The following is a 230,686-nucleotide window of genomic DNA, read 5'->3' as shown; positions in this document are numbered from 1 at the left end:
GTCATACAGGCTCCGTTTTCACTGGTTGATGCGTGTTTCGGTATCCCTCATGGGTACGGGGAATCCCCCACCATCGTCAAGGGACCGGCGGGGCCGAAAGCCCAGTATCCTAGATTATACGGTCGCAGCTTGCCTAAACCGCAGAAATGGCGGTTCGGCTCATCGCATCCCGCGCTCAATTCATCGCATCATCCCAAAGTTCCATCACTTTTTGCGTAAAGTGAAAGTACAAAAAAACATGAGAGATATGAGGTTCACTTATATTTCACTTGTCCTAAAAGAACCGCAAAGGGTGTGGGGCAAGAAAAAAAGCGAGGATGTGTTATGAAAGCTCTGATTGTTGATGGGGAAGAACTTCTCCGTCTCTCCCTTAGGGAAGTGATTCTGGTATCCGGTAATTTCCAGGAAATTATGGAAGCCAGCAGTGAACATGAATTTCTGGCGAAAACCGCCAATCATGATGACCTTTCCCTGATTATTGTTCACCCCGGATCTTTGGGCAACGACGGCATCGACTGCATGAAGCTGGTGCGCCGCCTGTATCCTGACGCCGCAGTTGTGACGATACTGGACCGCGAGGGCCAACGCACCAATGACTGCGCCGGTGCCGTGAGCGTGGAACGCGGCGCCAGCGTGGCAGAGATGGTCACCGCCATCCGTCGGGCGCTCAAACTGCCGCTTGATGGTTTCGGCGCTGTTGCAAGCAGCCCTGCTGCCCCGAACGTGCGCGGTGCGCTTGAAAGCGGCATGGGCCGTGCGCCCGCACCCCGCCACACGGTTGCGGAGTCGGTGGACCTGAGCCGCCTTTCCTATCGCCAGAAGCAAATCCTGGCCATGGCCGCAGACGGCCTGCCAAACAAAGAAATCGCCGCGCGGCTTGATATCGCGGAAGGCACTGTGAAGGCGCATATGCATGCCATCTTCAAGGTGCTGGGTGTGTCGAACCGCACGCAGGCGGTGATCCGCTATGGTGCTGTTGGCCGCGGGCCAGCGCAGTCGAGCGGAACCTCCCAAAACTCCCCCAGCTGGGCCTATGCGGCCGCAAGCTGATAACAATACGCACTAGCTGCCAAGAAGAAGGCCCGAGCAGACATGCCCGGGCCTTTTTCTACTTAGCGGCGGAACAAACCCGCCCAACGGCTTTGGATTCCCTTATCATCCAGATGCTCCAGAACGTCCTCATGCCTAACTCCTTCGAAGCGCTTTAAGACTGAAGCCAACGCAACCTTGAAGTCTTCGGCAACCGCCACAGAGGCATGCCCTTCGTAGCACTCCAAACAAATCGACTCCTCTTTGCCATCGAAAAATGTGACAATGTTTGCAGAGTCCACATAGAGTTCAATTCTGACTAACTTGTCTGCTGTCAAAAAACCGCAATATGGCTCATCGTCTACCGCTGGAAGATGTTCAAACTCTGCAGCAAACCCGATTCCCCGTTCTGCCAGCATTGTAGCCGTGAAAGTGGAAAGGTCTCGTTGAAAGAAGGTTCTTCGCGGGAGCAAGTCCATTTCAAACTAGCCTTTCTACAAGCAAAGACTTCTATAACTTACCAGCCAGATGCTTGATCACGGCGGAGAAGTCTTTGCCGCCGAAGCCCGCGTCGTCCATCGCTTTGTAAATCTCGCGGGAAAGCGCACCAAGGGGCGTGTTCGCACCGGTGTCGCCCGCCGCATCCATGGCGATGCCGAGGTCCTTGAGCATCAGGTTGGTGGCGAAGCCGGGGTTATAGTCGTTGTTCGATGGGGCCGTGGGCACAGGGCCCGGCGCCGGGCAATAGGTGGTCAGGGACCAGCACTGGCCGCTTGCGTTCGATGCCACGTCAAAAAACGTCTGGTCATCCAAACCGAGCGCACGACCCAGGTTGAAGGCTTCGGATACCCCGATCATGGAGATGGCCAGCAGCATGTTGTTGCAGGCCTTGGACGCCTGGCCGTTGCCTGCATCGCCGCAATGCACGATCTTGCCCGCCATGGGCTCCAGCACAGGTTTGGCGCGCTCAAACGCCTCCGCGCTACCACCGACCATGAAGGCGAGTGTGCCTGCGGCCGCACCGCCCACACCGCCGGAAACCGGCGCGTCAACCATTTCAAAACCGGCGTGATGGGCGCGGTCAGCGACCTTGCGGGCTGTTGCCACATCGATAGTGGAGCTGTCGACAAACAGCGCGCCGTCCTTGGCCGCCTTGGTGACATCTGCATACACACTTTCAACGATCTTGGCGTTCGGCAGCATGGTGATCACCACATCCGCGCCGTCGACCGCGTCATGAACGCTGTCGAACGCCTGGCCACCAGCTTCAACGAGGCCCGCTTTGGCATCAGCCGACAGGTCAAACCCGCGTACGGTCATGCCGCCGGAGACCAGATTTTTCGCCATTGGCAGGCCCATGTTTCCAAGGCCGATGAATGCAACTGTTGTCATCTGTTCTCTCCCTACTCGGCAATATCAAGTTCCAGATCGTCCAGCGACCTGAAATAGGTTTCAATCTCTTCGTCCGACACGCGGTCCAGCGTGTTCGGGTTCCACTGCGGGTTATTGTCCTTGTCCAGAAGGATGGCGCGCACGCCCTCGGAAAAATCATTCCCGGCCATCACCCGGTTCACCATGCGGTATTCCATGCGCATGTTGTCGCGGAACGTCTCCAGCACCTCACCGCGGCGCAGTTGCGCGAACGTCAGCTTCAGGCTGGTGGGTGACTTGGTCATCAAAATCTTGAACTGCTTCTGCGCCCACTCGCTTTCGTCGATTTCAAGCGCGTGCAGGACTTCCTCCACGCGAACGCCCGCGAACGCGCCGTCGATTTCATCGAACACTTCGGCCATTGGCGCGGGCTCTGGGTCCTTGTGGAATTCATCCAGCACCACCTGCACGCAGTCCTCGCATTTGATCTCTTTCTGGCTCAGCTTGTAGACGATGGCGTCGATGTCATTGCTTGAAACCACATGGCTGGCGATCCCGAGAGCATACAGGTCAGGCGCCTTGATACGCGCGCCAGTAAGCGCCAGATACATGCCGGTTTCGCCCGGAAGGCGCGGTAGGAACCAGCCACCGCCCACATCAGGGAACAGGCCAAGGCCGGTTTCCGGCATGGCGAACAACGTTTTTTCTGTCGCGACCCAGAAATCACCGGGGATCGAAACGCCAACGCCGCCGCCCATGGTGATGCCGTCCACCAGCGCCACATAGGGCTTGGGGAACTCATCGATGGCGATGTTCATCAGATATTCGTCGTGGAAGAAATCACGCCACTCGGTGGTGCCGTCTTTGTAAGACTGCGTTACCTTCACCACGTCGCCGCCGGCGCAGAAGGCCTTGTCGCCGGCGCCCACAACCACAACCGCCTGCACAGACGGCATGATCGCCCATTCCTTAAGCTGGCGGGTGATCTCCACCGCCATATTGTGCGTCAGGCTATTCAGCGCCTTGGGGCGGTTGAGCGTGATCAGGCCGATGGTGCCGCGATGCTCGAACAGTACTTCAGCGTCCGTCATGGTCTAGTCCTTCAAAAGCGAGCGGGAGATGACAACCCGCATGATCTCGTTGGTGCCCTCGAGAATCTGGTGCACGCGCAGGTCACGGAGGATACGCTCAATCGGGTAATCCTGCAGATAACCATAGCCGCCATGCAGCTGCAGTGACGCGTTCACCACATCAAAGCCCGTGTCGGTGGCCAGGCGCTTGGCCATGGCAGCAGCGGCTGCCGCATCTGGCGCCTTGTTGGTGACCTTCTGGGCGGCGGCGTACAGAAGAAGCCGCGCGGCCTCAAGCTCGGTCGCCATATCCGCCAGCTTGAACTGGGTGGCCTGGAAGTCGGCAATGGACTTGCCGAACTGCTTGCGGTCCTTGGTGTAGGTGACGGCTTCATCAAGCGCGCGCTGCGCCCCGCCGATGGAGCAGGCACCGATGTTAAGGCGGCCGCCATCAAGGCCCTGCATGGCGATTTTAAAGCCCAGGCCTTCCGCGCCCACAAGGTTCGCAGCCGGAATGCGGCAATCATCGAACATCACAGCAGCGGTTGGTTGGCTGTGCCAGCCCAGTTTCTTTTCCTGCGCGCCGAACGACAGGCCCGGTGTGTCTTTTTCAACGATGAAGCAGCTGATGCCCTTTGCGCCGTCGTCTGATGTGCGCGCCATCACGACATAGACGTCGCTGGTGCCACCGCCCGAGATAAACGCCTTTGAGCCATTGAGGACATATTCGTCGCCGTCGCGCACCGCCTTTGTCTTGAGGCTTGCTGCGTCAGACCCGGCGCCGGGTTCGGTCAGGCAATAGCTTGCCATCTTTTCAAGCGTTGAAAGCTCGCCTACAAAGCGTGCGCGCTGGTCGTCATTGCCGAAGCAATCGATCATCCAGGTCGCCATATTGTGGATTGAGATCATCGCCGCGGTCGATGGGCAGCCCATGGAAAGCTGTTCGAAAATCAGCACGCTTTCCACCCGGCTGAGGCCACAGCCCCCGCCTTCCTCGGACACATAGATGCTGCCGAAGCCAAGCTCGCCAGCGGCCTTCGCCACATCTGCGGGCCACACCTTGTCTTCGTCCCACTTGTGGGCTTCCGGTGTGATCATGTCGGCGGTGAAACTGCGTGCCATATCCTGGATGGCGCGTTGATCTTCATTAAGTGAAAAGTCCAAGACTACCCCCTTGGGTTTATCTCATTGGAGGCACGCCCCGTGCCCCATACGCCAGCCCGACTGTTGCCGGGGATACTAAATATGCCGTCCCGAATTTGCCCAAGCGGGATGGCCGGTTGGTGCGGGCGGCGCCGAAGCGCAACCCGCAATACTCTATGTCGGTTTACTCGACCTTGTTGCCGTCTGCGTCCCAAACCTCGACATTGCCGAGATCCAGTTCACTGATGCCTTCCTTGATCGCTGACCAGTCACCCACGATCAGCCAGGTCAGCTTCTCTGGGTGGATATTGGCCTGCGCCGCGGCCTTGATTTTTTCGATATCAAGCGCCTTATATTTGGCGGTCAGGCTTGGCACATAGTCGTTCGAGCGACCAAAGCGGTCATTCGACAGCAGGCTGCCCAGCACAGAACCAGACGTTTCAAACTGGCCCGGCAGGCTGTTCACGGCGTCAGCAACGAACACTTCAAGCTCTTCAGCTGTCGCAGGCTTGTTGCCCAGGTACGCTGCGAACTCTTTTTCCAGTTCCTGCAGGGACTCTTTCGTCTTGTCCGTTTGTACCGGTGCATAAACAAGCCACATGCGCTGGCCGCGGGCATCGGTCGTGAAGGTGTAGGCGCCGTAAGCCCAGCCCTTGTCCTCGCGCAGGTTCATGTTAACCCGGCTAGTGAAATCACCACCCAGGATGCTGCTTGCCATTTCCTGCGTCATGTAGGCTTCGTCGCCCGTCGACGGGAACAAGTGACCTGCAAGGATCAGCGACTGCGGTGAGCCCGGCTTGTCCATAACAATCACGCGGCCTTCGCTTGGCAACGCCACTTCAGCGACATTCTTGGACGGAACAGGTGTTGACGGTGCCCGCCAGTTGCCGAATGCCTTTTCAAGCGCTGCTGTGGCTTCATCCAAAGTGATGTCACCCACCATGAAGATCTTGGCATTGTCCGGGCGGATCCAGTCCGTATGGAACTGCACCAGGTCGCTACGCTCCATGCCTTCAATCGCGGCTTCTGTGCCGGAACCGGTATATGGCACGCTGTAGCTATGGCCTGTGCCGTATAGAAGCGGTGGCAGCGTGCGAAGCGCAAGCTGAACCGGCTGTGCCTTTTCCTGAGCAATGCCCTGAATCCAGCGTGGCTTCAGGCGATCGATTTCCTCTTGCGGGAAGGCCGGGTTGCGCACCAGGTCAGACGCCAGTGCAAGCGACGATTCCATATTCGCCTTCAGCATGGACATGCTGACATTGCTCATATCCAGGTTGGAGCCTGTCGAGAGCGTCGCACCCAGGCTTTCAAGCTCAGCCGCCACTTCAAGTGACGTGCGCGTTGGCGTGCCTTCGTCCAGCATCGCGAGCGCGAAGCTTGCGGTGCCGAGCGGTCGACCGGCATCAGCCGCATAGCCCGCGTCAAACTGCAGGGCCATATTCACAACCGGCACGGTTGGGCGGTTTGCAACAACAACCTTCATGCCGTTCGACAGTATCGCTTCCTGAATTTCAGGGAACGTCAGGTCTGGCATTGCACCAACCTCAGGCAGGCCCTTGGACCGGTCAACCTGGCTTTCGGCTGTCTGGTATTTCGGATAGGGGCGTACTGTCAGCTGATAGTAGCCCTGGCCCAGCCACTTGTTGGCCGCTTCCTTCACTTCACCCATGCCCGCATTGTTCAGATGATCCAGGAGGTTCGAATAGAAGCCAGGATCACCGGCATACAGTTCTGAGCGCGCAAGCGCTGTTGCCTTGCCGCCAAAGCCGCCAATCTGCTCAAGCCCGCGAATTCGGCCAGCCAGAATGCTGGTTTTCGCGCGCTTCAGTTCTTCAGCCGTTGGACCTTCCGCAAGGAACTTGTCCATCTCGGCGTCGATCAGGCGCTGTACTTCAGCTTCGTCCACGCCTGGCTTCAAGGTCGCCTGAATTTCAAACATAGAAGCAAGCTCAAACGGCTGCGCGCTCACATTCACGCTGACCGCAAGCTGGTTCTTGTATACAAGCGCCTGATAGAGGCGCGAGTTCTTGCCGCCGCCAAGCACGTCGGCTGCCAACACCAGTTCGGCATAGTCCATGTCCGTGCGTGGTGCCACGGCCCAGTTGCGGTAAACCCGAACCTGCGGGGCTTTCTGGTCCACCATTTCTTCAATGGTGTTGTTTTCGCGCGTCGGCACCCAGGCCTTGTGTTGCTTCAGCGGCGGGCCTGCCGGGATATCGCCAAAGAATTTGTTCATCTTCTCTTTGGCGGTCTCGACATCAATGTCACCCGCCAGAACAATCACCGTGTTGGCGGCGCCATAATATTCCTTGAACCAACCCTTCACGTCATCGAGCGACGCGGCGGAAAGGTCTTCCATCGAGCCGATGGTGGAATGACGGTATGGGTGGCCAACAGGGAACAGACCTTCAAGCTGGCGGTATTCCACCAGGCCATATGGTGCATTGTCGCCCTGGCGTTTTTCGTTCTGTACAACGCCAATCTGGTTATCCAGCTTTTCCTGCGTCACAGCCCCCAGAAGGTGGCCCATGCGGTCCGATTCCATCCACAGCGCCATATCAAGCGCCGGCGTTGGAACGTTCTGGAAATAGTTCGTGCGGTCAAACCAGGTGGTGCCGTTCATCGCAGTTGCGCCAACGGCCTTGAAAGGCTTGAAGAATTCGTCGTCATAGTTTTCCGACCCGTTGAACATAAGGTGTTCAAACAGGTGGGCAAAACCGGTCTTGCCTTCAGGCTCGTCTTTCGAACCCACATGATACCAAACGCTGACAGCCACAATCGGCGCCTTGCGGTCTTCGTGTACGATGACCCGGAGGCCATTATCGAGCGTAAATTTTTCAAATGGAATATCGACCTTCAGGTCCACACTGGTGTCGACTTCTGCTGCAACAGGCTGAGACTTTGTGTTGCCTTCTTCTGGCTGGCAGGCTGCCAGAGCCGTAAGCGCCACAGCGCCAAGTAGTAGTGATTTGAAATTCATGAGAATCATCTCCCCGCGTTCTCGTGTTTGGTGGGGCTATGCCCCGCTCCCTCGTTGCTTCGAAGGTATTGATTTACTTGGAACTTTTCTGTCTCACCCCCAAAACAGACGGGCCCGGAAACACATCATGCTCCGGGCCCTAGTAATTTAGCTGTTCAGCGTTGGAATTACAAACTCTGCGCCGGACCGGATACCCGTTGGCCAACGGGAGGTCACAGTTTTGGTTTTGGTGTAGAAACGAACACCTTCCATGCCGTGCTGGTTGATGTCACCAAAGGCGGAGTTTTTCCAGCCGCCGAAGGTGTGGAACGCCAGCGGCACAGGGATCGGCACATTGACGCCAACCATGCCCACTTCAACGCGGTTCACATATTCGCGCGCAGTGTCGCCGTCGCGGGTGTAGATCGAAGTGCCGTTGCCATATTCATGGATGGACGGCAGGCTTGCGGCTTCGTCGAAGCTTTCAGTGCGCATGATCTGCAGCGTCGGACCGAATATCTCTTCCTTGTAGGTACGCATCTCCGGCTTGACGTTGTCGAACAGGGAACCACCAAGATAGTAGCCGTTCTCAAAGCCCTGCATCTTATATTCGAAGTTCCGGCCATCAACGACCACGGAAGCGCCTTCCTGCTCAGCCAGGTCAAGATAACCGCGTACTTTCGCCAGATGGTCAGCTGTCACCAGCGGGCCCATTTCGGCTTCCATGTCCATGGAGTGGCCGATCTTCAGCGCTTCAACACGTGGCTTCAGCATCTCAACCAGCTTGTCAGCAGTTGCCTTGCCCACAGGAACAGCCACGGAAATCGCCATGCAGCGCTCGCCTGCAGAACCATAGGCCGCTCCGATCAGCGCATCGCTTACCTGCTCAAGGTCAGCATCCGGCATGATCAGCATGTGGTTCTTCGCGCCACCCATTGCCTGGCAGCGTTTGCCATGCGCGGTTGCGGTTGCGTAAACATACTGTGCGATCGGCGTGGAGCCCACAAAGGACACGGCCTTCACGCGTGGGTCGGTACAAACTGTATCAACAGCTTCTTTGTCGCCGTTCACTACGTTGAACACACCATCCGGCAGGCCAGCTTCGGCCCAGCATTTGGCCAGCATCAGCGGCACAGTCGGGTCTTTTTCCGATGGCTTCAGAACGTATGTGTTGCCGCAAGCAATCGCCACACAGCTCATCCACAGCGGGATCATGGCCGGGAAGTTGAACGGCGTGATGCCCGCAACAACGCCCAGCGGCTTGCGCATGCTATACATGTCGATACCGGTAGAAACATTATCGGAAAATTCGCCCTTGATCAGGTGCGGGATGCCTTGTGCGAACTCGGCAACCTCAAGGCCGCGCTGCACATCGCCCTGCGCGTCAGAGAACACCTTGCCGTGCTCAGACGCCAGCGCTTCAGCAAGCGCGTCCTTTTCGCGGTACAGAATGTGCACCAGGTTCTGCAGAACGCGCGCGCGCTTTACAACAGACGTTGCGGCCCATGCCGGAAATGCTGCATCCGCTGCCGCGATCGCGTCTTCAACCTGCGCCTTGCTGGCCAGCGATACCTTACCTGCCTGCTCGCCCGTGGATGGGTTGAAAATCGGACCAAACCGGCCGGACGTGCCTTCTACGTCCTTGCCGCCAATATAGTGATGACGCTCATACATGCGTTAAGTCTCCAAAATGATACACGCGGCCGCCGTCCGGGAAATCGGACATTCAAAGGTCGTGGGCCGCGACTCCGCCCCAAAATCCGGCACACCCTATAACATGCAATATTGCACGTCACTGAGAAGTTTTGCATTATAGTTTGTGCAATTATGCACAAACTATAATGGTGCCTCAAAATGTTCGATTGGAACGACATGCGCTATTTCCTGGAGCTGGCGCGGCGCGGCAAGCTGGCTGCGGCAGCGCTCAGGCTGGGCGTTGATCACACAACGGTTTCGCGCCGCATTACAGCGCTTGAAAAGGAACTGGGCATTGAGCTGTTCGACCGGGAAAATCGGGCCTACAAGCTGAACGCCGACGGGCGCCGCATGCTTGCCTATGCCGAAAGGATGGAGGCCAGTTCACTTGCGCTGATGGACGAGGTGGCACCTGTGGCCTCAGGCCCCCAGGGTACGGTGCGACTTTCCACGCCCGAAGCCTTCGGCAGCCAGTTTCTGGTTCGCCACTGCATGGGCTTCCGCCAAAGGAACCCGGGCATCACGCTCGAGCTGGTCGCAGAGACCCGGTCACTGAACCTGAGCAGGCGGGAAGCAGACGCCGCCATCACGCTGGCACGGCCAAGCCACGGCCGGATCGTCAGCGAAAAGGCGGGGGTTTACCGCCTGCGCCTTTATGCGGCGCCAAGCTATCTGCAGCAACACCCACCCATCGTCAGCCTGTCTGACCTGAAGCATCACCATTTCATCTGGTATGTGGATGACCTGCTGCCGCTGCCGGAACTGCAGATGCTGGATAAGGCCATCAGTGACCCGCATGTGATTTTTCGCACCACCAGCGTAACCGGGCAGGCAAACGCCGCCGAGGCGGGCCTTGGGATCGCACTTCTGCCCTGCTATTTGGCAGACCGCATCAAGGGCATTACGCCAGTCCTGCCAAGCGAAATTTCTGTGCTCCGCGACCTATGGCTGGTGGTTCATGACGACCTCAGACCAGAAGCCCATATGGACCAGGTCTGTACTTTCCTGACCACGCTGATTGCTTCGGAACGGCGCACGCTTTTGGGGGCTCTGTAAAGTAACAGCTATTCAGCCGCTTTCGTAATCACGCGCTCTTTGGGGAACTTCAGGCAGATATTAGTGCCCACACCCTTCTGGCTTTCGATAAAGATATCGCCACCATGAAGCTGGATGAAGGTTCGCACCAGTGACAAACCAAGGCCCGTACCTTCGTGGCTCCGTGTCAGCACGCTTTCGATCTGGCCGAAGGGCTCAAGGGCGGTTGCAATTTCTTCGTCTGTCATGCCTTCACCTGTATCCTTGACGATGATGGCATAGCTGTTGTCTGGCAGCACAGTGCATCCTGCGGTAATGGTTCCGCCCGCCGGTGTGAATTTGATGGCGTTCGACAGAAGATTCAATAGCATCTGCTTGACGATGCGGCGGTCCGCCCAGACATGCAGCTCACGCGTGATCTCCGAATCAACAAGAAGCCCTTTTTCCTTGGCGTTGAACTCAACAATTGGCAGGCATTCATCCACCAACTCATCAAGGCAGAATTCTTCTTCGTCCAGTTCAAGCTTGCCGGCTTCCACCTTGGCAAGGTCAAGAATGTCGCTGATGATATCCAAGAGTAACTTGCCGCTGCGGTTGATCAGGTGGCTGTATTCCTGGTAGCGCTCTTCTCCTAGACGGCCAAAAACCTGCAGGTTCATCACTTCTGAAAAGCCAATGATGGCATTGAGCGGCGTCCTCAGTTCATGGCTCATTTTCGCCAGGAATTCGGTTTTGGCGCGATTGGCCCGCTCTGCTTCTTCAACAGCGCGCTGCAGTTCCTGCGTGCGCTGCAGAAGGTCCGCTTCCGCTTTCTTACGGCGGCGCACTTCGTCTTCCCACAGCAGCGAAATCTTGAACCAGCGCGAAAGGCCCAGCGCCATCAGGAAAATACCCGGCACATAGCCAAATGCCGCAACCATCAGGTTCCAGGTATCCTTGCCCGCCATGGCATCCATATGGGACTTCAGCGTGGTTTCTTCGAGATAGTCGACAAGGGCAGCAACGCTGAGGATCGCCGACCCGAGGAGAATCATCTTCAGGCCACGATCAAGGCCCTTGATCCGCCTGACTTTGGCAAGCAGCATCAAGGGTACCATGGTGATACCCAGGAAAATCAGAAGATCAGCGTGCACTATTCCCACTCGTGCCCCCCAATGGCAAGGAATAGCCCTCTCGGGCACTATTTCCCTCCCTATGCCGCGCAGCCAATGGCGTCCGCAAACAATCGGGAGATAATCCGCTAGACCTTTAAGGTCCTCTTTCTGTTAATAGTTCGCTCCGCCCGGTTCGGCAACTATTACCTGCAGCAGCAGCACCAAATACTAACCCATATTTCTTGTTGTTGTCACTTGAGCGTCCCCCATGCGGCAGCTTGCCGCAAGAAATGCTTTCATTTGATTACAAAGCCCCTAACCGATAAAGATAGCCTGCAGTCGGGCTTCAGGCATTCGGGGAAACACATGCGTCGCGCCTTCAAAATACATATGTGGCCTGTCTGGATTCTGGCCCTTGGGACCCAGGGCAAGTCCTTCAAGGCCAATCCGATCATCGGGTCCCCTATCCTGAACAGGCTTGGACTGCATATGATCAGGGTCCTGCTTGCGCGCGCGACAGCACACCTCCGTTGGATGATGCTTGCCCACAAAATGCCGAAAGCCCTGCGCCAGACCTTCCAGCGTGATGGCTTTTGCATGGTGCCTGACTTCCTGAACAAGGAAACGCTGGAGAATATCCGGGCGGAGGTAGCTGCATACGACGGTGAAGTGCGGCAGATGACACAGGGCAATACAGCCACGCAGCGCATCCTGCTGGATCACGCGGCGCTTGAAGGCCGCCCAGCGCTGAAGTCTGCGACTGAGAACAAGCGCTTCCTTGACCTTCTGGCCTATGGCGGCGCCACCGCCATTCGGCCGATGCTTTATATCCAGCGAATCCGCAACGGCTTCAGAAGCGGCAAGGCTGACCCCCAAAAAACGATGCATGCAGACACCTTCCACCCCACCATGAAAGCCTGGCTGTTCCTTGAGGACGTTGAGGTAGAAGACGGCCCCTTCACCTATGTTCGTGGGTCGAACCGGCTATCGTGGAAGCGCTTCAAATGGGAATACCGGCGGTCCTGCGTGGCAGCTAACATCGGGGATGGCTATTCCGAAAAAGGCTCATTCCGTGCCGGGCCCGAGGACCTGGAGGCCATGGGCCTGCCCGCACCAGAAGGCCTTACAGCCAAGGCAGGCACGCTCGTAATTGCCAACACCAACGGCTTCCACGGTCGCGGCCAGGCCAAGGACGGCGCCAACAGGATCGAGCTGTGGGCCTACAGCCGCCATAATCCGTTTTCCATCCTGCCCGGTTTCGGCCTCCGGTGGCGCATGCGGCTGGAGCACGCGATTTTGCACCGTTTCTGGCGCCACAAGGACAAGGTCGCAGCGTCGAAAAACAGCCGCGCCAGCTGGCACCTGATCAATGCGCATGACATGCTGGACTGATTACTGCCCCATTCCGATACACGAGTTTCAAAAAAAGGCCTGAATTCTGTTTAGAAATCAGGTATCTGCCGTTATGCTTCACGCAAACGGGCATCAGGGGGATGTTATTCTATGCCGCATAAAGACCTAGCTGTCGTAGTCCTGGCCGCCGGCAAGGGAACCCGCATGAAATCGGCGCTGCATAAAGTGCTGCACCCTGTTGGCGGGCGCCCCATGCTGCATCACCTGCTGGCAACCGTTGACGCGCTTCAGCCCAGCCGGAAAATCCTGGTGGTCGGTGCCGGGCGCGAACAGGTGGAAGCCGCTACAAGCGGCTGCGAGATTGTTACGCAGGCGGAACAACATGGCACAGGCCACGCCGTCATGGTTGCCCGCGATGCCCTTGAAGGCCACAGCGGAGACGTACTGGTGCTATATGGCGACGTACCTTTTGTTCCGCTGGAAGTAATGCATTCCATGATCGATGCCCGCACGCGCGACACCAATGCAGGCCTTGTTGTGTTGGGCTTCACACCGGAAGACCCGGGCCGCTACGGCCGTCTGGTACTGGATGACGGTGGCACGCTGGAGCGTATTGTCGAATATAAGGACGCCACAGAGGCCGAGCGCGCCATCACGCTTTGCAACAGCGGCATGATGCTGATTGACGGCAGCGCGCTTTTTGGCTGGCTGGACCAACTGTCGAACAACAATGCGGCGGGTGAATATTACCTGACTGACCTTGTAGCTGTTGCCCGCAAGGACGGGCGCACCATCGCCGTGACCCTGGCGGCCGAAGAAGACGTGCTTGGTGTCAACAGCCGCGCCGACCTGGCGCTGGCCGAAGCCTGCTTCCAAAGAGCCAAACGCGAAGAGGCCATGGCCGCAGGCGTGACCCTGATCGATCCCGCCACCACCTATTTCAGCTATGACACAGTAATCGGCCAGGATGTCACCATTGAGCCCGGCGTCTTCTTCGGCCCCGGCGTAACAGTGGAAAACGGCGCCACCATCAAGGCATACAGCCACCTGGAAGGCGCAACAGTGCGCAAGGGCGCAAGCGTTGGCCCGTTCGCGCGCCTCAGGACCGCCGCCGACATCGGCGAAGGTGCCAAGATCGGCAACTTCGTGGAGGTCAAGAAAGCCACACTGGACAAGGGCGTGAAAGTAAGCCACCTGAGCTATATTGGCGATGCCACCATCGGCGCTGACGCCAACATTGGCGCAGGCACCATCACCTGCAATTATGACGGCTTCCTCAAGTTCCAGACCATCATTGGTGCAGGCGCCTTTATCGGCTCGAACACCGCGCTTGTGGCACCCGTGACAGTGGGCGAAGGTGCCATGGTGGGCGCAGGCAGCGTGATCACCAAGGATGTGGATGACCACGCCCTCGCGGTTGGCCGCGGCAAACAGATGGGCAAGGCAGGCTTCGCCGCCAAGTTCCGGGAAGAACAGGCCGCCAAGAAAGCGGCTGAAAAGAACAAGAAAGGGTCCTGAGGAAATGTGCGGCATCGTTGGAATACTCGGGACATCTCCTGCCACCCCACGCATTCTTGAAAGCCTGGCCCGGCTTGAATACCGCGGGTATGACAGCGCCGGCATCGCCACCATTGAGGGGGGTAAATTGGACCGCCGCCGCGCGCCCGGCAAGCTGAGCGAGCTTAGGGCTGTGATCGAAGCCCAGCCGCTGTCTGGCAATAACGGCATTGGCCACACCCGCTGGGCAACTCACGGCGAACCCACTAAAGCCAACGCCCATCCGCATATGACCGACCAGGTCGCAATTGTGCATAACGGCATCATCGAAAATTTCCGCCCCCTGAAGGAAGAGCTGCTGGCGAAAGGCGTAACGTTTGAAGGTGAAACCGACACCGAGGTGGTGGCGCGCCTTTTGACCGCATATCTGAATGAGGGCATGGCCCCGCGCGATGCCTTCCAGAAAACCCTTGGCCGTCTTGTCGGTGCCTTTGCGCTATGCGTGCTAATAAAGGGCGAGGACGACCTGATGTTCGGTGCGCGCGAAGGCAGCCCGCTGGTGGTTGGTTTCGGCGAAGGCGAAAATTATCTGGGCTCAGACGCCATGGCGCTCGCGAGCCTCTCGAGCAAGCTGATTTACCTTGAGGAAGGCGACTGGGCTGAACTGACCCACGATAGCGTGCAAGTGTTTGACAAGGCAGGCAAAGCCGTCAAGCGCCCCACCACCATTAGTCAGGTGGCGGCCACCATGGTGGACAAAGGCAATCACCGCCACTTCATGCAGAAAGAGATTTTCGAGCAGCCGACGGTAGTGGCCCAGGCGCTTGGGCGCTATCTGGACCCAGTGGCTGGCAAGGTGCGCCTGCCCCACATGCCGTTTGAACTGGCGACGGTTCCTAAGGTGACGCTCGTAGCCTGCGGCACCAGCTATTACGCCGCCCTTGTGGCGCGCTACTGGATTGAAAAACTGGCCCGCGTGCCGGTTGAGGTGGATATCGCCAGTGAGTTCCGCTACCGCGAGCCTGTATACATGGATGGCGGCCTGGCCATCTTCATTTCCCAGTCGGGTGAAACGGCAGACACACTGGCGGCCCTGAGGCACGCAAAGGCGGCAGGCCAGCGCGTGGCAACTATCGTGAATGTGATGGGCTCTACTATGGCACGGGAAGCTGACGTGGTGCTGCCGATCCACGCGGGCGCAGAAATCGGCGTGGCCAGCACCAAGGCCTTCACCTGCCAACTGAGCGTGCTTGCGGCCCTGGCAGTAGACTTGGCCGCTGCCAAGGGGCAGATCGATGAAGCACAGGAAGCAGCCTTCGTTCAGGAGCTGGAAACCGCACCCAAGCTGATGGCGCAGGTACTGGCCAATGACGAAGCAATTGAGGAAATCGCCCGCGCGATCGCCCCTGCACGCGACGTCCTGTTCGTGGGCCGCGGCATCCATTTCCCCATCGCCATGGAAGGTGCGCTGAAGCTGAAGGAAATCAGCTATATCCACGCCGAAGGCTATGCCGCTGGTGAGCTAAAGCACGGCCCCATCGCGCTGATAGACGAAAATGTGCCCGTCATCGGCATCGCACCGAATGACGAGCTGATCGATAAGACAGTTTCAAACCTGCAGGAAATCATGGCCCGCCAGGGCAAGGTGATTCTGCTGTCGGACAATGCGGAAAGCGAGGCCGAAGGCATGTTCGCACGCCTTGAAATGCCATCCGCCGGCGAATTGGTAACACCGATCCTCTATGCAATCCCCGTCCAGCTACTGGCCTATTATGCCGCCGTTGAAAAGGGCACGGACGTGGACCAGCCGCGGAATCTGGCGAAATCAGTAACCGTGGAATGAACCCCCACATAAGATATCTGCTACTTGCAGGCCGAGAAGCCCCCAATAGGCCCGAGAGAAAGCGCGGGGCTTGGGCCTTGAGGCCGGGCCGATTTTCTGAAATGATGTGTACCTCAGTCTCGGGGGCGAGCGGCAATGGCCATGAAACAACCCGGCACAGCGCGTTGGCGTGATGCAAACGGCCGGACAACAGATGCTTTTAACTACGATAGCTTGACTGCCGCACCTGAGCGGATGACCGTCTTGAGCTTCGAAACCAGCGCCCTCGCGCAGAAAGAACAGTTCGACGGCTGGTATGATTTTCGCGGGCAGGTTGGGACGTTGACGCGCCCCGGCCCCTACGCAGCCTCATTTGAAGCGGGTATGGAGGAAGCTAAGACAAGCGTTTCCTCCCTGTCGCGCTGCTGGGTCAACAGCGAAGCCACTATCAACCGCAATGGCAAATTCATTGATCAACCCGGTTGCGATATCATGGCATTCCAGTTTCAGGTGCATGGCGGTGACGCGACGACCGAATATGCCCACGGCAAACTGATCCGGCCCGGCCAGATCCGCATCGTCGACCTTGCCCAACCGATGCATATCTCCAGCCAGGGGTTTGAGAACCTGACGCTTGCGATGCCCAAGTCGGTCATGCTTGAGCGCATGCCCATGCTGGCTGACATGCACGGCGATATATTAGAGGAAACACCGATGGTGTTCCTGGCATGGCGGTTCATGCGCATGGCGATGGACTCCTTGCACCAGCTAACTGTTGCGGAAGCCGAGGCGGTTAGCCACAGCGCGCTCGACCTTATGGAAACAGCGCTACTTGGCTACAGCGATTCCCGGCGGCTTGAGTCGGCAACCACAGACGCAGCCGTGTACAGTGCGGTCGAGCGATATATCAGCGAAAACCTTCATAACCCTGCCCTGTCGCCCGACATGATCGCCCATCATGTCGCAGTCTCCCGGCGTAAGCTTTACCGGGCTTGCAAACCTTACGGCACCCCCATGGAGTTGGTTAAGCGGGCGCGGCTGAATTGGGCGCTTGAACAGATTAAGCTTGGGCGCGTCCGGAATGTCACGCAACTGGCGTTTGACGCCGGCTTTGAAAGCCGCGAAACCTTCAGCCGCCAGTTCAAGCGCGCCTTCGGCTATTCCGCGCGGGAGTTTATGATGTCTGCCCAGACTGGTAGCACATAAGCCAGCTCAGGCCAAAGCGCGACTAGCTACAATCTGCTCACTCAACTCCTGCACTCAAGCCTGCCGCCAAATAGGCACGCAGCCTCATCTTTTCAGGCAGCGGCCACCGCCGTGAACAGTGGCGTCCTGATCGACCCCCGTGGGGCAGGCAGGCTGTTCCTTGAAGGGCTCAATACTGCCGACCTCACAGGCATGACCATCCTGCTTTAGGTGGCTGTTGACCCACATCGAAGCAGACGAACTGCAAACACCACCCGAATACAATACTTTATTGTCCAGCTACTTCATCCCAGGGTGACGGACGCCAAATCATCCAGTTGCAGGCCAATGATGAAGATGCTTTCGCCTTCGCCGAGGGTAATCAGCACGCCGTCCTGGCCATCAACTGACTGTTCCGCTGACGCGGCTTGCAGACCTGCCAGGTCGGTAATACCCGCAAAGCTCACCAACAACACATCGTCGCCCAGATCAAAATCGGTGATAGTGTCGTTGCCGGAAACAGCACCGAAGATGAAAACGTCAGCGCCACTGCCGCCTGTCAGCACATCATCGCCCGCACCGCCCCAAAGGGTATCCGCCCCGGAACCACCATCAAGCGTGTCGTTGCCTTCGCCGCCGTAGATCAGGTCTGCACCGCGGCCGCCCTCAATGCTATCGGCCTCTGTGCCACCGCCCAGCGTATCATTGCCCAACCCGCCATAAACAACATCGTCACCAGCACCCGCCCAAACAATGTTGCCGCTGACATCGCCATTTTCATTGGCTATGTTGGTGGCATAGATGCGGTCATCGCCCGCCCCACCAAGGATAAGGTCAGCGCCGTCGCCGCCCTCGATGGTGTCATTGCCAGCACCGCCGCTGACCGTGTCATCGCCCTGGCCGCCATCCACATAGTCATCGCCGCTGCCTGCCGCGACCGTGTCGTCATCCACGCCGAATTCAAGAGTGTCATTGCCGTCTGTAGCGGTCGTCGTATCCAGGCTTGAAGTCGGCTGTTCAGAGTGGTCCGGCGTGCTCGGCAATGAAAAAGAAAACGCCCGTGCTGCGATGCCTGAGCTGTCACCGTCAACCGCAGGATCGCTACTGACCCATGTAAACGCCACATCATCGCCACTTAGATAGGTAACTGCAGAATGGTTCTGGGCACTTGCGACACGCTCGTTGATCGTCGTCTCATCACCTACCTTATTGCCGTTCGCATCAAACAGCTGCGCGGCTATGCTGGTGCCATCACCGTCACCGCCTGCAGCATTCTGCGTCCAGGAGATAACGAACCCACCTTTTGAGACGGCAGTAACAGATGGCTGCGTCTGAACGCTGGACGTCAAGGTGTTGACTATAAACTCATCCCCCTTGGGGGTGCCTGAGGCGTCAAAAATACGGGCAGAAACAGCATTAAGGTCACCATCCGCATCTGTAGCGCCATTTCGCCATGTAATCACGAAGCCACCGTTCGTAAGCCCGGCAATATCCGGCTCATCCTGAGCGCCCTGGCTTACCGTATTGACGGTAAATTCGCCCCCCACCGGGTTACCTGAGGCGTCAAATATCTGGGCAGCAATACCCGAGCTGTCCCCATCCACATCAGGATCACCGCTTTCCCAGGCGATAACGAAACCACCACCGCTCAAGCCTGCAACGACGGCTTTCTCCTGCGTCCCTTCCGCTTCGGTATTGACAACGAATTCGCTGCCTACCTTGTTACCAGCGGCATCGAATATCTGGCCGGCTATACCGTAACCATCCCCATCCACATCAGGATCAGTGCTTTCCCAGGTAACGACAAAACCGCCACCTGCGAGACTGGTAACATCGGGCGTTAACTGAAAGCCCTCAACCTCGGTATTGACAGCAAATTCACCGCCTACCTTGTTGCCCGAAGCGTCAAATATCTGCCCAGAAACAGCGGCATTGTCCCCGTCCACATCCAGATCATTGGAGCCCCAGGTTACAATAAAGCCGCCCCCCGGCAGGCCCGTAACGGCTACATTGTCTTGATTGTCCTCAAACTCAGTGTTTACGGTAAACTCAGCGCCCACCGGGTTGCCATCGCTATCAAAAACTTGTCCTGCCAGGCCGTAACCATCACCGTCGTATGCTGCACTGAAGTTTGTCCAGACCACAACATAACCGCCGCCTTCAAGGCTGGCTATTTCCGGTCGAACCTGACCCACACTAGTATAAGTATTTGCGGTAAATTCGTTACCGTTTGCGGTTAAACCGGGCATGAATATTCGCTCCCCAATCTGTTAAATAGAAAGAAACTTAGCGCAAAACTGCGGGCCGTATGTGACGCTGAGTGCCAATCATGTGAGGCTGTGTGCTTATTTGCCATCCGCTGCTCACAGCGGTGGCCGCGCCACCTTCCAGGCGGGCGGTTACCGGATAGTCCTGAAAATGTGCCGCGGAAGTGTAGATGGTATATTCATCACCGTTTGCGGTTAAATTTGGCATGATCACTCGCCCCCTGACTGAATGGCGAATGCTCTTTTATCGCAAAAGCCAACAAAGTAAAACCGTCGCGGTACAATTTAATGAATGATCGGACATTTAATCTACAAAATGCTGCTATAGGCGGCATTAAGCCCTTTAGCCATCCGGCATGCCCGTAACAAGAAAGGCGGCCCCGGAGCTTCTTCCTGGCACCGCCTTTCATCAATTTTCTGTAGGGGTATTAGTTCCGCGGTGTGACCGTAATTGTAAGGTCCGTCGCGCGACCGCGCTCGATCTGGATCACAGCAACCCGCGTGGGCTTCTGGAATGTCAGCAGGATATCATCGTCCTGGATTTCACTGATCAGTCCCCATCCTTGGGTTGGCATGTTTTCCTTGTAAAACTGCATCACTTTGATCTGCTTGGCTTTTACCTGGGCAATGATCTTGCCAAAGGCGTTTGCCCCGTTCCCCAGAATAATGGAATCCTTGGCGTCCATCGCCGAACCCGCAGGCATCACGATATCGCCGATCATCTCGCCGCTCGGCAGTGTCATATCTTCAGCGACCTTGGGCACGCCATCGTCCATTGCGTTCGTTGCGGTGCCGCATGCACCAACACCGAGAATAAGAAAGGCCCCCAAGATGCCTGCCTTCAACTGTGCCATTTACGCCCTCCCTGGATATCTTATGCCCGGCCTGTGACCCGCCGGCGCGCTATACATACCTACTTGTAGTAAAGACTGCCGCCCAGACACAATGCTAAAATGAAAAGCCTGACCTGAATTTGCTGTGATATAAAGGAGGCGATTAAACGAATGGGGGATAAACATGGCAAGGGAAGGCATCGAGAAACCAACCGCAACGCCGGAATTCGGCAAAACCGCATCAGCCTATGCCGTGCACCGGTTGGGATTTCCTGTTTCCATGTATGACCGCTGGGCCTTACTCGGCCTACTGCCGGCCGGGAGCGGCAAGGCGCTCGACATGGGAACTGGGACCGGCACAATCGCACGCACCTTGGCCAGCATGGGCCATAAGGTAACCGCGACAGATATTGATGCGGAAATGCTGGAAACAGCCCGGAGCCTCGCAAGCAAACAGCAGTTGGAAATTAACTTTCTCCAGCGTCCGTCAGAGAATACGGGCCTTGATGGAAAGCAGTTCGATTTCATCACCGCCGGTCAGTGCTGGCATTGGTTTGACCGCAGGGCCGCCGCTCTTGAAGCGCACCGCCTTTTAAAGCCTAGTGGAATGATGATGATCTGCCATTTTGATTGGCTTCCACTTCCCGGAAACATTGTTGAAGGCACCGAAAAACTGATCCTGAATTATAACCCGGACTGGAAAGCCAGTGGCGGCACAGGTATTTACCCAGCTTGGTTCGGCGACCTCGCTGGCGGTGAATTCACGAACATCCAGTCGTTCAGCTATGACGAAGGCGCACCTTACAGTCAGGAAGCCTGGGTTGGCAGGATTGAGGCCAGCGCTGGGATCGCCATGTTGCCAGCGGAAAAGCGCGCCGCCTTCAAATTGGAACTGGCAGCCTACCTTAAGCAGACGTATGGTGGTGCCGCACTCATGGTCCCCCACCGGGTTTTCTGTGTTTGGGGGCACAAGAACCAAGCTGCGATTTAGGGAAAACAGGTTTGAATTATGAAACGCGCCATCATTGACCTGCATTTGGACCCGCGCGTCTACACCATTGCCGACTTTGTCAGTGATGCTGAATGTTCGCACCTGATTGCCCGCGCCAAAACCAAGACGATGGAGCGTGCCAAGGTCTCCGGCGGCACGGAGGGCGTACTCTCCAAAGGGCGGACCAACGATGTCTGTTGGGTGGACCATACGGCGGATATCGCCTGCAAACGGATTGCAGAAAGGGTCGCTGGACTTGTTGGCATGCCGCTTAATCATGCCGAACATTTCCAGATTATCCGCTACGGCGTGGGCGAGGAATATCGCCCCCACTTTGACGCGTTTGATCCGGAAACCGAGGCCGGGAAGCGAAACTGGGAAGGCGGCGGCCAACGGATCATCACCGTTCTTGGCTACCTTACCAATGTGAAGAAGGGCGGCCAGACCGAGTTCCCCAAACTGAAAATCAGCGTGCCGCCCGAGAAGGGCAAGCTGCTGGTCTTTCACAACTGCAATGCTGGCACCACCGTGCGCCATCCCTTGTCCCTTCATGCCGGCTGTCCGGTGGAGGAAGGCGAGAAATGGGCCTTCAATTTGTGGTTCCGCGCGGAGAAACGGCGAGACTGATAAGAAGAACTTCCGCCATGAAAACGAAATAATTGCGGCTATAATGCCGCGAAAGCCATTGCAATAATTGGCAGCGCTGTCATTTTAAGATCCAATTGGAAACAGCAGGTTGAAAAATATGTTCAGTTATTCTTTTGGAAGTGAAAGCCTCGCCAGTCAGCTTGAGGCTCTCGGCATTTCAGCATCATTTCAAAAAAACCTCGATAAAGCCGTGCGTTATGCGACAAAACTCAGCGCCGATGGCCTGCTGCCTTTTGCCCGCCAAGCGCATGACGGCCCGGATGCTGGCCCGATTGAGGCTGCTGCTGCACGCATCAAGGCAACTTGCGATGACCTGATTGTGCTCGGTACTGGCGGTTCCAGCCTTGGCGCACAGGCGGCCATCGCTATCGCGCGCTTCCATAAAGGCCCAGTGCGCATCCACACGCCCGACAGCCTCTGCCCGTTCGAGATGGATCTTTTGTTCAAGGAGCTGGACACAGCCCGCACCCACGTGCTGGCGATTTCAAAGTCAGGCACCACCGCTGAAACGCTGGCGCAACTTCTGGCCTGCCGCGCGTGGCTTGAAGCCGGGGACCACAGCGACAACCTTGGCGACCATTTCACCTTCATCACCGAACCGGGCGAACGCCCGTTGCGCACGTACGGCGAAAAGCTTGGGTCCCCGATCCTGGCCCATCCAACCGATGTGGGCGGCCGCTTCAGCGTACTCACCAACGTTGGTATGCTGCCCGTGGCGGTCTCCGGCCTGTCGGTCGAGGCCTTCCGCAAGGGTGCCGAAGCAGTGTGCGACCAGTTCAAGGCAGATCCGGCTTCCGCCACAGCCGTTGTGGGCGCCGCGCTCACGCACACGCTGGAGCAGGAAAAAGGCGTTACCCAGGTGCTGGTGATGCCCTATGCGGAAAGCTTGCGCGCCTTCACCCGCTGGCACGGCCAATTGTGGGCCGAAAGCCTGGGTAAGGACGGCCTTGGCACCACCCCAATTCGCGCCATCGGGCCGGTGGACCAGCACAGCCAGCTGCAACTGTTCCTTGATGGCCCAAATGACAAATTCTGTACTTTCATCACAGTGCCAAGCTATGGCAAAGGCCCACGCATCGATGCCGCAGAGGCGAAAGCTTACGGCCTCGACTATATGGCAAACCGCACCATCGGTGACACGGTAACGTGCCAAAGTCGTGCAACACAGGAAACGCTCAGGAAGAAAGACCGCACAGTCAGGGAAATCGTGATCGATTCCCTGTCAGAAGAAAATTTGGGTGGCCTTTTCGTTTCCTTCATGCTTGAAACGGTGGTGACGGCGCACCTGATGGGCGTAAATGCCTTTGATCAGCCAGCCGTTGAAGAAGGCAAGATTTTGACCAGGCAATATCTGTCGGAATTGCCTGAATAACGGGGGAAATTCATGAACAGGCCGATCAAGAAGATCGTTCTTCCAGTAGCGGGGCTAGGCACCCGTTTCCTGCCAGCGACCAAAGCAATTCCAAAGGAAATGCTGCCGGTGCTTGATAAGCCGCTGATCCAGTATGCGGTTGAAGAGGCCGTTGAAGCCGGGATCGAGGAGATCATCCTGGTCACGGGCCGCAACAAGCAGGTGATGGAAGACCATTTTGATCACGCCTATGAGCTTGAAAACATCCTGCAGGAAAAAGGCAAAGGCGCAGCTTTCGATGTTGCGCGCTCCATGCTTCAGGAAGAAGGCCGCATCGTATACGTGCGCCAGATGCGCCCGCTGGGGCTTGGACACGCCATCTGGTGCGCCCGCCACCTGGTGAACGGTCACCCGTTTGCCGTTGCCTTGCCGGATGATCTGATCAAAGGTAAACCCGGTGCGCTCAAGCAAATGGTCAACTCATACAATGAGCTTGGCGGCAACATGGTTGCTACCATGGATGTCGCGCGCGAAGACACGTCCAAATATGGTGTAATCACTCCGGGCTCCAGAGACGGCAAGCGCATCGAGGTCAAAGGCCTTGTGGAAAAGCCGCACCCGGCTGACGCCCCTTCCACGTCTGCTGTGGTGGGCCGCTATATCCTGCAGCCTGAGGTAATGGATATCCTCAGCGACACCAAAGCTGGGGCAGGCGGCGAGATCCAGCTCACGGACGCCATGGCGAAACTGATCGGCAAACAGCCGTTCCACGCATTGGAATTCGAAGGTCGCCGCTTTGATTGCGGCAGCAAGCTTGGCTGGCTTCAGGCGAACTTGGCGATGGCGGCGGAAGACCCGCACATGGCCGCAGGCGTCAAGGCTATGATCAGCTCGTTCAAATAAGCACTATAAACAGTGGAGCCGACCAATTAGGTCGGCTCCTTTCATTCTATTTCTCACCTTCTCGGTGGAAGTCGTCCTCCAGTCGGACTATGTCATCTTCGCCCAGATAAGAGCCCGACTGCACCTCAATAAGCCTGAGGGGGATCTTGCCTGGGTTCTCCAGCCGGTGCACGGCGCCAAGCGGCAGATAGATCGACTGGTTCTCACTCATCTGATGGGTTTCATCATCGCGGGTTACAATCGCTGTCCCCTCCACGATCACCCAATGTTCTGCCCTGTGATGGTGTTTCTGCAGGCTCAGGCGTTTGCCGGGGTAAACCTCAATCTCCTTGACCTGATACCGGTCCCCCATAGCGAGGGTCCTATAGTTCCCCCAGGGGCGATAGACGATCGAATGGAAATGCGCTTCCTCGCGCCCTTCAGCGTTCAACCGATCAACAATCTTTTTGACATCCTGGTCGCGGCTCTTGTCCGCCACCAGCACGGCGTCATCTGACGTGACAACAATCAAATCCTTCACCCCAAGGGTGGCCACAAGCATGCCATCGCCCTGGTGAATGAAGCTATTTGATGTATCTTCCATCATCACGTCGCCGTGCGCCACATTGCCGGAAGCATCCTTTTCTTGCACATCCGCGAGGGCCGTGAAGCTGCCCACATCCGACCAACCGAATTCCGCTGGCACAACGGCAGCCTTATCGGTGGGTTCCATAATGGCATAATCGATTGATTCTGCGGGCACGGCGGCAAAGTCCGCTTCTTCCATGCGCAGGAAATTCAGGTCTTTTCGGGCACCCAAAAGGGCCTTTTCGGTTGCGGTAAGCATGTCCGCCTGGTGACGCCGGAACTCTTCCAAAATCACATCCGCGCGAAATAGGAACATGCCGCTGTTCCAGCTGTAAGTCCCGGCTTCAAGGTACCCCTGGGCCGTAGCCGCGTCAGGCTTTTCCTTGAAGGCGTCAATATGAAACGCACCGTCGCAGCCCTCAAGCGCTTCGCCTGCAGCGATATAGCCGTAGCCGGTTTCCGGCCGTGTGGGCGTCATGCCGAAGCAGCACAACTGCCCAGCTACCGCAGCCTCCGCCGCCTTTTTGACAGCCTTGTGGAAACCCGGTGTATCCATAATCACATGGTCAGACGGCAGGAACAGAAGAAGCGCCTCAGGATCATCCTTCGCGGCCAGCAGCGCGGCGGCGGCGATCGCGGGCGCAGTGTTGCGCCCCAGTGGCTCCAGCAAAACCTGGGGCTCGCTGACACCCACTTTTTCGGCCTGTTCGTTCACAATGAAGCGGTGATGCTCGTTCGCGACCACGAGCGGTGCGTCGAAGCCATAATCCGCCCCTATCCGCTCAAGGGTTTGGGCAAACAGGCTCTTGCTCCCCAGAAGCGGTAAAAACTGCTTCGGATATTTTGACCGCGACAAGGGCCAAAGTCTGGACCCGGAACCACCGGAAAGAATGACGGGCTTGATCTTTTTCACGAAACCACCAATATTTTATCTTTTAAATTCATATACTTAATCAATTGCCTATGGCGCAATGCAGGATTGTACGACCTGACCGCCTGGCGTTTCAAGGAAACTCGCGCCGGTGTCAAAAACAAGCCAGTCCCCAAGCCCTTGGGGCGCTGCCCGGAATGCTTCCCAATCCAGTTCCACCGTCAATTCTGGCGTCTGGCGCTTCACCATCACGGCGACCAGAAGGCGACCAAGCTGTTGATATCCTTGCGGAATTTTGATCCCACCACTGCCACCAACACGCAAGTCCCGCACCAGGCAGCGGGCTTCACGCCGAAGCGCTTTCCCAAGAGGTAGACTTGCAAGATTGGCTCTCAGGTGCGAACGGTCATAAAGGTACACATTCTGCCCCAAGGGCACTCCAGGGGCACAGTCATTGGGCCCAAAAGCCAGGATGCGTTCAGCATCATCGAGAGACTGCAGGCTTCTGGCGAACCGGGGATCGTGACTGAGGAAACAGATGCGCGCGAGAAGCGCACGGGCACGGGTGCGGTCCTGCACGCCAACCAAATCCTCCAGCAGGTGATGCATGGCGGACAGATCCCTGGACGCGACGACCTCATCGAACAAGTCAAGGCCTGGACGCATGGGGGCGCGCCCCAGCTTCAGCCGTCCATCAAGGGCCACCTGCTGGCCCCGCACTGCGCGCGAAAAGGACACTTCCGCGAACATGGCGCGCTTGGGGGGATCAAGCCACAGGCGCTGCACGCCCGCTTGGTCTGCCGGGTCTGCGAACAGGCGGTGTACGACCGGCTGCCTGAGAGCCACGCCCCGCATACCGCGGTAGCGGATTGTAACATCCACAGCGCCGCGCGCCATTTCCTGCTGGTCAGTAACAAAACTGATATCCAGATAACGCGGCCCGTTCTGCGGCAAAGCAAACAGGCGACGCACCGGCCGTTTCTTCAGCTTGATCTTCTGGTGCCCAAGCATGCCGAAGGCGGCAAGACGCGATGCGGCAAAATCCCGCCGGCCCAGCTCTCGATATCCCTGAAGCGCCGTCATGGCAAATCCTGCAAACGAGGCAAAAGCGCCTTAAAGAAACGATCAGAGATTTCTTCCGGACTATTAGCCGCCGCCCAGTTACTCAGCGTAACTGCTGTGTGACCTTCTGCTGCTTTCTCAAGCGCCTGCAGGCAGGCCTGATGGCAGCTATCCATATCGCCAGGCTCGAACGCCTGCACGCAATCTTCCGTACCCGGCAGCGACCGTGCCATCACATCCGGCACCACGGAAGGCCTGCCGAAGGTAGCTGCCGTTGCCATCACGCCGGAATTCAGCCCAATGGGATATGGACAAACAACAACATCCGCCGCCTTGAAAAATGTCTGAACAGACTGGTCGTCCACATGCGCCCTCAGGAGCCGCATGTCTGCGCGGCCTGACGTCAGCGCCAGTATTTCATCCATGAAGTCCGGCGCCCCTGGCGATCCTGCAACCAGCACCCTGCCCTTGCCTTCAAGCTTTTCCTGAAGCCTGTCAAAAGCCGCCAGGAACTGGCGCGTGCCCTTGTGTGGCCCCAGCGACCCAAACAGCAGGAACACCTTGTCATCCGGGTTCAGGTCCAGATCGAAACGGGCCTGGCGGGCGCAAATATAGTCGCCGTAAACGCCCTGGTACGAAGGGTGCGGCACGGAAACCAGCCTGGCGTCATCAAGGGTGTATTGCGGTGCGCATAAGTCTCGCGTCTGTGGGTTCATTACGTGAATCACATCGGCAATATCCGCCATGCCGGCGCGAAGTGCCTTTTCCTCATCCGGAAAGCGCGCGGCATGGGACAGGATATTATGGACGGTCCAAAGCAGGGTATGCCCGTCGTCCTTCTGGCGCTTCAACCTGTCCAGGAAATGATCCGTCGCCTTTTTTGCCTGACGGATGGTATCGCATTTGTCGAACACCCGGTGCAGCCAGTGGTAATGCATCACCAGCTTCAGATCATCCGGCAGGCCTTCTACCTCACCAAGGTCAGCCAGGGGAAAGCAGGCGAATCCATGGTTAAAGCCGCGCGCATATAGCATGCGCTGATAGGGATTTCGGCTGACGGGCGGAAAGAACGCGAGCAGCCTGGCTGCCTCACCACTGAAGCCAGCCGCCGCGAGCGCATCCATGCCGTCCGTGCATTCCTCGTAAAGAGACCGCCCCAATCCATGCTGCCTGATACCGCGCATATATGCCGCATTTCCCGATTATCGAAACTCTGCCTTTGCAAGGCCTTATCCTTTTAATATAAAGGCGACCATATTGATACCACATCTATTTTTGCCATTAGTGATTTGGCAAGGGGGCCAGATGAAAGTTGAAGAATTCCCGATCAAGGGGCTGTATGCCTTCACGCCGAAACAATTTGGCGACGGGCGCGGCTTCTTTTCCGAGACCTTCAATGCACGGGCTTTTGAAGAAGTGGTGCCTGGCATCACCTTTGTGCAGGACAATCATTCCCTTTCACGCGACCCGGGTGTGATCCGCGGCCTGCATTTTCAGAACCCACCCCATGCGCAGGGCAAGCTGGTGCGCGTCACCCGCGGCCGTGTGCTGGATGTAGCCGTGGATCTCCGCAAGGGATCCCCCACGTATGGGAGCCATGTGGCTGTGGAACTGAGCGCCGAGAACTGGAAACAATTCTGGGTACCCGCAGGTTTCGCCCACGGTTTCTGCACGCTCGAGCCGGACACAGAATTCCTTTATAAGGTGACCGACTATTACGCACCGGATTGCGACAGCGGCATCGCCTTTGACGACCCGGACCTAGGCATCGACTGGCCGTTTGATCGCGCAAGCGCCACCCTTTCCGGCAAGGATGCGGTTCTTCAGCCGTTCCGTGAATTCGATTCGCCCTTCACATATGACGACAAGGCATAAGGCAGCATTTCCATGAAAGTATTGGTAACAGGCGGCGCAGGTTTTATTGGTTCGGCGGTTTGCCGCTATCTGGTGGGCGAGCTGGGGCACACGGCGATCAATGTGGACAAGCTGACCTATGCGGGCAACCTTTCCACGCTCAAGGAAATTGAGGACAGCCCTAACTATCATTTCGAGAAAGTGGACATCTGTGACCGCGCAGCTTTGGATGACGTATTCAAGCGTCACAAGCCAGACGCTGTGATGCACCTGGCGGCGGAAAGCCATGTGGACCGGTCCATCACAGGCGCTGCAGACTTTATCCAGACCAATATCGTTGGCACTTTCCAGATGTTGGAGGCCGCGCGCGACCACTATGGGTCGCTGGATGACGCCGGCAAGAAAGCCTTCCGTTTCCTGCATGTATCGACAGATGAAGTTTATGGCTCGCTCGGCGCTGATGGCCTGTTTGAGGAAACCACGCCTTATGATCCGTCTTCGCCTTATTCAGCCTCCAAGGCATCGGCCGACCATCTGGCAAACGCCTGGTTTGAAACCTATGGTCTGCCGGTTGTGATTTCCAACTGTTCGAACAACTACGGACCTTACCACCTGCCTGAAAAGCTGATCCCGCTGATGATCCTGAACGCGCTGGACGGCAAACCATTGCCTGTCTATGGCGATGGCTCGAACGTGCGCGACTGGCTCTATGTGGATGACCACGCCAAGGCCCTGTTCACCATCATGACCACCGGACGGCTGGGCGAAAAATATAACGTGGGCGGCAGGAACGAGCGCACCAACCTGGAAGTAGTTGAGCGCATCTGCGATATTCTTGAAGAACTCCGCCCCAAGAACACGCCTTACAGCGAACAGATCACCTTCGTGACCGACCGCCCGGGCCATGATGCGCGCTATGCCATCGATGCCACCAAACTTGAGGACGAACTGGGCTGGAAGGCTGAAGAAAACTTCGAGAGCGGCATCAAGAAAACCATCCAGTGGTATCTTGATAACGAATGGTGGTGGGCGCCGCTTCGCGAGCACGCAGGCGAACGCAAGGGTGTGCTGGCTGCAAAGAAAGACTAAAGCTGTGGACCGTAAAGAACGCATATTTGTTATCGGCAGCGACGGACAGCTTGCCCTGTCGCTACTTGAGGCCGCATCGGCCCGTAACATAACGCTGGAGGCTTTCGGGCCGCCGTCGGTCGATCTGACAAATCCTTCTTCACTTGAAGCACCCATTCGAAACTTCAAGCCAACGGTGATCGTCAATGCCGCGGCCTACACGGCCGTGGATGCCGCGGAAGATAACGAAGACCTTGCCCGAAGCATCAACGCCACAGGACCGGAGGTTGCGGCACAAATCGCAGATGAGCTGGACATTCCTTTCATTCAGGTATCGACAGACTATGTTTTCGACGGAACCAAAAAGGACGCCTATGTCGAGGATGATCCGACCGGTCCTCAAGGCGCCTATGGCCGTACCAAACTTGAAGGTGAAGACCTGGTCCTGTCAGCAGCCAACAAGGCCATAGTTCTGCGCACTTCATGGGTCTACAGCCCGTTCGGGAAAAACTTCCTCAAGACCATGCTGATGCTCGCCAAGACGCGTGATGAGCTGGGCGTTGTCGCGGATCAGGTGGGCAACCCCACCTATGCCCCCGATATCGCGGAGGCTATTCTGGCGATTGTGGAACAAATTGCCCAAACCGGCTGGCGTGATGAGTTTCGCGGGGTGTTTCACCTTGCTGGGACCGGCACAGCCAGTTGGCATGAATTCGCGGAAGCGATTTTTGAGGCGGGTACAGCACATGGCCTGAAGCGCCCGCACGTGAAGGCGCTGACCACCGCAGACTATCCCACGCCTGCCAAGCGGCCAGCCAACTCGCGCCTCGACTGCAGCAAGCTGGCCGAGACATTTGGCGTACATCTGCCCTCGTGGGAGCAGAGCATGGTCATGTGCGTTAACAGGCTTTCCGAAGCCGGGGAACTGGGCTAGGCTCAGCGGGAAATACCCCGGCGCGGGGTAATGAGTAAAACACTGGGGGAAACCATGAAGGGTATCATTCTGGCAGGTGGCTTGGGCACACGCCTTTATCCAATCACCAAAGCTATCAGCAAGCAGCTGCTGCCGGTTTATGACAAGCCGATGATCTATTATCCGCTGACCACGCTGATGCTTTCTGGCATCCGCGAGATTCTGATCATCTCCAGCCCTGAACACTTGCCCCTATATAAAAGCCTTTTGGGCGATGGGTCGCAGTGGGGCATTGAGCTTCACTATGCCGAACAACCGGACCCAGGCGGGCTGGCCCAGGCCTTCCTGATTGGTGAAGACTTTGTGGGCGGGCAGCCATCCGCGCTGGCGCTGGGTGACAACATCTATTATGCCGCCGGTTTCTCCACTTACCTGAAGCAAGCAGGCAAAGTGGAAAAAGGCGCCTATGTGTTTGCCTACCCTGTGGGCAACCCGGAAGCCTTCGGTGTCGTGGAAATGAGCAAGGATGGCCGCGCGCTATCGATTGAGGAAAAGCCGGAAAACCCCAAAAGCAACCTGGCGGTTACGGGGCTTTACTTCTACGACAAGGATGTGGTGGATATCGCGAAATCCATCGAGCCTTCCGCCCGCGGCGAGCTGGAGATCACCAGCGTCAATGACGTGTACCTGCAGCGCGGGGACCTGAATGTTATCAAGCTGCAGCGCGGCACCGCCTGGCTTGACACCGGCACAGTGGACAGCCTGTTGCAGGCCAGCCATTTCGTGCAAACCATTGAAGCGCGCCAGGGCCTGAAAATCGCCTGCCCCGAAGAAGTGGCATGGCGTGGTGGCTTCATCACGGACGCGCAGCTTGAGGAAGTCGCCTCCGGCTACAAAAACAGTTACGGCACTTACCTAAAGGGTATCCTGAAATATGGTGCCGACGGCTATCTGTAGACCAGGGCCAACCTTTAACGGGAAACAATAATGGTGCGGCGCTGGTTCAAGAAAAAACCTGAGAAATGCAACAGGGAGGATGTGCGTTTCTTCCTTTTGCTGTGTAACGGCTGCGACCCGGACACCGACACAGACATTTCCCTGAGAGTGGGTGCCAGCCCCTTCACCCTGTGCAGAACATTGCTGTCCCTGGAGAGCTTTGGCCGAGATATTATCGAACCCCTGCTATTGGGCAGGCTTCCCGCTTTCTCGCCGTTCAGCACCGAACAACAGGCCACCCTGAAGCTGGGTTTCAAGCGTCACTTCGGCATATCGGCCGCTTCGCCAGAATTGGCGGACCGCCTTTCATGTATGCGGGTTGCAGTAAAAAGCGATCGCTTCCTGCGAGCCGTTGAGGGCTCAAGCATAGCCGTCTCTGGGTCATGGCTGCGCGAAAAGCTTGCAGACATTCCAGCCGCTCCAACCGCGACGCTTGTTGGTGCTGTTGAGAGCATCTCGGCTGGGCACGTGGCAGGATATGCCTTCAGCAAGGCAGATATCAACAAACGGCTGACCATCGAGATTTTTGTCAATGGTGAGTTCGTAGGAACCACCAGAACCGAAACGCAGCGCCGCGACATTCAGGAAGTTTTCGGGGGTGATGGCCTGTCGGGATTTCGTCTGGATTTTGACCTGCCCCAGCACCTTGCCAGTCAAGACAGCCTGAAGGTTCATGCGTTTGACTATGATAGCAAGGTCGCAATATGCAAGGGTCAGACGCTCCACAATTTCAGCGTACGGCACGAACACTATCTGAGCAGGCTGCTGGGAGAACTTGCCGCCATTCGCGCTAATCCTGAAGCAGGAACGGACTCTATCCTGTCCTGCCTGGATCGAATTGAGCAGCAACTGCCCAAGATAAAGCAGTTCGCAGCGCTTCCAATCGAAGACTACAGCCTTCATGCTCGTCTGTTCCGCCCCTCCACACAACCGCAATTGAACCAGCCCGCGCCAGTTGCCCTTGAAGTTGACCCGGCCGAAATTCAAGCACCAGTCGACGCCGATATCCTGGTATTTTCCGGGCCGGACGAAGAACTCGCCGATCATGCTGTGGAGCATATCAAGGCGGCTGCCCTTGCAGCCCCCGAGGCTGTCATATTTTTTGCCGACCATGACATCCGCACGCCGGCAGGGGATGTTGAAAACCCGACCTTCAAGGCAGCCTTTGACTATGACCTGTTGCTTGCCTGCCCGGGATATGCCGGTGCGTATGCCATCAAACGGGACGCTTTCGAAAAACTGGGGGGCTTTACCCTTGAAGCCGGTACAGCCATGCATCAAGACCTGTGGCTTCGCACGTATGAGGCATACGGGGCGCAAGGCTTTAGCCATGTCGACATGGTTCTGTGGCATCAGACACCGGGCCGATCTGCCCCGTCCATCACTGACTCCCAGGGTGTACTGGAACACCATTTCCGGCGGCTAAACATCCCTGCATTGGCCAGCCCCCATCAAGACCGCTGGGGCGGAGATGCAGCCGGGTTAATGCAGATCAATTGGCCAAAGGCTGAACCAACACCCAAACTGGCAGTGATCATTCCAACCCGGGATGCTTATGACCTTACAAGAAATTGCGTCGAAAGCCTGCATGCGACTCTCGCGTTCCCGGACCAGACCGAGATAATTGTGGTGGACAATGGCAGTACGGATGACGCCTTGCTGCAATGGCTGGATCGAGCCGATGCTGCTGGCGAAATCACCGTGATCCGGAGCGACATGGCTTTCAACTGGTCTGCTTTGAACAATCTTGCTGCCCGCCAGACCGATGCTGAATATCTGCTGTTCCTGAACAACGATACAGAAGCAACCGACGCGGGCTGGGACGCGGTTCTCAGGGGGCAATTGGCACGCGAAGGAGTTGGCACTGTTGGCGCCCGCCTGTTCTTCGAAGATGGCACAATCCAGTTCAGCGGCTATGTCTTTGAGCCAGACCGGATTGCGGTGAAGAAAAACTATGGCGAAAGCCCTCGAAGCGGCGGATACCTGCACCTTAGCCAACTTACCCATGAGTGTTCGGCCCTGATCGGCGCATTTCTCGCTTGCCGGCGGGCCACCTTTGACCAACTTGGCGGCTTCGATGAAGCTTTGGGTGTGGCTTTCAACGATATCGAATTTACAATTAGAACCAGTTCGCTGGGCCTGCGCAATCTCTACTGCCCTGAGATCAATTTCTACCACTATGAATCAAAGACACGCGGGTATGACGCAATGGACCCGGAAAAAAAGATGCGCGAGCAAAAAGAACGCGCGCTCCTGCTGGAGAAACATGGCGAGAAACTGGCGCGAGACCTTCATTATCCGAGAGCATTCATTTCTTGCGAACCCACATATACTCTGTTAGCACCTCCGAAAGAATAACCGATATTAACGTTGATCATTGGCCTGCAGGCGTCATCCAAATATTTCGCCTTCAATAGGATTTGCCGGTAGCGGAATGTTAAAGAAACTCAAATTCCTGCCTCGTACAGTAAAAGGCGATATCAAAGCGCTTCGAGAAACCGGTCTTTTCCAGGCTGACTGGTATGTCGCCACTTATGAAGATGTCGCAACATCCGGCTATTCGCCAATTGAGCATTTTGTTCGTGTTGGAGAAAAGAAGGGCTACAACCCAAACCCATATTTCGATCAGCTCTGGTACACGGGACGCTCACCTGCCGCAAGGCGATTTCCGGGCCCTGCCGCCGTCCACTATGCCAGGCACGCCTGGCGGAAAGACCGCAGTCCGTCCAAAGAGTTCTCGGTACCGCTTTATCTCAAATTCAATCCGGACGTAGCCAAGGCCAAGCGCGAACCCCTTCGGGAATTCCTTGAAGAAGGCCAGCAAAAAGGCCGTGTCGCCATGCCCCGCAGGTTCGAGCAGGAAAAATTCGCCGATATGGCGGCAGACATGGACCTGATCGCAAAGTCGGGACTGTTTTGCAGCGACTGGTACAAAAACTTCCACACTGATCTGTGGCACCAGCATCAGGACGCATTGATGCACTTCATGCTCCAGGGCGCAAAACAGGGCCGGAACCCCAACCCCTGTTTCCATACACGCTGGTATATGGACAATTACGGCGACCTTGTCGGCAAGGAAAACCCCCTGGCTTTCTATATTCGCAAGGGCGTGGCCATGGGCCATTGGCCCGCGCAGGACTTTTCGCCGGAAATCTACTTTGCTGAAAATGAGGACATTGAGCCGCAAAAGGTAGATCCGCTGTGGCATTATCTGAATGTCGGCATAAAGGAAAAGCGGCGTTACCCGGCACCGAGCGGTACCGTGGCGATCTCCGGCACGCAGGCCAAGGACACCAAACTGCCGCTGCCAAAACAATTGCGCAACATGGTGGATTTCGAGCGCCGCGCGCTGGCGCCAGAAAGCCTGGAGTTCAACTCCAGGGAAATGAACATCCATTGGGTGATCCCGGATTTTGCCGCCGGAGCAGGTGGCCATATGACCATCTTCCGCATGGCCCATTACCTGGAACTCAAGGGGCACAAGCAAACCATCTGGATCAACAATCCGACCATGCACGAAACGGCTGAAAGTGCCTATGACGACATCGTCAAACACTTCCAGCATTTTGCTGGTGAGGTACGCCTTCTGGATGACAGCTTCAAGGATGCCAAGGGCGATGCCATTATCGCCACCGATTGCTGGACAGTATGGCCAACGCTGACGCCCACAAACTTCAAACGGCGCTTCTACTTCGTGCAGGATTATGAACCCAGCTTCCACCCCATGGGGTCGTCTTACCTGGCCGCTGAAGCTACCTACCACGAGGACATGGACTGCATCTGCGCCGGGCCATGGCTGTCCGGCCTGATGCAGGAAAAGTATGGCCGCTGGGCAAGCCATTTCTGGCTGGCCGCCGACAAGAATATATACACACCGCCCACCGCGCCCCGGCAAAATGATGTGCCGCGCATCGCCTTTTACGCCCGCCATTTCACAGCCCGGCGAGCAGTTGAACTGGCGATGCTGGCGCTGGAAGAACTGGCGAAACGGGATGTTGCCTTCGAAGTTGATTTCTTTGGCGCCAAGCTAACATTCAGCTCGGCCCCCTTCCCGTTTGTCGACCACGGTGTGGCAACGCACCGTGAACTTGCCGGCATTTTCCAACGCGCGGATATTGGTGTGGTCTTTTCCGCTACCAACTATTCTCTGGTACCGCAGGAAATGATGGCCTGCGGCCTGCCGATCGTGGAACTGAAGGGGGAGAACACAAGCTGCATATTCCCGGATGCTACCGTGTCTCTGGCGGACCCCGATCCGGTGAAGATTGCAGACAGCATCGAAGCCCTGCTACGCGATGAAACCAAGCGCAAGGCACAAGCCGAAGCGGCACAGGAGTGGGTGACGCAATTCTCCTGGCCTGCGTCTGCTGACCTTGTTGAGGAAGCGCTGGTTGATCGCCTGCGCGAACACGGAACAGACACGGCCGACAGTGCCGCAAAAGATGCAGATACCGCCACCAAGGCGTCGGTGGTAATCCCAACCCTGAACGCAGGACCAATCCTGGACCGGGTGCTGGCTGCCACGTGTGCCCAGCGGGCACCCTGGCCATATGAAATTCTGGTCATTGACAGTGGCTCAACCGATGAAACGCTTGATATCGTCAGCCGTTATCCGGATGTGAAGCTGCACCAGATCGACAAGAAGGATTTCAACCACGGGGACACGCGTAACCTAGGGGTGGAACTGACGTCCGGCGAGTTTATCGCCTTTCTAACGCACGACGCCCTGCCCGCAAACGACCGCTGGCTGTTCAACCTTGTGACTTCAATTGAGCATTTCCCGAATGCTGCTGGCGCCTTTGGCAAACATTTGCCCTGGCCTGACGCCAGCCCCTTCACAAAACGAGACCTGAACGCGCATTTCGATATGCTGACAAGCCAGCCAATTTACCTGTCGCGCGACACAAACCGCTCCCGGTTCAGTGACAAGGACCCGCAATGGATGCAGCTTCTGCATTTCTACAGCGACAACAACAGCTGCATGCGCCGATCAGTTTGGAAAGATATCCCCTACAGGCGCACTAAGTTTGGCGAAGATCAGCTGTGGGCCTATGACATTATCGAAGCAGGCTACGGCAAAGTCTATGCGGCGCAGGCAGTTGTCTTCCACTCCCACGATTTCGGCCCGGAAGAGACTTATGAGCGCAACATGACGGAAAGCGCCTTCTTCAATCACTTTTTCGGCTATGAACTGATCAAGAATGAAAAGCATCTTGCGAAGACACTGGCCGCCATCAATAAGAACGACAGCCGCTGGGGTAAGGCCAACGGTGTGCCACAGGAAGCCATTGAGGAACGCCAACGCCTGAACGAAGCCAGGCTGAAGGGCTTTCTGGCCGGTGTCGAGGCAGACACCTCCACCATGTTTTAACGGCAGGATCTGAAAGTACCGCCATGTCCCGTCAAGCGTATGTCGACCACAAGAAAAAGCTTATTCTATTCTGGTCTCCGAAGGTGGCATGTACCAGCCTGGTGCATTGGTTCACCCATGGGGCGCTTGGGCTTGAGCCAGGCTATGTAAAAGAAAAAACACCCTACAAGGATGCCCGTGCCTGGTTGAAAGGCGAAGGCTATCATGTGGACCATGTTGTCGCCAAAAACATGATCGAACGGGGCGGTTACAAGTCTGTCGTGGTATCCCGTCACCCGGCGACGCGGGCGCTGAGCGCCTATATCAACAAATTTGTCCGCTACCAGAACCGCCAAATTGACGCGCCGATGAAGCTGGAGCATTTCTCCAAACAGGCCTACAAAACCTGGAAAGGCATCCCGCCACGCGCTGCCATCAAGAATTACGAAGGCCTCAGCTTTATCGAGTTCCTGACCCACATCCGCGACGACGTGGCCGAAGCCCGCGAGACAAAAGGCGAGCCGCAACTGAACAACCACTGGAACACCCAGGTTCCTTTCAGGTTCCTTGACTGGGACTTTAAGTATGACCATGCATTCCAGTTGGAGAGCTTCGGCAAGGCTATTGAATGGCTGAACAGGGAGTATGGCATGGCCGCCCCGGAGGCACGCACCAACGTGACCAAATATGGCACCGAGGCCAAGCCTGACGCAGCGCATTTGTCGTCAGTGGAACTGAGCCAACACGCAGAATGGCTGACCCCGGAAAACTTCCTGACAGATGAAGCCTTAGCCCTGGTCGCCGAAGCCTATGCCATCGATTATGACTATTTCGGTTATGACCCGAAGGACGTGAAAGCTGCGCCCAAAACCTGAACGGACTGGCAAACGCCTGAAGCCTAGTGCTTGAGGCGCCGTTCCGAAATTGCCTGCATTTTCTCAAGGTCAAACGGCTCACCCAGGAATTCAAAGAGGCCTTCGAACTGCTCGGGCTTGCCCGAATAGTCCTCATACCGCATCAGGTAGGACCGCTCAGGATGTTCTTCCGCGTAAGCCAGGAATTGACGGTCGTTCTTTTCCACCTCGCGCCGCACTTTTTCGGGTTCATAGTCTTTCCACCACCCTGACTGGGATACATCCTCCCACCGGCGCATGTTAAAAATGAACTTGGCGGGCTTGAAATGCTCAGCCATGAAATTCAGCAAATCGACAAACTCGATGGGGCCGGTTTCGTTGAAGCGAATTTCCTTGAAGCCCACCACGCGGGCATCCTTGGGTGGCTGGATAACTTCCTCAAGGAACACCTGCAGAAGTTTCTGCGCGTAACGGTCTGGGTTGAACTTGTCAGCGCCGAACCAGGGGCCGTGCTCCGGTATTTCACGGTAGCCATGCTCCTCAAGGGCACCCTTCACACGCTTGAAGCTGCGGAACAGGGGCAGGATGGCGTTATTGTTTTCACCACGGAAGAAGTAGCCGTCGATCGACTGAAGGACCGTCTGCAGTAGCGTCGAGCCCGAACGCCCGTATGTCACAACAAACACATATCCGTCTTTTGGCTGCCAACCTGCCATGGTTCTTTCCCCAACATCTAAGCTGGCGCCCTTATCGCGTATTTTGGCATGCCTGCCAAGGGCCTAATGTGCGCACGCCACCCGTCTCCCAAACAAGACCGGTGACGCATCAATCAACCAACGCGCGACAGTTGCACGAGGGGGCTATCGCTGCTAAGGAACCGGAAACAACAAGTCAGGTGACTGTTAATGGCATATATCTTCGTCGGTGGTTCCCAGCGTTCTGGCACGTCTCTTCTTGCGACATCGCTCTGTTCAGGCGAGGAAACCAATATGTATATTGGTGAATGCCGAAGCCTGCGACAATTATTGCTCGCGGTCCAATTTATGGAGCAGAATTTCGACGGCGAAAATGAACTCAGCTTCGGTTCAAAAGCCGCCATGAAGGAATATCACTCTACCATCATTCGCAGCTATTTGAGCCACACACTCGCGACAAATGCGCCCGCCACGTCTCTGGTTCTAAAGCAGCCGCACCTGACATTGTTGTTCCCAACCCTTTGGAACCTTGTGCCGGAAAGCAAGTTCGTCATAGCAATCCGGGACCCAAGAGACACAATTGCCTCCATGCTTGAAGTCGGTAAAAAGATGGCCGCGCAAGGACAAAATCATCCATTCAATACCCATTCAGTTCCTGAAATAGCCAAACATATGCGTGGTTTCTACAGCCAGGTCCTCCTCGCAAGCGACCTCAGCGAAGAATTCAAGGCAGCAACCAAATGGGTTAGATATGAAGAGTTGGTCTCACAGCCTGCTGTTGTGATGGAAGAATTACGCGCCTTTACCGGACTGAATCTGGTCGATTTTGACCCCGAGAGCCCAACCAAGAGAATTCACCCGACCCTGATGGCCGCCAGGACCAAGGACGAAGCACCGGTCCAGCCGTGGGTGTCTGATCTGATGCGCGGGGCCCCCATCACCACCAAACGCACAGGCTCCTATAAAGACCTGCTCACAAATGAGCAAATCAGTCAAATTGACGAATGTCTGGCGGAATTTATGGAACGCATAGGTTACGAGCCTGCAAATTAGGCGTCACCAGCGCTGTTCTTCCTGATCACACGCGCTGGGTTCCCAACCATAACGGAATAGGGCTCCACGGACTTCAGAATGACGCTGCCTGCGCCAATCATGGAACAATCGCCAATAGTGACAAATTCGCGCGTGGTCGAATTAGACCCCATATGAACGCCTGAACCAATTTCATTGCTGGCGCCCGCAACTGCATTGGTGGCGAAATGAGTGAAGGAGCCAACTGACGTATCATGGCCCACGAAACTGCCGACCATAAGGCAAACATGCGGGGCCAGCGTCACATCAGCCGACAAGGCTGCATGAGCGCACACAAGGCTGCCATAACCGATCTTGCAATAGCCTTCTGGCACTTCTGCCAGCGGGTGAATGAAAGTTGGGAAACGGTCTTCCGGAATTTCCAACGACCGCAACAGCTCCCATGTCCCGGCGGGGTTGGACATACCAAATATGGCAAAGAAAAAATCCACATCCGGCTGGTTCAGGAAGCCGGCATAATCCGCAATGCCGCCCAACACCGGAAACTGCTTGTTCTTGCCAACAAGGGTACCCTTTTCAAGCTTGTCATTCAGAAAGCCCAGGATTTCGTATTCGTAGAAGCGCTCGGCAATAGAGGCGGCAATCATTCCCGCGCCATTCCCGCCGAAGATAACCAGCTTACGTTTTGCGTCAGCCATTTTTCGGGCCCTTGTATCTTTCATATTTTTCGATCACGCGCTTCGCCTGCAGAACAATTGGGGGGCCAATGAACTTTTTATCCGCCATTTTTACCGGCGTGCCGTCGCTGGTGTCTTCACCCGCTTTCAGAATGGTAAGCGCCGCGTCATATTCCTCATCGGAAGGCGTCAGGATGTCATTGGCAATCTGCACCTGCTGGGGATTCAGGCAGAGCACACCATCAAGGCCATATTCCTTGGTCTTTGTGACAACTGTTTTGAAGCCATCATAGTCATGCACGGCGATATAGACTGTGTCGATTGCGATAATGCCTGCAGCCCGGCAGGCCAACAGCATGGAAAAGCGCGCATGGTCAATTACGTTGTAATAATGTGGGGATGCCACAGCGCCAAGTGCCGCCAACAGGTCTTCTGATCCAAGCGCCAAGCCCGTAACCCTTTCAGAGGCTCGGGCAATTTCATGCACATTGACAACGGAATCTGCGGTCTCGATAAGAGGCATCAATGCATAGGGCCGATCACAGCCCTTCCGCCGCTCAAACGAGGTCAGCATCTTTGCCACGGTCTCAACATCTTCGGCCCGGTAGGACTTTGGCACCATGAAGCCGTCAACGGCCGTACCGACGAAAAATTCAAGCTCGTCGAACATCAAGTTGGAATCGATATCATTGATGCGCACATAGACCTGGCTCTGGATATCCTGGCCAGACTCCTTGAGCAGGCGTGCGATATTTTCCCGGGCGTCTATCTTGCTTTGGCCGGCAGGAACAGAGTCTTCCAAGTCGAATACGATAATGTCCGGCGCCGTGGCTATGGCCTTGGCAAAATAGTTGTAGCGATGAGCCGGAACAAACAGAACACTGCGCATGGCACCCCCCTTTTCTTTGGCTGCTAGCCCGCTTTGAAAAGCGCGCTACGCTCAAAACTCAATACCATCACATCGTCCTGGTTCAGGACTTCCGTCTTGACCGAAACCACTGCATTTTCGGGATTTGAGCTACTAACACGGTTACCCGTTACGGTGGTTCGAGCCCGCAATGTATCGCCGATGAAAACCGGCCCATGGTGGATCACCTTGTCATAGCCAAGGTTCGCGATGCAATGATAGCTGAATTCCGGGACAGTGAAACCGACACCGAGGCTGAACACAAGCGTTCCAACAACCAGCACCTTGCCAAAAGGCGAGGCCTCGGCATGCACCACGTTGGTATGAACCGGGTGGTTGTTCATGGTCAGCAGGCAGAAAAGATTATTGTCACTTTCGAAGATCGTCTTCGAATTCGCGTGCTCGATAACAAGCCCTTCTGGAAAGTCAGATGCGTTTTTCATGGGCGCTCCCGAGTCCTGTTCCGCAACTTCCACTTTGGGCGGAAGCGCACATCTGCAGCCAGCAAGGCTCTCTACCGGGCCTAATTCTCGGCGGAAAGGCTTGCTTTCAACCGTTCGAACGACCAGCTGTGATCGTTCGACTGCTGAATGGCTTCATGGTTTTTATAAGCCGCGTTCACGACAGTTGCAAACTCTTCACTATGATCGTCATCAGGCACCAGCAGGCCAGCCTCGTGGTCGAAATTGGCAATAGCTTCACTGATGGCCACTCGCTCTTCGTCGTTGGTCACCAGCCGCACAACCGCCTTGATATAGTCTTCAACGGAATCCGTGCTCAACCATTCAGGTTGTTCGAATTTGGCAACAATGTCGGAATCGTTCCTGGCGTGGACTTCATCGCCCTTCAGATTCACCACCGGCAGCCCCTGCAGCGCGGCATCAATGATGCCATTGGTGGCTCCAAACGGAAAGGAACTGAGGAAAATGTCACAGTTGTTCAGGCGAGCGATATATTTATTGTAGCCTGTCCGTGGCCAGACCTTGGCTGGCAGCATTTCTTGGATCCGACGAGCCACTGCCTGAAAAAGTGGTCCCACCCCGTTGGGAAAGAAGTGGAACTCAACCGACCGGCCTGCAGCTTCGGATCGCTTTTTGATCTCGCCACAAGCCGCAAGGAACCGCGGTGTCACCTTGCGCGACCAAGCAGGGACCGCAATCCGAACAGGGCTTGGCTTCTTGCGGATATTGGGCGCGATATCCTCAGCATCGCGACGACGATGCCATCGCGGCGCAGATGGCCGATACAATATCGTCTCATTGATAACGTCTTCGGCCCCCAACTGACCTTCCACTAGAATGCTATAGTCAATGTGCGGGGAGAAAGTCGTGGCCGGATGCCCGAAAGTCATCATCTGGATCGGAGCAATACGCACGTTCGAGGCAAGAATGCTGACCAGACGCATGCCAATGCTTGGATAATAGACAATATCAGGGCGGTAGGATTTCATCTTATTGATGAAAACTTCAGGCTTCTTAAGGTCGAACTTGGTGTCATCCACCTTGTCGAACATCTCATGTATTGCCTTGTCGCACTCGCCTGTCGGTGACATGTAGATGGTCTTGAAATCACGCTTAAGCGAACGGATGGCGCCACCATAACAGCGGTGCATGGCATGATGGGAATCATAAAGTTCCGCCATCACGATAACCGTCGGACGCCGTTTGACCGCGCGGCGCTCCGCTGGCAGGTCTGCATCTGTCACGCCCCGACTTTCAAGATAGCTGCGCGTAATGCGGTTCATGGCGCGCTTGATCTCGTGCTTATGACGGGCGTCAGCATAACTGCACCCCATATAGGCAGGACCTAGATTACGAACATTTTGCACGGACCCTGGCATATCTTTCCAGATATCGCTCCAAGTCAACATTTCCGAACGGGCATTTTCGGCCTTCATGTCCCACAGCAACTGCTCTGACAAATAGCCGATCACCAATGGCCAGGAAATGTCCGGACTTTGGCGCTTCAGCAGCTGCAACAGGGGCGGCGTCAGTGAGTTGATAGACAAACCTGCAAACAATTTAGGTAGCTCAAAACCCTTGAAGCTGAATTTGCCATCCTGGTCCTTTGTTCCGATGACCTCAAGCATATGATCGGTGCCGCGATAGCCGCTCACCTCAAACACCTGCATAAGCGCCCGCTTGAACTGGGTGAAGAAACGGAATGTCATGTTGGTCATTTTGAAGTCTGCGTCCGCCAAAAGGGAGGTCACAGCAGACGCCAGAATGGTCGCTTCACGTTCCATCAAGGGACCACTTGCCACAATATCGCCGCCAAAGCCTTCCGACCCGCGTTCGACAATCTGCAGGATGCCTTCAAGCGCCCTGACGGCTTGGTCGAATTCCTTGTTCCGTACATTGCGGTCAAACTTCTTGATCCGGTCAATCAACTTCGGCTCAGGCTTGGTACTCACGCAGCTACCTCCGCGACAAGGTCGCAAATCTCTTCAATATCTTCGTTACTTAGAAACGCATGGAATGGCAGCCCCACAAGGCCGTTCCGCAACTCTTCGCTGGCTGGAAACGGTGTATCCGTTTCCTTGTCGGCATATGGCAGATGCGCAAGCGCAGGATGGTCATAAAGGGGCGGCAGATACCAGCGCCGGGTCTGAATGCTCGCTTGGTTCATGCGGGCGACAAGGGCCTCTGCCTTACCCGGTACATATACCGGAAAAACTGCAGGAATGAAGTCCCCGGTTCCCTGCTGCAATGTCACTGTGTTGCCAACCTTTTTCAGGCCTTCCAGATACTGATCCAGCACAGCTTGACGACGGCCCGACACTTCCTTCCAGCGCGCCGTCTGCACAAGGCCTACTGCGGCGAAATATTCAGCGAACTTGGCATTAGTCCCTGTCTGTTGAACGACACCGGCGGACCCTTGGAACCCAAAATTGGAAAGCGACCGACTTAGGGTGATCAGCGCCTCATCGCCGCTGACAAGCAAGCCGCCCTCGCCCACACCAAAAGGCTTTGTGGCGTGCAGGCTGAAGCAATAGGTCAGGTCTTTGTGAATATCCTGCTGTCCCAATGCGGCGGCTACATCCAGAATGACAGGCACGCCCGTCTCTTTCTGGAAGGCGGACCATACAACAGATTCCACAGGGCGGCCAAACGCAGCAACTGGAATGACAGCCGCATAGTCATCCTGCGCCAGTGCCGCGTTTGCAATTGCTGGTGATAGTTCCCAGGTTTCCCTGTCGACATCGGCCAAGACCGGGGTAAGGCCAGCGTTAATCACCACAAGGGCGGTTGCAGGAAAAGTAATCGCAGGTACCAGAACATTGGAACCGGCTGGCAGGTTCATGGCCTTCAGCGCCAACTCAAGCGCGGTGGTGGCAGAAGAAAAAGTTGCCACATGGCAGCCTTCGGCACCGTTTTCACGCTCAAGGAATGCCGTCAGTTCAGCCTCAAAGCGTTTCACCAATGGCCCGAAGTTTGAGTACCAGCGGTTTTCATGCATTTCCTGCAAGAACGGCAGAACTTCTTGCGGGGCAGGAAGGTCAGGCACAAGGCAATTTATACGGAAAGGTGTCGACAATGAAGTACCCTAAAAAAATGCCACGCCGGGCAAATAAGACCGACTCTCTATAAAAGCTATAGAGTGGCTTTTCAACATATGCCGGTTCATCTGATACGTCACACTGGCCTCACTGGCTTTCCAACATATCAAAGAATTCCTGCGGCTTGACAAACTTGGCTGGTGGGAAGCCCTGAGCCGATAGTGCTCCTGACATCGCATCATTGTCGCAGACGACCAGCTCTTCCGCATGCTCAAATGCCAGAATTTTTGCACTGTCTTCTGAATCAAGCGGCCCGGCATCAGCAAAAATGCTGTCAAAAAACACATAACCTTTAACACCGTGCTGCCTTGCATCCCCCAACACCTCAAGAAATGCGGCCGCTCCTATGGTGATAACCCGGTCCACGGTACGAGCCAGAATGGCGCCGTCTTCCTTGGATTTAAGTGTAAACAGGCTATAAATACGGCGCCCCAGATAGATGCGGTATTCAAGGCCGCTCGGCACCCGGTCCAGCATGACCAGGTCCTCGATGAGCGGCATCCACAGGTCTGGGTGCAGGCTTTCAAGATCCCGTTTGGTGCCGCGTTCAATAACAAGAAGAATGCTGTCTGTCGTGTCTCTGAGGCGCTTGAGAAGTTCGGCGAAGTGACCACATTTCGCACTGTCCGCGAGGGTATCCTGATCGACCGCCACAAGCGTACGACTGCTGTTCGTGGCCGTAGGAAACGGCTTCCGCTGTTCTTCGGCGCAGATGTCATTCACAAGAACATTGCGGCAAGCTAGTGCGCTGGGCCCCGCAAAACGTCGGCCAGCATGGCGCACCCGCGCGCGTTGCGGTAGCGCCTCCGCCACCAGCGCCTTAAGGCAATCAAACAGGCTTGCGTAGGCTTCCTTGCTGCCACCGGACAAAAGCGCCTCTGGTGTCTGGAAAACAGCTGGAACAAATTCAGGCAGCGCCGCGCCCTCGTCTGCAGCCGCGTCGCGTAACAGGTCCGCCAATCCTTCAGCCGTTACATGCAGGATGCTGTTCACCATATCTGGCGTATCTGCAGGCAGGCCTTCGAAATAAGGCCGCGGTCTGCTTTCAAACAGCCAGCGATGGATTGTGCCTGGCAACTCCTTGAGCGCCCAGAATAGCCAGCGAATATATTGTGGCTGTGCCTGCAATTGCTGCCACTGCGCTTGGGTCAGCACCACGATGCTGGCCGGGAAGAAAAACTCTCTCCGGTCATGATGCCAACGGCGAACAAGGGCATAAAATTCATTCCGTGCCAGATAATGCCCCTCTCCAAGCGGGTCGCTCGTCAGTATCACATCATCTGAATCAGCAAACAGAAGCGCAAAATAAGGCGCCTCAGAGTGCTCCAGCCTCATCACATGGCGCGGGGTGAAAAGAGCCGCATGCTTGCGGCGCATTTTCGAAATCAATTCGTCTTCCTGGCGACGGGAATCCGCGAGCATGCTTTCTGGCCGACGCCGATACAGGAAACCGGCATGCTGCACCCGACGGCCGACATACCCGGCACCAAGCGCAGTCAACCAGAAGTCCCAGTCTTCAAAGCCAAAACGCATGGTCTCATCAAAGAAGACACCCTGACGGAACATATCGATACGCACCAAAGAGCCCGCTTCAGAGATATTGCCGAGTAGATGCTTGAGCTTGCTGTACTGAGGCGCGGTTTCGCGGGTATCGAAACCCTCTTCGCCCCAAGTCAGGCCCATGAAGGAAATATCAGGGTATGCCCAGCCAACCAGCGGATCATCACCCAGCACCTCTCGATAACGCCGCAACGAATAAGGCGACAGGCGATTGTCTGCATCAAGAAAGAAGATAGCGTCCAGGTCGGACACAATAGACATCAGAAACCGAACACCAGCGTTTCTTGCCCCAGGCAGGCGCGTATTCTCCTGCCGCAGGTAATAGAGCACACCTGGGAAGCGTTCCATCAGGTTGGCAACCACCTTTCCCGTTTCAGGGAACCGGCAGCCATCGTCCACCACCACAACCTGCACGGGCTGGTCGATATCTTGCGTACAGGCACTGATAATCGCTTCCGACAGGAACTGGGGGTGGCCATACCCGGGGATCACAACACCAATGGTGCCATGCCGTGCTGGCGCCTCCGCCACATTATCTGCCGTAATGTCAGCCATTGTCCGCTTGACCGATCACGACTTGCGCCTCGGGCGCGGTTGTGATGTTCAGCGAATACCAGCGGCACCAGCCATAACTGACAGATTCCCCAGCCGGCTTGACGGCGAAAACCACATCGCCTGGCGCGTCAAGTTCAAGCGCCAGTTCAATCTCGATAGTCGCTGCCTGGCGGGCATACAGCACCATCGCCTGCCACTGCACCGTCTTGCGACTGTTAACACCTTGCCAGGTTGAGGGGTCCTGCGCATCAATGCGGGACATGACATTGCGAATAGCTCGTGCTTTTTCGCTCACGCTCGGGGACACGACCGCCAAAACATAAAGAAAAGCTGGCGCAGCATCGTGCGCAGTTTCAACCTCGCTGGCCACGCGAATTGCAGTCGTCGGAACCCCGCCCTCCAGCATCGCAGCAGAAAGCTGGTCCTGAAGTGGATGTGTTTGCAGACTACCGGTTTCCTCACTGACAAGCAGCGGTGAAAAGCCAAGGCTTTTCGTCAGCTCATCCAGTTTTTTCGCACCGGATACAAATTCAATCCGTCCTGCGAGAGCCGGGAATTTCAGTGACCGCAGGCGCAGGGCCGTTGACCCGCCCCCAAGGGCCGGGGCTAGGTCGCTATCCTGTTCCGGCCAGGGCAGGCCAATCTCAAGATCAGACCAACGGCACCAGCCAAATGCTGGGTTGCCGTCCGGGATTTCAACCACCAGATAGAGATCTGCCCGCCGCTCAAGAGGGCGTTCAAGCTGCAGTGTCAGCGAGAGTGCCTGCATGGGCGCGACAAGACGCTGCACAGCATGCACACCTGCAAGGTCACCATCCCCTGATAGAAATTCAAGAACCTTGCGGCTGCGTGCCTGGGCGTCTTCTCCGTCCAGATGTTCCACTGCCAGCACGGAATAGACAGCGGCAGGCCCCCTTTCGTGCGCGGTCTGCGCAGAAACGCTTACTTCAGCGACCCCGGCCAACAATGCGCCCGCAAACCTGGCGCCTGAAGGCCCTTTTTCGTGTGGATGGGTTTGAAGCCATCCTTCCCTCATGCCCATGGAAAGCAATGAACCGTCTGTAGGCAATTCGGCGATCAGGTCATCAAAAGCCCATGCCGCGCGGCGCTGCAACTCAATAGCCGAAACTGAATGCCGCAAAAGAGGAGATAGGCTGTAACCGCCTTCGCTTTCCGCGCCGTCGACGGGATCCGCAAAACCTTTCATCAGCCTGAGGGCCAGGGTGCGGCCATTATCATCACCGAACCGGTCCGCGGTCACATCAGCCAGCGCCAATAGCGGCGCGCCTGCCTCATTGCCGCTCCATGACACCTCCAAAAAGGCGTCGCCCATGATGGTACTGCAGGCGTCGCTGAGATCAAACTGCAGCCAGCCTTCCATGATGGAGTAGGACTTTGTGTCATGCGCAAGGCATAACCCGTCGCTCGCGCGCACCACGCGCACCTCGAGGCTTCCATCAGTACCACGAGTACTTTCCACAGATGCAACAGCATAAAGGGATACAGCCCACAAGCCTGCCGAATCTGCCGGCAATAGCTGCGTGAAATGGGTAGTATCAATGGTACCACCCGGCCCGATTGTCTCGTCCCCTACGGGTAATTCGGCGGCAATGTGCTGTAAGCCAAAGCCTGCACCGCGGATCATCCTGCGGGCTTTCTCCATATTGAGAAGCAGGCCTTCATTCTTGCGTCGCAAGTAAGACATACCAGCTTCTTTCTGGGCCATTTGGGCCTGGAGGTCAGCACTTTCCCGCGTCTTACAATCCAGCATGAAACGTACGGCATCAAGCCTGATCCGTCCCTTCATGCCTGACAGGGTCTTAATGGGGGCGGGTTCGAACATTTTCTGCTTGTGGGCATGGTCATCCCACGCCTTGGCGGCAGCGATCGTGTCACGGCCTGCCAGGATGCCACGAAGCCCAATGGCCATACCCACAGGGGCCCGGCGCGTGTCAAGGCCGCTTGGGTGCTCATTGGCTTCATAAATGCAGCCATCCGCCCCAAGGACCACAAACCGAACATCTGTGCCCAACACGTCTCTAACGGTGGGAAGGACGTCCTCGCCCACCAGGAACAGCGACGTTCCGGAATAGACAGTCTTGAACGCTGCGAGCGTCAGCTCAATCTTCACCAAAATTCTCCCCCAGTGCTCGCGCCAGATTAGCCTTTGAACATGCGGAACGTAAAGCGTGTGAACGGCCGTGAAATATGTTCCAGGAATGTCTTTGGTTCAGTCTTGATATAGACCTCCGCAAAGTTACCTGGAAGCAGATCTGTTGTGTCTTCACCCGGGTTGATCGTGATGTGAGCCACATAGCTGCCCATCGGATTCTGCTCGGACACGACAGCGTCAGCAGACAGATAAACCAGATGGCCGGGGATTGGCGTCATGCTTTTTTCCCGGTCAGACGGAAAGACCACTTGAACTTCCTGGCCGACCTGAACCTGTTCGATATCCTTAAGCTGCACCGATGCCTCGATGGTCAGTGCATCATTGTGTGGGAATATCTCCAGCATGGTTTCACCGGGACGCACAACAGCCCCCAGGGTCCGCGTTGCGATCCGGAAAATGGTGCCATCCACCGGTGACTTGATATCGCTACGGGCCGCCATGTCGCGTAGGCGCGTGATCTGGGCTTCGGTTTGGTTGATACGCTGCTGAATCTGCACCAGAATCGAGTTGGCCTCCTTGAGGTAGGACAGTCTCGTCTGGCGTTTTTCCCGGGTCAGGTTGTCGATGTTATTTCGCGCGTTCTCGATTTCGAGCTTGGCGTTGGCAAGTTGCGCTTCCACCTCAGCGACCTTACGTTCGGTGGCAAATACCTGGGTCCGTTTGATCAGGCCTTGTGTCAACAACTCACGGAAGTCCTTGAGCTCAAGTCGGTAAGACACCAGCTGCCGTTCATAGGCCTCAAGAATAGCCTGCGTCCCCTGAATATTGACATTCTGTCCGGCGATCTTAGTTTCCAGAATATCCATTTTCGCAAGGTAGAAGCGGCGCTGTGCATCAAATTCCTGCCGCTCACTTTCCACGGTCTCTTGGTAGCGCTCTGTGTTGCGGATGTGCTCCGGCACGTCGGGCGGAAACGCGATTGTTTCGGCAAACTGCGTTTCGGCGCGCCGACGCGCAAGCTGTGCATCAAAGACAGCCCGTTGCAGCTCTGCAGCGTTAAGCTGGGCCTTTATTTGCGTATCGTCGAGACGGGCGATAATATCCCCTGCCTGAACACGGTCGCCTTCGCGGACCATGAGTTCATCCAGGATGCCGCCTTCCAGATGCTGGACAACGCGGTTACGGTCTTTTGCGATCACGCGGCCACTGGCAATCACCGCGCCCCCGATATCTACTGAAACAGACCACAGGCCACCAAAACCGAAAACAATGATCAGCACCCACATGGCGCGTTTGAGGATGGGGGTCGGGTCAGTGTCGACCTGCTCATGCCAGGCTTGAAGTGCTGCCCGTTCGAAACGGTCTTGCGCAAGTGCTGGAACCTGGGCTCCTTTTGTGGGCGTAAGCTCTTGTGACATTTACGCCTCCTTTTTCTTTGCGCTATTGGGGTCGATCTTGACATCGACCTTACGCGCTTGTTGGGGCTGTTCCTTCAGTTTTTCGCTGTCTGCTTGCGTCGCGGTGGTCGGCTTGGCATCAGCCTTTGCTGCAGGCTTAGCCGCCGGAGCAGCTTTTACTGTCTGAGCAGGTTTCGCTGCCGGCTTGGCTGCGCCTTTGCCTGGCACCGCTTTCACGATACCGCTTTTCATCACTTCTTCTTTGGGACCGAATTCCTTGATCGCGCCGTCCTGCATTACCATCACCTTGGATACATGCTGCAAGACAGATGGACGCTGGGTAACGACAACTGTTGTGATGCCGCTTCTGGTCGCGGTGTGCAGTGCCCGGTGGAATACCTGTTCACCGGCTGTATCCAGCGATGCGTTAGGTTCATCCAGAACAAGCACAGCCGGGTTGCCATAAAAGGCACGGGCCAGCGCAATAAGTTGGGCCTGGCCACCAGACGGATAGAAGCCGTTTTTCGAAATCACAGTGTCGTAGCCTTGCGGCAGCTTCATCAGAAGCTCATGGACACCGCAGCGCTTGGCAGCTTCAATGGCAAGCTCTTCCGGGTCATTCTTACGAAGTCGGGCGATGTTTTCCCGTACCGTTGCCTCGAAAAAGGTGCTCGTCTGCGGCATGTAGCCCATATGAAGGCCTTTGGCGATTGGATCCCACACCTTGAGATCCTGACCGTCAAGAGCGACAACGCCGGCACTTGGCAGAAGGTAGCCGACGATCAGTCGAGCCAGTGTCGATTTACCTGCACCAGACGGCCCGATGATAGCAATGCTATCGCCCGCCTGAATCGTGCCATTAACGCCTTTGATGATAGGCGGTACACCCGGTTGAGGAACGTAAACCACGCGCTCCAGCTGAATATGGCCCTTGGGTCGGGGCAACAGTGTCCGGTTTTCCGGCAGGTCCATTTCCTCCAGACGCGTCATAAGGCGGCTGCGAGTGCCGTAGGCCTGCTTCAGAACGCGCCAGCCACCGACAATTTGTTCAACAGGCGACAAGGCCCGGCCACCAATCATCGAGGTGGCAAAAATCACACCAGCCGTTGCCTGGTCCGCCAGCACCAAAAGTGCGCCGGTGCCGATCATGATAACCTGAATCACCTGCCGTGTCGCTTTGGACGCCGAGCTGAAATTGGTCATCTGAAGCGTGGAGTTGATATATTTGTCCAGTTGCTTGCCCTGGTGCTGGCCCCAATGCTCCACCACTTCGCGGTACATACCCTGGGCACGAATGATTTCCTGGGAATTCATATGCATGTCCAGCACCTGATGTGACTTCACAAGAGCTTGCATGTGTTCCTGGTTCTGCGCGGCTGTCGCACGATCACCCCAAACCCCCATAAAGGCAAGGATACCGGCGCCCAATACCACGACCACGCCGAGAACCGGGTGGATCAGGAAAATCAAAATCATGAAAACTGGCATAAAGGGCAGGTCGAAAAGCGCACCAAAAGCCGGAGACGCAACCGCTTGCCTGATCGCAGAAAGGTCGCGCAGGCTTTGGGCGCTAGCGCCATGCTGCCGCGAAAGCTCGCCAGCCAGCAGCAGCCCTGAAACCTTCGCCTCCAGCTCTACGCCCGCCTTGGCCAGCAGGCTATTACGAACGGAGTCGAAAACACCATACGCCAGCAGGACAACGATGGCGAATATGGCCATCGCGATCAATGTTTCAAAACTGCGTGACTGCAGCACACGGTCATATACCTGGAACAAAAACATCGGCACAGCCAGCATGGTAAAGCTGGCGAGTACGGAATAGAGGCCGGCCTTTTTCAGCGACTTTTTCAGAATCGCTTCTTCGGCCTTATAGTCTTCAATAAGTGACATTCAGCAAAAACCTTGCTCTGGTCAAAAACCCAATCAGGGAAAAATCCAAAATGGTCTAAATCTCGCCCCCGCGCAACAGGGGTAATCCCGCAAGACCCCCCTCAAGGGCGAAGTGGTAGCATATGGCTACGACTGTGTCGATATTTTGATCAAATTCCCCGCAAGTCGAAATGCCGCAGCATGGCGCCTTTCCAGCATTTATGTATCTGACACAATAAATGATGCAGCCTACACCGCAGGCGCAAGCAGCCGCACATCCAGGAAACAGGCGAAATACCAAAAGAAAAGGGAGGCCAAAGCCTCCCTTTCCAACATTCTTTTGTCGCAGTCGACTTAGAGATCGATATCCGCTTTTGCGAAGTCGCCGAGCTCAACATTCTGCAGGAACAGGGACTGACCGCCACCAAGGTCGATCAGGACACCGTTAACCCCACCCTGAGATGTCTGAGTGGAAACCTCAAACACGTCTGGGATGCTGCCGAGGAAGGCTTGCAGGTCAAGCGTATCGTTATCAACGTCGAAGTCTGTGATCACGATATCGCTACCAGCGATGTCGTCGATTACGAAGGTGTCAGCACCGTCGCCACCAGTCAGAACGTCGTTACCAGTACCGGCATTGAGCACGTCGTTGCCTTCGCCACCGTCGACAGTGTCGTCGCCATCGCTATCAGCAATGTCGTCGTTGCCTGCACCGCCGTCGATCACATCGTCGCCGAGACCGCCATCGATGTCGTCGTTGCCGTCTTGACCGAAGATCACGTCGTCGCCAGCGTCACCGTTCATGGTGTCGTCGCCGTCACCGCCGCGGATGGTATCTTCGTTGTTACCACCGTCGATCACGTCAGCACCAGTACCGCCGTAGATCTCGTCGTTGCCGTCGCCACCGTCCATGGTGTCGTCGTCAGCGCCGCCGAACATAACGTCGTCACCAGCACCGCCAGTGATGTCATCGTCGTTAGCACCACCGAAGATCAGGTCATCGCCTGCGCCACCGTCGATAGTTTCGTTACCGTCAGCACCGGAGTAGATGGTGTCGTCACCGCTGTTACCGTTGATGCTGTCGTTGTCAGCACCGCCGCCGATAACGTCGTTGCCGCCACCGCCGAAGATGATGTCATTGCCAGAACCGGCCCAGAGTTGGTCAGCACCGTCGAGAGTGCTGTCGGAAGTACCACCAACATCGAATTCATCACCGTAGATGATGTCAACGCCAGAGCCACCGAAGATCACGTCGTCACCGCGTGAAGTGCCAGTCGTGTCTTTCACGCTAAGCTGGTCAGAACCGTCACCAACGAGGATGTCGTTACCGTCGCCACCGGCGATAGTATCGTCACCAGCGTCACCGGAAGACTGGTCAGCACCGTCGCCACCAGACCAGATCGCATCGTTGCCAGCGCCACCATGGGAGAAGTCGTCGCCGTTACCGCCTGTCAGCGTATCGTCGCCGTCACCACCAAGAAGGGTGTCGTTGCCATCGTTTGCTTTAACGCGGTCATTACCGTCGCCGCCAGTCATGCTGTCAGCACCGGAAGTACCAGTCAGCGTAGCACCTTCGTCACCAGCGAACACATCGCCGTCACCATCGTCTGTGTCCAGAGAAATGGTGATTTCCATCTGCTTGCCGGCGCTGTCTTCAATAACAACAACAATGTCGTCATCGCCGTCGCCGTTCATGTTGTAACCAAGCGAAGCATCTGGCGCATACGTCAGGTGAGCAGCGATATCAGTGGATTCAATCACACTGTCGTTAACAGTGATAACAGAACCAGTTGCCAGCGCAACAGTGTCGCCGTCCGCAGCAATTGCTGTACCTGCAACCGATACGATCGTCCAACCATCGTTGTTGTTACCGTCGTTAGCTTCAACGATGGCACCGTCGTAGTTGAAGATGTTGTCGCTCAGGTCGATGTCAGCAGTAGCGCCTTCATCAGCATCCAGAACTGTAGCAGAATCAGAAGCCGTGAACTCTTGACCAGCAGAGCTGGTAAGATCCAGCGTCACGTTGTCAAACTGCACAGTTTCAACGTTTGTCAGCAAGTCAGTGCCAGCCACTTCAGAGGTAGACGCTACAGAGTTACCTGCAAAATCAGTAGTAGCTGCGATCTCACCGGAAATTACGGCAGTATCGTCGTTCAAACCACCTTCAATGAGGTCACTACCAGCGGAACCGTACAGCAAGTCATCGCCTGCACCACCATCGATATCGGCAGTCGCAGAACCAGTAGCGTCGATCGTATCGTCGCCAGCATCGCCGTCAGCCTGATCGTTACCAGTGCCGTTCACACCAGTTGTGATCATGTCGTCGCCGCCATCACCGCCGATAATGTCATCGCCGTTGCCGCCGGTGATCGTATCGTCGTTAGCGCCACCGTCGATTTGGTCGTTGCCGTCACCACCAGAGAGGTCGTCGTTGCCGTCGCCGCCAGTGAGTACGTCGTTGCCAATACCGCCACGAGCTACGTCGTCGCCGTCTTCGCCGTTAAGGCTGTCGTCACCATCGTTACCGATCAGCAAGTCGTCGCCGTTACCGCCATCAAGGATGTCGTTTGCTGTGTTACCGACACCGGTACCAACACCGACACCGCCATTCAGCGTATCGTCACCATCACCGCCAGAAACGGTATCCTGACCACCACCAGCATTGATGAAATCATCCTGCTCCGTGCCCGGGATCGTCTCCGCCGCAGATGTACCAAAAATCTTGTCTGCCATAGCTTTCCTCCTGAAAAAGCAAACACATTGTCTAATTGTGAGGCACGAACGTAGGTCTTATAGCCCCCTGAGACACTCTCTAGCGAGAGAATGCCAATAATGTCAACCGCATAATTGAGCTACGCGCTTATATAGTCAAGATAAATAACTAAGTTTTGTCCGTACCTTTAACACAGCCGACAGAACACCATCATGGCGCCTACAATTCAACCGTGCTTTTTGTGTCTCCGCAATAAAAGCAAAGATGGGGCTAAATCTGTGACCCGTTTGCAACACTTTCTATCAGCTGCCAATACTGCGGCAAAAGATCTTTTACCGAATATTTGGCAACAATGTGGTCGCGGGCCGCTTTTTTGAGCTCCGCATAGTCCTGGCGGTTGTCCAGAATCCGGTTCAGCTGCTCTGCAATTACCTCTGGCTCCTTGAAGGGCACCAGCACGCCATTTTGCCCGTCGGTGATCAGTTCGCGGACCGGATCCGTGTCTGACCCCACAATCAAGGCCCCTGCCCCCATGGCCTCCAACATAGACCAGGAAAGAACGAAGGGCACTGTAAGGTATACGTGGGCTGACGTGATCTGCATCAATGAACGAAACACCTTGAGCGGCTGCAGCCCAAGGAAATGAAGCCGGTCCATGTCCGGCTGGAATTCTTCAAGCGCCCATTCTTTATAGGACTTGCCGTCTGCGCGTTCTGATCCATAAGCGACCCTGTCGTTGCCCAGCACAACAGCATGGACATTCGGGCGCATCTTCTGCAACCGCGAGACAGTCTCTATGAACTGTGGGAAACCGCGATAGGGCTCCATACCACGCGCGACATAGGTGATAACCTCATCCTCCGCCGTGAACGTATGTTTTCCGACCGAAACCTTGGCGCTTGGGTTCGGCTGGAAGAAATCAGTATCCACGCCGTCGTGCAAGACACTGATCCTGTCTTTAAAGATGTCAGGAAACTTGCTGTGCTGGAAACGGGTTGGGCACTGGCCCCAGTCCATCGCCGCCAGGTCCTGCAGGATCGGCGTATTCTTCATGCGGATGCGAAGCTGGCCATTAGCATCATAAGGCTCACCACGCAGGAAATCGCCATCAGAGAAGCGGCTGTGGTAATACCACTCATAATAAGTCAGCAATTTCGAATCCGGGAACAGGTCCTTGAGGAACATGTTCGAGCCCCAGCCCGAATGCGACAGGATGATATCAGGGCGATATCCTTTTTTCTGAAGTGGCATCAATGCTTTGTAAGCAGCCTGCCCCATCAGCACAGCCTTCTCCGTGGAATGAATCGCCGGATGGATCTTGTTCGACGGTTCCCGGTGCGGCTTGAAGTTCACTCTCTTTGGCCGGAACTGCTGCTGATTACTCGCCAGTGTCGCTGCGACCATCTGCAGGCCAGGCTTGTCTTTAATATGGTCGACAATGCGCCGGTACTGCCCGGGAAAGTTATTGTGCATGAAAAGGATACGCATATGTATGACAAGTCCCCAAAAATACGATTTCACTGCTGTTAGCCAAAAAAAGAGGCAGATGCAAGAAAGCGTTCCCCGAACAAAAGAGCTTAGGCAGCAAGACACCCTATCGCTTGACACAAGCTGAGAAGACTTTAACAGAAAACGGTAAGAGCCGAGCACCGCACAGGCAGGGTCGGCACCATCAACAATGCCGGAGCATAGGCAATCGGGGGCAACCATGGCGAAAACAATCCTGGTACCAGGCGGCGCGGGTTTTATCGGCAGCCACACCCTGTTGGCTTTAAAAGCCGCAGGATACCAGCCGCTGGTGCTGGACAACCTGTCTAACGGGCACCGGGATGCGGTGCTGGAGGCCAGCTTCATCCAGGGCGACATCCGCGATGAGGCCCTTCTGGACCAACTGTTCCAGGACTATCCCATAGATGCCGTCGTGCATTTCGCCGCCTTTATCGAGGCTGGCGAAAGCGTGCGTGACCCGATGAAATTCTACGACAACAATGTCGCCGGCAGCTTGAACCTTATCAGGGCGATGGTCCGGCACGGTGTCCGCAAGATGGTATTTTCGTCCACTGCAGCGGTTTATGGCGATTCGACCGATGCGGCACTTACGGAAGACCTGCCCAAGGTCCCCATCAATCCCTATGGCCAGACCAAATGGGCTGTGGAATGCATGCTAAGGGACACGGCGGCGGCGGAAGGCCTTCAGGCCATCGCGCTCAGGTATTTCAACGCGGCAGGCGCTGACGCGGAAGGCCGCCTGGGCGAACGCCACGACCCAGAGACACACTTGATCCCACTGGTACTGCAGGCGGCAAGCGGCCAGCGCGATGCCATCAGCATCTTCGGGACCGACTACGGTACGCGTGACGGCACTTGCATTCGTGATTATATCCACGTCGCCGACCTTGCGACCGCCCATGTGAAAGCGCTGCAGCATCTTTTTGACATGGACGATTCGGACACGCCTTCCGAAGCCGGCTTTTACGATGCCTTCAACCTGGGGAACGGACAGGGATTTTCCGTCCGTGAAGTGGTTGAAGCCGCGAAACAGGTGACGGGTGTCGATTTTGCTGTAAAAGAAGAGGAAAGGCGCCCCGGTGACCCGGCTGTACTGGTTGCCGATGCAAGCAAGGCGCGCGATAGATTGGACTGGAAACCGGAAACGCCAGCCCTCATAGATATGGTGGCGCATGCCTGGCGCTTCATGAACAGGTAAAGCGAGATACAGCCACCTGGTGGCTAGCAGTAAAACTGCACTAGCAGTAAAACGCAGAAGAACAGAGACAGACTTATGAGCTTTCGGTGTAAAAAGATTTTTGTCGGTGGCTACACGAAAAGTGGCACTACATTTGTCGGCCGCGCTTTCGACATCATCAATGGTGTCTACGCCAAAGGTGAAGAGGACTATTTCCGGCTGATGTTTCACGGCGTGCATGACCTGGCACGCAGGTTCAACGCCAACATCGAAGTTGTGAACAAGGAAGTATATGACGGCTTCGGCAGTATTCCGCCGATAGACCGGAACTCGCTTCGGATTCTCCAGCAGAATATCTTCTATCACATCTTTTTTGGCAGCAAGCCGATGCCGGAAGACTGTGTGGTCACGGTGGAAAAATCACCTCACAATATCTTCCGCCTTAGGGAAATCAACTATACCTTCCCGGACGCAATCAATGTCTGTGTTTATCGTCCCGCGATTCCTGTCTTCTCATCGCTGATCCGCCATATGCGGGACCACCGCGACATCGGTTACGATGACCCAAAGAACCAGAACCGTATCAGTATACTGGAGAACTTCTGCAAACGCTGGCAGGAGTATGTGGAAATCATCGAACAAAATCGCGCGAAGCTGAAGATGGTGCAATATCAGTCGGTAGCAGACGACACCGCAGGTTTCCTGGACTTCGCCCAGTCGGACATTATTGGCCAAAAGCTTGGCCTTTCCGCGCCGGTCGAAACCCTGACCAAGGAACATTATCTATCCACCCTGCCGCCCGAAGCGCGGGAAAAAAGCCTGGTTCAAACCAGTGCCAACAAGGTCAAGCTGACGGACGCCGAGAAGAAAATGATTACTGATCATTGTCGCGATCCTGACATCACCTTTGATTTCTAGAAGGAAGCCATAGGCAGTCATGCATGCGCTTGTCACAGCCCCGATCCCCAGTCACCCGCAAAACCACGGCAACCGCGCCCGGGTTTACAGTGTGTGCCGGGAAATCCAGGCGCGGGGCTATCAGCTGCATTATGTCTATACCGGCCTGGAAGGCCTGAGCGAGGAACAGGAACAAGCCATGCGCGAGGCATGGGAGCATGTCTACATCCTGCCGCGTGAGAAGGTGATCAAGAAACGGTCCAGGCGCCGCCACCATCTGATTGATGACTGGCATTCGCCTGATGTGACCAAACTGACCAGCCGTATTCTCGACATCTGGGATATCAGGCTGTGCCTTGCCAACTATGTCTGGCAAAGCGCATGGCTTGAGGCTGTACCAAAGGATATCCCGCGTTATATCGATACCCACGACGTGTTCGGCAACAGGCACAAGACACTGAAGCGGGACGGCATTGAACCATCCTGGTTTTACACCACCCCTAAAGAGGAAGCGAAAGCCCTTGCCCGCGCAAGCCGCGTCATCGCCATCCAGGACGAAGAAGCCAAAACCTTCCGCGGCCTTACCGACACGCCTGTAAGCACCCTTGGCTTCTTTGATCCGCCACAGTTCCTGAAGGGGAGGAAGATGCCCGGCCAAGCCAAGCTGAAGGTGGGCTATATCGCCAGCGATAACCCGATCAATGTGAATGCCTTGAAGGGCCTCAGCATTGCCCTGAAGGAACGCCCGGCCCTTCATGACCAGTGCGAGTTGTTCCTGGCCGGGCCGATCTGTAACACAGCACCCGCGGATGAGCCCTTTTATGAGCGCCTGGGCTTTGTCCCCAGTGTGGAAGGCTTTTATTCAGACATGGATATCGTGCTGAACCCCAATGTGGGCGGCACAGGGCTTAAGATCAAATCGGTTGAGGCGCTCAGGTTTGGGCGCCCTCTTTTGGCAACCCGCGATGCGATGATCGGCATACCTACCGAACACCCGCTTCATGCCTGCGCCACCATCGGCGCATTGTGCGACGGCCTTGCCACACTGGCGGCAGACCGGAAAGAGTTGGATGTGCTGCAGCAGTCGGGCCAGGAAATATATGGTGCCTACCTCAAGGCACAATATGAAACACTGGATCTCCTCTTTCCGCGCCTGACGAAGGCGGAGGACAGCGCGGCATGACAAAAGAAAACGCCACCCTGATCATTGGCTCCTTGCCCCCGTTCCGGAGTGCGGCAGCAGCCCTTGGCCTGAGCACGGCGGAGACGCTGGCCGTCAGCCAGGATGTGACTTTCGTGATTGATGACATGGCGCCTGAACCACCTGAGGGGCTGCCGTTTGTCGTCATCCGCCTCAGGGACTTGCAGGCAAACTGGGGCACCTACCAAGGGCACCAAAGGCTTTATATTCCCGGGTCGGAAGGCGACAGCCTGTTCCCGCTGGAATTGCTGCACATGGCGCCGGGCGTGGTGATGCCTGCTACGCTGTCATTGTTTCCGCTGGCCGAATCGACCTGCCGCGCGGGCGGCACCTGGCCCGATGCCTATTGGCGATGGCTGAAGGACAGGACTGGCCAACATGCGAGCACGCTTTATACCGCGCGGGTGCATCACCGGCGGGAATCAAAGACACAGGCCGCCATCACCCCGGCGCTCGACCTACTGCTGTCACCCGCAACCGGGCTGATAGCTGCCAGCCCCGCCATGGCCCGCATGCTGACGGCATCCGGAATGACCCCAAACCTGGTACTGGACCAACCGCCCGTGATCGCTGAACCGCACACCAGCGACCACAAGCCACCGGCAGTTCTATATGTCGCGCAGGAAGGTGTCGCGGCGCAGGCCTGCCGCAAGAGCCTGTCCGTCTTCGATGCATTTAAGGACGTGTCGCACCTGAGCATCCACCCGGCAGCACGACATCTTTCAGCTGCCATTGCAGAGGCTGACATCGTTGCCTTCCTGGATGGCCATGACCAAGCCTGCAGCCCAGGCCTTGCATCTGCCATTCAGGCCCAAAAGCGGATCCTTACGGCGGGCCAACCCTGGACCCGACACTTGTCGGAGGGCAGTCACATCGCCCTGCCCCACGGCAAGGCCCATGCCACGCTGGCCACCAGTGTCGCAGCCGTCCTTTCTGACAAAATACTGGCAGCGCACCTGGCAAAGCATCAAACAACCAAAGGCGCGGACTCTGCCCATGCGCTGTCAACCTTGTTGCAGGCAACGGATATTGCGCAGGCAGACTTGTCCCAGCCCGCAGAGGAACCCGCAAGTGCGCCAACCGAAGCCGGCCCCAAGGTAGCAGCGAACATAAAGACCGCCGCACTGATCGGCGCGGTGCCACCGCCAGCGGTCCTCAGGGAGCTGTTACCAAGCCTTGACATTGAGCGGTCCCCGCATTTCTGCACCCCCGCCCTGGCAGCCCGGCTTGCGACACTGACCGGCGAAAAAGCTGCAAGCCTGCTGGCCAAAATCGGGTATGAGGCGCCCCTTATCCTTGATTCCGGGCACACACCCGGCAATCACCGGCAGCCAGTGACTTTCGAGAGCGTCAGGAAAGGCCTGAAAGCTCAGAAAGCCATCAGCTTCGGATGCAGCGTTGAAGGCGCGGCAGATGGCGACAGACTTCTTGAGGGCGCGGGCATCGCACCGAAACTAACCCTGCGAATCGATTTTGTTGAGACAGACAGAAACGCACCCACTGAGGGCTTCCTTCCAGACTGCGGGCTCTTTTGGCGCCACGACACGGTCCGGCATGCTTTGCAGTGCGTGCTGGTTGTCGGCCACAGGCGTGGCTCGTTCCTCCTGAAGGCCGGGGCGCCAGACGCCCGCTATATGATTGCAGGCACGGGCGTCAGCTGCGCCATCAGCGGCGGTACGGCTGCGACGCTTTCATCCGATTCTCTCGGGCTTCTGGAATTTCGCCTGATGGCCCTTGATAATACGGTCGGCACACCGCTTGGGTCCATTGACCTTCGAAAACAGCTTGCGCAAGCGGGCCTGATACTGGAATGGTCAGCACTATGACAAAGAAATCCACATCCAACACCCAATCCGACCTGCCGCTGAAGGGGCCGGAAAGCCGTTTTCCGAAAGCCGCTGTCGACTATATCGACGCGCTTTTGGACGTGGAGCGGATGCGGTTTGAAAAAGAACTGGCTGCACAGGGCTCCACAGGAGAGCAACCTTCCTGGCCCGCGCGGTCGCGCCAGTTGCAGCTTCTTGCTGAAGGCGATGAATTCGTGGGCTCTGGCTGGGGTAAGCTTGACCACACCAAAAAAGGCATCGGTCGTCGCTGGATGGCCCGCATCGGCACGCTCTTGCTGCCCGTAGACGCATCGGCTGGCGGAACACTCAAGCTCACAGGCACGGGATATTTGCGGCGACGCTTTGTGGACGAACTGACAGTTTGGCTGGACCATCTACCGGTTGAAGGCGTGGCTGTCAGGAAAGGCCTGAACGGCTGGACATTCGAAGGACGAGTGCCCGCACTGGCGGGGCGCCCGTTTCATATCCTGCGTTTGCAGTCAGGCGGCATTCGCCCTTTCGACAAAGGCCCGGACACGCATGCGAGCGTCGCTCTCAGTGACGTGAATTTCGTAGCGGCGGAATAAGGCCTATATCGCCTTCTTGCCATTTCCTTTGATCAGCGCGTCTGTATAAGTCACCAGCGATCCGGCTGCGTTCACATGCAGACCAAGGCGGTCAATAAGCTCGTGGCGGAATTTGACAGCATCAGACCAAAGTCTAGGCAGTGCTTGATAGGGCTCGCGGTAGTCAGGCACAGCAAAGGCGCTTGGGGTCTTTTCTTCCAGAAAGATCGTCAGCGCCTTAAGAACCTCAACCGGCCGCTCCACCAGTTCTTCAAGCGTTACAGACCGGAAATCTTCCACCTGATTCTGCAAGAAATCCTCTAGCGCAGCTTCCTGTGTCAGCGCGTTCTGAAGCCATGCGTTGCTTTCGGCAAATCCCAGGGTTGGCGGACTGAAGTTGCTACGCTGGGCTGGTGTCATGTCCCATACGGACCGAAATCGGGAATCGTCCAACGCACCAGCGAAACCGGCCTGGGCCATCTTGTCCCGTCGCGTGAAATAGATAACCCTGGCATCATGGCGCCGTATCCAGTCCAGGAGCGTTTTCCATCCCACCCTGCTGTTCTCAAACAAAGCCTGCATCACATCGGTGTGCAGGATCATGTCGAACACGCCGTCCTTGCGATAAAGCTTGTCGAGCAAATCCATATATCTGGCAGCCTGGAAATCTTTCTGAAGCATCAGCCAGCTCCCCAGCGTCCGGTCAAAATATTCCCTCGGGTTGCCGAAACCGTTCTGTCGGATAATTTCGGCCAGATATTCAGTATCGGAATATGGCGCACCCAGAATCACAATAGGCCGCTTCTTTTCAGCTGCATCAATTTCCAGCTTTTGCAGCAGTTTCGGGCGTTCGAACAGGCTTTTGGGCGCCAACTCGTAGGTCAGCGAAATGACCCGTTTGCGCGGAAAGGTTTTCTGCAACCGGCGGACCAGTGCCAGTTCCCCTTCGCGGCACAGAACAAAGATCCGCTTAACCGTCTTGTCGATTGCATTATCAACCGTTTTCGGAGTTGCTGTTGCGCACAGGAAGCCATCGATCTGCTTCTCGAACTCGCGCAACAGATCGCTATCCATCACGATCAGGGAGTTTTCCCGCAGCCCACGGAAAAAAGCTGGCCACGACCAATTTTTCGCCTGGCGCACGAAACGCTCGATCCGCACTTTCGACTGCGACTTCATGGCTATCCTCTCGCTGTCTGTGGCAGGCTGGCATCCAGCTCCACCACCTGGGTCAGGTCATCGTCGTTGCAGCCCTTCAACATCTCTGCGGGCACATCGAAAGGCCTTTTGATCGCAGGAAAGGAAACCGAGAGCTTGGTACGGTCGCCACCACAGGCGCTGTGCCAACTGGTGAAGGCATCATAATAGGCCGCGCGATTGCCGCCCACGGCCCGCTGGTGGCTGTTGCCCTTGCGCTGCCAGTCGAACCCGGAGCCTACATCGGTGGTCAGCGACCCATCGCGCAAAAGCCCAGTATATAGGCACTGGCGAAGGTGGCGCACCCCTTTCCAGCCGAAGATTTCCTTCAACCGGCGAATATATTCCGTGTCTGCGGCAATCCGCACGGTATCGAAGAAACCAGCCTGTTCCAGAACCGGCGCGCGGCGGATCATCAGGCTGATGGCAGCCATGCGTTCTTCCGCGCCGTCAATCAGTTGCAGGGCGCCGTCTTCATCCACCCGCCGCCAGCGGCATGTGCAGGCCATCAGTCCGGAATCGTCCAGAAGCGACCCCATCTGCACCACCAGCCGGTCAGGGTCGGAATAGTCGTCGCTGTCATGGAAGGCGACGAATTCCCCGGTGGCTTTGGTCAGGCACCAGTTTTTGGACCAATAGGTGCCGTGATTGGCCGGTGAAGAAAATACCCGAAGGCGTCCATCCTCTGCGGCCATGCGCGCTAGGATGGCCGCTGTGTCGTCACTGCTGGCATCATCGATCACCATCAGCTCGAGGTTCCTGTGGCTTTGCGCCAGCACGGACCGGACAGCACGCTCGATCAGATGGCCTGTATTAAAGGCCGTCATGATCACCGTGATCTTGCGGTCGGCAGCGGCTTGCCCAAGCTTCCGGAACCGATCAGTTTCTTTCGCGTAAAGCCGCTTCCCCAAGGCCCTCAAGGGGCCATGGGCACTATCCAGCAGATACCCGACCGGGTCCCTGCCTAGCTTGCGCATTCTGCGAATGAAAAGAGTCATCGGTGTCTCCTGCCAGCTCTAAAGCCGCAGTACCACGCCAGCAGACAGTGCAAGCTGATAGAAGATACTGATGATATCGGATGCGATCTGGATATGCTTGGTTGCCACACGTGGCAGCACGAAAATCTCATCACCTGGGCGCATCTGCACCCGCCTGCTGTCCAGATCGCCGCTCTTCACCTTTTGGAAGCTGCCGTCACGATGCAACAACAGCACGTTGGTGTTGCGGCGCGACTGGGTAAAGCCGCCAGCCTGCTCGATATATTCCTCAACCGTGCGACCGTCCTGGAAGGCCATCGCACTTGGGAAAAGTACATCGCCATGCACCATCACAAGCTTGCTGGTGCGTGGAATACGGATCACATCACCAGGCTCCAAGAGGATATCGTTCACGGACGAAGCGCCCGCAAGCGCTACCTGGCCGTTCGGCTCCACATTGCGAGCGCGCTCAACCCATTTCAGGATCAGCTCTGCCTCGCTTTTTCTGAGTTCCGCTTCCTTGGCGGTGTTCGACCGGGCGGTCAGCACGCTACTTTCCAGCGCCCGGAGCTGGGCATCCAGCATTTCTTTCTGCCTGAGCTTCACGCTCTTGCGCATCAGCTGGATGGCATCACGCTGGGCGTTCTGGCCGAAGTCGATCTGGGCAATCAGGTCCCCCAGCTTGGCGCCATACGGCAGGATAAACTCACGCGCGGAATCTGTTTCGCCTTCAACGCGCACCGAAATGGTGCCGTTTGTTTTGTCTGACATCACATGCAGCACGTCACCTGGAAATACCGGCACTTCAGCAGCTTCAGAAAGTGGGATATATTCAACTTCGGACTTGGCCTGGCTGTTGCGGCTGATGCGCACATGGGTTGCCTGTGGCTGCGGCCGGGCGAGCCCCAGCAGTTTCCCGGCTTCGACGGTATTGGTTGCAAACTCGAACAGGTTCCTGTTCTGCACGTCACCCAGAACACCAGCCTGAGCCTTAACCGGAGCAACCACAATGGTGTCCCCGTCCGACAACTGGAACACAGGCATGACGCCAGTCAGGATAAAGTCATACAGATTGACAGTGCGATAGACCTGGCCGCCACGCAGCACCTTGATTTCAAGGAACGAGCCACGGCGCTGGTCAACACCACCGGCCTGATCCAGGAAAAAGAGTACGCTGTCGGATGCATGACCGGCATAAAGGCCAGGCTGGTCAACAAAACCGGTGACGAAAATCTTGACTGGCTCTGCGCCGTCAAGGCTTGCGTAAACGCCCACATTCTTCTTGAATACGCGCTTAACCGCCTCGGTCACCACCTCATTGAGATCTTCATTCCTGACGCCCTGCACTTCAACGGGACCAACTTCCGGCAAGAAGACATTGCCTTGCGCATCAACGATCAGGTCACCCGTGAACTCGAACCCACCCCACATCTTGAGGCTGATCTTGTCGCCTACCGCGATCTCATAGGATGGGTTGAACCCAACGAATGACTGGTTGGCAAACTGACCACCAAAAATCCAGTTTCCGAACGCTTCCTGCCGATCGATAACCTCATTGGCGCTTTCATTCACAGGCTGTGCATTTTGTGCAAGCGGCGGAGCGGCCTGTGCGAAAACCCCACTTGAGACGCCCATGAGCGCAAGGGCCGCGAGCCCAGCTTTCAGCGCTTCGACTGGCTTGTTCATCAAAGCATTAAACATCGCGGTGCTCCCGAATGGTTGCGAGTGTCATGGTGACAATCCCGTAGGCCAGGCTCAACAAGACGAAGAGCGTGATCAGATTATATAGTTTTCGTGGCGCAAGCGCCTCATCAGGCAGCTTCGGCGCCTGCAACACCACCAGATGCTTCAGCTTGTGATAGCTGTCCACCCGCGCCTGTTCCAAGCCCTGAAGAGCAACCTGATAAAGCTTGGTGGCGAATTCGAATTCCAGCTTCATCTGCTCAAAGCGGGCATTCACATCATTGATTGCGTCTGTGTCCTGGTTGGCAATCTTCTTGCGTTCTTCATCCAGCTGCGCCTGCACGCTGTCAATCCGGCTCTGGACCGACACCAACTGGGGAGCGCTGCTATTCAGGTAGCTTGAAAGCACTTTCTTCTCGGTCTCCAGCTCCACCAGGCGGCGTTCCAGCTCGTTCACAACAGACTGCAGGGCCGCGCCAGAGGCGGCTGGGTCCAGAAGCTGGTTCTCATTCTGGAACGTCAGCATCCTGTCCCGGGCCTCATTCACCCGGTCGCGGGCATTTTCCAGTTCACTGCTCACGAACTTGATTTCTTCCGTGGCTATCTTCTGGCTGACGCTGTTGATGAAGCGTTCTGATTCAGTGAGGATCGCACCCACCATTCGTTGGGAATATTCCGGCGAGAATGCCTCGCCTGAAACAGTCAAAATCCCGGACTCCGGGTCGATGGAAACATGGACCTTGCCGCGGTAATAGCTCAGGAACTCCTCTTCCGTCGGTTCGCTGCCGAGCCGGGCGATCATGTCCCACTGGCTATCGATGAAATGGTCTTTCAGGGCAATTTCACTGTTGAGGTACCGCATCATATCCGATGAATGGATATAGGACTTGAGCAGCAAAGCATCGCGCGCCTCGCTGCCGCCGCCTGCCAGAAGCGACAGTTGCGTCAGCGCGCCGGCACCATTTTTGGTGGATTTCACATAGAGCTGGGCTTCGGTGATATAGCGGTCAGACGCAAACAGGCCATAATATACCGCTGCCAGAAACGTGATCACCAGCACCCACCGGTAGCTGCCGAAATTGACCGTCGCCGAGCGGACATCCGTGTACGCAACCGACAGCTTGCCTTGCTGCTGTGTGACCAGGTCTTTACGCTGGTCCAGGCGCCTGGATACTGCGCCCCTTAGTTTTTCCAAAATCTGTTTCATGCTTCCCCGAGCAACCGCTAACCCTATAGGCTTTGGTATCTAAAAATGGCGCGGTCCACACTTTCGTAAAATTCCGCCCGACCATATGCAAGCAAAATTGCGGCATTACAATGCTTTCTGATCGTGCTCATATTGTGTGAAACCAGAATGATATTTGCGTTTTCGCGTTTTTCTGAAATGGCCTTTTCGCACTTTTTCCGGAACCCTTCATCCCCCACCGACATGATCTCGTCGATCAGATAGGTATCGAAGTCGAAGCCCATGGAAACTGCGAAGGAGTATTTGGACCGCATCCCGCTTGAATAGCTGTTGACCGGCAACTCATACATGTCGCCAAGTTCACTGAATTCCTTGACGAAGTCCTCGATTTCACCGGTGCCGCGCACACCATGTATCCGGCAGATAAAGCGCACATTCTCGCGCCCAGTCATATTGCCCTGAAATCCGCTGGAGAGCGCCAGCGGCCAGGAAATAAACCGATCAGACCGGATGCGCCCGGATGACGGAAAATCGATCCCGCCGATTAGCCGCAGCAGTGTGGATTTGCCCGCCCCGTTCACGCCCAGCATGGCCACGTCGCGGTCATCCGGAATATCGATATTCAGGTTCTTCAGCGCGTATTTCGGGCCAAAACGCGTAGGATAATATTTTGATACATTCTCAAGCCGGATCATTGCGCCAGTATCCTCTGCCAGGACAGCCGGTAGCTTGAGATAGCCAGGGCCATGGCGCCAATCGCCCAAAGGAACAGGTAGAAACCGTCTGCGACTGGGCTCTCATAAACCGGGAACCAGGCTTCGCGGATCAGCTCCATCGCATGCACGAGCGGATTCCAGGCCAATATGCTGCGATAGGGTTCCGGGATGATGGTCATCGGAAAGAACACCGCTGATGTGAACAGCAGCGGCATCTGGATCATGTTGATGACTTTCTCGATCTCGCGCGCGAACTGGGACACCACACAAGCCAGGATGCCAACTGAAGCCGCAAAGAGCCACAAGATGGCACACCAGCCCAGGAGCAACAGCGGGTCACGTGGCGTTGCATCAAAGCCAAACCAGTAGAGTCCCAGGCCCATCAGCACGCCCACAACAAGGAACAGGCAACCTTCAAGGAAGCTATGGGCCAGAAAGATATCAAACAGCCTGACCTGCCGGAAGCCCATCAGCCCGCGAGCGCCGGCAAGCGCCGACATATTCCGCCGCATGGTCAGTTGCCATAGAATCTTGAACGGCAGAAAGCCCGCAAAAACGAAAATGGGTGGCGCAACATAGCCGAATTCGCCCCGGCCACGCAGGCCAAAAAGGATGATGAACATGACCATCATCAAGAGGGGCTCGAGCACCAGCCAGATGTTACCAAACGTGTAGGAGCTGAACCTGGCGTTCATCTCCCTCACGAGAATGGCAAAGATAACATCCTTCTGGATGGAAAATGCGGAACGGGCCCTCATGCGCCGGCTCTATCTCCTGTCGAGCGCCTGTGGCATCTGCCGCCTAGGCGTCCTCGTGTTTGTAGATCCCCGCGTAACGCCCTTCGCTGTCCACCGCAACCAGGAATTTTACCTCGTCACCGCGCATCATGCTTTCCGCCTCATCAACAATGACATCCTTGCGGATAACGGAAAATTCCTTGCTCATGCACTGGTGGGCCGAAACCTCACGGACACGGCGCGTCACCCGCAGGGCCACACCAAGCTGCCCTTTGGTGACAACACCGATCGGCTTCTTGTCTTCATCAACCACCACAGCAACACCTGCTGCACCGCCAGCCATTTCGGCTGCCAGTTCAAGGAGCACCATGTTGGGCGTTACCACCGGAACGCTGGAGGTCAGCATCACGTCGGACACTTTCATCAGCAGCCGACGGCCAAGCGAACCGCCAGGATGATAGCGCGCGAAATCGCGGGCATGGAAATTACGGAGCGTCATCAGCGAAATGGCAAGCGCATCGCCCATCGCAACGGTCACGACGATCGAGGTGGTCGGCACCAGATTGTTGGGGCAAACCTCTTCCGCGATCGGGATTTCCAGGACCACATCGGACGCGCGTCCAAGGGTCGAGGACTTCGCGCCTGTGATGGCGATGATCTTGTTACCGAAAGACTTCAGGGACGGCAAAAGCTGTACAATCTCCTGCGTCTCGCCGGAATAGGAAATAAGCAACAGCGTATCGCCCGGTGTCACCATACCAAGGTCACCGTGCGATGCCTCTGCCGGATGCAGGAAGAAAGACGGTGTGCCGGTGGATGCCAGCGTTGCCGAAATCTTGCGTGCCACGTGGCCCGATTTGCCCATACCTATGACAATCAGGTGCCCGCGGGTCTGAAGCGCAATTCGAATAGCTTCAGCATAGGCATCATGGTCATAGGTTTGGGAAAGTCGTTCCAGCGCCTGCCCCTGCTTGAGGAAGCTGCTGCCAATATTCTCTAAAGTCTCACTTAGGTCGGCCTTCACACTGTTGGGAAGGTCAAGGATATTTTCGCGAGCTGCCTGCTCGTCCGCCGTGCTTTTCATATAGTATCCCCAAAGCTACGTCGTTGTTATTATGTGAACCACCTGTACCAAGCCCCTGAACTAAAGACCGAATTATGGCATTTTTGGTGCAAACAAGTTCGCAGTCATAAAATCGCGGCAAGCTAGCACAAGCGCCAGCGCTTCTCAATAAACCCGTAACATTTGAAGCATGCCCCCGTTTCAGTGCATGCCGCACTTCTGTCCGCTAAAAATCCAAAGGCCTGCGAGCCCAAGTTTTCAGCATCATACATGAATTTACGTCAACAACCGGATTATCCTTCGTCAAAGTATCTTCATGATTAGTCTGCCTTTTTCCGTTCGTCAAATTTGTAAACAAATTATTAGCTCATTTTCTGGGCCATCAGAACGCAAAAACACTGGCATCGGATAAAGGCTTGAAGATGAACCCTTGGTTAATAGACGCCGCCAAACGAGAATACCCGCACCTCAAAAGCGAATTATTTCACCTAAAAAGCATTTGAATGCGCGGGGGGCATTTGCTACTTCAAAATTCTGTTTCCCTTCGAAAGGATTGGAAGGGAATGCCGGATTAGCCGAAAAACAAGCGCAGTGGCTGAACGCACAAGCAGGCGAAATCACCATGGAAAATGGCTCATCGGCCTTTGATACAAAGCATTCAGTCGCGGCAACAGAGAGGCCGCTTTCCGGCCGAAATATCCTTTTTCTTCAAGGCCTTGCCACGCCGTTCTTCGCCACACTCGCTGCGAAACTGGCGCAAGAGGGTGCGACTGTTCACCGGGTGCATTTCTGTGGCGGTGACTGGACATTCAGGGGCAAGCCCACCCCCCGCGTCACGCACCACGCATATCGTGACACGGTTGATCGCCTGGCCGATTATTACGACCGACTGGTCAAGGAAAATGAGATCGATACGATCATCCTTTTTGGTGATTGCAGGCCCATTCACGAGACGGCACGCAAGATTGCATCAGATAATGGCGTCAAACTTTTTGCCATGGATGAGGGATATATTCGCCCCGGCTTTGTGACCATGGAAATTGACGGCACCAACGGTTATTCCCGCATGCTTCGCGTAAAGGAGGCCATCGGGGCGCTGTGCCAGGCCGCACCCGACCTTGCCCCCTACACCCCGATCAAGACCAACATGGGCCGCCGGGCGCGGATGGACCTGCTGGCCCACGGCGCCAACATCATGTACCGATGGAAATTCCCCCATTATCGCGGCCATCGCCCGGCATCCATCTGGCAGGAAGCCGGGGGCTGGATTAAGCGTGGCTTCAGAACGCTTATGCATGGCGGCAAAAACAAAGCCACCATTGCCCGCATTGAAAGGGCGGAGGCACCCTATTTCCTGGTACCCCTGCAGCTGAACAGCGATTACCAGATCCGCATCCATTCTGATTTCAGCGGCATGCCCGCCTTCATTGATGAAGTGATGCAGTCTTTCGCCAAACACGCGCCAGCGGGCACTGAGCTCTTTTTCAAGAACCATCCGCTGGATAACGGCATGATCGATTATCGCGGCATCATCGAAGGAAAAGCCGCTGAGCTTGGCATCACGGACCGGGTGTCTTTCGCATCAGGCGGTGACCTGGACCATATCATCAAGCGCGCTGAAGGCGTGGTGCTGGTGAACAGCACGGTGGGCTTTGCCACGCTTCGGCTGGGTCGCCCCCTGAAGGCGCTTGGCACGGCGGTCTATGACATCCCCGGGCTGACAGACCAACAACCGCTCGATGCCTTCTGGCAAAATCCCGAAGCGCCGCAACAAAGGCTTGCAGAGGAATTCCTCACCGTTGTAGAGACATATACGCAAGTCAGGGGGGATCTGTTCTCGGAGGCTGGCATTGAACGCGCAAGCCAGGAGGCCGCCCGCGTCATCAGTGGCGCCCTGCCCCGCCTGCCCGCAGCCTGAAACCAGAGCGGTCGCCGAAGCGGCCTGTCAGGCCAACTCGAACAACGGATGACCGGCGCCCTTGGCTATGTTCCTGATACCTGCAATTATTTTGCTGCTGCCCTTCCTTCTGGAAGCGATGGTCACCATCGGATTCACGCGGCCTGAGGCGAAGCGCCATGGGCTTTTCTACATACTGACACCCATAGTTTCCGCGCTGGTTTACATCAGCTGGGCTGTACTTCTGGGCCATCCCTATATCGCCCTTGGCGGCTGGTTTCTTGTTTATGGCGGCTTCACCATTGTATCCAATGTGAAAAACAAGGTGCTTGGGGAACCCCTTAATGCACCAGACCTTGAGACCGCCCGCCACCTGTTCATCTATCCGGAATTCTATGTTGCCTATGTCGGCGCCGGGCGATTGATGGTCGTGGTTGTCACTTTCCTGACGGCCCTGGTCGCAGGCCTTGTGCTTGAGACTTCCTTCGCCAGCCAGCAACAGATTTTACCAGTGCCTGCCGCCTGGGCGCTTGGTCTTATTGTGTGGGTGCTGTTCCTTTGGTTCCTGGCCCATGCCGCCGCAGCGATCTTCACGCAGGACCGCGCGCGCAAGATGGGCATGATGTTCGACACCAACACAGACACGGCCCGTTTCGGCCTCTTTCCCCTGATGCCGCTTTATGCGGTGCTGTTGATGGACAAGGCAGAAAACCCGGCACTGAAGGTCAGGCGTCCGGCCCTTGAGCCGCCAACCGTGAAACCGGACCTGATCGCCATCCAGGCGGAAAGCTATTTCGATATCGACCGGCTTTACCGAAACCTTGATGGGCACCACAACCACATTTGGGAACCGCTCGCAGCCCTGCGCGACAAGGGTGCGGCCGCTGGCACGCTCGAAGTCCCAGCCTGGGGCGCATCCACGATGCAGAGCGAGTTCGCCTTCCTTTCAGGGACGCGTAACGAAGACCTGGGCATTGATTGCATCAACCCTTATCAGCGCGCAGCACACACCGGCGTTGAAACACTGGCCACGCGCCTCAAAGCGGCGGGCTACCGCACCATCTGCATCCATCCGGCCAAAAAGGAATTCTTCCGCCGCAATACGGTGATCCCAAAGCTGGGGTTTGATGACTTCATCGGGCTTGAGGCATTCGAGGACGCCGAGCGTTTCGGCCTTTATGTCTCAGACAAGGCGCTTGGGGACGTGATCGAACAGACGATTGCCGACCATAAAGCCGCAAGCGACCAGCCCCTGTTCCTGTTCGTGATCTCCATTGAAAGCCACGGCCCCTGGCAGCCAGGGCGGCTTGCAAGCTGGATTGATGAAGAAAAGGCACAGGCGGAAGACCCAACGAAGGACCGATCCTTCGCGCTATACCGTCAGCATATGGACCATCTGCTGGAGCTGTTTGACCGGCTGGGGCCACAGGCCAAAGAGACGCTCGACCGCCCGCGGGCAATCAGCTTCTATGGCGATCACCTGCCTGCTTTCCACGAACTGTTCAGCCAGCACGGCATTGAAGGCAAAGCCGTGGATTATTTGCTGTGGTCAAGCGAAGGCCCGCTTGAAAGCGCAGACGGCAAGCGGGTGGAAAACCTGGGCGACGATATGCTCAAGGCCGCGGGCTTTAAGGACGGCCCTTCATCAGGCGAATGATCGACGCCCGCGCACGGTGGGCTTCCGGCATATTCACAAGTGGCCAGCAGTGGAACATGCCCGGCTCCTGATGATAACTCATCATTTGCCCAGCCTCCGCCAGCCGGTCAGCGAAGCGCTTGCAGTCTGGCATCAGGATATCACGCGTTCCAATGAAGATATGGCAGGGCGGCAGGCCATCCACCGGGCCATGAATGGGGCTGACCCGCGGGTCATCGATCGGCAGGCCGTTCGCATACATGCGCCCCGCTTCCTGCAGGCCACCAATGGAAAGCCACGGGTCTGCGGGGTCAATGAGCTCTATTTCCGGCCGGTCCAGCGCCACATCAAGCCAGGGCGATATCATAAACAGGTTTTCCGGCAGGCGCGCGCCAATTGCCATCAGCTTCTGCGTCAGCGCAAGGCCAAGCCCGCCACCGGCGCTGTCACCCATCAAATGGATGGACTTGTCGCCCACACGGGCTTCGAACGCCTTCCAGGCGGCTTCCGTATGGTCAAGGGCGGCAAGCACATCATGCTCGGGCGCGAGCGGATAGATGGGCACCATGACGGTGGCATTCGCCTTATGGGCAAAGTCTGCGATGAAAGACCAGTGCGGCGGGATGATTTCGAACACATATGCGCCGCCGTGCAGGTAGAAAACATGATGATCGGGCGTTTTGCCTTTTGGGCTGACCACATAGGTGGGGAAGCCGCCGATATCCATTTCCTCGATATCCAACCGCTTGTGGATTTTCTCACCGGGGCGATAGTCAACGCTGGCGCGCCGCTTCTTGATGGTCTCGCGGATCGTGGGGCCGTCCTTCAGCCCGCCTTTCCGGTCCAGAAGCTTCAGGATCAGTACAAACAAATGTGACTTCAAACTCGCCATACATCCTCCCCAATGGCTGTGCCCGGTACACTATGGCGCGAAAAGGGTGAAAGCAAGGTTAAGGGTCCGCCCTATCTGGCGAAGTTGCCAAAGGGGACCGACCATGACGGTTTTCAGCCTTCATCCCGCGAAGAAAGGCCGATGGCAGGACAAATGCCAAAACAATTCCCCAAAGCCAAAAGGTTGTATCTATATGCTCACCCACGAGAGGAAAGATCTTCAGCACCCACGGCAAAGAAAAAGCTAAGACCCACCAACCGGACAGATCAAAGTCGTGCAAACGCCGCACCTGAAGCGCCAGCATCAACGCAATGGCCGCCTTCTGAAAAATTGGTTCCCAATAGGTCACCGCCGGCACTGGATAGACTTTACCCATCGCGGCCTGCCACGCCAGCTCGTCTCGCCAGCCAATCAGGCGGTCACACACCAACAGAAAACCGCAAAAAATGAGATACTCCGCACGACCAGCCCGTCCATTGAAGTCCAGAACATGCTTGAGTGAATAAAAAATAGACGCCCACATTACTTTGCTCCCCCAACAAAAAAGGCCGGGAACATCCCAGCCTTTTTCGGTGTTGATTTCAAGCTTTGATCGTCATGCTGAACTTGGTTGGCGTACCGCCAGCTTCGCAAACAGCATCCATTAAATTGCTCCACCACCCATTCAGATGGCCCCATGGACCCTGAATCAAGTTCAGGGTGACATTTACCAACAATTACCGTTGGCCGCCCCCATTGGCGTTCAGATAGCCGTTTTCCTCAAGATAGGCGATGATCACATCGGCGCAGTCTTCGGCGCTCATCTTTTCCGTGTTCACATGGATGTCGGCACGTTCAGGCGCTTCATAGGGGCTGTCATAGCCCGTGAAGTTCTTGATCTCGCCCGCTTTGGCCTTTTTATACAGGCCCTTGGGGTCACGCTCTGCGCACACCTCAATCGGCGTGTCCACATAGACTTCGATAAACTCGCCCTCGTCCATCAGGTCATGCACCATGCGGCGCTCTGCCCGGAACGGGGAGATAAAGCTGGTCATCACCACAAGGCCCGCGTCCACCATCAGTTTGGCAACCTCGCCCACGCGGCGGATGTTTTCCACCCGGTCGGCGTCGGTGAAGCCCAGGTCCTGGTTAAGGCCATGGCGCACGTTGTCGCCGTCCAGCGTGTAGGTGTGGCGGCCGCGTGCGAACAGGCGTTTTTCAACGATGTTGGCGATGGTGGATTTGCCGGAACCGGAAAGCCCAGTGAACCACAGCACCGCCGGGCGCTGGTGTTTCATGTCCGCGCGGGCAATCTTGTCCACGTCCAATGCCTGCCAGTGGATGTTCGACGCACGGCGAAGCGCGAAGTCGATCATGCCCACACCAACGGTCGAGTTGGTGATGCGGTCGATGATGATGAAGGCGCCGGTGTCGCGGTTGATGCCATAAGGGTCAAACGCGATACGGCTGTCGAGCGCGATGTTACAGATACCGATCTCGTTCAGCTCAAGCTTCTTCGCGGCAGTGTGCTCAAGCGTGTTCACATTCACCTTGTGCTTCAGGTCTGTCACCAGGCCGGGAATGGTTTTGTTCGCAGTCTTGAACAGGTATGGGCGGCCCGGCAGCATCTGTTCTTCGGCCATCCAGATGATTTTGGCTTCGAACTGGTCGGCCACCTCACACGGATGATCCTTGCCCGCGATCACGTCCCCGCGGGAGATATCAATCTCGTCATTCAGCGTCAGCGTAATGGCTTCGCCCGCAACCGCCTCATCCAGTTCACCATCATAGGTGACGATGGATTTCACCGTGCTTTCAACCGCACTTGGCAGCACCTTGATCGGGTCGCCCGGGCGGATGGTGCCGCTTGCGATAGTGCCGGAAAAGCCGCGGAAGTCCAGGTTCGGGCGGTTAACCCACTGAACCGGCAGGCGGAAGTCCGCCGCCTGGCGCGCATCACCCACTGGAACAGTTTCCAGGTAATTCATCAGGGTTGGGCCGTCATACCAAGGCGTGTTTTCTGATTTCGTCAGGATATTGTCGCCCTTCAGCGCGGAAAGCGGGATGGATACGATCTCTGCGAAACCGAAGTCCTTCGCGAACTCGCGGTACTCGACTTCAATATCGTTCAGCACCTTCTGGCTATAGTCCACAAGGTCCATCTTGTTGACGGCCAGCACAATGCGCTTGATACCCAGAAGCGAGCAGATGAAGCTATGGCGGCGGGTCTGGGTGAGCACACCGCGGCGCGCATCGATCAGCAGGATGGCGACGTCGGCTGTAGAGGCGCCCGTGGCCATATTGCGGGTATATTGCTCGTGCCCCGGCGTGTCGGCCACGATGAACTTGCGCTTGTCGGTTGAGAAGAAGCGGTAAGCCACATCGATGGTGATGCCCTGCTCGCGCTCGGCCGCGAGGCCATCCACCAGAAGCGCAAAGTCAATCTCCTGGCCTTGGGTGCCCATCTTCTTGCTGTCGGCCTCAAGGGCGCTCAGCTGGTCTTCAAAGATCAGCTTGCTGTCATAAAGCAGGCGACCGATGAGGGTGGATTTACCGTCATCCACGCTGCCGCACGTGATAAAGCGCAGCATGGATTTTTCTTCCTGGGCCTTCAGGTAGGCCGAGATATCTTCAGCAATGAGGTCAGACTGGTGCGACATTAGAAATACCCCTCTTGCTTTTTCTTCTCCATGGATGCCGCGGCGTCATGGTCGATCACCCGGCCCTGGCGCTCGGAACTGGTGGTCAGCAGCATTTCCTGGATCACTTCTTCAAGCGTGTCAGCCTCAGATTCCACAGCACCGGTCAGCGGGTAGCAGCCCAGCGTACGGAAACGCACGGACTTCATCATCGGCTCTTCGCCTTCCTTTAGCGGGAAGCGGTCGTCATCCACCATGAACAGCTGGCCGTCGCGTTCCACAACAGGGCGCTTCTTCGACAGATACAGGCCGGGGATTGGAATATTTTCCAGGTGGATATATTGCCAGATATCCAGCTCGGTCCAGTTCGAAAGCGGGAACACGCGGATGCTTTCACCCTTGTTCTTGCGGGCGTTATAAAGGTTCCACAGTTCCGGGCGCTGGTTCTTCGGGTCCCAGCGGTGCTGGGCGGAGCGGAAGGAAAATACGCGTTCTTTCGCACGGGACTTTTCCTCGTCCCGGCGCGCGCCACCGAAGGCTGCGTCAAAACCGTATTTATCCAGCGCCGCCTTGAGCGCCTGGGTTTTCATCACATCGGTATGAACCTGGCTACCGTGGGTGAATGGGCCGATGCCCTCATTGACACCTTCCTCATTGATATGAACAATCAGGTCGAGGCCCAGCTCCTTGGTCAGATTATCCCGAAATTCGATCATCTCGCGGAACTTCCAGGTAGTATCCACATGCATGACTGGGAACGGCGGTTTGGAAGGATAGAATGCCTTCATCGCCAGGTGCAGCATCACCGCGCTGTCCTTGCCGACAGAATAAAGCATCACCGGGTTTTCAGCTTCCGCCGCAACCTCGCGCATGATGTGGATGCTTTCGGCTTCCAGTCGTTTCAAATGGGTAAGTGTTTTTGTCATCAAAAATCCGCCAACAGCTTGCTTTGAGCCCTTAAACCTCAAGGCTTTTAAAGATGGTGCGGGTGTAGCGCAAGCACAAGCAGTAAAGAAAATGATTTTTTCTTTTTTCCAACCCTAGGGGGGCTATTTTGGAATATTTTTCCAATTACCCACCATCGCCATCAGCCACACTTACCCGACAGCTAAACCCAACCTTAGAGCTTCATCAAGGATGCTCGCCTGCCCGAAACACTGAGATCAGGTTGCTCTTCAATGTCCCTTTCCGCCAGAAAGTCCTCCAGAACCTTTTGCAGGACGCCCGCATTCCTGAGCTCCCCCGCCGGATTGTGGCCAGCGCCTGTTAACACCATGATCCGCGTGTCGTCCACCAGGGTTTTCGCATACAGCGCATGTCGCATATCAAGGTCATCCTGATTGCCCACAATGATATGGACAGGATGCCTGATCTGGTCCGCAACCTCTGTTACCGAAAGGTGGCTGTCGCTTTCAATCTGTGAAATCAGCCGGTGCCAGCGGCGATCGGTCAGAAGGTTTCGGGTGTCTGCATCGATAAACACCTGCGGCCCGAACAAAAGGGTCGCCTTGGGTTTGATGAAGGCGCTGAACATGAGGGCCGCAAAGCCCCCGGCTGAACTGCCAAGCGTGTAAAGCTCCGTGTCTGCCAGGTGGCCGATCAGGGATTTGATCCGGTTGCCTTTTTCCTCGAAGGTCGCGCCAAATTCCTTGATATCGGCATGATACCAGGACCGGTGAACATCCCGGAAAAACACCAGATTGCAGTCAAGGCTGGACAAGGCCTTGCGAAACTCGAACACCGGCATGCCCAACTGGAGCCCCAAACCACCGAAGGCCACGATGGTCTTTTTGGCGCCATTGTCGTGAATTTCGAAAGGCGGTGCATTTTCAATCTCTTCTTTCGAGGCCTCGGGCGCGCGCTGGCCTTCAGGCTTCATGCCCGCGTGAACATCCGGCACCATGGTGATATCGAAAGGGTCGTAACCGAACTTGTCATAATCGATCCGATAGATGCGGGCGATCTGCTCGAGAATATCCTTATGAAGGAAGTTTTCCTTGTTCAGATATTCCGGATGGGCCGCCAGCTCAAAAGACGGCATGTCGGCTGCATCAATGGTTACGGCGGTATCATCATATTTGGTGCGATTGATCGCCGGCTTTCTGTAGTTGATACCGAAGTGTTCATTCAGCCAGTCAAACGCATAGTCCGCATCTTCAAGGTAAAGCAGCTTCTTGTACTTGAAGCCGCTACGGCCATAAGCAATCGGCACCTGCGTGTTCCAGTGGCCGTCAAGCTGCGGTTCACCCTGCGTCACATTGTTTACGCGCGCTTCAATCTGGTCCAGGAACTGGCGAAAGGAAATCCCCGCGAACCCTTCACCGCCGGGCTCGGCAAAGCCCCAGTTGATAAGGCTGCGGCGAATTGCTGCTTCATGCTTTTCCCAGGCGTCAATCGGCTTGCGCTGGTAGACAACAAATTTGTTTAGAAAGGCGCTCAGGACCCGTGTAGCGGGATGGCGCACAAGCGCAATAGCCGAATAGCCATTCTTGTTGACCAGCTTCCGGGCGTCGCGAAAATGGCTGAAATAGCCCTCGCCACGCAACCAGGCGCGGGCGTCGGAATAATCCTTGCGCACCTCTTCCTGGCGAACGCCCAGATACCCATAGACAAACCATTGAACAAGGCTGGTACATCCGGATTTCGGAGACCAGAAAAGAAGGTTTTTCCCTTCCTGGTCTACATAGGCTTGCCTGGTCATTTTATCCCCCAACAAAATACATTTTAATCGCTGATCCGATTAACGCAGTTTAGCTGCCCGCTCCAGCCTATAATTGGACCAACCGCCGCTACATTCGGAACCATCCACAGGCAGGGTCACATGCCGTTACCGGCGCAGCGCCTCCGCGATATACATGGCTTTGCGCGCCAGCTTGGCAACCGAGGCAACAGGCCCGCCGGAGATCACGCTGCCGCCGCGTTCCATAACGGCAATGTCCGCCACCAGCGCTTCCGGGCCATAGCTTTTGCCGCCCGGCCACTGAACATAGCGCGCATAGACACACAAAAGGCCATAAACAAGCGCGTCCAGCGGTAGGTCGCGCCCGCGACGCTCGCTCAGGCGAGCGCCCAATTGGTCGGTCGTCAGGCCCCAGCCGGCATAAAACGGCATGCCGTAGGTTGTCACCTTAATGCCCCGCAGAATGGCCTCAAAACCCGTCAGGCTCGTCATGGTATGCACTTGATCGACAGCCTCAAGGCAATCGATGATATCTGCGTCTATCACCACTTCGCTTGCGCAGCGCTCGAGCACATCCTGAGGCACCGCCCCTTCCCGGTTGCCCGACACCACATCAGGGTGCGGCTTATAGATGATATAGGCTTCCGGATTGGATTGATGCGCGGCCTCCAGAAGGGCGGCGTTGGTCTTGACCTCGGGTGACCCCAGCTGGATCGAGGCATCGGCTTCCACCTGCCCCGGCACCAGGATCACCGGCTTGCCACCCGCCTTGGCCCTGAAGTCCAGCTTGCCCGCCGACCCCACATTATATTTGGAAACACGCGCGCCCAGAACCGCTTCACGCAGGGCCTTGCCACGCGCCAGGTCGTGGCGGTCAAAATCATGCTTCTTCAGGAAGGTCTCCAGGTCGCTTGGGCCGCGGCCATCATAATAGATGCCCGTCCGGTCCAGCACCAGAGAGGACGGCCTGCGAAGATCGCTCCCCAGCCCCACAGACCGCAGAAAACCATCCTCCATGCGCCAGACCGGGATATGATCCGGCACAGCTTCGGCTTCCTTGTCGTGCTTTCGCCCCCACAAAATGACAATATCGCCGTCCCTGTATTCATAGCCGTCCAGCATCTGGGGTTTGATGAAGACAGTATTCTTTTCACCCACCCCCACGAACTCGGGGATGAAGCCCCGCTTCCACAAGCTGAAGCCCACCGCCAGCGCCCGCTTGCCGCGTGGCCGCACCATCTGGCGTTCCGCGGTCAGGATATCCAGAACGCGTTCCAGCTCACATGCTTCACCCGTGAAGGGGTCGACATAGCGGCTGTAGACGATGAAAGCGGCCGCGAACAGCTCTTCCAGGCTTCGGTTGGCGATGCGGGCTTCGCAAAGCTGCCGGTCATGCGTCAGGCCCCAGCCCGCGTAAAACGGCAGACCAAAGCAGGATACCTTCTTGCCTGCAATCAAGCCTTCAAGGCCCATCTGGCTGGTCACCACATAGACATGGTCGACCCGTTCCATCAGTGCCTGAGGCGCCACATCGTCGGCAATGAACATCACCCGCTCGTGTGTGCGCTCCAGGTCGAAATGCCCGCGCTTGCTGCCTGCCAGCACGTCTGGGTGCACCTTCACCAGCACAAGCGACGTGGGATTTTCCTCCAGCGCAGTTTTCAGCATTTCCATGAACATGCTGTCATCCGCCATGCCGTATTTGATCGACTGATCGGCGAACGTCTGGTCCACCACCAGAACCTTCGGTCCCTTGAAGGCGTTCAACTTTTCCCTGAGCTCAGGCGAGATATCGAAGGGCGCGTGGTTATATTTCGACAGCCGCCAGCGCCGGATGCGCGCCATGGCATCGCGCGAGCGGGCCAGAAGCTCATCCGTGATCCAGTCATCCCGGTTCAGCAACCCTTCAAGGTCGCTTGGGGTATGGGCGTCATAATAGATACCGCTTTTGTCCACCACGAGCGACAGGCGGCGCCCGTCCATGGATGGGTGGCTCAAATACCCTAGGAAGCCGTCCTCCAGGCGCCAATATTCCAGGTTACGGCGCTTGGCATAGGCCCGTGCCTTTTCCGTATTTTCCTTCTGGCCCCAGCCCACAACCACATCGCCATCACGGGCGCCAGACAAGCCCTTGCGGACCTCGCGCCCCAGAAGCGCGGACAAAAGCGGATCGCCTGCGATGCCGCCAGAGGTTGTCAGCGCGCGGGGGGCTTGGGTCTTCTCTGTGCTTGTTTCGGTCATTGCGAAAGCCCCATCATGGCGCGCACGGCGGCCAGGTCCTTTTCGGTATCCACGCCAGCGGGTGGTGCATCCGCCACTTCCGCCACCATGATCTTCATGCCGTGGTAAAGCGCGCGCAGCTGTTCCAGCGCCTCCAACTCTTCAAGCGGCGCAGGCGGCAGCAATGTCAGCTGCCGAAGCGTCCCCGCCCGGTAAGCATAAATGCCGATATGGCGCTGGTAGGCGAAGCGCTGCAGGTCAGGCCGCTCGGCGCCGCGCTCGTGCGGGATGGCGCTGCGGGAGAAATAGCAGGCGCTGCCTGTCTTGTCGGTCACCACCTTAACCACATTGGGGTTCAGAAGGTCATCCATGCTGGCGATAGGGTGGCTGGCTGTCGCGAGCGCCGCATCTGCGCTTTCGGCCAGAAGGTCCGCCACCGTGCGCACCAGCGCCGGCGGCATCATGGGTTCATCCCCCTGCACATTGACGATGATCTCATCGTCCGCGCAGCCCAGGATATCCACCACCTCTGCTATCCTGTCCGTGCCGGAGGCATGGTCCGCAGCCGTCATAACCGCCTGGGCCCCGAATTCCTGTGCGGTGTCAAACACTCGAGCGTCGTCTGTGGCCACAACCACATCCGCTGCACCCGTTTCCTTGCAGCGCTCCCATACATGCTGGATCATCGGCTTGCCGCCAATGTCTGCAAGCGGCTTGCCCGGCAGACGGGAAGACGCGTAGCGCGCAGGGATAACGATCCTGAAGGTCATGCCCTAGTCCTCCTCGGGCGTGACATAATAGTCAGCGAAGCGGATGCCCTTGAGGGCTGCCAGATAGTCGCACACCTCCCGCACCGCACCATGCCCACCTGGGCGTTCTGTCACATGATGCGCGGCCTTCAGCACATCCGGCACCGCGTTTGGCGGGGCAACGGCAAAGCGCACTGCGCGCATCACCTTGAGGTCAATCAGGTCGTCGCCCATGAAGGCCACCTGGTCGAACATGCAGCCCACTTCGTCGCAGATATCCTCAAGCGCGGCCACTTTGTCCTTGCATTTGAAGCGGCGGTGAAAGATGCCCAGATCATCCAGCCGCCTTTCAAGCGGCGCACTGCCCCGGCCAGAGATCACAGCGACCTCGAAACCGGACTGCATCAGAAGCTTGATGCCCAGGCCGTCCTGCACATTGAAGGCTTTCAGCTCCTCGCCCTCAGCGGAATAATAGATGGTGCCGTCGGTCAGCACCCCATCCACATCCAGAACCAGCAGCCGGATATCCATAGCCGTCTACTCCGTCACCAGCGCGGGGAAGCTTTTCGCCAGCGCGTCCACGGCTTTCATCTGCGCCAGATACGGCTCAAGCTTATCCAGCGGCAACGCACAGGGGCCATCGCACAGCGCTTCATCCGGGTTCGGATGCGCTTCAATGAAAAGTCCCGCGATCCCAAGCGCCATGCCAGACCGCGCAAGGGCCGCGGCCTGCGCGCGCCTGCCGCCTGCACTGTCGCTGCGGCCACCGGGGCGCTGCAGCGCGTGGGTGGCATCAAACACAACAGGCGCATACTCTTTCATCACGTCCATACCCAGCATGTCGACAATCAGGTTATTGTAGCCGAAGCAGCTGCCGCGTTCGCACAGCATGATTTTGTCGTTACCACTTTCCTTGAATTTCCTGATGATATGGCGCATTTCCTCAGGCGCCAGGAACTGCGGTTTCTTCACGTTGATCGCGGCTTTGGTTTGCGCCATTGCGGTGACAAGGTCTGTCTGGCGGGCCAGAAAAGCCGGCAGTTGGATCACATCCGCCACCTCAGCCGCTGGGGCAGCCTGATGAGGTTCATGCACATCGGTGATAATCGGCACGTCAAACTTGGATTTGATATCGGCCAGAAGCTGCAGGCCTTGATCAAGGCCCGGACCGCGAAAAGAATGCACGCTGGAGCGGTTCGCCTTGTCGAACGATGCCTTGAATACATAGGGGATATCAAGCCTTTTGGTGACATCCACAAAGGCTTCTGCGACCTCAAAAGCCAGTTCGCTGCTTTCAAGAACATTCATGCCGCCAAACAGAACGAATGGCGCGTCATTCGCGACCGTTATATCTCGCCCGAGTGAGATAGATCGAGCCATAGCTACCCCCGATAGTTGTCCTATAGTGCCATGGCTAGCGCGGGCGGCACGAAAGCGCAAGGCTGCAGTGGCCCCCGCGACAGAAAAGGCCGGTTATTTCAGAAGCGACAGGATTGCCTGCGGCCGCTGGTTGGCGATCGGCAGGGGTTGAACACCCAGTGCCTGCTTCACCTGCAGCGCCTGCAGATTGGCGGTCTCGCTTTCAAGGCTTGTCTCAACCAGGTTGCCGACGCCGGCTTCAATGGTTGCCGAAAGTTTACCGATGAACGACTGCTGCGCATCAATGCTTTCGCTGCCGGCTTCAAATACCGCCTGCACCTTGTCCACATTCGCCCGCGACGCCACAACGGCCTCCAGCGTATCTGCTGCGGCAGTGACACTTTCCAGTCCCTGTTTCGGCTTGAGCGTGACATTGGGGCCGCCCAGCGCAAGGTCCTGCGCTGGCACTTCAACCGCCCGGCGACCATTGGCGCTTGTGAGAGCCGCAATGGACTGCCCGCCCCGCGCAATCGCATTGATGCCGTCAAAGCTGGCATCACGGATCACGTCGCCGATCAGGTCCCGTTCAGTTGCAAAAGCTTCATTGAGCACCGCGCGCGATCCCTCATCCAGGTCAGGGTCAAGCCCGCGCTCTGCTTTTTCCTGCAGTTGCGACAGCAGGTCGGATACCTTGCGCGCTGCGGCAGACGCCACATCCAGCGCAGACGCCGCCCGCCCAAGCGATGCTTTTACTGCTTCCAGCCCGCTGGCGTCACCTTCCAGCTGACCTTCCAGGGTCACAGCGCTATCCGCATGCCGCTCATCTGTCTTGCCCGCCTGGTCAGCTTTTGCCTGAGCCTCGGCCAGACTCTTGCCTGTTTGTTTCTTGTTCTGCAGAACAGCAAAAGCGCCTGCATTTGGATCCACGGTGAAAACCATGTAACGCACCCTTCTGGTTAAACTATGCCAGCATCCCCATGCCAGCTACCTCAATCTCAAACGCCCAGCCCAACTATATCACGACCAGACCCCGGCCCGTCACTGGAAAAGTGTCAGGACGGCACTTGGTGAATTATTGGCGATCGACAAAGCCTGCAATCCAAGTTGCTGCTTCACCTGCAAGGCCTGCAGGTTCGCCGATTCTTTCGCCAGATCGGCATCTACAAGATTGCCAATACCCACTTCAATGGTATCTGACAGTTTGCCGACAAACTCCCGCTGGATTTCAAGCCGCGTAGAGCCCGCGCCCAAAGTCGACAGGGCCGTTGTTACATTGGCAGCGGACGTGGAGATCGTATCCACGGCAGCGGAGGCCAGCGCAGTCGTTGATATTTCCTGCGTATCAGACAAGGTCACCACCGCGCCCCCCAGGGTCAAGTCCTGCGACGCGATCGAAATTGTATTGGTGCCGGTGTCATCGGTGATGGCGATGATATCCGTACCGCTGCCATCCACCGCGTTTGCGCCATTGAATTCGGCATTCTCAACAATGCTGGTGATCTGGTCCCGAAGCTCTACGAACTCGTCATTCAAGGCATCACGGCTGGCACTATCGATGCCGGTATCTTTCGCGGCAACAGCCTTTTCCTTCAGTTCTGTCAGAAGGTCAGACACCGCCTCACCGGCTGCGATTGCCACATCAAGCGTTGAGATAGCCCGGTCAAGGGAGCCCTTAACTGCGTTCAGCCCGGCTATATCACCGCGCAAATTCTGCGCGATGGCATAGGTCGCAGCATTGTCCTTGGCGCTTTCCACCTTGAGACCAGTGTTGATGCGCCGCTGCGTCGTTTCCAGTTGGCTGTTTGTTTGATTAAGACTCTGGAGCGCGAGAAAGGCACCCGCGTTCGTATTTACGGAAAAAGCCATTTTGCCTTCTCCACCATATTTTCAGACACAGTCGGCGTCCTTTTGACGTCTTATACCGTTCCGGCACGGCACGCCCTTCAAGCGATGCGCCTGTGATTTCTTCTGAAATTTATCCGGTCACCCGCCCACTTTATACCACAGGCGTGCGGCTTCGCCAAATAGGACCGAGGTCACGCCTTCAGTCCACGCGGTTACGCAGCGGGTCCGGGCGTCGGTGGATGGGCTGGATATCAAGGTCGAGGTCAATCCGAACAGGTTTTTCGGCGACTGCTGCGATCATCAGGTTATGATCCGGATTGAAATCGAAATAGATGAAAGCATCCGTCAGGCCCTTGGGCGTCGGGGTGGCCAGCTTTGGCGGGCGGGCCGTGAGGTCGATCTGCACACCCCTGAGATAAGGCATCAATTTGCCGTCTTCCATTTTCACGAACGCCTCACGGATGGACCAAAGGGTGAAGAACATCAACCGGCCGATTTCATCTGACATGGCAGACAAAAGCATCCAGTCTTCTTCGGGGAAGCGGCGCTCCGCGACCCGGCGCCAGTCTACGGCCGGATCGAGCTGCTGGATATCAAGCCCCACCGGGCAGCTGTCTGCCACCATGACAGCGGCAATGCCCTCTTCCGCGGCCCCCGTGTGCGAAACCGAAAAATAAGGTGGCTCGTCCTCTGAAAAGCCCTCAATGGAAATACGGCCAGCGCCTTCCTGCTTCAAGGGAACAGCTTTGGGCAGAAGCCCCATATGGTCACCAAGGGCAGTGCGTAACATACGCCGGGCGGTCACAAATGCCGGGCGCGCACCTTCATGCATGCCAGCCAAACGCTGATGCTCGCTTACTGACAGGACATCCTGCCCCGAAAGCGCCGGATCAGCTTCCCGCACTAACAGCTTTACTGTCTCAAGCTCATTGTCACCCTGTCCAGCCATAGGCGGCGGCATCACTTCCAACCATCGGATTGCACCCAGCGCCATCTAAGCGCAAAGCATGGGTTACTGCAATTCCAAAACCACACAAACAAAAGCCCCCCGGCCGGAGCCGAGGGGCTTGAATTTCCAAACTTCCCAGATCAGGCGATATCTGGGTTAAGAATAAAGTGGTCGACCGTCAGGTCATCGAGGGTCACATTCTGAATAAAGACATTTGTGGTCCCGCCAAGCAGGATCAGCACCCCGTCAATACCGCCTTGCGTCGTTTCAGTCGCCGCATTTTTGACATCGGCCAGATCGACAAAATCGGTGACAGTATTCACAAGGTTGATCACATCCTCGGTCAGGTCAAAGTCCTTCAGGACATCACTGCTGTTTGACACCGCATCAAAGATGAAGAGGTCCGCCCCGTCGCCACCGAAGATGGTGTCATTGCCGGAGCCTGCATTAATGGTGTCGTCACCAGCGCCGCCACGGATGCTGTCCGCCCCTGCGCCACCGGAAATCGTATCGTCCCCAGCGCCACCATAGAGCGTATCAGCAGAAGCGCCACCCTGAACGGTGTCATTGCCGTCCCCGGCGAACATAACATCGCTGCCGTTGCCACCGAAAATCTTGTCTGCGCCAGAGCCGGAGAAGATTACATCGTCTCCGTCGCCGCCATCAAGCGTATCTTCCGCGTCACCGACGGCCCCTTTACCGCCATAAATGGTGTCGTTGCCGCCCAGACCTTGGATATCGTCACAGCCAGCACCGCCACCGAGAGCATCATTACCGCCCGCGCCGTAGATAAAGTCTTCGCCGTCACCGGCCCAGAGATCATTGCGTAGGTCGCTGCTGCTGTTGCCCACTTCGCCAACTTCCACAACACCATCGCCATCATCAACCCAGGTGCCGCCGACAAGGGTATCGTCGCCGGTACCGCCAAACAGGATATCGCGGCCGTCACCAGTGGTATCATCAGCACCGAAGACAACAAGAGCGTCTGCACCGCCACCGATCAACAGGTCGTCGTTTGACCCACCACCAATAATATCGTTGCCAGCGTCGCCGCGCACTGCGTCATCGCCATCACCACCTGCGAAGACAGAGTCATTGCCCTTACCGCCGGAGATAACATCGTCGCCATCGCCACCGGTAATAAAGTCGTCACCGGAATTAGCGGTAATGACGTCGTCACCGCCGTGACCCTTGATGTTGTCGAACACATTACTGCCAACCATGACATCATTGCCCGAGCCACCTTCAAGAAGGCCGCCAGTGCTATCGGCTGTGAAGTTAACGTCCGCAATAACGCGCAGATTGACTTCCAGCTCGATGGTATCATCGGCATTGGCAGCATTTGCCAGAACAAGCGTTACAGTTTCATCAAGGTTTGATGCCTCTTTGGTAAGCGAGCTGTCAGCCCTGAAGGAAACCGTGTCTACGACGCTGTCAGCACCCACTGCATCAGTGAAGGTCAGTCGGCCATATTCTGTTTCAACAACCGTCCCAGGATTAACCGTCGTGCCATCAACAGAGATGATATCCCAGTCATTGTCGGTGTAATCAGTCAGCGGGTTGGCACTATTTGGATCCCACCGCATGATGTGATCGGCAAAAGTATCTGCAACCGTCACGCCCGGATCTGCAAAGAGATCCAGATCTGTCAGCAGGTCCTGACAAGCAGTGGTGCTCAGCGTGACGTTGTCGAATTTCAGCGTTTCAACATCGGTAACAATGTCAACACCGTCCACGTTGACCACATAGTCACCAGCCCCGGTGGTGATGTCTGCAGCATCATCGATTGAACCATCGAAGGTTACAATGTCGCCGGAACCGCCACCGCCATTGATGCTATCGTTGCCAGCGCCGCCAAAGAGCTTGTCGTTGCCTTTGCCACCTTGCAGCGTATCGTTGCCATCGCCGCCGTCCAGCGTGTCAGCGTTGGTGTCGAATACTGTATCGCCCTTCAGCAGGTCGTCGCCGTTACCGCCGTATAGCTTGTCTTTGCCGTTCTGGCCCTCAAGCGTGTCATTATCGTCGCCGCCGAACAGCTGATCATCGCCGTCGCCGCCAAGGATGCTGTCGTCGCCGCAATTGCCGTAAATCTTGTCGCTACCGCCTTTGCCATCGAAAATTTCAGGATCTTCATCACCCGTCAGCGTGTTCGCGCTGTCGTTACCAGTGAAGGTGTCGTCCGCAACAAGCGTCAGGTCCAGGTTGACCGTGATGTTCTCGTTCGTGGTTGTATTGGTCAGACGCACCGTAACTGTTTGAGTCTGATCACTGGCCTCGTTGGCATCGTTCAGGTCTGTACTGCCAGTAAAGGTCAGCGTGTCTGCAACGCCGCTATCGCTATCTGTTACTGAAAGCGTACCGTAGCTGAGATTCAAATTCGATCCGTCAGTCACCGATGTGCTGTTGATCCGCGTGATACGCCAGTCGCCGTCGGCATAAGCCGCTGTCAGAGGGTCACCCGCACCAATCTGCGATGCATCCCACTCCAGGACGAACTGCGCCACGCCGGTATCTGCCGAACTTGCGCCCGATTCCGCGGACAGGGCAAAGTCGAGCCCGATGTTCTTATCGGTCGTGGACGTCAGCGTCACATTATTGAAGCGGATGGTTTCCACATTGGTTACGTGATCAGCACCGTCAGCCGTTGTGATCAACAAGGTACCCATGGCGTCGTCAATGTCGGCTTCATCGTCAATGTCGCCGTCGATAACTACGACATCGTTATCGGCACCGCCATCAATGTCGTCGTCGCCGAGACCGCCGTAAAGAAGGTCATCGCCGTCGCCACCGTCAAGCACGTCATTATCGTTGCCACCAGACAGCGTATCATCACCCGCATCACCGAACAGGTCGTCGTCGCCATTGCCGCCGGTAATTTCATCCTCATTGTTGCCGCCGCTAAGGTCATCGGTGCCGTCGCCACCGAAGATGACATCATCGTCTTCGCCGCCCGTCACAATATCGTTGCCCGCACCCGCATCAATTTCGTCGGCACCGCGACCACCATCGATCGTGTCGTTGCCGCCATTTGCTGTGACGGTATCATCACCATTGCCGCCGATGATGCTGTCTGCATTGTCGCTACCCAGGAAGGTCTCGTCGGCATCACCACCTTGCAGCGTAGCACCGCCTGGGCCTGCTACGAAACCGTCATCCGCCAGCAGCGTCAGGTCCAGCGTGAGGGTCACGGTGTTATTGGTATCGACATTGGTCATAACCACTGAAATAGCGGCATCATTGATATCAACCGCAGAGTTGGACTCGTCGATATTACCGGTGAACACCAGCGTTTCACGAACGCCGTCACCGTTTGTATCAATGGCTGTCAGCGTACCGGATGCGATATCGACGAAATCACCATTGGCGTTAATCGCCGTGCCGTCGATTTCTGTGATGTTCCAGTCGTTATCGCTATAGGATTTCGCCAGCGGGTCTGAAGCGTTCGGATCCCAGGCGATCACATCGCCTGCCAGGGTCAGCTCAACATCCACACCGGACGTGGTTGACGCAGTTACCGTGGTGCCAATATCGCTCGCGTCTTCTGTCAGGGTGGCATTGTCGAAAATGACAGTCTCGACATCGGTGACGATGTCATTGCCTTCAACCCGGATCAGGTAATCGCCTTTGGTGGTGTTAACAATGTCGGTCACGGAATCAATTGAACCGGAGATGCGCACGATATCGTTACCAGCGCCACCAACCATGGTGTCATTGCCAAGGCCGCCAGTGATGTCGTCATTACCGGCGCCACCATCGATACGGTCGTCGTCATTGCCGCCTTCGATCAGGTCATCGCCAGCTTCACCATAGATCTGGTCATCGTCATTGCCGCCATACAATTTGTCATTATCGGCACCACCGTAAATCTTGTCGATGCCGTCGCCGCCTTCGACCGTATCAACCCCTACTTCACCATAAAGGATGTCGTTTCCGGCGTCCCCTCGGATGCGGTCATCGCCGTCGCCACCCCAAGCCTGGTCGGCATCGTCGCAGCCGTAGATGAAGTCGTTGCCGTCGTCGCCATAGAGCTTGTCAGTGCCAGCGTTACCACGAAGCGTATCGACGCCTGCGCCACCATCAACCGTGTCGCCTGCGTCACCACCAAGGATGCTGTCGTTATCGTCGCAGCCAAAGAGCTTATCAGCCCCTGCGTCACCATGAATGATGTCGCCACCGGCCGCACCCACAATGATGTCAGCGTCGTCACAGCCATAGAGCTTGTCAGCGCCAGCACCACCATCGATCTTGTCGGCGCCGCTGTTACCGCGAACGGTATCTGTGCCAGCACCCCCGAAGACGGTATCGTTACCGGCGCCACCCAGGATGCTGTCGTTATCGTCGCAGCCAAAGATTTGGTCATGGTCTGTATTGCCGTCAATGACATCATCGCCAGCTGCACCGATGATGATGTCATTACCTGCGCCACCGTCGATGTCGTCTGCGCCGGCTTCGCCGTTTATCTTGTCTGCGCCAGCGTCACCTGAGACAATGTCGTCGCCGTCGCCACCCAGGATGGTATCGTCACCGGCACCCCCTTCAAGCGTATCAATGTCTGCAAGGCCGATGATGGAATCATCATCCGCACCACCTACCAAGCTGTCAGCACCAGCAGTTCCGTTAAAAGTCGCCATCGTGTAGCCCCATAAACTGACCAAATCATATAATTACCCGCACGCTACCAGCCCGCGAGTCTTTCGTCAAACCTAACGAAAGGTCCATTTTCAATTTTTTTCTACAGAATCGGGGACTTAATACTCCCCTCTTCCATCATTTTTTCATGCCCATCGAAGCCTGCGTCGTCATTATTTGAAAGACGTCACCATCCGGCCCAAACCACCATATTCGGCGCAACATTATGTCGCCAACATTAAGGCCACATGAACAGCCCCGCCGCACCTACAGCATGGAGGCACGCTTTAGAAAATGAAATCCGCGTCGACCAGATCAGACACGGTAAGCCCCGTCAGCAGCACACTGTCGCCGCCACCCAGATCAATCAGCACACCGTCTGCGGTGTCGGTCGCCGCTGCCAATACACTCTCAGCATCAGTAAATTCGCTTACGGTCCAGGATAAAGCCAACGCATCTTCACTAACAGAGAAGCCTTCCACGGTGTCATTCCCGCTGCCGGCACTGAACCGCAGAATGTCGGACCCGGCACCTGGCCGCAACACGTCATCTCCCTCGTTACCGATTAGCGTATCATCGCCCGCGCCGCCATAGAGCGTATCGTTATTTTGGCCACCCCTGACAGAATCATTACCGGTACCGCCATAGAGTTCGTCGTTGCCAAGGTCACCTCTAACGAGATCATCACCGGAGCCCGCGAAGATAAGATCATCGCCACCATCGCCTGACAGGACATCGGCGCCTTCCTTGCCAGCAAAGAGTATGTCATTCCCATCGCCTCCCTGCAGCCAGTCATCACCCAAGCCGCCACCCATGGTATCGGCATCGGCGCCGCCAAGAAGTGTATCATCGCCGGCTCCACCCCAGGCCTGGTTAGGTGACAGGTCATCGTCATCCGGATTGTCGTGGCGGGACGGCCTCCCTGCTGAAATGGCGTCATTGCCTTCGCCACCGAACAGAATATCGCTGCCTGCCCCACCGCTCAGTGTATCATCCCCTGCACCGCCGCCGATAATGTCATCGCCTGCGCCACCATCCATTTGGTCGCCACTATCGTCATCCGCACCAGCCCACAGGCTGTCATTTCCATCACCACCCGACATGCCGTCAACACCCGCACCGCCCCTGATATAGTCGTTGCCATCGCCACCTCGCAAGGCCTGGCCACCATCACCCCCCAAAAGACGGTCATCGCCTGCGCCACCGTTTACGTTGGCGTGGATTCCGGATGCATTAACCCTGTCGTCGCCATCACCGGTATTCACTTCCACGTTTTCGTGCGTGATGGTCACAGTATCATCACCGCCGTAGGTGAAAATGGCTTCGTCATCCGCACGGCTGAAAAGCGTGTCCGCGGCGTCGCTGGTGCCGTGCATCACCCGACTGTTCAGCTCGCGCACATCACCATAGCCGCTCAGCGAAAGTTCGCCGCCATTGAATACAAGCGTTTCAACCTTGCCAGGATGATCGTAATATTGGTCGATGATATTCACGACGCCCAGAAGCACGCCTTCCTCGTCATGTACCCTGATGATCAGGTCTTCTTCCTCGTCATCGACAAAAACAAGCTGATCCAGGCTGGAAACGAAGGCCGAAAGGTCCAGCACATCCTGTCCGTCATGGCCTCCCAGGCGGCCATCCCAAATTGTTGTCGCGAACACTTCACCGGTCAGCAGGTCATCATCCCAGGCAATTTCATAGATGTCGTCACCGTCACCACCATAAAGTCCGATGCCGTCTCCTTGAATAATGAACGTGTCATTACCGGCCAGGGCGCTGATATACTGACCGACATTGACACCAATCCGAATGGTGTCATTGCCACTTGTGGCGCCATGATTGAACATGCCGTTCATCTCAGCCGCCGACAATCCAGCCGGCAACGCATAGACGCCATCACCAAGCCGGAGATATTCTACTTCCCCGGTGTAAGCGCCATCAGTCGCTTCATCGATCTCGGCCTTTCCAACAAAAACGCCATTGTCGTCATAAACCAGGAGCTCCAGTCCCCCGTCCTCCCAGCCAAAGACAATGTTGCTGATGCTGGCGGCATTGGCGCTGAGGTCGATCGTATCATCCCCGCTGTAGACTTCCCCATCAGAGCTATCTTCTGCAACGGAAACAGGGTCACCATCGATCGTGGTGCCCGCCACATCAATCACGTAAACATCCGCGCCGTCACGGCCATAGAGGCTGTCGCCTGCACCACCAACCAGCGTGTCGTCGCCGTCGGTCCCCCGAATTACACTCATAAACTCTCCATGAGTCGAATCTTAGCCACTGCGTAGCTACTGTCTCAGAATATAAAATCCGCGCCTGCAAGGTCGGCCACGGTAAGCCCGGTCAGCAACACACTGTCGCCGCCACCAAGGTCAATCAGCAAACCGCCTCCGGTGTCGGTCGCCGCGGCCTCCACGCTGGCCAGGTCGGTGAAATCGGTTGTGGTCGCTGACAGGTCGAGCGTGTCCTCACCCATGGTGAAGCCATCCACCTGATCAGCGCCACCTCCAGCGCCAAATACCAGAAGATCAAGGCCGCCGCCGGGCCTGATCGTATCGTCGCCCTGGCCACCGCTGAGCGTATCATTGCCCGCGCCGCCATAGAGCGTATCCTTACCTGTACCGCCAGCCACATCATCGTCACCGGCACCACCATAAAGCTCGTCCGCACCAGCACCGCCACTGACCACATCGTTTTCCGACCCACCAAAGATAATGTCGTTACCGGCCTCGCCAAAAAGCCTGTCAGCGCCAGTCCTGCCAGCATAGATCCGGTCATTGCCGCCACCGCCGCGGATGATGTCGTCATCATCGCCGCCGCCCAGCGCATCGTTGCCGCCAGCGCCATAAATCAGGTCATTGCCAGACCCGGACCAAAGCTGGTTCGCCGATGTTTCCGTGCTGTTTTTGGACGCGCCGCCGATAAGCGTATCATCGCCGCTGCCGCCAAAGCCAATATCAGAGCCCAGGCTTCCCACGATCACGTCATTCCCTGCGCCGCCGCCGATGGTGTCATCCCCGCTGCCGCCGTTCATCTGGTCGTCGCCTTCGTCACCGGCACCGGCCCATAAGGCGTCATCGCCACCGCCGCCCAGAAGTGTATCGTCGCCAGCCCCGCCCGAAAGGGTATCAGCGCCTGTGCCGCCGTCCAGACTGTCGGGGCCGACACCGCCCCTGAGCAAGTCCTGACCTGCACCACCTTCAGCCTTGCCATAATACCCGGAACCTTCATCACCACGGGAATGAATTCGGATAACGTCGTCCCCATCGCCACCGGTTACACGGGCATCTGGACGCCAGACATCGATCGTGTCATTACCTGAGCCACCATCAATAGGCACCCCGGAATAAGTCCGCGCGTCCACTTCGTGGAGCCGGATCACATCGTTGTCATCGCCCCCACGCAGGTAAGCCCCGAAACCGTTATATGCCGATTCCAATGTGTCATTACCCGCTTCGCCCTCTTGCCGATAGGGGCCTATAATCAAATCGTTCCCGTCACCGCCCCAACTTTGTAACCCACCGGAAAGCGTGTCATCACCGTCGCCGCCCCACATTCGGACAGTTGTGCCGCTTACATGAAGCAGAAGGTCATTCCCTTCCTCACCCCAAAGTTCCACGTCGCGTGCATCGGCCACCAGCGTGTCATTGCCTTCACCGCCATAGAGGTCGCCAAAATCCCACTGGGTGGTGACATGGTCATCGCCGCCAAGGGTCTGCAGCTTGCCGTGCTCGCTGGTGATAACGGCAACGTCGTCCCCCTGCGTCATGTTGAAACCGTAAATACTGGCCAGTTCGAGTTTGTCTGTGGCGACCGTCAGGTCCAGGTCAACCTCACCCAGGCGAAGCGTTTCAAACAGGGCCTCGCCATCATCGCTATATTGCCACCGAAGGGTTACAGTGCCGATAACCGCATCAACACTATCGACAATATGGATAATAACATTGCCGCCATCCTTCCAATCGAAGCGCAGCTGGTCCAGGCTGTCGACCATAAAGGACAGGTCAACGATGTCGGTGCCACCTTCGTCGCCATACCTGTGGTCCCAGACCGTGACGGACGGCGCCTCTTCCCAGGCCTGCAGCGTCCACTGGATCTGGAACAGGTCGTCCCCGACACCGCCAACCGCATAGACACCATCAACGTTGCCCACCTGCAGGGTGTCATCGCCGTCGCCTGCAAAAGCATCGATGCCATTGGCCTCAACAATGATCAGGTCGTCGCCGTCCTGCGCCTTGAGGATATCCCCATCATTGTTGCCAACCAGCGTGTCATCGCCGAATGTCCCGAGAATTTCCGTCATATTTCCCCCAATGGCCCGGCACTCGGGCATACGCGTCTAGAAGCCCAAGCCTTCTACCGCAGCGCCGAACAGCCCGTCAACTTAAACGTTCGTGACACACGATCCCCACCAGGCACAAAAAAAGACGCCGCTGGATGCGGCGCCGAGGTTGCTCTAGAGGGAATGGAGTAATGCTTCTTGGGAGGCCTAAAAAATCACGTCCATAAAGTTGAGGTCATAGCTGGTTACGCCCTCAAGGAAGATGCTGTCTGTAGCCGTGGTCTCGATCAACAGGCCATATTCGCCGTCCACCCAGGTCTCGAAGCTATAATAGTCAAGATCGCCGAAATTCTGGATGTCCCAGACGCCGGTCAGAACCAGCGTGTCTTCCCAGATATCGAAGTCGGTGATGGTGTCGTCGCCCTGGCCGTCCTTGAAATAGAAATAGTCTTCGCCGAATCCGCCGGTGAGCACATCGTTGCCCGCACCGCCGAAGATGTCATCGTCGCCGTCATCGCCCCAGATGGTGTCCCGGCCGCTGCCACCGTATATTTCGTCATTGCCGCTATTGCCTGCGATCACATCATCGCCAGACCCGCCGAAGATCACATCACTGCCCGCGCCGCCGAAAATATCGTCATACCCCGAGGAGCCATAAATCCAGTCCACACCGTCTCCGCCATAGACAAGGTCATCGCCGTCGCTTGCATAGATGTCATCGTCACCAGAACCGCCATCGATAGTGTCATTGCCCCAGCCGCCAAAGATGATATCCCTGCCACCCGCGCCGAAGATGTCGTCATCGCCAGAGCCGCCACCAATGATGTCGTTGGCATTGCCGCCCACAGCCACATCGTTGCCGCTGCCGGCCCAGATAACATTGTCTGGATAGTCATAGGGATAGATGGCGATAAAGGCGTCAGCAGAGACCTCTTCACCATAGTCATACCAGCCGTTGTCATTGACCGCGCCATCGTCCCAACCGCCGCCGATAAGGGTATCGTCGCCCGCGCCGCCGATAAGGGTGTCTGCGCCTTCTGCTGTGGGGCCGTCATAATCAACCGGGGCGAAGAAGGTCTTGTCGCCATACCAGTCGATATGCTGTGTGTAGCCATCGGAAAAGCCGCCGCCTACGATAAAGTCATTGCCGTAGCCGCCGATCAGATAATCGTCGCCGGAGCCGCCCACCATGAAGTCGTCGCCGTCACCGCCGCGGAAAAAGCTGTCGATGCCGGAGCCGTCAAATACATAGTCGCCGTTAATCTCATTCACGAAGGTCATGCTATGTCCCCACTGGTTGCTGTCGTGGATTTCGCTTTGTTATGACCCCGTTATGCAGGAACGGCCCTGAACCGAAAATGAATGGCGCCTTCAGGAAAAGGCGAGACCATCAAAATTAAAGGCACAGGCGGTTTCCCGCATGTGCCTTTTGTTTGCTTAGCTGTCGCGATCCGGTCTTTCCCTTTAAACGCAGAAGAATGCGGAAAGGTTCACAGGGCCCGCAAAAAAGTGTCAGCGGCGCTTTGGCTTCCGCTCATCCGGCGTGCCAATAAAGCGATCGACATCCAGGATGCGCTCAAGCTCATTCACCAGGCCTTCAAGCTGCGCGCGCTCCTTGATGCCGCGGCAACCGGTATACCATTCCAGGTTTTTGGACATTGCCGCCGATTTCAGTTCGATCTTCACTGTCGGGTGGTCCGTCGCCCAGGGCTGGCAGGTATTGCGGGTATAGGCATCGTCAAAATCGGCAAAACCGCGCATTTCAAGCATGCTCAACACCTCAAGGAAGCGGCCAGCGCTGTATGTTTCGCTGTGCTGGCCCTGCAGCTTGGTAAAGCGACCGCCATGATAGGTAACCCGGCCATCGCCCTGGAGCGTGATGTCATAAACTGGGCAGGCGCCAAAGCACGCCGTACGGCTGAGCGTGATATAATCGAATGGGCTGATGTCGCGCGCGGGCGCCGTATCACCGGAACCAGCCTCGGTGCAGGACGCCAGCGCCAATGCCGCGATCACCAGTGTAAAAAGCTTTTTCATAAGCCACCCTTTCCTGCCCTTAACTGCGCTTTCCTCAGTTGTCATGCTTGTCCTTTTTCAGGATCGGATGCAAGGCATGAATGAAGGCTGAACGGAGTAATGGGCATGTTAACCGTTTCGTGATACCTTGCCGGCAAAGATTGTTCAGCGCACCAGCGAAAGCCAAAAGCATTCAGGCCGATCATGCAGGACGACACCAAAAAGACATCACCAATAACGGAAAAGACGAGCACGGCTGAAATTGCTATGCCCGACGTGGGCGGCGCCCGCATCCTTGTTGTGGAAGACAACCCGGTAATGGGCCAGATCATCGAAAAACTTCTGGCTGCTTTTTCCGTGCAGCACGACCGCGTGTGCGACGGCCTGCAAGCGATTGAGGCTGCGCGCGAGCACGACTATGCCCTGATATTAATGGACATCCTGATGCCCAAGATGGGCGGCGTGCGGGCGACGAAAGAAATCAGGAAGCTGAGCCCGCACTATAAAAATCTTCCCATCATTGCCGTCACAGCAAAGGTTTCGGAACGCGACATCGATCAGTATCTGAGCGAAGGCATGAGCGGGGTGGTGAAGAAGCCGATCAACCGGTTAAACCTCGCCACCGTCATGAAAGAGCATCTGGGCATTTCTGAGCAGCAGGAAAACGCAGGCACGGATGACAGTGAAGAGACTTTCTATCAAGGCGATGAGCTTGATATCCTGAACTGGGAGACACTCAATGAATATCGGGCGATCCTGAAAGACAAGTTCAAGCATTTCCTCAAAGACTATCTGGTGGCGGGGCCGGACCTTCTGGCAGCCGTGGGTCAGGCGATCGAGGCGGGAGATGCGGAAGGCGTGCAGTTCCACGCCCACAAGTTCAAATCCACCAGCCAGGTATTTGGCGCCGAAGCGGTTTCCGACCTGGCCGCAAAGCTGGAGATCATGGGAAAGAAGGGCGATATCGCTGGAGCGCTGCCCACGTTCCATGAGCTTCATATCGCCTTTGAACGCGCCCAGCACGCGCTCAGGAAAAAGCTGGTGTTGCTGCAGAATATGTAGGCTGCGCGAGTCTGTATCGCTAAAATTGTACCGTTAACTTTTTGGTTAGGAATGTTCGGCATAAAAATGCCAGGCAAAGAAAAGGCAGAACCGCTGCCGCAAATTCAGGCAATGTTTTAAGTAACCAGAGACGTGAATTTGCAGGAGCAATTTCAAAATGCGTGATACCGCGCTGATGCCTGAAAAAAGCCGCCCTTCCAGCCAGGAAGCCTCAGTAACTCGCCATGCCCTTGTTGTGGATGATATGCCAGTTATGGCAAAGATCCTGGGCCGTGCCCTTGATGAAATGGGCATCACCTATGACCATGTCATGAACGGCGAAGAGGCTGTCACGGCCTTTGAAGCTGGCCGGTACGACATGGTTTTCATGGATATCATGATGCCAAAGATGAACGGCGTCGAGGCCACGAAACGGCTGCGTGCGCTTGAGTCTGAAGCCAACAGATCTCCGCTGCCGATCATCGCGGTCACCACCAAAATGTCAGGCCCAGAAAACAGCGTTTATCTTGGTGCAGGCATGACCGACTGTATCAAGAAACCGGTGGATAGGGTAAGCCTTGAAGTGTTGGTGAAGCGCCACTTGACGGGCGAAGAAGCGGATGTGGATATCAGTGACCAATATGACGCCATCTATGACGAGATGGAGGTCGTTAACTGGGATACCTTTCCGGGAGTATGGCGAGCTTCTGAAGGGCTGAACGAGCTGTATTTCGACCTGCACATTGCCTTTGAACACACACGGCAGGCTCTGCAGAAAAAATTGATCATTCTGAAAAACTTCTAACCACCGCAGGGTTAACGAATATTAAGCATTCTCGCTAAGGCTTTGTTCATATCTTTGGTGGTACTTTTACAACCATAATAAAAATATCACCACAGCCTGCCGGGTGGGGATTAACCCGTATTTAGAGTGATTGGCGTCCTCTGGTCTTGACGGCCACCCCACCCCGTTCTTTTCCTCGAATCTGTTCATGGTATGTTCACTTTCTTGTTGTTAATTTCCCTCAAAGATTGATAGCGTAGCAGCGCGTTGGTCGCAGTTAGGGGGAATCACGTGCGAGCGAAATTGATAGGACTGATCCTTGGGGCTTTTTGCTTTTGCAGCACCGCTGTCGCGGACACGCCGGAAAATCAGCCCCCGGAAGTTTGGGGCGCCTATCAGGCTGGGCCTTCACTTTATAAAATGTTGATCGAGCACATTCAGGCGATGCCTGACTTCGAATTGATGGAAACATTGATAGAGAACAGTCGCCGTGTGGAAGCAACCAACCCCGCAGGCCCACAAGGCGACAAATTGATCATTTCCAAGTCCTGGGAATTGGGCGGCGACCATATCAAGACAATCGACCCACCGATACTCGGCCCTGTGCAACTGCTTCCGCACGAACTCTATGAGCCGGAAGGGCTGAAGGCCGCCATTGAGAAAATCATGGCGCAAGATGACATGAAAGCACGTCTCGCCGAAGGCAGCGCCGACACGCTGGTAGAAATTTTCATGAAGGGGCCGGAAGAAGGTCGCAAGGTTGCGGAAAGCCTGCGTGCCGGGCGCATCCCGCATCCGCTTGGCAAAACCTATGCGCTCGAATGGCTGCTGAAGGTGGCGCTCCGCTCAAGCGACGTTTCGTATGCAGAGACAGCAATCGCCTGGATGCTAGACCCATCCTATCGCGACGCGCGAGCCAAAGAGGGGCCGCTCAACACCAGTCGCGAGGAAGAATTGCTACGCGCCCAAAAGGCTTTGGTCCTGCTGCAAGGCCAAGAAGGCGTAAAGCGGCGGGACCTTCTTTATTGCCTTTTGAAACAGAACGACACCCACCCCAACCAGAAAGCGCTTGACGAGCTTCAATATATCACCCTGTACCGTATGGCACAGTGGGGTGAAGCCTACCCGGAAGCAGACTTTGAAAAGATCAGCGACAAGTTGGGCTTCTGGATGCGGCAGGTGGTGAAGCTCAAATATATGGCTGATGACACACCGGTCCTGGCAGGAGACCTGCCGCGCCAGGACATCAATCTCTATCGCTGTCCTTTCCTGACAGCCGAGAGCTTCCGGTAGGAAATTAGCCCATGAGGTACTGCCAATAGGCGGGCGGCAGTTTCAATGCTGCTGCGCCTCTTCCTTCAGATATTCAAAGCGCGCGAAATAATATTCCTTCAAGAGAACCTGCCTCCAAACGTCGGGCAATGTCGCTGCCTCGGGCGGTGTTTTGCAGCCGTTTGCCCGAAAGCCCAGCAGCAAGGTCCGTGTTTCTTTCACCTCTGCGTCAAAGTCGGCGAAGGCATTATAGAATGCGATCCAGAGCCGTAGCTTTTCCTCCTCCAGTCTCGGGATATCGGCAACCCGAAGCTTGGTAACCTCAACGCTCCGCCAGAAAACTTCATTCGTATCTTTGGCCAGCTTCGCCACATCAAGAATGCGGGCCAGCCGCGCAGTGGTTTTTGCACCAACCTCTTCGGCAGCCTCAGCGACTACCCCCAAACCGTCCCTTGACCCCAAAAGGTCAAGTGCAGCTTCATTAGCGCCCTTGCCGTTCTTAATATCGCTAAAGAATTTGGCGAGGTCCCCGGCAGGTACGTTTCCGGCGGCCTGGACCAAATTCCGGGCATCGAGCTGACGGGCCGTCAGGGACAGCCCCGCTTTTTCCCAATAGGCTTCGTTAAACTGCTGCGCTATGGAAATCAGCGCCTCCAAACGATTCACATGCCGCGCCATCAAGCTACGCCAACTGCTCTTCAGGTTTTGACACGCTCCTTCCCGGGCGAGAATTTTGGCCTCAATCTGCCGCCCCTCGGCACCAAAACATTGAGTCAGGGTCTTGCGTGTCTCGACATCCAGGGTTTCATGAAAGGCTGCTGCCGATAAGGCATTACTACACTGCTTTAACACCCGGTTCGATGGCCGCCTTTTTAGCCCCACCAATTCCAACTCTTCCTGTATTGCTTCCCTGGACCGGGCCAAGATTGGCCATGTTGCACGTGTGACAAACACCAATGCAGTCCGGGATGAAGCCTTCCATTCCTGAACAAGGAGATTCTCAATCGTCCGTTTCTGTATGGCTGGCGTCATATTCACCAGACGCCCGGTGTCCGGATCAAGGAACTGACCCCGGGTGAACGCAAGGCGCACCCGAAAGCTGCCATCAGGTGTCGTATCCACATCCGCAATATCCAGCCCGAATTTGCGCGCGAAATCCCACCTATTGATACTTCGCAGCAGGTCTGCCGTCTGCTTGTGCGGCAGGGGGTGTTGGCCCTCCTTCCAGGTAAGCACCTTTGCTGCCGTGTTATCCAGATAAGCAATATTGCTTGATCGCCATACTTTCAGCGCCTTGAAACGGTCTGGTAGCGCATTATTCAGCGCAACAATGCCCTTGCCATTGGGGAGGAGCAAGCTTCCCTCCTCCGGAGCATGCTTCGCCAGAAATCGCGCCAGAGCGCGAAAGAACTGATCATTCTGACGCACCCCAATCTTGCCGTTAAAATCTGTGCCACTCGAAACCGTGAGCGCTGCCTGCACAAGCGTCACATCAGGCACACTATTCTTGCCGCCTCGGCCAACAGAACCGCTAATCCTGATCATCTTCTTTACCCACGCCACTTCTCGCGGCTGACGCCCTTCAGCTTTTCAACCGTGCGCAAGCCGCCAAGCCCCAGCATGGACAGAAGCACCGTCACCAACGTCTCTGACCCCGAAAGCGTGGGCGGGGCGGGCATGTCGGGAAAGAAGGCAAGGCGAAGCCACGCCAGAATATCCGCGCCCATGAAATGCCACGCCAGCGCAAGCCCACACACCCAGCCAATGACTATAGCGAAACGCCGAATAGGGTGCAAGCTATTTTTTACGATTTTCGTAATTTTTAGCCAAGAGCTACCAGAGCCCAAACATCCGCACTATTCAGCCTTGATCTCAGCCCCACTCACGTCAAACCGCTTGATGCCGGTGCGCTTGCCCGTGTCGTCATAAATGAACCGCACTTCATGCGCACCACTGCCGTCCATACCCGGTGTGCCGTCCAGCTTGAAGTAGCGCTGCCCGGCGCGCTGGCCAGATGGCAGGTAGCTGCGTTCAATCACTGGCATGTCACCGAACGGTTCGCCGGTTTCCGTTTTCACGTCCACCCGGTGCGGGCGGCCGAAACGGTCAAAATTGCTGTAGCGGATATCTGCAAAGCCAGAGGGGAAATTCTTCGGCTTGCCATCTGCGTCAAACACCTGCTCAGACAGGAAGTTGCCCTGCGCGTCAAAATGGAAGCGCACCTCGGCAAAGCCGTTTTCGCCGTTCATCAGCGTGCCATCCGGCGCCTGGTTCTGGCGGTAGGTGGCGAAGTCATTGCCGTCGAAGGCGAAGAAGGCCATGGGAAAACCGTTATGTTCCGCAACCTGCTCGCCAGCCGCATCGAAGCGGATCTCATGCACCCGACGACCTTTGCGGTCCCGCGTGACCATCAGCTTGGCATAGCCGCCCACGTTCACCGGCTGGCCGTCCGGCCCCAGCGTGATCTTGGTGGTCCAATAGCCATGGCCCGTGCATACATAGCGCACTTCCCAAACGCCGTTTGAATTCACCACGCGCTCACCCGCTGCGTTTTCGAACCATTCGGTAATCAGCGTATCCGTTTTACGCCGCACCAAGGCATGGGCGCCATAGTCGCCATGCGGGCTGGGTTTGCCGCCGTGAAAGAAGGTTACCTTTTCAAGGTAGCCGTTTTCATAATCAAGGAAATAGCTGTCCATCACCCGCGCTTCCTCATCCGTCAGCGGATAGACGGGGCGGGGGGCGCGCTCGGTGTGGTCACGGTTCCAGTGAAGGTAATAACCGTCCTCCGCAGGCGCCTGAGACGCGTGCGCAACTGGCGCCAGTACAAATGCCAGCGCGATCAATAGTCCTCGCATAATCATCCCTAATCTTTTTGTCGGGTTTTGGCGGACTAAAGCCGAAATGCGGGATGCGCTCAAGTCAAAAACGCGTCAGGGGCGGGCTTCTAAACGAAAGGCAGACGGAAACCCGCCTGCCTCCCGATATGCTCTGGCATGTTTCCCTTAGAAGAACTGAACCGGGCCGCCTGCCTGCTGGCGGTATTTCAGCACCGACACCGGCAGTTCCACGCCGGGGGCGGCGCTTGCAAAACGGATCAGCGCATCAAAGAAAGACACTGTCACGTCGCTCGCGACATAATTGCCGCCGTAGGTTGGGTTGTTCCAGGGCGTCAGGCCTTTGGTATAAAGCGCGACCTTGGCCGCCAGCTGGTCCTTCGTCAGGCCTTTGGTGGTCACGATCTGGCCCAGGGCGCCGAAGGCGTTCGCCAGCTTGCCGGGCATCTCCTGCAGGTTCTGGAAGGTCTTGACCACCTGCGCGGCGTTCGCGGGGCTGGCGGAGATATCATTGGCCATATCCTGAATCTGGAAGAAGCCGGCGTTCAGGAACTTGTTCACCTGCTGCTCTGGCTGCAGCGCGGTTTCCCAATCGGCCCCGAACAACTGGCCCATGTAGGCGCGCAGATATTTATGGTTCGCCAGCAGCGCCTTGGCCGCGCAGTCCACAGCGACTGCATACTGGGCGTTCATGGCCGTGCAGAAGGCATCCGCGCTGGATTGATCGAACGACAGCAGCACCTCGAACTCCTCGCCTGGGCCATTCGCCTTGCCGTAATCAATCATGGCTTGCGCGCGATCCTGAGGGACAAGCTTGATGCCCACAAGACGGGTCAGATAGCTTTGCATCTCTGCCGCCGTGATCTCACCCTTCTCCGCGTCGCCGCCCTCCATGGAGGTCAGAGTGAACTTCATACCGTCAGTGTTTTCATCTGCCGCGCGGTCCATCGCGTAAGTGGACGCCGCGCTGATATCGAAAGTGCGGGTACCCCACCAACTTTTCTTCACCCGCGTGACATCGGCTGTGGCCACCATCTGGATACCGGACGGCAGGCGCACCACGGAAACACCCGACTGGGCGGTGAGCGCGCTGTTGAAATCCATATTCAGGAAACCAATGGCCGCCGTGTCTGTGCGGGTGTGCTGCCACAGGCCTTTGAGCGACCCTTCAAGGAAGGTCACCCCGTCTGGCAGCGTGGCCATGCTTGGGTTCAGCCAGCCACGGACCGTGGCGTGCGGCCGGGCCAGAAGCGCATTATATTCCACCGCCGCGCCCGCAAGCGTATTGGTGCCGTCTGCCGCCGTGGGACTGAACTGGAACTTGCCAAGCCCGGTCACGAGCGACTTGTTCTCTGTCTGCCGCGCGATGGAGATGGCCAGCAGCTCGGAAGAATCGTCAGAGATATAGTCCGTCACCTTCTGCAGCTGGCCGCGGATATCTTCAATCACGCCCAGAACCTTGTCGGCGAAATTGTTGATGTCCTTCAAATGCAGCAGCTTGGCGATTTCCGCCTGCACCTTGGTGTCCAGGCTATTGAGGGCGCCAGTCACCTTGGAGATCAGCTCCTGCTGCGCTTCGGTGACCGCAGTGTCCACCTTTGATAGCTGGTCGTTGATTTCCGTCCCCGCGCGGGAGACCAGCTCTGTCTTGATCTGCTCTGCAAGGGCTGCCAGGTCCTTGTTCTGGCCAAGCGGCGTGCTCTTGAAAAGCCCGAGCACGTCATCGGCCTTGTCGCCGATGAAAGTGCCGATGTCGGTGCCGATGTCGCTCACGGTCCAGCCCTCGGGCTTGCCCAGAAGCTTGCCCAGAAGCGTGTTGAAATCCGTGTCCGCCGCCAGCTTGGCCAGGATGGTCTTTTCAATATATTGGCCGGGCAGAAGGGTATTGAGCTTGTCTTCAAGGGCGAGCCCCTTGTTGACCACAGCCTCAACCTCGTCCAGGCCCTTGCCCACATCGCCAAGACCGTTGCGGATTTCCGTCAACACACCCTGGCCAAGCGCGGCAATACCCACAGACAGGCCGAAGGTGAAGCCTGCTGTCTTGACGCTGCTTTCTTCCGAATTCAGCTCCACGATCAGCGAGGCACCTTCGCGCGTCACACCCAGGGTAACCTGCTTGGCATTCACCAGGCTGGCGCTGATGCCGAACTTCACATTGCCCACTTTAAAGGGAATGGTGGCCGCAATGTTGCCCGCCGCAGACATATCGACACCACGCTCAAGCGTGATGGTCTCAAGCGACACATAGCCGTCAGAAAGCCCTATGGCGCTGCGCGTGGCCTCAAAGTCGGTCACATCGAAGCCGATCTGGGTCAGCCCCGCCGTCATGGCCAAAAGCATGGGCACCGCCGCGTCATTGGCGGCATCCACCTTGAAGCCGAAATCAACCGATTCCATGTAGGAAAACTTGGCCGACGCCCCAAGGCTGAAGACCGAAAAACTGGCCTGCGCTTCCGCGCCCACGCCGATACGGCCCTGTGCTGTCAGGTGGAAGCTGGTGCCGGGGATGCTATCGGGTGCCGCGGGTGTGTCTGCGGCGTCAACCACAAAGGCCATGCTGGCCGAGGCGCTCATGTCCAGCGCGAAGGTGGCGAGCTTGACAGTAGCCGGCAGCTCTTTTGAAAAGTTCCCCACATTCCATTCGAACGTGCGTGCTTCAAGGCTGCCTTCCGCCACCACGCGCACGGGCTTGAACTTGTCTGTGATGTTCTGGATATCCGCCAGCGGTTTTGCGAATTCCTGCTCTGCCTTGTCTGTGAGTTCAGAGCCAATGGTGGCTTCAAGCTTGGCCTTGATGGCCGCCGCGTCGCCAGAGATGGCAGTAACGCCGGAGGAGACAGCCTTGACCACGTCAAACAGCGGTTCGGCCGCCACGCCCACAGCGGGGGCCAGCTTGCCCGCGATCAGCCAGGGGTTGCCGTATGATTTCTGCCAGACCTCAGTTGGTGCGGCGGCGGGGGCGGTTCCTTGTTCATCTGGCGGGGTCATGATTTCAGCTCCTGGATGATTGCACGGCGAGGCCGCCCATAGGCGGGCGGCCATTTGAACGCATTACCTCTATTGAATGGCAGGTGCCGGAACCCGGCAAAACGGAACTGCAAGAGACGGCGGAACGCCAAAAGCCCCCGCCAAAACCCTATGTGAAACCCGCCCCCAACGGCCTGGCTGGCGCCCAAACAAAGGCGGCGCACCAAGCTGTTCCTGGGTTGTTATATTACCATTTTTACTAGCACAAAATGCCCAAAAAGTCGAGCGTCATTGGTGTGCCGGCACCGGCCAATGGTTGTATTTTCCTGTTGCCAAAAATGTTACTTTATATCTAAAGTTCGCGTATCGGGGACGGGATGGGGGAGTTACCGTTGAAAAAATCATTCAGCTTTTTCAAGGCAAGCATGCGCCTGTGGCGGCGGCACCTTGTGGGTGTATTGATTGCTGTGCTGGGGCTGGCGGGCGCTTTCGCGGTCACAATCACCGCCGCGCTCTATATCTATGACGGCATGCGCTCTGACGCCTGGCTCCCGGGCGCGGAGCGGCTGTACCGGGTGAATGAACAGTGGCTGATGAACGGCAAGGAAGGCGTGTTCTCATTATCCGCCGCCTCAGGGTTGGGCGTTGCCCCCCTGGTGCAGGAAAACACGCCCGGCATTGAAGCCGCCACACGGCTTTACCCCCTGCAGGCAGAGATCACCACCGGGCGAGGCGACACATTCGAGGCAGACGCCATGATGGCGGAACCCAACATGGCGGACCTGTTGGCCTTCCCGGTTCTGGCTGGTGACCTGGCGCAAGCGCTCAGCGACCCATCGGGCCTTGTGCTGTCCGCCGGGCAGGCGGAAAAACTGTTCGGCGGTGACGCCATGGGCCAGACCGTGACGCTCACATTCAAGGAGCAGTCGTTTGACTATAAGGTGGGTGCGGTGCTGAAGCGCCTGCCGCCCAACAGCCAGTTCAAGCTTGACCTTCTGATCCCCTGGAACGAGGAACGCATGAAGCAGGGCGGCGGGCTTGGCACCGGGGCGGAGGCCTATACCTATGTCCGGGCCGCACCGGGCGCGGACGGCGCGGCGATTTCCGACCATATCGCCACCCATATCGCGACCATGCGCCCGCCCCACGGCAACATCACCTTCAAGATGAACGCCAGCCCGCTGATCGGGGCGCAATATTTTTCAAAAGCCTACAATGACATGAAGCCCGCCACATCCACGCGCATGAGCCGGATTGTGCTGATCATGTCGGCGGTGCTTCTGGTTACCGCCTGCTTCAACTTCGTGCATATGTTCACGTCGCTGAATTTGGGGCGTGGGCGCGAGGTGGCCATCCGGCGCATTGCGGGCGCCAGCCGCGCGCACCTGATGGGCGTATTCCTTGTGGAAGCAGGCGTGGTGGCGCTGGCCGCATACGGCCTTGGTATCCTGATCGCGGCTGACCTGGCCACGTCTGCCGACATGCTGCTGAACGGTGGGGTGACAATATTTGGGCCCGGCCGCGCACCGCTGTTGGCCTCAGGCAGCCTGGCCGCGCTTGTGGTCGCGCTGCTGACCGCCGCCGCCATGATCGCGCAGCTGAGCCGGATGAAACCGCAGACACTGTTGCACAACAGCCAGCGCGCCGTCACCGGCGGGCGCGGCTGGATCAAGAGCGTGCTTGTGGGGCTTCAGGCGCTGGCGCTTGTGGGCACGCTGATCGCCGCCGGGCAGATTTACCACCAGTTTGACCATTATCTGACACTGGACCGCGGCATGCGGGTGACCGGCGTGATGATCGTGCCCGCCCCGTTTGACGAGAGCCAGTCCGCCCGCTTCAAGAACGACTTCCGCAAGGAGCTTGCCTCACTTCCCGGCGTGAAAACGGTCAATGAAATTCACACCCCGCCGTTCGACGGCAACCTGATGATGTTCAACCTGAAGGCGGAAGGCATGGACGGGCCTGTGCAGTCTGTGATGAATGATGTGGGGCCAAGCTATTTCGAAAGCTTCGACATCACCCCCATCGCAGTGGTGGACGAGGATTTCACAGGCCTCAAGAATGTTGTCGCGCTGCCGGAAGCCAGCGTGAAGGCCTATGGGTTCGAAAGCCCGGAGGCCGCGCTGAACCAGACACTGACCAGTATTTACAAGGGCAGGAATGGCGACCCGGACCAGACAACAGACTACCGCATCATGGCGGTGATCCCCGACCTCAAGGACAGCGGATACCGCCACAAGATGCCGGTGGTTTACGGCATGACAGAGCTGTTCGGCAGCTGGTACACCCAGTTCGTGGTTCTGGCAGACCGGGACGACCCGGCGCTGAAGCAGGCAGTGAAGGACCTGTGGCTGAAGCACTTCCCGGATTTCGAGGAAGAAGCCACCATGCACTGGTTCTCTGACGCCATCGCGAACCGCTACCGCAAAACGGAAAACATGGCCAGCGCCGTGCTTGCCATGGCCGCTTTCTGCCTGCTGTTGTGCCTTGCGGGGCTTTACGGCATGGCCAGCCACTATACCGCCACCAAGGCGCGGGAGATTGCGCTTCGGCGCGTTCTGGGCGCCGGCAAGCGAGACGTAAGCCAGCTGTTCCTGAGGAAAATGCTGCTGCCTGTAGCCATCGGCGGGGTGCTGTCGCTTGTGCCCACATGGTGGCTGATGATGCGCTATCTTGAAAACCATGCGGAACAGGCCGTCCTGCCCATGGGTTATTATCCGCTGGTACTGGCGGGGATCATGCTGGTGTCTGCGCTGATGCTGATGGGCCATGTGCGACGGGTGCTGAAGCTTCGGCCCGCCAGCGTGCTCTATCACGAATGACGGTGCTGAAGCGGCGGCCTCACTCTGTGCCATTTCGACGCGCCATGCCGAATGCGGTTGGGCGGCACCGCACGTGGGCGTAGGGTGGCCCTGAGATGGATTACACACTGGTCAAGACCCTGCATATCCTGAGCGCCACGGTGCTGTTCGGCACCGGACTTGGCATCGCCTTCTTTATGGTGCGCAGCCACTTCACAGATGACATCCAGCAGAAGCTTTATGCCGCCCGAAACACCGTGCTGGCGGACATGGTTTTCACCCTGCCCGCGGTGATCCTGCAGCCCGTCACGGGCGCCTGGCTGGTTGTGAACGGCGGATATGATTGGAACGCGCCCTGGCTTATGGCCACCTACGGCCTTTATATCCTTGCGGGCGCTTGCTGGCTGCCGGTGGTTTGGATTCAGATCAGGCTGAAGCGCATGCTGCAACTGGCTGCCCAAACTGGCGCGCCCCCGCCCGAGCGCTATCACACCTTGTTCCGCCTTTGGTTCATCCTGGGCTGGCCAGCCTTCATCGGCCTTGTGCTGGTCTTCTATCTGATGGTAGCCAAAGCGCTATGACAGAGCTGAAACCCATATCGCCCCACGCACCGACATTTAAGGCCATCTTTGGCGCGGCGTGGCACGCGCTGCCACCGCCCTTCAAAAAGCATTATAGGAACCGACCCTATAGCCAGGAGCGCTTCCGGGTGAGCGGCAGCATGAGCGTGACCACCTCCCCCCTACTGCGCCTGTTCGCGCCACTGTCGCGATTGATGGGCGGCATCCCGCTGGTGAACGCAACAGACATCCCCGTAACCGTGGATTTCGAAAGCGAGGCCACAAGCCGCGCCTTCCATTTCAACCGGCTGTTTCACCTGCCGGGCGGGAAGCCCTGGCGCTTCCATTCGCGCATGGTGCCAACAGGGGGAAGCCGATTGGTGGAGGAAATGAAATTCCGCCTTGGCTGGCGCGTGCGTTTCGCGTTTGAGGGCGGCCGGGTGAAGCTGCACCATGACGGCTATGCCCTGTGTGCGTTCGGGCGCCATATCCCGCTGCCACTTGGCTGGCTTATCGGCAGCGTGGAGGCCGAGGAATGGATCACGGGCGACGACCGGTTCGATATGTGCGTGCATATCAACCACCCGCTTTTCGGACAGGTTTACGAGTATCGCGGCAGCTTCGACACCAGCGCCATTCCCCCACTTGAGGACGACACAGACCATGGCTAAGCGCGTGCTGATCATTGGCGGCTACGGCAATTTTGGCCGCTTCATCGCAAAAAGGCTGGGTGAAAACCCGGCGCTGCACTTGATCATTGCGGGCAGGCATGAAGCCAAGGCGCGCTTCATGGCGAAAGCGATTGAAGCAAAGGGCAGCGCTGAGGGCGTGCGGCTGGATATCACGGAAGATCTGGACACGGCGCTTGAGGCGCTGAAGCCGGACATTGTCATCCACACGTCCGGCCCCTTTCAGGGACAGGGATATGACGTGGCGCGCGCCTGCATCCGCGCCGGTTGCCACTATATTGATCTGGCCGACGGACGCGAGTTTGTAAGCGGTATCGATGCGCTGGACGCGGAGGCGAAGGCTGCGGGCGTAAGTTTGATCAGCGGAGCGAGTTCGGTACCCGCACTTTCATCCGCCGTTATGGACGTCTGCATGCCAGAATTTGAGCGCCTTGAGCATATCGATTACGGCATCACCACCGCCCAGGCCACCACGCGCGGGCTTGCCACCACCGCCGCTATATTGGGCTATACTGGCAAGGCGTTTGGCCGGCTTGAGGGCGGTAAGATGAAACCCGCCTACGGCTGGCAGGGCCTGCATGCCCACAGCTTCCCGGGTGTGGGGACGCGCTATCTTTCCAACTGCGACATCCCTGACCTCAGCCTGTTCCCCACGCGCTATCCGGGCCTGAAGACCCAGCGCTTTTACGCCGGGCTTGAGCTGCCGTTCCTGCATATCGGGCTTTGGGGGCTTTCGTGGCTGGTGCGCGCGCGACTGGTGCGCAGCCTGCGGCCGTGGGCCGGCACGCTTTTGAGGGCATCCTTCCTGTTTGACATGCTCGGGACTGACACCAGCGCCTTTTACCTGCGGGCGCGGGGCAAGGCCGAGGATGGGCAGGCAAAAGAACTGCGGTTTGACCTGACGGCTCGGTCGGGCGATGGCCCCTTCATCCCCTGCATGCCCGCCATCATTCTGGCGAACCGGCTCGCGAACCGCTTCACCGCAAGCACGGCCATGCCAACCGGCGCAACGGCCTGCATGGGGCTGATCACCCTTGATGAGTACCAAAGCGCGCTTTCCGATATGGATATCAACTGGAATTGGACGGGGATTTGAGCGCCCTACATCTAGGCGAAATCCTGCATATGAGTGCGGCCCTCAAGCCTGCCTGAGGGCTGAACACACGGCCGATTGCCTTCGCGGTCTGTTATTTCCGGGCCAATCCCGCGCCAATTTCGGGCCAATCCCGGGGACATATCGGGGACATATTACGTATTTGATTACCTGAGTCCCTTGATAGATTCAGCGGGACGTAAGGTGCTGCGGGTCGCGCGCGTTGTAACCACCCTACTTGGCGGAAATCAGGATCACCCTGAAAACGGCATCAGCTTGAAAATCAGCGTTGGCTTGAAAATCAGCACAAGTTCAAAAAACAGCGTTGGCTTGAAAATCAGCGTTGGTTTGACCGGAAAAAGAAAAAGCTGGCCCCAGGTTCAGGATCCTGGAGGCCAGCTACATTCGGTCACTATGGCTATCCCTACCCTGCAATAGCAAGCGGGGTCGGCGCAAGTGTTTTTTTGTTAAAATTCAAGCTTTTTCTTAAAACATTGACGTACAGAAGGCGGACAGAAAGCAATGCATTTCCGACAACCACTTATTCTGCCATTAAAATTTCAGACGGCGACACTTTTGACGACTAATATCAGGGTCTTTTCCTGATCGATTTTTTTTTGTACTGTGCTGTCAGTTGGGCTTGGGAGAGCATCATGAAACACTCTTGCACAAATGCGCGACCGGCGCATGGCTTTTTGGTACTGGTCGGGGTGATCACATTTTTCACGCTAATCGGTGGCGCTTTTGTCTGGAGCCTTGGTGCCGCTTAGCCGGGCATCGCAGCTATAGAGCTATGATGGCACGGCCACGTCAACAGGAACACCAAAGCCGACATCGACAAATTCGCTGTGCAATATCTTGACAGACACGTACCGCCCAGGCTGAAGGTTGGCTGGCATCAGGTCTGTTTTACTGGCTGATACCCCCACCATATACCGGCAATCACCGTCTTCAGATACCATCGGTAGCGACAGTGTGGTGATCTCATGTGCTTTGCCGTTCTGGAAGGTTGCTTCCCGCTTGAACCGATGTCCACAGGGATGATTGACAACCGCCGCAGCGGTGTCCCAAACGAATGACCGCGTCTCCGGGGGACATAAGTCCAGATAATTGGCACCCGTCATCGGCATGGGGGAAATCGCGTCCAATGCCGTGCCCGACAGTCGAACAAGGAGGTTCTCCGGCCCCTGTTGTTCGATCAGAAAGACATGCGGCAGGATATCCCGGATCAGCACAGGGTTGAGACTCGAGCGCTTCGGCACACCGCCCGCCTCTTCCTTGAGGCGAAGCCAGTAGGCCAGCATGACTTCAAACTGCCCGGCAGCGTTATGAGATGAAGGTATGTCCATGCCTTCACTGTTCGCATGGAGGGTTAAAAACTGGTGAAGAAACGAAGAATTCAGCGCCAAATGGCGTTTTTACCAGTCCACGTAGCCGCAATAATATTTTTCGTCAGACCGTTTGGCCCTGTAGCTAAGTCTCTGCGGCCTGCCTTCACCGCGCGGCCGAAGGATCTGATCGACCATAAAAATAAGCCGTTGCCCCACCTGCCCGGTAACCGAATCCAGCTTGACCACATATTCGGTAAGCGGCTTCTGCTTGCTTTTTGGCTCATAGATGCCGCTCCAGGACTGGCGCTCGGCATCATAGCGCATGGTCGCGCGCTCCACAGTCGTGGTGATATTGCAGCTCATCTCGTTCGCGAGCGCATCGAGGTAAGCCTTATAGTTGTCAAGCGTAGGATCCGCGCAGAATTTGATGGCTGGCTTCGCCTGCCTGCGGATCATCTGCTCTTCCGTGCTGCTGATCTTCTTCTGAAACTTCAGCACCCTGACATGGCGCTCGATATCCTTCACTTCCGGTGCGACACAAATGGGGTGGTCCTGCCATTCTTCCTGGGTGCGATCCTTATACATCCTGAGTAGCATGTCGTTGACACGCTTGTCGCTTTTCTGGACGGCTACCCGGCTGATAAAAAAGCTGCAGGACATGGTATATTGTTCGTCAACATAATCGCAGTCGGCCGACAAGGTCGCCGGATAGGCGCTGCGCTGCAGCTTCAGATCCTTCAGTTCAGGAACTGAAGACCCACCACCCTCAGCGGCGGGTTGCTGTGCAATTGCGGCCGCAAAAGAACTAAAAAGAAAGGCCGAGAAAATGAGAATCTTCAGCATATTTTCTACCGGTTTGAAATGAATCCAGTACCCGCAACCACATGAAGGCCACACTATACACAGCAAGGCGGGGTGACGCTACGGCCTATTTGGAGACCGAGCACTGGAGCATTCGTCAGCGCCGCCTCCCCTGCAATTCCACGAGCCCCGCGAGCCACAATAGCGCTGCCTCATAGCGACGTTTCAGCGTCCAGCGCGACCATGACACGTCAAGGCTGCGCCGCACCTTGGCCCAGGGGATGCGCGCACTGCGCTCCCCATCCTGATGCCAGGCCGCCCAAAAAAGAAGCCGCCTGTCTTCGATGTCCGGTAACAAGAGAAGCAGGTCCAGCGTCGGCTGCATCTGGTCAATCTCGATGGAGGTGATCCGCACGCGCCTGCGGGCCTGAAAACTGGTCAGACTTTCACGGGCATATGTGCCGGGTTCCGCTGCAGCCTCCGGCCACAAGGCGCCACGCATGCGCAGGAAGCCTGCTTCGCGGTCCGGCAGTCTGCGCAGCGTCCAGCAGGCAGAAACAAAGCGCAACTCAAGCCTTGGGGAGATATCCTCACGCTTGGGTGCCGCCACGACGCTGGCACTGGCACCAGCACAGGCACAGACCGCTTCTTCATAAACCTCAAGGGCTGCAGCCCGCAGTGACCGCTGCGCGATGGCCGGTTTCAAATGGTGCGGCCTTGTTTTCATGGTCATATATCCTCCTGTGGTGACGATGTCTTTTTTCCAGCCTGCGCAGGGGATGGAAGCACCCATCCCCACCGCGTGCCATATTCGGAAACGATTTCTTTTGGAATCAATGGGTTGGGCCTGAGGGTCGGATCGCACCCAAGCCCGCTGGGCAGAAACACCGGATGGTCCGGCCCGATGCGCCAGTGACGCGCAAGATAGTCACCGCGGAACCGGCTGGATGCGTCCCCCAGGAACAGACGCCAGTCTGCGGGCAATGAGGCATCGAAATGCCTTTTAGGCGGCGTTGGGGGAAAGGCTTCATTATGGGCGTCGCCAGCCTTTCGGGCCTTCAGCCGCTTGTCGCGCGCTTCCAGAATGGCCGCGCCATAGTAAGCCAGCGACGCCGGCGCACTGCCGGAACGGGCCATTTGCCTTTTATAGAGGCGCTCAATCGTTGGCAGGATATCCTGCCCAAGGTCAGCCCCCGCCGACAGCCATTTGACCAGTTCGCTCCCATCCAAAGCCAGACTATCAAGCCCGGCGGCGGCAGCGACTTCGGCCACTGGAATATCTGCAGGGATATCTGCCGCGATACCTGCACCCTGGGCCTCTTCTGCCTTTTGTTTTGGTGTTTGGATTCTGGTTTTGGTTGGTAGCTTGTTCGCTTTAGCGACAGGCTGGCGGTCGCTAGCGGCTTTCTCGGGCTTGGCACGGGCTGCCTTCGCGCGTCCCCCCTTTGCACCGTTCGCCCGGTTCCGGGCCACCCGGGTTTCCACCCCTTTATAAACCTCCGTCAGCTTCTTTTGACGCCAGAGGCCACCCTCAACCGTGAAGAAGTCTTTGAGCACGGGCCTGATCCGCCGCCAGCGCGGCAGCGTCACGCCAACGGTGCGCGCCAGAAACCGGTCATCATCCTTCAGGGCACAGCCGCGTGTCCGCCATGCGCACATCAGCAAAAGAAGGTAAGCGCCGTGTTCTTCTGCTGTCAGATGGCGCGTATCGGCCAGATAGGCATCTGTGAAAATGGGAAGGGCAGGAAATTCAGCCACTGAGCCCTCCCCAAAGGGACAGGAAAAATGGGCACACAAGGATGCCCAGGATGGCAGCTGCCTCCTGAACCACCATGAAGCAGGTGACTGGACCCTTCGGCTTTTCCTGCCCGCGCAGGTCGCCCACCGACACTTCACAGCGACCATTCCGTTGCGGAAGGCCTCTTTCCGTTTGCTGACAGCGTCTGACCGTTTGCTGACGGCGTCTGGCCGGACCCAGCCGGTGAGACGCGCCTCTTCTTATGTATATCGACTCATTCATGAGCCTATAATTACGATCTTCGTAATTTTTAGCAAGCCAGCATCGCAAAAAACACGTGACATTTTTTACAAAATTCGTAATATTGTTCTTGACATGCCAAAACAAGACTGGATACGAGCCGCCCTCAAAGACCGGGGGTATAAGCTGAAGGATGCTGCGGAGGCCCTTGGGGTGCCTGCGCCGCGGGTGACCGATATTCTCAAGGGCGCACGCGGGGTGCAGGCGCACGAGATCCTACCGCTCAGCCAGCTGCTGGGCATGAATGCACCATCGCTTCTGGAAAGCCTGAAAGCGGGCGAACCTACCGTGGTTGACGACGGCAATGATGGCCGGTTGCCGCTTCTTGGCAGCCTGACAGGAACAGGCACCGTCGCCCCCCTGCCCGATGACATGACTTTCTCGAGCGTTCCCCTGCCGCCTGACGCAGGCACACCGGAAGGCCTCTATTGTTATGTGATGGGCGACACTTCAATGGCGCGTGAAATCCCCGCAGGGAGCCTGGTGATTGCCGCCGATCCCAAACGGCACTATGCGCCGGTGGCGCCGGGTGCGCTGCTGTTGCTGGACCTGGGCGCAGGGCGCAGGGCGCTCAGGCAGTATACCAAGACCGAGAGCGGCGAAGACTGGCTGGTGCCACTACCGGACACGCCCAATCCCGATTTCGCCAGTTGGCGCTTCAGCCTGCTGTCAGACCTGATGCCAGGCGGCGATATGGTAGGCGCCGGCCAGGAGATCGTGCGCATCACAGATGTGCTGGCCGCTGTCATGTGGGTTCACCAGCGCCGCTCGCCACCGAAGGCCTCCTGACCACCCTTCTCCTTTGGATGTCAGCTTTCCCGTGCGCCCAGCTCCGCCCCGGACAGGACGCATTCTGATCATCTGCGCCAGAATTTCGTATTTTGTAATTTTAGCATTGACATATAATTACGATATTCGTAACTTAATTGCACCAACACCGATAAATGCGGTGGACGAGTGAACCGATATCCATACCAGGGCCACCGTGGGCCAAATGGGCATCGTCACAAATCCCCGGACCTGGCGCGCACCTCCTCCCCCCCAAATGCGCCACCCGCGGTTGCCATTCGGCCCCAGGGCCTGTGCATCGCCTACTGTGCTTATCGGCAGTTGCCCCCGAACGGGCCGCGCGCTCAAGCCGGCTATGGGGTTTTACTGCAAGGCATCTCCCCCGCCTGTCCGCGCTGCCCCCGGGCGTGGTGGGCGGAGATGCCGATGCGACCCGCCTCCTGCCCCTCCGGCAAATAAAATCAGCTCCCGCATTCCCAAAAATCCGTGCCCGCTCGTTATAGCATCAGACACTTGCCGGTCAGGCAGCGGCTTCCCCCTTAGCCGCACCCGAAGGCGCTACGATTCAATTTGCTGCATATATCCTCCCACCCCTTGGACGCAGCAAAAGGACCAGCCCTTCGATATTGCCTCGGGTACTGACCGATGGCCGGAGCGCAGAACACCCATCCAAGCCCTGCGTTCCGGCCACCTCCTCTTCATTGACTGTAAAATATCAACTTTGGCGCGTGTCACTAATCAGTGATCCCTGCACGAAATTCGATACAAACGGGCTGTCGCGAGCTATAAGATAAAGATGTGCCAGCCCGGTTACCCCCATCAACTTGGCTGACACACAGGAAGGCTGTGAGGCCCTAGCGGCCCAGCAGCCTTCCGTTTCCTTCCGGAAACAATACCAGCCCTAAATAAATCATGGCGCCAAATTGGCGCCATGATCAGGGGTAATACCCCCAATAATAGAGGGCTTCAAAAGTAGAATACTTTAAGCGGCCATGGGCATGCCCATGGCCAGTTTTTGTTTTGGCGTGATGCCACCGAGCGCCATATTGGGCCGCTCATTGTTATAAGTCCAGAGCCAGTCTGTGGCAGCAGCCTGCACCTCCGCAATTGTCTCGAAGATATATTGGTTCAACCAGTCATGGCGAACTGTCCGGTTGAAGCGCTCAACGTAGGCATTTTGTTGAGGCTTGCCTGGCTGGATGAACTGTAAGGCGATCCCGCGTTTTGATGCCCACTCTGCCAACTGGTGACCGACATACTCAGGACCGTTGTCACAGCGAATGGCCAGGGGTGCTCCGCGCCATTCAATGATGTGGTCCAGGGCCCTGATGACACGCGCCGCAGGCAAGGAGAAGTCGATCTCAATGCCCAAGGCTTCCCGATTATAGTCGTCAATCACATTGAAGGCCCTGAAGCTGCGACCATCCAACAACTGGTCATGCATGAAATCCATACTCCAGACATCATTGATCGCCTCAGGCACAGAAAGTGGCTCAGGCTTTTCCCGATACAGGCGCTTCCTCGGCTTGATCCGCAGGTTCAGCTCCAGTTCCCGGTAGATCCGGTACACACGCTTGTGGTTCCAGCCATAGCCTTTCACATTGCGTAGATACAGAAAGCACAGCTTGAAACCCCAGTTGCGCTGACGACCGGTGATGCCGACAAGCCAGTCAGCGATCTCGGCATTCTCATCCGAGAGCTTCGGTTTATACCGGTAGCATGTCTCGCTGATCGAAAAGGCGCTACACGCCGCCCTGATGCTCAGCCGACCCTTGCAGACAGCAACTCTGGCCATCTCGCGACGTCGGGACGGCTTCACCACTTTTTTGCCATGGCTTCCTTGATGACATCGTTCTGAAGCTGCACATCGGCATACATCTTCTTGAGCCGGGCATTCTCCGCCTCCAGTTCTTTCATCCGGCTCATCAGCGAGGCATCCATGCCACCGTATTTTGCGCGCCACCGATAAAAGCAGGCGCTGCTCATTCCATGCTCGCGGCAAAGTTCAGGCACCGGCGTACCAGCCGCCGCCTGCTTCAAGATATTGATGATCTGGCTGTCCGAATAACGTGATGTCTTCATGTAAAATCTCCTGCGTTCTGGTTACGAGAAAATTCTACTTTTGAGTACCGCTATTTATTGGGGGTATTACCCAGGGAGGAAACAGATTTTCAAATCTTTTAGCTTAGGCAGGAACCACACGCTGCGATCGCTCGATGTCGTCACTCGGGCCGCGTTTGTTTTTCTTGAACGAACCCTTTACTCGGAACACCACTCAAATCTGAAAGCTGTCATTTCTCGGGTGCTTGTACATTCTGGATACTGCAGCTTCGCGCACGGGTCATCCGCCGTGCGACAGAATGCACCCACCTTGCGATAAATAGAAAACGCCCCGCAGCCAGTCATGGGCCACGGGGCGCTTCAATCAGCCAGGCTATATGGGCTTAGCCGTCGTCTTCGTCGTCATGATCATCGTCATCGTCGTCATCGCCCTTGCCCATGGATTCCTTAAGCGCCTTCCATTCAGCCTTGTGACGCTCTTTCATCTCTTTCTTTTCGGCTTTCTGGGCGGCTTTCATTTCCTTCTTTTCGTCCTTGGACATATCTTTCATGCCCTTCATGGATTCCTTGTGCCGCATCTTCATGGCCTGCCATTCTTCATGATGGCGCTTTTTCATCTCAGCGGCTTCAGGACCCATGTCCTCGTCGTCCATCATTTTCTCGTGTTTGTGCTTCTTCTTGTCCTTCATTTTTTCGTGCTTCTTTTCGTGCTTCTTTTCATCGCCATGATGATCGAAGGCAAAAGAGGCAGGGGCAGCCACCGAAAGGGCCGTCAGTCCCATGACACAAGCTGTCAGAATATTCTTGATTGTCGCCATTTCACATTCTCCGTATGTGCAGAAAGAATTCAGCTATGGCGGAAGGTGCCTGAAAAGATTTCAGTAAAGATATCAGCAAGGATATCAGCTATGGCACTCGATACTATGGTTGTCCCTTCCCGCTAGCAGCTTCACACTATTACCATAAGAAGGCGAAATCTTGGCAGCACTTTCGCGGGACCGGCCATTCACGGTTTCGGCATGAACCTGACATCCACGCCTGCCCCGGCAAAGACATCCGCCATGACGCCGGAGCCCACGAGCCTTGCAGTGACGCCGTCGAATGCCCCAACAAAGGCACGGTTTTCAGGCGTGTCGTGGCAAACCACGGAAACACCGACGCGGATCAGCGCAAGGTCCGGGTTATAGGGCGGCAGCGGGCGCCCCAGGGACTTGAAAACAAAGATATTGTCCGGCAGTGACCCGGACATATGGTCCACACGGCCCGCAATCAACATGCGGGCTTTCGCAGTCTCCGTGGTGGTTGGCAAAAAGCTGGCGCCATAGCCTTCCAGCACCGTGGGCAGGGCAGAGCCGTTTGGATAGGCAATCTTGCGCCCTTCAAGCGCCTCAAGCGAGGCAAGCGGCGCTTCGCCGTAGCGGCTGAAAATGTGACTTTCCACCCATATAAGCGGGACAGTCTGGATGAAGCCGTCCGGGCCCTCAATCTCTTTGCCGGTTACCAAATGACCAATATCACTGGGATAAAGACAACTGCCTGCGATATCCTGAAAACTGACTTTGGCGCGCTTATAGGGCAGTGGCTGGTAGGCCTTGGGGCTGTCCATCGCATCAAGGACGGTGCCCAGCACTTCGTTATAAAAACCAGAACCGTCGAGCGCGAGCGTCATGCCCCAACTGGTGCCGTATATATCGCCCTGGCCGTCTGGGTGTGCGGGTTGCCTCAACCCGCCCTCTGCCCAGGCGCCAAACGTCTGGCAGATCGCCAGACATAGGATTCCAAAACTGTATGCGGCGGTGCGCACCATTGGCAACAAGCCCTTTCGCACAGACCCCCAGGCACGGCGAGCTGATAACTATATCAGCGAATATTGCTGAAGGGTACCCGTCTCCCCGGATGGGCGAAACGAGGCTTCACCCCGGCGGCCGGCGCAATATCATTCAGGTCTGCAGCTCCTGCATAAGGCGCCTGCATCACGCCCGCACTGGCCAGAAGGTCCTGAAACGCGGCGTCAGCCTGCAGCAAATCGATCCGCTCGTTCAATTGCGCAATGAACGCACGGTTGGCGGGCGTGTCGTGGCATACAATCGCGACACCTGCTTCAATCAGGGAAAAGTCCCGGTCGTAGGACGCCATGCGGGTATCCAGCGACTTGAAGACCAGATATTCATTCGGCAGCATGCCGGACATCATATCCACCCGCCCGGTGATCAGCATCTGGGCCTTGGCCGTTTCGTCATGCACGGAAATCAACTGTGCACCCGTATCCTTTAAAAGCTTGGTCATGATTGAGCCCGTGGGGACCGCCACTGTCTTGCCCTTGAGGTCCGCAAGGGATGCGGGCGGCGCCATGCCTGCGGGCGCGAACAGGTGTTCCGCCGCTGTGAAGAGCGCATTGGATTCGATCAGCTTCTGGCCACCATCATGTCCGCCGGTGGTCAGGACAGACCGCGCAGACGGATACAGGCAAGCTGTCTGGCCCACTAGGAACTGCGACCGCGCGCGCCGGTACGGCATCAGCTTATAGTCGACCGCTCCATCGCCTGCAGGCACCAGATCCCGGAAAACATCATTATAGAAACCTGTGCCGTCCTGCGCCAACGTCTGCCCCCAGACAGTGCCTAACACAACAGCCGGTTCCGGTGTTTCCAAATTGTCAGATGGACTGTCATTTGCCTGAACGCTGGTTGCTGCCAGCAACAGAATTGCTATCGAGACAATGCCCGACGCCACTACAAAAAATTTACGCAACACTCTTTCACCCAAAGCCTGATTACTAATCCAGGTCTCAGCTCCATGGCACCTGTCGCGGCTGTCCGTTCCCCCCGGCATGCCACACCATGTCGCCCTTTCCCGCAAAAAGGCTATTCAAAGGGAGACAGCAAAAGCAACGGCAAAAGAGCTAATTTTCATAAAATTGAGCCTTTTTACTGTGCGACATGATCGCAACTTCCTGCCGGGCTTTCATTATGCACCCATAAGAAGAGCCGCCGTATGGTTAACGCCGGTTTTTCCACCCCTCAATCCTGAACATTAAAGGAATCAGGCTTTTGACAGATTCGGAATAACTAGCGGGCTAGGATCCTATGGGTCAGAGCCTGCCCACGCGGGCGCGTTCCACAGCCGAATAGATGAAGAACTGATTGACGGTCTCACCGTCCTTCGACAGCGGAAAATAAAGCACGCTGACGTCCACATATTCCCGACCGTCCGAAAGCGCCTTCGACAGTCCAAGCGCCGGCATCCGCGTTTCTATGCAATGATTGCTGATGCGGCATACCCGCCTCAGCACCTGGTCACCGTGATAGTCGCTAATCAGTTGCCCGGTCGCCTCGCCATAAAGCGAACTGATCTCCGTCCCCATCAGGCGATAGCGCGCGTCCACCACATGGCCTTCCTCGTCAAAGACAGGCTCCAGGATTGTAATACGCGGCAGATACTTGCTAAGCCTGGAGGGTGAAACATCTGCCCGGCTGTTAAATGGGCGGTCGCCCCGGCTTTTGGCCATCAGCTCGACAAGGGCTGCCATGTCCTCGCGTATTGCCATGCCTTCCTCAACCGTCACCACATAGAAATGGTCGGCCCGTGGCCCCCTATTCCTGATCCGGATCAGCTCATTTTCAAACGAGGACATGCGCTCTACTCCCCCGCCTTCAGGCGCGGCATCAGAGAGCCCGAGGATTGAGCGGGGCATTCCCGCAACACCCAAAGACAGGACGTACTGACAGAGGCTGCGCGCACCACGGAGCGCATGCCGCCAACTGGCACACCATGTCGGTTCAGCGTTTTCAGGCTCATGCCCTATTATGGGCGCAGGCTGGTAAATAAATGCTGAAACGAAATTCCCGCGAAACCCCTGTAAATACCACTTATAAATGCATTTACAGGGGTAAAAGCCTTAATCCTGCAGGCTGGCGTAAAAATGCCTGAGCAGGGAGCGGTGAACTTCGTCCGCCGGTTTGCACGGCGGATGATACAGAAGCATCTCGCGCGTCAGCCAGAAACTTTCGCGGAAGGCCTGCGCCACCTCAACGCCGGAATGGTCCTTCAGCACGGCGTGCTTTTCCGCCAACAAATGGCCAATTTTCTCAGCGGCGGCATCAAAGCTTGGCCCCAAGCCGGTAAAATCCCCCGGCTCTGCCATCTTTTGCGCCATATCAAGCGCCCGGATCACCCCGCTTCGCTCTGAACAAAGCCGCATGAAAAGGCTGATCATCATGCCTGGCGCGTCGTCAATCAGTGCCGGGCAGGTATCCAGCTCATCCACCAGCGCCGATACGGTCTGCTCGCACTCCTGGCCCAGTCGGCTATCAAGGCACCGCAGCAGTGCGGTTTTATCGACAAACCGGTTATAGAAAGACCCGACAGACGCATCTGCCTGCCGCACGATTTCCTGCACCGACACCTCGTGCCAGTTACGGCCGGACAAAAGCCCCTCTGCCGCATCGAGGAAACGGAAAAATGTTCGTTCACTTCGATTTTGTGCCGGACGGGACACCCACCGTCCATATGACCATGCACTGCCCGACATGGCCCTCCGGGATGATGCCCCGGCTTCGGCCGCAATTGCTGCCATGGATTTCTCCTATATAATAGCCTCTCGGCGAGCCGCCACACTCGGCTGCCCGCAACCCCCAACCTTCAGACAAGCAGAAAGCCGGAGCCACCCAACGTCAGCTCCCCTGACACCAGGACTGTGACCACACGGCCCTGCGCCCCGGCTTTCCTGCCATCACACTCAAAACCCATTACCCGGAACAAACTCCGAACCGTCTTCATGACGAGACGCACAGCGCCAGCATAGCGACCGACGCCAGGCAAAAGCCCAGGCTGATGCCGCCGCCCTTTCACAAAGAGATTTATATTAGAATCAGAATTCTAATTCTATTACAAGAAAAAAATAAAATGCCGCAATCGCTTACAACCGCGTAGCAAATCAGCAAACCTTCGCAGCGGCTGGCGTCCGCCACAAATCGCAGCCCCTTCGCCTGCCAGCGATCGCCAGGTTGAACAGGGCAAGATCACGAACCGCAGCCTTCATCTGCAGGCCAATGCGCATCGCCCATATCTCCTTTAGTTTGAGAGGTGGCTTCTGCCCAATCAGCTTGCCTTTATTCCAAGGCTGGTGGGAGTTTTCATGGCGAAAGATGAGTTTCATGATCTGTCTCCTTTTTGATCAGGAGACAGTCATTCTACTCCCATCAGCTGAGTGCACTTTCTGACCCTTTGCGGACCATTTATGCTTCCCGCTGACGACTTGCTGTTACACCCTGGGCGCAGTCAGCATTTTGCCATACTTGAAAATGAACATCAGGAAGCCCAGGGCCCACAGAAGCCCTGCCGCTGACAATAGCATGCTGTAGGCATCTGGTATCAACGATGCTGCTACCCTGAGTACAGCGGCGAGAAAGACGGCCAGATACATTCCGGCACCAAACACGCCTGCCGCAAGGTCGCGACCGGTGTGCCCGAGCGTGGCGCGAGACATGACGGCAAGCGGCATCAACCCCATCAGGCCAGCCGTCAGGGCGTGCATGCCTGCGCTTGGCGTTATGCCAGCATTCGGCAGCAGCGTGTCGAGCCCAAGAAGCGCGAAGCCCACCGGCATCCAAAGATAGGCCGCGTGCAAAACAAGCACGATAGCACTCGAAACCGTTGCCCAACCCTTCCAGCGCGCGAGACGCACCAGATGCCCGACGGCAACCATAACAAGGAACATTCCAGCCACCATGCTTTGCGGCCCCACAACCCACAGGACAAGCGTTGCAGCCGTTGCAAGCAACAGGATTTTGTCAAACTGGTTGAAGGGCACAGGCCGGGCCGCCTTACCGGACTTAATCAACCAATTGGTAGTGAAGCTCGGGACAATGCGCCCACCGATAAGCGCATTCAGCATGACAATGAGCGCAAGCGCAGCACGCACGGCATAATCGCCGGAGAACAGCCCCAATGTTTCAATATGAAAGGCGATATTGCTCACTGCCAGCAGGCTGATGATCAGGCAAACCGGAGCATTGCGCCAATTCCTGCCCGCGATCACCTCGCGGCTTACAAGCCCCGCCACCGCCAGCAGGAAAATACTGTCAACCGTGGCGGCCGTCCCCGGCATCACGGGCGCCACCATGGCGATGCGCCCCAACAGCCATGCAAGCGCGAGCATTAGAAGTGGCATGCCGGATATTGGCAACCGGCCGGTCCAATTGGGGATCGCGGTCAGAAGAAAGCCGGTGATCACAGCAGCCAGAAAGCCAAACAGCATTTCATGGATATGCCAGCGAAGAGGGCCTATCCCACTCGCAATGTCACCACCGTGAGCGAAAAGAAACAGCCAGATCGGCACCAGAATGGCTGCCGAAAGGGCTGCCAAAAGAAAGAAAGGCCGAAATCCGAAACTGAGAAATGCCGGACCTTGGTACCGTTTCGCAGACATGATCTATCTCCTGCACCTGAATTTGAACATTCTAGCCAGACAACAACGAAAATGCCGGGCGCTTCTTGTCACACCCAGCACTCTCTTTTCCATAATTCAGCAGCTGCAGCCTAGAATTTGGCCTGCAGCGTGATCCAGATCTTGTCAGTGTCTGTCGCAAACTCATCCGCGTTATAGAAGGCTGCCTTCACCGAAGCCGACAGATATTTGTTGATCTTTTTCGTCACCAGGAAGTCAACCTCGCTGCCATAGGAAATACCGCCCGTATCGCTGGAAAAGTCGTGGTATACGGCTTTGAACAGCATACCGCCAAATGCACCGTCCCCAGGCACCTTGTAGGCCAACGACACGTTGATCTCCTCAAGGCCATTTCCAGGTGTTGCCAGAAATTTATCAGCCCAGCCATTGAACTTGTGAAGCGTGGCAAGCGGAGTCTGGAAGGCCACGCCATTGTCGCTGCCCAGAAGCTCATACCCGATCTGGCCGGTCACAGCGCCCGCGGTCGCTGACACGCTACCGTTCCAGTAATCGGCCGAGAAGTCATTTGGATTATCTTTATAGTCGGACTGCGACGCATATTCGAGCTCATAGCCAAGCTTCAGGCCGTCAGAGACGGCATACTTGCCGTCAAACCGAACGCCGTACGTGCTGGATGACAGGCCATAAACCGGCGCATCATTGAGGTCGATCAGCAAGGCATAAGCCGTGATGTTAGCGAAATCAAAGCCCTTGTAGGTCAGGTTGATCACATGGGTGTTGGTGTCCAGGTCACCAAATGGATGGTCTTCTCCAAAAATCCGGTTCACATTCCAGACGTAGCCATAAATGGCAGTCAGGTCCTTGGTCGGCGTGGCGATTGCGGCCACCGCATCATAGGTCTGGTCATTCTGGCGGAAGCCAACCGTACCAACAAAACGCTGGTTATCCAGATTGATACCCTGACGCCCACCCTTGAGCGTGAAATAGTCATTCTTATACTGGATATAGGCTTGGTTCAGCTCTGTTGTGTCCGGGTCGGCAACTACCGGACGGGTAATGTTGCCGTTCACGGTACTATTGTAGGTATCCTGCCCCAACACAGTCGTATTGGTGCCCTCCAGATAGGCACTGAACCCATGCAGATCACCCGTTTTGTACCAGATTTTGGTCAGCAGGGTCGACGCGGTTGCCTTCTTGGAAAATCCATCCTGATCAACCAACTCAAGCCGGTAGCGGAGGTCAAGGCCTGCGTCGCCATCCTGCAGGAAATTACCGGTATCTTCGGCGGCTGCGGCGCCGGTTGCAGCAATTGCAAAAGAACTAACAGCAATCAACAGGGGGCTCTTTCTCATGGTTCAAACTCCTTAAAAACCCTTCAATGAGTGTGTTTTAGCTGCACCTGCGGCTAACTTACCTGATCCACATCAAGTGGATGAAAAAATTGGAGAATTTGACAAATTGTTGCACCTGGGTGTGGTATTAGCGACACAGGCGACGGAAGCGGTCTTCCTCGGGGCGGTATGAGAGCAGCTCGCCGCTGTCCAGATGGAAGTACCAGGCGTGAAGCGCAAGTCTTTCATCCTGCACAGCCTGGCGCACCCACGGGTAACCGGCCAGGTTCTGGATGGAAACAAGTGCGCCTTCCATTTCTGCCAATCGAAGGCATTCTTCATGGTCGTGGGCTGGATTGCAATTTTGCAGAACCGCCTCGCGGGCTGGAGCAAGAATGCCCACCCAATCAGCGATATAATCGTCTTCATCGGCGTCAAACCGGTCCGTGGGATCCTTAGCCATCAGGGCGGCAATACCGCCGCAGCCGGAATGCCCCATCACGATGATATGCTCCACCTTGATATGGTTGACGGCATACTGGATGGCGGCCCCAAGCGACTTGTGGTGGCTTTCGCCCTTCTCGTATGGCGGTACGATATTGGCAACATTATTGACGACAAAAATCTCACCCAGGCCAGCGTGGGTCAAAATGGCGGGGTTCACCCGGCTGTCGCTGCAGCCAATAATCAGAACCTTTGGCGCCTGCCCTTTCGAGGCCCAGTCCCTGTAGGCCTCATACTTCTTGTCCAGATATTCAGCACGGAAGATTTTATAACCTTCAATCAGCTCTTCGTATGAATCCATGGTGCACCTCTATGCCACCGCTCAGGCGATATGCAAATTGAAACGCGACACCTTAGAGCGCAGCCGCGAGATCAAAGCCCGCAATCTTTGCCCTTCCAGCAAGGTCCAGTATGTAAGACTGAATTCCATGGCGAATGCTCCTGGTGTGCAGATAATCACGGATGCGCGGCTCCACCTCACTGAAGGGAAGCGGCATTTTGGCCCCTTCCCCGGCACTGAACCGCTCGATGTTATGATCATAATAATGGCGACAGACTTCCGGCGTGGCTTCGGGAGCTGTCACTTCAGACTGGATCAGCTTCATGATCCCGGCATCGAGAGCTTCTTCTTCCGCGTCTTTGGCCAGAAACCCCTTTTCCTGTGCCTCCTGACGCAGCAGTTCCCGGATCAACAGGGCCTTGGCCGCCTCATCGCGGGCGGCCTCCCTGGTTGCGGCCGGGTGAAACTGCATTTCCTTGAACACGTCATCGTCCGTGATTTCGGTTTTGTTGACGAAGATCGGCATGGCTCAGGCCCTCCGGCGCACGATCTGGTAGCCAGACCGGAAGATATATTTGATCGGGGCGGACAGGATGTGCACCAGCCGGGTGAAGGGGAAGAGCACAAAGATCGTCAGCCCAAGCACGATATGCAGCTTGAACACCAGCGGCTCATGCAACACGAAATCCGCTGCACCGCCCCGGAAGGTCACGATATGCTGGGCCCAGTTGGCGAGTGCGATCATTGAGCTGCCGTCTGCATGCTGGGCAGACGCCGGAATGGTGGCGAGCCCGAGAATCAATTGAACGTAAAGCACCAGAAGAATCATGATGTCCGCCGGCTTGCTGGTGGCTCGGATACGTGGGTCGGTCAGGCGGCGCACCAGAAGAATGGTCATTCCAATGAAGCAGAGCGTGCCGAAGATGCCGCCTGCAATCATGGCCATCTTTTGCTTCACAGCCGCTGTCATAACCAGGTGGTACACAGATTCTGGCGTCAAAAGCCCGACAAAATGGCCAAAGAACAGCAGGATGATGCCCACATGAAACAGGTTGCTGCCCGCTCGCATGCCTTTTGAGCGGAGAAGCTGGCTGGAGCCCGCTTTCCAGCTATAGGGATCCTGATCGTACCTGAGGATAGACCCAAGCACCATGATGACGATGGCAAGATAGGGATAAATCCCGAAGAAGAAATCATTGAGATAAGCTGACATTCTTGCCTCCTATCGCTGAGCGTTTGGCGCGGCTGGGGCCGTGCCTTGATGGCGGGTCGCAGATGGGCACACAGCGCAGGACGCATCGCCGTCGAAAGCAGGCGTCTCCTCCCACTGTTTGTCCAGCGCCTCAAAACTGGTGTCTTCCTGTTCGGCGTCGATAAGCGCCTGTTCGACAAACTTCTCGTCCGCCTTCGCATCCGTCAAAGCTTCAAGTGCGCGGTATACGTGGCTATAGCCCAGCTTCTTGGCCTTGAGCTTGGCACCCACGGCGCCGAGGATATGAACTGTCTCAGCCAGAAGTTCCTTGGCTTCCTCAAACGGCAGGACCGCCAGGAATTCGAGGAACAGTGGCAGATAGTCCGGCAGTTCCCGGGCCGCCAGTTCAAAGCCGTGGCTCTTATAGAGGTCCATCAGGTCCACCATAGCCTGGCCGCGGTCGCGGCTTTCGCCGTGGACATGCTCGAACAGATAAAGCGAATGCGCCCGCGAGCGGTCGAAGTTGGCCACATAGTCTTCCTGTACCCGCATCAGGTTCCGGCGGGCCAGATCATCCATAAAACCAAAGAGCGGCTTCATGACCTTGGCCGGAATGAGCTTCTCTTCCGCAATCACGGCCTTGAGTTCATCCATATGTTGCTGCAGGTCTTCCGTTGGGTAGGCAAGCAGCATGCCCATGATTTTGAACGTACGCATTAGCCTCTCCTTACATTGCCGGACATGGTGTTCTTGTGGGTTTTGCCGCCGAACAGGCCACCCGAACGGGCGCTACCGCCGCTACAGCCGTTACCGAAGCTGAAGCCGCAAGCCGACCGGCTCTCGAACGCGATTTCGTTGTCGAACGGCGTTTTGCCTGCATATTCACGGTGGTTGGTAGGAATGACGAAACGGTCGTCATAGTCGGCCAGCGCCATGATCCGATACATGTCGGCTACGGTTCGTTCGTCCAACCCCACCCGGCCAAGCACGTCCACATTGCCTTCGCCGCCCACAGTTTTGGACCGCATGTAGCTGCGCATGGCCATCATGCGCTCAAGCGCATGCACCACAGGTTCTTCCTTGCCCCCTGTCAGCATGTTGGCCAGATATTTCACCGGAATGCGCAGGCTCTTGACGTCTGGCATGATGTCGTCGCCATCAATTTTACCCTCAGCGTAAGCGCTCTGGATCGGCGACAGCGGCGGGATGTACCAAACCATCGGCAACGTGCGATATTCAGGGTGCAGCGGGAAGGCTACTTTCCATTCCATCGCCATCTTGTAAACAGGCGAGTTCTTGGCGGCCTCGAGCCAGCTGTCCGGGATACCGTCCTTGCGCGCCTGCTCAATGACAGCGGGATCGTTCGGGTTCAGGAAGATATCAGTTTGGGCTTCATAAAGATCGCCCTCGTCTGCAGTCGATGCAGCTTCCTCAATCCTATCCGCGTCATAGAGCATCACACCCAGATAGCGGATCCGGCCCACGCAGGTTTCGGAACAAACCGTTGGTTCGCCGTTCTCGATGCGCGGGAAGCAGAAGGTGCATTTTTCGGATTTGCCCGACTGCCAGTTGAAATAGATCTTCTTGTATGGACAGCCCGAGACACACATGCGCCAGCCGCGGCATTTGTCCTGGTCGATCAGAACGATGCCATCTTCCTCGCGCTTGTAGATCGCGCCCGATGGGCACGCCGCCGCACAGGTCGGGTTCAGGCAATGTTCACACAGCCGGGGCAGATACATCATGAAGGTATTTTCAAACTGGCCATAGATATCTTTTTCGACATCCTTGAAGTTATAGTCCTTCGACCGTTTGGAGAACTCACCCCCCAGGATTTCTTCCCAGTTCACGCCCCATTCGGGCTTGTCCATCTTCTGGCCGGTGATGACAGAATGCGCCCGCGCGGTTGGCACGGTTTTCATTTCCGGCGCATTCTGCAGATGGGCGTAATCGAAAGTGAACGGCTCGTAATAGTCGTCGATTTCCGGCAGGTCCGGGTTGGCGAAGATATTCGCCAGCACGCGGAACTTGCCGCCGATCTTCGGCTGGATCTTGCCGCTGGTCTTGCGCTCCCAACCGCCATTCCAGCGGTCCTGGTTTTCCCATTCGCGGGGATACCCCACGCCCGGCTTGGTTTCCACATTATTAAACCAGGCATATTCCACGCCTTCCCGGCTGGTCCACACGTTCTTACATGTGACCGAGCACGTGTGACAGCCAATGCATTTGTCCAGATTTAGGACCATGCCGATTTGTGCACGTATTTTCATGAGCTTATCTCCTACTCGGCTGCCTGGGTGGAGGCTTCTTCTTCGCCCCACTCAATGTTGTCGACGCGGCGGACAACGACGAACTCATCGCGGTTGGACCCGACCGTGCCGTAATAGTTGAACCCGTATGCGAGCTGCGCGTAACCACCGATCATATGCGTTGGTTTGACAACCGCACGGGTCACCGAGTTGTGGATGCCGCCCCGACCGCCCGTAGTGTTGGAGACAGGCGTGTTAATCATCTTCTCCTGGGCGTGGTACATCATGGTCATGCCTTCGGGCACGCGCTGGGAGACAACCGCCCGGGCCATGATGGCCCCGTTGGCGTTATAAAGTTCGATCCAGTCGTTATCCTCGACATCGATCTTCCTGGCGTCGATTTCCGACAGCCAGACCACAGGCCCACCCCGGTTCAGCGTCAGCATCAGCAGGTTGTCACTGTAGGTGGAGTGAATGCCCCATTTCTGGTGCGGCGTGATCCAATTGAGCGCCACCTGTTTGTGGCCCCGGCTGTATTTGTCTTTCACTGGCGCCACCGTTTTGGTGTTGACCGGCGGTTTATAGACACAGAGGCTTTCACCAAAATCACGCATCCATTCGTGATCCTGATAGAACTGCTGACGTCCCGTCAGGGTGCGCCATGGGATCAATTCATGCACGTTGGTATAGCCCGCATTATAGCTGACATGCTCGTCTTCAAGGCCCGACCAGGTCGGGGATGAAATGATCTTGCGCGGCTGCTGCTTGATGTCGTGGAAGCGGATTTTCTCTTCCTGCTTTGGCTTTGCAAGGTGGGTGTGTTCGCGCCCGGTGATGGCACCAAGCGCTACCCAGGATTTCACGGCCACATGGCCGTTTGTCTCCGGCGCCAGTGAAAGGACAACCTCAGCCGCGTCCACATCGGACACAATCTTCGGCATGCCTTCATTAGCGCCTTCTTCGTCATGAATACCGTTAAGTCGGCCCAGAAGCTCGACTTCCTCTTCAGTTTTCCAACTGATGCCTTTCCCGCCGTTACCAATGTTCGCCATCAGTGGACCGAGGGCCGTGAAGCGTTTGAAGGTGTTGGGATAATCCCGTTCCACCTCAATGATGGCTGGCATGGTTTTGCCCGGGATCGGGTCGCATTCGCCCTTCTTCCAATCGGTTACGCCAAGGGCCTGGCCAAGTTCACCCGGGGTGTCGTGCAGGATCGGAAGTGTCACTACATCCTTCTCAACGCCCAGGTGACCAACGCAGACTTCCGAGAATTTCTCGGCAAGGCCACGGTAGATATCCCAGTCGCTGCGGCTTTCCCACGCCGGATCAACGGCGCGGGTCAGCGGGTGAATGAAGGGGTGCATGTCGGAGGTGTTCAGGTCGTTCTTTTCGTACCAGGTGGCGGACGGCAGAACCACATCTGAATACACGCACGTGGTGGACATGCGGAAATCAAGCGTTACCACCAGGTCCAGCTTTCCTTCCGGCGCTTCATCGTGCCAGACAACCTCGCTAGGTTTCTGGCCTCCGGTGTCGCCCAGGTCCTTGCCCAGAAGGCCATGCTGGGTGCCAAGCAAATGCTTCAGCATATATTCGTGGCCCTTGCCGGAAGACCCAAGAATGTTCGAGCGCCAGATGAACATATTGCGCGGGAAGTTCTTTGGATCATCCGGGTCTTCACAGGCGAAGCCCAGGTCACCAGATTTCAGCTTGTCAACCACATAGTCCGCAGAAGACATGCCTGCATCAGTCGCAGCCTTGCCCACTTTGAGCGGGTTTTCATTCAGCTGCGGCGCAGACGGCAACCAGCCCATCCGTTCAGACCGGACGTTACAGTCGATGAGGCTATAGTCTTTCCATTTGTCTTTGTCCGCGAGCGGCGACAAGATTTCATCCACGCCAAGCTTCTCGTACCGCCACTGGTTGGAGTGGTTATAGAAGAAGCTGGTGGAGTTCATGTGCCGGGGTGGGCGAGCCCAATCAAGGCCGAACGCCAGCGGCTGCCAGCCAGTTTGCGGACGCAGCTTTTCTTGCCCCACATAGTGGGCCCAACCACCGCCGGATTTGCCCACACAGCCACACATGATCAGGAGGTTCATGATACCCCGGTAGATCATGTCCATATGGTACCAGTGGTTTACCGCAGCCCCCAGGATCACCATGGAGCGGCCGCGGGTCTGGTCTGCGTTGGTTGCAAACTCCCGCGCCACCTGGATCACTTTTGCGCGGTCAACGCCAGTAATCTTTTCCTGCCAGGCCGGGGTATAGGGGATGTCGTCGTCGAAGCTCGCGGCTACATTTTTGCCACCCAGGCCCCGATCGACACCGTAGTTGGCCACCATCAGGTCATAAACCGTGGCAACCTTCACCGGGCCATCCTTGGTTTCAACGGTCTTCAGCGGCACATTGCGCTCAAGCACGCTTTCGTGGTCTGTGTGCTGAAAGATCGGCTGATCGTTCACCAGGTTACCGAAGTATGGGAAGGCCACGGCAGAGACTTCATCGGACCGGTCAATCAGCGACACTTTCGGCCACACATCGCCGCCATCGGCCACATTCTTCAGCTCCAGGTTCCATTTCTTGGATTTGTCCCAGCGCGAGCCAATGGTGCCGTTGGGGATAACCACTTCGTCGCTGTTGCCGTCGAAGATCGCGGCTTTCCAGTCTGCGTTTTCAGTTTCACCCAAGGCGCCTTCAAAATCGGATGCACGGAGGAGACGCGACGGCACAAGGCGACCATCCTTCTCCTCCATGCGCACGAGGAACGGCATATCGGTGTACATGCGGCAATAGTCATCGAAATATTCCGACTTACCAGCCACATGGAATTCCTTGAGGATCACATGACCCATAGCCATCGCCATGGCGCTGTCGGTCCCCTGGCGTGGGTTAAGCCAGATGTCCGTCAGTTTCGCGACTTCGGAATAGTCCGGCGTCACGGACACGGTCTTGGTGCCTTTGTATCGCACTTCGGTGAAAAAGTGGGCATCCGGCGTACGGGTTTGCGGCACGTTCGAGCCCCAGGCCATGATGTAGCCTGAATTATACCAGTCCGCGCTTTCAGGCACGTCTGTCTGTTCGCCCCAGGTTTGTGGCGAGGATGGTGGCAGGTCGCAGTACCAGTCATAGAAAGACATACACACGCCGCCGATCAGCGACAGGTACCGGCTGCCGGCAGCATATGACACCATGGACATGGCCGGGATCGGCGAGAAACCGATGATCCGGTCGGGGCCATGTTCTTTGGCCGTGAACACATTCGCCGCAGCGATGAGGTCGTTGGCTTCTTCCCAGCTTGCCCGCACGAAACCGCCAAGGCCGCGCACTCGTTTGTATTCCCGGGTCTTCTTCGGGTCGGAGACAATCGAAGCCCAAGCGTCAACTGGATCACCATGCTCGGCTTTCGCCTTGCGCCACAGCTCCAAGAGGCGGCCGCGCACCATGGGGTGCTTCAGACGTGCCGCGCTATAGAGATACCAGCTGTAGCTGGCGCCGCGGGCGCAGCCGCGAGGCTCGTGGTTCGGAAGATCTGGCCGTGTTTTTGGGTAATCGGTTTGCTGGGTTTCCCAGGTCACCAGACCGTTCTTCACATAGATCTTCCAGCTGCAGGAGCCGGTGCAGTTCACCCCGTGGGTTGACCGCACGACTTTGTCGTGCGCCCAGCGGCCGCGGTAGGCCTTTTCCCAATCCCGGCTTTCGTCGGTTGTGATACCGTGCCCGTCCGAGAATGTTTCGGGCGATTTGGTGAAGTATGAGAGCCTGTCGATAAAGTTGCTCATGGATTGTCTCCGGATGCCCTGTTTTCTTATGGGTTTTTCACGTATGCGCCTGGACGCAGGTAGAACCACCAGTTGATAAGGATGCAGACGCCATAGAAGATGGCAAAGCCATAGAGCGCATACTCAGGCGTGGTGGCTTTGATCTGCTCGCCGAACACTTTTGGGATGATGAAGGCACCGTATGCCGCTACTGCTGACGTCCAGCCAAGGACAGGGCCCGCCTGCTCCTTGTTGAACACCACAGCGATAGTGCGGAAGGTGGAGCCGTTACCGATGCCGGTGGCTGCGAACAGGATGATGAACAGCACAAGGAAGGGATAGAAATATTCCTCTGGTGTTGCAGAACCGTAGGCCGCTTTCATGAAGTAGGCCACGCCCAGCGCACAGGCCACCATCACAACACTGATGATTTGTGTTACTTTCGCGCCGCCCATCTTGTCTGCCCAGCTACCGCCGATCGGACGGATCAGTGCGCCAATGAACGGGCCCATCCAGGCGAACATCAGGGCCGATGGGCCGTTCGGGTTCACTGTATTGTGGGTCATCACACCATCAACCATGATGTGTTGGAAACCGAACACCACTTTGATCGCCAGACCCATCGCAGCCGCATAACCAATGAAGCTGCCGAAGGTCATGGTGTAGATCACCGTCATCGCCCAGGTGTGCTTGTTGTCGAAAATCTGGAACTGACGCTTCAGGTTTGTCTGTATTTTGCCAGGGATCAGCTTCAGCGCGAAAACGGTGAGTGCGATCACAATCGGCAGGACAATCCATTTATTGAGCTCAAGGCCGGACCCACCGGTTTTGGCAGGCAACATCAGCCACAGGCCAAAAGTTGCGGTGGCAAGGCCAATCGCCAGCATACCCAGGATTTTGGCAAAGGCCGGCAGGGCAGAGCCCGCATCCGGCGACACATGCTCGTCGCGAATGTTGTTAAGGCCGAACCAACCAGCGAACGCCAGCGGCACCAGTGCGATCAGCCACACCCAGCCGGCGTTAAAGATATAGGTTTCCGTCCCCGCAGGGATTTTGCCGATCAGGGTGCCGGACGTGTTCTGCAGCGTCATGCTTTCGCCGCCAAACAGCGCGAATGTCATCACCAGCGGCACAACAATCTGCATGGTGGTGACACCAAAGTTACCAAGGCCCGCATTCATGCCCAGCGCATAGCCCTGGATCTTCTTGGGATAAAAGAAGCTGATGTTCGACATGGAAGACGCGAAGTTGCCGCCACCAAAGCCAGAGAGGAGTGCCATCAACTGGAACTGCCAAAGCGGTGTGTTAGGGTCTTGAAGCAGGAAGCCCGTTCCGACAGCAGGGATCATCAGCAACGCCGTGGTCAGGAACAGTGTGTAGCGCCCGCCCGCGATGCGGATGAAGAAGGAGCTTGGAATACGCAGTGTTGCACCAGAAAGGCCAGCGATAGCCGCGAGCGTAAAGAGCTGGCTTTGCTCAAACGGAAAGCCCAGGTTCAGCATCTGAACCGTGATGATGCCCCAGTAGAGCCATACTGCAAAGCCACACAGCAAGCTTGGAATGGAAATCCAGAGATTGCGCGTCGCGATCTTCTTGCCAGCTTCGGCCCACTGGACATCATCGTCCGGGTTCCAGCCGTAAAGGTCGTGGCCCTTCTCTTCTAATTTGGTTGCTTGTTCAGTCATTTGAACTCTCCTAAACGAGGCCTCGCGGGACCCCTAAGTAATCTGGGGGAGAGGCCCCAAGGGGCCCCTCACATCCTTGAGGTCTAGCCCTTAAGGCCTTCAAGCTCCGGCAAGTTGCGTGGCCCACGCAATTCCGGGATGCGTTTCTTCTCCAGCCGCTGGATTGCGAAGTGCATCCAGGTAAGCGCGATGGCAATCAGCACCGTCAGCAGCATGAAACAGCTGGTCCAAACGCCGATCACGTCATTCATGATGCCGAACACGATCGGGAGCACGAAACCACCCAGCCCGCCAATCAGGCCAACCATGCCGCCTACGGACCCCACATGAGCCGGGTAGTAGACAGGGATGTGCTTGTAGACAGCCGCCTTGCCGAGCGACATGAAGAAGCCCAGCACGATCGTCAGTGCCACGAACAATTCCAGCGGGATGGTGATATTGAAGGCGATCGGTCCAGTGATGCCCGCCACGGTATAGTCGGTGGCTGGGTAAGACATGATGAAGGTGCAGATCACGCTTGCGATGAAGGTCCAGTACATGACCGTACGCGCGCCAACCTTGTCAGACAGCCAGCCGCCGAGAGCCCGGAAGATGGACCCGGGCAGGGCATAGCTTGCCGCCAGGATGCCCGCAGTGCCGAGTTCAAGCCCGTAGGCGCCCACATAATAGCGTGGCAGCCACAGTGCTAGCGCCACATAAGCACCAAACACAAAGAAGTAATAGAGCGAGAAGCGCCATACTTGCAGGTTCTTCAGCGGCTCAAGCTGCTCCATGAAGCTGGGGTGCTTGTGGCCCTTTTCCTTGTGCGCCGCATGGACCGGATCATCCTTCGTCAAAAAGAAGAACAGAACCGCAGTGACCGCCAGCACAATGGAATAGATCTGGGCCACGCCCTGCCAGGCGCCACCAACAGCCACAAGAAGCATCGGCGCACCGAAGTTTGTAATGGCCGCACCCACATTACCCATCCCGAAGATGCCAAGGGCCGTACCCTGTTGTTCTTTCGGGAACCAGCGCGACACATAGGCCACGCCTACCGCAAAGCTGCCACCGGCAAGACCAACGCCCAGGGCGGCCACCAGGAACATCTCATACGTTGTCACCAGTGTCAGCAGGTAGGCTGCCACCGCTGTAGCCAGCATCTGGATGGTGTACACGATCCGGCCACCATACTGGTCGGTCCAGATGCCCAGGAACAAGCGACTCAAAGAGCCAGTCAGTACCGGCGTTGCCACAAGTATACCGAACTGGGTGTCAGTGAGCCCCAGTTGCGCTTTGATCTTGATCCCGATGATCGAGAAGATCGTCCATACAGCGAAACACACAGTGAACGCGAGCGTGCTGGCGGTCAGCGCGTGTCTGCTTTGTCCTTTGCTTACCAGGGTGTCAGTCACGATTCCCTCCTGACATAGTTGTTGCCCTTTTGGTTGTTGCTAATATGTGCGTAGGATGGGAAGCCGTGTTTGATCCATATCAAGTGCCTCGCTTTTCTGAAGAAAAGGCGTCAAACCAAAGACTTAGAAGGCACTTACAAACAGGGGGAGCACATTAGGAATTGTACTTCGCAGGCGCATTAGCTTGATTGAAGGGCAAAACATGCGATAGTCGGCCAAACAAATTCGGGGATGCGGGGACGCGGAATGAACACACCTGTTCAGAACACAAAACTGGTACAGGAGCTTTTGCATAAGCTTGGCGATGTCGTGCACAAGATCCAGCGCGAACGCGGCTGTGCTGGGTTGCTGCTGGATAGCCTGGGCAAGATATTTTCCCGCCGATACGATGAACAAAACAAGGCCGTCGACAAGGTCATAGCAGAATTGCGGGCTTTCTCGGGACGGACAGATGTGCGGGATGCCCTGCCCCCAAGCTTTGAGGCCCGCCTGACTTTCCTTCTCAGGAAATTTGATGAACTCGCCGATGTCAGGGACCAAATTCGGCTGATGAAGGTGCGCTATACACAGGCTCTCAACAACTATACCTTTAAATTCACGGTCCCCACCATCGACGCCATGATCGAATTGGCCCAGCGTGAACCCAGGCACAATTCTGCTCTCGTGTCTGCTTATTCAAACTTCCTGCAATGGAAAGAACGCGTCGGTATGGAACGTGCGCTCGGCGCCAGGGGCTTCTATACCTTCTCGTTCCGAAACCAGGAATTCTGTGACCGCTTCGTGGCACTGGTCGCGGAACAACGCACCTATTTTGATACATTCAAAGCACTGGCATCGCCAGGTCAGATCGCTGTGTTACAGGAAGCGGTACAGGATGCAGACCTGCGCGCCCTTGGCAAGATCAACGACCTTCTGGAAGAAGGCGCGCCCCCAAGCGAGATCGAGCAATATTCGGGCGAAACCTGGTTCGAGCTTCTGACCCGCATGATTGACGGCTTAAGACAAGCAGAGGTTACCCTTGTTGACGGGCTCGAAGGTGCGGCGACTCCTGTATCAAACTCGTCCGCCCATTCAGGGAAGATGGCGCAATATCGACCCTTCCTCAAATCATTGCCAATGCTGGCGGCGCTGGCGGATGGCGATCTGGATGAGCTGCTGTCGCTTTCTCAGGTTCGCGAATATGAAAAAGACAAATTGCTTTTCCTAAGGGATGAGCCTGCCGCACGGATGTACATCATCCTTGAGGGTTGGGTGAAGGCCTATAACGGGCTGGAGACAGGCGAAGAAGCCATTTTGCAGATGCTCGGCGCCGGTGAAACACTCCTCGAATCCGCCGTATTCCTAAACATGCCCACGCCTGTGAACGCACAGGTAGTTGAGCACGCAACATTACTTTCGATACCAGCGCCAGTGATCCGACAACGCATTCAGGCGAGCCCCCAGCTGGCGGTTAACATGCTGAACGCCGTTTCGCTTCGGTCCCAACGCCTGGTGCAGCAGCTTGAACTTTCTCGTCTCAAAAGTGCGCAGGAACGCGTGGGATGGTTCCTCTTGCGCCTGCGACTTAACCAAAAGTCACCCGATGGTACGATTCTCCTTCCTTATGAGAAGTCCATCATTGCCTCGTATCTGGACATGCGGCCAGAGACTTTCTCGAGGACACTCAAGAAGTTCAAGGACGAAGGATTCAAAGTAGCAACAGATTACGTTGTAATGCCGGATGACAATGCTCTGTGTGGGTTTTGCGACGCTGAACTTGCAGGGAATTGCAACCGGGTACATACGGATGAATGCGCCCGCCCGGAACTTAGCGACCTTGTCTTTAAGCCCGACGCTTGATCTGCATCAAACGCCCCAACTTCATATAGCGATATTCCTTCGATTGCAGAGTGCTCAACTCCGAAGCCTCTGGCCCTAACTGGTGCATGCCACAAGGGCCTTTGGCCGCAGCCGTTGCTGCCGGGTCTGTTTGGGAAACCGACTGGCCTCTCGCTATTAGAAAGGAGCCTGTTTGTGCGCTTAAGTGATGGATTCGGCCGCACCTTCAAATATCTGCGGCTGTCAGTGACCGAAGCCTGCAATTTCCGGTGCAGCTATTGCCTGCCGAATGGCTACAGAAAGTGTGCCGGGCCACAGCCGCTTTCGGTTGACGAATTGCGCCGCGCCGCAACCGCATTCTCCGAACTGGGGCTTACCAAGATTCGCCTGACCGGTGGCGAGCCGACGGTGCGAAAAGACTTTCTTGAAATCGCAGAAGCAATCAGCGCATTGCCGAATGTGCAAAAACTGGCACTCACAACCAACGGCTATAAGCTCGAACACCGTGCCACCGCTTTCCGTAATGCAGGCATCAATGCGATCAATATCAGCCTGGACAGTCTTGATCCCCAAACATTTCACAGCGTCACAGGCCATGACCGCTGCAATGAAGTGCTTCGCGGCATTGATGCTGCTTTTGAGGCGGACTTCGATAGTATCAAGCTGAACGCGGTTTACTTGAAGGGCATCAACGACCTGGAACTGGACGCCTATCTGGCACTTGCCAAAAATCGCCCCCTTGCGGTTCGGTTTATCGAACTGATGGAAACAGGCGACCATCCGGCTTATTTCAAGCGGCACCATATTCCCGCCACTGTGATTGCCGAAAAACTGGAGCGCGCGGGCTGGACCAAGAAACTCAAGGCCGCAGACGCAGGCCCTGCCAACGAATATGTCCACCCGGACTATAGGGGCAGCATTGGACTGATCGCGCCTTATTCTAAAGATTTCTGCAAAAGCTGTAACCGGCTGAGATTTTCAAGCATGGGCAAGCTTCATCTGTGCCTGTTTGGAGAGTTCGGTGTGCCCATGCGCGCCCTTCTGCAGTCCGACGACCAGATCGAAGAGCTGAAAGCCAAGCTAACAAAAGCCGTTGGTCAGAAGGTCGCCAGCCATCAGCTCGCAGCAGGCCTGACCGGGCAGACCTCAAACCTTTCCAGTATCGGGGGATAACCTGATGCATGTTTCAGGAGACTTTGGCTATGTTTGATCCAGCTTTGGACTGTTGTTCCGGCTCAGGCCTCAGGCATTACGTGGATTGCCTGGAAGACCTTCACCGCGAGGTCATCCATCTTGGGGCGACGGAGGTCCCCCTCGCGGAAGCTATCGGGCAAACACTGGCCGGCGACCTCAAAGCGCCCCTTTCCCTGCCCTCCTTCAATAATAGCGCCATGGATGGATTTGCTTTCAATTCTGCGCTTGTAAAAGACGCCGCGATGGACACACCGGTCGAGCTTCCAATCGTCGGCGCCAGCATTGCCGGGGACAACGCAAAACTTGCACAGCTGAACGGCCCTCAGGCCGTGAAGATCATGACAGGTGCTCCCTTGCCCCAGGGGGCAGACACAGTCTTGCCGGTCGAGGCCGCAAGTTGGGAAACAGAGGCCCTGACCTTCCACGCACCCTACCCGGCAGATCAACACGTCAGGCATATCGGTCAGGATGTGGCACAGGGCCGGACGGTACTGAAGGCGGGCACCCTGCTTGCCTGCCAGCATTTGCCGCTGTTGTCGGCATTGGGGCTTGGCAAGGTGGCGGTCAATCAAAGACCAACCGCTGCCTGGATATCCACCGGACAGGAAATTGTTGATGACTTCAGCCAACCCTTGAAGCCCGGCCAGATCTATAACGCCACCCGCCTGTACGCCGAGACCATTGCCCGGGATCTGGGCTTCAACCTCAGGCACGTCGTAACCGTACGCGACACACCGCAAGACTTTGCGGCCGCGCTTGATGCCGCAATCGAAGGCAAGCCCAGGCTTATCCTTTCCACGGGCGGCGTATCGGCGGGCCAGTATGATTTTGTCAAACCCGTTCTGAGTGACATGGGTGCGACAATCATTTTCCACAAGGCGCGCATCAAACCGGCAAAACCTGTTCTGTTCGCTCGGTTGCCCGGGGGCAGTTTCTTCTTTGGGCTGCCCGGCAACCCCATTTCGACGGCCCTGGCGCTCAGGGCCTTTGTCTATCCCTTTGTCCGGGGTCTCTCGGGGCAGCCCCCCGAACCCATGCGGGTCGCCACATTGACGCGGGACGTTCAGGTCGACGCATCGAAAACGGTATTCCTGATGGGGCGTATGCGCCTGAGTGACAGTGGCCTGATGATCGCTACGCCCAGCAAGCGGCAGCAATCCTTCCAGACGTCGCCTTTCTCGGAAAGCAATGCTTGGCTGATGGTGCCCGAACGTGTGTCAGAGCTGTGCGCGGGTGACCAGGTTCACTGCCTGCACTTCAACCCAGGATCAAACTGACAAACAGACACAGCAGGAAAGAAAAAGCCTTTATGCCCGCTTGTGGCGAAAAGCGGTCAACTCTCACATTTGCAGGAACGTCTGCTTTCCAGTTTCAGAAGCCACGAATTGCCTTGCAAATTTGATGTCTTTAGAGACGTCAAGTCTCACATCTGCAGGAGCCAGACAAAGTCATAGATCGCGAGACAGATTCTTGTCCTGCATGCTGTGACAAAATCCGCCGAACGACGATGCTGGACTCGTGAAAATGAGTTTAGCTAAGTCATTGTTTTTCTGAAATTGAGAGTCTGGTGTACTGTGGAGGACGACAACTCCAAGCCCCTCCTCCACGACGAGCCATATCTTTTTTACTTCACAAATCGAAGCGCTGAACGTCTAGCCGCTTTAGGGCTCTGAATGGGGATCCCCGCATTACCTGCGTTTTGGCGCTTGACTCTTGTTTGTACCCATTGTACCCCTTATATACACGGTACATAGGGAACAATAAGAAAGCCAAGTGATCCCAGACCTTTCGGAGCATCAACCCGAGTCCCGACAGATGAGAAGAATATGGAAATTGTCATCGATATAGACGCCGAGGAGCCGCTCTTTTCCCAGCTGATGGCCGAGATCAAGCGCGCCGTCGGCTCAGGCGGCATTGGCCCAGGCGACGCCCTGCCCTCCATCCGGCAACTGGCGAACGACCTGAACCTGAACAACAAGACAGTCGCCAAAGCCTATCAGCTTCTGGAGCGAGACAAAGTGATTGTCACCAAAGGCTACCGGGGCACCTTCGTGCACCCGGACGCCCGCGAAAACATGAATTTTGACCTGAACGACTGGGTCACATCCCAAATTCAGCAAACCATAACCGCATGCCGCGACAGAGGCGCGACCGACAGCGAAATCAGAATAGCCTTCGCGAATATCATGCAAAACAAACTAGCCGCGGGAGAATAACAATGCACGCCGCACTTATCATCATGCTCATGCTCGCCACCGCAGGCGGCCTGGCCTATCTGTTCAAAAAACTTGTCGGGGGTCAGTGATATGCCGTTCGATATGCCTGAAAACACTGTTCTGGCGATCACCTATGCTGTTTTCCTGGGCCAGATTTACCTGATCAGCCACTATTTCCCCGCGCGCTTCATCGCCCGCGTCCGCTATGTGATCGATAATTTCCCGGTAGCTGACTATCCGAAGCTGTTCCCAAACGCAGGCCCGAACTTCAAGGAAAACATGACGGGAAAACTGAAGTTGTTCCGTGTCGTCAATAATGTCATTGCAGTGATTGGCCTGGTTATCCTGTTCAGCATGCTGGCGCGCGGATACCGGCCTGACCCAAAAGGCGGCGACGAGATCTTCGTCATGTTCTATTTCTTTCTGCAGGTCATCCCATTCATTGTTGCGAGCATTACAGAGCACGCCCAATATAAGGCCATGCGAGGCGCCTTCACGGAGGCCCGCCGCACCGCGGACCTCAGACCCAGGCATCTGTTTGACTTCGTCTCGCCTGCTGCAGTATTCGCTGCCCTTGCCTGCTATGGCGCGTGGTTGATTTACTATCTGAGCGTCAAGGGCTGGGACCAGCCCTGGGGTGAGGAGGTCTATATCTCTGTCGGCATGACAACCGCCATGAACCTGGCCTATGCCTTTGTCATTGCGCGCTTTATCTACGGCAAAAAGCTGGACCCCTACCAGGCCAGCAAAGACCACCTGAAAACCGTGGAAGCCGTGACGAAGGTGCTTGTCTATTCCTCAATCGGCATCAGCCTGTTTCATATCATATCTGTTGCGGCGGATGAGCACGCGCTTGAAGCCTTCGACCCTGTGTTCTCCAGCCTATACATGCAATATTGCACGCTGATCGGCTTTGGCGTCATGCTCAGCATCGCGCGGGTGGAAGACTTTGATTTCAGCGTCTACCGCAACAAAGACCAGACAGGCAAACCTGCCTGAGCCATAGGTACGGGAGGCGGCAGTCGCTGGCCGCCACACCGGGGACGCCTGGCGTTCGGCATTCCCTAAGCTCCAACAGAGAGATGTCTGAAAATCTGGCTTGATCCCGTGCTGGCGGGTGGCCCCGGTGCCGCCCGCCATTTTCTTTTCACCCCATTCTGGCATTCGGGCGCTATTCGCCTTAGGCTGATCCCATCGCCAACGCCAGGGGCCAAACATATATGACCTTTTCAGCAACGATGATTTCCTTCATTGCATTTGCCATTGCGGTTGCTCTTCTGTGGCTCGCCTGGCGGATGATGAAAGGCCGCATGGGGGCGGCCTCACGCAAACAGCTTCGGGCGCTGAAGCGCGCCCGGCTGGAGCGCAAGCGGATCATGCGCCAGGGCGAATATCAGCTTTATGGTGACCTGCAGACTGTGCTGCGCGCACTGGGTGGCGGGTATCAGGTGTTCCCGCAGGTATCCATGGGGGAGTTGATCGCCAGCGACACCGACGACGGCTTCCTGGCCTTCAACAGCAAACGCGTGGATTTTGCCGTGACAGACGCGAAAGGATATCCGGTTATCCTGGTGGAATACCAGGGCACAGGCCATGACCTGGACGGCACAGCAAAGGGCCGTGACACGGTCAAGCGCGAAGCCGCCACCCGCGCAGGGATTGGCTTTCTGGAAGTTTTCCCGGACTATGACACCGATGCCCTGAGGGCCGACATCCAAATGCTTCTGGAAGAAGCAAGCTAGCCAACAAAAAAGGCGGCCCCGGAACTGTTTTCCTTAAGGGACCGCCTCTTCCATAACTGATCAGGCTTTACCTTACATCACGCCGGCGATGGCATCTGCCACATACGGGATGTTGGCTTCGGTCAGGCCCGCCACGTTGATGCGGCCGTTCGCCGGGAAATAGATGGACTTGTCTTTCTGCACGCTTGCGACCTGCTCGGGCGTCAGGTTCAGCAGCGAGAACATACCCGTCTGGCGGCCAACGGCACCGAACTGTTCGCCGTAGCCCTTCTGGGTCAGGCTGTCTGCCAGCGTGCGACGAAGGGTATTCACCCGGTCACGCATTTCGCCCAGTTCCGCCACCCAGTCAGCGCGCAGGGCTTCGTCCTGCATCACGGTGGTCATCAGCGCAGCACCATGGCTTGGCGGCATGGAGTAATTTTCACGTGCGATCCGCGCCAGGTTGGTGGTCAGCGCCTTCGCGGCGTCCTTGCCCTGGGATTTCACAACCAGCGCCCCTGTGCGCTCGCGGTACAGGCCAAAGTTCTTGGAGCAGCTGTAGGAAAGTACAGCTTCCGGCAGCTTTTCAAACGCACGGCGCAGCGGGCCGGCATCAGCTTCCAGCCCCTGAGCGAAGCCCTGGTAGGCCATATCCAGGAACGGCACCAGGCCACGCTCGCCGATCAACTCGATCACGCGGTCCCATTCATCGTCATTCAGGTCAGCGCCGGTCGGGTTGTGGCAGGAGGCGTGCAGCAGCACGAGGTCACCGGCTTTGGCGCCCTTCAGGTCTTCGAGCATGCCTTCAATGTCGATCGACGTGGTCGCGCGGTCATAATAGCGGTACACCTTGCTATCGAGCCCAGCGGCCTTCAGCGTTGGCACATGGTTCGCCCAGGTTGGGTTCGACACCCACACAGTAGTGCCCGGTGCGGCATGGTTCACCAGTTCAAAGCCAAGGCGCAGCGCGCCGCAGCCACCCGGCGTCTGGATCGCGCCAAGCTGGCCTTCAAGCGCATGCACAAGTGGCGCGCCCAGCGACAGGTCAAGCGCGGCATCTGTGAACCCCGGCCAGCCAGTTGGCGCAATGTAAACCTTGCTGCCTTCCGTTTTCGCCAGCCGGTTAAAAGCTTCCTGAATGGAGCGCATAATCGGCGTGTTGCCCTCTGCCGTCTTGTAGACACCGACACCCAGGTCAACTTTTTCTGGGTTGGTATCAGCCTTGAAAAGCGCCGACAGGCCAAGGATTGGGTCAGCGGGAAGCGGCTCGAGGTGCGAAAACATTAGACTCTCCTAAGGGTGTGGATCGCAGCAAAACAATTGGTTTCATTTGTAACTTTAAAGTGCGGCATTTCCAACCCTGGAATCACCTGCACTGGTGCGCCTATATATACCTGACGATTAATGCTGGCAAAGTGGCAAAATCTGCTGCAAGAGTTTAGCAGACCTATAGGGAAGGCAAATGTATGTATAAATTGGCGATCGCGCTTCTGGCCGGTATGTTCGGCCTGCAAGACCCGGCTCTTGCTTCAACCATCGAGCAGGGCGAAGCGGAAGAACATTCCAGCTATCATTTCGACACCGAAGCACCCTACAAGCCGTCCGCTGATGCGATGACGGAAGTGGATGCCACGCTGGACCGCGCGCGCCGGTCCGGCAAGCTTGCGATGATCGTGATGGGCGCTAACTGGTGCCACGACAGCATCGGGCTTATCGAACACCTGAACAAACCGGAAGTCTCCGCCGTGGTGAAGGCGGGCTATGAAGTGCAGATCGTTGATGTGGGCTACCTTGACCACAGCCTGCATGTGGCCACGCGCTTTGGCCTGCCGGTGATTTACGGCACGCCCACCGTGCTGGTGATTGAACCAGAAACCGAAACACTCCTGAACGCCAGCACGCTGAACCTGTGGCGCGACGCGGCAGCCATGCCAACGGAAGAAGTGATCAGCCTGTTTGCGGGCCAGCCCCGGACCGTTACCCCGGAACCAGAGCCCACCGGCGAACTCGCCCGGCTTCTGCAGGAAATCAAGGACTTCGAAAGCAAGCACGCAGCCCGCATCTATGGCGGCTTTGCCATCGTGGGCCCCATGCTGGCCGCGGACAAACGGCCTGAGCATTTCGGCAGTTACTGGACCCAGCTTCGGAACCTGCGCTACAGCATCACCGAAGACCTGACGCGCCTGCGCGAGGAAGCCCGCACACGCGTCGCCGCTGGCGAAACAGGAATCACTCTGGACTATCCTGAATACCCGGCCTTTGACTGGGAAAAACAGGATGGCTAATATTTTTGCATTAATTTGCAAACGTGGATTAGAAACAATAAACAACTGTAAATAAGGCCTCATTCCGAAATGAGGCCTTTTCTTTTGCAACAACTAGCATCTTTTGCAGAAATATTTGCAATGAGTTTGCAGTTGCGCCTATACTCCCCTCCGGGCCGAAGGAGGGAACCATGGGAATCATCAGGCTTTTTCAAGTCGCTTGCTTTGCCGCGCTTGTGGCAATCACTCCCGCCAGCAGCATGGCAGCGGGCGGTGTTGCCTCCAAATATGATCCCAAACCCTATATGCAGGTTCAGCATCCGGACTGGGCGAAAAACGCCGTCCTTTACCAACTGAACACCCGCCAGTTCACGCCCGAAGGAACCTTTGAGGCCGCGCGCAAACAGCTGCCGCGCCTCAAGGAACTGGGCGCAGACATCATCTGGCTGATGCCCATCCACGAAATTGGCGAAGAGAACCGCAAGGGCAGCCTTGGCAGCCCCTACAGCGTGAAGGATTACTATAGCGTCAACCCGGAGTTCGGCACGCTTGATGACCTGAAAGCCTTCACCCGAGACGCGCACAAGATGGGCATGCGCGTGATCCTGGATTGGGTGGCAAACCACACCGCCTGGGACAATGTAATCAGGGAAAAGCACCCCGACTGGTACGAGCGCGACTGGAAAGGCGATTTCCGCCCCACACCCTGGTGGGACTGGTCTGACATCATTGACCTGGATTTCTCGAAACCCGGCCTCAGGCAGTATATGACCGAAGCCATGAAATACTGGGTTGAGGAAGTGGGCGTGGACGGTTTCCGCTGCGATGTGGCGGGCTTTGTGCCGGTGGATTTCTGGAACACGGTGCGGGCGGAGCTCGAAAGCGTCAAACCGGTTTTCATGCTGGCGGAATGGGAATCGCGTGACCTTTACCAGCACGCGTTTGACGCCACCTATGCCTGGAGCTGGGGTGAGACCATGCACAAGATCGCCCACGGCAAGGCCGACACGGGCGCGCTGTTTGTCTACTATAGCTGGAATGAAAGCGCCTACCCGCGCGATGCTTACCGCATGACCCATGTGACGAACCACGACCAGAATTCCTGGGAAGGCACCATGTTCGAACGCTTTGGCGACGCGCTTGAGAGCGCCATCGTGCTGTCTGTCGTCGGTGAAGGCATCCCGCTTATCTATAACGGCCAGGAAGCCGGGAACGACAAGCGCCTTGAGTTCTTTGAGCGCGACCCGATCAAGTGGCGCGACCATGAAATTGGTGATCTATACAAAGCGCTGTTCAAGCTGAAGCATGAGAATACGGCGCTCTGGAACGGGGCGGCTGGTGCGCGCATGGTCTCCATCGTCAACTCAGCCCCCAAGCAGGTCCTCAGCTTTGTGCGCGAGAACGCCAAAGACGGTGTTTTTGCAATCATCAACCTGTCGGACAAGGCGCAAACCGTGCGCTTCGAGAATGGCCCGCACCTCGGGAGCTATCATGACTTTGAAGGCGGAGCAGCCGTTACCGTTGATGCGGATTATGACATCACCCTGCCCGCCTGGGGCTACCGCGTGCTGGTGGAAAACAAATAACCGATATCCGAGACATTTATGCGCTTCATCAAACCTACCCTGATTGCCGCCAGCCTATTGACGATCGCTGTCACCGGCACCTCCTGCGCGGGGCCTGAAACAAGCCCAATCCCAGAGACGGAGCGCGCAGGCAAGCCTGTTGTCTATCAGGTTTTCAGCCGCCTGTTCGGTAACCAGAACACGACAAACAAGCCTTGGGGCACCGCAGCCGAGAACGGCGTTGGCAAGTTTGCTGACTTCACGGACGAGGCACTTGAAGGCATCCGACGACTGGGTGTCAGCCACGTTTGGTACACGGGCGTGCTGCACCACGGCGTGATCCGCGACTATACGGCCTACGGCATATCGAATGATGATCCGGACGTGATCAAGGGCCGCGCGGGCTCACCCTACGCGGTGAAGGATTATTATGGCGTCAGCCCAGACCTTGCGACCGACCCCGCCAAGCGCATGGATGAATTCCGCGCGCTTATTGACCGCACGCATAAGCACGGCCTGAAGGTTATCATCGACATCATTCCCAACCATGTGGCGCGGGGGTACACATCCCTTGGCAAGCCGGACGGTGTGGTAGACTTCGGCGCGGCAGATGACACGAGCGTAGAGTATGCGCGCGACAATAATTTCTATTATGTACCGGGTCAGGCATTCGAGGTGCCTGACTTCAAAGCGGGACACGAGCCGCTGGGCGGTGAAGCGCACCCGCTGGCTGACGGCCAGTTCACCGAAGTTCCCGCCAAATGGACCGGCAACGGCGCGCGGTCGGTCAAACCCAGCGCCGATGACTGGTATGAAACCGTGAAGCTGAACTATGGCGTTCGCCCCGACGGCAGCCATGATTTCCCAAGCCTGCCGGAAGGCTATGAGGCACTGGACGTCCGCGCCCACGCCACCTTCTGGGCAGACAAAGACCTGCCGGACACCTGGATGAAGATGCGCGACATCGCCTTTTTCTGGCTGGACCAAGGCGTGGACGGCTTCCGTTATGACGTGGCTGAGCTGGTGCCGGTGGAGTTCTGGAGCTTCCTGAATAGCGCCATCAAGATGCGCAACCCGGACGCCTTCCTGCTGGCGGAAGTTTATAACCCGAAGCTTTACCGGGACTATGTGCATAAGGGCAAAATGGATGTGCTTTATGACAAGGTCGGGCTTTATGATCTGCTGAAAGCCATCCTCCAGGGCCGCGAGACAACAGATGCCCTGCCGCGTGAGATCGCGAGCCTGAGCGACATCGAAGCCCACATGATGCACTTCCTTGAAAACCACGACGAACAGCGCATCGCCAGCCCGGAATTCGCAGGCAACCCATGGCGCGCCATGCCTGCCATGGTGGTCTCCGCCACGCTGCGCACGTCCCCCACCATGCTCTATTTCGGGCAGGCGGTGGGCGAAGACGGGTCTGAGGACGCGGGCTTTGGAGACCCGAGCCGCACCAGCATTTTTGACTATGTCGGGGTGCCTGCGCACCAGCGCTGGATGAACGGCGGCAAGTTCGATGGCGGCGCACTGACAGAAGATGAAGCAAAGCTGAGAGCATACTATGAGCGCCTGATGCGTTTCACCGCAGGCAGCCCCGCAATGATGGGCGATTACCGGGAGCTTCACAGCGTGAACCGACAGCATGTGCCTGGATACACGGACCAGCTGTTCGCCTTCGCGCGCTGGAGCGAGGATGAAAAGCTGGTGGTTGTCAGCAATTTCGCAGAGAATGAAACTGCGACCTTCCCGCTGCGCCTGCCCACAAAACTTGCAATAGATTGGGGCTTCACGAATAACGGCAGCTACCCGCTTTCGGATGTGCTGGGTGGCGGCAACGCTACCCTTGTGATTGAAGACGGGCAGGCTATTATCGAGCTGACGCTCGAGCCGCTCCAGTCCATGATCCTCCAATTGCCACGAGGCGAGTGATGACCAACGCAGACCGCAACATCAAAAAGATTGCAATCGTGGGCGGCGGCTCCGCCGGCTGGATGACGGCGGCGGCGCTTTCAAATGCACTTCAGGGCGCTGCTGAGATCACGCTGGTGGAATCGGAAGAGATTGGCGTCGTGGGCGTGGGCGAAGCCACCATCCCGCCGATCAAGATTTTCAACCAGTCACTGGGCATAGGTGAAGCCGAATTCATCCAGCGCACCGAAGGCTCCTTCAAGCTGGGGATCGAATTCGTAAACTGGTTCAAGGAAGGCCACAGCTATTTCCACCCGTTTGGGGACTATGGCGCACCCTTTGATGCCGTGCAGCTGTACCACTATTATCTCAAGGCCCGCACGGAAGGCCCAGTGGACCCAATCGACGATTATTCCATGGCCTGGGTTATGGCCAAGCACGGCAAATTCAGCGTACCTGCCCAGGACCGCCGCATGGTCCAGAGCACGTTTGACTATGCCTATCATTTCGATGCCATCATGTATGCCCGGTACTTACGCGAATACAGTGAGGCCCGCGGCGTCAAGCGCCTGGAAGGCAAAGTGGTTGATGTGGGCCTCCGCGGCACTGACGGCTTTATTGAAAGCCTGACGCTTGAGAACGGCACAAAGGTGGACGCCGAATTTTTCATCGACTGCACAGGCTTCTTCGGCCTGCTGATCGAGAAAACCCTCAAGACTGGCTATGTGGACTGGACCCACTGGCTGCCGTGCGACCGCGCCGTGGCGGTACCGTGTGAGCACGGCGGCGAGTTCACACCCTATACCCGGTCAACAGCACGCAAGGCAGGCTGGCAATGGCGCATCCCGCTGCAGCACCGCATCGGCAATGGTTATGTGTATGCGAGCCAACACATCAGCGACGATGAAGCCCAGGCCACACTGTTGGATAACCTTGACGGCAAGCCCCTGGCGGACCCGCGCCTCCTCAGGTTCGTGACCGGCAGGCGCAAGAAATTCTGGAACAAGAACTGCGTGGCCATCGGCCTCTCCGCCGGTTTCATGGAACCGCTTGAGAGCACCAGCCTGCACCTGATCCAGAGCGGCATCACGCGCCTTCTGGCGCTGTTTCCGACACTGGATTTTGATGAATACGCCGCCCAAGAATATAATCGCATCACTGTGGGTGAATATGAGCGCACGCGCGATTTTATCATCCTGCACTACAAGGCCACCGAACGCCGCGACGCGCCCCTGTGGCAGCATGCCGCCGACATGGATATCCCCGAAGAGCTTGCCTACAAGATCGAACAATTCCGGCGCGGCGGCCGCATTGTGGCCCATGAGCTGGAGCTGTTTCGGAACCCAAGCTGGCTGGCGGTCTATACCGGCCAGGGCATCTGGCCCGAGCGGTACGACCCGCTCGCAGACGCGCGGAATGTGGACTATCAGGGCCGTCTTGCCGGCCTGAGGCGCGTGATGGAAGAAACCGCCGCCGCCATGCCAAGCCACGCGGACTTCATTGCCAAACATTGCCCGGCAAAACGCAGCATGTAGACTCCTGCAATACCCCGCAAGGGAACAGGATTCTCCGCTTTCGCGATAAATTGGTAACGTCAATTCCCCGTTAAGTTTTTTTGCGCTATTAAAGTTGCATCAAGCCACAGGAAGGAATGACCGCTTGCCGATGCAGAACAGACCGAAGGAACAACTGCAGATCCTGAACAAGTTTGCGCGGGACCTGATGGGGCTGTCCTCTGTTGAAGACCTGATCTGGTATGTGGTTGAGGAAGTTGTCGGCCAGCTGGGTTTTGTCGACTGTGTGATCTACCTGCACGACGAAAAGCGCGGCACACTTGTTCAGCAGGCCGCCTTTGGCGAAAAAAAGGGTGCCGACCATTCCATTGAGAACAAGATTGAGCTCAAGCTGGGGGCTGGCATCAGCGGGCATGTAGCCCTGACGATGAAGCCTGAGCGCATCGCTGATACGCGCAAAGACCAGCGCTATGTCGAGGACCTTCGGGGCATGCGATCCGAACTGACGGTGCCTATCGTTTATAATGACAAACTTTACGGCATCATCGACTGCGAGCACCCTGACGTCGGCTATTTCACCAAAGACCATGAAGACCTGCTGACCACCATCGCATCCATGCTGGCTGTACGCCTGGCTGAATGGCAGACACATGAGCAATTGGCAGAAAGCGAGGAAAAATACCGCCAACTGTTCGAGATGTCAGAAGACGCCATGATGATCCTGGCAAACAACAAGTTCGAGCTGTGCAACCAGGGTGCCGCGACCATGTTCGAGTATGCAAGCCCAGAGGAAATGGCAAAGGCGCACCCATCCGAGGTATCGCCCGAATATCAACCCTGCGGGCTGACATCGTTTGAAAAAGCCGAAGACATGATGCGCATTGCGGTACAGGAAGGCTATACCCGCTTTGAATGGATGCACCGCAAGAAATCCGGTGAGATATTCCCGGTTGAAGTGACTCTGACCCGCGTGCCTTACCAAGGCCAGGTGGCGCTATATGCCATCTGCCGGGATATCAGTGAAGCCAAGGCCGACCAGGCAGTACTGCAGCGCGCGCTTGCGGAAGCCGAAGCCGCAAGCAAGGCCAAATCCGCGTTCCTGGCGAACATGAGCCACGAGCTCAGAACGCCGCTGAATGCCATCATCGGCATGTCGGAAATCATGAAAGACAAGGTTTTCGGCCCCATCGGCAGCGCCAAATATGAAGAATACAGCAGCGATATATACCGGTCAGGCACTTTCCTGTTGCAGATGATCAACGACATTCTTGACCTGTCGGCCATCGATGCGGCTGAACGGGCAATGGAAAAAGCCCACCTGGATATCGCCGAGATTATCGCCGACTGCACGGTAATGGTCAGCGCGCAGGCCAACAAAAAGCGCATCCAGATTCAGCCGGACCTTAGCAAGGCGCCTTCCACCGTGTGGGCGGACTCGCGCGCGCTCAGGCAGACCCTGATCAACCTGATGTCAAACGCCGTCAAATTCGGATACGACGGCGGACACGTTCAGGTGCAGGTGGTCAACGAAAAGGAACGGGTTGTCTTCCGCGTTAGCGATAACGGACGCGGCATTCCGGAAGACCGCTTGGCCACCATCACTCAACGGTTCGACCGCGGTCACCTGGACCCGACCAATGCGGTGGAGGGTACTGGCCTTGGCCTTGCCATCGTGGAACAATTCGTCACGCTGCAAGGCGGCACGCTGCAGATAGAAAGCCGCCTGGGTGAGGGTACCACCGTCACCTTTGACCTACCCAAGGAACGGGGCTAACCCCTCCGGCGCGCGGGCCCTACGGGCGATTTTTGGTCCAGCCTGGGCCTTGCGGCAGCCGCGGCCAAGCGCCAAGAAATTGCCACGAAAAAGGAAGCGCCGCCGGTCGCACTTTCACCCGCTCTATCGAGACCTGAACGAACCGTTCGGCCCCTGGATAGTCATGGATACTGTCTTCAGGCCAGGCGATCGCTGCGGCCCCGCCCACCTGCAACAGGTCGCCGCTTTCGAAATCGATAAACAGCAGCCCAGCGCGGCCCGTGTCGTGAATGTTTCCCAGCGTTTTGAAATGCCGGTTGCCTGAAAAATCAGGGAACAGGAGCGTGCCTTCATTCAGGAATTTCACAAACCCCGGCGCGCCGCCCCGGTGCGATACATCCACACCGTGGCGCGCATCCTGCCCCAAATGGGCGGACGCCGAAGCGATAAAGAATGTATCCGCGCGTTCGATAACACGCCTGTGGGTTGCCGACAGGGCGCTTTGGAGTGGGCTTTCCTGCCGCGCCACCAGGGCGTCCGGCACGCGCGCCTGGATATATTGCGGGCAATTCCCAAACGATTGGGTAACCCGGAGCGTCACGTCATCGGCGTCCACTTCCGCCACCCGGCCGTTGATGCGGTTCCGACGCCGGTTTTCCAGCATCAGACCAAGGCCGCCGACCTCCACAGCCAGAACAAGGGCCTCCGCCGGCAGGCACGCGCGCGGGATCACCAGATGCTCTGGGTCCGGCGACCGGATGAACCCTGGCTGCCCCCATATCATGTGGGCCCAAGGCATGCCTTCCGCGTCCACCGTGCCCAGAAAGAAATACAGCAGCCCAGAGAAGAAATCGCGGTGTTGGTCCGGCATGTAGGGACGCACCATTCTGGTGGCATATTTTTGGACTTTTTCCTGCACACCCAGCCTTTCCTGGATGGCGAGCTCGCCGTCATGAAACGGGCTGACCAATTCCTTCAATTTCTTCTCCTTTAACTGGTTGGCCGGGGCAGCCCCCAAAGCGAGGAGATGGAAACGCCCACCCCGGCCTGCGACCACCCCGTCAGGCAGCCGCTGAAACCTCTGTGTGTGGAATTTCCACAAAGCCTTCCTGCGCTTCTATGCGCGCAAGCCAGCCGCGGATGTTTGGATAAGGCTCAAGACTGACAAAGCCTTCAGGTGCCCGCGCCACATAGCTGTAGAGCGCCACATCAGCGAAGGTGATCGCGTCGCCAACAAGGAAATCGCGCCCATCAAGATTTGCCTCCAGCCCTGCAAGATAAGCATGGGCATTTGTGATAGACTCCTCTTCGTCGAAATTCGCACCGAAAAGCTGGATCAGCCGGGCACGCGCGGGACCGGAAGCCAGCGGGCCGCTTGCCTGCGCGAAAAAGCGCTCTACCAGCGCCTTGCCGGCTGCGCTTGCTGGAATCCACTTGTTGTCTGCATCATATTTGGCTGCCAGATAGGCCAGGATAGCAGTAGATTCGTATATCACGTCCTCGCCATCCAGGAGAACCGGCACCTTGCCTTCGGGGTTCAGCTCCAGGAACCAGTCGGACTTATGCTCGCCTGTGCCGAGGTCGACCACCCGGTTTTCGAACTCAAGCCCCATAAGCGACAGCGCCAGCTCGGCCCGGTGTGAATGTCCCGATAAGGGAAAGCTATAAAGAATGCGTTTTGTTTCAGACATGGAAGCCTCCGTAGTGGCGCTTTGGGCACCAGAATTTAATATGTACTGATCGGTACGTTTTAAAATGAACAGATCGGTACATATTGTCAACTTCATCGCTTTCACATGACCGTGAACGGCCAGGATTTCTCATTAAAGAATTGTAATTAATAGATTATTTCCAAACTGGATTGAACAAGACAAACATGATACAAAAAGAACAGATCAGTAATTTTTGGAATAATCAGCTATGCGCGCGTCGCGGAAAGACGAACTGATAGACAAGGCCTTGGAGGCCTTTTACCGGGACGGCTTCCACGCCACCGGCATGGACAAGCTGGTGGCCGAGACCGGCATCTCGAAAACTTCCATGTATAAATATTTTCGCACCAAGGAAGACTTGATCCTAGCCACCTTAGAGCGTCGGCACGAGCGCCTTACTGCCTTGCTGGTTGACGGCCCCGCAGCGCGGGCCGACACACCAAAAGGCCAGCTGGTGGCCAGCTTCGATGCCCTGCAGGAATGGATCGCGGGCGACGACTTCAACAGTTGCATGTTCATCAAGGCATCATCGGAATATCAGGACCCATCGCACCCCATCCATCAGGCGGCGGCGGCACACAAACGGTCACTGACAGATCACCTCGCCAGTCTGGCACGCAGAGCCGGCGCGAAGGAGCCTGAGACGCTGGCGCGTCAACTGATGCTTCTGAAGGAAGGTGCGATTGTGACAGCCCACATTCAGGGCAAGGCCTTCGCCGCCCCCGATGCCAAGGATGCCGCGCGGACACTGATCAACCTGGCGTGCCCGAAAGACTAAATAGCCGCTAGCCGCTACATCCCTGGCGCGGCACAGTGTTTCGCGATGAAGTCTTTCTGCGTCGGCAATTTGGGTACTGTGCCGCCAATGATGGTCCTCAGGTTATTGAAATAGTCCCGAAGCTGCGCCTCATCAAGCGCATCCGCCATGGGGTGATAGGCTTTCGGCATCACACGCTGGCCCAGCATCACCTGCAGCCATCCGGCTTCCGAGAACAGCTCGTTATTGAAGCGGAAGATGCGGCCCGTTTCCCTGAACAAGTCCATCTTATGCTTCAGGCTTTCGGGGATTTCCATCTCTCGGCAGCGCTTCCAGAAGGCGCTGTCGTCCCGTTCGGTGGCGTGATAGTGCAGGATGATAAAGTCGCGAATGCTTTCAAACTCGAAGCCGACTTGCTCGTTATATTCAGCCACGTTGCTGGCGTCCAACCCCAGGCTTGGGAACATCTGCACGAAGCGCACGATGCTTGTCTGGATCAGGTGGATGCTGGTGCTTTCAAGTGGCTCCAGAAAGCCGGATGACAGGCCGACGGCGATACAGTTCTTGTGCCAGAATTTCTCGCGCCGCCCAACCTTGAACGGGATTACGCGCGGGTCAGCCAGCGGCTTGCCTTCCAGGTTATCCAGAAGCGCCTGCGTGGCTTCGTCTTCGCTGATGTAATCGGAACAGAAAACATGGCCGTTTCCGGCCCGGTGCTGCAGCGGAATACGCCACTGCCAGCCCGCCTTGTGGGCGATGGACTGGGTATAGGGCCGCATGCGCGCGCCGTTTTCGGCAGGCACCGCCACCGCGCGGTCGCACGGCAGCCAGTCTGTCCAGTCGGTATAGCCAACGCCCAGCGCCTGACCGAGGAGAAGCGACCGGAAACCCGAACAATCGATGAAGAAATCGCCTTCAACCACCTGCCCGTCTTTGAGCGTGACGGATTCGATATTGCCGCTTTCACCATCAAGCGACACATCGGTGATCATGCCTTCCACGCGGTTCACGCCCGCGTGCTCACAACCTTTCCTCAAGTACCGCGCATAAAGCCCGGCATCAAAATGGAAGGCATGCGTGATGCCTTCGAGCGGCGAGTTGGGGATTTGACGCAGGCGGTCGAACCGGTCCTGTTTCGCCGCCTGATAGTTGAAGGAGAAATCCCAAAGGTCACCGGCGAAGCCCGCGGCCTTGGCGCGCAGCCAATAATGTTGGAATGGCACCATGCCGATCTGCCGTCCGATGGCGCCAAAGGCGTGCATATATTTGTCGCCCACCGCCCCCCAGTTTTCAAACTGGATCCCGAGCTTGAAGGTGCCCTGGGTGGCCTTGATGAATTCGTCCTCATTGAGGCCCAGCACATTATTGAAAATCTGGATCGGCGGAATGGTGGCTTCGCCCACGCCCACGGTGCCAATATCGTCGGATTCGATCAGCACAATCTCAAGCTGGCCACGCATCAGCTTTACAAGGAGGCTTGCCGCCATCCAGCCAGCGGTGCCGCCGCCCACGATTACCAGTTTCTTGATGCTGTCTTTTTGCACGTCCCGTGTCCTCACCCAATCCCGAAAAGAAAACCCCTGCCGACAATCATATCGGCAGGGGCAATTGTTTCAACCAGCCTCAGCCGGACCTGACTACATTTTGTAGTTCAGGCCGAAGAGGAAGGTACGGCCATAGTTCTGGAAGTCACGAACCTGGCGGCTGTCCTGATTGTAGAAGGTGGTGAACGGCTCGTTCGTCAGGTTGTTCACCTGGAACAGAACGGTCAGGCCGTCGATACCAACTTCACTGAGGTCGTAGCCAAGCTGCGCATCAATGATGGTTTCTGCTTCAACATCAACCTTCACACGCGTCAGGCTGAGAGCCGAAACCTCACCCAGGAACGACGAACGGTGGCGTACGGAAGCACGCGCCTGGAAGCCGTGGTTCTCATAGTAAACCGTACCGTTCAGGACTGTCTTAGACAGGCCAGGCAGCGTGATCTTTTCCTGGCTGCTTGGATCAACAATCGAGCTCTTGGTAAAGGACGCGGAACCCAACATACCAAAGCCTTCAAGCGCTTCAGAGAAGTTCGAGAATGGCAGGGACGCAGAGAATTCAACGCCATAGATCTTACCGCCGTCTACGTTGTCTTTGAAGTCGCGGCGACCAACGGTGGAAAGCGTGAACTCATTGCCCTCACCGTCAACAAACGTCAGGTCTTCGCCAAGTGGGCCCAGAACTTCCGCGAAGTCATAAACTTCAGAGTCGCTGAACGGGAAGCTGGTGATCTGCTTGTAGAAACCAGCGACCGAAACATAGGCGCCTTCGCCGAAATAGTGCTCGAACGACAGGTCATACTGCCAGGTCTTGAACGGCTTCAGGTTCGGGTTACCGCCACCACCGGTGAAGATCAGGTTCTGCTGGTCGAAACCGAAGCCGAAGCCAGCGTTCATGTCAGCCATTGGCGCGCGCGCCAGCACCTGGGCCACACCAACACGGATCTTGTTGTTGTCGTCGAGGTTGAAGCTAAGGTTCAGGCTTGGCAGGAAGTCCCAATAGTCAGTGCCTTCCGTAACTGGCGTTGCAACCACCTGGTTATCAACCGTCTTGGCTGCCCAACCGTCCGAGCTCTGGTCAGTGTAAACTGCCTGCACACCGACGTTACCGGTAACAGGCAGGCTGCCCAGCTCGGTATCGATGTTGGCCTGAGCATAGAGGTTCACAACCTTCTCGGTCACGGTCCAGCTGTTGGTCAGACGGGACTGCGTGCTCGCCGCTTCGTCATTGATGACATAGGCACCGCTGTCAAACAGGGCTTTCGCATCATAGCTGAGAACGTCACCCATGCCGATGAACTCAAGCGACGTTGGGTCCTCAAGGAACTGGCTTGGTACCGGCACATCCGCTGGATATTCATTGAGCGTCAGGAAGAAGCCCTGATCCAGAAGCGTTTTTTGACGCTTGGAGAAGCGGGCACCATATTCAATGCTGGTGAACGGGCTGTCATCCAGGAACTGTTCAGCGCTCAGACGGATTGCAGAAAGCTCATCGTCTGTTTCAGGCGCGTTGATGAAGCCGTCCTGTGCGCGGTCATCCGGATAGAAGCCTGCAACGAACAGACCCCAGCCCCAGCTGAGCGGACCGCCAAGCTGAATGAGGCTTGGGTCGGAATAGTCAAGACCATGGGTGAAGACCGCACCGCCGTCTTCGCCAATGGTGAAGCCCAGGTTGTCGGTCGCACCATTGCCGCTACCACGACCGGTACCAGCGTAGGTTTCCATGTTGCTTTCGATGCGGTCTACGCTTGAGTAGCTAACATCGAGTTCAATCGTCAGGTTTTCATTCACCTGATATTCGGTGTTCCAGCCGAGAGCCAGCGTTTCAGCTTCGCGGTTAACGAAGTCGTTACGCACCACAACTTCTGCACCATTGAACTGGCCCTGAGTGATCAGGCCATCTTCAACCGTGTAGCCGTCCTGCAGCTGCGCGCCAGACCAGGCAAGCGGGATTTCAATACCACGCAGGGTCTGCTCGTCATCAAACTTGGAATAGTAGGCATCAATCGTCGTGCGGACCTTGCTGTCATGGGGCGCATATTCCAGCACACCCAGGAAACCATCGCGCGTCAGCTCGTTCGATTTCACATATGGCTTGGCACCACCAATGATCAGGTTACCGTCAGAAGCCTCCGGGAAGCCCCAGCTGTTCCAGCGCTCTTCCTGGGTTGGAGAGAGCATGCGTGCATAACCGATGGCAATACCCAACTGGTCATCGTTGAACTGGTCAACGTAGGAAACGCTGGCACGGTAACCAAGTGCCGTCGTGCCGGAATTGAGCGCACCAAGGTCGGCATATTCGCCGCGCAGGTTCAGAACGATTGCTTTTTCGCCATATGCCAGCGGCTTGATCGTCTGCAGATCAACCGTACCACCGACTGCCTGTGACGTCAGGCTGGCGTCAGGCGTTTTATAAATGGTTACGCCGTTGATCAGCTCTGATGGATACTGGTCATATTCCACCGCACGGCCGTTGTTTGCAGACACCTGCTCGCGGCCGTTCAGTGTGGTGGTGGTGAAGTCTGGCGCCAGACCACGGATCGAGATCACGTTGGCGCGACCGTCAAGACGCTGTGCCGCCAGACCCGGCAGACGGGCAATCGATTCTGCGATCGACGCATCCGGCAACTTGCCCAGATCTTCCGCCGAAATCGTTTCAACAATCGAGCTGCTTTCGCGCTTGCGGGCAACCGAGCTCATAATAGAGGCGCGGAGACCGGTGACGACGATTTCTTCGAGCTCGACGCCTTCGCCTTGTTCGTCAGAATCGGCATCCTGCGCGAGTGCAGGAGATGCCGCGAATGCGATGGCCGAAGCCGACGCAAAGGACAATAAATTCGTTTTAAAATTTGAGGTACGCATGAAGCCTTCCCTTCCCTGATTAACCCTGGAAGCCAACCGGTATGGCCGATCCTACTGGCCAAAAGTTAAACTTCCGCAACTTTCCCTGTGTCGAAAGCTCGCGCATCACTTTGCAAACATCAAGTCATTTTTTCATCTTTTTGCTATTTATTGCAACGACCCTGCAAACTGTGCCATTCCTGCAACAGTTTTCGCTATAGCCCAGCTTATATAGGGTTATATGGACAAATAGGCGTTATAAAATAGCCTGCTTCACGCCCTGACATCTTTGCAAAATTGCGCTCTGCAATATTCTTTTTGCATTTTTTGCAAAAATTGCTAATCCTTGAGACTAGGAAGGGAGGCCCGAGTCTTCGGTGCCATATCAAAATAGGGAACGGGATCACCTCATGACGCAAAAACCAGCGCTGAGTTTTTGGCAAATCTGGAACATGTGTATCGGCTTTATGGGCATTCAGTTCGGTTTCGAACTGCAGGTCAGCAATGTCAGCCGTATTTTCCAGACACTGGGAGCCAACATTGACGAAATTGCCATTCTGTGGGTGGCTGCACCGCTGACGGGTCTGATTGTCCAGCCGATCATCGGCTATATGAGCGACAAGACATGGACCCGGCTTGGCCGCCGGCGTCCCTATTTCTTTTATGGTGCGATCCTCTCGACACTCGCGCTCCTTATTATGCCCAATTCGCCCACGCTCTGGATTGCGGCTGGCATGCTCTGGATCATGGATGCCTCCTTCAATATCGCCATGGAGCCGTTTCGCGCCTTCGTGGGCGATATGCTGCCGAACCGCCAGCGCTCTCTTGGCTATGCCATGCAGACCTTCTTCATCGGCATCGGCGCGTCTGTTGCGGCGGCCCTCCCATGGATCATGACCAACGCCTTTGGTGTCGCGAATGAGGCCGACCCGGGCATCATCCCGGATTCGGTGATTTATGCCTTCTACACAGGCGGCATCTTTTTGCTGATCTGCGTGTTCTGGACCGTTTTCACCACCAAGGAATATTCGCCCGAGGAACTGGACGCCTTCAACAAGGCAGACCATGCCGCATCTGAAACCAGCAAGGCACAGGCCGCGGCCCACGACGAAACGCTGATTGCACCCGCACGCCACAAGCAGGGCGGCATGCTGTGGCTCGCCGTCGGCGTGGCCGCCTCTCTCGTCATCTATATGACAGCCGCGTCCTACCGGCTGCATATCCTCTCGGGCGGTGTGATCGTCTTCGGCCTGTTGCGCTTGATTGTCTCTGCAAAGAAAGACAAGGGCCAGACCGCCTCCGCCATTGTGGAGATCACCGACGACCTGATGCTGATGCCCACGGTGATGAAGCAGCTGGCCGTGGTGCAGTTCTTCTCATGGTTCGCCATGTTCGCCATGTGGTCTTTCACAACACCAGCCGTGACCGCCTTCCATTTTGGCGCCATGGACCCATCGAGCGAGATCTATAACACCGGCGCCAACTGGGCAGGCGTGCTGAATTCCGTGCGCAACCTGGTAACCATCGCAGCCGCCATCTTCATCGCGCTTTACGCCAACACGATCGGGCGGCGCAAAATCCACATGCTGAACCTCACGCTGGGAGGCATTGGGCTGGCGTCTTTCTATGTCGTTAAAGACCCTGACCTCCTGGTAATTTCAATGGGGCTTGTGGGTTTTGCCTGGGCTTCGATCCTGTCGATCCCCTATTCGCTGCTCTCAAGCGCGGTCGCCCACCACAAGATGGGCATCTATATGGGCATCTTTAACTTCTTCATTGTGATCCCACAGATTGTGGCATCCACCACGCTGGGCCTTCTGGTCAGCGAGCTCTTTGCCGGTCAGGCGATTTACGGCCTGGTGTTTGCCGGCGGCTCCATGATCATTGCCGCCCTTGCCACCCTCAATGTCAGCGAGCCGGAGGCCGAATAAAATGAAATATCCACTTACCAAACTGGCGGGCGGCTGCCTTGCCCTTGCCCTACTAGCCGCCTGCGGCGAAGCCGACAAGGCCCTGCCACCAGAGGAACCCGTTACGGTTCGCCCGGAACTTCTGGAGCCATACATCAGCCGTCCGATTACCGATGACGTGATGTATTTTGTCATGCCCGACCGGTTCAATAACGGTGACCCGTCAAACGATACAGGCGGCTTTGGGGGCGACGCCAGCACGCATGGCTTTGACCCAACCCACAAGGGCTTCTTCCATGGCGGGGACTTCAAGGGCCTGACGGAAAAGCTGGATTATCTGGCTGACATGGGCATCAGCGCCATCTGGATGACGCCCATTTTCAAGAACAAACCCGTGCAGGGCAATCCGGTGAACATGACAGCCGCCTACCACGGTTACTGGATCACGGATTTCACCCAGATTGACCCGCATCTGGGCACGAACGATGACCTCAAGACCCTGGTGGATGAAGCACACAAACGCAACATGAAGGTGATTTTCGACATCATCACCAACCACACGGCTGATGTGATCAAATATGAAGAATGCTTTCCACGCGGCAGCGACCCGGCAAATGTGCCGCTATGCGCCTACCGCTCAAAGGAAGCCTTCCCCTACACCACCAAGGGCGGGCCTGGCGGCGACGCCATCAACGAAGGCTTCCTGGGCGACGAGCCTGTGCATCAGACAGCGGAGAATTTCGCCAAACTGACAGACCAGACATTCGCCTACACGCCTTATGTGCCCGCGGGCGAGGAGAATGTGAAGGTGCCGGCATGGCTCAATGACGTGCGCTATTATCACAATAGGGGTGACAGCGAATGGCAGGGCGAAAGCAACACCTACGGCGATTTTGCAGGCCTCGATGACCTGTTCACCGAACACCCGGATGTTCAGCAAGGCTTTATCGACATCTATAAATTCTGGATTTCCGAATTCAAGATAGACGGCTTCCGCATCGACACCGTCAAGCATGTGAACGACAGCTTCTGGCAGGCCTTCGCGCCCGCCATCATGGCCCATGCTGAAGCCGAAGGTATCCCGAACTTTTACGTATTCGGCGAAGTGCATGAACCCACGCCAGAGCGCCTCAGCCACTATACCAATGTGGCGAAGGTGCCGTTCGTGCTGGATTTCGCCTTCCAGTCTGCAACCTACCAGCTATTTGCTGAGGGCAAGGGCCCCGATGTCTTCGCCGAAACACTGAAAAAGGATGTGCTCTATAAGCCCGCGAAAGGCGACGCCCGGTCGCTGCCGATCTTTTTGGGCAACCACGACATGGGCCGCATCGGCCACTTCATTCGTCGCGGAAACCCGGATGAAAGCCTGGAAACGTCCCTCAAAAAAGACCTGCTGGCGCACGCGCTGATGTTCTACAGCCGCGGCGTGCCGGTCATCTATTATGGTGACGAACAAGGCTTCATCGGCGACGGCCATGACCAGGACGCCCGCGAGGATATGTTCGAAAGCCAGGTGGCGAGCTACGCAGACAATGACCTTCTGGGCACTTCGAAGTCCAGCGCCGACAATAACTTCGACGCTGAGCACCCGCTTTATGAGGCCATGCAACGCTTCACCATGGTCAAACGCGTCCACCCGGCGCTGCGGCATGGCAAGATGACCTTCCTGCACGCCGACAGCGAGCCCGGCCTTCTGGTGTTCGAACGCACAGACGAGACCACAGGCGACACGGTCCTGGCGGTATTCAATACGGCTGCCTATGAGGCCTCCGTCACGCTGCCTCAGTTCAGCGGTCCGCTGTGCTTCATTGACGGCACGGAAGGCGAGATGAATGGAGCCTACACAGCCCCCGCGCTTAGCTGGGCGGTTTATGAGAAAACGGCCTGCGAAAGCTAGGCCCACCCACATCCAACAAAAAAGGCGGCGCCCGGTGGTGCCGCCTTTTTCATGCACGCTTCAGAGGTATCAGGCGCCGCAACTTTCACGGATAATCAAGTCAGTCGGCAGCGTGGAAGACTGCACGTCCTCGCCTTCCAGCATCCTGAGCAGCTTCGATACCAGCAGCCGGCCAGCCTTGGTCACATCCTGCCGAATAGTGCTGAGCGCCGGACTTGAATAGGCCGCCACCAGCACATCGTCATACCCGATCACGGATACATCCTTCGGCACATTGATGCCGCGGTTCGCCAGCGCCTTCATGGCGCCGATAGCGATCATATCCGACATGGCGACGATGCCGTCAAATTCCACACCCTGCTCCACCAGCACATCCACCGCTTCCATCGCCGATTCCGGGTAGAAGTGGGCCGGGCGCACAAGGCGTGGGTCAAATTCGATGCCGTTCTGGTCAAGCGCCTCACGGTAGCCTTCCTGCCTGAGCTTCATCTCTGGCCCTTCGCAGTCACCCACGAAAGCAATGCGTTTGCGGCCCATCCGGATCAGGTGGTTGGTGGCGCGGCGACCGCCCTGGCGGTTGTCACTGCCGACAGAGCAATATTTCTGGTCCGGGAACTGCGCGCCCCAGGTCACGAACGGCACGCGCTGGGCCGCGAGCTGGTTCAGCTGTTTGTGCATGGTGCTTTGGCCCAGCACAATCAGGCCGTCGCACCGGCCGCTGGCCACCAGGTTGGCCGCGCTGTGATAGTCGGTCATCGTCAGGTGCGAAATCAGCAGGTCGCAATTCTGTTCCTTGAGCGCATCGCCAATGCCGCCGATCAGATCCAGCGTGAACGGGTCAGACAGGCGCGTATCACGGCCCTGCGGCGGCGGGATCACGATCGAAATCGTCTTGTCTGCATCCTCGGTATAGACCTTGTCGCGCAGGCGGCCGGAATAATTGTTACTTTGGGCGAGCGAGAGGATTTTCTTCTTGGTGCGGTCCGATACCAGCGGGCTGTCGTTAAGCGCCCTGGACACGGTCGAAATCGATACACCGGCAAGCGCCGCCAAGTCCTCCAGACGGTGGAGATTTTTTTCTTTTTCGTCGTCGCTCATACTGCCATCCCGAGTTGCATATTTTTGCAAATTTTGCTGTCGTTTTCTTTCCTGCTTCCGTTTTAGCAAGAAAATCCATCATTTTGGAAGACTTTTATTTTTGCAAATTGGCGCTGCAACTAGCCCGAATTTACCAAAAACGTAGGTCGCAAAAAAAATCAAAATTATATAGCGGGTCGCTCGCCTGGGCGGCGTCAAACATCTGAGAGCCACCAGTGGTGGCAAGAAGATTTGCGGGCGTAGCACCCCGTCCATGGCGCAGCGACAATCATCAGGTTTCAGGAGGAGCTGCCCTGGACGGGGGAATTGATACGCCCACTATGGCCAGATAGTCGGCGAGGCTGGCGCCACAAGACTATCTGGAAGCGCGGACAGCATCATCATCGATGGGGGTCATGATGATGACGCCTGTGGGGCGGCGCCGGGGATTTCCCCGGCGCGTCCGCTGCTTTAGACCCGTTCCTCATCGGGCTGAGTGTGGATAATTTGTCCAGCACTGCGATCAAACCTCTGCCCGTTAACTGGTCCCCCGCTTCCCTCTTTGGCGGGGGACCGTTTTGTATCGACCCGCCCATTTTGCATATGAGTGATATTGCGAAATCTTCCCACATCTGGAATGGTTGGCACCTGTATGAAGGCGCGGACGCAGCCGCATTGTTCAGGGCTAACCTTTTGGATACTGGTAAAAAATCAATCTTGCTGAAAGCCTACCTGGAGAAACGCCCGGCGCTGAAGCGGTTCCTGGTGGTGCGGTTTCGGGACGAGACGCTGGCAGAAGACCTGCTGCAGGACCTGTACCTGAAGCTGGAACGCGTTGATGACGCCTCAACGATCAGCAATGTCGGCGCCTACCTGTTTCGCATGGCCAACAACATTGCCCTGGACCACAACCGGCAGAAGATGCGTCAGATGGCGCGCGACAGAAGCTGGGTGGATATCAGCCGGTCAGAGTACGGCAGCGAAAGCGTCGATGAAGGCCCGGCGGCTGATCGCACGATCGAAGCCAGGCAGAAGCTGGCGCAAGTGTCTGAAGCGCTCAACCAGCTGCCGCCACAATGCCGCAAGGTATTTGTGCTGCATAAGCTGAAGGGGCATAGCCACAGGGAAGTCAGCGAAAGCCTGGGCATCGCCATAAGTACCGTGGAAAAGCATATGGCCAAGGCCATGAAATTCCTGGTTCTGCATTTGAAAGATAAAGACTAGCCAGCAAACTGGCGGGTATGCGCCTATCGCGGCGTCATTAGACTGAACGAGAGTAATTAGGGCCTGCGGGCTCATGAAGGCAGTAAAAACAGATGACCAAAACCGATACCAGTTTCCTGACGGATGAGCGGCTTGAAGCCGCCGCCGGCTGGCACGCGCGCCTCAGCGGCGACAGCGTGACCGAGGCCGACTGGCATGCCTTCACCGACTGGCTCGAAGCCGATGAAGCCAACAGCCTGGCCTACGAGCATGTCGAACACCTGGCGCTGATGGTTGAAAGCGGCGCAGACACGGTGGCCGCCAGCGTGACCGATACGGATGACGATGCGGATATGGGCACCGTTATCAATGCCGGCTGGCGCTGGAGCAAACCGAAAGCATGGATCGGGGCGGCGGCTGCCCTGGCTGCGATGCTGCTGATCATCGGCACAAGCTTCACTGGCCCCTTCTTTGGCCCCGACACCCAATATTACCAGACGGGGCTTGGCGAAACCCGCCTTGTCACGCTTAAGGACGGCTCAACCGTTCAACTGAACACCAACACAAAAATCAGCGTTGCCTTCACGGGCGACGTTCGGCAAACCGCACTTGCCTATGGCGAGGCGCTCTTTTCCGTAGCCAAGAACCCGGACCGTCCGTTCCGGGTGGACCTGGGCGGCAGGTCGGTTCAGGTTGTGGGCACCCAGTTCAATATCCTGCGTCACAACAACCAGCTTGTTGTCACTGTGGCGGAAGGGCTTGTGGATGTGGCGCCGACACACGTGATCGAAGAGGAAGCCCAGTCGGCCGAGCGGGAGCGCCTGGGTGTTGGCGACCAATTGACCGCTTTTGAGAAATCATCAGAGACCCACGTTCAAAAAGTGGATGCCCAGCAGGTAACCGCATGGCTGCACGGATATCTGGAATATGAAGACGCTGCGCTTTATCTGGTCGCTCGTGACCTCAGCCGGTATCTGGGCGAGCCTATCGCCGTAACCTCAGGCGCGCGGGACATCAGCTTTTCCGGCATTCTCAATATGGGTGACCGGGAAACAGTACTGACGACACTTGAAAAACTACTGCCTGTGACCATAAAACAGACGGATGGAGCAATTCTGATCGGTCGCAGGGAGTAGACATGTGCGCATAGTTGGGAAGAAGGCTTCCGCCCTGGCGCTGCTGACCTGCTGCTTTGCCGCCCCGACGGAAACTTCGGCGTCTGCAGAATCCAAGACTTTTGACATAGAGGCCATGCCGCTTGCCAAGGCGCTAGCCTCTTTCGCGCGTCAGGCCGGCATTTCCATTGGCCGTCCGCCACTGTCCTTCAGGGACGGCAAGGCGAAGGCAGTCAGCGGCGACATGAGCACCAGTGAAGGCCTGGAGCATCTGCTGGATGGCACCGGTTTCACCTTCGAGATCGTCAGCCCCGGCGTGGTGCGGGTTTTCCGCAAGCCGCCCGAGGGAAAGCCCGCCCCGAAAACTGAAGCCTCGTCCCACAGTGAACCCTTCGTCCAGGAAATCATGGTTTCCTCGCTCAGGCGCGCCGACAATCTGCAGAAGCTGCCATACGGCATCAGCGCCATCAGCGCCGCCACCAAAGAGCAGCTTGGCATCGGCACCACCAACCAGGCGGCCCGGCGAATTGTTGGCATGCATGCCACAAACCAGGGCGACGGCCAGAACAAGGTCATCGTGCGCGGGCTCTCGGACGGGGCTTTTTCCGGGCGCGCGCAATCGCTTGTCAGCACCTATTTCGACAATACGCGCCTGACCTATAATGCGCCCGACCCATCGCTGAGGCTTATTGATATCGAACGCATCGAGGTGCTGCGCGGCCCACAGGGCACGCTATATGGCTCCGGTGCTCTTACCGGGCTTTACCGGGTGATCACCAAAAAACCGAACCTCGCGGAAGTGGAACTGAGCGCCACTGCAGGCCTTGCCTGGACCAAGGGCGGCACCCCGTCCCAGGATGTCAGCGGCATTGTGAATATCCCACTTGTCGAGAACCAGCTGGCCATCCGCGCAGCGGGTTACTTCGAGCATGAAGGCGGCTATATCGACGACCTGCGGCTGGGGCTGGATAATGTCAACCAGTCAGATACCTATGGCGGGCGCCTGTCGGCCCAGTTGAAGCTTGGGGACAACTGGTCGCTGCTCGCAGGCATAACCCTGCAGGAAAACGAACGGGACGACAGCAATTATTATGATGTCGGGCGCACCTTCACCAAGCGCGGCAATTACATCCAGGAACCCAGGACAGACAGCTTCAGCCAGGTCTATGCCACGCTGGGCGCGGACTATGACTGGGGCACGCTTGAGAGCACCTTCAGCTGGACCGACCGCAACATTACCGCCACCTATGACGGCTCACTCGCGGTCCCGAAACTGATCCTGATAGACGTGGCCCCCAGCCCCTTCAGCCTGGACCGCGACATCGCCACCACGTCAAATGAGACGCACCTGTCATCCAGGACCGGGGGGCGACTTGAATGGACTGTCGGGACCTTCTGGTCGAAGAGAGGCGAGCGCACCCATTCGAACCTCGCTGTACCTGCCTCCGCCATCTGGCCGTCCGAAGAAGGCGACCTGAACATCTACACCGAACTGCTCACCGGCAGCCTGAAGGAAACCGCGCTCTTTGGCGAAGTGACCTACTTCCTCACGGAAAAACTGGCACTGACCGGCGGGCTTCGCTGGTTCGACTACCGCGAGCGCGCGTCCTCCGACCTTGTGGACCTTGGCCTGTTCCTGTTTGCCCAGACGGACGGCGAGCAAAAGAAATCCGGCGTCACCCCGAAGGCGGTGCTGGCGTATCACCACAGCAAGGACCTGATGATCTATGCCCAGGTGGCCGAAGGCTACCGGCTGGGCGGCATCAACCTGACCGGTCCGACCCCCATCGGCGGCGAGAGCCAGCTCGCGGATGAGCTTTCGAACTTCCAGTCGGACTCGCTGACCAATTATGAAGTCGGCTTCAAATACCAAAGCCCGAACAAGGCTTTAACCACCACGGGTGCGGCCTATGTAGCGCTGTGGCGCCGCATCCAGAGCCAGCAGTTCAGCTTCGAAGGGTTGCCGGATATCGACAATGTCGGCAACGCCCGCGTAGTGGGTGCTGAGTTCGAGCTGACTTACCGCCCAGCCTATGATTTCGAAGTCCGCGCGCACTTGTCGGCGAGCGACGGCGAGCTGACAGACACAACAGCCCGCTTCGGCGCGGAAGTGGGCACCCCCCTGCCCGCCACACCGAAGTTTTCAGCGGGTGCATCGGTTTACAAGGAATTCGAAATCCGCGACGACCTGCGCATGAGCGCAAGCGCGGACTATAGCTTTGAGGGCGGCGCTAACCTTCTGTTTGAAAGCGATTTTTCACCAGAGATGGACAGCTATCATCTGGTCAATGCGCGGCTCGGGCTGCAGAAAGATAACTGGTCGCTGACCATCTACGGCACCAATCTGCTGGCTGACAAATCCAATGTTTTCGCATTTGGCAACCCGCTGAGCCTTGAGGTGATCCAGGGCGAGGACCCGGACAATCCGAATTTCATCATTGTTTCCACAGGTTTACATGCAACCCCGCTTCGCCCGCGCACGTTCGGCGTGGAACTGGGCTGGCGCTTTTAGTCGAACATCATCTTTTTGGTATGGCGCTCCAGCACCCCTTGCGGCAGCTTCAGCGCCCGCGCCCAGGCGCCGATATCGCCAGGGTGAGCGTCCATCGCAGCACGGATTTCCGCGTCCGGCACATCCTCTAACGTCCTGACGCTGCTGGATTTTTCCATCAACCCATAAAGTGCGGTGCGCGAGACATTCAGATGCTCCGCCGCTTCCTTGATCCGCCAATCGGCGGCATCCAGGGCTTCCAGCATTTCGGCTTCCGTCACACTTGCGGGCGCGCGGTAGGTGGGCTTCGATGCAGGCTTACCAGAGGGCACATCTGGGGTTTTTGTTCCCATTTCGGGCACACCGGTAGGGCCCATTTCGCCCCCATCCATTGGCGCACCGAACTGCGGCACATGCCCAACGGAGATTTGCTGCACCGCGTTCCTCAGTTCGCGCACATTGCCCGGCCAGTCATGCAGCACCATGGCGGTGATATGGTCTGCAAAATCGACTGGCCGCGTGTCCACAGCACCCGTATCCAGAAAATGCTTGATCAGAAGGCCGATATCCACGCGCCGACGCCTGAGCGGCGGAATCTCGATCACCATGCTCTCAAGCCGCCGAAGAAGCGGCTGAGAGAAATCATCCGCGCCCAAGGCCCGGTCTGTCGCCGCCAGCACCCGCGCGCCAGAGAAACGCAGCCGGGTTTCTCCCACGCGGCGGAATTCGCCCGTTTCCAGAACCCTGAGCAGCATGGCCTGCAGGTCCGCGGGCGTATCGCCAATCTCATCCAGGAAAATGGTGCTTTTGTCGGCGGTCTCAAAAAATCCGATCCGGTCCCTGACCGCGCCCGTAAACGCGCCTTTGGCCGCCCCGAAAAGGTCAGCGCCGCCAAGCTCGCGCGACAGCGTCGCCATATTGATTGAAACAAGGTTTTCAGACGCCCGGTCGCTCGCCAGATGAAGCGCCTGCGCCACCAGTTCCTTGCCCGTGCCGGTTTCGCCCCGGATAAGTACCGGAAGGTGTGTCGGCGCAACCCGCGCAATCGCCCGCCAGACAGACTGCATCGCCCCGCTGATGCCAAGAAGGCGGCCTTCGGGCGGCTGGGGCGCGGTCTCTGCCGGGCTCAGGAAAAGCGACAGCACAACCGTGCCCGCAAGCGTGATGATGATATCGTCCCCCAGCGCATCCAGGCTGACGGTGACCGGCGCGGTGACCGGCTGGCCGTTCACCAGAACTTTCATCTTGCTGTCTGGCGGGGTGATGGAAAATTCGCGCGGACCAGTGCGCTTGATCATGAGTTCAGAGCGCGAAATCCGGCGGTCTGCCAGCGGTTCTTCCGCCGACCCGCGCTTACGGAACATCGGCGCATTCCGGGACACGCTGGCCTCAGTGGCCCGGCCGAACATCAGCGGCGCCACCGCGCCTATGCGGGAGGCGTCTGCATGCCAGATGATGCCAAGGCTGGGCAGCAGGATTTCCCGGTCCGCGCCCATGCCGCGCCCGGTATCAACCGATACGGTTTCGTCCATCAGGCCGTAATCGCCGGTTTCATCCTGCATGCTGCTGTCTCCCCACAAGACCGGACAGCGCCTACTGTCCTTGAAATGTCATGAAGCTACGCGTAAAAGCAATACTGTCTACTTTTGCGTGCCTCTATAGCAACTTAAGGCGATATAGCAGGCAGGGCAAATGTGCGCGAGCCTTTTGTGTTTTGGGCCTGAGTGACGGGCCGATGTTTGGGGCGGGGGAAATCGGGAATGAGTACGACGATCGGCAGGTACACGCTTGGCGAGACTGTGGGCAAGGGTGCTTACGGCACCGTTTACCGCGCGGAAGACACGCTGCTCGATCGTTCCGTTGCCATCAAGCTTTTGAACAAGTCGGTGTCCGACGGCGCGGACCCGAAGGCGAGCCTTGTTGAAGCCAAGACGCTGGCGAAGCTCAATCACCCCAATATCGTCACGCTTTTTGAAATTTCAGAGCATGACGGCCACACCGCCATGGTGATGGAATATCTGGACGGCGAACCGCTGAAGGATTACCTGAAGCGCGCAACCCCGCCTTTTGAGGAACGCCTCGCGCTGGTGCGGCAACTGGCCGATGCGCTCAGGGCCAGCCATTCGCTTGGCATCGTGCACGCCGACATCAAACCCGGCAATATCATCATGCGGTCTGGTGAAGTTCCTGTGCTGGTGGACTTCGGCCTGGCGAAAACAGCGCCCACCGCCAATGATATGGAAACCCTGACCCGTGGGTCATTGGGGCAAAGCCTGATTTTGGGTACGCTGCCCTATATGGCGCCTGAGGTGATGAAAGGCGGAAAGCCCGATGAAGTGTCTGATATCTTTTCCTTCGGCGCGCTTCTGTATGAGGTTTTGACGGGGGAGCGGGCCTTCAAGGCGGGATCGGACGCAGAGATCGTGCATCTGATTCTTAACGAAGACCCCGCGCCGATTTCGGCCCACACGCCGGACGTGCCCACATGGTGCGCCAATTTGGTGGCGCGGATGCTTTCAAAAGAGCGCGCGGCGCGGCCCCAGACATTCGCGGATGTCCTCAAGGCCATCGACAGCGCCGACCCCGGCACCCCGATGCGGGACCGGAAAGCGGCGGATAAGGCGAAAAAGCTTGTGTCGCTCAAACGTATCGCTGCGGCCGCCATGGTTGTTATCGCGCTGGGCGCGGGCTTCTATGGCGCGCGCTTCATGGGTGACGAACCGCTGACCGTCAGCGGCCGCATCGAAGCGGGCATGGACCGGTTGAGGAATTTCGAGCAGAAAGACGCAATTGAAAAGGCCCAAGCCACCTTCCAAACCCTTCTCGCAGAAGACCCCGAAAACGCGGCTGCTACCGGCGGCTACAGCCTCGCGTTACTACTGGAGTATGCAAGCATTGAAGCCGACCCAATCAAGTTAAGAAACGGCAAGGCTTCTGCAGAACTCGCCTTAGCATTAGATGACCAATTAGCGATCAGCCACACTGCCATGGCTTGGGCTCTTGAATATGATGGAAAAGCTTTGGAAGCCGATCAAGCATACCAGAGAGCCTTATCACTTGACCCAACCAACTTTTTCGCTCTCCAAGGGTTTGGCAGACATCTGAAAAACACTAGGCGGTATGATGAAGCAATCCGTGTTCTCCTGGATGGAGTTAATCACTACCCCAAGTTTGGGCGGTTTCACATTCTGTTGGCAGATACCTACTACAAGGCAGGCAACTATGATAAAGCAAATGCAAGCGCAATGATGGGAGTTCAGTTAGCGCCCGACAACGTCTTCGCATACCGAACACTTAGCGCAGTGCTTTTCGCCAAAGGAGATAGCTTCGGTGCCATTTCGGCAGCACAAAAGGGCCTGCAAGTCCGCCCAGATCCGATGCTTTATGGCAACCTTGGTTCTTTCTATTTCGCTCTCGGTCAATACGCTCAGTCAGCCAATGCATTTGAACGCGCTATTGATGCACAAGGCAACAGCCACCACTATATCATGTGGGCAAATCTCGGCGATGCTTACAGCATGATGCCGGGAAAAGAAGAGGACAGAAAAGTCGCCTATCGACGAGCTATTCAACTCCTTTCGGCGCGACTTCAGCCTAATGAAAACCGCCCAGCAATGCTGAGCCGTGCTGGACTATATTATGCAAAGTCCGGGCAACCTAAGGAAGCGCTACAAAAGACGGAGCGAGCCCTTGAACTTGCACCAAAAAATCGGTGGGTTCTATTCCGGGCTTCTGTAGTCATGGAACAGGCAGGCGAAAGGGACAAGGCCCTCAAACTTCTGGGACAGTCGATGGACGCTGGCCATCCGTTAAGCGAAATCCAGAACGAGCCATACCTGAATGCCCTTCGTGAAGACCCGGCCTATCACAAATTACTTGCAAGCCGACCATCATAAGGCACGCATCTTGCTATTACCCCCTTTGATGGGACGGCAAGCGCCACTAGTTCTCAGTGTTTTGAGTTGGGCACCCGCCCCAATTTTGATGAGACAGTTTAACAACCGGGGAGTCTTTTTATGACCGCGAAAAAGCCAACGAACTATAAACTGAAACTGCAGTTTGATGGGGACCAGATCTCCAACGCGCTGCTCTATGAATTCGAAGACGGTGGCAAGAACGCCATGACCAAGGAAGGCCGCTATAGCGGCTGTATCCAGTTCAAGGCGGGTGACACCATTGATGTGGAAGTCACAATGACCGCCACGCCGGGGGAACTGCGGAAGGTCAGCGGCATGCAGCCGATCAGCCTTGATCTGGTGTCTGTGCCCAACGTGAATCAGGACTTCGATAGTTTCTCCCCGTTTGACCGGGACCAGGTAACCAAATGCCTTGTGGGCAGCTGGAGCGAACCACAGCATTCTACCGACCCATCAACAGGCATCAGCACCTGGGTGAGCAACTGGAGAGGGGCCCCCGTTGAAGTAGTGGCCGAAAAGGGCTTCTGGCAGCTGGCCGGTTTCCTGGGCATCGCCATTTACCAGAACACGGGCGGTGACGAAGTGCGCATCGCCCGCGTACTGAGCTTCGACCCCGAGACTACAAGCGGAGACGGAAGCGATCCGGTTTGATACCATATATTTAAGAGCAAATAAAAGCGGGCGCTGCGGTGCCCGCTTTTTTTATGCCTGCGCCTCATCCGCCCGCCCTTTTCAGACATGTTAGGCGTGTCAGACACGCTTCAGGTGGCAGCGCCCGACACGCCCCAATAGCCCCCCCTTCGTCACTCCACAAACAAAAACCGGTGCGACGGAAAACCATCGCACCGGCTCACATCCCACCGCTGACTGGGGGTCAGCAGATCTCGCTGGCAAGACCATGGGCGGGCGTGACTTCCGCAAGCTTTTCACCCAGCACCTTGTCAGCCATGCCGACGCTGAGGAAATCACCGTTCGCGTAAGCGATATCCACTTCCATGCCCTGGGCCGTCAGCACGGCTTCGTGCCAGGCTTCGGCCATATTCTCAAACGCGGCTTCGGCGGCCTCAAAATCCCGGCCTTCAAGCGCCTTCTGCATTTCGGTGCAGTGGGTGATGGCGCGTTCGATCTCCGCCGCGATCAGAAGCAGCTGTTCGCAGATGGCCTTGCGCTGCGCCAGCACATCCTGCGCATGCATCATCAGGGCCGCCATGGTGTCTGCCGTGGCCCCGGCGTGAAACACGCTTTTGGCCGCGTCGCACAGGCTGTTATGAAGCGCCTGCGCCCGCGCCGCCGACTTCTGCAGCAGTTTGCCGTCCAGCTTGATGGTCTCTTCCCCCACCTGTGCCACCACAGAAACGAACGGCACCTTCTTCCACGGCATGTCTTTCGAGATTTCCGCATGCGCCAGACGGAAGCGTTCGCCCGTGCGCACGCCATTTTCAATCAGCTGCCAGGATGAGGCGCGCAACTGCATCGCCAGATGGTTGCGCTGGCCTTCAAACGCATGAAGCTGCGCCAGGTCCACTTGGCGCGCAGTCTGGGTGCGGATTTCCGCCGCCAGCTTCTTGAGGGCTTGCACAGGCTTGGTCATTTTATCCGAATAGTCGCGGATGCTGGCCTCCAGCGTCAGCACCTTGCCGGAGCTGCTGTTGAGGCTGAAGAAAGCCGTATCTGCCTGCACCTTCAGGAAGTCGCTGGCCTGCTGGCGGGCGTCCGCCGGTGCGCTCTCGTCGCGCAGCAGCGTGAAACAGTTCCTCACCCCCACCGGGTTCTTGGAAATGATCTGCTGCTGGCGCTTCAGATAGTTCGGCACCTCCAGAAGCGGGTCCAGCACCTGATTGACAAAGGCATAAGCTGCGGCCTTGGCTTCAGTATAGCGTTTCTGGAAAGTGGCGGGCAGGCCGCGTGACGGCGACGGGGCCTCAAGTGCGGCGCTCGCGTGCAATACAACTCCCATCAGTTCCTCTTTATATTCAGCGGCAAGGTCTTGACCCAGGCCCCTTTGCATTGAAATCAGTGGTGCGTTCATTGTCTTCGTCCCCTCAAGTAGTCGCTGGTGATCTGTGCGTAACTCTGGTGATTGCAGGGGACGTGCCAATTGAAAAATCATGAATTTTCAATGAATTAGATACAGGGGCATGGGTGGGCACAAGGGCGCGTCCGTGTCGGACACGTCGGACAGGCGCGCGACAGGCGCAGCAATGCGGGAATTGATGCAATTTCGACACGAACTCCCCGAATTCCGCCATTTGTCCCTTTGGCACACTTCCTGCTGATAGGCGGGGCATAAGCACAAAAATGCCTGACAATGGGCACCTGGCCGGGCACAGGAGAGACACAATGAACATGCTGGCAAAATTCACCCTTGCGGATGAGGTGATGGAAACCCTTCTCAAGGACAGGCTGACGACAAGCGGGGAAAAGATTCTGGTGAAGCTGACCTACAGAAGCGGGGCCGAACAGGGCGAGACCGGCTATCTGGGATACCGCCCCAATTCGCGCCGCCTGTTCTGTTTCGTGCCGCACAAGGAACAGGCCACCAGCTTCCGCCGCCTTAGTTTCGACGGCGACACCGACTATCTGGAATGCGAGATAGCGGGCCAGCCGCACTATCTGGATTACCAGGCCGAAGGCGGTTCCATTTTCGCCAACCCCAACCGCTTGTGGTCTGTGGGCTGGCGGGTGGAAGACGACGCCCTTGTGGTCGCAAGCCCGGACAGCCAGCCCTTCGCCCTGTGCCCGGATTATGAGCCGGTGATGATGCCGGTTCTGTATGCGTCGCTTCGGCTGACGCCCTTCCGGGTATCGGTGGTGAAGCAGTGAGGCGCGGCGCCCCTCGATACCACTGGACGGTAAGCACGCTCAACGATAAGGTGAATGTTATTGTTCGGCGTATGATATAACCGTCAAATAAAGGTGGGGTATTTTCTTCGTGCTTTCATGGGCCGATTTTTACACAAATCTTCGCCATACCAAATTATGGCTGCCCCCTGTTGTTGCCGGTATTATATTAATACTGATCGCCCAGCACGATTACCTGACATTCCATACCGTTGCGGAACTGGGCGCCATCTTTGTGGCATTGGCGATCTGCGTGCTGTCCTGGGAAACCCAGTGGGTGGAAAGGAACCGGTTCCTGGCGCTCCTGGCTGCTGGCTATTTTTGGGTCGCCTTCCTCGATACCAACCACGCCTTCACCTTTGAAGGCATGAACCTTTATTTGACCGGCTCGGTCAATCTGTCGGTACAGTTCTGGCTGCTCGCGCGGTTTCTCGAAACCTTGATCCTGATCGTCACCCCGCACCTGATCGGCAGCAGCGTGCGCTCAAAAAGGCTCTTTTTCGGGTATGGCGCCATCGCCGCCCTTGGCACGGCGCTTATTCTTCTGGGCATCTTTCCCACCGGATATATCGACGGCCAGGGGCTGACCGCCTTCAAGGTCAACGCCGAATATATCATCATCGCGGGGCTGATTTTTGCCTCAGCCCAGCTGCATCTGGCTTCCTTCCGAATCCCGAAGGAAGAAGAGGTCCTGCTTGGCACCGCCATTTTCATGACCATCGCCGCCGAGCTTGCCTTCACGCTCTATGAGGGGCCGGACGACACGGCGAACCTCCTTGGGCATGTCTTCAAGATCTTCTCCTTCTGGCTGATCTTTCGGGCGGTTGTCATCCCGAACCTGCAGAAGCCCTATTTCCAGTTGGACCGGCAGCGTAAACGGGCGAATGAGCTTTTCGACAATGCCGAAATCTCGCTTTGGGACGAAGACCTCTCAGCCGTGCAGGCGGAACTGAAGCGCCTGCGCGAAAGTGGCGTGCGCGACCTGCGCTGCTATTTGCGCAAGAACCCGGAAAAAATCACGGAACTTGCGGGCATGGTCCGCGTGCTGCGCGTCAACAGGGCGACACTCCAGATGTTTGAAGCGGAAGACCAACGGCAGTTCATCAGCCGTGTCGACAAGGCATTCGGGCCGAACGCCATGGATGTTTTTGTGGATGAACTTGCCGCCATCTGGAAAAAGAAACCCTATTTCCGCGGCCAGGTGGACTATGTCACGGCAAAAGGCAAGGCGCTGACCTGCCTGATCTCCTTCCGAATTCCCCGCCGCGATGCAGCTTTCGCATCTGTCCCCGTCAGTATCATCGACATCACGGAAAAGCAGGCGCTGCAGCATCAGGTTGAGAACTTCTTCGACACCCCGATGCACATGAATGTCATTGCGTCTACAGTTGACGGCACCATCCTGAAAGTGAATGCGGCAGCCCAACGCATCCTGGGCTATGCGCCAAAGGAACTTGAAGGCAAGACATTCCTTGAACTGGTACATCCCGACGACATTGAGAAGACGCTGGCCGAGATGGATAGCCTCAACGAAAAAGGCGCGACGCTCAGCTTCGAGAACCGATATCGCCGCAAAACCGGCGAATACAGGCTGATCTCATGGTCCTCTGTTGCGCGCAACGAAGTCGCCTATGCCATCGCAACCGATGTCACAGAGCGCAAGCACGCAGAGGTGATCAATACTCAACTCGCGAGCATCCGGAACACCATCATGCGCTGCCAGGCCATCATGATGAAAAGCCAAGAACCCTCAGCAATGCTGCAGGATGTGGCGCGTGAGTTGGTCAGCGCGCTCGGATACCGCCTTGTGTGGTTCGCGAAGCCGCAGGACAGTGCAACCGCAAGCCCCCTTGAAATCACGACCTACGCCAGCGAAAACAACAGTATAGGGGAAAAAGACCTCACCCGCCTCGCCGCCGCGCGCACCAGCCCGGCGCAGACCGCGCTCAAGTCCGGCACCAAGGTTTTCACCAACAGCCATTCAGACGACCTATATTACCGGCAATGGCAGGAACTGGCGGGCTCGCTTGATCTTGAAAAAACTGTCTCCCTCCCGATTATGGAGGGTGGCAACCCGGTCGCGACGATGACCATTCATGCCAACCGCGATACCTTCCCGAACCCGCAGGAAATTGACCTGATGCAGGAACTGGCGACCAACATCGCGCTGGCGCTGAAGGCGGGCCGCATGACGCGAGAGATTGTGTCCGCCCACGAAGCACTCGGCAATGCAGCATTGGGCGCGATCAACGCCCTGGCCACCACGCTTGAAAAGCGCGACCCCTATACATCAGGCCACCAGGGCCGCGTGGCTCAGCTGGCGGAAGCCATCGGCCGCAAGCTGGGCTGGAATGAATTCAAACTGGAGGGCATGCGCCTTGGGGCCACTGTCCATGACATCGGCAAAATCTATGTACCGGCGGAAATATTGAACCGCCCCGGCAAGCTGACATCCGCCGAGTTCGGCATCATCAAATCCCACCCGGAGGTGGGCCACGACATCCTGAAGGACGTCGCTTTCCCTTGGCCTATCGCCGACATGGTCGTCCAGCACCATGAGCGGATCGACGGCACAGGCTACCCCAAAGGCCTCAAGGGTGATGAGATCATCCCGGAAGCCCAGGTGATCGCGGTGGCCGACGTGGTTGAGGCCATCACCGCACACCGGCCCTACCGCCCTGCCTTGGGCATCGAAGAAGGCCTGAAGGAGCTAAGGCGCGGGCGCGGCACTGCCTATGCACCAGAGGTGGTGGACGCCTGCATCGAAGTGATTGAAGAAGATCACTTCAACTGGAGCTGACGCCAAACGCCTGCCATTGCAACCTTATTCGGGAATGCGGCAAGCAGTCAGAAATTCGCGATCAAGCTCAGCCTCTAATTCCGCCAGCTGCTGACGTCCACGTTGAGCTTATGCTGGAAATAGGAATTGATCTGCGGATCCGGGCACTGGCCCGAATTATGCTCCATCACAGCATGTAGGAAACCAAAATGAAAGTTGGCCGAAAGCGCATCCGGGCTTGGCGCCGGCATCCGCAGCTTGAAGTTCTTTCGCTGGTTCGGGGCCAGTTTTGCATCCTGCCCATCATTCAGGATCAGGGTTGCTCCCTTGTATTCATTACCGAAATCATCATCCAGATGAACAGTGTCTTTGTCACCATTTACAAAAAAGCAGGTGTAGCGATCGGACTGGTTATGAACAACGAAGATCACCTCCAGCTGATCGCGCCGGATGGTCGCCCGACGTGCCGAAATGCTGCCGGGAAATTTCTCCGGGTCGCTAATCGTTCGGAGTTCATAAAACGCGCCACTGCTATCGTATTCAGCCCAACGAACGGGCAGCTCCCATTCCCAGCTGAGATCAATTCGTTTGTCCTGTGCCAATGCTGTTGAACTGGTGACCAGCAGGCCAATAACTGCGAGACCCTTAAGCAACATAACTCCCCCTATAGCTATTTTTCATAAACCATTACTGGCATTTTTACCCGAAGCTCACATTGCCTGCAAGTTTCGCCACGTGGTGTTTCAATATGGAAGGACACGCGAACGGCGCTGACATCCTGACCGTTCAGGGCCCCGGCCACCTGATCCAGCCTGATCCTTGTTTCGCCAAACCGCCAGTTCAGCTGATGACTGTTGTCGGCCTTGGGTGCATAATAGCTGTCGGCTGAAGCATACAGCCGTTTTATCAGCTTCCCACCTTCAGTCAGCAAATCGAACGTGTATCCGGCAAACTCCAGGTCACTGAAATAGGCCTCACCGCTCAGGTCGAAGCTGATGACCAGCCCTGAAAGCGTCGGCACTGCCACTGTCTGCGATATCTGTACATTCGCCTGCCCGTCACCACGGCCTGTAAACCGCAGCTTCAGGTGGTCAGCATCCCTGACAGCATCCCCCTTCCGCGAGGATGGCGTCGCAACAAGCCACCCATTCTCCCGCCCGATTTCATCAAACAGCAGATTGTTGGAGCCGCTGTCATTCCGGCCGGAAGAGCCATAGCCAAACCGTGTGGACAACATGGCATCGATATAGTCCTGGCGCAGCACTGCACCGGTGCCGTCTTCAAAGTCTATGTGCAGCAGCATCCCCGCAAGGTGATCGCCAACAACGAGACTGCTGCCACTAAGCCCCTGGAACAGTTCATCGCCGCCACTGGAGGGGCGCACGTAAATCCAGCGGTCATTGAATTCGATGATATTCATGAAGCGTCGGCGCAAGCCGCCGTCATTATTGCGGGAAAGCAATATGCCTTCTGACATTTTAGGCAGAAGTGGCGGCAGATACCGGCTGTCCGGCCAGTTTTCCGAACAGCGCGACGCCTTGCTGTCAATCATCGCCAGGCCAATGTCAGGCTCATACGTGGCCTGCAGAACTGCGGTCTGTTCCATTCGGCGCTGGTCCAAAACGCGCAACTGGGGCGCAAACCCAGCGACATGCTGAGGCGTGATCAGATAGCATTCCGCATTATAGCCACGCAAAACGCCCTGCCCCTGGCCATCACCCTCAACGGCCACAATCTGTTGCGCCTGCACCGCTATGCCGACCATGGACAACAACACAGCGAATATTAGAAAGCTAAGTCTCATCCGGCTCTGCCTGCTCCTTGATCGCTTCTGGTTTAGCCTTCGCCTCTTCTATGCGTTTGGGGCGCGGAGCCGACCGCGACGCAATTTTTGTTCGAGACCAATAAATCAGCAAACTGAGGAATATCGGCACCAATCCGGAATAGATTAAGGCAGATTTCTGGAAAAACTGGTCTTTCGAGACCCGGTCCCACAGCGTCGGTTGAATTTTATATCCGTCGGACCCCAGGCGGTCCACTTTAACCCACGCTGCATTGCCAAGGATTTGGGCAAGCATTGAACTGCCGTGACGAAATTCCAGAAAACCGATACTGGTGGCTGGATCATCTACGGCGTTCCAGAAAGAAATCACGTCGCCCGGATCTACTTCGGCCTCCACAGCGACGAAACGACCATCTGAAACGGCCTCCTCGGCCACCCCTTCAACACTTCCTTCCTGCAGAATATATTGATCCGCAGCCCCTTGAAGGTGAACGATATCTCCGACGGTCAGGACACCACCGATCGGCAGAAGCACCTTTGAGCCATCCGATTTAACGGAAAGCCTGAGCGAAAACCCATCCCTGATAAATTCAGACGTTCCTGTCTCGCCATCGCGGAAGGTTGCAATGGACGTGTCGGGTTCAGTGTTCGACGAACTCACGTCAATATAGACGAAGTCGCGCCCTGCATATTCAACCCGGACATAGGCGCCGCGCCCGATTGCCAGGGTACCGCTGAGCTGCCGAATATCGGGAGCCATTCCCCCATCCACCGAAGGATCGATTGTATATTCCTCAAGGCGCGCGTCTTTTATCGTCCATTCGGGCAAGGCTTCACCGGCAGCATCAATCGTGATTACTTCGGTTCTTGCCGTGACCGAAAAGCTGATATCCCACCCGATAGACAGGATAGCCAGTGAAATAATCACCGGTAGCGCGATCAAGACAAGCGGCAAAAGGAGCCGCTGAAATTTATTCTTTACGATGCGCTCTACATCGTCGCCAGAAAGCTCAAGCACCATACGCCCTATTCCTTCTGAATTTCTGAGGGAACATAAGGCAGACTCAAGCTGATCGGGGGCAGGAACTGTCCCCTCTTTCGTCGCAGGATCGTTGCATTTAACGGTTCCGCATGACCCAACGAAACCTGACACATACTATCAAACGCGAAATTCCTGGTTCCCTTGATGGGCACACAGTTGGTAACCGTGGGTTTCTCCCCATCAGCCCGAAGGAAAGTGGGGTACCTGCCTGAATTGACATACAGCCTGTATGCCGCAGCATCGCTTACAACTGCCCCCCAGCGGGACCAGAAATAGGACACTGCGTTCAGACAGCTATTGTCGCTGGGTGTGTAAACCCTGACGACCAATTGGCCGCCCGCATAGCCTTCCAACGAGGCCTTATGCTTGTCGCTGGTGGGCAGCTGGTACCACCCCTGCCGGTCGGTCGTGACAGAGTATTTTATGGAGGCGGTGTAGCGTCCCTCAAAAGACGTAATTTTCGCGCATACCAGGCCGTCCATTTTCGGCAAATAGGCAAACAGCATGTCGGTATCCAGAACGGAAGCCGACGTCTCCAGCATGGCTCCCGTTATGACCTCCCCGGCAACAGGAACTTCGTCGCGCAATCTTTCTGTCAGGTCCAGCACAGTCACACTTTCGGCTCGCGCACCGAAGCTTGCGACCAGTATCAACAGAAATGCTTTAAATGAATGCTGCTTCATCAAATGGTGACACGCCGTTTTCCCCGAATATCAACTCTAGGGGTAGTATCTTCCCGCATCAAGTCTATAAAGCCGTTACCGGTGTTGACCGTTCTCCCACACCTGAAGCCCAGGTACTCGCCGTGAAGCCTTACCCCCTTAACGTTTGGGCCAGTTCGTTAATCGCAACCGGTGCCTTCAGGAACGGCGTGAGGGCCATCAAGGCAGTCGCAGCGAAGTGCGACGCTTCCGCGTCAGACCAACCGCCCATGAGGACACGCCGGTTTATGTGCGCATTGATCGTAACGAAAAGCTCCGCCACATGATCCGCCCGTGCGCCAGAGACGACGAGCGGTTCGAGCCCTGCCGCCAGCACAGGCAACAGGTCTTCTGAAAACGCCTGGTCCAGAGCCGATAGATACGCCCTTTTCTCCTCCGTCGTCTTGAAGGCAGCCAACAGCCCTTCTTGCGCCCCCAAGTGAACCGACCCGTTGCGCAACAAGGCCACCAGAGGGTCTGCCTCGCCTTCGATGCTGCTGACAAGGTCTGAAACCTCTGCCTTCACCACAGCATCCAGTATGGCCGACTTGTTGGCGAAATGATGATAAAGCCCGCCGCGGGAGATACCGCAGGCGCTGCGGATATCCTCCATTTCGGTCTGGCCATAACCAAGGGTTTGGAAGAGGCTTTTTGCCTCCACCACGATGTTTGCTTTTCTGTCTTCCTTGGCGAGTCGAGTCCGCATAAGACGGTTATAACCGCCATGTGTCGGTTACTGCAAGCACAAAGCGGCGCCACCTAATACAATGAAAAATATTGCTTTTTTCAGGCATTCGGTGCTCCGCAACAAGCGGTGTGGCAAACGATTTGACATTACCGACATATGTCGGTAATGATGCGGCAAACAATAAATGGGAAGCAAAAATGCTCCCTCTACACACGACAGGAATGAGGAAACATATGTATAAAATGATGATGAACGCTGTAGCCGCGGTTCTTCTGCTATGGGCGGTAGTTCCGGCTGCGGCAATGCAGACGATGGATGACATTACCGGGGCCTGGCAGGGCGACATGCAGGTTCCTGATGGGCCGACATTCCGCATCGGGCTTGAAGTCTTCCGTAAAGCTGATGGCCAGATGGGCGCGAATGTCGCCAGCCTTGATCAAGGCGTGCGCTATATGTCTGTAAGCAGGCTGACATACCTGAACGGCAGGATCACTGTTGTCCTGGCTTCCGCAGACGTTTCAATATCTGGACTGCTTGAGGAAGACGGAAAATCCATTGCCGCTGTTTTCAATCAGGGAAATAGCCGCTTCGACCTCAGGCTGCGAAAAGTGGCGGCCCTGCAGGAAGCGCTCCGCCCCCAAACGCCCACCGCAGAAGTTGGCTATGCGTCTTCCGAGGTGCGCGTTGAAAACCAGGCCGACAATGTGTGGCTTGCTGGCACAGTGACAGTCCCAGCCAAAGCCGGACGCCATCCTGCTGTGCTGCTGATTTCTGGCTCCGGCCCCAATCAGCGCGATTCATATTTCTTTGGTCACCGCCCCTTCCTGGTGCTGGCGGACTATCTGTCCCGGCGCGGGTTCGTTGTTTTGCGCATGGATAAAAGGGGCGTGTTGAAATCTTCCGGCGATTACCAGAAGGCGGGCATTGACAATTTTCACCGGGATACGGCAGCCGCATTGGGTTTCCTGATGAACCAGCCATATGTGGCCAGGGAAAATATCCATCTCATCGGCCACAGCGAAGGCAGCATGGTTGCAGCCATGGTAGGCCGCACTTCACCGATTAAGTCCATCGTTTCGTTAGCCGGCCCCGGCTTGCCTGTGCGCGAGGTTCTGATCCAGCAAGACCAGAAAGTGGCGGCAATGAAGGGCGCGACGGAAGAGGAACTGGCTATCCTGCGCGACTTCAGCGAGCGGTTCTATGACACCGTCCTGGCGGTCAATGGTGCTGGCGCCAGGGCCACAGCCCTGCAAGCCCTGTATGAAAGCCTGTCTGCGCGAGCCGCTGAAACGGTCACCAAATGGGGCGGCAGCAAAGGCACGTTGAATGTGGGGTTTGCCTCAAACGATACATTCAGGGCTTTGTTGGAAACGAACCCGTTGGATTACTGGGCGGACGTGCGCGCCCCTGTACTGGTTCTGGGTGGCGGCAAGGATACACTGGTTCCTGCGAAACAGAACGTCATGGGCATAGCAAACGCCCTGAGGTCTCACTCTGTCGCCGTGGAGACAGCAATTTTTGCAGACGCGAACCACATGTTCCAGTCAGCAAACACAGGCCTGACAGAAGAATATGCTGCCCTGGATGAGACCATAAGGCCCGATGTGCTGTCGCGCATAGCCGAGTGGCTTTGCGAAAAGTCACCCTGCGGCGGGATGATAACGGAATAACCTTGTGGTTCTTGGCCCTATCGGACGAAAACTTTTCCCCCTGCTGCAGGATCACTCAGCAGACAGCCCCGCGATGGCTGCGGCCAGAAAGGAAAGCCTGCAACATGTGCATGGCGAGGTTCTGGAAATTGGTTTCGGCTGTGGACACAGTTTGGCGTATTACCCCGGTACCATCCGGAGCCTGACTGCGGTCGACAAAAGCGGTGAAATGCTGAAGAGGGCATCAAGGCGCATCACCGGAGCGGATATCAATGTCACGGTTTACTTTGCTGACGCGGCGCACATGCCCTTTGCGGACCAGAGTTACGACTGCGTTGTCTCCCATATGACGCTTTGTTCCCTCGCGGACATTGAGGGCGCGCTGCTGGAAGTACGGCGGGTTTTGAAGCTCGGTGGCACTTTTACGTTTCTGGAACACGGGCTGAGCCCGGAAAGCAGCATCCGCAAGTGGCAGAACAGGTGGAACCCCATTCAGAAGTTTATCAGCGACGGGTGCCACTGCAATCGAAGGATAGATGACCTGATCACCGCCGCAGGCATGCAGATTGAAACGTTGAAAACCTATCATATGGGGGATGCGCCAAGGGTGCTGGACTATATGTATCAAGGCACAGCCATTAAGGGAGCGGACACCATGGAACACCACACACAGACGGCCGAAAGGAAAGAAAAATGAGGGCATACGCAATACTTATCGCCATCGCTATGACGCACTTGGCTGGATGGAGCCCTGTTTGGGCAACCTCCGGCGATGAGGCCACGTTGAGACATTTAAAGACGGTACTTTGGCCTCAAGCCTACCGCACACAGGATACGGATCTGCTCGGCCAAATCCTTCATCCAACGTTTGAAATGATTGATAACGAGGGGCGGCGTTCTGACAGAAAAAGTGAAATTGAGTTCGTGTCAAAGCACGCTTGGACGCCAAGCAATTTCAGCTACACCATTGAGCGCCTGGAAATTTATGACGGCAAGTTTGCTGTGGTTGATGGGACAGGGGCCACCGACACCTACAAATATAAATCCAGCAACTATCTCATAAAGGAAAATGGGCACTGGAGAGCAATCGGGTCACATGTATCAGGGTACAAGGAAAAATGATGTCCTCACGTCAACGGGGCGTGGTTGCCCGAACAGCAAATAGGAAAAGCGTATGATCGGGAAAAAATTGAACGGTTCAGCCTTTGGCAGGGGGCGGTTGCGGGATATTGCCTTGCGTTATGTTTTCATGTTGTGCATCTCGGCTTACTTTGCCTCAGGTGCTGCGGTGGCGGGCGAGGAGAGCCCTGCCCCCTCATCAACTGACATCAAGGCAATTCTCGCCAGCATGGAAGGCACATGGCTTGGCACCGAACTTCTGAAAAACCCAGAGACGGGCGCATGGCGCATCGGCAACCCGATCAATCTGACCATCACGCGGGTCGGGGCGCTTTCAGACCATCATGATTACGGCGGCTTTGCTTTCACCCGGCATTATCAGGCGCCCTTCTGGGTGTTCATGATGAAGGACGAAAACGGCAAGGAAGTTGTTGGCACCAAAGAGGCGATCAACGAATTCTCTCCGCCGGACGCAAAAGGGCACTGGCGGTATGTGACCACCTATGTTTCCACGCCCCTTGAAGGCAAGGTGATGGAAAAGAAGGAAGTCGTGGAATTTTCCTTCGGCACATACCGAAAGCGCTACTTTTCAAGGCCGGTAGGGTCAACTGGCCCCTATGAACTGTATGGCGAGTTCATGGGCCGCCTGGTGGGCGGCGAATAACTCTCTGCGGTCCTTTTAAGGCTGGCCAGTCAGGCAGTGCCCCAGTAAAGCCGCATGGGGTTATCAACCAAAAGCTTATGGCGCTTTTCCTCGGTGTCCGCGATGTGGGGGATGATGTCGACCAAATGGCCGTCATCGACCATATGGGACTTGAGGTTCGGGTGCGGCCAGTCCGTGCCCCACAGAACCCTGTCCGGGAACAGGTCCACCACCTTTTTGGAGAAGGGGATCACGTCTGCGTATAGCGGCGGGCCACTTGCGAGCGTCAGCCGCTCGGGGCATGTCACTTTGCACCAGAAGTTCCCGTTATCACGCATCAGCTTCAGGAACAGCGCGAAATCAGGGCCGTCCACCGGCTTGGCTACATCCGGGCGGCCCATATGGTCCACCACCACATCGGTGGGCAGGGACGAGAAGAAATCATAATATTCTTCAAGGTCTGCGGCCTCGAAATAGATCACGATATGCCAGCCAAGGCGCTTGATGCGGTGCGCGATTTCCATGAGCGGCCCTGTGGGCGGCGTGTCCACCAGGCGTTTGACGAAATTGAACCGCACCCCGCGCACGCCTGCGGCGTGAAGCGCGCCCAGCTCCGCGTCTGTCACGTCCGGGCGCACTGTCGCCACACCACGCGCCATGCCGCCGGAATGCTCCAGCGCGTCCACAAGCGCGCGGTTGTCGGCACCGTGGCAGGTGGCCTGCACGATCACGTTGCGGGAAAACCCGAGAAAATCGCGAAGGTGCCAAAGCTGGTCCTTGGAGGCATCGCAGGGCGTATATTTGCGTTCCGGCGCGAAGGGAAACTGGTCGCCGGGGCCGAAGACATGGCAATGCGCGTCAACGGCGCCCGCCGGCGGCTGGTACGTGGGCTTGGTGGGGTTTGGGTGCCAATCCAGCCAGCCTTCGGTTTTGGTGTAGCCTGCCATGCTTATTTCCCGACAGACTTGAGGTAGGCATCCAGCCGCGGGTACACCCGGCGGGCATTGCCTTCAAACACCTTGTATTTGTCTGCGTCCGAAAGATCGAGCGCATCCACATAGCTGCGCGTGTCATCGAAATAGCGACCGGTTTGCGGGTCAATCCCCCTCACAGCACCAACCATTTCGGAACCGAAAAGAATATTGTCGATATCGATCACATCAAACAAAAGGTCGATGCCCGGCTGGTGATAAACGCATGTATCGAAATAGATGTTCTTCATCACATGGGTGTCCAGCGACGGCTTCTTCAGCATGTCCGCCAACCCACGATAGCGGCCCCAATGGTACGGCACCGCGCCGCCGCCGTGAGGGATGATGAACTTCAGCTCAGGGAAATCCTTGAACAGGTCTCCTTCCAGGAACTGCATGAAGGCGTTGGTATCTGCCGCGATATAGTATGACCCCGTGGCGTGGAAGGTGGGATTGCAGGACCCCGACACATGGATCATCGCGGGTACTTCCAGCTCCACCATCTTTTCATAGAAGGGGTACCAATAACGGTCCGTCAGTGGCGGGCTGTTCCAGTGCCCGCCGGAGGGGTCGGGGTTCAGGTTGCAGCCCACGAAACCAAGCTCGGTCACGCAGCGCTCAAGCTCCTTGATAGAATTATCCATGGTGCCGCCCGGCGTCTGCGGCAGCTGGCACACGCCGATGAAGGTATCAGGGTACAGGTCCATCACCCGTTTGATCAGGTTGTTGCACGCGACCGACCAGTCAAGGGACGTGTCGGCGTCCCCCACATGCGGTTCCATCCGCGATGCGCGCGGCGAAAAGATCGTCATATCGTGGCCGCGCTCGCGCAAAAGCCGCAACTGGTTGGCCTCGATGCCTTCGCGGATCTCATCGTCGCTCATCTCGGGCGCCGCGGGCTTCGCCAGGCTTGGGTCCTTCAACCGGGCCTTCTGCTGCTCCCGGTAATCCAGATGCGGCTGTGGGACAATGGTTTGATGGCCATGACAATCAATAATCATGAGACACCTTCTTTCTTGGATGAGATGGTTTCGAGGAGTTCGGCAAGCGCCATATCGGACGGGTCAACCTGAAGCGCTGCTGACCAGTCCTGCCGCTTCGCGATCGCGTCGCTCAGCAGCGGTTCCATGCCGGCGTCCGCCACGGTTTTGGCAACCTCGCGCATTTCTTCCGCCCGGCGTTTGCCGTGGATCAGAGCCCGCGACATCATGTAGCTGGAAAGCTGAGGCCAATCGAGGCCCGGGAACAGGTCGCCGAGCGACTTTATCACCGTGTCCTCCACGCCGTAATGATGCGCCGAGGCCAGTGCTTCTGTGACCAGGGCTTCAACGCCCTTCACGATCACGCTGCGGCACATCTTGGCCGCCGAAGCCTGGCCGTATGTGGCAGAGAAAAAGGTAATACCGGTGAAGCCAAGGCTGTGCGCCACGTCGGTGAACGCCAGCGCGTGATCGCCGCTCACCAGCATCGGTGCCTTTATGCGCTTTGGCCCGATGGGGGACATGATCGATGTCTCGACATAGCGCCCGCCTGCGTCGTTGACCGCCATGGCGGCCTCGACCTTGGTCTTGGGCGATGCGCTGTTCACATCCATGAACCAGGCGCCCTGCTTCATATACCCCACACAGCTGGCCGCGGCCTCGCCGGTCCGTTCCGCGGTTACGGCACTTATGACCAGATCAGCGTCCGCGACAGCGTCTGCAGCCGACCTGCAGCCAGTCACCGCCGGGTGGTCTGGCATGGCCTTGCTGGGTTTGCTGGCAGCATCCGGGAACTGGATATCATAGGTCGTGAGCGCCTTGTGGCCGAGCCCGACAAGGTCTTCAGCCAGTGTCTGGCCTACTTCCCCAAAACCGATCAGCGCGATCCTTGTCATGCCGCCCCTCCGAACAAGCTTGCGGGCACGAACACGTCCCCCTGCATCAGCTTCATGGCCGTGCGGATCAGCGCGGACTTGCGGGCTTCATAGCCGTCAGCAGTGGGTTCAACCACAACATCGACCGAGAAAAAGCCGGTCGGGTGCTCGATATCAAGCTGGCCGGAACCCGCTTTTGACTGATCGGCCAAGCCGTAAGCCACCGATCCTTCGATCATGGCGGCGGAGGCTACGCTGACGGCGCCCAGCACCCCGATGGCCTCATGAACCCGGTGCGGAATGAAAGTGCGGCTGTTCAGATACCCACCGGACGTGGGCACGGCCACCAACGACATTTTGGGCACAGTCTTCTGGGCCACATCGCCCAAATTCATATCCCGCCCCGCCTGCAGGCGTATGGCCTCAATCCGTTCCTTCAGGGCTGTATTGCCTTCAAGTTCCGCCGGGCTTTCATTGCCGGTCAGGCCGAAGTCTTCGGCGCGGAGCACAACAACCGGCATGCCGTTATCGACGCAGGTCACATCCACACCGTCATAGGTGTCAGTGACATTCCCGGTCGGCAAAAGCGCACCGCATGAAGACCCGGCAACATCCCTAAAATCAAGCGGAATGGGGGCCGCGGGTGTAGGCACGCCAGATATATAGCAATCGCCTTCATAGACTACCTGCCCATCGCGCGTCGGCACATAGGCCACTGCGATCGCGCCTGTGTTGGCCATTTTGATGGTGACCTTGGTCTCGCCCTCTTGCGCTGCAACAAGGCCATGTTCGATCGCCCAGGGGCCAACGCCCGCCAGCATATTCCCGCAGGTCTGGCTGTCGGACACTTCAGCCTTATCCACCACCACCTGCAGGAACAGATAGTCCACATCAATGCCGTCTTCGCTCGACGGACCAATGACGGCAACCTTGCTCGTAAGCGGGTGCGCCCCGCCAACACCATTGATCTGGCGTGGGTCCGGCGACCCCATGGCCGCCAGCAAGACCTGATCGCGCTGCGCAGAATCCGAAGGCAGCTCATCCCGGTGGATGAACAGTCCTTTCGAGGTCCCGCCCCGCATCAGTGTGGCCTTGAAGGATCGCAGCATCAGCCCTTCCAGCCTGCCTGATCAACGTAAACCAGGCCTTTTTCGGCCAGCCGCTCGCGCATGCTGTAGATATCCAGGCCCAGTTCACCCGCTGCCAGGCGTTTGCGCTTGGCTTCTTCATTGGCGATCCGGGCCTTGGCTTTTTCAAGAACAGCTTCGGCTTCATGGCGCGCGACAACGACAACGCCGTCATCATCGGCAATGACCAGATCGCCCGGGTTCACCAGTTGCCCGGCACACACCACCGGCACATTCACGCTGCCCAAAGTTTCCTTGACCGTGCCTTGTGAGAACACGCAGTTTGACCAAACGGGGAAGCCCATCTGGCGCAGGTCGCGTGTGTCGCGCACACCCGCGTCAATCACCAGGCCGCGCACGCCGCGCGCCATCAGCGACGTGGCCAACAGGTCACCAAAATAGCCAGCGTCAGACGGCGACGTTGGCGCCAGCACCAGGATATCGCCCGGCTGGCACTGCTCCACCGCCACATGGATCATCCAGTTGTCGCACGGTGGCGCGCTGATGGTCACCGCATTACCCGCGATGAAGCTGCCCGTCTGGATCGGGTTGATATTTGCGGCCAAAAGCCCCTTCCGGCCCTGCGCTTCATGCACGGTGGCGACGCCCAGGTCACTGTCCAGATACTGCTGGATGATGGCGTCTTCCACGCGTTTGATGTTCGTAACCACAACACTCATAGTCAGTCTCCTGAAGCCCCTGATCAGAAATCCCCTGTCAGAAATCTTCTGTATCGATGGTTGGCCGGATACCTTCCGGGTATCTGTGCCCTGCCACTGTTTCCTGATTGATCAATTGGTCGATCTGCTCGGCCACGGCAGCCGGAATTTGCCATTCCCACCGGGCGATGTTTTCTTTCATGTGGTTGATATTGGCCGTACCCGGGATCACATGCACATGCGACCCGCGCGACAGCACCCACGCCAGACAAAGCTGGGCTGATGTCACGCCCTGCTCTTCAGCGATCGCGTCAAAAGCCTTCGCCAGCTTGGCGTTCACCGGCCAGTTTTCCGCATTGAAGCGCGGCATGGATATCCGGATATCCTTGTCCGCAAACTTAGTTGGGTCATCAACACCGCCCGCCAGCACGCCGCGCGCAACCGGCGAATAGGCCACCAGCGCAACACCCAGCTTTTCGCAGGCCTTCAAGACACCCAGTTCCACATTCCGCGTCCAGGGGGAATATTCATTCTGAAGCGCCAGCATCGGGTGTTCTGCATGCGCCTTCGTCAGCGTGTCTACCGACACTTCACTGAGGCCATATCCGCCAATTTTCCCGGCGTCGATCGCATCCTTGAGCGCGCCAACAGACTCTTCAATCGGCACCTGGAAATCGCGCCGGTGAAGATAGTAAAGATCGATATGATCCGTCTTGAGGCTTTCAAGGCTGATATCAATCGCCTTCTTGATGCTTTCAGGTTTGCAATCGATATAGCGCTTCTTGCCGTCGATGATGATCCCCGTCTTGGACGCCAGGAAAAACTCGTCCCGCCGATGCGATACGGCCTTGCCAACCAGCTTTTCATTGCCGCCAAGGCCGTAAAGGCGGGCGGTATCAAAGTGATTGTAGCCCGCATCCAGCGCTTCATTGAGCAGGCGGATGGCCTGCTCCTCGGTTGGCGGTACACCGTAAGCATGGCTCACGTTCATGCAACCAAGGCCAACCGGATTCAGCGAATGCAAACCTATGGAACGAAACCCTGCTGTCATGACTGCAACTGCTTCTCAAGCTGGTCCAGCACCTGATAGCATGGCATGACTTTTTGAACCGATGAGTTCGGCTCACGCCCTTCACGGATCGCGGCAAAAAACTCGCGGTCCTGCAGCTCGATCCCGTTCATGGAAACATCCACTTTCGACACATCAATCGGCTTCTCATAACCGTCCACAAGGTCGTCATACCGCGCCATATAGGTGCCGTTATCGCAGATATAGCGGAAGAAGGTGCCAAGCGGCCCGTTGTTGTTGAACGACAGCGACAGCGTACAAATCTTGCCGGTTTCGGTCTTGAGCTGGATGGACATATCCATCGCGATACCAAGCTCAGGATGGTGCGGGCCTTCAATTGCGTTGGCCTGAACCACCTTTTCGCCGGTCTGATACTGGAACAGGTCAACCGTGTGCGCGGCATGGTGCCACAGCAGATGGTCGGTCCAGGAACGGGGCTCGCCCTTCGCATTCATGTTGGTGCGGCGGAAGAAATAGGTCTGCACATCCATCTGCTGGATCGAAAGCTCGCCAGCCTTGATGCGGTTATGAACCCACTGATGCGACGGGTTGAAGCGGCGCGTGTGGCCAACCATGCAGACAAGACCTGTCTCTTCAGCAAGCTTCAGCACAGCTTCGGCATCTTCACGGCTATCGGCCAGCGGGATTTCCACCTGCACATGCTTGCCCGCCTTCATGCACTGGATGGCTTGCGCCGCGTGCATCTGGGTTGGCGTGCACAGGATCGCCGCTTCCACGCCGGGAAGGTCCAGCGCTTCCTGCAGGTCTGTGGTTACAGTGGCGATACCGTGGGCATCGGCCACCTTTTGCGTGCTTCCTATCTCGCGCCCCACAAGGGCCACAACTTCCACACCATCGATATTCTTGATGCCATCCAGGTGCTTTTCACCGAAAGCACCGGCACCAGCAACAATTACCTTCATCACTCTTTCTCCAACACAATATGGCCAACGGCCGTATTTGATGCAGGCACATGATAATGCCGGTGCAGCTCGCGCACATTCTTGCCAAGCGCACCCCGCATGATCAGCCACATCACCATTTCAATACCTTCAGAGCCACTTTCCACCAGATATTCCTTATGGGCTAAATATCTGAGGCGTTCAGGGTCTGCCGTCAGGTCATCAAGGAAGGCCTGGTCGAACTCCGCATTGATCAGCCCGGCACGCGGCCCCTGCAGCTGGTGGCTCATGCCGCCCGTGCCCCAGATTTGCACATTCAGGTCTTCAGGGAAGCTTTCCACCGCGCGGGCGATCGCTTCGCCCAACACCCAACAGCGGTTACCAGTTGGTGGCGGGTAGGTCACTACATTCACCGCAAGCGGGATCACCTTCACGGGCCAGGCCTTCGGCTGATCATAGATCAGCGAAAGCGGCACTGTCAGCCCATGGTCTACATCCATCTGGTTGATGATGGTCATGTCCATCTCGTCCAGGATGCAGGACTGGGCGATATGCCATGCCAGGTCCGGGTGGCCTTCTACCTTGGGTACCGGGCGCGGGCCCCAGCCTTCGTCCGCCGGCTGGAATTCTTCCGCGCAGCCGATTGCAAAGGTGGGGATGATGTTCATGTCAAATGCGCTGGCGTGATCGTTGAACACCAGGATCACCACATCAGGCGCCTGTTCCTTCTGCCACTCACGCGTCCACCGGTAGCCGTCAAAGACCGGCTTCCAATAATCTTCTTCGGTTTTACCCAGATCAATCGCGGCACCAATCGCCGGAACATGGCTGGTTGCAATACCTGCTGTTAACTTCGCCATCAGTAACCACCTTTTTTCGATCTCAGGCCTTCTGGCGACCGGCCGCCCGCGAGCATCATCGCCTGATAGTCTTCAACTGAAACACCCGTCATCGTGCTGACCGCCTGCACAAAGCTTTTGCCGTCGCTAGAGAACAGCTTGGCCAGGAAATAGATATTGCCGCCAAGATCCAGCGCCCGGTTATAGTCGCGGTCCAGCACTGCCTGCTTCTGTTCCGCGGTCATCGGATAGTTATCCAGATAGGCTGCCTCATCCTTGCGGAAGGCTTCCCGATTTTCCTCTTTCATCAGGCTCATGCAGAACTGATTAAGCCAATACCCCTTGCGGGCGCGCGCTGCGGTAAAAACCCGGGTTCCGGGAATATCCTCCAGCTCCTCCAGGTACTCATGAATATCTGTCATTCTTTTCACCATTCATATGTCAGCAGGAAGAAAGTCCGACACAGCGGCGCTTGAGATACACCCGCCGCCGAAACACTCATGAAAATGAGGAAATGCCATACTTCCAATAGCTCGCCCCCATTCTAGAAATTCACACCATGAAGTCTAATTCGTTTTAAAAAATGATATAACTAAATTAGAATTATTGATTTACAGCTCCCCTCAGCAGATGAATGAAATCCGTTTGTATGGGCGACGGGAACCAATCGTCCCGCGTTGTAATGCCAATGGGCCTCTGCTCAGACAAGGCCGGCACGTCCAGAATAGATACCCAATCGAGCTCCAGTTCCGCCCGAAGCTGATCCTTTGATACCAGCGACAGGAAATCGCCCTCCAGCAACAGCTCGCGGATCGTCATGATAGACCCGCACTCGACGGGCGTCTGCGGCAGGTTCCCCTCTGAAAACAGCCCGGCCCACAGCTTTCTGATGGGCGTTCCGGCGCCGGCAACGATCCAGGGATACTTGGCATAATCCGCCTCTCGCAGGTTCTTTTTCCCTGCCAGCGGATGATTCTTGCGCGCCACAATCACCGGCTTGTCGTAAAACAGAAGCTCCTGTTCAACCGGACCCGCCTCCACTTCGGGCCTCAGGGCCCCCAGAAGGAAATCCAGATCACCATTGCACAGAGGGTCATAAAGCTCCGCGCGCGATCCTTCCATCACCGAGACGCGCACGTCTGGATGAATTTTGTGGAACGCACTGACGGCCGCAGGCAACAGTTTTGCCCTTGAGAGCGGCATGGCGCCCACCCGGATCAGGCCCGCCCAGCGCCCCTGATGCCCCTGCACCTCATAGAGGCCGGTCTCCAGTTCCGTTTTCGCAAGCTTGCAGCGATTATAGTATCGCTTGCCCTGCCCCGACAGGATGATGCGGTTCCCGACCTTCTTCACCAGGTTATAGCCAAGGATGGCAGACAGGTCGTTCACCGACCGATGGAGCGCTGAAGCAGCCAGCCCCGTTCGCACTTGGGCAAGCTTGTAGCTGCCGGCTTCGGAAAGCTCGATCAGGGCCCGCATGTGGGTGAGGGAAACCTTGTTGTTGGATATGAATGCCAGTGCCCGCTTCACCCGCCTAATCAGGATCGTCGCGCATTCAGTCGGCTGCATGCCATCAGACATGCGCACAAACAGTTTGCAGTTCAGCTTGCGCTCAATCCCCGCGATCGCCTTTGTGATCGCTGGCTGGGTCAGGTTGGCGGCATCAGCCGCCGCTGACACGCTCTGCACTTCGGCCACCCTGATCAGCGCCTGCAAATGCCTTAAATTCAATGTCCAGATAACTGACATGAACGATGTGGTACCCTCATTCGTCTGTTTGTCAGGCCTTCACCAGCCCAAGCAGTTTGGCGGCATTATCTTTCAAAATCCCCGGCATGACCTCATCCCGGAAGCCAACCTTCTTCGCTGCCTCGATCCAGGCATCGGGGCGGATCAGCGGAAAATCTGACCCGAACAGCATTTTATGGCTCAGCTGCGTGTTGGCGTAGCGGATGATCTGTTCCGGGAAATATTTCGGCGACCAGCCGCTGAGGTCAATATAGACATTCGCCTTATGAAGCGCCATCGACAGGCTCTCGTCCGTCCAGGGCCAGCTGGGATGCGCCAGAATGAAATCGATATCGGGGAAATCTGCGGCGATTTCATCAACCAGCATTGGTTGGCCGTATTTCAGCTTCACGCCGCCGCCGCCCCTGAGCCCCGTTCCCATGCCCGAATGGCCGGTATGGAAAATGGCGGGCAGGCCATATTCCGCGATCACTTCGTAAATCGGATAGGCAATACGGTCGCCTGGGTCACAATTCTGCATCGGCGGGTGGAACTTGAAGCCCTTCACGCCGTAGTTTTCGATCAGGTCACGGGCTTCCCGCGCGCCCATTTTGCCCTTGTGCGGGTCAATGGAGGCAAAGGGTATAACCACGTCAGAATTGGCGTTCGCAAGGTCTGCGATTTCCTCATTCCGTATGCGCTTCGCCCCAAGCCCGGCTTCGCAGTCCACCGTGAACAGGCAAAAGGCCATATTCTGCTTGCGGTAATAGTCGATTGTTTCCTGCATGGTCGGCCGCTGGCGCGGAGCCTTGAAATAGGCGGAGGCAGCATCGAAAAACTTGCCCATCACTGGGTCTTCGGGGTCCGTGCAGGATACCTCGGCATGAACATGGACATCGATTGCGACTGTTTTTTCGAGGTCAATCACGCTGGACACTCCACCTTATCCATTAGTCTGCAGCCATGCGCCGAAGCTCGTGCTTCAACACCTTGCCAACACCATTGCGCGGCAATTCCTTTATGGCAAGCATCCGTTTAGGCACCTTGTAGCGCGCGAGCTTGCCATCGAGGAATTTTTCGATGTCCGCAAGCGCCAGTTCACCTGCCTTCGGCACATAGAACAGGCACCCCACTTCGCCCCAGCGGTCATCCGGCACGCCGGCAACCGCAAGCTCTGCAATACCGGGGTATTTGATCAGCAAGGCTTCGACCTCGGCGGGGTACACATTTTCGCCACCCGAAATGAACATATCTTTCTTGCGGTCTGTCACCTTATAGAAGCCGTCAGCGTCCTGTGTCAGGATATCGCCGGTGCGGAACCAGCCGTCCGGCGTCAGCGTTGCCTCGAAATCGGCCTCACGGCGCCAGTAACCGCATGTGATGTTCGGCCCCTTGAGCTGCAACTCACCCGCTTCACCGGGTGCCACCAGGTTACCTTCAGCGTCCACCAATCTGGCCTGCAGGCGAGGCGTGCCGATGCCCACACATCCAGCCTTGCGGTCGATCAGATTCTTATCAAGCGGCATGCCGAAAACGGTGCCTGCTTCGCTCATGCCGTAGCCGTCAACGATCGGGATATCATCCTGCAGCCATTCCCTGATCTGCGCCTCCGGGTGCGGGGCACCGCCGGTGAAGATGGCTTTCATGTTGCGCAAACGGTCCGGGTCGAAATTCTCTGCCGCCCGCAGCGCCACCGCCATCTGCGGCACACAGAAATAATGGGTGATCTTGAGGTCAGGATCAGAAAGCTTATCCAGAGTCTTTTCCGGGATAAACCGGTCTGATACCACCACCGTTCCGCCCATCAGGAAAGCCGGGCGAACCGACGTGACCATGCCGATGATATGGAACATCGGGGATTCGCACAGGAAACTGCTGTCTGCGTCCACCTCACCCAGAAGCGAGAAATTGATCGCTGTCTCGGTGAGATTGTTTTCGCTCAGCATCACGCCTTTCGGCAGGCCGGTGGTGCCGGACGTATAGAGCATCAACGAAGGAAGATTCCCTGCCCCCACACATCCGGCACCCTGGGAAGCCTTTTCGCCTTTTTGTTCGAGCTGGCTAATGTCTTCCGCGTCCACGCCCAGTTCTTCGGCCAGCTCATCACCGAAAATGACACTGGGTTCGCAGTCTTCAATCAGGGCAGCGATTTCAGCTTCGGAAAGGCGCCAGTTCAAGGGAACAAACAGCGCCCCCAGGCGCGCGCAGGCAAGGTGCAGCGCAATGATGTCAGCGCAATTCTTTGACAGGCAGGCGACACGGTCGCCCTCTCCGACGCCTTTTGCAGCCAAGTAGCCGGTAACACCCGCAATGAAGCCATCGAACTGGGCATACGTCCATGACCGGTTTGAGACCAGATCATGGACAGCCAGCTTCTTGCCATGAAGCTGCGCGTGGAAACGCACATAGTCCATCAGGACGCTCCGTTACGAATGCTTCGATTTGTCATAAGCCCCAAGCCCGGGCTTATAGCTCTTGTCATCGATAAACTGCCGGATGCCTTCCTTGCGCCCGTCATTATCGAACGAATTGGCTGCTTCCTGCGCACGGATCAGGAAATCTTCCGCATTGTCGTAGGTCATTTCCATCACGCGGCGCACGGCATCCTTGGTTGCCTTCAGGGCCACCGGATTTTTCTCAAGCAGCACATTCGCCACTTCCGTAACCCGGCCCTTGAGCTTATCAAGCGGCACGGACTCGTTCACCAGGCCCCATTCCGCAGCCTTTTTGCCATCGATGTTTTCGCCCATCATGGCATGATACATGGCATTGCGCATATTCAGGAGGTTGGTCGCAACCTTGGTGGCCCCGCCACCCGGCAGGATACCCCAGTTGATTTCGCTCAGGCCGAACTGGGCCTCATCGGCGGCAAAGGCCAGGTCACAGGCGTGCAGTGGGCCATAGCCGCCACCAAAGCACCAGCCGTTCACCATCGCGATCGTTGGCTTCTGATACCAACGCAGGCGGCGCCACCAGCCGTATGCCTCGCTCTGGGATTTCCGTACCGCACCAAGGCCCTGTGCCTCGGTCTCGCGGAAATATTCCTTGAGGTCCATCCCCGCGGACCAGGCCGACCCTTCGCCGGTCAGCACCAGCACGCCAACCTCGTCGCTGAACTCAAGCTCATCGAGCACCCGCATCATCTGGCGATTGAGCTTCGGGCTCATGCAGTTGCGTTTCTCCGGGCGGTTAAACTTGACCCAGGCAATACCATTTTCAATGGTGTATGCGACTGTGTCTTCTTCCTTGCGCTCTGCTTCAGTCATTGTTCTTACTTTCCTTATTACTCGAATAAATTCAGGTCCAGACTTGGCCTAGATCGGATAGTGCCCGGGCTCAGAAGCCACAGTAATCCAGCGAAGTTCGGTAAAGCTGTCGATCCCGGCCTTGCCGCCAAACTTGCCGTAACCGGATGCCCCAACGCCACCGAACGGCATTTGCGCCTCATCCTGAACGGTTGGGCTGTTCACATGGCAGATACCAGATTTGATCTGGCGGGCCACCTTAAGGCCGCGCGCTGCATCGCGTGTGAAGACTGCGGCAGACAGGCCGTATTCGCTATCATTTGCGATGCGGATGGCGTCGGCCTCGTCTTTCGCGCGGATCATGGCCACCACCGGGCCGAAACTTTCGTCACGGTACAGCTTCATGTCAGATGCCACGCCGTCAACCAGGGTCGCTGGCATCAGAACGGAATCCGCCTTGCCGCCAGCCAAAAGCTTGGCGCCATGGCCCACAGCGTCATCAATAAGGGCATTCACCTTTGAAACGGTTTTCTGGTCCACAACGGCACCAAGCGGGGTATTGCCCTCGCGCGGGTCGCCGGTGGCCATGGATTTCACTTTCGCCGCCAGTTTTTCAGCGAAGGCATCGGCCACCGCGTCCACAACAATGATGCGTTCCGTGGACATGCAAATCTGCCCCTGGTTCATGAAGGCACCAAAGGCTGCGGCCTTTACTGCCTCATCAAGGTCAGCGTCCTCCAGCACCAGGAACGGCGCTTTGCCGCCCAGTTCCAAGAGGCAGGGCTTAAGGTGCTCGGCCGCGCGCTTGGCAATGATGCGCCCCACCTCGGTTGAGCCGGTGAAATTGATGCGTTTGACAGATGGATGGTCGATCAGGGCACCAACGACATCGCCCGCATCTTCCGGCGCGTTGGTCACAACATTGACCGTACCTTCAGGGAAGCCTGCCGCCTCAAGCGCTTCAATGATCAGCCCGTGTGTCCGGGGGCAGATTTCAGACGCTTTCAGAATAACCGAATTACCGCAGGCCAGCGCCGTGGCAACCGCCCGCACGCCCAGAATGATCGGCGCATTCCAGGGCGCAATGCCAAGGATCACACCAACCGGCTCGCGGACCGCCATGGCCAGGAAGCCCGGCTTGTCAGACGGGATAACCTCTCCGCCGATCTGGGTGGTAATCGAAGCCGCCTCACGCATCATGGATGTCGCAAGCATCAAGTTGAACATCGCCCAGCCCGCGGTCGCGCCAATCTCATTCATCATGGCTTCGACAAATTCATCCTGCTTGGACGAAAGCGCGGCTGCGGCGTCCAGAAGCACAGTACGGCGCGCATTGGGGCCCATTTTGGACCACTCAGCGAAACCTTTTTCCGCCGCTTCAACAACGGCGGGGATATCTGCTGGCTTCATGGCGGCAGCACTGCTGGCCACCTCACCTGTCAGCGGGTTGATACGGTCAAAATTCATTGGATTCTCCCTTGGCGCGCCCACCATCTTCGGAATTCAAACGCTTCACTCTAAACATTATCCACATTTTTTAAAATTGGGAGGCCCCGCAAGGCCTCCCACCTTCGGGAAAGGGACCCTAGAAATTCATTCCCACGGTGACACCGAAGGTCCTTGGCGCTGCCAGGAAGCCAGCGTTCGTCCGGGAAGAGTTCAGGATGAACGTACCCTGGTAGATGGTCTCGTTCGTCAGGTTTTTACCCCAGACATTGACCGACCACCGATCGTCAGGCGACGTGAACCGAAGGCTTGCGTCCATTGTGGTCACGCCTTCCTGGCTCAGGGCTTCATGGTTGAACTGGGAGAAATATACCCGGCCCTTGTGCGTCATGGACGCTGTGGCCTCTGCGAACCAATCGGAACCAGGCAGGTGCGTGTTCACTGCGAGACCGATGGTGCCTGCCCACTTAGGCGACTGGACCATGCGGTTGCCACCAAGCTGTTGCGACAGGTCAATACCCGCATCAATCAGCCCAAGCTGCTGGTAAACAGTGTCAAACGGGTCTGTAGTAACATAGTCATCGAATGTCGCATCGAGGAAGGTCGTGGAACCAAACACACGCACATTCTCTGTCGCCATGAAGTTGAACTCTGCCTCAAGACCTTTGATCTCCGCAGACGCTGCGTTTTCATAGACAAGCGTGAAGCCGCTGGTGCCGGCCGGAACACTGCGGCCTTGCTGCAAGTTGGTGAAGTCATAGTAGAACGCAGCGGCATTGAACTGCAGGCGACGATCAAGGAACAGGCCCTTCAGACCGACTTCATAAGCATCGACAATTTCCGGATCCAGCACTGGCGAGCGCTGGCCGGTCAGGAAGATGCCGCTTTTGAAGCCTTTGGAATAGCCAGCATACATCAGCACGTCGTCATTTGCCTTCCACTCAAGGCGAACGCTTGGCGTGAATTTGCTGAAGCTCTTCTCATCCGCGAATGTCAGAACCGGTGCACCCGGCGCCGTCCAGCGGTCTGTGTCACCCTGTTTCTTTTCGTGGCTATAGCGGCCACCGATGTTCAGGCTGAGCTTGTCTGAGATGTCATAGGCCACGTTGGCAAACAGCGCATAGGCATCTGTGTCACTGGTGCCGCGGAAATGGAAACAGAGAACGGAAGGATCTGCACCGATAATCTGGTCAGACACATTGTCGTCGAACCCGCAACCCGCGAGGCCTGGCACTGCATCCGCGACAAACTGTGGCACAATCGGAATATCCAAACGGTTATCCGAACTGATCTTCTCACTGTAGTAATAGGCACCAACCAGGCCGTGCAGGCGGTCTGTGTCGAAGTTCAGGCGCAATTCTTCACTGAACTGCTTGGTGTCGAAGCTTTCAGACCAGATGTAGAAATCATTTGCCGTCATGTCGAAGTCAGCCTGTGGCGTCTTCTCGAACGTCTGATAGTTGGTCAGCGACGTCAGCGTGAATGTGTCATTCAGGTCCACGTTCAGTTCAGCGGTGAAGCTGTCCTGGTTGCGCTTGTTCTGCAGGTTCACGTTGGAATTGATATCCCGTGGGTCTGTTGCCCGGATGCCGTCAGTTGGCTGTGGCTCAAGCGCAGGCAGCGGGGCTGGATCATAGGATGCCGCGCGGAATTTTGGGATATAGTTCCGGTCGTCTTCTTCATGGTGCTCTGCCGCGAGCCTGAGGGACGCGCCTTCGGAGATATTCCACAGGAGCTGACCACGGAAGGAGATCTGATCCGCATCGTCAATGTCGCTGCCGTCAGCGATGTTTTCGCCGTAACCGCCACGGTTAACGTAACGAACAGCAACACGGCCCATCAGGTTGTCGCTCAGCGACCCGCCAACTGCACCTTCAAACTTGATCAGGTCATAGTTACCGTACGTCAGGCGGGCATAGCCTTCTGTTTCTTCCGTTGGCTGGTTGGTAATCACGTTCACGGAACCACCAGTGGCGTTCCGGCCATAAAGCGTACCCTGCGGGCCGCGCAGTACCTCGATCCGAGCAATATCGAACAGCGCGCCAAACTGCGCCGAAGACTGGCCGATCACAGCACCGTCAATATGCATGGCCACAGATGGGTCACCGCCCGCGAACGGGTTATCGGTACCAACACCGCGAACCATTACTTGCGCAAAACCGAAGCTTTCGCCGATTTGCAGGCTGGGCGCCATATTCTGCAGGTCTTCAATATTGTTGAAGTTGGTGCGGTCCAGCTCGTCACTACCGATCGCCGTGATCGCAGCCGCGATATCCTGGCTGCTTTGCAAACGCTTCTGCGCGGTCACCATGATCTCTTCGATCGCAAATCCGCCAGCATCCGCTGCTTCACCAGCGTCCTGTGCGTAAGCAGCCGGCACACCAAAGCCTGCAGCAAGGATGGTTGTTGTCAATGCGGCCCGCCTGAAACGATTGGCCGCCCCCGTTAATTCAAAAGACTTAGTCATGATATTCCCTCCTCTGTCATCGGGCTTCCCCGAGACTTTCCCTTGATTAGTTCATGGAGCCAGTGCGCCTTCCCCGCGCATGGTTGAGAGATTATTCAATTATTGGAATGGATAGAATTGCACGTAGTGCCAGAAAACTTTGCAAAAAAAGCACATGCGATCACTCTTGCATTTCCTCAGTATTCGGTGCGCCGGCGGTCCGGCGATAGTCCCTGGGCGATACGCCAGTCCAGGCCTTGAAGGCGCGCGTGAACACCGCCGGGTCAGAAAACCCGACCGCTTCGGCCACGGCCGCCAGCGGCATGGTGCGTTTCGTCAGCAAATAGACAGCATGGTCGCACCGCACCAAATTCTTGAGCTTCTGGTATGATGTGCCCTCGTCACTGAGCTTTCGGATCAGCGTGCGCCTGGTCATGTGCAGGGTGTCAGCCACTTCATCAATAACGGGGAAGCTGTCCGGCAGCTTCTTCTTCAGCATGCGCTTCAGCTCAGAGGTGAGGCTGAAGTCGGTCTTGGGCTGGATGAAGAAGTCGTTTGGGCACCGTTTTATGAATCGCTTCAAGGCAGCCTTGTTTCGCAAAATTTCATGATCAAGGAACTTCCTGTGGAACGAAAAGCCCTGAAAATCTGCGCCGAAGTGATGTTCGCCCGGGAACAGATAAGCATATTCGGAAACATATTTGGGCGGCGCATAATCGAAATAAACAACGTTCAACACCACATTTTCAGAAATCAGCCATGATGCAAACCGGTGCCAGCCCATGAGGTTGATTTCGGCAAACAGGTGAGACTTATCGAGTTCGGGCGACACCATATGAAACTTGAGGATGGCCTGATCGCCCTCCTCCTTCAGTTCCATGCTGAAAGCGTCTGTTACCATGGCATAAAAGCGTATTCCCATCAGGAGCGCCTGCCTGAGGTTACGCTCGCCAATGGCAACAGTACCCATCATATGGAAAGAGCCCCGGGGAATGGTGCTTGCCGACAAGCCCATGGCTTCATCTTCAACGCCGTCCCATATCCCCTGAACGATCACCGCCAGCTTTTCGGTGTCCACCCGAACGCCCGGCGCGTTAATGGCCTCCGGGCTGATTCCGGCGCGCGACAGCAGCCCCTGAGCGTCCAGCCCCTTGCGGTCAGCCAGCCGGTAAAGTTCGCTCAGGAAAATATTGGCTGCAGTCATTGCCGCCTACCGTTTCTCCCCGTCAGGCCTTGCCGGTGTCGGCTGCCTGCTCTGCGGGTTTCAGCAGGTATATTACACCCGCAGCCAACAGTGCGCCAATCCCCATCACGATGGATACGGTCATAAGGCCATGGCCCGCGCTGAACAGAAGGCCCGCGATGACGGGCCCAAGCGCCGCACCGCCGCGCCCGATGCCAATCACGATGCCAGTACCACTGGCCCGAACTTCAGCCGGGAAGCTGCTGGCTATCAGGGCATAGAAGCCAACCACGCCCGCGTTGGTGAAGAAGCCGGTCATGGCCGCGACTGCAGACAGGGTTGGAATGCTTTCCTGCCCAAGCCCGAAGACACAGATCATCACAAACGACAGCACAAGCACGCCGATAAGCGACTTGCGCAGCCTTTCGCCGCTAGCAATCAGACCAAGAACAAGCGCCCCGGTTGCGCCGCCCACATTGGCCCAAACAAGAACTGAACCGGCGAGAGACGCCTCATACCCCATATCCACGACGATCTTGGGAATCCATTTCAGGATATAATAGAAGGTCATGATGTGGGTGAAATAGCCGATGATCAGCAAAAGCGTGAGGCGGCGGAACTTGTCCGTGAACAGCACCTTGTAGCTGTTGCTTTTCCCCTCTGGCAGAAGGGCGGGCAAGGCGGAAACGGCCTCGTGCCCCATTTTCTTCAGCGTCTTGTTGATCTTCTCAAGGGCCCCGGCCGGTTGTTTATGGCTGAGGTAGCCAATGGATTCCGGCAGAAGGAACCAGACAATCAGCAGGAAGGCGCCCGTTACAATGGCGCCAAATACAAAAATTGCACGCCAGTCAAACTGTTCCAGCAGCATTGTGGCGACGGACCCACCGGCAATTGCCCCCAGGGGATACCCCGCAGCCATCAGGATCACGGCAAGGTTCCGCCTCTTGGCATTGGAAAATTCGGCAACCATGGCGTTCGTGGAGGCCAGCATGCCGCCGATGCCCAGCCCTGTGGCAAAGCGGATCACCAGCAGCTCATTCACAGATGACGCCAGAGACGCCAGATACATACCGATGGTCATGAGCACGAGACACAAGAGGATCGTCGGGCGCCTGCCGAACCTGTCAGCCAAACCGCCCAGTGTGATCGAGCCGATCGCCATGCCGAACAGCTCCATCGCCAACACGACGCCGAGCTCAGCCCGGCTGATCGACCATTCGGCGGCAATCCCCGGCGACGCGAAGCTGATTGCAAGCACATCAAAGCCATCCAGCGCATTCAACAGAATGCAGATGGTCACCGCCATGATCTGAAAGCCATTCATTGGCGCCCGATCCAATATCTGGGCCGGATCCATAATTTTACCCGTGGTACTCATTCATTCCCTCCCTGCTGCATGGTGTGCCGCTGGTCCTGACCCGCTGAAAACTGCTTCCCACTTGTTCCCAAAGGTTTTCGTCCTGCCATGCAGGCGCGCTGACCAGGCAGCATATGCTTGCAACCAACATTGCTATATAATATAGCATTTGCCGAACCATATACCTATCCGCGGAAGAGAGTCCATTGGTATTTGACCCACTTCGAAAGTATCCCGGCTACGCCCTCAGGCGGGCATCAACCATGTCCATGTCTGACCTGTCTTCACGGCTTGCAGACCTGGATTTACGGATCAGCGACGCTACGGTCCTTCTGGTTATTGTGTCCAACCCCGGCGTCAGGCAAAGCGCTATCTGCAAAGCACTGGATATCGCCCGGGCAAATATCGCACCGCTGATTGCGCGCCTCGAAGAACGCACTCTCATCGTTCGTAAGCCCCTGGACGGGCGGTCTCACGGGCTTGAACTGACACCTGAGGGCGAGAAGCTCACCGCACAGGTCATGACAATTGTTGAAGAACACGAACGCAGCATTCTGGACAAAATACCGGAAAACCTGCGCGAGCCCTTCATGCTGGCGCTTGGGCACTTATGGTCGCCGGCAGACTAGACAGCCTGCCGGCTTCCGGGGGTTCACCCGCACGTTAGCAGGTTGCCATATCCTTGACGAAATTGATTGTGCCCGAAAAGGCAGCGAAGGTGAAAAAATGGATGCCCCAGATGTTCAGGCTGGGCTCTGCCGCCTGAGCTTCTGAAAGTGCTGTCAAAATTTTCTCCGGCGTTTCACCAGACGCGAGGTTCTTTGCAAGCTGCTGACGTTCCTTCAGCGCCCGCATCGATGCGCCAACGCCGCAGATCACCGCGTATTTAAGGAGCGTTGTCCGCTTCGCGGGGCCCGCAACACCAACGCGGATGCGTTCCTTGATGCCCATGGCCCGCAAGCGCCGGATGTGGCGCACAACAGGCTCCGGGTCAAAACAGACCTGGCTGATCAACACACACTCAAGGCCATGATCCCTAGCCGCCTGCACCTTATCCAGAAGCGCTTGATCCAGCACTTCATCGGCCACACGCGGATGTCCCTCAGGGTAGGTCCCAAGCGCGATCTTGGTGATGCCGTATTTTTCCAGAAGGCCGGAGTTGATGATCTGCAGGCTGCAGTCAAGGCTGCCAGCAGGCTTGTCGCGGTCACCGCCCAGAACAAGAGCGCGGTCCACGCCTGCCTCAGATGACAGGCGCTTTAGCAGATTTTCGAGCGCTTCAAGGCTTTCAATGTTGCGGGCCACGATATGCGGCACCGGCACCAGCCCGGCATCGGTCAGATGCTTGGCGGCCGATACCAGCCGGTCTGCGGTATCCGTGGGCAGGGACGCGATATAAACCCGCGACCCTGGATCCATCAGATCAGCTGCAGCATCGAGCGACTTGCGGTCTGGCGCTGTCACTTCGGCTGAATAATCCTTCAGCACCTGCGCAAGCGCCGTTTTGCTGCCATCTGCCTTGAACGTCATGACCCTAGCCCCTTGAGCATGCAGATCATGCATCACCGGTCCGCCAACCGGCCGCGTAAGTTTCGCGCGCGACCTTGGAATATGGCACAGGGCTGACAACCGCACGGATTTCAAGCTGCTTGTGCTTTTCAACCGTCGGCTTATTGGTGCCGCCATCTGGCTCGCCCCACAGGACCTTGACTTCCTGGCCGATCTCGACGCGCGGATCAACGGTCGCGAGCGACAGTACAGTACGCTCGTTTGCGCTATAGCCTGTGAACATGGACAGGCCAACATCATGTCCGCCATGGGTCACGGCGTCATAGTTGGAGGACGCATAGTTCGCGAGCGGCAGGTCGAAGAACTTATAGTTTTCTTCGCCCGTGAAGTAGGACGCGAACAGTTTCGCAACATCTTCACCGTTCCAGGCCAGGGTCACCTTGCGGCGCTGGCTGTCGCCATCCATTTTCTCAAGCGCTTCACGACCGATAAAGTCGTGGTCGAACTTGATGAACGGACCATAGCCCAGTTCAAACGGCGTCATGTAATAGTCTTCGATATTGTCGGACACGAAGCTGCCGCCGATGGAGCCCATGGCCTCATAGCTGTTGGCCGGGAGCCACTCGCGGTAGGCTTTCATCTTGTCGCCTGTGTAGATCGCAGGCAGCGGTGACGGGATCCAGCCTGATTCGAGCGTGTTGGTCGCATAAGTACGGGAGCCAACCAGCGTCAGGCCAAATTCACGGCCCGCTTCCATGATGGTGTCACGGATTTCCAGATATTCGTCATAAGGGCCCCAAATCTCCAGACCGGGAGCGCCTGCCATGCCGTGGCGAAGTGCGCTAACCTTGCGTCCGCCGATATTCATGGTGCCCATATGGAAGAACTTCAGCTCAGGCATTGGGCCGCCGTTCAGCTTTTCAATCACCTGCCAGGCGTTCGGGCCCTGAATCTGGAAGCGGTAGTTCTTGCGAACAACCGGGCGACCCATCGGCATGGATGGGGAGCGGTCATCATAAATGATCTCTACGTCATAACCGCCGGTTTCAGCATGGAACTGAATCCAGTTTGCCGAAGGCGCGCGGCCAACAAACACCAGATGGTTTTCTTCCAGGTGGAACAGGATGCCGTCGCCAATCACATGGCCGTCATAGCTGCAAGGCACGAACTGCTTCGCGCGGCCAACCGGAAAGTTATTGAAGGTGTTGATCGCAAGGTCGGATACAAGCTTCACCGCGTCCGGGCCGTTGATGAACAGGTCCACCATATGGTGGGACTGGTCAAAAAGCACTGCCTTGTCGCGCCAGGCGCGCTGTTCATCGCGCCAGTTCGAAAATTCGGTAGGAACTACCGGATAAACATAGGCACCAATCTGCGAATTGCGCAGCATATCAACTGTATTTCCAGCGCCCGCAAGCACCTGTTCCAAATTACTTTTACTCATCCGACTTTCCTCCTCATCTCTGGAATTGCATGCAAACTGGAAGACATTCGCGTTCGATCACGCGGCCAGCCCACACGCAAGCTACGCTACTGTCCTATATTGCATGCAATTATATGTCAATAACTATTTAAATCGGCATATTTTCTATTTTTTTGTTGATTTTGCATGCAATTTTGCCTTTCTCTGTGTCAGCGCTTATGATTATGCAAGCAAAAGGAGCCTCTCAATGAACCCGTTTTTTGTCCTGACACTCTCCTGCAAGAACCGCCCAGGGATCGTGGCGGATGTGTCCACGCTCCTTTTCCAGGCCGGCGCCAACATTCTGGAAGCCCAGCAATTTGACGATGAGGAAACAGGCCAGTTCTTCATGCGCGTTCAGTTCAACCTGCCTGAAGGCAAGAGCGACGATGTCGGGTCCATCCGGCAGGATATGGAAGGCGTGGCCGACAAGTTCGGCATGGACTGGCGCCTGAGCGACAGCCGGGAGCGGAAGAAAACCCTGATGCTGGTCTCCAAGTTCGACCACTGTTTGGGCGATCTGCTGTACCGCGTGCGCATTGGCGAACTGGATACGGATGTTGTGGGTGTCATTTCAAACCACCCGCAGGAGGCCCTGAACCTGACAACCATCGGCGACATACCCTATCACCATCTGCCGATCACAAAGGAAACCAAGCCGCAGCAGGAAGCACAGATCAAGGCGATCATCGAGGAAACAGGCGCGGAGCTGATTGTGCTGGCGCGCTATATGCAAATCCTGTCCGATGACTTCTCGCGCTATCTGGAAGGCCGCTGCATCAACATCCACCATAGCTTCCTGCCGGGCTTCAAGGGCGCCAAGCCTTATCACCAGGCGCATTCGCGCGGCGTGAAGATGATTGGTGCCACCGCCCACTTCGTGACCGCAGATCTGGATGAAGGCCCCATTATCGCGCAGGATGTCGAAGCCGTCAGCCACCGGGACAAACCAGATGACCTGGTGCGCAAAGGACGTGACGTGGAAAGGCGAACACTTGCCCGCGCGGTGCATTATTTCCTGACAGACAGGGTGCTGGTCAACGGTTCAAAAACTGTGGTGTTCGAGGACTAGCACCTCAAAATCAGCAACAGGTAGCGCCGCTAATCCTTGCCGCGGCGCACAAGCTGCGCGCCCGGGATTTTCGCGAACAGGTCTTCCTGCTTCATCGCGGACCTGAGGTTGGCGGCAGCAAGACGGGCGTGTTCCTGCCCCATGGCAAAGGCCCTTCCGCCGTCCCGCTGTTCTATCGCCTCAATAAGCGCTGCGTGCTGGTATTGGGCGTTCAAGAGGATGTCGAACTTGCGCTCGCGCTCCACCTGCACCTTCACAAAAGCGTTCGGCGAGGCAAACGGCAGCGCCGTAATCTGGGACAGGCTGCGTTCCAGCATCGGGCACTTGGCCAGCTTCAGCATCTCATCATGGAACTGTTCGTTCAGCTCCACATACTGTTCAAAAATTTCGTCTTCATCGCCCCCGTGGCGGACCACCTCTTCGATCCGGGCGTAAATCCTGCGCAGGGGGTCTGCCTCAGACTTGCTCCCCAGCCGTTCTGCAGCCATGCGGGCCGCAGTGCCTTCGAGCGTGCCCCTGATCTCAATCGCGTCGAAAATATCGTCGACGGAAAAGTCGCTGACCACAAACCCACCGCGCGACAGCGGCTTCAACAGGCCTTCATAGGCAAGTTGCCCCAGTGCAAGGCGCACGGGCGTGCGGGAAATCCCCAGAACATCCACCATCGCCAGCTCGGAAATACGCTCGCCGGGCTTGAAATGGCCAGAGATCACAAGCTCGCGCAAGCGCATGATGGCCTTTACCTGTTGGCGTGATCTGGACTGTTCCATGGTTTCTCTCTCCGGACTACTGAGGGACACCCTAATAGCATCTTCGCGCCATAGCAATCCTGCGCGCGCCCCTTTACCACCATGCTGCGGTATTGTACTTATAGATCAATGATTGCAACCTTGGGCCAATTCCAATGACCATGAATGTCAGCCAAATCCCCTGGTACAGCCTTTACGGCGAAACGCCGGACGCCGAAAGCGCGGACGACATTCATGTGGAATTCATTGAAGATAGAAGCCGGGAAGACGGCTGGCTGATCAAGCCGCATCGGCACACGCAGCTTTTCCAAATCATCTGTATTTTCAAGGGGAAAACTGTCGTTCATCTGGAAACTGACCAGCACACGACGGAAGGGATCACCATCATCACCATGCCAGTGGGCACGGTGCATGGGTTCGAATTCGGCCCCGGCAGCGAAGGGGTTGTGATTTCGATCAGGGAAAGCGCCCTGAGTGGCGGCGAATATGAAAAATCCTTGCACTTTTTGCGCCCGATCATAGAGACACCGATCATCACATCGCTTGATCAGGACAACACGAGTGTGGCGGACCTGAAGCTTTATATTCAGCAAATTCGCCAGGAATTCAAAGGTGCGGCTGGGGGGCGGTCCCAAAGCCTCAGGCTTCTCTTTAGCCTGCTTCTCCTGACCTTGCGGCGACACCTTGACACCCAGCATCTTGAAGCCGCCGGCTCCCATTCGGACACCCGTATCCTTGCCCGCTTCAAGCAGCTTGTTGATGAACACTATCAGGAACACTGGACGGTCACTGATTACGCCGAAAAGCTGAATACATCCAAGTCCACGCTGAACCGAATGTGCCGGGGCGGCATGCATTCAAGCGCAAAGGCGCTCATACAGGCCCGACTGATCAACGAAGCCAAGCGCCTCTTGATCTATACCCGCCAGCCCGCCGACCAGGTTGCCTACACCCTTGGCTTCAAAGACCCCGCCTATTTCTCCCGCGCTTTCAAGAAAGCCACGGGCATGGCACCCGGCCAGTACCGCGAATCCCATGACCGGGAAACATTCCAGAATCAATAAACTGGCCCCTTAGTACAAACATCACTGCCTTATTTGGCAAAAAACCAATCACTTTGGCCCAAAAGTACAAGATTGCGGGTCGATAGTGAATTTCATACCAGCCCCCCGCTCCCTTACACTTTCCGCTCATTGGAAATGCGGGAGAAGCCACCATGGCATGGGAAGAAAAGCCATATCACAAGATACCCGGCACCTATGTGTTCGACGGCAAACGGTCGGCGAACGCCTATGAGCTGAACAAAATGCTCTTTTCCTTCAACCGGGAGGAAAACCGCAAAGCCTATGAAGCAGACCCGGCAGCTTATGCTGACAAATACGGCCTGCCCGCCAACCAGAAAGACGCGCTCCTCAAGGGTGACTTCCTTGAACTGCTGCGCCAGGGCGGCAACATCTATTATATGGCCAAGCTTGCTGTTCCTGCCGGTTTCTCGGTTCAGGACGTTGGCGCCGCCTTCCACAACATCCCCACAGACGCCTTCAAGCAGCACCTCTTGGATCAAAGCGAAGGCTTTCAGGACAAGCTAGAGGAACGGGAAGGATACTGGCATGGCTAAGCTGATTGGCGGCATCACCACATCGCACATCCCCGCCATCGGCAACGCGATGGCAAACAAGCTGGAACAGGACCCATATTGGAAACGCTTTTTCGACGGCTATGAGCCGGTGAAAGAGTGGCTGGCTGAGAAGCAACCGGACATCGCCATTGTTGTGTATAATGACCACGGCCTGAACTTCTTCCTTGATAAAGTGCCCACGTTCGCACTGGGCTGCGCCAAAACATATGAGAATGCTGACGAAGGCTGGGGCCTGCCCTCATCCACCAACTTTGAAGGCGACGAGGAGTTTTCCTGGCACCTTGCCAACTCGCTGGTGGAACAGGAATTCGACATCACAACCTGCCAGGAAATGCTGGTGGACCACGGCCTTGTGGTACCCATGGGGCTGATGTGGCGGCACCTAGGCCATTGGCCCGTGAAGGTTATCCCGCTGGCCGTGAACACGGTTATTCAGCCGCTTCCGTCCGCCAAGCGCTGTCTTGACCTGGGGAGAGCGCTCGGCAAAGCCATTGCATCGTATCCTGAGGACAAAAAGGTTGTGATCATCGGCACGGGCGGCCTGTCGCACCAGCTGCAGGGCGAACGCGCGGGCATCATCGATGTGGATTATGACCTTGAGTGCATGGAGCACATCATCAGCGACCCGGATTGGCTGGCGCGGCAGAGCCACAGCGAAATCATTGAGAAAGCCGGTACCGAAGGCATTGAAGTGATCATGTGGCTGGTGATGCGCGGGGCGCTACCCGCCAAAGTAAATGCGCTGCACAAACATTATCACGCGCCCATTTCAAACACCGGCGCAGGCGTGCTGCTTCTGGAAAATCCGGACGCAGCCTGAAAAACCACCTGGAACAATCCAATACCGACCTAATACTGACAAAGGGAAGACCATGAAAACAGATGTAGCCATCATTGGCGCTGGGCCCGCAGGCTTGCTGCTTGGCCATTCGCTCCGAAAAGCCGGCATTAATGCCGTCGTCCTTGAACACCGGTCCGCCGAGCGCGTACTCTCCCGCATCCGGGCAGGCATTCTGGAACAGGTTTCTGTCTCACTGATGGATGAACTGGGCCTGGGCGAACGCATGCACGCAGAAGGCCTGCCGCACGACGGTTTCCTGCTGGCCGACGGCGAACGCAACATCCGGATCGATCTGAAGGGCCTTACCGGGCAATCGGTCATGGTCTACGGCCAGACAGAACTGACGAAAGACCTGATGGACGCCGCCCCAGAACGCGGCCTCGATATCATCTATGAAGCCGAAGGCGTCGAACTGCACGATGTGAACAGTGACAGCCCCTATGTCACTTACACCAAAGGCGGCAAGGAAGAGCGCCTGGACGCGCGCTTCATCGCCGGGTGTGACGGCTTCCACGGCCCGTCAAGGAAGGCCTTCCCGAAAGACTTCGGCGTGGAACACGAAAAAGTCTACCCCTTCGGCTGGCTTGGCATTCTGGCCGATGTGCCGCCCTGTAATGAAGAGCTGATCTACGCCAGCCACGAAAACGGCTTCGCGCTGGCCTCCATGCGGTCCAAGACCCGCAGCCGCTATTACATCCAGATTCCGCTGACCGAAACGCTGGAGGACTGGCCCGATGACAAGCTGTGGGACGAACTGGCCGTGCGGCTGGGGCCCGAAGCCGCTGCCAACATCACACGCGGCCCGGCGATTGAGAAGTCCATCGCGCCGCTGAGATCCTTCGTGTTTGATCAGCTCCGGTACGGCAGCCTTTTCCTGGCGGGCGACGCGGCCCACGTGGTGCCGCCAACTGGCGCCAAGGGCCTCAATCTGGCCTCATCGGATGTGGCCTACTTGTCTCGCGCCCTGATCCAGCATTTCAAGAACGGCGACGACAGCGGCATCGACAGCTATTCCGAAACCGCCCTCGCCCGCATCTGGAAATCAGAGCGCTTCTCATGGTCGCTGACCATGCTGATGCACCGCTTCCCGGACGCTGGCGGCTTTGACCGGCGCATGCAGGTGGCCGAATTGGACTATATCGCCCAATCGAAAGCGGCCCAGACAAGCATCGCAGAAAACTACATCGGGCTTCCCCTTTAGGCTTCCCCTATCCCTGAAAAGCCTAATGGCGGGGGAGGGTGAACACCGCCCTCCCCCACTTCCCAAACCCGAGAGCCCTGAAAAACAGCAGGCCGCTGAGCGCCACCAAAAGACCCAAGCGATAAGAATTTTCGATTCTTATCCGTAGAAAATCTTCACACCAACTCAAAAAAATCATACTTAATTGCAATTTACGCATATCCAGAAAACTCACCTGTTCCCCATCAGCGCCTATGAGACAGATTTGAGATATTGTTAAAGGAGGATTTTGGTCTCATCGTAATGACGTAAGGAATGAAGATGAGAGCAAAATCAGCAAGTTCAAAAAGCGGCGCCGAAAAGGCGGTCAAAGACATCCGCCGCGCCAACCGGCGCAAGTTCAACGCTGAAGAGAAGATCCGCATTGTGATCGAAGGCCTGCGCGGGGAGGGCAGCATCGCGGAGCTGTGCCGTCGGGAAGGTATCGCCCAAAGCCTCTATTATAGTTGGTCGAAAGAGTTCCTGGAGGCTGGCAAGAAGCGCCTTGCAGGCGACACTGAACGCGCGGCCACGACCGACGAGGTCAAAACCCTGAAGCGCGAGACACGCGACCTCAAGGAAGCGCTGGCGGAGCAGATGCTGGAGAACCGCCTGCTCAAAAAAAGCATGATCGGGGATGGGGAAGACCCCGCATGAGGTATGCGGGTGCTGAGAAGCGTGAGATCATCCGGTTAGTGGGCGAGAGCCACCTGCCGGTCAAGCAAACACTGGAGATGTTGGGCGTATCGCGCCCAACATTCTATCGCTGGCTGGACAAGCTGGAGACGGACGGCCCAGACGCGCTGGACGACAAGCCATCTGTGCCAGGCAAGGTCTGGAACCGCATACCAGAAAAGGTTCGGCAGCAAGTCACCGACATGGCGCTTGAACAGCCTGATCTGTCACCCCGCGAACTGGCAGTACGCTTCACTGACACGCAGAGATATTTTGTCTCTGAGGCTAGTGTATACCGCATGCTGAAAGAACAGGATTTGATCACCAGCCCCAACTGGGTGGTGATCCGGGCGGCTGATGAATTCCGGGACAAGACAACAGCACCCAATCAGATGTGGCAGACGGACTTTACATACCTGAAGGTCATTGGCTGGGGCTGGATGTATCTGTCCACCATCCTGGATGATTACAGCCGCCATGTGATCGCCTGGAAGCTGTGCACGACCATGAAGGCCGAGGATGTGAAAGACACGCTCAAGCTGGCCCTGAAGGCGTCAGGCTGTGACAGCGCGAAGGTCAGCCATAGACCGAGACTTCTCAGTGACAACGGTTCGTCTTATGTGGCGGAGGAATTGGCTCACTTCCTGGAAAGCCAGAAGATGAGCCATGTGCGCGGCGCACCCTATCATCCGCAGACGCAGGGAAAGATCGAACGCTGGCACCAGACGTTGAAGAACCGACTTCTGCTTGAGAACTACTATCTGCCAGGTGATCTCAAGCGGCAGATCGCCAGCTTCATCAAGCACTATAACCATCATAGGTATCATGAAAGCCTGAACAATCTGACGCCTGCCGATGTCTACTTCGGCAGGGGACAAGCCATTCTGGAGAAAAGGAGAAAAATCAAAGAAAACACCATCAGGCAAAGACGCTTGCTTCACCAGATGCAAGCTGCCTAAACTGAAACACAAACCTGAGACCAATCCTCCTGATCAATGGAGATAACCTGTCTCAAATGTTCTGACGACGGACACAAGTAATTTTTCGCACTGACCGCCGTTTTTTAAACCTTCTCGATCGCTCGGCTAAAGAAGCCGGGTTAAGTCGCAACAAATGGATACTTCAAGCTCTATCCATACAGGTCTATGGATCGAGAGGTGAGCGCATCGCGCAAGCGACGTTGCGTACATGTCAGACAACGCTGTTCTTGCTGGAAGCAACCTTGGGAAACAATGTCGCCCCCCAATTGCTGGAAGAAATCAAAATGGCATCCCGAAAGGTCGTGGAGAAGTATTATGACGCTTAATGTATTGCCCTTCATTCTCATTTGTCTCGCCTGTGCAATACCGCATGGGATAATTGCATTGCTGCAACAAGGAAAAATTGATGAGTTTCAAGCGATTGCAAATAAGTTTCAGAAGACACTCGCGGGCATTCAGTTGCTCGATAAACAGTTTACATCGGCAGCCGCGTTCGCTGACGATCTCGAAGGCATCAAAAGCTACATGGAGGCTCGCGACGGTCAAATTCACACCCTAATTGCAAGCACAAGAAAGCTGCACGACGAGTACAAAGCCGGACGCGGTGACCTTTCCCATTTTTTTGGCGAACTAGAGAAAGTTGTGACCGACCTAAAACACAGCTCTGAGGTAATCGACCACAACCTAGTCCAACTTCAACAAATCCTGCACACACACGACATTCAGCTGTCGCGACGCGGACACTTTTCATTTGGGAACTACGGTAGCTCCGATGAGTCAAAGGCTTGATCTGCAAAAGGGTATCCAAATGATCGGAAATATTCGAAAAATTCACGACGGCGAGGTGTTCGCTTACCTCGCCGAGGATAACTATTATGTCAATGACGACACAGTGAGGGACTCAGCTTGGTTCGGTGAATTAGCTCGAACAAGAAAGCTGATCGGACCAATAAACCAATCCTGCTTTGCAGACCAGGTGGCCCAAAATGCGACATCGGATGTCCGCGGCAAACCCGTACTAGGCTTTGACATTGTCTTTTCTGCCCCTAAGAGCACCAGCATTTTGGCGCTAGCGTTTGACCGCGACGAAATTAGGCATGCCCACCAGGAGGCCGTAAGGGCCGCTCTGGCTTATATCGAGCAGAATTGTCTTACGCACCGCATTTATGACAGGTCGGAAAAGCGCCAGACTTTGCAGCAATCATGCCGGGCGCTATTTGCTACATTCGAGCATCATGAAAATCGCGCTCTGGAACCACAGTTGCATACGCATTGCCTGTTGCTGCAGCAAACCGAAGACAGTTCGGGTCGCGTGCGGGCGCTAGAGACTCATAGACTTTTCCTGCACAAACTGGCGGCAGGGACATTGTACCAAAATGAGTTTGCCCGGCGCCTGCACGAGCTTGGCTACCAAACCCGATGGGACATGGGCAAAGGAACCTTTGAGATTGTGGGTGTCCCTCAAAATGTTACAGAAGAGTTTTCGACCCGCCGTGCTGAAATCCTAGAACAGCTCAAGGAGACGGGGAAAAGCTCGCACAGACGGGCCGACCTTGCCGCCCTGTTCACCCGAGCTGCAAAGCCGAAAAATATCGACCGGAAAGAACTAAAGCGAACTTGGCTAGTACGGGCCGAACAACATGGATTTTTACCTCATCACGCCTACGCTCTACGAGACATTGAACCGGTGAAAGCGTCGGTGTGTCCGAGAGCAATCATTGACCAGGCTGTGAGCCACCTTTCACAGATGGCCGCTGTCTTTGAAAAACGCCATTTGACGGTCGAGTGCCTGAAACGAGCTAGAGGCTACATTGCTGGCTCTCTCGTCCTAGACGCCATCGAACAGGCCATTGCAGAAGGCGCAATTCTGACGGCACCTGAGAACGGCGATTTCCTGACTACACCTGCCATGCAGGCACTGGAAGCATCCTTGCTCGACCATGAGAAAGACGGACGTAGCAAAATAGCTCCAGTTTATTCCGAGCTGGAAATCTCCCGGGCAGTGCGTGACGTGGCGTTGGATAGGGACCAACTGCAGGCCGTCGCACAGGTGCTCGCCTCATCGTCGCGGGTGGTCGGTATTCAGGGGTATGCGGGGACTGGCAAAACCACCTTGCTCTCGGCGGTACTGCGCCTTGCGGCACAGAAACGACAGCGCCTCATTGCCCTCGCGCCCTCAACACAGGCGGCAAAGCTTCTGCAAGCTGAGACCCAGATACCAGCGAACACGGTGCAATTCTTTCTGACCAAATATGGCAAGCTGGATGAAGGCACACCAGCATTAGAAAACGCGCGGGCGGCGTTTGCAGGATCGATCCTGCTTATCGATGAAGCCAGTATGCTATCGAGCAACCAGGTGGCGGACCTGTTTGAACTGCAGAAAAAGCTGCAGATCGCCCGCATCGTATTGGTTGGCGACAGGGAGCAATTGAATGCGGTCGAAGCAGGTCGCCCTTTTGAGTTGCTGCAAAGAGCTGGTATGGAATGCGCGAAGGTGCGAACCATCAGGCGCCAGAAAAATGAGGTCCTGAAAGGTGCGGTTATCGACACCATCAAGAAGGATATTGCTGCCGCGTTCCAGAAGCTCGGACCGGACATCGTGGAAAATGACGAACAAGACCTGTGTTACCTTGCTGCGCAAACATGGCTAAACCAGCCCCTGGATAAACGACAAAGATCGTTGATCCTGACACAAACTCGGGTTGAGCGGCATTTGGTGAACAGTATTGTCCGCGCCCACAAGCAATATATTGGCGAGCTTTCTGGTGACAGCGTCATGCTGCCGCATCTCACCTCCAAGAATATGTCAGTTAGCCAACTACGAGACGCCAACTTTTATGAAGCTGGGGACGTCGTGCTTTTCAACAAGCGATACGCCCGGCTTGGAGTGGATCGCGGCACCTATGCCAAGGTGCTGCAAGTCAATCAGCAGGACGGCAGTGTCCGGCTGCGGGTCGGGTACGACATCAAGACCTGGCGGCCTGACCTCGTCGCGGGCAACGCGAAGGGCGCCATTGATGTCTTCCAGCATGATCAAATCGAGTTGGCTCAGGGTGACGAAATCCGCTTCACACGGAACTTTCCCCGGCACGGCATCATGAACGGTACGCAATGCCAGGTGCTAGAGGTTGGCGATAAAACAGTTCGCCTGCGAAAGCAGAACGGCGAAATACTAGTCATGAACCGAGACCAAGCATCTATGCGCCACATAGACTATGCCTGGGCCTCGACCACCTATTCCGCCCAAGGTAAAACCGTGGATGAGGTGCATGTGGTAGCCAGCAGTCAGAAGGCCCATATGAACACGGCACAGTCGCTATACGTCCAGGTCAGTCGGGCGCGTTCCAGAGCTCATGTCTATACGGATAACCGCGAGGCACTCGAAATGCAGGTGATGAAAAGCCTGCAGCCAAAACCACGTCACGCTGTTGACTTGGCACCTCAATCCAGTTTCATGCAACAGATCACCGAGGCGGCCTTTGCCTTCTCGAACAAAATGAAGGCCCGGCGCTTACCAGCGAAAAGAAAGCCGCCACCGAAGCCTCAAAGCGGAATAAAAATGTCCATTTAGATCAAGTGGTTATCACTGTGATATCAGCCCACAAACAGACTCTAACCCACTGTTATCAAAAGGCTTTTTATCCTGCTACGCAGTAGCGTTGTGTGTATATGCGATTGCCTCGATCATCTAATATCAACAAAAGACAGGAACAAACATGCAATCAAAGCACTACCTCACAAAAGGACATCAGAGGTTCGCCAAACTACTCAGTTCTTGCCCGGAGCTTTTTGAGTTTTGGGATTTTTCGGAAGGTAGCATGAAGGCTGACGAGTTATCCGATGCAATAGGCTACATGTCACGAGGAGAACAGATTATGGCAAAATTTTTCGCTGCAGTTTGGTGGGGAAAAAACTCATGGAATTTTGACCTGATTGAGGCCGCAGGCTCTCTCGACCGCAGCAACAGAGAGATTGTCTCGAAGTGGCTGGCTGACCCGTTTTGGCCTTAAATGAGCATTTGAAATGCCCAGAAAAAAGAACATAATGTGAACAAATATGCCTTTACATAGAATTCACTGGGTACTATAAAACCCATAATGTCAAAATATGTCCCGCCGATAAACCTGGTGGCGGCAACACTTCAGGGGAGAGCCAAATGCAGGAGATGTCGTTTAAGGAATTGCGAGAGCATAACGCGATGTCGGTGGAAGAAGCGGCCCACCTGATGGGGGTAACTGTAAAGACCATCTATAGGTGGGAAAAGGGTGAAGTTGAACCCAAAGCTCATTGCTATGAGATTCTGCGTAACAAGCTGGCCTACAAACAGCAGTTCCGCAATCCCCACCCTGACTTCACATTCATCGATCTGTTTGCCGGGATCGGCGGTATTCGTCGCGGATTTGAAGCTGTTGGCGGTCAGTGTGTCTTTACAAGTGAATGGGATGATTATGCCCAAAGGACTTACCGCGCCAACTTCCATGACGACCATCACATTGTCGGTGATATTACCGAGGTAGACGAGGCAGACATCCCGGCCCACGATGTCCTTCTTGCCGGCTTCCCCTGCCAGCCTTTCAGCATTGCTGGCGTTTCCAAAAAGAATGCCCTTGGTCGCGCTCATGGATTTGAGGACGAAACCCAGGGCACCCTCTTTTTTGACGTATTGCGAATTATCAAACACCACCGTCCGGCTGCCTTCCTTCTGGAAAATGTGAAAAACCTGAAGTCTCACGACAAGGGCAATACATTCCGTGTCATCGAAGGTGCGTTGAAGGAAGCTGGATACGCGATCAGTACAAGAGTGATCGATGCGAAAGGCTACGTCCCTCAACACAGGGAACGCATCTTCATTGCTGGCTTCAGGGAAGATACAGGGTTCGACTTTGACAAACTCAAGTTTGCCGACCCCACCAAGGGCCCAAAGCTTGGTTCCATTCTTCACCATGAAGGCGAGGAACCAGAAGCGTCACATGATTATCTGCTCCGCGATGATCGGGAAAATGCAAACGCTGCCTCCTACGTGAATCCGAAATATACCCTGACAGACAAATTGTGGGCCTACCTGCAGGCATACAAGGAGAAGCACCAGGCAGCTGGTAATGGTTTTGGCTTTGGTCTGAATGGCCCGGATGACACTGCCCGCACCCTTTCTGCAAGGTATTACAAGGACGGAAGTGAAATCCTGATCGAGCAGGAGGGAAAGAACCCCCGCCGCCTTACACCTCGTGAGTGCGCCCGGCTTATGGGGTACGACAGCTCGCGAAAACCCGAAATGATCATCCCTGTCTCTGATACCAGAGCATACAAGCAATTCGGGAACAGTGTTGTAGTGCCGGTGATTGAGGCAATTGCAAAAGATATGTTGCCTCACATCCAACGAATACTTGCCAACACCAGCCACCCAAGTGAAGTCGCTGCGGAATAGATCGAAGAATGGCTGACATTGTATCCCGGGAAAAACGGAGCCAGATGATGTCGGGCATCCGGGGTACAAATACCAAACCTGAAATCCTGATCCGAAAAGCACTTCATGCCGAAGGGTTCCGCTTCCGCTTGCATGACACGCGCCTTCCCGGCAAGCCCGATCTGTTTCTTCCCAAGTACCGTGCCGTCATCATGGTCCAGGGATGCTTCTGGCATGGCCATGACTGCAACCTGTTCAAATGGCCAAAGACCAGAACAGATTTCTGGCAAAAAAAAATTGGTAGCAATCGGATGAGAGATACTCTTGTTCGCAAGGAACTAGACGACCTTGGGTGGCGAGTAGCCGAAATCTGGGAATGCGCGCTAAAGGGTCGAACGCGTCATCCGTTCGAAGAACTTATCGGTGCAGTTACTTCATGGTTGAAATCAGACAACCCCTATGCTTGTTTCACAGGGAACAACAGGGAAAGGGTTGGGAGTGGCATTGGAACTCACTGAGCTCACGCGGCTTGATGTCGTCGTCGGCCTGATGAAAGAACACGGGGTTAGAACGCTTGTCTTCAAGCGCCTCGCACCGAATGACAACTCCAAGAACCAGATCTATCTCGGCGGAAACTATTCTGCGCTTCAGCTTCTGCCATTTGGCAAGGTCTATGCTGACGAAAGCCGCAAGGACAGCAAGCGGGACCGCTTCAAAGCCGATCTGCCTTTTTTCTGGATGAATGCAAATGGCGGCCTTTTCCCTGCCCCCAGCGCACAGCTGATCCTGTATCCCAAATATCCCGAAGTCCGGATGTCCGGCTTCCTGAAAGGTGCCGAGTTTGCCCCCAAAGGCTATCTCACCAGCAGAGCTCCGGGACGGATCATGTTATTGGGCATTACTCGCGACCGGCGCATTATTGGCCATGTAGTCGGCGCTGACAATCCATTGTCTCGTGAGCTTGAAGTTTACGACAGTGACGGTGTTTTCAGCACTGTATTCCAGGAACAGACCGACGCAGACACTCGAACGCAACTACTCGACAAGCTGCGCGAAATTCATGAAATGGGCTGGGTAAATTCTTGCAAGCTGGACAGTACTGGAAACATCCAGCCCTACAAAGCCCAAAATGGCGGGGGATATACGCTGGAGGCCCTGCTCGGCGTTACCCCAAACGGAGACAACGAACCCGACTTCCTGGGCTGGGAAATCAAGCAGCATAAAGCCAGGCTTGATAACCCATTGTCTGGCGGTGCAATTACCCTCATGACGCCCGAGCCCACTGGTGGAATCTACAAGGAATCCGGAATAGTTCCATTCATCAGGCAGTTTGGCTACCCCGACAAAAGCGGCAAACCGGACCGGTTCAATTTTGGGGGCGTTCACAAGTTTGGTGAACGACAAGCATCCACAGGTCTTACACTGACCCTATCCGGCTATGACCCTGACACTAAGAAAATTTTCGATATCAACGGGGGGATTACACTCCAAGGTGACAGTGGGGAGAATGCCGCCATTTGGCATTTCAGCAGCCTTCTTGAGAAATGGAACCGAAAGCACGCGCAGGCAGCCTATATCCCGTCGGAGAAAGGTCCCGGCCAAATACCTCAATACCGATACGGCCACACCGTAGCTTTGGGCAGTGGTACTGATTTTGGAAAGTTCCTGTCCGCCATGGCCAAACAATCCATCTATTACGACCCCGGTATCAAGGTCGAAAACCTGACCACTACGCCGAAGGCCAAAAAGCGCAGCCAGTTCCGGATCAGACCTCCTTTCATCCCAGACCTTTATGAACGGGTGGAGACTATCAGTTTATGCCCTTAACGTCGTCAGAATACTTGAGGGCCTATGCATCTATTCAATTGGGGAGAAAATCATGGCACTTTCATTAATTGCAATCGATCGACTACCCAGCCCCAATTTCTTTGCGGGCACACCGCCACGGAAGCAACCGACACTTCTTGTCGTAAAATGCTGTCAAATCGTTGGAGCAAAGAATGCCCAAGGTTATTGAAAACCCGCCAAAAGCTAAGCCGCTTATGACCGGTGCTCGTTCCATTGGTAATTATGACTTGGCTGCAGCAATCTCTGACTTGATTGACAACTCAATAACGGCTGGAGCAGGAACGATCAAAATCCAATGCAGCTTTAATGAAGGCCACCCCATAGTCTCCGTAGAAGATGACGGCAACGGAATGTCCGAATCTGAGCTGATAGAGGCGATGCGGCCTGCTGCATTTGACCCAGAGGACAAAAGAAATGCCGACGACCTTGGCAGATTCGGCTGGGGCCTGAAATCGGCATCCCTATCTCAGGCACGAAAATTGACTGTATTAACCCGCAAAAACAACAAGGCCTGTGGAGCCACATGGGACTTAGATAAAATTGAAAACTGGGCAATGACAGTGTTTAATGATCAGGAAGCTTCGGAGGAACTTGAATCAAACAATTGTCAGCTTGCTAGAGGCAAATCTGGCACGCTAGTTCTTTGGGAAAAGTGCGACAGGCTTTCCGACAATGGCAAGATCACGCAGTCCGACTTCAATTTTCTCATTCGAGCAGCCGGAGAGAAGCTGTCCCTTGTTTTTCACCGCTATCTAGGCCTGAAGGATTCCGCACGCCTGAAAATCACTATTAATGGCCGAAAACTGTCGGCAAGCGACCCATTTTTCATTAGTCACCCAGCCACCCAACCCATGCCTACTGAAGTGATCGATTGGGGTGCCGAGGGCTCTATGAAAATTACTCCCTTCGTGATCCCACATTTCTCGAAGCTATCTAACGAGGAAATGGCCCAGGCTGAACGTGAAGAAGGCACACACAGAAACCAAGGGTTCTATGTTTATAGAAACAAGCGGCTCATTATAGATGGCACTTGGTTTGGTGTTTTTCGCCCTGGCGAACTTTCCGATCTAGTCCGAGTGCGAATTGATATTCCCAACACCATGGACATGCTTTGGAAAATCTCAATAGATAAAAACGATGCAAAGCTTCCGCTTGCACTGAAAAAGAGACTACGTGAGGTATTGCGCTCGGTCAGGACAAAATCAACACGAGTGTATCGCCATCGGGGCAGTCGGCTTTCTGATAGATCGGACCATCCAGTTTGGAAAAGGATACAGAAAAATGGGCGAGTGCGTTTTGAAATCGATCGCACTGGCCCCTTGGTTGGTACATTTATGGAATCGCTTTCGCCTGAAGAAGGGGTGAAATTCGAGAGTATTCTAGCGGTCATCGAACAAAGCGTTCCTGCAAGCCAGATGGCTGCAGGTTCCGAAAACCAAGATTTTCTTCAGATCGACCCTGATAGGTCCAGTGTCTCAACACTAGTTAATAGGCTCTTGCCTCTGGCCGTCGAACATTTCCGTGGCAAATCGGGAAATCTGATCGACCTTATTTGTGAAATAGACTTTTTTTCCGACAAACGGGAAATAGTAGTAGCGGCACTAAAGGAGTTGGATTGTGGATGATATTTTAGCAGATATCGCAACCGTTATTCAGAAAAATGTCTTTGACGGCAAGCTTGTCATTGCCCATCCCTCAGATATCAGGCGCGCAATCGACTCTAACCAGCTAGTAAAGATCACAAAGCTTGATGAAGACGCCCGCAAAAAACTGGAGCAACTACTTGGAAGTATGCTCGTGGTTGTACGCGAGAAAAGTTCTGAAATCACCAAGGACTCCGAGCCCTGGCTACATCTCAGGAAGGAAAGCATCAACTTCCAGTTCTGGGACAGGTTCAGATCATACCTACTCCACAAACATAGTTTTCCCCAGAATGTACTAAACCGACTGGACGAAGACACAGATAGGATTATTGACCTTTGCGGCGACCCTCTTACGCAAGGAGCCTGGCGGCGTAGCGGCTTGGTAATGGGGCATGTCCAGAGCGGCAAGACAACCAATTACTCAGGAGTTATAGCCAAAGGGCTGGATGCCGGTTACAGGATATTCATCCTTTTCGCCGGCATCACCAACTCTCTTCGATCACAAACTCAGGAAAGGATTGAAGAAGGCATCACAGGAAAATCCACAAGAACCGACAAGGCCATAGGCGTCGGACTGCTGAAAGAAATCGAGATTCACCCGACTTGCTGGACCAGCGTTGATGGAGACTTCAATAGCCAGACAGCTCAGGTTACCCAGAATCTCAGCGATGGTGGCGCACATGTCTTTATCCTCAAAAAAAATGTTCACACCATTGGACACCTTCTTAAATGGCTCAATAGATCGGTCGGAGGCGGCGTAATCTCGGCTCCAATGATGCTCATTGATGACGAAGCCGACAACGCATCTATCAACACATCAAAAGACAAAAACAAACTCACGGCTATTAACCGTGGAATCAGGAAGTTGTTAGAAAAGTTCGAAAAAGCTACTTACGTTGGATATACCGCTACGCCTTTCGCCAACATTTTCATAGATCATGAATCCGATGAGGAAATGCGCCATCAGGAAGCCCTGGGAGACGATCTGTTTCCCAGAAACTTCATCAAATCATTGGGGGCTCCAGAAAACTATGTTGGTGCGGCTAGGCTTTTTGGCGATGAAGACCCGTCTCGGGCCCTAAACCATACAGTGGTCGAGGTCGAGGACTACAAAGATATTTTACCTCTGAAACACAAAAGAGAAGAAACCAATCTAACCGAACTACCACCTTCACTGTACCACGCCATACGGATGTTCATCCTTTCCTGTACCATAAGGAAGAAAAAGGAACATTGGGACCGTCACATGACGATGATGATCAACGTCAGTCGGTTTAACGATGTTCAAACACAGGTTGAAAACTTAGTTACCGACTATATCGATGAGTTGAAAAACAGCTTGTTCACAAACGGCAATCAGGGTCAGAAAGCGCTCGAGGATCCGCATATACGAGATCTTCTAAATTCGTTCAACGGCGAGTTTAAATCTGACGACACTGGCTTCAGTCGTGTTGAAGACTGCAAAGAATTCTCTTTCATCGAAGACCTACTCCCGGAAATAGAGACAGTGCTGCGCGCTATCCGCCCACAAACAGTAAACATGAGAACCGGCCCCCTTGATTACAGCAAGGCGCCGGGGCAAAAAGTCATTGCCATTGGCGGCCTTGCACTATCTCGTGGCCTGACGCTAGAGGGGCTATCTGTCAGTTATATCCTTAGAAATGCGTCCGCATCAGATACGCTTATGCAAATGGCCAGATGGTTCGGGTATAGAATCGGGTATGAAGAGCTTACCCGGGTCTACCTCCCTGTAACCTCCCATAATCACTACAAGCACATTCATAATTCTATCGAAGAGCTGAGACATGAACTCGCATTGATGGAAAAACAGGGCAGAACTCCACTAGAGTTTGGGCTAAAAGTGCGCAACAGCCCCACAGGCATCCTGATAACTGCAGCCAACAAGTCTAGGGACGCAAGTAACCTGATGTTCTCTCGCAGCTTTGAGAATAAGCATGTCCAAGCCTATCTCCTTCAATCCAATGAAGCTGTAAGAAAACACAATTGGGATCTGTCAGCGAGGCTCCTAAGCGATATCTCCCGACCACAGGAAACTTTAAGTGGACCAGGTGCATTCGCTCGCTGGAACTGCGACGTTTCCATAGTCCTAGATTATTTGAATGAGTTCAAAATACCAGATTCACATTTTGACCTTGGGAAATATCGAAGGGCAACTTCGCTAGTCCATGATTACATATTCGACAGAGCTGGGGATGAACTAAAGGACTGGGACGTAATCTTGCCAATGTCAGGAAACTACCCTCATGCGGAAATTGATCTTTCACCCCACCTTATTGGCGTTAAACCTAGGATTCGCCATCAATGCCGAGGCATCAGGAGTCAACCGGGAGAGTTTAAACTAACAGGCAAAAATATGGCTGCGAACCCGAGAGATATATTCCTGGGCCTTCCAAAACAGGACGGCATCGAAGGGGAAATATTCGCCACAAGGGAAAAGCCTCTTTTGCTTATACACATGCTACATTGCATGCAGAAAGCAGACAGTCTGCATGAGTCAGAATCTCATACTGGTCTGAGTGCGGACGGCGACCTTCATTTTACGTTCAGTATTGTATTCCCCGGAACCAACGTAGCTTGCAGACCCGTTAGCTACCTCGCCAACAAGGTTTGGATCCGGATGTTAGAAGACGCCGAAATCGAGGATGATGATATTGATGATGACTATGACGCAATGATGGCAGAGGGGGCAGGCTAATGAGTGACCAATGGGACCTAATAAACACTCCAGAAGAAAACGGCACGTCCCTAACGCGGGTATTAGAAGGATCACACAACCATAAATTCTGGAGAGGTAAAAACCAGGATGGCAACCTTTTAATGCAGTATGAAGGACAGTTTGACGCTGATCAGATCGATATACCCCATAGCACGCAGGCAATTAAGGTAAGTGCAAGCTGCCTGGACAACCAGACGAGCGTTATCGAATTTACGCTAACAGAAACTGAGGAACGAGAGTTGTTTCGGGTTCTCTGCCGCAACCTCATCGAATGCGTCAAAGACATTAGTGGCCAACCTGACCTCAACATTGCCCGGCGAATTCTTATGAGATACCGCCGCTGGCAGGACCTTCTTCACAAAGCGAAAACCGACACTTTAAGCGAACAGGCCCAACTGGGATTGTTTGGAGAGCTATTTTTCCTGAGGCACTACGCCATGGAGTATCTCAATACTGTTGACGCGGTATCCGCGTGGAGAGGACCTCTCGGGGAAGAACAGGATTTCAGTGTTTTGGGCAAACTTATAGAAGTAAAAACCCAGAAAAATTCCAGCGATCGCAAAGTTCAAATATCTAGTGCCGAGCAGCTCGATATCTGTTCGGGCCCTATTTTTCTTTTCCATCAAACCTTTGCGCTAACCGGCACAGAAGGAACATCTCTTAACGAATTGATTGAAACAATCATCCAATCCGTTGGCGCGGAAAACATCACATGCCAGGACGAACTCCACCACAGATTACTGGAAGCAGGTTATGCCTATTCCGCTGAATACGATCAAAGAAAATACATTCCCTGCAAAACAACGTTCTATGATGTATCTGAACACTTTCCGGCTATCAGAGCTTCATTACTTACAGCTGGTGTTTCTGACGTAAAATATAGAATTTCACTGAATACCTGCACGGGCTTCCTAATGGACAAACAGGTTTTTCTAGAGGAAGTTTTCAATGTACCAAGCACTTGAAGAACAGTATCTGGAACTGAAAAACACTGTTCAGATCAACGCATATGCGGATGCTGAGTTCGTTTCTACAGCTTTTACAGAGTATTTGGGTGAAATTGCTGCAAATGCCGGAGATACGCCAGATCTCAACAGCACTAGTATAAGGCACAACGGCAGCCTGCCATACAGAGTTGATGGATTCGAACTGAACAAGAATAACAGAGAGCTTGTCCTTGCCATTACCCACTATGTGCAGTCGGAAGAAATCCAGACAATTAATGCAGCGGAATCCGACCGCCTCTTTCGTCACTGCATTCAGTTCTTTCGCAATAGTCTGTCGCCAACATTTATTGATTCTCTCGAAGAATCCAGTGATGACTTCTACCTCGCAGACCTTATACGAACTAACCTTCCTTTTATCAAAAGAGTGCGCATAGTTCTCTTTACCAACGCAGTCTCGTCTAGACGAAAAGAGATCGAAACCGAGCTTCTGGGCGATATTCCTGTCACGAAAAACCTATTTGACCTTGTGCGGTATGTGAGGGTTCTCGATTCCGGATCTGCAACTGAACCTATCACAATAGATCTGACAGACTTTTCATCTAATGGCCTCGCAGCCTTGAAAACCCCAGGGAGTACAGAGGACTATGAATCTTACCTGTGCGTAATGCCGGGGGAGCTATTGGCAAAGATCTATGAGACTTATGGCACAAAACTACTAGAGCAGAATGTCAGGGTATTTTTGCAGGCAAGAACTAAGGTCAACAAGGGCATCCTGGAAACTATTAGCAAAAAACCTGAAATGTTTTTTGCTTACAATAATGGCCTCACTGCAACCGCCTCCGAGGTCAACATAGTAAACGATGGGAAGAACGGCTTACTAATCAGGTCTCTTACCAATCTTCAGATCGTAAATGGTGGTCAGACAACTGCTTCAATATTATACGCGCAAGACTTAAACAAAGCTGACCTTAGTAAGGTTTCCGTGCAACTCAAGCTGTCAGTAATTCCACCAGAGAAAATCGAGGAAATTGTTCCCAACATATCCCGCTTTTCCAACACGCAGAACAAGGTGAGTGAAGCCGACTTCCATAGTAGCCATCCCTTCCATTCCTTTATGGACAGGCTTTCTAAAAGGATCATCACACCACAGGTGGAGGCGGGGCGGCCAAGTTCTAAGTGGTTTTACGAAAGGGCTAGAGGTCAGTTCCGCAATGCCCAACTGTATATGTCACAGTCTGAACGCAACCGCTTTCTCTCTGAATTTCCAAAGGAGCAGGTCCTGCTCAAAACCGATATCGCCAAGTATGAACTGTCCTTTGCCTGCACTCCTGATGTAGTCAGCAGAGGAGCTCAGAAGTGTTTCATGGAATATATGAAGCATGTACAGAAGGAATGGGAAAAAAATCAAAATAGCTTCAACGAGTTGTTTTTTAAGGAACTTATCGCACGAGCAATTGTTTTTCGTTCCGTCGACAACATAGTAGCCAATGCGGATTGGTACAAAGCTGACCGCGGCAATAAAGCACAGACAGTGACTTACACAGTGTCATACCTTGTCCATTATGTTGAACAGCAAAGACGCAATTTCGACTTACTGAAAATTTGGCAATCGCAAGAGCTTCCAGACAGACTTGTATCTGTATTCGAGAAGACTGCCCAAATGGTCAAGCAACACATTCAGAACACTCCCCCGGATGTAGCCATGGTAAGCGAATACTGTAAACGTTCAGACTGTTGGCAGACCCTTAAAAGAAATACGCCTGACTTTCCAATGCATCTGAACGAATACACCATTACAATTGAAGATGCCTCGGAACAGGCCAGAGATGCGAAAAGAACAGAAATTATTGACGCTGACATAGAGCTCGAAAAGCTCCTTCTTCAGCTGGCGCCAATAGCCGAGAATATCAGGTCTGATGCAACAAGGTTGCGCCTGCTTACACCGACCACTTCCCGGGTTCTGGATAAAATGGGTAGTTACAAATTCAGTTTTTCAAAATCAGAAAAGATATCAATAAAGGATCTCTTAGCAGAACTGGAGAAATACGAAATCAAATACGTCGCCCCTAAGCCTGATGGGAAGGGATGAATTGATTAGCCCCTAGATTCGTGAAAATAGCCACAAGCTATATCACCATGGATAACAATTGACGCATAAAATGTAAGCGGTGATTTTCCCCCACGTTCCGTATGAGTTCATGATCTGCCACAAGGTGCAGGGAGTGATTTTGTCCATGGGAGGCC

182 protein-coding genes, 1 pseudogene and 1 riboswitch (1 of these 184 cut by a window edge) are annotated in these 230,686 nt (G+C 56.3%); of the genes and pseudogenes, 76 read left to right on the top strand and 107 right to left on the bottom strand.

The window, feature by feature from the left end; all coding sequences use genetic code 11:
- Window positions 1–5, bottom strand: the start of a protein-coding gene (locus tag ACFO5Q_RS05300) for a hydrolase (RefSeq protein ID WP_068149623.1). It extends 1,258 nt beyond the left edge of the window; only the first 5 of its 1,263 coding nucleotides appear in the window; it begins with the start codon at window positions 3–5; its stop codon lies beyond the left edge, outside the window.
- A gap of 319 nt (window positions 6–324) precedes the next feature.
- Here ACFO5Q_RS05300 and ACFO5Q_RS05295 point away from each other — a divergent pair, with 319 nt between their 5' ends.
- The gene (locus ACFO5Q_RS05295; RefSeq protein ID WP_068149626.1) at window positions 325–1,050 is read left to right on the top strand and encodes a response regulator transcription factor; all 726 of its coding nucleotides are present in this window, start codon (window positions 325–327) and stop codon (window positions 1,048–1,050) included.
- 62 nt (window positions 1,051–1,112) lie between these two features.
- Here the strand turns inward: ACFO5Q_RS05295 and ACFO5Q_RS05290 are convergent, their stop codons facing one another.
- The 6 genes from ACFO5Q_RS05290 to ACFO5Q_RS05265 all read right to left on the bottom strand — a co-directional run bounded on the left by ACFO5Q_RS05290 (window position 1,113) and on the right by ACFO5Q_RS05265 (window position 9,246).
- Window positions 1,113–1,508, bottom strand: coding sequence for a hypothetical protein (locus ACFO5Q_RS05290; RefSeq protein ID WP_068149627.1), 396 nt, complete (start codon window positions 1,506–1,508; stop codon window positions 1,113–1,115).
- A gap of 31 nt (window positions 1,509–1,539) precedes the next feature.
- Window positions 1,540–2,421: a 3-hydroxyisobutyrate dehydrogenase gene (gene mmsB, locus ACFO5Q_RS05285; protein WP_068149630.1), complete on the bottom strand. Its 882-nt coding sequence runs from the start codon at window positions 2,419–2,421 to the stop codon at window positions 1,540–1,542.
- A gap of 11 nt (window positions 2,422–2,432) precedes the next feature.
- Complete coding sequence (locus ACFO5Q_RS05280; protein ID WP_068149633.1) at window positions 2,433–3,491, bottom strand: enoyl-CoA hydratase/isomerase family protein; 1,059 nt, start codon at window positions 3,489–3,491, stop codon at window positions 2,433–2,435.
- A gap of 3 nt (window positions 3,492–3,494) precedes the next feature.
- A complete protein-coding gene (locus ACFO5Q_RS05275) occupies window positions 3,495–4,634 on the bottom strand; it encodes an acyl-CoA dehydrogenase family protein (RefSeq protein WP_082719957.1) in 1,140 nt (379 codons plus the stop codon).
- A gap of 163 nt (window positions 4,635–4,797) precedes the next feature.
- Complete coding sequence (locus tag ACFO5Q_RS05270) at window positions 4,798–7,602, bottom strand: M16 family metallopeptidase (protein ID WP_068149636.1); 2,805 nt, start codon at window positions 7,600–7,602, stop codon at window positions 4,798–4,800.
- Window positions 7,603–7,740: 138 nt separating this feature from the next.
- Window positions 7,741–9,246 carry a CoA-acylating methylmalonate-semialdehyde dehydrogenase gene (locus ACFO5Q_RS05265; RefSeq protein ID WP_068149639.1) on the bottom strand — a complete coding sequence of 502 codons (1,506 nt, stop codon included), beginning with the start codon at window positions 9,244–9,246 and terminating at the stop codon, window positions 7,741–7,743.
- Window positions 9,247–9,426: 180 nt separating this feature from the next.
- Here ACFO5Q_RS05265 and ACFO5Q_RS05260 point away from each other — a divergent pair, with 180 nt between their 5' ends.
- Window positions 9,427–10,323: a LysR family transcriptional regulator gene (locus ACFO5Q_RS05260; protein WP_082719958.1), complete on the top strand. Its 897-nt coding sequence runs from the start codon at window positions 9,427–9,429 to the stop codon at window positions 10,321–10,323.
- Window positions 10,324–10,331: 8 nt separating this feature from the next.
- Here ACFO5Q_RS05260 and ACFO5Q_RS05255 read toward each other — a convergent pair whose 3' ends face one another.
- The gene (locus tag ACFO5Q_RS05255) at window positions 10,332–11,444 is read right to left on the bottom strand and encodes a sensor histidine kinase (protein ID WP_156431994.1); all 1,113 of its coding nucleotides are present in this window, start codon (window positions 11,442–11,444) and stop codon (window positions 10,332–10,334) included.
- Window positions 11,445–11,762: 318 nt separating this feature from the next.
- On the opposite strand from ACFO5Q_RS05255, the gene ACFO5Q_RS05250 reads away from it, so the two are divergent.
- From ACFO5Q_RS05250 to ACFO5Q_RS05235, 4 genes are all read left to right on the top strand, one after another.
- Complete coding sequence (locus tag ACFO5Q_RS05250; RefSeq protein ID WP_068149646.1) at window positions 11,763–12,788, top strand: phytanoyl-CoA dioxygenase family protein; 1,026 nt, start codon at window positions 11,763–11,765, stop codon at window positions 12,786–12,788.
- Window positions 12,789–12,899: 111 nt separating this feature from the next.
- Window positions 12,900–14,267 (top strand): bifunctional UDP-N-acetylglucosamine diphosphorylase/glucosamine-1-phosphate N-acetyltransferase GlmU, encoded by a 1,368-nt coding sequence (gene glmU, locus ACFO5Q_RS05245; RefSeq protein WP_068149650.1) that lies wholly within the window; start codon window positions 12,900–12,902, stop codon window positions 14,265–14,267.
- A gap of 4 nt (window positions 14,268–14,271) precedes the next feature.
- Complete coding sequence (glmS, locus tag ACFO5Q_RS05240) at window positions 14,272–16,089, top strand: glutamine--fructose-6-phosphate transaminase (isomerizing) (protein ID WP_068149653.1); 1,818 nt, start codon at window positions 14,272–14,274, stop codon at window positions 16,087–16,089.
- A 135-nt stretch (window positions 16,090–16,224) separates the two neighbouring features.
- The gene (locus tag ACFO5Q_RS05235; protein ID WP_068149657.1) at window positions 16,225–17,274 is read left to right on the top strand and encodes a helix-turn-helix domain-containing protein; all 1,050 of its coding nucleotides are present in this window, start codon (window positions 16,225–16,227) and stop codon (window positions 17,272–17,274) included.
- A gap of 284 nt (window positions 17,275–17,558) precedes the next feature.
- Here ACFO5Q_RS05235 and ACFO5Q_RS05230 read toward each other — a convergent pair whose 3' ends face one another.
- Together ACFO5Q_RS05230 and ACFO5Q_RS05225 are read right to left on the bottom strand one after the other, a co-directional pair.
- The gene (locus ACFO5Q_RS05230) at window positions 17,559–19,502 is read right to left on the bottom strand and encodes a calcium-binding protein (RefSeq protein ID WP_068149663.1); all 1,944 of its coding nucleotides are present in this window, start codon (window positions 19,500–19,502) and stop codon (window positions 17,559–17,561) included.
- 446 nt (window positions 19,503–19,948) lie between these two features.
- Window positions 19,949–20,374, bottom strand: coding sequence for a hypothetical protein (locus ACFO5Q_RS05225; protein WP_068149670.1), 426 nt, complete (start codon window positions 20,372–20,374; stop codon window positions 19,949–19,951).
- A gap of 163 nt (window positions 20,375–20,537) precedes the next feature.
- Between ACFO5Q_RS05225 and ACFO5Q_RS05220 the strand changes: the two genes are divergently transcribed.
- The 4 genes from ACFO5Q_RS05220 (at window position 20,538) to galU (ending at window position 24,246) form a co-directional block, all read left to right on the top strand.
- Window positions 20,538–21,344, top strand: a complete 807-nt coding sequence (locus ACFO5Q_RS05220; RefSeq protein ID WP_068149673.1) for a class I SAM-dependent methyltransferase — start codon at window positions 20,538–20,540, stop codon at window positions 21,342–21,344.
- 18 nt (window positions 21,345–21,362) lie between these two features.
- A complete protein-coding gene (locus ACFO5Q_RS05215) occupies window positions 21,363–21,971 on the top strand; it encodes a 2OG-Fe(II) oxygenase (protein ID WP_068149675.1) in 609 nt (202 codons plus the stop codon).
- Between the two features lie 118 nt (window positions 21,972–22,089).
- Window positions 22,090–23,364: a glucose-6-phosphate isomerase gene (locus ACFO5Q_RS05210; RefSeq protein WP_156431995.1), complete on the top strand. Its 1,275-nt coding sequence runs from the start codon at window positions 22,090–22,092 to the stop codon at window positions 23,362–23,364.
- 12 nt (window positions 23,365–23,376) lie between these two features.
- Window positions 23,377–24,246 (top strand): UTP--glucose-1-phosphate uridylyltransferase GalU, encoded by an 870-nt coding sequence (gene galU, locus ACFO5Q_RS05205; RefSeq protein WP_068149680.1) that lies wholly within the window; start codon window positions 23,377–23,379, stop codon window positions 24,244–24,246.
- Window positions 24,247–24,292: 46 nt separating this feature from the next.
- Here the strand turns inward: galU and ACFO5Q_RS05200 are convergent, their stop codons facing one another.
- From ACFO5Q_RS05200 to ACFO5Q_RS05190, 3 genes are read right to left on the bottom strand one after another with little or no spacing between them, the layout of a single operon-like run.
- On the bottom strand, window positions 24,293–25,726 hold the full coding sequence (locus ACFO5Q_RS05200) for a mannose-1-phosphate guanylyltransferase/mannose-6-phosphate isomerase (RefSeq protein ID WP_231727284.1): 1,434 nt from the start codon (window positions 25,724–25,726) through the stop codon (window positions 24,293–24,295).
- 48 nt (window positions 25,727–25,774) lie between these two features.
- The gene (locus ACFO5Q_RS05195) at window positions 25,775–26,767 is read right to left on the bottom strand and encodes a hypothetical protein (protein ID WP_068149683.1); all 993 of its coding nucleotides are present in this window, start codon (window positions 26,765–26,767) and stop codon (window positions 25,775–25,777) included.
- Window positions 26,764–27,930, bottom strand: coding sequence for a glycosyltransferase (locus ACFO5Q_RS05190; protein ID WP_082719959.1), 1,167 nt, complete (start codon window positions 27,928–27,930; stop codon window positions 26,764–26,766). Before ACFO5Q_RS05190 ends, ACFO5Q_RS05195 begins: the two co-directional genes overlap by 4 nt.
- 121 nt (window positions 27,931–28,051) lie before the next feature.
- Between ACFO5Q_RS05190 and rfbC the strand changes: the two genes are divergently transcribed.
- The 7 genes from rfbC to ACFO5Q_RS05155 all read left to right on the top strand — a co-directional run bounded on the left by rfbC (window position 28,052) and on the right by ACFO5Q_RS05155 (window position 37,802).
- Window positions 28,052–28,621: a dTDP-4-dehydrorhamnose 3,5-epimerase gene (gene rfbC, locus ACFO5Q_RS05185; protein WP_068149689.1), complete on the top strand. Its 570-nt coding sequence runs from the start codon at window positions 28,052–28,054 to the stop codon at window positions 28,619–28,621.
- A gap of 12 nt (window positions 28,622–28,633) precedes the next feature.
- Window positions 28,634–29,689 (top strand): dTDP-glucose 4,6-dehydratase, encoded by a 1,056-nt coding sequence (gene rfbB, locus ACFO5Q_RS05180; RefSeq protein ID WP_068149692.1) that lies wholly within the window; start codon window positions 28,634–28,636, stop codon window positions 29,687–29,689.
- Between the two features lie 4 nt (window positions 29,690–29,693).
- The gene (rfbD, locus tag ACFO5Q_RS05175; protein ID WP_068149696.1) at window positions 29,694–30,602 is read left to right on the top strand and encodes a dTDP-4-dehydrorhamnose reductase; all 909 of its coding nucleotides are present in this window, start codon (window positions 29,694–29,696) and stop codon (window positions 30,600–30,602) included.
- A gap of 54 nt (window positions 30,603–30,656) precedes the next feature.
- Window positions 30,657–31,538 carry a glucose-1-phosphate thymidylyltransferase RfbA gene (gene rfbA / locus ACFO5Q_RS05170; RefSeq protein WP_068149699.1) on the top strand — a complete coding sequence of 294 codons (882 nt, stop codon included), beginning with the start codon at window positions 30,657–30,659 and terminating at the stop codon, window positions 31,536–31,538.
- A 30-nt stretch (window positions 31,539–31,568) separates the two neighbouring features.
- Window positions 31,569–33,935, top strand: a complete 2,367-nt coding sequence (locus ACFO5Q_RS05165) for a glycosyltransferase family 2 protein (protein ID WP_068149702.1) — start codon at window positions 31,569–31,571, stop codon at window positions 33,933–33,935.
- Window positions 33,936–34,011: 76 nt separating this feature from the next.
- Window positions 34,012–36,948, top strand: a complete 2,937-nt coding sequence (locus ACFO5Q_RS05160) for a rhamnosyltransferase WsaF family glycosyltransferase (protein ID WP_068149705.1) — start codon at window positions 34,012–34,014, stop codon at window positions 36,946–36,948.
- A gap of 23 nt (window positions 36,949–36,971) precedes the next feature.
- Window positions 36,972–37,802: a sulfotransferase family 2 domain-containing protein gene (locus ACFO5Q_RS05155; RefSeq protein WP_068149707.1), complete on the top strand. Its 831-nt coding sequence runs from the start codon at window positions 36,972–36,974 to the stop codon at window positions 37,800–37,802.
- A 23-nt stretch (window positions 37,803–37,825) separates the two neighbouring features.
- Here ACFO5Q_RS05155 and ACFO5Q_RS05150 read toward each other — a convergent pair whose 3' ends face one another.
- Entirely contained in the window at window positions 37,826–38,497 is a 672-nt protein-coding gene (locus ACFO5Q_RS05150) for a sulfotransferase (protein WP_068149712.1), read from the bottom strand.
- Between the two features lie 189 nt (window positions 38,498–38,686).
- Between ACFO5Q_RS05150 and ACFO5Q_RS05145 the strand changes: the two genes are divergently transcribed.
- Window positions 38,687–39,529 carry a sulfotransferase family protein gene (locus ACFO5Q_RS05145; RefSeq protein WP_082719960.1) on the top strand — a complete coding sequence of 281 codons (843 nt, stop codon included), beginning with the start codon at window positions 38,687–38,689 and terminating at the stop codon, window positions 39,527–39,529.
- Here ACFO5Q_RS05145 and ACFO5Q_RS05140 read toward each other — a convergent pair.
- The 11 genes from ACFO5Q_RS05140 to ACFO5Q_RS05090 all read right to left on the bottom strand — a co-directional run bounded on the left by ACFO5Q_RS05140 (window position 39,526) and on the right by ACFO5Q_RS05090 (window position 56,346).
- The gene (locus tag ACFO5Q_RS05140) at window positions 39,526–40,206 is read right to left on the bottom strand and encodes a PglD-related sugar-binding protein (RefSeq protein ID WP_068149718.1); all 681 of its coding nucleotides are present in this window, start codon (window positions 40,204–40,206) and stop codon (window positions 39,526–39,528) included. The two genes, ACFO5Q_RS05145 and ACFO5Q_RS05140, sit on opposite strands and share 4 nt — an antisense overlap.
- Window positions 40,199–41,074, bottom strand: coding sequence for an HpcH/HpaI aldolase/citrate lyase family protein (locus ACFO5Q_RS05135; protein WP_068149721.1), 876 nt, complete (start codon window positions 41,072–41,074; stop codon window positions 40,199–40,201). The genes ACFO5Q_RS05140 and ACFO5Q_RS05135 overlap by 8 nt, the downstream gene beginning before the upstream one ends.
- A 23-nt stretch (window positions 41,075–41,097) precedes the next feature.
- Window positions 41,098–41,535, bottom strand: coding sequence for a MaoC family dehydratase (locus tag ACFO5Q_RS05130; protein WP_068149724.1), 438 nt, complete (start codon window positions 41,533–41,535; stop codon window positions 41,098–41,100).
- Between the two features lie 80 nt (window positions 41,536–41,615).
- The gene (locus tag ACFO5Q_RS05125) at window positions 41,616–43,505 is read right to left on the bottom strand and encodes a tetratricopeptide repeat protein (RefSeq protein WP_068149727.1); all 1,890 of its coding nucleotides are present in this window, start codon (window positions 43,503–43,505) and stop codon (window positions 41,616–41,618) included.
- Entirely contained in the window at window positions 43,502–44,629 is a 1,128-nt protein-coding gene (locus tag ACFO5Q_RS05120) for a DegT/DnrJ/EryC1/StrS family aminotransferase (RefSeq protein ID WP_156431996.1), read from the bottom strand. Before ACFO5Q_RS05120 ends, ACFO5Q_RS05125 begins: the two co-directional genes overlap by 4 nt.
- 109 nt (window positions 44,630–44,738) lie before the next feature.
- A complete protein-coding gene (locus ACFO5Q_RS05115) occupies window positions 44,739–46,766 on the bottom strand; it encodes a glycosyltransferase family A protein (RefSeq protein ID WP_068149734.1) in 2,028 nt (675 codons plus the stop codon).
- Window positions 46,759–48,897, bottom strand: coding sequence for a DUF6212 domain-containing protein (locus ACFO5Q_RS05110; protein WP_231727285.1), 2,139 nt, complete (start codon window positions 48,895–48,897; stop codon window positions 46,759–46,761). The genes ACFO5Q_RS05115 and ACFO5Q_RS05110 overlap by 8 nt, the downstream gene beginning before the upstream one ends.
- Before the next feature lie 29 nt (window positions 48,898–48,926).
- A complete protein-coding gene (locus ACFO5Q_RS05105; RefSeq protein WP_068149743.1) occupies window positions 48,927–50,297 on the bottom strand; it encodes an HlyD family type I secretion periplasmic adaptor subunit in 1,371 nt (456 codons plus the stop codon).
- Complete coding sequence (locus ACFO5Q_RS05100; RefSeq protein ID WP_068149744.1) at window positions 50,298–52,166, bottom strand: type I secretion system permease/ATPase; 1,869 nt, start codon at window positions 52,164–52,166, stop codon at window positions 50,298–50,300.
- 333 nt (window positions 52,167–52,499) lie between these two features.
- Window positions 52,500–54,878 carry a beta strand repeat-containing protein gene (locus tag ACFO5Q_RS05095; RefSeq protein WP_068149750.1) on the bottom strand — a complete coding sequence of 793 codons (2,379 nt, stop codon included), beginning with the start codon at window positions 54,876–54,878 and terminating at the stop codon, window positions 52,500–52,502.
- Window positions 54,879–55,128: 250 nt separating this feature from the next.
- Window positions 55,129–56,346: a glycosyltransferase gene (locus ACFO5Q_RS05090; protein WP_068149753.1), complete on the bottom strand. Its 1,218-nt coding sequence runs from the start codon at window positions 56,344–56,346 to the stop codon at window positions 55,129–55,131.
- A 220-nt stretch (window positions 56,347–56,566) separates the two neighbouring features.
- Here ACFO5Q_RS05090 and galE point away from each other — a divergent pair, with 220 nt between their 5' ends.
- The 5 genes from galE (at window position 56,567) to ACFO5Q_RS05065 (ending at window position 62,055) form a co-directional block, all read left to right on the top strand.
- On the top strand, window positions 56,567–57,565 hold the full coding sequence (gene galE, locus ACFO5Q_RS05085; protein ID WP_068149756.1) for a UDP-glucose 4-epimerase GalE: 999 nt from the start codon (window positions 56,567–56,569) through the stop codon (window positions 57,563–57,565).
- A 75-nt stretch (window positions 57,566–57,640) separates the two neighbouring features.
- On the top strand, window positions 57,641–58,462 hold the full coding sequence (locus ACFO5Q_RS05080) for a sulfotransferase (RefSeq protein ID WP_068149759.1): 822 nt from the start codon (window positions 57,641–57,643) through the stop codon (window positions 58,460–58,462).
- Window positions 58,463–58,481: 19 nt separating this feature from the next.
- Window positions 58,482–59,624 carry a glycosyltransferase gene (locus ACFO5Q_RS05075; protein WP_068149762.1) on the top strand — a complete coding sequence of 381 codons (1,143 nt, stop codon included), beginning with the start codon at window positions 58,482–58,484 and terminating at the stop codon, window positions 59,622–59,624.
- Window positions 59,621–61,468 (top strand): hypothetical protein, encoded by a 1,848-nt coding sequence (locus ACFO5Q_RS05070; protein ID WP_068149765.1) that lies wholly within the window; start codon window positions 59,621–59,623, stop codon window positions 61,466–61,468. The genes ACFO5Q_RS05075 and ACFO5Q_RS05070 overlap by 4 nt, the downstream gene beginning before the upstream one ends.
- A complete protein-coding gene (locus ACFO5Q_RS05065) occupies window positions 61,465–62,055 on the top strand; it encodes a hypothetical protein (RefSeq protein WP_068149768.1) in 591 nt (196 codons plus the stop codon). The genes ACFO5Q_RS05070 and ACFO5Q_RS05065 overlap by 4 nt, the downstream gene beginning before the upstream one ends.
- A gap of 3 nt (window positions 62,056–62,058) precedes the next feature.
- Here the strand turns inward: ACFO5Q_RS05065 and ACFO5Q_RS05060 are convergent, their stop codons facing one another.
- The 7 genes from ACFO5Q_RS05060 to ACFO5Q_RS05030 are packed head-to-tail and all read right to left on the bottom strand — an operon-like array spanning window position 62,059 to window position 69,614.
- A complete protein-coding gene (locus ACFO5Q_RS05060; RefSeq protein ID WP_068149770.1) occupies window positions 62,059–63,213 on the bottom strand; it encodes a hypothetical protein in 1,155 nt (384 codons plus the stop codon).
- Window positions 63,214–63,215: 2 nt separating this feature from the next.
- On the bottom strand, window positions 63,216–64,229 hold the full coding sequence (locus ACFO5Q_RS05055) for a glycosyltransferase family 2 protein (RefSeq protein WP_068149774.1): 1,014 nt from the start codon (window positions 64,227–64,229) through the stop codon (window positions 63,216–63,218).
- Between the two features lie 18 nt (window positions 64,230–64,247).
- Window positions 64,248–65,909 carry a polysaccharide biosynthesis/export family protein gene (locus ACFO5Q_RS05050; RefSeq protein ID WP_082719964.1) on the bottom strand — a complete coding sequence of 554 codons (1,662 nt, stop codon included), beginning with the start codon at window positions 65,907–65,909 and terminating at the stop codon, window positions 64,248–64,250.
- Window positions 65,902–67,098 (bottom strand): hypothetical protein, encoded by a 1,197-nt coding sequence (locus tag ACFO5Q_RS05045; protein WP_068149776.1) that lies wholly within the window; start codon window positions 67,096–67,098, stop codon window positions 65,902–65,904. Before ACFO5Q_RS05045 ends, ACFO5Q_RS05050 begins: the two co-directional genes overlap by 8 nt.
- A 23-nt stretch (window positions 67,099–67,121) precedes the next feature.
- The gene (locus ACFO5Q_RS05040) at window positions 67,122–67,772 is read right to left on the bottom strand and encodes an ABC transporter ATP-binding protein (RefSeq protein WP_068149779.1); all 651 of its coding nucleotides are present in this window, start codon (window positions 67,770–67,772) and stop codon (window positions 67,122–67,124) included.
- Window positions 67,769–68,551, bottom strand: a complete 783-nt coding sequence (locus ACFO5Q_RS05035; protein ID WP_068149782.1) for an ABC transporter permease — start codon at window positions 68,549–68,551, stop codon at window positions 67,769–67,771. The genes ACFO5Q_RS05040 and ACFO5Q_RS05035 overlap by 4 nt, the downstream gene beginning before the upstream one ends.
- Window positions 68,552–68,594: 43 nt before the next feature.
- Window positions 68,595–69,614 (bottom strand): KpsF/GutQ family sugar-phosphate isomerase, encoded by a 1,020-nt coding sequence (locus tag ACFO5Q_RS05030; protein WP_068149784.1) that lies wholly within the window; start codon window positions 69,612–69,614, stop codon window positions 68,595–68,597.
- A 601-nt stretch (window positions 69,615–70,215) separates the two neighbouring features.
- Between ACFO5Q_RS05030 and ACFO5Q_RS05025 the strand changes: the two genes are divergently transcribed.
- Both ACFO5Q_RS05025 and ACFO5Q_RS05020 read left to right on the top strand, forming a co-directional pair.
- A complete protein-coding gene (locus ACFO5Q_RS05025; protein ID WP_068149790.1) occupies window positions 70,216–71,511 on the top strand; it encodes a capsule biosynthesis protein in 1,296 nt (431 codons plus the stop codon).
- A 67-nt stretch (window positions 71,512–71,578) separates the two neighbouring features.
- Complete coding sequence (locus ACFO5Q_RS05020) at window positions 71,579–73,147, top strand: LTA synthase family protein (RefSeq protein ID WP_068149793.1); 1,569 nt, start codon at window positions 71,579–71,581, stop codon at window positions 73,145–73,147.
- On the opposite strand, the gene ACFO5Q_RS05015 is transcribed toward ACFO5Q_RS05020, so the two are convergent.
- The 17 genes from ACFO5Q_RS05015 to ACFO5Q_RS04935 all read right to left on the bottom strand — a co-directional run bounded on the left by ACFO5Q_RS05015 (window position 73,119) and on the right by ACFO5Q_RS04935 (window position 97,386).
- Window positions 73,119–74,018: an alpha/beta hydrolase gene (locus tag ACFO5Q_RS05015; protein WP_068149796.1), complete on the bottom strand. Its 900-nt coding sequence runs from the start codon at window positions 74,016–74,018 to the stop codon at window positions 73,119–73,121. The two genes, ACFO5Q_RS05020 and ACFO5Q_RS05015, sit on opposite strands and share 29 nt — an antisense overlap.
- A 58-nt stretch (window positions 74,019–74,076) precedes the next feature.
- Window positions 74,077–74,541, bottom strand: a complete 465-nt coding sequence (locus tag ACFO5Q_RS05010) for a DUF805 domain-containing protein (RefSeq protein WP_068149799.1) — start codon at window positions 74,539–74,541, stop codon at window positions 74,077–74,079.
- Window positions 74,542–74,734: 193 nt separating this feature from the next.
- Window positions 74,735–76,657, bottom strand: a complete 1,923-nt coding sequence (gene cysN, locus ACFO5Q_RS05005) for a sulfate adenylyltransferase subunit CysN (protein ID WP_068149802.1) — start codon at window positions 76,655–76,657, stop codon at window positions 74,735–74,737.
- Window positions 76,657–77,562, bottom strand: coding sequence for a sulfate adenylyltransferase subunit CysD (gene cysD, locus ACFO5Q_RS05000; protein WP_068149807.1), 906 nt, complete (start codon window positions 77,560–77,562; stop codon window positions 76,657–76,659). The genes cysN and cysD overlap by 1 nt, the downstream gene beginning before the upstream one ends.
- Before the next feature lie 194 nt (window positions 77,563–77,756).
- On the bottom strand, window positions 77,757–79,337 hold the full coding sequence (locus tag ACFO5Q_RS04995; protein WP_068149810.1) for a sulfotransferase family 2 domain-containing protein: 1,581 nt from the start codon (window positions 79,335–79,337) through the stop codon (window positions 77,757–77,759).
- Between the two features lie 126 nt (window positions 79,338–79,463).
- Window positions 79,464–81,557 carry a capsular polysaccharide biosynthesis protein gene (locus tag ACFO5Q_RS04990; protein WP_068149813.1) on the bottom strand — a complete coding sequence of 698 codons (2,094 nt, stop codon included), beginning with the start codon at window positions 81,555–81,557 and terminating at the stop codon, window positions 79,464–79,466.
- On the bottom strand, window positions 81,554–82,306 hold the full coding sequence (gene kdsB / locus ACFO5Q_RS04985; RefSeq protein ID WP_068149816.1) for a 3-deoxy-manno-octulosonate cytidylyltransferase: 753 nt from the start codon (window positions 82,304–82,306) through the stop codon (window positions 81,554–81,556). The genes ACFO5Q_RS04990 and kdsB overlap by 4 nt, the downstream gene beginning before the upstream one ends.
- A 3-nt stretch (window positions 82,307–82,309) precedes the next feature.
- Window positions 82,310–82,816: a KdsC family phosphatase gene (locus tag ACFO5Q_RS04980; protein WP_068149819.1), complete on the bottom strand. Its 507-nt coding sequence runs from the start codon at window positions 82,814–82,816 to the stop codon at window positions 82,310–82,312.
- Window positions 82,817–82,822: 6 nt separating this feature from the next.
- On the bottom strand, window positions 82,823–83,665 hold the full coding sequence (kdsA, locus tag ACFO5Q_RS04975) for a 3-deoxy-8-phosphooctulonate synthase (protein WP_068149822.1): 843 nt from the start codon (window positions 83,663–83,665) through the stop codon (window positions 82,823–82,825).
- A 93-nt stretch (window positions 83,666–83,758) separates the two neighbouring features.
- Window positions 83,759–84,583: a flagellin gene (locus ACFO5Q_RS04970; RefSeq protein WP_068149825.1), complete on the bottom strand. Its 825-nt coding sequence runs from the start codon at window positions 84,581–84,583 to the stop codon at window positions 83,759–83,761.
- Between the two features lie 99 nt (window positions 84,584–84,682).
- Window positions 84,683–85,510 (bottom strand): flagellin, encoded by an 828-nt coding sequence (locus ACFO5Q_RS04965; RefSeq protein ID WP_068149828.1) that lies wholly within the window; start codon window positions 85,508–85,510, stop codon window positions 84,683–84,685.
- A gap of 178 nt (window positions 85,511–85,688) precedes the next feature.
- Window positions 85,689–86,438: a 4'-phosphopantetheinyl transferase family protein gene (locus ACFO5Q_RS04960; RefSeq protein ID WP_197421183.1), complete on the bottom strand. Its 750-nt coding sequence runs from the start codon at window positions 86,436–86,438 to the stop codon at window positions 85,689–85,691.
- A gap of 140 nt (window positions 86,439–86,578) precedes the next feature.
- Window positions 86,579–91,069: a beta strand repeat-containing protein gene (locus ACFO5Q_RS04955; protein WP_068149834.1), complete on the bottom strand. Its 4,491-nt coding sequence runs from the start codon at window positions 91,067–91,069 to the stop codon at window positions 86,579–86,581.
- A 285-nt stretch (window positions 91,070–91,354) separates the two neighbouring features.
- The gene (locus tag ACFO5Q_RS04950; RefSeq protein WP_068149836.1) at window positions 91,355–93,319 is read right to left on the bottom strand and encodes a calcium-binding protein; all 1,965 of its coding nucleotides are present in this window, start codon (window positions 93,317–93,319) and stop codon (window positions 91,355–91,357) included.
- A gap of 44 nt (window positions 93,320–93,363) precedes the next feature.
- The gene (locus tag ACFO5Q_RS04945; protein ID WP_068149838.1) at window positions 93,364–95,370 is read right to left on the bottom strand and encodes a calcium-binding protein; all 2,007 of its coding nucleotides are present in this window, start codon (window positions 95,368–95,370) and stop codon (window positions 93,364–93,366) included.
- Between the two features lie 186 nt (window positions 95,371–95,556).
- On the bottom strand, window positions 95,557–96,630 hold the full coding sequence (locus ACFO5Q_RS04940; protein WP_068149841.1) for a calcium-binding protein: 1,074 nt from the start codon (window positions 96,628–96,630) through the stop codon (window positions 95,557–95,559).
- Window positions 96,631–96,861: 231 nt separating this feature from the next.
- A complete protein-coding gene (locus ACFO5Q_RS04935; RefSeq protein WP_156431997.1) occupies window positions 96,862–97,386 on the bottom strand; it encodes a DUF6438 domain-containing protein in 525 nt (174 codons plus the stop codon).
- A gap of 183 nt (window positions 97,387–97,569) precedes the next feature.
- Here ACFO5Q_RS04935 and ACFO5Q_RS04930 point away from each other — a divergent pair, with 183 nt between their 5' ends.
- From ACFO5Q_RS04930 to ACFO5Q_RS04920, 3 genes are all read left to right on the top strand, one after another.
- Window positions 97,570–98,427, top strand: a complete 858-nt coding sequence (locus ACFO5Q_RS04930) for a response regulator (RefSeq protein WP_068149847.1) — start codon at window positions 97,570–97,572, stop codon at window positions 98,425–98,427.
- Window positions 98,428–98,584: 157 nt separating this feature from the next.
- Window positions 98,585–99,211: a response regulator gene (locus ACFO5Q_RS04925; protein ID WP_068149849.1), complete on the top strand. Its 627-nt coding sequence runs from the start codon at window positions 98,585–98,587 to the stop codon at window positions 99,209–99,211.
- Between the two features lie 270 nt (window positions 99,212–99,481).
- Window positions 99,482–100,483 carry a hypothetical protein gene (locus ACFO5Q_RS04920; protein WP_068149853.1) on the top strand — a complete coding sequence of 334 codons (1,002 nt, stop codon included), beginning with the start codon at window positions 99,482–99,484 and terminating at the stop codon, window positions 100,481–100,483.
- Window positions 100,484–100,525: 42 nt separating this feature from the next.
- Here ACFO5Q_RS04920 and ACFO5Q_RS04915 read toward each other — a convergent pair whose 3' ends face one another.
- The 4 genes from ACFO5Q_RS04915 to ACFO5Q_RS04900 form a co-directional block, all read right to left on the bottom strand.
- Window positions 100,526–102,007 (bottom strand): hypothetical protein, encoded by a 1,482-nt coding sequence (locus ACFO5Q_RS04915; RefSeq protein WP_068149857.1) that lies wholly within the window; start codon window positions 102,005–102,007, stop codon window positions 100,526–100,528.
- Between the two features lie 5 nt (window positions 102,008–102,012).
- Window positions 102,013–102,189 carry a hypothetical protein gene (locus ACFO5Q_RS04910; RefSeq protein WP_156431998.1) on the bottom strand — a complete coding sequence of 59 codons (177 nt, stop codon included), beginning with the start codon at window positions 102,187–102,189 and terminating at the stop codon, window positions 102,013–102,015.
- A 129-nt stretch (window positions 102,190–102,318) separates the two neighbouring features.
- On the bottom strand, window positions 102,319–103,320 hold the full coding sequence (locus tag ACFO5Q_RS04905; protein WP_156431999.1) for a hypothetical protein: 1,002 nt from the start codon (window positions 103,318–103,320) through the stop codon (window positions 102,319–102,321).
- A gap of 147 nt (window positions 103,321–103,467) precedes the next feature.
- The gene (locus ACFO5Q_RS04900; RefSeq protein ID WP_068149863.1) at window positions 103,468–106,287 is read right to left on the bottom strand and encodes a hypothetical protein; all 2,820 of its coding nucleotides are present in this window, start codon (window positions 106,285–106,287) and stop codon (window positions 103,468–103,470) included.
- A gap of 371 nt (window positions 106,288–106,658) precedes the next feature.
- On the opposite strand from ACFO5Q_RS04900, the gene ACFO5Q_RS04895 reads away from it, so the two are divergent.
- The 5 genes from ACFO5Q_RS04895 (at window position 106,659) to ACFO5Q_RS04875 (ending at window position 111,847) form a co-directional block, all read left to right on the top strand.
- Window positions 106,659–109,088, top strand: coding sequence for an FtsX-like permease family protein (locus ACFO5Q_RS04895; protein ID WP_068149866.1), 2,430 nt, complete (start codon window positions 106,659–106,661; stop codon window positions 109,086–109,088).
- Window positions 109,089–109,183: 95 nt separating this feature from the next.
- Window positions 109,184–109,648: a DUF2269 family protein gene (locus ACFO5Q_RS04890; RefSeq protein WP_068149869.1), complete on the top strand. Its 465-nt coding sequence runs from the start codon at window positions 109,184–109,186 to the stop codon at window positions 109,646–109,648.
- Window positions 109,645–110,298 carry a DUF4166 domain-containing protein gene (locus tag ACFO5Q_RS04885; RefSeq protein WP_068149872.1) on the top strand — a complete coding sequence of 218 codons (654 nt, stop codon included), beginning with the start codon at window positions 109,645–109,647 and terminating at the stop codon, window positions 110,296–110,298. Before ACFO5Q_RS04890 ends, ACFO5Q_RS04885 begins: the two co-directional genes overlap by 4 nt.
- The gene (locus ACFO5Q_RS04880) at window positions 110,291–111,412 is read left to right on the top strand and encodes a saccharopine dehydrogenase family protein (RefSeq protein ID WP_068149875.1); all 1,122 of its coding nucleotides are present in this window, start codon (window positions 110,291–110,293) and stop codon (window positions 111,410–111,412) included. The genes ACFO5Q_RS04885 and ACFO5Q_RS04880 overlap by 8 nt, the downstream gene beginning before the upstream one ends.
- 201 nt (window positions 111,413–111,613) lie before the next feature.
- Complete coding sequence (locus ACFO5Q_RS04875; protein WP_068149877.1) at window positions 111,614–111,847, top strand: hypothetical protein; 234 nt, start codon at window positions 111,614–111,616, stop codon at window positions 111,845–111,847.
- 353 nt (window positions 111,848–112,200) lie between these two features.
- On the opposite strand, the gene ACFO5Q_RS04870 is transcribed toward ACFO5Q_RS04875, so the two are convergent.
- The 4 genes from ACFO5Q_RS04870 to ACFO5Q_RS04855 form a co-directional block, all read right to left on the bottom strand.
- Window positions 112,201–112,758, bottom strand: a complete 558-nt coding sequence (locus tag ACFO5Q_RS04870) for a PAS domain-containing protein (protein WP_068149879.1) — start codon at window positions 112,756–112,758, stop codon at window positions 112,201–112,203.
- 69 nt (window positions 112,759–112,827) lie between these two features.
- A complete protein-coding gene (locus ACFO5Q_RS04865; protein ID WP_068149883.1) occupies window positions 112,828–113,583 on the bottom strand; it encodes a hypothetical protein in 756 nt (251 codons plus the stop codon).
- 115 nt (window positions 113,584–113,698) lie between these two features.
- Window positions 113,699–114,274: a hypothetical protein gene (locus ACFO5Q_RS04860; protein ID WP_068149887.1), complete on the bottom strand. Its 576-nt coding sequence runs from the start codon at window positions 114,272–114,274 to the stop codon at window positions 113,699–113,701.
- Window positions 114,271–115,299: a YdaU family protein gene (locus ACFO5Q_RS04855; protein WP_068149890.1), complete on the bottom strand. Its 1,029-nt coding sequence runs from the start codon at window positions 115,297–115,299 to the stop codon at window positions 114,271–114,273. The genes ACFO5Q_RS04860 and ACFO5Q_RS04855 overlap by 4 nt, the downstream gene beginning before the upstream one ends.
- Before the next feature lie 355 nt (window positions 115,300–115,654).
- Between ACFO5Q_RS04855 and ACFO5Q_RS04850 the strand changes: the two genes are divergently transcribed.
- Window positions 115,655–116,368 carry a helix-turn-helix domain-containing protein gene (locus ACFO5Q_RS04850; protein WP_156432000.1) on the top strand — a complete coding sequence of 238 codons (714 nt, stop codon included), beginning with the start codon at window positions 115,655–115,657 and terminating at the stop codon, window positions 116,366–116,368.
- Between the two features lie 982 nt (window positions 116,369–117,350).
- Here the strand turns inward: ACFO5Q_RS04850 and ACFO5Q_RS04845 are convergent.
- The 17 genes and pseudogenes from ACFO5Q_RS04845 to ACFO5Q_RS04765 all read right to left on the bottom strand — a co-directional run bounded on the left by ACFO5Q_RS04845 (window position 117,351) and on the right by ACFO5Q_RS04765 (window position 137,231).
- Window positions 117,351–118,450 (bottom strand): IS3 family transposase gene (locus ACFO5Q_RS04845; protein ID WP_380084288.1). Its coding sequence is split into 2 segments (ribosomal slippage): window positions 117,351–118,201 and window positions 118,201–118,450, totalling 1,101 coding nucleotides; the frame shifts between segments, so codons are not numbered across the junction.
- Window positions 118,451–118,812: 362 nt separating this feature from the next.
- On the bottom strand, window positions 118,813–119,247 hold the full coding sequence (locus ACFO5Q_RS04840) for a hypothetical protein (protein ID WP_068151415.1): 435 nt from the start codon (window positions 119,245–119,247) through the stop codon (window positions 118,813–118,815).
- A gap of 188 nt (window positions 119,248–119,435) precedes the next feature.
- Complete coding sequence (locus ACFO5Q_RS04835) at window positions 119,436–120,236, bottom strand: type 2 periplasmic-binding domain-containing protein (RefSeq protein WP_068151413.1); 801 nt, start codon at window positions 120,234–120,236, stop codon at window positions 119,436–119,438.
- A gap of 53 nt (window positions 120,237–120,289) precedes the next feature.
- On the bottom strand, window positions 120,290–121,183 hold the full coding sequence (locus ACFO5Q_RS04830) for a substrate-binding periplasmic protein (protein ID WP_197421252.1): 894 nt from the start codon (window positions 121,181–121,183) through the stop codon (window positions 120,290–120,292).
- A gap of 337 nt (window positions 121,184–121,520) precedes the next feature.
- Window positions 121,521–122,123: a PAS domain-containing protein gene (locus ACFO5Q_RS04825; RefSeq protein ID WP_082720036.1), complete on the bottom strand. Its 603-nt coding sequence runs from the start codon at window positions 122,121–122,123 to the stop codon at window positions 121,521–121,523.
- Between the two features lie 204 nt (window positions 122,124–122,327).
- Window positions 122,328–123,005 (bottom strand): TetR/AcrR family transcriptional regulator, encoded by a 678-nt coding sequence (locus ACFO5Q_RS04820; protein ID WP_068151404.1) that lies wholly within the window; start codon window positions 123,003–123,005, stop codon window positions 122,328–122,330.
- A gap of 393 nt (window positions 123,006–123,398) precedes the next feature.
- Window positions 123,399–123,587, bottom strand: a pseudogene (locus tag ACFO5Q_RS04815) (integrase); the annotation flags it as partial.
- Between the two features lie 105 nt (window positions 123,588–123,692).
- The gene (locus ACFO5Q_RS04810; RefSeq protein WP_068151398.1) at window positions 123,693–124,859 is read right to left on the bottom strand and encodes an NnrS family protein; all 1,167 of its coding nucleotides are present in this window, start codon (window positions 124,857–124,859) and stop codon (window positions 123,693–123,695) included.
- 110 nt (window positions 124,860–124,969) lie between these two features.
- Window positions 124,970–126,190: an alginate export family protein gene (locus ACFO5Q_RS04805; RefSeq protein WP_068151394.1), complete on the bottom strand. Its 1,221-nt coding sequence runs from the start codon at window positions 126,188–126,190 to the stop codon at window positions 124,970–124,972.
- 127 nt (window positions 126,191–126,317) lie between these two features.
- Entirely contained in the window at window positions 126,318–126,974 is a 657-nt protein-coding gene (locus ACFO5Q_RS04800) for a carbonic anhydrase (protein WP_068151391.1), read from the bottom strand.
- A 52-nt stretch (window positions 126,975–127,026) separates the two neighbouring features.
- The gene (locus ACFO5Q_RS04795) at window positions 127,027–127,479 is read right to left on the bottom strand and encodes a hypothetical protein (RefSeq protein WP_068151390.1); all 453 of its coding nucleotides are present in this window, start codon (window positions 127,477–127,479) and stop codon (window positions 127,027–127,029) included.
- Window positions 127,480–127,482: 3 nt separating this feature from the next.
- Window positions 127,483–128,166 carry a respiratory nitrate reductase subunit gamma gene (narI, locus tag ACFO5Q_RS04790; protein ID WP_068151387.1) on the bottom strand — a complete coding sequence of 228 codons (684 nt, stop codon included), beginning with the start codon at window positions 128,164–128,166 and terminating at the stop codon, window positions 127,483–127,485.
- Between the two features lie 9 nt (window positions 128,167–128,175).
- Window positions 128,176–128,862, bottom strand: coding sequence for a nitrate reductase molybdenum cofactor assembly chaperone (narJ, locus tag ACFO5Q_RS04785; RefSeq protein ID WP_068151385.1), 687 nt, complete (start codon window positions 128,860–128,862; stop codon window positions 128,176–128,178).
- Window positions 128,862–130,415: a nitrate reductase subunit beta gene (gene narH, locus ACFO5Q_RS04780; protein ID WP_068151383.1), complete on the bottom strand. Its 1,554-nt coding sequence runs from the start codon at window positions 130,413–130,415 to the stop codon at window positions 128,862–128,864. Before narH ends, narJ begins: the two co-directional genes overlap by 1 nt.
- An 11-nt stretch (window positions 130,416–130,426) precedes the next feature.
- The gene (locus ACFO5Q_RS04775) at window positions 130,427–134,173 is read right to left on the bottom strand and encodes a nitrate reductase subunit alpha (RefSeq protein WP_068151380.1); all 3,747 of its coding nucleotides are present in this window, start codon (window positions 134,171–134,173) and stop codon (window positions 130,427–130,429) included.
- Window positions 134,174–134,199: 26 nt separating this feature from the next.
- Window positions 134,200–135,837, bottom strand: a complete 1,638-nt coding sequence (locus tag ACFO5Q_RS04770) for an MFS transporter (protein WP_068151378.1) — start codon at window positions 135,835–135,837, stop codon at window positions 134,200–134,202.
- A gap of 83 nt (window positions 135,838–135,920) precedes the next feature.
- Window positions 135,921–137,231 (bottom strand): MFS transporter, encoded by a 1,311-nt coding sequence (locus tag ACFO5Q_RS04765; protein WP_068151373.1) that lies wholly within the window; start codon window positions 137,229–137,231, stop codon window positions 135,921–135,923.
- Between the two features lie 246 nt (window positions 137,232–137,477).
- Between ACFO5Q_RS04765 and ACFO5Q_RS04760 the strand changes: the two genes are divergently transcribed.
- The 6 genes from ACFO5Q_RS04760 (at window position 137,478) to ACFO5Q_RS04735 (ending at window position 144,201) form a co-directional block, all read left to right on the top strand.
- Window positions 137,478–139,070 (top strand): nitrate- and nitrite sensing domain-containing protein, encoded by a 1,593-nt coding sequence (locus tag ACFO5Q_RS04760; protein WP_068151370.1) that lies wholly within the window; start codon window positions 137,478–137,480, stop codon window positions 139,068–139,070.
- Between the two features lie 46 nt (window positions 139,071–139,116).
- Window positions 139,117–139,253, top strand: a riboswitch (molybdenum cofactor riboswitch).
- The gene (gene moaA, locus ACFO5Q_RS04755; protein WP_068151430.1) at window positions 139,245–140,222 is read left to right on the top strand and encodes a GTP 3',8-cyclase MoaA; all 978 of its coding nucleotides are present in this window, start codon (window positions 139,245–139,247) and stop codon (window positions 140,220–140,222) included. (Overlaps the previous riboswitch by 9 nt.)
- Before the next feature lie 29 nt (window positions 140,223–140,251).
- On the top strand, window positions 140,252–141,520 hold the full coding sequence (locus ACFO5Q_RS04750) for a molybdopterin molybdotransferase MoeA (RefSeq protein ID WP_068151367.1): 1,269 nt from the start codon (window positions 140,252–140,254) through the stop codon (window positions 141,518–141,520).
- A 549-nt stretch (window positions 141,521–142,069) separates the two neighbouring features.
- On the top strand, window positions 142,070–142,459 hold the full coding sequence (locus tag ACFO5Q_RS04745; protein WP_068151364.1) for a GntR family transcriptional regulator: 390 nt from the start codon (window positions 142,070–142,072) through the stop codon (window positions 142,457–142,459).
- 90 nt (window positions 142,460–142,549) lie between these two features.
- A complete protein-coding gene (locus ACFO5Q_RS04740; RefSeq protein ID WP_068151362.1) occupies window positions 142,550–143,458 on the top strand; it encodes a hypothetical protein in 909 nt (302 codons plus the stop codon).
- Window positions 143,459–143,679: 221 nt separating this feature from the next.
- A complete protein-coding gene (locus ACFO5Q_RS04735) occupies window positions 143,680–144,201 on the top strand; it encodes a DUF2726 domain-containing protein (RefSeq protein WP_068151359.1) in 522 nt (173 codons plus the stop codon).
- 72 nt (window positions 144,202–144,273) lie between these two features.
- Here the strand turns inward: ACFO5Q_RS04735 and ACFO5Q_RS04730 are convergent, their stop codons facing one another.
- Window positions 144,274–145,464: an amino acid aminotransferase gene (locus ACFO5Q_RS04730; protein WP_068151356.1), complete on the bottom strand. Its 1,191-nt coding sequence runs from the start codon at window positions 145,462–145,464 to the stop codon at window positions 144,274–144,276.
- Between the two features lie 182 nt (window positions 145,465–145,646).
- Between ACFO5Q_RS04730 and ACFO5Q_RS04725 the strand changes: the two genes are divergently transcribed.
- The 5 genes from ACFO5Q_RS04725 to ACFO5Q_RS04705 all read left to right on the top strand — a co-directional run bounded on the left by ACFO5Q_RS04725 (window position 145,647) and on the right by ACFO5Q_RS04705 (window position 153,205).
- Window positions 145,647–146,465 carry a thioredoxin domain-containing protein gene (locus ACFO5Q_RS04725; protein ID WP_068151353.1) on the top strand — a complete coding sequence of 273 codons (819 nt, stop codon included), beginning with the start codon at window positions 145,647–145,649 and terminating at the stop codon, window positions 146,463–146,465.
- A 179-nt stretch (window positions 146,466–146,644) separates the two neighbouring features.
- Window positions 146,645–148,030, top strand: a complete 1,386-nt coding sequence (locus ACFO5Q_RS04720; RefSeq protein WP_380084310.1) for an alpha-amylase family glycosyl hydrolase — start codon at window positions 146,645–146,647, stop codon at window positions 148,028–148,030.
- 18 nt (window positions 148,031–148,048) lie between these two features.
- Window positions 148,049–149,938 (top strand): alpha-amylase family glycosyl hydrolase, encoded by a 1,890-nt coding sequence (locus ACFO5Q_RS04715; RefSeq protein ID WP_068151352.1) that lies wholly within the window; start codon window positions 148,049–148,051, stop codon window positions 149,936–149,938.
- A complete protein-coding gene (locus ACFO5Q_RS04710; RefSeq protein ID WP_068151349.1) occupies window positions 149,938–151,452 on the top strand; it encodes a tryptophan halogenase family protein in 1,515 nt (504 codons plus the stop codon). Before ACFO5Q_RS04715 ends, ACFO5Q_RS04710 begins: the two co-directional genes overlap by 1 nt.
- A 130-nt stretch (window positions 151,453–151,582) precedes the next feature.
- On the top strand, window positions 151,583–153,205 hold the full coding sequence (locus tag ACFO5Q_RS04705) for an ATP-binding protein (protein ID WP_068151346.1): 1,623 nt from the start codon (window positions 151,583–151,585) through the stop codon (window positions 153,203–153,205).
- A gap of 19 nt (window positions 153,206–153,224) precedes the next feature.
- Here ACFO5Q_RS04705 and ACFO5Q_RS04700 read toward each other — a convergent pair whose 3' ends face one another.
- On the bottom strand, window positions 153,225–154,163 hold the full coding sequence (locus ACFO5Q_RS04700; RefSeq protein ID WP_068151345.1) for a pyridoxamine 5'-phosphate oxidase family protein: 939 nt from the start codon (window positions 154,161–154,163) through the stop codon (window positions 153,225–153,227).
- Window positions 154,164–154,245: 82 nt separating this feature from the next.
- Window positions 154,246–154,875, bottom strand: a complete 630-nt coding sequence (locus ACFO5Q_RS04695; RefSeq protein ID WP_068151341.1) for a glutathione S-transferase family protein — start codon at window positions 154,873–154,875, stop codon at window positions 154,246–154,248.
- Between the two features lie 229 nt (window positions 154,876–155,104).
- Here ACFO5Q_RS04695 and ACFO5Q_RS04690 point away from each other — a divergent pair, with 229 nt between their 5' ends.
- Window positions 155,105–155,674 carry a TetR/AcrR family transcriptional regulator gene (locus ACFO5Q_RS04690; protein WP_068151339.1) on the top strand — a complete coding sequence of 190 codons (570 nt, stop codon included), beginning with the start codon at window positions 155,105–155,107 and terminating at the stop codon, window positions 155,672–155,674.
- A gap of 14 nt (window positions 155,675–155,688) precedes the next feature.
- On the opposite strand, the gene ACFO5Q_RS04685 is transcribed toward ACFO5Q_RS04690, so the two are convergent.
- Together ACFO5Q_RS04685 and ACFO5Q_RS04680 are read right to left on the bottom strand one after the other, a co-directional pair.
- Window positions 155,689–157,197, bottom strand: a complete 1,509-nt coding sequence (locus tag ACFO5Q_RS04685; protein ID WP_082720032.1) for a tryptophan halogenase family protein — start codon at window positions 157,195–157,197, stop codon at window positions 155,689–155,691.
- Between the two features lie 93 nt (window positions 157,198–157,290).
- A complete protein-coding gene (locus ACFO5Q_RS04680) occupies window positions 157,291–160,056 on the bottom strand; it encodes a TonB-dependent receptor (RefSeq protein WP_068151336.1) in 2,766 nt (921 codons plus the stop codon).
- A 389-nt stretch (window positions 160,057–160,445) separates the two neighbouring features.
- Between ACFO5Q_RS04680 and ACFO5Q_RS04675 the strand changes: the two genes are divergently transcribed.
- Both ACFO5Q_RS04675 and ACFO5Q_RS04670 read left to right on the top strand, forming a co-directional pair.
- Window positions 160,446–161,966 carry an MFS transporter gene (locus tag ACFO5Q_RS04675; protein ID WP_068151333.1) on the top strand — a complete coding sequence of 507 codons (1,521 nt, stop codon included), beginning with the start codon at window positions 160,446–160,448 and terminating at the stop codon, window positions 161,964–161,966.
- Window position 161,967: 1 nt separating this feature from the next.
- Window positions 161,968–163,842, top strand: a complete 1,875-nt coding sequence (locus tag ACFO5Q_RS04670) for an alpha-amylase family glycosyl hydrolase (protein WP_068151330.1) — start codon at window positions 161,968–161,970, stop codon at window positions 163,840–163,842.
- A gap of 69 nt (window positions 163,843–163,911) precedes the next feature.
- Here ACFO5Q_RS04670 and ACFO5Q_RS04665 read toward each other — a convergent pair whose 3' ends face one another.
- Complete coding sequence (locus tag ACFO5Q_RS04665; RefSeq protein ID WP_068151327.1) at window positions 163,912–164,940, bottom strand: LacI family DNA-binding transcriptional regulator; 1,029 nt, start codon at window positions 164,938–164,940, stop codon at window positions 163,912–163,914.
- A gap of 696 nt (window positions 164,941–165,636) precedes the next feature.
- Here ACFO5Q_RS04665 and ACFO5Q_RS04660 point away from each other — a divergent pair.
- From ACFO5Q_RS04660 to ACFO5Q_RS04650, 3 genes are all read left to right on the top strand, one after another.
- Entirely contained in the window at window positions 165,637–166,143 is a 507-nt protein-coding gene (locus ACFO5Q_RS04660; RefSeq protein ID WP_197421251.1) for an RNA polymerase sigma factor, read from the top strand.
- 92 nt (window positions 166,144–166,235) lie between these two features.
- Window positions 166,236–167,258: a FecR family protein gene (locus tag ACFO5Q_RS04655; protein WP_068151322.1), complete on the top strand. Its 1,023-nt coding sequence runs from the start codon at window positions 166,236–166,238 to the stop codon at window positions 167,256–167,258.
- A 4-nt stretch (window positions 167,259–167,262) separates the two neighbouring features.
- On the top strand, window positions 167,263–169,749 hold the full coding sequence (locus ACFO5Q_RS04650; RefSeq protein ID WP_068151318.1) for a TonB-dependent receptor domain-containing protein: 2,487 nt from the start codon (window positions 167,263–167,265) through the stop codon (window positions 169,747–169,749).
- Here ACFO5Q_RS04650 and ACFO5Q_RS04645 read toward each other — a convergent pair.
- Complete coding sequence (locus ACFO5Q_RS04645) at window positions 169,746–171,290, bottom strand: sigma 54-interacting transcriptional regulator (protein ID WP_068151316.1); 1,545 nt, start codon at window positions 171,288–171,290, stop codon at window positions 169,746–169,748. The two genes, ACFO5Q_RS04650 and ACFO5Q_RS04645, sit on opposite strands and share 4 nt — an antisense overlap.
- A 198-nt stretch (window positions 171,291–171,488) precedes the next feature.
- Between ACFO5Q_RS04645 and ACFO5Q_RS04640 the strand changes: the two genes are divergently transcribed.
- Both ACFO5Q_RS04640 and ACFO5Q_RS04635 read left to right on the top strand, forming a co-directional pair.
- Window positions 171,489–173,624 (top strand): serine/threonine-protein kinase, encoded by a 2,136-nt coding sequence (locus tag ACFO5Q_RS04640; protein ID WP_068151312.1) that lies wholly within the window; start codon window positions 171,489–171,491, stop codon window positions 173,622–173,624.
- Window positions 173,625–173,744: 120 nt separating this feature from the next.
- On the top strand, window positions 173,745–174,296 hold the full coding sequence (locus ACFO5Q_RS04635; RefSeq protein ID WP_068151309.1) for a hypothetical protein: 552 nt from the start codon (window positions 173,745–173,747) through the stop codon (window positions 174,294–174,296).
- 223 nt (window positions 174,297–174,519) lie between these two features.
- Here the strand turns inward: ACFO5Q_RS04635 and ACFO5Q_RS04630 are convergent, their stop codons facing one another.
- Complete coding sequence (locus tag ACFO5Q_RS04630; protein ID WP_068151306.1) at window positions 174,520–175,674, bottom strand: hypothetical protein; 1,155 nt, start codon at window positions 175,672–175,674, stop codon at window positions 174,520–174,522.
- A gap of 311 nt (window positions 175,675–175,985) precedes the next feature.
- On the opposite strand from ACFO5Q_RS04630, the gene ACFO5Q_RS04625 reads away from it, so the two are divergent.
- Window positions 175,986–176,468: a hypothetical protein gene (locus ACFO5Q_RS04625; RefSeq protein ID WP_068151303.1), complete on the top strand. Its 483-nt coding sequence runs from the start codon at window positions 175,986–175,988 to the stop codon at window positions 176,466–176,468.
- A 109-nt stretch (window positions 176,469–176,577) separates the two neighbouring features.
- Window positions 176,578–179,286 (top strand): MASE3 domain-containing protein, encoded by a 2,709-nt coding sequence (locus ACFO5Q_RS04620; protein ID WP_068151301.1) that lies wholly within the window; start codon window positions 176,578–176,580, stop codon window positions 179,284–179,286.
- Between the two features lie 74 nt (window positions 179,287–179,360).
- Here ACFO5Q_RS04620 and ACFO5Q_RS04615 read toward each other — a convergent pair whose 3' ends face one another.
- The 5 genes from ACFO5Q_RS04615 to ACFO5Q_RS04595 all read right to left on the bottom strand — a co-directional run bounded on the left by ACFO5Q_RS04615 (window position 179,361) and on the right by ACFO5Q_RS04595 (window position 183,497).
- Window positions 179,361–179,921, bottom strand: coding sequence for a hypothetical protein (locus ACFO5Q_RS04615; RefSeq protein ID WP_068151297.1), 561 nt, complete (start codon window positions 179,919–179,921; stop codon window positions 179,361–179,363).
- A gap of 14 nt (window positions 179,922–179,935) precedes the next feature.
- The gene (locus tag ACFO5Q_RS04610; protein ID WP_068151293.1) at window positions 179,936–181,069 is read right to left on the bottom strand and encodes a hypothetical protein; all 1,134 of its coding nucleotides are present in this window, start codon (window positions 181,067–181,069) and stop codon (window positions 179,936–179,938) included.
- Entirely contained in the window at window positions 181,059–182,069 is a 1,011-nt protein-coding gene (locus ACFO5Q_RS04605; RefSeq protein ID WP_068151290.1) for a hypothetical protein, read from the bottom strand. The genes ACFO5Q_RS04610 and ACFO5Q_RS04605 overlap by 11 nt, the downstream gene beginning before the upstream one ends.
- A gap of 5 nt (window positions 182,070–182,074) precedes the next feature.
- Window positions 182,075–182,743 (bottom strand): hypothetical protein, encoded by a 669-nt coding sequence (locus ACFO5Q_RS04600; RefSeq protein WP_156432040.1) that lies wholly within the window; start codon window positions 182,741–182,743, stop codon window positions 182,075–182,077.
- Between the two features lie 160 nt (window positions 182,744–182,903).
- Window positions 182,904–183,497, bottom strand: coding sequence for a TetR/AcrR family transcriptional regulator (locus ACFO5Q_RS04595; RefSeq protein ID WP_068151283.1), 594 nt, complete (start codon window positions 183,495–183,497; stop codon window positions 182,904–182,906).
- A gap of 215 nt (window positions 183,498–183,712) precedes the next feature.
- On the opposite strand from ACFO5Q_RS04595, the gene ACFO5Q_RS04590 reads away from it, so the two are divergent.
- The 4 genes from ACFO5Q_RS04590 (at window position 183,713) to ACFO5Q_RS04575 (ending at window position 186,911) form a co-directional block, all read left to right on the top strand.
- On the top strand, window positions 183,713–185,149 hold the full coding sequence (locus ACFO5Q_RS04590; protein ID WP_068151280.1) for an alpha/beta hydrolase family protein: 1,437 nt from the start codon (window positions 183,713–183,715) through the stop codon (window positions 185,147–185,149).
- Between the two features lie 73 nt (window positions 185,150–185,222).
- Window positions 185,223–185,825, top strand: coding sequence for a class I SAM-dependent methyltransferase (locus ACFO5Q_RS04585; protein WP_068151277.1), 603 nt, complete (start codon window positions 185,223–185,225; stop codon window positions 185,823–185,825).
- Complete coding sequence (locus ACFO5Q_RS04580; protein WP_068151275.1) at window positions 185,822–186,250, top strand: nuclear transport factor 2 family protein; 429 nt, start codon at window positions 185,822–185,824, stop codon at window positions 186,248–186,250. The genes ACFO5Q_RS04585 and ACFO5Q_RS04580 overlap by 4 nt, the downstream gene beginning before the upstream one ends.
- 52 nt (window positions 186,251–186,302) lie before the next feature.
- Window positions 186,303–186,911 carry a hypothetical protein gene (locus ACFO5Q_RS04575; protein ID WP_068151273.1) on the top strand — a complete coding sequence of 203 codons (609 nt, stop codon included), beginning with the start codon at window positions 186,303–186,305 and terminating at the stop codon, window positions 186,909–186,911.
- Window positions 186,912–186,940: 29 nt separating this feature from the next.
- On the opposite strand, the gene ACFO5Q_RS04570 is transcribed toward ACFO5Q_RS04575, so the two are convergent.
- From ACFO5Q_RS04570 to ACFO5Q_RS04490, 17 genes are all read right to left on the bottom strand, one after another.
- On the bottom strand, window positions 186,941–187,837 hold the full coding sequence (locus tag ACFO5Q_RS04570) for an amidohydrolase family protein (RefSeq protein WP_068151270.1): 897 nt from the start codon (window positions 187,835–187,837) through the stop codon (window positions 186,941–186,943).
- Between the two features lie 2 nt (window positions 187,838–187,839).
- Window positions 187,840–188,862 carry an amidohydrolase family protein gene (locus tag ACFO5Q_RS04565; protein ID WP_068151267.1) on the bottom strand — a complete coding sequence of 341 codons (1,023 nt, stop codon included), beginning with the start codon at window positions 188,860–188,862 and terminating at the stop codon, window positions 187,840–187,842.
- On the bottom strand, window positions 188,859–189,737 hold the full coding sequence (locus ACFO5Q_RS04560; RefSeq protein ID WP_068151265.1) for an NAD(P)-dependent oxidoreductase: 879 nt from the start codon (window positions 189,735–189,737) through the stop codon (window positions 188,859–188,861). The genes ACFO5Q_RS04565 and ACFO5Q_RS04560 overlap by 4 nt, the downstream gene beginning before the upstream one ends.
- The gene (locus tag ACFO5Q_RS04555; RefSeq protein WP_068151262.1) at window positions 189,734–190,825 is read right to left on the bottom strand and encodes a 4-oxalomesaconate tautomerase; all 1,092 of its coding nucleotides are present in this window, start codon (window positions 190,823–190,825) and stop codon (window positions 189,734–189,736) included. Before ACFO5Q_RS04555 ends, ACFO5Q_RS04560 begins: the two co-directional genes overlap by 4 nt.
- Complete coding sequence (locus tag ACFO5Q_RS04550; RefSeq protein ID WP_068151259.1) at window positions 190,825–191,523, bottom strand: 4-carboxy-4-hydroxy-2-oxoadipate aldolase/oxaloacetate decarboxylase; 699 nt, start codon at window positions 191,521–191,523, stop codon at window positions 190,825–190,827. The genes ACFO5Q_RS04555 and ACFO5Q_RS04550 overlap by 1 nt, the downstream gene beginning before the upstream one ends.
- 37 nt (window positions 191,524–191,560) lie before the next feature.
- A complete protein-coding gene (locus tag ACFO5Q_RS04545; RefSeq protein WP_068151257.1) occupies window positions 191,561–192,553 on the bottom strand; it encodes an aldo/keto reductase in 993 nt (330 codons plus the stop codon).
- Window positions 192,550–193,494: a Gfo/Idh/MocA family oxidoreductase gene (locus tag ACFO5Q_RS04540; protein ID WP_068151253.1), complete on the bottom strand. Its 945-nt coding sequence runs from the start codon at window positions 193,492–193,494 to the stop codon at window positions 192,550–192,552. The genes ACFO5Q_RS04545 and ACFO5Q_RS04540 overlap by 4 nt, the downstream gene beginning before the upstream one ends.
- Window positions 193,494–194,333, bottom strand: a complete 840-nt coding sequence (locus ACFO5Q_RS04535) for a class III extradiol dioxygenase subunit beta (RefSeq protein ID WP_068151251.1) — start codon at window positions 194,331–194,333, stop codon at window positions 193,494–193,496. Before ACFO5Q_RS04535 ends, ACFO5Q_RS04540 begins: the two co-directional genes overlap by 1 nt.
- Window positions 194,333–194,734 carry a protocatechuate 4,5-dioxygenase subunit alpha gene (gene ligA, locus ACFO5Q_RS04530; protein WP_068151249.1) on the bottom strand — a complete coding sequence of 134 codons (402 nt, stop codon included), beginning with the start codon at window positions 194,732–194,734 and terminating at the stop codon, window positions 194,333–194,335. Before ligA ends, ACFO5Q_RS04535 begins: the two co-directional genes overlap by 1 nt.
- Window positions 194,735–194,915: 181 nt before the next feature.
- Window positions 194,916–196,061 (bottom strand): LysR substrate-binding domain-containing protein, encoded by a 1,146-nt coding sequence (locus ACFO5Q_RS04525; protein WP_082720030.1) that lies wholly within the window; start codon window positions 196,059–196,061, stop codon window positions 194,916–194,918.
- 31 nt (window positions 196,062–196,092) lie between these two features.
- On the bottom strand, window positions 196,093–196,965 hold the full coding sequence (locus ACFO5Q_RS04520; protein WP_068151422.1) for an amidohydrolase family protein: 873 nt from the start codon (window positions 196,963–196,965) through the stop codon (window positions 196,093–196,095).
- A gap of 25 nt (window positions 196,966–196,990) precedes the next feature.
- Window positions 196,991–198,454, bottom strand: a complete 1,464-nt coding sequence (locus ACFO5Q_RS04515; RefSeq protein WP_068151242.1) for an AMP-binding protein — start codon at window positions 198,452–198,454, stop codon at window positions 196,991–196,993.
- 12 nt (window positions 198,455–198,466) lie between these two features.
- Window positions 198,467–199,306, bottom strand: a complete 840-nt coding sequence (locus ACFO5Q_RS04510) for a p-hydroxycinnamoyl CoA hydratase/lyase (RefSeq protein WP_068151240.1) — start codon at window positions 199,304–199,306, stop codon at window positions 198,467–198,469.
- 48 nt (window positions 199,307–199,354) lie between these two features.
- Complete coding sequence (locus ACFO5Q_RS04505; protein ID WP_068151237.1) at window positions 199,355–200,752, bottom strand: aldehyde dehydrogenase; 1,398 nt, start codon at window positions 200,750–200,752, stop codon at window positions 199,355–199,357.
- A gap of 118 nt (window positions 200,753–200,870) precedes the next feature.
- Window positions 200,871–203,198 (bottom strand): TonB-dependent receptor, encoded by a 2,328-nt coding sequence (locus ACFO5Q_RS04500; protein ID WP_068151233.1) that lies wholly within the window; start codon window positions 203,196–203,198, stop codon window positions 200,871–200,873.
- Window positions 203,199–203,358: 160 nt separating this feature from the next.
- Window positions 203,359–204,381, bottom strand: a complete 1,023-nt coding sequence (locus tag ACFO5Q_RS04495) for an AraC family transcriptional regulator (RefSeq protein WP_068151230.1) — start codon at window positions 204,379–204,381, stop codon at window positions 203,359–203,361.
- 22 nt (window positions 204,382–204,403) lie between these two features.
- A complete protein-coding gene (locus tag ACFO5Q_RS04490) occupies window positions 204,404–205,738 on the bottom strand; it encodes an MFS transporter (protein WP_068151227.1) in 1,335 nt (444 codons plus the stop codon).
- A 185-nt stretch (window positions 205,739–205,923) separates the two neighbouring features.
- Here ACFO5Q_RS04490 and ACFO5Q_RS04485 point away from each other — a divergent pair, with 185 nt between their 5' ends.
- Window positions 205,924–206,346, top strand: a complete 423-nt coding sequence (locus ACFO5Q_RS04485; protein ID WP_197421245.1) for a MarR family winged helix-turn-helix transcriptional regulator — start codon at window positions 205,924–205,926, stop codon at window positions 206,344–206,346.
- A 34-nt stretch (window positions 206,347–206,380) separates the two neighbouring features.
- Here ACFO5Q_RS04485 and ACFO5Q_RS04480 read toward each other — a convergent pair whose 3' ends face one another.
- Both ACFO5Q_RS04480 and ligM read right to left on the bottom strand, forming a co-directional pair.
- On the bottom strand, window positions 206,381–207,247 hold the full coding sequence (locus ACFO5Q_RS04480) for a methylenetetrahydrofolate reductase (RefSeq protein WP_068151222.1): 867 nt from the start codon (window positions 207,245–207,247) through the stop codon (window positions 206,381–206,383).
- Window positions 207,248–207,272: 25 nt separating this feature from the next.
- Window positions 207,273–208,670, bottom strand: a complete 1,398-nt coding sequence (ligM, locus tag ACFO5Q_RS04475) for a vanillate/3-O-methylgallate O-demethylase (RefSeq protein WP_068151219.1) — start codon at window positions 208,668–208,670, stop codon at window positions 207,273–207,275.
- A gap of 226 nt (window positions 208,671–208,896) precedes the next feature.
- Here ligM and purU point away from each other — a divergent pair, with 226 nt between their 5' ends.
- Window positions 208,897–209,760, top strand: coding sequence for a formyltetrahydrofolate deformylase (gene purU / locus ACFO5Q_RS04470; protein WP_068151217.1), 864 nt, complete (start codon window positions 208,897–208,899; stop codon window positions 209,758–209,760).
- A 29-nt stretch (window positions 209,761–209,789) separates the two neighbouring features.
- On the opposite strand, the gene ACFO5Q_RS04465 is transcribed toward purU, so the two are convergent.
- Entirely contained in the window at window positions 209,790–210,530 is a 741-nt protein-coding gene (locus tag ACFO5Q_RS04465) for a GntR family transcriptional regulator (protein WP_068151214.1), read from the bottom strand.
- A gap of 134 nt (window positions 210,531–210,664) precedes the next feature.
- On the opposite strand from ACFO5Q_RS04465, the gene ACFO5Q_RS04460 reads away from it, so the two are divergent.
- The 15 genes from ACFO5Q_RS04460 (at window position 210,665) to ACFO5Q_RS04390 (ending at window position 230,531) form a co-directional block, all read left to right on the top strand.
- Entirely contained in the window at window positions 210,665–211,573 is a 909-nt protein-coding gene (locus ACFO5Q_RS04460; protein ID WP_068151211.1) for a helix-turn-helix domain-containing protein, read from the top strand.
- 152 nt (window positions 211,574–211,725) lie between these two features.
- Window positions 211,726–212,127 carry a protocatechuate 3,4-dioxygenase gene (locus ACFO5Q_RS04455; RefSeq protein ID WP_068151208.1) on the top strand — a complete coding sequence of 134 codons (402 nt, stop codon included), beginning with the start codon at window positions 211,726–211,728 and terminating at the stop codon, window positions 212,125–212,127.
- Window positions 212,120–212,968: a class III extradiol dioxygenase family protein gene (locus ACFO5Q_RS04450; RefSeq protein ID WP_068151203.1), complete on the top strand. Its 849-nt coding sequence runs from the start codon at window positions 212,120–212,122 to the stop codon at window positions 212,966–212,968. The genes ACFO5Q_RS04455 and ACFO5Q_RS04450 overlap by 8 nt, the downstream gene beginning before the upstream one ends.
- 52 nt (window positions 212,969–213,020) lie before the next feature.
- Entirely contained in the window at window positions 213,021–214,190 is a 1,170-nt protein-coding gene (gene pobA, locus ACFO5Q_RS04445; RefSeq protein WP_068151199.1) for a 4-hydroxybenzoate 3-monooxygenase, read from the top strand.
- A 300-nt stretch (window positions 214,191–214,490) separates the two neighbouring features.
- A protein-coding gene (locus ACFO5Q_RS04440) for an IS3 family transposase (protein WP_156432039.1) occupies window positions 214,491–215,842 on the top strand; the annotation gives its coding sequence in 2 pieces (ribosomal slippage) (window positions 214,491–214,827 and window positions 214,827–215,842; 1,353 coding nt in all).
- Between the two features lie 336 nt (window positions 215,843–216,178).
- A complete protein-coding gene (locus tag ACFO5Q_RS04435) occupies window positions 216,179–216,652 on the top strand; it encodes a hypothetical protein (RefSeq protein WP_068151193.1) in 474 nt (157 codons plus the stop codon).
- A 19-nt stretch (window positions 216,653–216,671) separates the two neighbouring features.
- Window positions 216,672–219,434: a MobF family relaxase gene (gene mobF / locus ACFO5Q_RS04430; RefSeq protein WP_197421243.1), complete on the top strand. Its 2,763-nt coding sequence runs from the start codon at window positions 216,672–216,674 to the stop codon at window positions 219,432–219,434.
- Window positions 219,435–219,579: 145 nt separating this feature from the next.
- Window positions 219,580–219,873: a hypothetical protein gene (locus tag ACFO5Q_RS04425; RefSeq protein WP_068151186.1), complete on the top strand. Its 294-nt coding sequence runs from the start codon at window positions 219,580–219,582 to the stop codon at window positions 219,871–219,873.
- A 146-nt stretch (window positions 219,874–220,019) separates the two neighbouring features.
- Window positions 220,020–221,288 carry a DNA (cytosine-5-)-methyltransferase gene (dcm, locus tag ACFO5Q_RS04420; protein WP_068151184.1) on the top strand — a complete coding sequence of 423 codons (1,269 nt, stop codon included), beginning with the start codon at window positions 220,020–220,022 and terminating at the stop codon, window positions 221,286–221,288.
- An 8-nt stretch (window positions 221,289–221,296) separates the two neighbouring features.
- Window positions 221,297–221,785, top strand: coding sequence for a very short patch repair endonuclease (locus ACFO5Q_RS04415; protein ID WP_068151181.1), 489 nt, complete (start codon window positions 221,297–221,299; stop codon window positions 221,783–221,785).
- Complete coding sequence (locus ACFO5Q_RS04410) at window positions 221,766–223,094, top strand: MvaI/BcnI family restriction endonuclease (RefSeq protein ID WP_197421241.1); 1,329 nt, start codon at window positions 221,766–221,768, stop codon at window positions 223,092–223,094. Before ACFO5Q_RS04415 ends, ACFO5Q_RS04410 begins: the two co-directional genes overlap by 20 nt.
- Before the next feature lie 173 nt (window positions 223,095–223,267).
- On the top strand, window positions 223,268–224,740 hold the full coding sequence (locus ACFO5Q_RS04405; protein WP_068151175.1) for an ATP-binding protein: 1,473 nt from the start codon (window positions 223,268–223,270) through the stop codon (window positions 224,738–224,740).
- A complete protein-coding gene (locus ACFO5Q_RS04400) occupies window positions 224,733–227,474 on the top strand; it encodes a Z1 domain-containing protein (RefSeq protein ID WP_068151172.1) in 2,742 nt (913 codons plus the stop codon). The genes ACFO5Q_RS04405 and ACFO5Q_RS04400 overlap by 8 nt, the downstream gene beginning before the upstream one ends.
- Window positions 227,474–228,460 carry a PD-(D/E)XK motif protein gene (locus ACFO5Q_RS04395; RefSeq protein ID WP_068151169.1) on the top strand — a complete coding sequence of 329 codons (987 nt, stop codon included), beginning with the start codon at window positions 227,474–227,476 and terminating at the stop codon, window positions 228,458–228,460. The genes ACFO5Q_RS04400 and ACFO5Q_RS04395 overlap by 1 nt, the downstream gene beginning before the upstream one ends.
- Window positions 228,444–230,531 carry an AIPR family protein gene (locus tag ACFO5Q_RS04390; RefSeq protein ID WP_068151166.1) on the top strand — a complete coding sequence of 696 codons (2,088 nt, stop codon included), beginning with the start codon at window positions 228,444–228,446 and terminating at the stop codon, window positions 230,529–230,531. The genes ACFO5Q_RS04395 and ACFO5Q_RS04390 overlap by 17 nt, the downstream gene beginning before the upstream one ends.
- Window positions 230,532–230,686: the final 155 nt, after the last annotated feature.

Source organism: Kordiimonas lipolytica, from assembly GCF_042651265.1.
Classification (GTDB): Bacteria; Pseudomonadota; Alphaproteobacteria; order Sphingomonadales; family Kordiimonadaceae; genus Kordiimonas; species Kordiimonas lipolytica.
Note: the sequence above shows the minus strand (reverse complement) of the source record. Positions and strands in the feature narration are given on the sequence as shown.

What these genes read in the sequence shown, in the direction of transcription:
- ACFO5Q_RS05295 (WP_068149626.1), top strand. Translation starts at nt 325, where the DNA reads ATGAAAGCTCTGATTGTTGATGGGGAAGAACTTCTCCGTCTCTCCCTT.
- ACFO5Q_RS05290 (WP_068149627.1), bottom strand. Translation starts at nt 1,508, where the DNA reads ATGGACTTGCTCCCGCGAAGAACCTTCTTTCAACGAGACCTTTCCACT.
- mmsB (WP_068149630.1), bottom strand. Translation starts at nt 2,421, where the DNA reads ATGACAACAGTTGCATTCATCGGCCTTGGAAACATGGGCCTGCCAATG.
- ACFO5Q_RS05280 (WP_068149633.1), bottom strand. Translation starts at nt 3,491, where the DNA reads ATGACGGACGCTGAAGTACTGTTCGAGCATCGCGGCACCATCGGCCTG.
- ACFO5Q_RS05270 (WP_068149636.1), bottom strand. Translation starts at nt 7,602, where the DNA reads ATGATTCTCATGAATTTCAAATCACTACTACTTGGCGCTGTGGCGCTT.
- ACFO5Q_RS05265 (WP_068149639.1), bottom strand. Translation starts at nt 9,246, where the DNA reads ATGTATGAGCGTCATCACTATATTGGCGGCAAGGACGTAGAAGGCACG.
- ACFO5Q_RS05260 (WP_082719958.1), top strand. Translation starts at nt 9,427, where the DNA reads ATGTTCGATTGGAACGACATGCGCTATTTCCTGGAGCTGGCGCGGCGC.
- ACFO5Q_RS05250 (WP_068149646.1), top strand. Translation starts at nt 11,763, where the DNA reads ATGCGTCGCGCCTTCAAAATACATATGTGGCCTGTCTGGATTCTGGCC.
- glmU (WP_068149650.1), top strand. Translation starts at nt 12,900, where the DNA reads ATGCCGCATAAAGACCTAGCTGTCGTAGTCCTGGCCGCCGGCAAGGGA.
- glmS (WP_068149653.1), top strand. Translation starts at nt 14,272, where the DNA reads ATGTGCGGCATCGTTGGAATACTCGGGACATCTCCTGCCACCCCACGC.
- ACFO5Q_RS05235 (WP_068149657.1), top strand. Translation starts at nt 16,225, where the DNA reads ATGGCCATGAAACAACCCGGCACAGCGCGTTGGCGTGATGCAAACGGC.
- ACFO5Q_RS05230 (WP_068149663.1), bottom strand. Translation starts at nt 19,502, where the DNA reads ATGCCCGGTTTAACCGCAAACGGTAACGAATTTACCGCAAATACTTAT.
- ACFO5Q_RS05225 (WP_068149670.1), bottom strand. Translation starts at nt 20,374, where the DNA reads ATGGCACAGTTGAAGGCAGGCATCTTGGGGGCCTTTCTTATTCTCGGT.
- ACFO5Q_RS05220 (WP_068149673.1), top strand. Translation starts at nt 20,538, where the DNA reads ATGGCAAGGGAAGGCATCGAGAAACCAACCGCAACGCCGGAATTCGGC.
- ACFO5Q_RS05215 (WP_068149675.1), top strand. Translation starts at nt 21,363, where the DNA reads ATGAAACGCGCCATCATTGACCTGCATTTGGACCCGCGCGTCTACACC.
- ACFO5Q_RS05210 (WP_156431995.1), top strand. Translation starts at nt 22,090, where the DNA reads ATGTTCAGTTATTCTTTTGGAAGTGAAAGCCTCGCCAGTCAGCTTGAG.
- galU (WP_068149680.1), top strand. Translation starts at nt 23,377, where the DNA reads ATGAACAGGCCGATCAAGAAGATCGTTCTTCCAGTAGCGGGGCTAGGC.
- ACFO5Q_RS05195 (WP_068149683.1), bottom strand. Translation starts at nt 26,767, where the DNA reads ATGACGGCGCTTCAGGGATATCGAGAGCTGGGCCGGCGGGATTTTGCC.
- ACFO5Q_RS05190 (WP_082719959.1), bottom strand. Translation starts at nt 27,930, where the DNA reads ATGCGCGGTATCAGGCAGCATGGATTGGGGCGGTCTCTTTACGAGGAA.
- rfbC (WP_068149689.1), top strand. Translation starts at nt 28,052, where the DNA reads ATGAAAGTTGAAGAATTCCCGATCAAGGGGCTGTATGCCTTCACGCCG.
- rfbB (WP_068149692.1), top strand. Translation starts at nt 28,634, where the DNA reads ATGAAAGTATTGGTAACAGGCGGCGCAGGTTTTATTGGTTCGGCGGTT.
- rfbA (WP_068149699.1), top strand. Translation starts at nt 30,657, where the DNA reads ATGAAGGGTATCATTCTGGCAGGTGGCTTGGGCACACGCCTTTATCCA.
- ACFO5Q_RS05165 (WP_068149702.1), top strand. Translation starts at nt 31,569, where the DNA reads ATGGTGCGGCGCTGGTTCAAGAAAAAACCTGAGAAATGCAACAGGGAG.
- ACFO5Q_RS05160 (WP_068149705.1), top strand. Translation starts at nt 34,012, where the DNA reads ATGTTAAAGAAACTCAAATTCCTGCCTCGTACAGTAAAAGGCGATATC.
- ACFO5Q_RS05155 (WP_068149707.1), top strand. Translation starts at nt 36,972, where the DNA reads ATGTCCCGTCAAGCGTATGTCGACCACAAGAAAAAGCTTATTCTATTC.
- ACFO5Q_RS05150 (WP_068149712.1), bottom strand. Translation starts at nt 38,497, where the DNA reads ATGGCAGGTTGGCAGCCAAAAGACGGATATGTGTTTGTTGTGACATAC.
- ACFO5Q_RS05145 (WP_082719960.1), top strand. Translation starts at nt 38,687, where the DNA reads ATGGCATATATCTTCGTCGGTGGTTCCCAGCGTTCTGGCACGTCTCTT.
- ACFO5Q_RS05140 (WP_068149718.1), bottom strand. Translation starts at nt 40,206, where the DNA reads ATGGCTGACGCAAAACGTAAGCTGGTTATCTTCGGCGGGAATGGCGCG.
- ACFO5Q_RS05135 (WP_068149721.1), bottom strand. Translation starts at nt 41,074, where the DNA reads ATGCGCAGTGTTCTGTTTGTTCCGGCTCATCGCTACAACTATTTTGCC.
- ACFO5Q_RS05130 (WP_068149724.1), bottom strand. Translation starts at nt 41,535, where the DNA reads ATGAAAAACGCATCTGACTTTCCAGAAGGGCTTGTTATCGAGCACGCG.
- ACFO5Q_RS05115 (WP_068149734.1), bottom strand. Translation starts at nt 46,766, where the DNA reads ATGGCTGACATTACGGCAGATAATGTGGCGGAGGCGCCAGCACGGCAT.
- ACFO5Q_RS05105 (WP_068149743.1), bottom strand. Translation starts at nt 50,297, where the DNA reads ATGTCACAAGAGCTTACGCCCACAAAAGGAGCCCAGGTTCCAGCACTT.
- ACFO5Q_RS05100 (WP_068149744.1), bottom strand. Translation starts at nt 52,166, where the DNA reads ATGTCACTTATTGAAGACTATAAGGCCGAAGAAGCGATTCTGAAAAAG.
- ACFO5Q_RS05095 (WP_068149750.1), bottom strand. Translation starts at nt 54,878, where the DNA reads ATGGCAGACAAGATTTTTGGTACATCTGCGGCGGAGACGATCCCGGGC.
- ACFO5Q_RS05090 (WP_068149753.1), bottom strand. Translation starts at nt 56,346, where the DNA reads ATGCGTATCCTTTTCATGCACAATAACTTTCCCGGGCAGTACCGGCGC.
- galE (WP_068149756.1), top strand. Translation starts at nt 56,567, where the DNA reads ATGGCGAAAACAATCCTGGTACCAGGCGGCGCGGGTTTTATCGGCAGC.
- ACFO5Q_RS05080 (WP_068149759.1), top strand. Translation starts at nt 57,641, where the DNA reads ATGAGCTTTCGGTGTAAAAAGATTTTTGTCGGTGGCTACACGAAAAGT.
- ACFO5Q_RS05075 (WP_068149762.1), top strand. Translation starts at nt 58,482, where the DNA reads ATGCATGCGCTTGTCACAGCCCCGATCCCCAGTCACCCGCAAAACCAC.
- ACFO5Q_RS05070 (WP_068149765.1), top strand. Translation starts at nt 59,621, where the DNA reads ATGACAAAAGAAAACGCCACCCTGATCATTGGCTCCTTGCCCCCGTTC.
- ACFO5Q_RS05065 (WP_068149768.1), top strand. Translation starts at nt 61,465, where the DNA reads ATGACAAAGAAATCCACATCCAACACCCAATCCGACCTGCCGCTGAAG.
- ACFO5Q_RS05060 (WP_068149770.1), bottom strand. Translation starts at nt 63,213, where the DNA reads ATGAAGTCGCAGTCGAAAGTGCGGATCGAGCGTTTCGTGCGCCAGGCG.
- ACFO5Q_RS05055 (WP_068149774.1), bottom strand. Translation starts at nt 64,229, where the DNA reads ATGACTCTTTTCATTCGCAGAATGCGCAAGCTAGGCAGGGACCCGGTC.
- ACFO5Q_RS05050 (WP_082719964.1), bottom strand. Translation starts at nt 65,909, where the DNA reads ATGTTTAATGCTTTGATGAACAAGCCAGTCGAAGCGCTGAAAGCTGGG.
- ACFO5Q_RS05045 (WP_068149776.1), bottom strand. Translation starts at nt 67,098, where the DNA reads ATGAAACAGATTTTGGAAAAACTAAGGGGCGCAGTATCCAGGCGCCTG.
- ACFO5Q_RS05040 (WP_068149779.1), bottom strand. Translation starts at nt 67,772, where the DNA reads ATGATCCGGCTTGAGAATGTATCAAAATATTATCCTACGCGTTTTGGC.
- ACFO5Q_RS05035 (WP_068149782.1), bottom strand. Translation starts at nt 68,551, where the DNA reads ATGAGGGCCCGTTCCGCATTTTCCATCCAGAAGGATGTTATCTTTGCC.
- ACFO5Q_RS05030 (WP_068149784.1), bottom strand. Translation starts at nt 69,614, where the DNA reads ATGAAAAGCACGGCGGACGAGCAGGCAGCTCGCGAAAATATCCTTGAC.
- ACFO5Q_RS05025 (WP_068149790.1), top strand. Translation starts at nt 70,216, where the DNA reads ATGGAAAATGGCTCATCGGCCTTTGATACAAAGCATTCAGTCGCGGCA.
- ACFO5Q_RS05020 (WP_068149793.1), top strand. Translation starts at nt 71,579, where the DNA reads ATGTTCCTGATACCTGCAATTATTTTGCTGCTGCCCTTCCTTCTGGAA.
- ACFO5Q_RS05015 (WP_068149796.1), bottom strand. Translation starts at nt 74,018, where the DNA reads ATGGCGAGTTTGAAGTCACATTTGTTTGTACTGATCCTGAAGCTTCTG.
- ACFO5Q_RS05010 (WP_068149799.1), bottom strand. Translation starts at nt 74,541, where the DNA reads ATGTGGGCGTCTATTTTTTATTCACTCAAGCATGTTCTGGACTTCAAT.
- cysN (WP_068149802.1), bottom strand. Translation starts at nt 76,657, where the DNA reads ATGTCGCACCAGTCTGACCTCATTGCTGAAGATATCTCGGCCTACCTG.
- cysD (WP_068149807.1), bottom strand. Translation starts at nt 77,562, where the DNA reads ATGACAAAAACACTTACCCATTTGAAACGACTGGAAGCCGAAAGCATC.
- ACFO5Q_RS04995 (WP_068149810.1), bottom strand. Translation starts at nt 79,337, where the DNA reads ATGACCAGGCAAGCCTATGTAGACCAGGAAGGGAAAAACCTTCTTTTC.
- ACFO5Q_RS04990 (WP_068149813.1), bottom strand. Translation starts at nt 81,557, where the DNA reads ATGACCGAAACAAGCACAGAGAAGACCCAAGCCCCCCGCGCGCTGACA.
- kdsB (WP_068149816.1), bottom strand. Translation starts at nt 82,306, where the DNA reads ATGACCTTCAGGATCGTTATCCCTGCGCGCTACGCGTCTTCCCGTCTG.
- ACFO5Q_RS04980 (WP_068149819.1), bottom strand. Translation starts at nt 82,816, where the DNA reads ATGGATATCCGGCTGCTGGTTCTGGATGTGGATGGGGTGCTGACCGAC.
- kdsA (WP_068149822.1), bottom strand. Translation starts at nt 83,665, where the DNA reads ATGGCTCGATCTATCTCACTCGGGCGAGATATAACGGTCGCGAATGAC.
- ACFO5Q_RS04970 (WP_068149825.1), bottom strand. Translation starts at nt 84,583, where the DNA reads ATGGTTTTCACCGTGGATCCAAATGCAGGCGCTTTTGCTGTTCTGCAG.
- ACFO5Q_RS04965 (WP_068149828.1), bottom strand. Translation starts at nt 85,510, where the DNA reads ATGGCTTTTTCCGTAAATACGAACGCGGGTGCCTTTCTCGCGCTCCAG.
- ACFO5Q_RS04960 (WP_197421183.1), bottom strand. Translation starts at nt 86,438, where the DNA reads ATGGCTGGACAGGGTGACAATGAGCTTGAGACAGTAAAGCTGTTAGTG.
- ACFO5Q_RS04955 (WP_068149834.1), bottom strand. Translation starts at nt 91,069, where the DNA reads ATGGCGACTTTTAACGGAACTGCTGGTGCTGACAGCTTGGTAGGTGGT.
- ACFO5Q_RS04950 (WP_068149836.1), bottom strand. Translation starts at nt 93,319, where the DNA reads ATGAGTGTAATTCGGGGGACCGACGGCGACGACACGCTGGTTGGTGGT.
- ACFO5Q_RS04945 (WP_068149838.1), bottom strand. Translation starts at nt 95,370, where the DNA reads ATGACGGAAATTCTCGGGACATTCGGCGATGACACGCTGGTTGGCAAC.
- ACFO5Q_RS04940 (WP_068149841.1), bottom strand. Translation starts at nt 96,630, where the DNA reads ATGACCTTCGTGAATGAGATTAACGGCGACTATGTATTTGACGGCTCC.
- ACFO5Q_RS04935 (WP_156431997.1), bottom strand. Translation starts at nt 97,386, where the DNA reads ATGAAAAAGCTTTTTACACTGGTGATCGCGGCATTGGCGCTGGCGTCC.
- ACFO5Q_RS04930 (WP_068149847.1), top strand. Translation starts at nt 97,570, where the DNA reads ATGCAGGACGACACCAAAAAGACATCACCAATAACGGAAAAGACGAGC.
- ACFO5Q_RS04925 (WP_068149849.1), top strand. Translation starts at nt 98,585, where the DNA reads ATGCGTGATACCGCGCTGATGCCTGAAAAAAGCCGCCCTTCCAGCCAG.
- ACFO5Q_RS04915 (WP_068149857.1), bottom strand. Translation starts at nt 102,007, where the DNA reads ATGATCAGGATTAGCGGTTCTGTTGGCCGAGGCGGCAAGAATAGTGTG.
- ACFO5Q_RS04910 (WP_156431998.1), bottom strand. Translation starts at nt 102,189, where the DNA reads ATGGGCGCGGATATTCTGGCGTGGCTTCGCCTTGCCTTCTTTCCCGAC.
- ACFO5Q_RS04905 (WP_156431999.1), bottom strand. Translation starts at nt 103,320, where the DNA reads ATGCGAGGACTATTGATCGCGCTGGCATTTGTACTGGCGCCAGTTGCG.
- ACFO5Q_RS04900 (WP_068149863.1), bottom strand. Translation starts at nt 106,287, where the DNA reads ATGACCCCGCCAGATGAACAAGGAACCGCCCCCGCCGCCGCACCAACT.
- ACFO5Q_RS04890 (WP_068149869.1), top strand. Translation starts at nt 109,184, where the DNA reads ATGGATTACACACTGGTCAAGACCCTGCATATCCTGAGCGCCACGGTG.
- ACFO5Q_RS04885 (WP_068149872.1), top strand. Translation starts at nt 109,645, where the DNA reads ATGACAGAGCTGAAACCCATATCGCCCCACGCACCGACATTTAAGGCC.
- ACFO5Q_RS04880 (WP_068149875.1), top strand. Translation starts at nt 110,291, where the DNA reads ATGGCTAAGCGCGTGCTGATCATTGGCGGCTACGGCAATTTTGGCCGC.
- ACFO5Q_RS04870 (WP_068149879.1), bottom strand. Translation starts at nt 112,758, where the DNA reads ATGGACATACCTTCATCTCATAACGCTGCCGGGCAGTTTGAAGTCATG.
- ACFO5Q_RS04865 (WP_068149883.1), bottom strand. Translation starts at nt 113,583, where the DNA reads ATGCTGAAGATTCTCATTTTCTCGGCCTTTCTTTTTAGTTCTTTTGCG.
- ACFO5Q_RS04860 (WP_068149887.1), bottom strand. Translation starts at nt 114,274, where the DNA reads ATGACCATGAAAACAAGGCCGCACCATTTGAAACCGGCCATCGCGCAG.
- ACFO5Q_RS04850 (WP_156432000.1), top strand. Translation starts at nt 115,655, where the DNA reads ATGCCAAAACAAGACTGGATACGAGCCGCCCTCAAAGACCGGGGGTAT.
- ACFO5Q_RS04840 (WP_068151415.1), bottom strand. Translation starts at nt 119,247, where the DNA reads ATGGCGACAATCAAGAATATTCTGACAGCTTGTGTCATGGGACTGACG.
- ACFO5Q_RS04835 (WP_068151413.1), bottom strand. Translation starts at nt 120,236, where the DNA reads ATGGTGCGCACCGCCGCATACAGTTTTGGAATCCTATGTCTGGCGATC.
- ACFO5Q_RS04825 (WP_082720036.1), bottom strand. Translation starts at nt 122,123, where the DNA reads ATGCCCCGCTCAATCCTCGGGCTCTCTGATGCCGCGCCTGAAGGCGGG.
- ACFO5Q_RS04820 (WP_068151404.1), bottom strand. Translation starts at nt 123,005, where the DNA reads ATGGCAGCAATTGCGGCCGAAGCCGGGGCATCATCCCGGAGGGCCATG.
- ACFO5Q_RS04810 (WP_068151398.1), bottom strand. Translation starts at nt 124,859, where the DNA reads ATGTCTGCGAAACGGTACCAAGGTCCGGCATTTCTCAGTTTCGGATTT.
- ACFO5Q_RS04805 (WP_068151394.1), bottom strand. Translation starts at nt 126,190, where the DNA reads ATGAGAAAGAGCCCCCTGTTGATTGCTGTTAGTTCTTTTGCAATTGCT.
- ACFO5Q_RS04800 (WP_068151391.1), bottom strand. Translation starts at nt 126,974, where the DNA reads ATGGATTCATACGAAGAGCTGATTGAAGGTTATAAAATCTTCCGTGCT.
- ACFO5Q_RS04795 (WP_068151390.1), bottom strand. Translation starts at nt 127,479, where the DNA reads ATGCCGATCTTCGTCAACAAAACCGAAATCACGGACGATGACGTGTTC.
- narI (WP_068151387.1), bottom strand. Translation starts at nt 128,166, where the DNA reads ATGTCAGCTTATCTCAATGATTTCTTCTTCGGGATTTATCCCTATCTT.
- narJ (WP_068151385.1), bottom strand. Translation starts at nt 128,862, where the DNA reads ATGCGTACGTTCAAAATCATGGGCATGCTGCTTGCCTACCCAACGGAA.
- narH (WP_068151383.1), bottom strand. Translation starts at nt 130,415, where the DNA reads ATGAAAATACGTGCACAAATCGGCATGGTCCTAAATCTGGACAAATGC.
- ACFO5Q_RS04775 (WP_068151380.1), bottom strand. Translation starts at nt 134,173, where the DNA reads ATGAGCAACTTTATCGACAGGCTCTCATACTTCACCAAATCGCCCGAA.
- ACFO5Q_RS04770 (WP_068151378.1), bottom strand. Translation starts at nt 135,837, where the DNA reads ATGACTGAACAAGCAACCAAATTAGAAGAGAAGGGCCACGACCTTTAC.
- ACFO5Q_RS04760 (WP_068151370.1), top strand. Translation starts at nt 137,478, where the DNA reads ATGAACACACCTGTTCAGAACACAAAACTGGTACAGGAGCTTTTGCAT.
- ACFO5Q_RS04750 (WP_068151367.1), top strand. Translation starts at nt 140,252, where the DNA reads ATGTTTGATCCAGCTTTGGACTGTTGTTCCGGCTCAGGCCTCAGGCAT.
- ACFO5Q_RS04745 (WP_068151364.1), top strand. Translation starts at nt 142,070, where the DNA reads ATGGAAATTGTCATCGATATAGACGCCGAGGAGCCGCTCTTTTCCCAG.
- ACFO5Q_RS04740 (WP_068151362.1), top strand. Translation starts at nt 142,550, where the DNA reads ATGCCGTTCGATATGCCTGAAAACACTGTTCTGGCGATCACCTATGCT.
- ACFO5Q_RS04735 (WP_068151359.1), top strand. Translation starts at nt 143,680, where the DNA reads ATGACCTTTTCAGCAACGATGATTTCCTTCATTGCATTTGCCATTGCG.
- ACFO5Q_RS04730 (WP_068151356.1), bottom strand. Translation starts at nt 145,464, where the DNA reads ATGTTTTCGCACCTCGAGCCGCTTCCCGCTGACCCAATCCTTGGCCTG.
- ACFO5Q_RS04725 (WP_068151353.1), top strand. Translation starts at nt 145,647, where the DNA reads ATGTATAAATTGGCGATCGCGCTTCTGGCCGGTATGTTCGGCCTGCAA.
- ACFO5Q_RS04715 (WP_068151352.1), top strand. Translation starts at nt 148,049, where the DNA reads ATGCGCTTCATCAAACCTACCCTGATTGCCGCCAGCCTATTGACGATC.
- ACFO5Q_RS04710 (WP_068151349.1), top strand. Translation starts at nt 149,938, where the DNA reads ATGACCAACGCAGACCGCAACATCAAAAAGATTGCAATCGTGGGCGGC.
- ACFO5Q_RS04705 (WP_068151346.1), top strand. Translation starts at nt 151,583, where the DNA reads ATGCAGAACAGACCGAAGGAACAACTGCAGATCCTGAACAAGTTTGCG.
- ACFO5Q_RS04695 (WP_068151341.1), bottom strand. Translation starts at nt 154,875, where the DNA reads ATGTCTGAAACAAAACGCATTCTTTATAGCTTTCCCTTATCGGGACAT.
- ACFO5Q_RS04690 (WP_068151339.1), top strand. Translation starts at nt 155,105, where the DNA reads ATGCGCGCGTCGCGGAAAGACGAACTGATAGACAAGGCCTTGGAGGCC.
- ACFO5Q_RS04680 (WP_068151336.1), bottom strand. Translation starts at nt 160,056, where the DNA reads ATGCGTACCTCAAATTTTAAAACGAATTTATTGTCCTTTGCGTCGGCT.
- ACFO5Q_RS04675 (WP_068151333.1), top strand. Translation starts at nt 160,446, where the DNA reads ATGACGCAAAAACCAGCGCTGAGTTTTTGGCAAATCTGGAACATGTGT.
- ACFO5Q_RS04670 (WP_068151330.1), top strand. Translation starts at nt 161,968, where the DNA reads ATGAAATATCCACTTACCAAACTGGCGGGCGGCTGCCTTGCCCTTGCC.
- ACFO5Q_RS04665 (WP_068151327.1), bottom strand. Translation starts at nt 164,940, where the DNA reads ATGAGCGACGACGAAAAAGAAAAAAATCTCCACCGTCTGGAGGACTTG.
- ACFO5Q_RS04655 (WP_068151322.1), top strand. Translation starts at nt 166,236, where the DNA reads ATGACCAAAACCGATACCAGTTTCCTGACGGATGAGCGGCTTGAAGCC.
- ACFO5Q_RS04645 (WP_068151316.1), bottom strand. Translation starts at nt 171,290, where the DNA reads ATGCAGGATGAAACCGGCGATTACGGCCTGATGGACGAAACCGTATCG.
- ACFO5Q_RS04640 (WP_068151312.1), top strand. Translation starts at nt 171,489, where the DNA reads ATGAGTACGACGATCGGCAGGTACACGCTTGGCGAGACTGTGGGCAAG.
- ACFO5Q_RS04635 (WP_068151309.1), top strand. Translation starts at nt 173,745, where the DNA reads ATGACCGCGAAAAAGCCAACGAACTATAAACTGAAACTGCAGTTTGAT.
- ACFO5Q_RS04630 (WP_068151306.1), bottom strand. Translation starts at nt 175,674, where the DNA reads ATGAACGCACCACTGATTTCAATGCAAAGGGGCCTGGGTCAAGACCTT.
- ACFO5Q_RS04625 (WP_068151303.1), top strand. Translation starts at nt 175,986, where the DNA reads ATGAACATGCTGGCAAAATTCACCCTTGCGGATGAGGTGATGGAAACC.
- ACFO5Q_RS04615 (WP_068151297.1), bottom strand. Translation starts at nt 179,921, where the DNA reads ATGTTGCTTAAGGGTCTCGCAGTTATTGGCCTGCTGGTCACCAGTTCA.
- ACFO5Q_RS04610 (WP_068151293.1), bottom strand. Translation starts at nt 181,069, where the DNA reads ATGAGACTTAGCTTTCTAATATTCGCTGTGTTGTTGTCCATGGTCGGC.
- ACFO5Q_RS04605 (WP_068151290.1), bottom strand. Translation starts at nt 182,069, where the DNA reads ATGGTGCTTGAGCTTTCTGGCGACGATGTAGAGCGCATCGTAAAGAAT.
- ACFO5Q_RS04595 (WP_068151283.1), bottom strand. Translation starts at nt 183,497, where the DNA reads ATGCGGACTCGACTCGCCAAGGAAGACAGAAAAGCAAACATCGTGGTG.
- ACFO5Q_RS04590 (WP_068151280.1), top strand. Translation starts at nt 183,713, where the DNA reads ATGTATAAAATGATGATGAACGCTGTAGCCGCGGTTCTTCTGCTATGG.
- ACFO5Q_RS04585 (WP_068151277.1), top strand. Translation starts at nt 185,223, where the DNA reads ATGGCTGCGGCCAGAAAGGAAAGCCTGCAACATGTGCATGGCGAGGTT.
- ACFO5Q_RS04580 (WP_068151275.1), top strand. Translation starts at nt 185,822, where the DNA reads ATGAGGGCATACGCAATACTTATCGCCATCGCTATGACGCACTTGGCT.
- ACFO5Q_RS04575 (WP_068151273.1), top strand. Translation starts at nt 186,303, where the DNA reads ATGATCGGGAAAAAATTGAACGGTTCAGCCTTTGGCAGGGGGCGGTTG.
- ACFO5Q_RS04570 (WP_068151270.1), bottom strand. Translation starts at nt 187,837, where the DNA reads ATGGCAGGCTACACCAAAACCGAAGGCTGGCTGGATTGGCACCCAAAC.
- ACFO5Q_RS04565 (WP_068151267.1), bottom strand. Translation starts at nt 188,862, where the DNA reads ATGATTATTGATTGTCATGGCCATCAAACCATTGTCCCACAGCCGCAT.
- ACFO5Q_RS04560 (WP_068151265.1), bottom strand. Translation starts at nt 189,737, where the DNA reads ATGACAAGGATCGCGCTGATCGGTTTTGGGGAAGTAGGCCAGACACTG.
- ACFO5Q_RS04555 (WP_068151262.1), bottom strand. Translation starts at nt 190,825, where the DNA reads ATGCTGCGATCCTTCAAGGCCACACTGATGCGGGGCGGGACCTCGAAA.
- ACFO5Q_RS04550 (WP_068151259.1), bottom strand. Translation starts at nt 191,523, where the DNA reads ATGAGTGTTGTGGTTACGAACATCAAACGCGTGGAAGACGCCATCATC.
- ACFO5Q_RS04545 (WP_068151257.1), bottom strand. Translation starts at nt 192,553, where the DNA reads ATGACAGCAGGGTTTCGTTCCATAGGTTTGCATTCGCTGAATCCGGTT.
- ACFO5Q_RS04540 (WP_068151253.1), bottom strand. Translation starts at nt 193,494, where the DNA reads ATGAAGGTAATTGTTGCTGGTGCCGGTGCTTTCGGTGAAAAGCACCTG.
- ACFO5Q_RS04535 (WP_068151251.1), bottom strand. Translation starts at nt 194,333, where the DNA reads ATGGCGAAGTTAACAGCAGGTATTGCAACCAGCCATGTTCCGGCGATT.
- ligA (WP_068151249.1), bottom strand. Translation starts at nt 194,734, where the DNA reads ATGACAGATATTCATGAGTACCTGGAGGAGCTGGAGGATATTCCCGGA.
- ACFO5Q_RS04525 (WP_082720030.1), bottom strand. Translation starts at nt 196,061, where the DNA reads ATGTCAGTTATCTGGACATTGAATTTAAGGCATTTGCAGGCGCTGATC.
- ACFO5Q_RS04515 (WP_068151242.1), bottom strand. Translation starts at nt 198,454, where the DNA reads ATGGACTATGTGCGTTTCCACGCGCAGCTTCATGGCAAGAAGCTGGCT.
- ACFO5Q_RS04510 (WP_068151240.1), bottom strand. Translation starts at nt 199,306, where the DNA reads ATGACTGAAGCAGAGCGCAAGGAAGAAGACACAGTCGCATACACCATT.
- ACFO5Q_RS04505 (WP_068151237.1), bottom strand. Translation starts at nt 200,752, where the DNA reads ATGAATTTTGACCGTATCAACCCGCTGACAGGTGAGGTGGCCAGCAGT.
- ACFO5Q_RS04500 (WP_068151233.1), bottom strand. Translation starts at nt 203,198, where the DNA reads ATGACTAAGTCTTTTGAATTAACGGGGGCGGCCAATCGTTTCAGGCGG.
- ACFO5Q_RS04495 (WP_068151230.1), bottom strand. Translation starts at nt 204,381, where the DNA reads ATGACTGCAGCCAATATTTTCCTGAGCGAACTTTACCGGCTGGCTGAC.
- ACFO5Q_RS04490 (WP_068151227.1), bottom strand. Translation starts at nt 205,738, where the DNA reads ATGAGTACCACGGGTAAAATTATGGATCCGGCCCAGATATTGGATCGG.
- ACFO5Q_RS04480 (WP_068151222.1), bottom strand. Translation starts at nt 207,247, where the DNA reads ATGACGTTCAAGGCAGATGGCAGCAAAACGGCGCTTGCGCAGGTGCTG.
- ligM (WP_068151219.1), bottom strand. Translation starts at nt 208,670, where the DNA reads ATGAGTAAAAGTAATTTGGAACAGGTGCTTGCGGGCGCTGGAAATACA.
- purU (WP_068151217.1), top strand. Translation starts at nt 208,897, where the DNA reads ATGAACCCGTTTTTTGTCCTGACACTCTCCTGCAAGAACCGCCCAGGG.
- ACFO5Q_RS04465 (WP_068151214.1), bottom strand. Translation starts at nt 210,530, where the DNA reads ATGGAACAGTCCAGATCACGCCAACAGGTAAAGGCCATCATGCGCTTG.
- ACFO5Q_RS04460 (WP_068151211.1), top strand. Translation starts at nt 210,665, where the DNA reads ATGACCATGAATGTCAGCCAAATCCCCTGGTACAGCCTTTACGGCGAA.
- ACFO5Q_RS04455 (WP_068151208.1), top strand. Translation starts at nt 211,726, where the DNA reads ATGGCATGGGAAGAAAAGCCATATCACAAGATACCCGGCACCTATGTG.
- ACFO5Q_RS04450 (WP_068151203.1), top strand. Translation starts at nt 212,120, where the DNA reads ATGGCTAAGCTGATTGGCGGCATCACCACATCGCACATCCCCGCCATC.
- pobA (WP_068151199.1), top strand. Translation starts at nt 213,021, where the DNA reads ATGAAAACAGATGTAGCCATCATTGGCGCTGGGCCCGCAGGCTTGCTG.
- ACFO5Q_RS04435 (WP_068151193.1), top strand. Translation starts at nt 216,179, where the DNA reads ATGACGCTTAATGTATTGCCCTTCATTCTCATTTGTCTCGCCTGTGCA.
- mobF (WP_197421243.1), top strand. Translation starts at nt 216,672, where the DNA reads ATGATCGGAAATATTCGAAAAATTCACGACGGCGAGGTGTTCGCTTAC.
- ACFO5Q_RS04425 (WP_068151186.1), top strand. Translation starts at nt 219,580, where the DNA reads ATGCAATCAAAGCACTACCTCACAAAAGGACATCAGAGGTTCGCCAAA.
- dcm (WP_068151184.1), top strand. Translation starts at nt 220,020, where the DNA reads ATGCAGGAGATGTCGTTTAAGGAATTGCGAGAGCATAACGCGATGTCG.
- ACFO5Q_RS04415 (WP_068151181.1), top strand. Translation starts at nt 221,297, where the DNA reads ATGGCTGACATTGTATCCCGGGAAAAACGGAGCCAGATGATGTCGGGC.
- ACFO5Q_RS04405 (WP_068151175.1), top strand. Translation starts at nt 223,268, where the DNA reads ATGCCCAAGGTTATTGAAAACCCGCCAAAAGCTAAGCCGCTTATGACC.
- ACFO5Q_RS04395 (WP_068151169.1), top strand. Translation starts at nt 227,474, where the DNA reads ATGAGTGACCAATGGGACCTAATAAACACTCCAGAAGAAAACGGCACG.
- ACFO5Q_RS04390 (WP_068151166.1), top strand. Translation starts at nt 228,444, where the DNA reads ATGTACCAAGCACTTGAAGAACAGTATCTGGAACTGAAAAACACTGTT.